Origin of the sequence: Streptomyces sp. NBC_01537 (genome assembly GCF_045040445.1) — a bacterium.
Taxonomy (GTDB): Bacteria; Actinomycetota; Actinomycetes; order Streptomycetales; family Streptomycetaceae; genus Actinacidiphila.
Genome location: NZ_CP109392.1, coordinates 447935 through 674648, shown reverse-complemented (window position 1 = coordinate 674648; position 226714 = coordinate 447935). Strand labels below are relative to the sequence as shown.

The following is a 226714-nucleotide window of genomic DNA, read 5'->3' as shown; positions in this document are numbered from 1 at the left end:
GGCGGCCGAATCCTCGAAGAGGGCCCGCCCGGCGACGTACTGGACAACCCACAGCACCCCCGGACCAGGGAATTCCTCAGCAAGGTCCTCTGACCGCGCGCCCCCACCCCCCCCCTTCACCTCACCCCACCCTGCTCAACCACCGAACAAGGACACAGCCATGCCCAGCTTCCGCAGCAGAATCATCCGCAGCCTGTCCGCAGGCACCGCGCTCACCACGCTCGCCATCGGCCTCGCCGCCTGCGGGAACAGCAATGCCTCCACCGACGTGGCCGCCAAATCCGCAGGCGTGGTCACCGTGGGCGCACTGTCCAACGGGGCCGCCAAGCAGACCGATCTCAAGGTCTCCGAGGTCGCGTCGATCAGCTCCGAGCTGCCGGTCTCGGTGGCCAAGAGCGGCCAACTGGTCATCGGCGTCGGCGCCCTGCCCGCCGGCTTCCCGCCCCTGGCCTACATCGGCAGTGACCAGAAGACCCTCACCGGCGCCGAGCCCGACTTCGGCCGCCTGGTCGCGGCCGTCCTCGGGCTCAAGCCCGTGGTGAAGAACTCGACCTGGGAGAACCTCTTCGTCGGGATCGACAGCGGCAAGACCGATGTCGGCTTCTCCAACATCACCGACACCGAGGAGCGCAAGAAGAAGTACGAGTTCGCCTCCTACCGGCAGGACAACCTGGCCTTCGAGGTCCTGAAGTCCAGCACCTGGAACTTCGACGGCGACTACAAGAACCTGGCGGGCAAGACGGTCGCGGTGGGCGCCGGCACCAACCAGGAGAAGATCCTTCTGGAGTGGCAGGCGAAGCTCAAGAAGGAGGGCAAGAAGCTGACCGTCAAGTACTACCCGGACAACAACGGCGTTCGCCTGGCCCTGTCCAGCGGGAAGATCGACGCCTACTTCGGCCCCAACCCCGGCATCGCCTACCAGATCACCCAGGACGCCAAGACCACCCACCCCACCCGCAACGCGGGCAAGTTCTCCGGCGCGGGCGCGTCCCTGCAGGGTCTCATCGCCGCCACCGCGAAGAAGGACAGCGGGCTGGCCAAGCCGGTCGCCGACGCGATCAACTACCTGATCAAGAACGGCCAGTACGCGAAGTGGCTGGCCGCCTGGAACCTGTCCAACGAGGCCGTCAGCACCTCCGAGGTCAACCCTGCCGGCCTGCCGCTCAGCAACTCCTGACCGCAGGAAGGGATCCCGCCTCCGTGGCACGCCACATCGCCGTCGGAGGCGGGGTCATGGGTCCACCACGGAACCTCACGGACGGAGATCCGCGCCCGCCATGTCCACCAGCGTCCACCAGCCCCAGCCCCAGCCCCAGCCCCAGCCCCAGAGCGCAGCCGCACCGCACGTCCTCGACAACCCGGCCTGGGCCGCGCTCACCGGTCCGCACTCCCGGTTCGCCGAGCGGGTCGGCCGCGCCGCCCGCTACCCCACGGACGTCTCCCCGTTCACTGCCCTCGCCGACGCGGCCGATCCGCGCGCCTGGGACGACCTCGCCGCCCTGGTCGGACCGGACGCAATCACCCCGGTCACCGGAACACCGCTGCCACCGCCCGACGGATGGCAGACCGTGGAGACCGGACAGGGCGTGCAGCTGGTCGACACCACGCTGCGCGCCGAACCCGACCCCGAGGCGATTCCGCTCGGCCCCAGCGACGTACCCGAGATCCTGGATCTGATCGCCCGCACCAAACCGGGCCCCTTCCTGCCCCGCACCATCGAACTCGGCACCTACCTCGGCATCCGGCGGGACGGCCGGCTCATCGCCATGGCCGGTGAGCGCCTGCGCCCGCCCGGCTGGACGGAGATCAGCGCGGTCTGCACCGATCCCGGGTATCGCGGCCAGGGTCTGGCCACCCGGCTGGTCCGAGCGGTCGCGTCAGGTATCAGGGAACGCGGGGACACCCCCTTCCTGCACGCCTCCGCCGCGAACACCGGCGCCATCCGGCTCTACGAGTCCATCGGCTTCACGCTTCGCCGCCGCTCGACGTTCCTGCTGATCCGCACTCCGGGCAGCCGGGCGGCAACCTTTTCGTCTCCTGCGGCCACTGAGAAGCATGAGGGCAACTAGGCGGGCCGCGCGGAACCGTAGGCGCAGGCTCGGGCTGATGATGGGCACTCCCTTGGCGCTGATCGCCGCGGGACTTCTCGCCTGGCTGGTCATGGGGTTCCTCCCCGACCGCAAGGCCGATGCCGGGCAGGCCGTGGCCACGCCCGTCGCCGCCACCGAAGTCATCGCGCCGACCGTGACAGCGTCACCGACCGCGGAAGGGTCCCCGACCACGTCGGCGTCCCCGACCGCGTCGGGCTCGCGGACCGCGTCGGCCGCTGCGACCACCGCCCCGGCGCGGCCGTCGGCCACGGGCAAGGCGCGGACGGCGTCCGCCGCGGCACCGCTGGCGGGACGGATCCGGCCCAAGGTCGCCTACCGGGGGGTCGCCACCTTCTACGACGCCGGGACCGGCGACGGCGCCTGCCTGTACGGCCCCACCGATGACCTCATGGTCGCGGCGATGAACACCACCGACTACGAGTCGTCCAAGGCCTGCGGGGCGTATGTGCTCGTCCGCGCGGCCAGCGGCGCTTCCGTCACGGTCCGGATCGTCAACGAATGCCCATCGCCCTGCGCACCCGGGCAGCTCGACCTCAGCGCACAGGCCTTCGCCAAACTCGCCGCCCCCTCGGCCGGCCGGATCGCGGTCACCTGGAGCCTGCTGAGCCCCGGCACGTCCGACACGATCTCGATCCGGTACAAGACCGGGTCCAGCCGCTACTGGTGCGGTATCCAGGTGATCGGCCACCGCAATCCGATGGCACGGCTGGAGGTCAGCGCCGGCGGCAGCTGGCGTCAGCTGCCCCGCACGGACTACAACTACTTCCTCTCCGAGGACGGCAGCGGGTGCGGCGGCTCGATCAGGATCACCGACATCTACGGGGAACGACTGACCATCAGCGGGATCGCAGTGCAGCCGAATGTGGTGCAACCGACCCGGGTCCAGTTCGCCCGGCACTGACCTTCGCACGTAACGCAGTGTGATTGATCTGCTCCTCACGAGTCGCATCAATCGGAAATAATCGCCCAGAATGCATTACGGAACGTGACGAAATCGATTTCGCTACAAGTTCCGAAATTATTCGTGATGGCTCCGGCATGCCGCCGAAACACACCATTCATACCGTCACTATCGGCCGCATAGGACTCATCGGACTCATCGGCCGCATTAGGTCCATAGCGCCTTCATGTGACAGGAGCCCCGAGTGTCCAACCTCTCCAGACGCGGTGCCCTACGGCTGACCGGCGGCATAGCCCTCCTCGGCAGCCTCGCTCTGGCGGGCTGTGGCCGCAGCGATGAAACCGCCGCGACAGCCACCGCCAAGCCCGTCGACAGCTCCCCGGCCACAGGCACCGTCAGTGTCTGGGCCGCCCAGGGCGACGCCGATGTGCTCGACAAGGTCATCAAGCCCTTCAAGGCGGCGAACCCCGGCCTCGACGTGAAGTTCACGCTGATCCCGAACGCCGACTACTACACCAAGCTCCAGTCGGCGATCGCGGCGGGCAAGGGGCCCGATGTCGCCCAGTTCTTCCCCGAGTCGCAGGCGCAGTTCCTCGATCCGTCGATCCTCCGGCCCGTTCCGGACGGCCTCGTCGACCCGGACAGCTTCTTCAAGAGCCTGTGGGACGCCGGTGTGGTCAAGGACGTCGCCTACACGGTGCCCTGGTACGCGTACACCTACGCGCTCGTCTACCGCTCCGACCTGGCCAAGAAGGCGGGCGTCGAGGCGCCGAAGACGTGGGACGAGATGGTGCCGTTCTTCAAGGCGCTCCAGGGCGCCGGTGCCGCGCACGGCCTCGGGGCAGACATCGGCTGGGACATCTTCAACGGCCAGGACGCCGCGATGTACGCCTGGCAGGCGGGCGGCTCGCTGCTGTCCTCGGCCGGCAAGTGGACGCTCGACACGCCGGCGATGACCGACGCGATCAAGTACAACGCGTCGTTCTACACCTCGGGGATCGCCGACACCGCCGGGCCCACCTTCCTCGACGCGCAGCCGTACTTCGTCTCCGGCAAGACCGCCACGATGATCACAGGCCCGTGGGTCGTCGGCCAGCTCGACACCGCCGCGAAGAAGACCGGCTGGACGGCGTCCCACGTCGCCACCGCGCCGCTGCCGGCCGGATCCTCGGGCAGCACCTCCTTCTCCGCGGGAGGCAGTTGGGGGGTGCTCACCGGCAGCGCCAACGCGGACGCGTCCTGGAAACTCATTCGCTACATCTCCAGCCCGAGCACCCAGGTCTCGCAGTACAAGGCGTACAGCTCGCTGCCGGCGGTTGTTTCCGCCTGGGACGACACCGCCATCAAGGGCCAGCCGCTGCTGGACGCCTTCCTGACGCAGCTGAAGAACACCCGGTCGTTCCCGCAGGTCAGCACCTGGCCGCAGGTCGCGACCCGGCTGGGCAAGGAGATGGAGGCCGTGGCCAAGGGCAAGGAGACCGCCGCGAAGGCCGCCTCGAACCTCCAGGCGTACGCCGAGAGCCTCGGCACGGGTGCGGAGTGATCCGCGGATGACCGTAACCGTCCTCCCGGGGGCGCCGCGCAGAGCGCGTCGTCCCCGGGGCGCCCGGCGAACGGCTGTCGCCTGGCTGTTCCTGGCGCCGTTCACCGTCGTGTTCCTGGTCTACACGGCGATCCCCACCGTCGCCGCGCTCGCGTTCAGCCTCACCGATCTGCGGGGCGCGGACCTGCGTCATCCCTTCGCGGTGGACTTCACCGGACTGGAGAACTATCTCCGCCTGTTCCAGGACCAGAGCTTCCTGCGGGACATCCTCAACACCGCCGTCTTCGTGGCCGTCGGCGTGCCGCTGACCATGGGGATCGGACTCGCGCTGGCCCTCGTGCTGAACTCCGGCATCCGCCGGCTGCGCGGTGTGTTCCGCACGGTCTTCTTCGCACCGGTCGTCACGAACGTCGTGGCGGTCGCGCTGATCTGGCAGTACGCCTTCAACACGAACGGCACCGTCAACAAGGTGCTCGGCGCCGTCGGCTTCGCCGGGCCGAACTGGCTGGACGACCCGAATCTGACCATGCCGGTGGTCATCCTGCTCGGCGTCTGGCGCAACTTCGGCACCGCGATGGTGCTGTTCCTCGCCGGCCTGCAGGCGATTCCGCAGGACGTGTACGAGGCCGCCTCCCTCGACGGGGCAGGCCGGTGGCGGCAGCTGAGGCACATCACCCTGCCGCTGCTGCGGCCCAGCACCCTCATGGTGTCGGTGCTGCTGACCGTCTTCTACCTCCAGGTCTTCGACGAGCCGTACCTGCTCACCAACGGCGGCCCGCTGGGCTCCACCGAATCGGTGGCGCTGTACACCTACCACCAGTTCGGGGTCGGCGAGTTCGGCATGTCCTCGGCGGCGTCCTTCGTGACGCTCGTGCTCGTGATGCTGGTGAGCGCCGTCCAGTTCCGGCTGCTCAGGCCCCGCGCATGACCGCCCTCGCCGCGTCGTCGGAGGACGCCCACATGACCACCGCCGACCGGATCGCGGTACGCCGCCGCCGGTCCGTCTCCCGGCCCCTGCTGTACGGCGCGCTGGTGCTGTGCGCGCTGCTCACGCTGCTCCCGTTCCTCTGGGTGATCAGCGGCTCGCTGCGCAGCCTCGACGAGATCCGCTCCGACCCCGGTGCCTGGCTCCCGCACCACCTCACCTTCGACAACTTCGAGCGGCTGTTCAGGACCGAGGGCTTCGGCCGGTTCCTGGTCAACAGCATCGTGGTCGCGGTCATGGTGGTGGCCGGCAACATCGTGGCGGCGTCGGCCGCCGGCTACGCGCTCGCGAAGCTCGACTTCGCGGGCAGGCGGATCGCCTTCGCCGCGGTGATGGGCGCGATGATGGTGCCGCTCACCACGGTGTTCGTCACGCAGTTCGTGATCACGGTCGACCTGGGCCTGGCGGACACCCTCACCGGTATCGCGCTGCCGAGCCTGGCGCTGCCGTTGTCGGTCTTCATCATGCGGCAGTACGCGATGTCGATCCCCGACGAACTGCTCGAAGCGGCCCGGATCGACGGCGCGGGCGAGTTCCGGATCTTCTTCGGGATCTTCCTCCCGCTGGCCGGGCCCGCGGTCGCCACGATCACGATCATGTCGTTCCTCAATGCGTGGAACAACTTCCTCTGGCCGCTCATCGTCGCCCAGAGCATGTCCGGCTACACACTGCCGGTGGGCCTGGCCGCGACCAGCCAGGCGGCGGCGCACGTCACCGACTACGGCCTGATGCTCGCCGGCGCGATCGTCGTGATGCTGCCGGTGCTGGTGCTCTTCCTGTTCCTGCAGCGCTACTTCGTGCAGGGCGTCGCCGGAACGGGGATGCGGTGAGCCCCATGGACGTATTCGACGCACCCGGCGAGCCGGTCACCGTACGCGCTCCGGCGGGCACCGTCACCGGCCGTCGCACCGGCCGCGTACGGCGCTTCCTCGGCATCCCGTACGCCGAAACACCCACCGGTGCGCGGCGGTTCGCCGCACCGGTCCGACGCGGCCGGTTCACGGAGCCGTTCGACGCGTCCCGGCACGGCGCCACCGCGCAAACCGTTCCGCTGTTCGAGACGATCAGTGTGCCGGAGCCGTCGGTGCCGGGCGAGGACGTGCTGAACCTCGCCCTTGTGGCTCCGGCCGAGGGCGACGACCGCGAGCCCTGCCCGGTCATGGTGTGGATCCACGGCGGTGGTTTCCTGGCGGGAAGCCCGGCCAGCCCGTGGTACGACGGCCGCGCCTTCGCCCGCGACGGGGTCGTCTGCGTCACCGTCGGCTACCGGCTGGGCGTCGACGGCTTCGCCCCGCTGGAGGACGTACCCCCGAACCTCGGGCTGCGCGACCTGCTGCTCGCGCTCGACTGGGTGCAGGACAACATCGCCGCTTTCGGCGGCGATCCGGACCGGGTCACCGTCGCCGGACAGTCGGCCGGGGGCGGGGCGGTGCTGGCGCTACTCTCGTCGCCCGCCGGGCGCGGCCGCTTCCACCGTGCGGTCAGCCTGTCCGGTGGCACCTTCGAAGTGGGCGGGGACGCCGCCCGCGACTTCCTCGGACGGCTGGGGCACCGGCTCGGCGTGCCGCCGACGCGAGCCGGATTCGCCGGTCGCACGGTGGGGCACATCCAGCAAGGCGTCATCGACCTGCGGGACGAGCTGGGCGAGGACGCGCTCGTGCTCGGCCCGTTCGTCGGCGACGACCTCCTGCCGGTGTCCATCGCCGACGGGCTCAGGGCGCACGGGCGCGGCGTACCGCTGCTGCTGGGCGCGACGGGCGACGAGTTCGACGGCGGCGACGCCACCCGCGAGGCAGGCACCGGCACGGCAGGCACCCGCGAGGCCGGCACCCGGGTGACGGACACCCTCTTCCGCGCCGCCTGCCCGCGCGTGGCGGCCTCCCGTCGCGACGCCCCCGCCGGCACCTGGCTGTATTCCTTCGAATGGCCCTCCCCGGTGCTCGGCGGCGCCACGCACTGCATCGACATCCCGTTCTTCTTCGACGTGCTCGACGCACCCGGCGTCCCAGAGGCGCTGGGGCCGAACCCGCCCGTGGAACTGGCCACCTTCATGCACGCCGATCTGGTCGGGTTCGTACGGGGCCGGGCCCCGGCCTGGGCGAGGGCGACCGGGACGCCCGGCGATCCGGCCCGCGAGTACGGCAGCCCCGGCGCGGCGTTCACGGCCGACACCACAGGCGTGTTCGATCCTGTGGTGCGGTCGGAGTCCGAGGTGACGGAGGCGTGCTGATGTCCGGGATGAACCAGAGCGCCGTCCGACGCATCAACACCTCGGTCATCCTGCGCGCACTGGCGGTGTCGGCCGGGCCGATGACGCTGACCGAGCTCGCCGAGCAGGCCGGCCTCTCCCGCCGCACCATCGAGGTCATCCTGGACTCGCTCGTCGAGGCGGGCTGGGTGACCGAGCTGGACCGGGTGCCGACCAGCGGCTGTGCCGGGCGCCCCGCCCGCCGCTACGAACTGCGGGCCGAACACGCGCTGCTGGCGGCCGTGCGCATCACCACCCTGGACGCGTCCGCGGTCGTCGCCGATGTGCGCGGCCGCATCCTCGGCCGGGCGTACCGGCCGCTGCGCTCCTACCAGGATCCGCAGGTCACGCTCGACGACGCGGCGGCTCTGGTGCTGGAGGCGCTCGACGAGGCGGGCGGCTCGGTGGACCGCCTGCGAGCCGGTGCGGTCGCGGGCGGCGGCGCCATCGACGACGACGGAGTGGTGCGGCGTCTGGTGCACACGACGCGGTGGGAAGGCGTGAACCTGCCCGAAGAACTCAGCCGACGCATCCGGATGCCCTGGTTCGCCGACAACGACACCAACCTCGGCGCGCTCGCCGAACGTTGGCGGGGCGTGGCCGGTGACCACGACAACGTCGTGTGGGCGATGCTCGGGAACCGGACCGGTCTGGGCATCCTCATCCGGGGCGCCGTGCACCGCGGACTCGACGGTGCCGCGGGCGAGATCGTCGAGGCGGTGTCGATGCCGGCCGGCTCGGTCCAGGACCGCCCGGTGGCATGGCTCACCGCGCCGGAACCGGCCCTGCGCCGTGTCGCGCTCGACCGCTTCGACGCGGCCCGGGCCGGCGATGCGACAGCGCTCGCGGAGGTGGACGAGTTCGTGGAGAACATCACGTCCATCCTCACGACCCTGTCGTGGACGGTGGCACCGTCGCTCATCGTGCTCGGCGGCGGTCTGGAGGACGCGGCCGATGTGCTGCTGCCCCGGGTGCGCAAGGCGATGCGCGACGCCCGCACCCCCGCCGTGGAGCTGCGGGCGACCGGCCTGGGCCGCGACGCCGACCTCATCGGCGCCGTCAAGATGGCGCTCGACCGCATGGACACCGAGTTGTTCGGCCCGCTCGCCCCGAGCGCGTGACACATCAACACCCGTGGTACACAACAGGAGTCTGTTTTGACCGACACCACCCGCACCGACGTCCTCATCGTGGGCAGCGGCATCATGGGATCCGTAGTGGCCCGCCAGTTGCGGGACACCGATCCGGCGCTGGACATCACCATGGTCGACGGCGGCAGCGCGATCGGCGGGGCCCCAGGTGTGCATCTGCACGACGTGGACGACCCGGTCCTCTGGGCACGCTACAACGAGCAGGTCGGCAGCGGCATCCAGGGCATGTACACGGGCGCCGAGGTGGTGCGCGAGGTGGCGGACAGCCTCACCGCTCTTCAGCCCGGCATGTTCCACGCGCTCGCCTTCGGCGAGGACGCCGAGGCGATGCCCGCGACAGCGCTCGCATGGAACGCGGGCGGCATGGGGGTGCACTGGACCGCCGCGACGCCGTGGCCCGCCGGACACGAGGTGTTCGACTTCGGCGACCCGGCCCGCTGGGCGGCCGACCTGGACACCGCGCACCGGGTGCTCGCGGTCACGCCCGCCGCGATCGGCCCGACCGGGGCCGGCGAGGCGGTGCTCGACGTACTGCGCCGGCGCTTCGACGGCGTCGGACCGGCCGACCGGCAGCCGCAGCCCATGCCCATGGCCGTCACCGCGACGGCATCGGGCCCCATGCCCCGTACGGCCCCGGGCACGATCTTCCCCGCGATCGCGACGGGCGGGGATCCGGCCTTCACCCTGGTGACCGGGACGCTCGCGACGTCGCTCATCGTCTCGGACGGCCATGTCACCGGCGCCCGGCTGCGTCGCGTCGCCGACGGCGCCGACGGCGCCGAGTCGCAGCTCCTCGCGGACGTCGTCGTGGTCTGCGCCGACGCGCTGCGCACCCCGCAACTGCTGTTCGCCTCCGGCATCCGCCCCGAGGCGCTGGGCCGCAACCTCAACGAGCACGCGTTCATCACCGCCCGGGTGCTGCTCGACCTCGACCGGTTCGGCATCGGCCTCGACGCCCTGCCCCTGCCGCGCGACGGCGAGTTCAGCACGGATTCGCTCTGGCTGCCGCAGAACGGAGCGGCCCAGCCGTTCCACGGCCAGATAATGAACCGGACGTACGTGGACGAGGACGGCTGCCCCCTCGCACACTCCGTGGGCCTCTCGCTGTTCGCACCCGTCGAGTCCCGCCCCGAGAACCGGCTTGTGTTCTCGGAGACCGAAACCGACCTCGCCGGGATGCCCCGGATCGGTGTCGAGTTCGGCTACTCCGACGCCGACCGCGCGCTGATCCGGCGGGCGCTCGACGAGGTCCGGTCGATCGCCGAGGAGTTCGGCCCGTTCGATCCCGCGACCGAACACGCTCTGCTCCCGCCCGGCTCGTCGCTGCACCAGACCGGCACCGTCCGGTCCGGCCCCGCCGACGACGGCACCAGCGTGTGCGGCCCGGACGGCCGGGTGTGGGGCTACGACAACCTGTACCTGGCCGGCAACGGCGTGATCCCCACCGCGATGGCCGCCAACGTCACCCTGACCGGCGCGGTGACGGCTGTGCGGGCCGCCCGGGCCGTCGCCGCAACTCGAACCGCACATCCAGCCGCACATCGAGCCGCAGACCGAGCCGTACATCGAGAGGAAGTCCGATCGTGATCGACATCGCGAAGGAATACCGCGTGGCGCTGCCGGCGTGGATCGACGACGAACTGGCCGCCGCGCCCGCCGTCCCCGCCGTCATCCCCGACCGCGACGACCGGATGCGCCTCGTGCACCGCCTGGCCGACCGCAACTGGCGTGAGGGCAACGGCGGCCCGTTCGCGGCACTCGTCGCCGAGCGGGACACCGGCCGGATCGTCTCGGTCGGCGTGAACGTCGTACTCGCCTCCGGCGTCTCCAGCGCGCACGCCGAGGTCGTCGCCCTCGGACTGGCCCAGACCGCGACCGGCGGCTGGGACCTCGGCGGCGACGGAATGCCGGCGCACGAACTGGTCGTGAACTGGCGTCCGTGCATCCAGTGCTACGGCGCGGCGATGTGGTCCGGGGTGCGCGGCCTCGTGGTCGCCGGCGACGGCCCGGAACTGGAGGAGATCACCACGTTCGACGAGGGCCCGCTCGGCGCGGACTGGGCCGAGCAGTTCCGGGCACGCGGCATCGACGTCGTGCGGGACGTGCTCCGGGACGAGGCGCTCGCGGTGTTCCGCGGCTACCGGAAGGCCGTCGACGCCGACGGCATCGTCGTCTACAACGCCCGCGCAGGCGCCGAATGACACCGCCGATCCGACGGGAGACACCCACCATGGCCCCAGCACCGAGTTTCGCCACCGACATCGTGACCTTCTACCACCCCGGATTCTGGGGCCTGGAATCCGCCGACGCCTTTCGCGACTGGGCCCTCAAGCACCCCGAGCGCTTCTGGGAGCGGGCGATGGACGCGCTGGCCGAGGCCGGTGTCACCGGCATCGAGCTGACCTTCGCGCCGGGCGACATCGACTCGGTCCTGCGCGCCTTCGGCGACGCGCCGTCGTTCCGCCGCGAGCTGCAGGCCCGGGGCCTGTCCGTCGTGAGCGCCTTCATTGCCGAGAGCGAGTGCCCCGACTGGCGGCACGGCGACAACCTGTCCGCGATAGTCGCCGACGCCGAACGACGTGCGGCATTCCTCGCCGACGTGGGCGCGGAACTCCTCGTCACCGGGCTGCCCATGCGCGCGACGTACGGGACGCGCCCGCCCTTCTTCGTCGACGCCGCGTACATGACCCGGATGGCAGGCATCGCCCACATCGTCGGTGAGGCCGTCGCACAGCACGGTGTGAAGCTCGTCTTCCACACGGAGTCCAACAGCACGCTCTGGTACGAGAGGGACATCGACCTGTTCATGGCCCTGACCGATCCGCGCTACGTGTGGCTGTGCCCCGACTCCTGCCATATCGCGCTCGGGGGAGGCGACCCCGTCGCCGTCGCCCGCCGCCACTCCCAGCGCATCGCACTCGCGCACTGGAAGGACGCGGTCAAGCCGATCGACGTCGAACTCACCATCGACGACACGGTCTTCGCCCAGCAGCAGCCCTACATGGCCGAACTGGGCACCGGCATCGTCGACTGGCCAGGATGGGCCGACGCGATGTCGCGCACCCCCGGTGCCGGCATCGTCCTCATCGAGCTGGACGAGGCGGCCGATCCCGTCGCCGCGCTCCGGGCCGGGACGGCCGTCGCCCGGGAGGCTCTGGCATAGAGGCCGGCCCGGCCTCCGCGAGGTGCGGCGGCCGGGCCGGTTCCTTCTGCTGTGGCGTCGGCCCGCGGTTCAGCCGCGTGCCGTGGCCGCGCGGCCGTAGCGGCGCTCGAAGCGCTCCACCCGGCCGGCGGTGTCCCGGACCCGTGTGGTTCCGGTGTAGAAGGGGTGGCTCGCCGAGGAGATCTCGACGTCGATCAGCGGGTAGGTGTTGCCGTCCTCCCACTCGATCGTCCTGGCGGAGTCCGCGGTCGAACGCGTCAGGAACGCGACGTCCGCGGCACGGTCGCGGAAGACGACCGGACGGGATGCGGGGTGTACAGAGGACTTCATGCGTGGTCCTTTCTTGCGGCCGGCCACCGGGCGGGGGACTGCCCGGGTCAGCGTTCCTCCCGGAACGGGACGTGCTCCCCGACCACCGGGTCGTACTTGCGCAGGACGAGCCGGTCGGGGTCGTTCTGGCGGTTCTTGCGCGTTACGTAGGTGACACCGGTCCCGGCCGACGACCTGAGCCGGACGACGGGACGCGCACTGCTGCGTGCCATGAGGTTCTCCTTCCACCCGACACCCCGCGGGCTTTCTTGGCCCGCGCATGTCAGTCACATGCGGTGTAACAGACGGCCCGGCCGCCGCATTCCCGCAGGAAAACTCTGAGGCTGTCGCTACGCCCAGCAGCCGTTCACGGTGGCCGCGAGGCCGTCCATCGCGTCCTTGATGTCGCTCGGATCAGCGGTGGAGCCGTTCTCGACGAAGGAGAAGACTTCCGGCTGCCGTCCTCGAAGGTGGCGGGGCGGCCCGTGGCCAGGGCGGTCATCCGGAGCAGGGTCTCGGCGATGTTGTTGTCCCTGACCTTGATCATGTGATGGACGTTGCGGCCCGTCCGCGCTGTCGCCATGAGGCGGTGGGGGCGAGAGCGCCGTCCCCACCGCCTCAGCCGGAGTCAGCCGCGCGCCGGAGGCGTGTAGAAGTCGCCGACAGACGTCCAGACTCCGTCCTTCACGACCACTCGCTGCACGCTCCGGGTGCCCAGGTGGCTGCTCGGGCCGAACTTCATCACCGGCGACACCCCCGGGTCCACGGCGGAAGCCTTCTCGTACGCCTTGATCAGAGCGTCGGAGGTGACGGGACCCTTGACGGTCTTCGCGATCTGCGCGAACACCTTCGCGTTGCTCCAGGCCCACAGCGCGATGAATCCGGCGGGCTGGCCGGGCTCGTACTTGGCCATCGCGGTGCGGAACTCCTTCACCGCGGGGTCCGGGTCGGTGGGCGCCTTGACCAGCTGTACGGCCTTGAGGCCCTCGGCGGCATCCTTGGCCAGGGTGATCGTCGACTCCGCTGCGACGGGGGCGTAGCCGTATGTGGCGGGCGACAGCCCCTGGAGCTTTGCCTCCTTCAGGTAGGCCGCCGCCTCGGGGGAGGTGAGGACCAGGATCACCGCGTCGGGCTTGTCGGCCTTCACCTTGCTGACCACCGGGGTGTAGTCGGTGGTCTGGAACTTGACCGGCAGCCGGTCCACCTCCACCGACGGGTCCGTCTTCTTCGCGACCGGCTCCACCTGCTCGGCCACATTGACGAACGCGGCCGGGTCGCTGTGGACGACGAGGATCTTCCTCGCGCCGTCCTGCACCGCCCAGGTGGCGACCGCCGCGGCCTGGTCCTCGTACAGGGTCTGGGTGCCGAAGAGCCCGGGGCGGGGCGGGTCGTACCAGGACTCCGAGCCGCCCAGCTCGTTCAGGATCGGCACCTTGGACTGCTGGAGGACGAACGGGAAGGCGGCCTCACCCTGGGCGGTGCCGTTCGCGTCGACAATGGCCACGACCTTGTCCTGGCCGACCAGTTCGCGAGCGATCTGTACGGTCTGCTGCGGGTCATAGGCGTTGTCCTTGACCGTCCACCGGATCTTGCGGCCGTTGATGCCGCCCTGCGCGTTCAGCATCTTGAAGTACGCGTCCGCGCCGGCCTTCTCGGGCACGCCGTACGCGGCGAGGGCCCCGGTGAGGGGCATCCAGGCGCCGATGTTGATGTCCGACTGGCTGCCGCCGCCGGCCGACGCGGAATCCTGGCCCGCACACGCGCCGGCCATGAGCGCGACACTGGCCAGGACGGCGATGGTGCCGGCGGTGCGGCGGAATCTGCTGGATCTGCGGAGCACGGTCCACCTCTGTTTCCGATGTTTCCACTTGAGTTCGGTGACGATCTGACCTCGGAACCGCAGGCCCTAGACGGCGCCGGCAGCGGCGGTCTCGCGGTCGCCGCTGAAGTACGCCGCTTCCGCGAGGGCGGCGAAGGAAGGGTCGCCGGGCCGTCCCTGCGCGGCGACGCCGCCCTCGTGGAGCACGGCCACCTCGTGGCACACGGACATGGCCCGGCTGAGCAGCTGCTCCAGCAGAACGACTGTCAGGCCGTCGTGAGCCAGCCGGACCAGCCGGTCGTAGACCTCGTCGACCAGGGCGGGAGCCAGCCCGAGCGCCGGTTCGTCCACGATCAGGACGTTCGGCCGCACGATCAGGGCGCGGGCGATGGCGAGTATCTGCTGTTCCCCTCCGGACAGCCCGGCGGCGGAGGCGGACATCCGGTCGCGCAGCCGTGGCGGCAGCCACAGGGTGGTCTCCTCCAGCCGTTCGCGCAGCGGCGCGCCGGTGATGCCGGCCGCGTACGCCGCGACTTCGAGGTTCTCCCGCAGGGTGAGGCTCTTGAACAGGGCCCGCCCCTCGGGGGCCAGGCTGGTGCGGACCACCCGGTCCTCGGCCGTACCCGCGTCCCTGCTGCCCCGGGCGGGTTTCACCGAGCCGTGCAGGATGCCGGCCAGGGTGCTCTTGCCCGAGCCGTTGGCGCCCGCGATGCCGAGCACCACCCCTTCGTGGACATCGAGGTCGATGTCCCGCAGCGCGACGACGCCTCCGTACGTGTGGCCCACGCCGCGCAGCCGGATCACGGGCCGTTCGCCGCCGCTGCGCTCGGGCAGTTCCGCCCTGGCGGCGACCGAGCCCAGGTAGGACGAGCGCACCTCGGGGTCCTGCAGAACGGTGTCGGGGGTGCCCTCGCCGATCGTGCGGCCGAAGTCGAACGCGAGCACCCGGTGGGCGACGGAGAAGAGGTCGTCGAGCACGTGGTCGATGACCACGACGGCCGTGCCGTTCTCGTGCAGCCGCCTGATGTGTCCGGCCAGCAGCGCCCGTTCACCGGCGTCGAGGCCCCCGAACGGCTCGTCGAGCACCAGCAGTTCCGGCTTCCCGGCCATCGCGCGGGCGAGGTCGAGCCGCTTCTGCAGGCCGAACGGCAGCTCCGCCGGGCGGCGGTCCGCCACGTCGGCGAGACCGACGGAGTCCAGCAGCCGCGCGACGGCGGCCCGGTCCCGGGCCGTGATCCGGCGGCGGGTGCACAGCACGTTCTCGGCGACGGTGAGTTCGGGGAAGACCTCGGCGTGCTGGAACGTACGGCCGATGCCGAGGCGCCGCCGCGCGGTCGCCCGGGCCTTGAGCAGCGGCCGGCCGGCGAACTCGGCGGTCCCGCTCACCCGGCCGCTGCCGGTCAGCCCCGACAGGACGTTCAGCAGGGTGGTCTTTCCTGCCCCGTTGGGGCCGATGACGGCCAGGATCTCGTCCCGCCGCAGGGACAGCGAGGCGTTCTCCAGCGCTTTGAGCCCGCCGTACGCGACCGATACGTGCTCCAGCCGCAGCAGCGGGCCGTCGCTCTTGGTACCCGTGACCCGCGCCGGCTCCGCCGGAACCGGCGGCGGCACCGGGCGCCCAGCACCGGGCCGTCGCGGGACCCACCGGAGCGCGGTGCGCGCAGGCGGGGCGAGGAACGGCACGAGCCCGCCGGGAAGAAAGAGGAGCACGCCGATCAGGACCAGGCCCTGGACCACCGGCTGGGGGAGTCCGACGGCGGAGGACAGCGAGGGGTTCCAGGTCAGATACGCGCCGCCGGCCACCGCGCCGACGATGGTCCCCACCCCGCCCAGGACGCAGGCCGCGATCAGCGCGATGCCGATGCCGAGCGAGAACGGATCCGGGCTGACGAATCCGGTGATCAGACCGAGCAGCACGCCCGCGAAGCTGGTGCACGCGGCGCTCACCGCGAACGACAGGGCCGACTGGGCCTCCGGGGCGATGCCGATCGTACGGGCCGCCAGGGGGTGCGACTTGGCGGCCACCAGCCGCATCCGCAGCCCCGAGGCGGAGGCCGGCACGGCCAGCGCCAGCACCACGGCGGCGGCTCCCACGGCGAGGTACTGGGCCTGCGTACCGCCTCCCGCGAGAGTGCCCAGGCCCAGGGCGCTGTGCAGTTGCAGCACCGGTATCCCCTGGTCGCCACCGGTGACGGTGCTCCAGCGGTTGATCAGTTCGAGGGCCACCATGGTGAACGCGAGGGTGAGCAGAGCGATGTAGAGCACGGAGAACCTGGCGCCCGCGTATCCCAGGAAGGCGCCCAGCACGGCGCCGGTGGCGACCGCGCCGAGCATCACCGCCTCCAGCGGCCAGCCGTGGCCGCTGCCGTAGGCGGCGAAGTAGGCGCCGATGGCGAAGAAGGCCGGATGTCCCACCGACCAGATGCCCGACCAGCCGGCGAGCAGGCCGACCGACAGCACCACCACGGTGTAGACCGCCGCGAGCGCCACCGAGTACATCTGGTAGGCCGGGATCGCGCCGGAGGCCATGAAGGCCATGAGCACCGCGCCGGCGGCCGGCCCGAGTGCGGCCCTCGCCAGGACGGAACGGTTGAAGACCATGGAAGCGACTCCTCAGATCCCTCAGACCCGTTGGAAGGTGCGTGCGCCGAACATGCCCTGAGGCCGGATCAGCAGCACCAGGACAGTGAACGAGAACACGAAGGTGTCCCGGAGGCTGGCAGATACGTAGTTGGCCGCCAGGTTGTCCAGCACACCGATCGTCAGCCCGCCGATGACGGCGCCGTACATGCTGGTCAGGCCCCCGAGGAAGATCCCGGCGAAGGCACGGAACAGCGGCGCGGCGAGCATGGTGGGCACCAGCCCGGCCCTCGGCGCGTACAGGCAGGCGCCGAGTGCGGCCAGGCCCAGGCCGAGCGCCCAGGCGATCCGGGCGAGCCGCTGCGCCCCCAGCCCGACCACGCGGGCGGTGTCCGCGGACTCGGCCACGGCGCGCATGGCCGAGCCCAGCGTGGTGCGCCCGAACAGGTAGCCCACCAGCGCCATCGCCACGGCGGCGACGGCGATCGTCAGCAGGCTCTGGGCGGGCAGCGCGGCACCGGACCAGCGCACCGTTCCGTCGAGCAGGCTGGGGAAGGCCTTCGGCTGGTCGCCCCAGATCGAGCCGGCCGCGTTCTCGGCGACCAGCGATACTCCCATGGTCAGCACGAGGGCGGAGAACAGCTGTCCCTGCCCCAGAGGCCTGATCACCGTTTCGCGCACCAGCAGGCCCGCGACGACGGTGACGGTGACCGCGGCCAGCACACCGAGCACCGTCGCCACGCCCCTGTCGCGGAGCGAGACGGTCACGTACAGGCCCAGGGTCGCCAGGGAGGCCATCGCGAAGTTCACGACGTCGGTGGCCCGGTAGATGATGACCAGCCCAAGTCCGATGAGGCCGTACACGGCTCCGCTCGCGATGCCGCTGACCAGGACGAGCAGGAACTGACTCACAGTCCCTCCCTTAGGTAAATTGAACTCAATTCAGCACGTTAGGCAGGTGTGTGCCGACCGGGCAAGACTGCTGCACGGGATTTGTTCACCGCCCGCCGCCGGCTGTCCCGGCGAGCACGGTCCGGGCCGCCGCGAGGCCGAACACGAGCGCCGGAGCGAGGCCGCCGGCGTACGCCCGCCGGTACAGCCCGCCCGCATCCGCGCCCGCCACCAGCAGACCGGGAATCCGGTGGTGCCCGTCCGCCGACAGGACGTGGGCCCCCGCGTCGGTCAGCAGGCCCGAGAAGGTGAACGTGATCGCGGGAACGGCCTCGATCACGTAGAAGGGCGGCTCGTCGAGCGGCTGCCGGTCGAGCAGCCGCCCGGGGGCCGTCTCGCCGCCGTCGCGTACGGCGGCGTTGAACTCCTCGACGCGGTCGCGGATCCGGGTGCCGGGGTAGCCCCATTCCGCGGGCATCCACGCGAACTCCTCCAGGCTGTCCGCCACGGCGCAGCGGGCTCCGGCGCGGTGGCACAACTGGAACTTGTCCACGCCGGGGATGCCCTCCACGTAGGAGGCGGAGATCCATTCGCGGTGCACCCGGGCGTCGGCGACCAGGAGGCCCCGGGCCTGCGGCCGTTCCAGCAGTGCCATGGTGGTCAGGTGGTCCCCGGCGGTCTCGTCGGCGAAGCGTTCACCCGTGATGTCGAACAGCAGGGCGTGCTCGCTGTAGTAGAGGGCGAGGCCGACGAAGCGCGCCGGGTCGGAGAGGGAGACGCCCGCGGGCATCAGATGCCCGTAGAACCCCGCGTCCTTCGGGCCGAACGCCGCGCCCGCCGCGAGGCCGAGTGCGAGCCCCTCGCCACGGCTGTACGGGTTGGCGCGCAGCCCGATTTCCCGGGCCCGGGGGTGGATGTGCTCGGCTCGCAGATCCGGGTCGCCCTGGAAGCCGCCGGTGGCGAGCAGGGTCCAGGCGGCGTCGATCCGGCGGCGGGAACCGTCGGGCAGCACGCACTCCGCGCCCCTGACCACGCCGTCCTCCGTCAGCAGGTCGCGGGTTCGGGTGGCGGTCAGCACATCCCCGCCCCGGTCGCGGATCAGCCGCTCGCAGGCGTCGAGGTAGCGGTTGGTGTCGACCTGGTGTCCACGGCCGAAGCCGAGTACGGGGACCGGCGGCCGGCACTCCACGCCGAGGAGGCGGATCCAGGCCACCGCGTCCTCGAACCCGTTGAGCAGTGCGGTCGCGAGCTCCGGATCGCCGTCCGGATTGATGCGGCGCAGCTCCTCGACGGTGGGGGCCGTCCAGACGAACCCGGCGAAGCGCGCGGAGCCGCCGGTGCGCTCAGCCCGTTCCACGAGGACGACGGAGCCGCCCTCGGAGGCGACCCGCGCGGCGGCCGAGAGCCCGGCCATACCGCCACCGATCACCAGCAGATCAACCGTTCCAGCACCCACGCCGGCCCACCGCCTCGTTGCGTCGTCGCGTCGTTGCGTGAGCCAGACCCTAATTGAACTCACTTCTGGAGTCGAGGGGTCGCGTCAGCCGGGAATCAGCACCGCCCGCCCCCGCACTCCACCGGAGCGCAGCGCCTCGAACGCCTCCAGGGCCCGTGGGAGGGGGAAGTGCTCGGTCTCCACCCTCAGGGCGCCCTCGCGGGCCAGCGCGACGACCTGCTCCAGCTCCGGGCGTGTCCCCCAGAAGGGCAGCGAGATCCGCAGTCCCGCCGGGAGCGCGCCGGGCTTGCGGACGGTCAGCTCCCCGCCGCCGCTCCCGACGACGGCCAGTTCTCCGCCCGCCCGCAGCAGGGCGGTGGCGAGCCCCAGGCTGGAAGGGCTGCCGACGAAGTCGAGCACGGCGTCCACCCCGGCGCCGCCGGTCCGCCGCCGCAGGACCTCGGCTGTGTCGGGGCGCAGGAGCGTGCCGAAGTGGGCGCCGGATTCGGCGGCCACGGCAAGTGCCTGTTCCCTGACGTCCACGGCGAGGATGTGCGCGGACGTGGTGGCGCGCAGGATCTGGACCGCCAAGTGCCCCAGCCCGCCGGTTCCGAGGACCGCGGCGCTCGCGCCCTCCCCGAGCGCCGCGCGGACCCCGGCGACCGCGTGGTACGAGGTGAGCCCGGCGTCGGACAGCGGCGCGGCCTGCACGGGGTCCAGGTCGCCGACCGGCACCAGCAACCGCCCGGACGGGACGAGCAGGAGGTCGGCCATCCCGCCGTCCCGCCCGAGTCCGGCGCCGGTTCCGGCGCGTGCCGTGTCGAGGGCGGCGCGCGCGTCGCAGTAGTTGTCCGCCCCGGCCGAGCAGCGCGCGCAACTCCCGCAGCCCCAGGGGCCGTGGACGACCACGCGCTCGCCGACCGCCGGGCCGGTCGCCCCGGCGCCGCGCTCCGCCACCCGTCCAGCGACCTCGTGCCCGAGCGTGAACGGGATCCGGTACGGCAGGGCGCCCGGTGCGGCGTCCACGACGTGGAGGTCGGACCGGCACAGACCGACCGCCTCGACCCGTATCGCGACCTCTTCGCCTTCGGGTTCCGGCCGGGTCACTTCGGTGAGCACCGGTGGTCCGCCCCAGCGGGTCAGCCGGATCGCCCTCATCCTGCCTGTTGACATGAGTGAGACGGTAGCAAAAATGAAGTCAGTTCAATATGTGAGGGTGGTGGAGCCGATGGACGGCGGAAACGCGGCGCGGGGACGGGGGCGCTTCGCCGGCAGAGTCGCGCTGGTCACCGGCGCGGGCTCCGGCATCGGCGCCGCGGTGGCCGGACGGCTCGCAGGGGAGGGCGCTCTGGTCGTGGCCGCGGACATCGACGGTCCCGCGGCCGAGGCGGTGGCGAAGGAACTGCCCGGCGCACTCGCGTTCACCGTGGACGTGGCCGATGCCGGGCAGGTCGAGCGGTCGGTCGACGAGGCCCTGCGGGCACACGGCCGTCTGGACGTCGTCGTGCACGCGGCCGGGGTCGACGACCCGGAGGCGAAGCAGTGGATCGCCGAGGCCCTGTCGTCCGGCCTGCCGCCCGAAGTGGTCACCCGGCTCGACGGGTCCGCCTGGGAACGGGTCATGCGGGTCAATCTGTACGGCACGTTCCACGTCCTGCGCGCCGCCGTGCGGGCCATGGTGCCGAACCGGTCCGGCGCGATCGTCACGATCGGCTCCTCCGCGGCCCTCGACGCCCCGGCCGGATATCCGCACTACGCCGCCTCGAAGGCCGGTGTGCACGCGCTGAGCCAGTCCGTCGCCAAGGAGGCGATCGCGTTCGGGGTCCGCGTCAACACCGTGGCGCCCGGGCCGACCGAGACCGGCATGGCCGCCCGCACCCCCGCCGCGCTGCGGCAGGGCTTCGCCGACCCGCGCGTACGGCCGTACGCCACGGCGGGGGAGATCGCGGACATCGCGCTGTTCCTGGCGGGCGACGAGGCGGCCAACCTCGTCGGCGCGGTGCTGCTGGCCAATGGCGGACGGTTCACGGTCTAGGGAGGCTTGGATGTTCCGGGTGGATGTCGATCCGGCGCTGCTGCTGGAGACCGAGGAACAGCGCCAACTGCGTGCTGTGCTTCGGGGGTTCCTGTCAGGGGCGTGCGGGCCCGAGGAGATGCGCAAGCAGACGGCCGGCCCGCGCGGCCACGACCAGGAGTTGTGGGAGCGGCTCGCCGGTGAGATCGGAGTGCACGGCCTGGCTCTTCCCGAGGAGTACGGCGGCGCCGGCTGCTCCTTCGCCGAACTCGCCGTGGCCCTGGAGGAGGCCGGGCGGGTGCTGTGCCCCGCTCCGCTGCTGCCGACCGTCGTGCTGGCCGGGTACGCCCTGCTGGGCAGCGGCGACAGGCGGGCGTGCGAGCGCTGGCTGCCCGGCATCGCGCGGGGCGCGCTCACTGCGACCGTCGCCGGGTTCCTGTACGCCGCCGACATAACCGCCGAGCGGGGTCCGGACGGCTGGGTGCTGCGCGGGCAGGCCGATTTCGTCCCCGACGGTCAGGATGCCGACCTGCTGCTGGTGGCGGCCCGGGCGCCCGACGGGCCCAGGCTGTTCGCCTGCGAGCCGGACAGCGGGACGTGCGACCGCAACCGGCGGCCGGTGCTGGACCTCACGCGCCGTCAGGCGCTCGTCGGCTTCCGGGGGGCGCCGGCCGAGCCGGTGGGGGAGGCGGGCCGGGCCCCCGGGATCGTCGAGGCCGTTCTGGACGCCGGGCGGGCGGCGCTGGCGGCCGAACAGGTCGGCGGCTGCGCGCACGCGCTGGACGCCGTACTGGCGTACATATCGCAGCGAACTCAGTTCGGCAGACCGATCGGGTCCTTCCAGGCGGTCAAACACCGGCTGGCCGATCTGCTGGTCGAGGTCGAGGGGGCGCGGTCGTCGTCAGCCTGGGCGGCGGCCTGCCTCGCCGGCCGGACCGGGGAGCTGCCGGTGGCCGCGAGTGCGGCGGCGGTGGCGTGCTCGGCCGCGTACCGGCGGGCGACGGCAGAATATGTGCAGCTCCACGGGGGTGTCGGCTTCACCTGGGAGCATCCCGCCCATCTGTATCTGCGGCGGGCACGCGCTGACGAGGCGCTGTTCGGCACCGCTGACGACCACCGCGTCCGGCTGGCCGGAATGCTCGGGCTCACCGGACGGCCCGCCTGAACCGGACGGCCCGCCTGAATCGGACGGCAAAGGGCCGCCAACCGGTTGACAGGGGCATCTACTGGCCCGAGAATCGTATTGAATTCAGTTCAGTTTGGAGGAGCTCATGGCAGTCGAAGACGAGATCCAGTTCGAGCGGGACGGCCACACCGCCCGTGTCTGGCTCAACCGGCCGCACAAGAAGAACTGCGTGACCGTGCCCATCCTCGACCGGCTGGACGAGATCATCACCGAGGTCGACGAGGACCCCGAGCTGCGCGTCCTGGTGCTGCGCGGCCGGGGCGGCACCTTCTGCTCCGGGTTCGACCTGGACAGCCTCAAAGCCGACTTCGTCGGCAGGTCCAACGCGATCGACGTCGCGGTGAAGTCGGCGAAGGTCTGCGACCGGCTGTACTCCATGAAGACCCCGTCGATCGCCGTCCTCGAAGGCCATGTCACCGCGGGCGGCTTCGAGCTGATGATCTCCTGCGACTTCGCGATCGCCGCGGACGACGCCCTGATCGGCGACTTCCACATCCGCCGTGCCCTGTTCGGCGGGGCGGGCCCGATCTACCGGGTGCCCCGCATGATCGGCGTCCGCAAGACCAAGGAGCTGATGCTCACCGGCAAGCTGCTGAACGGGGTCGAGGCGGCCGAGTTCGGCCTGATCAACTCCTCGGCCCCGGCGGACAAGCTGGACGCGACGGTCGAGGAGTTCGCCGGGCAGCTCATCGACAAGAGTCCGTTCACCATGTGGCTCACCAAAATGACCATCGACCGCAGTCTGGACGCGGACATCCAGTCGCTGATGGTCATGGAACACCTCGCGGTCGGCGTCGTACTCAACTCCGACGACGCGGCGGAGGGCGTCTCGGCCTTCCTGGAGAAGCGCGAACCCAAGTGGAAGGGACGGTGACCACCGCCGCAACGGCCTCCGGGGACCCGCTGCGCGGCTCCCGGTGCGCCGGCTGCGCGGTGGCCGTCCACCCTGCCGAGCCGGTGTGCCCCCGCTGCGGAGGACCGGCCGAGCCGGTCGTCCTGTCCTGTACCGGCACGCTGTGGACGTGGACCGTCCAGCGGTACGCGCCCAAGTCGCCGCCGTACGTCGGGCCCGCCGCCGGATTCGAGCCGTTCGCCGTCGGATACGTCGAACTGCCGGAGGGCGTACGGGTGCTGGCCGTGCTCGACATACGGCCCGAGGACGCGGCGATCGGAATGCCGTTGACGATCACCACCGGGGACGGCGTGCCGAGGGCCGCAGGAGCCGCCGTATGAGCGCCGCCGACGTCCTGGTATGCGGCGCCGGGATCACCTCCTTCGCCCGTACGGAGGCGAGCGGCCGGCAGCTCGCCGTCCAGGCTGTCCGGGCGGCCCTCGCCGACGCCGGGCTGCCGTGGTCCCGGGTCCGGGCGGCGTTCGGCGGCAGCGAGGCGGCCGGCAACGCCGACACCCTGGTGGCCGGACTCGGCCTGACCGGGCTGCCGTTCGTCAACGTCCGCAACGGCTGCGCCACCGGCGGCAGCGCCCTGGTCTGCGCCGTGAACGCGATCCGCTCCGGCGCGGCGGACGTGGCCCTGGCCGTCGGCTTCGACAAGCACCCGCGCGGCGCGTTCGACCCCAGGCCCGCCGACTGGGGGCTCGGCGAGGCATACGGCGGCGACGGCCTCATGGTGACCACCCAGTTCTTCGCCATGAAGATCCAGCGGTACATGCACGACCACGGGATCACCCCGCGCACCCTCGCCCTGGTCGCCGAGAAGGCGTACGCCAACGGCGTCCGCAACCCCAATGCCTGGCGGCGCAAGCCGCTGGACGCCGACGAGATCCTCGCCTCCGGCATGGTCAACGACCCGCTGACCCGCTACATGTTCTGCTCGCCCGGCCAGGGCGCCGTCGCCCTGGTGCTGTGCTCGCGGGAAGCGGCCCGCGAACTCGGCGGCGCACCTGTCGCCCTGCGCGCCGCCGTCGTACGGACCCGGCGCTTCGGCTCCTTCGAGGTGTTCAGCCCCTGGGCCTACGCCGGTCCCCCGACGGCGGTGAGCGCGGACGCGGCGGGAGCGGCCTTCGAGGAGGCCGGACTCGGCCCGCGGGACATCGACGTGTGCCAGCTCCAGGACACCGAGAGCGGCGCCGAGGTGATGCACCTGGCCGAGTGCGGGTTCTGCGAGGACGGCGAGCAGGAGCGGCTGATCGCCTCCGGCGCGACCGGCATCGGCGGCCCGCTGCCGGTCAACACCGACGGCGGCTGCCTCGCCAACGGCGAGCCGATCGGCGCGTCGGGGCTGCGCCAGGTCCACGAGATCGTCCAGCAGCTGCGCGGCCGGGCGGGTGAACGCCAGGTTCCCGGGGATCCGCGCAGCGGCTTCACCCACGTCTACGGAGCACCGGGCGTCAGCGCGTGCACCGTGCTGACCCGCTGAAGGGAGGCGATTCGCAGGTGACAGGCGAGGAATGCGCGCCCGGCCCGGAGGAGTTCCGCGCCGAGGCCCGTCGCTGGCTGGCCACGGCCGCCGACCCCCTCGACCGCCAGGAGGAATGGGGCAGCGGCGACGACTCCGTGGCCGTCTTCGAGAACTGGACCGAGCAGGAGGAGCGCGAGCACACCGACCGGATCCGGGCCTGGGAGCGGACTCGCCACGACGGCGGCTGGGGCGCGCTCGGCTGGCCGCGCGAGTACGGCGGCCGGGAGCTGCCCGCGTACTACGAGCAGCTGTACCGAGCGGAAGAGGCCGCCTTCGACGTGCCCCGGCGCACCGAGGTCTTCCCGGTCACCCAGCAGCTGGTGGCCCCGGCGATCCGGATCTGGGGCAGCGAGGAGCAGAAGCGCCGCTGGCTGGGGCCCATGCTCCGCACCGACGAACTGGCCTGCCAGCTCTTCTCCGAGACCGAGGCCGGCTCCGACCTGGCCGCCGTCCGCACGAGGGCGACCAGGGAGGGGGACGGCTGGGTGCTGCGCGGCCACAAGATCTGGACCTCCGGTGCCAGGGTCGCCACCTGGGGCGTGGCCGTGTGCCGCACCGACCCGGACGCCGCCAAACACACCGGCATCACGGTCTTCCTGGTCCGGATGGACGCGCCGGGAGTGACGGTCCGGCCCATCCGGCAGATGACCGGCGGCTCCAGCTTCAACGAGGTCTACCTCGACGAAGTCGCCGTACCCGACAGCGACCGGCTCGGCCCGGTAGGCCAGGGCTGGCGGGTGACGCTCACCGTGCTCGCCGCCGAGCGGCTGGACTCCGGCGGCCTCGGCCTCGACAACGCCGACCGCGCCCTCGACCTCGCCCGGCACCTGCCCCGGCCCCTCACCGGCGGCGAACAGCAGCAGGCCGCCGACCTGTTCGTGCGCACCCTCTGCCAGCGGCTCACCGGCCTGCGCGTCACGGCGGCCCTGGTCGCGGGCCGCGAGCCGGGTGCCGGGGCCTCGGTCGGCAAGCTCCACGCCACCGCGACCATGCGCGCCACCACTGACCTCGTGACGCAACTGCTCGGGCCGCGCCTGGCCGCCGACACGGGGGAGTGGGGCACTTTCGCCTGGACCGAGCACCTGCTCGGCGCCCCCGGCTACAGCATCGCGGGCGGCAGCGACGAGATCCAGCGCAACATCCTGGCCGAACGCGTGCTGGGACTGCCCAAAGAGCCGAAGGGGACCATGCGTTGAGCACTCTCACCGCAGTGACCGAACTGGCCGCACGGGTACGCCGACGCCTCGCCCCGCTCCACCCCGGCGAGCCCCTGGGCCGCCTGGAGACCCTGCCCGGCGGCCACTCGGGCCTGACCTACTCCATCACGGCCGGCCCCGCCCGGTACGTCGTCAAGGCGGTGCCGCCCGGGCAGCGCCCGGTCGGCCGAAACGACGTACTGCGTCAGGCGCGGATGCTGTACGCGCTGGCCGGCTCCCCGGTGCCCGTGCCGGGCGTCGTCGCCGTGGACGAGCGCGAACCGGCCTGGTTCGCCATGGAGTTCGTGCCCGGCGAAGCCGTCGAGCCGGTCCTCGACGAGCACCGGCTCGACCCGGCGCTGTGCCGTACGCGCATGCTCGGACTGGCCCCCGTACTGCGGGGGCTCCACCAGGCCGAGGCCCGCGGCCCCGCCCCGGCGGCGCCCGACGCCCTCGATCCGGCGGGCGAGCTGGAGCGCTGGAGCCGCACCATGCGCGCCGTACCGGCCGAACTGCGGCCCGGGGCAGATGAGTTGTTGCCACGGCTGGCCGCCACCGCGCCGCCCGGACTGCCCCCGGTCCTGACCCACGGCGACTTCCGGCTGGGCAATGTGCTGTGCCGGGGGAAGGAGGCGGCCGCCGTCGTGGACTGGGAGATCTGGGGCGCCGGCGACCCGCGCACCGACCTCGGCTGGTTCCTGCTCTTCACCGACCACCGCAACTTCCCCCGCCTGGGCCGCCCGGTCCCGGGCCTGCCGGGCGAGAGCGAGCTGCTGGACGCCTACCTGGACGGCCGTCCCGCGCCGCCCGCCTTCGACTGGTTCCGCGCCCTGGCCCGCACCAAGATGGCCGCGATCATGGGCCACAACCTGCGGCGGCACCGGGAGGGCAAGCACCACGACCCGGACCAGGAGCGGTTGCCGCCCACCATTGCGGCGATGATCCGCGACGCCCGCGACATCCTCGGCTGAAGGAGCGGAAGGAGCCACCCATGGATTTCGGACTCTCCCCGAGGGCCGAGGAACTGCGCACGCGCATGGCCGCATTCATGAACGAGTACGTCCACCCCGCGGAAGCCGTCTACGACCGGCAGCTCGCCGAGGCCGACGACCCGCACGCACTGCCGCCCGTCATGCGCGAGCTGAAGGAGAAGGCCCGCGCCGAGGGCCTGTGGAACCTCTTCCTCGCGCACGGCGACTGGGGCGCGGGCCTGACCAACCTCGAATACGCCCCGCTCGCCGAACTGGCCGGCCGCTCCGTGCACGGCCCCGAGGTCTTCAACTGCTCCGCCCCCGACACCGGCAACATGGAACTCCTCGCCCTCTACGGCACCCCCGAACAGCAGGACCGCTGGCTGCGGCCCCTGCTCGCGGCCGGGATCCGGTCCTGCTTCGCCATGACCGAACCCGAGGTCGCCAGCTCCGACGCCCGCAACATCCGCACCCGGATCACGCGCGACGGCGGCCACTACGTCGTCAACGGCCACAAGTGGTACACCTCCGGGATCCTCGACCCGGACTGCGCGCTGATCATCCTCATGGGCGTGACCGACCCGGACGCCCCGGCCTACCGGCAGCAGAGCATGGTGCTGATCCCCTGCGACACCCCCGGCGTCACCGTGCTGCGCGACCTGCCCATGTTCGGCTACACCGACCGCTGCGGCCACGGCGACGTGCTCTTCGAGGACGTACGCGTACCGGCCGCCAACCTGCTCGGCGGCGAGGGGAACGGCTTCGCCCTCGCCCAGGGACGCCTCGGCCCCGGCAGGATGCACTACGCGATGCGCGCCGTCGGATTCGCCGAACGGGCGCTGGAGTTGATGTGCCGCCGGACGCTGGCCCGCAGCGCCTTCGGCGGCCCGCTCGCCGACCAGGGCGTCGTGCGTGAGTGGATCGCCCGCAGCCGGATCGAGATCGAGCAACTGCGGCTGCTGGTCCTCAAATCGGCCTGGCTGATGGACACCGCCGGCAACGCCGCCGCCCGTACCGAGGTCGCCGCCATCAAGGTCGCGGCCCTGGAGGTTGCCCACCGGGTCGTGGACCGCGCGGTCCAGGCCCACGGAGCCGCGGGCGTCAGCGACGACACCGTACTCGCCCGGCTGTACGCGATCACCCGGGCGCTGCGCATCGCGGACGGGCCCGACGAGGTCCACCTGCGCACGGTCGCCCGCCGCGAACTGGCGAAGTACGCAAAGGAGCACACGTGAACGCACTGCACGGCCGCACAGCCCTGATCACCGGCGGCTCACGCGGCATCGGCCTCGGCATCGCCACCGCCTTCCGGGAGGCGGGCGCCCACGTGGTGATCGCCGCCCGCAAACCCGAGGGCCTTGCCGCCGCCCGGGCCGAATTGCTGCGGGCCAAGGGCGACGGCGACGTCCACGAGGTGGTCGCCAACGCCGGGGAGCCGGAGCAGGCGGAGCGCGCCGTCGAGGAGACCATGGACCGGTTCGGGCGGCTCGACATCCTGGTCAACAACGCGGCCACCAACCCGTACATGGGCGACCTGCTCGACCTCGATCTGCCGCGCGCGGAGAAGACCGTACGCGTCAACCAGTACGGCATGGTCGCCTGGACGCGGCACGCCTGGCATGCGTGGATGTCCGCACATGGGGGAGCGGTGGTCAACATCGCCTCCGTCGGTGGCCTGGTCGTCGACCCGCACATCGGCTGGTACAACGCCACCAAGGCGGCGATGCTGCACATGACCCGGCAGCTGGCCTTCGAGCTCGGCCCGAGGGCACGGGTGAACGCCATCGCGCCCGGGCTGATCAAGACCGAGCTTGCCAGGGCCGTTTGGGAGCCCCGGGAGCCGGTGCTGACCGCGAAGCTGCCCCTGCGCAGGCTGGGCACGGTGGAGGACGTGGCGAGCGCGGCCCTGTTCCTGGCGTCCGACGCGTCCTCCTGGATGACCGGTCAGACGATCGTGCTGGACGGCGGCGCCACCGCGCTGCCGATCGGGGTGGACGGGTGACGCCCGGCGAGCTGTTCTCCCTGCACGGCCGGACCGCCGTCGTCACCGGAGCCTCCTCCGGGCTCGGCGCCCGATTCGCCGCCGTACTCGCCGGGGCCGGTGCCACCGTCTTCGCCGCGGCCAGGCGGCCGGACCGGCTGAAGGAACTGGCCGACGCCGGCCCGCGCATCCACCCGGTCGCCTGCGACGTGTCCCGTGACGCCGATCGCGTACGCCTCGCGCAGACCGCGCTCGCCGCCACCGGGCGGTTCGACATCCTGGTCAACAACGCGGGTGCGCCCGGAGCCGTACGCGCCGAGGACGAGAGCCCGGAGGACTTCGCGGCCGTGCTCGCGGTGAACCTGGTCGCGCCCTTCCGCCTCGCCCGACTGATGGCCGAGGCGGACGCCCCGGCCGACGACACCAGATCCGTGGTGAACGTCTCCTCGGTCCTGGGCCTGGTCTCCGGGGCCCCGCTCGGCGGCGCGGCCTACGCCGCCTCCAAGGCGGGCCTGATCGGGCTCACCCGGGAACTGGCCGGCCAGTGGGGGCCGGCGGGGATACGGGTCAACGCCCTGGCCCCCGGCTGGTTCCGTACGGAGATGACCGAGGAGCTCTTCGCGGACGACCGCTCCCGCCGATGGGTCGAACGCGGCACGATGCTCGGCCGGGGCGGCGAGCGGGGCGAGCTGGACGGAGCGCTGCTCTACCTCGCCTCGGGCGCGTCCTCCTACTGCACCGGGCAGGTGCTCACCGTGGACGGCGGGTGGACGGCCCGATGAGCGCGGTCACGGTCGGCATCGACGCCGCTGGGGTGGCCCACGTGGAAATGTGCCGCGAGAAGGCCGGAAACGCGATCGACCTGGCCATGGCCCGGGGACTGCTGGACGCCGCCCGCACCTGCGAACGCGCAGGCGAGGGCGAGGGCGAACACGAGGGTGTACGGGCCGTGCTGCTCACCGGACGCGGCCGGTCCTTCTGCGTCGGGGGTGATCTGCGGGAGTTCGCCGCCCTGCCGCCCGACCGGCTCGCCGCCCACCTCGCCGCCGTCACCGACGCGCTGCACGCCGCGCTTCGGGTGTTCGCCGGGCTCGACGCGCCGCTGGTGGTGGCAGTGCAGGGAGCGGTCGCGGGGGCGGGTCTGGGCCTCGCGGCGGCGGCCGACCTGACGATCGCCGCGTCCGACGCCGCCTTCACGGCGGCGTACACCGGCATCGGGTACTCCCCGGACGCGGGGGTGAGCTGGTCCCTGCCCCGGCTCGTCGGGCCCAAGCGGGCACTGGACCTGCTGCTGACCAACCGCCGGGTCCCGGCGGCCGAGGCTGCCGCGATGGGGCTGGTCAGCCGGGTCGTGGACCCCGGCCGGCTGTCCGGGACGGCCGCCGAGGCCGCCTCGGCGCTCGCGCGGGGCGCGACGGGCGCACTGGGCGCCACCCGGCGGCTCGTCGCGGCGGGGCTGTCGGCGGGCCTGGACGCCCACCTGGACGCGGAGGCCCGTCAGCTGGCCGCCTGCGCCGTGTCCGCCGAGGGCCGTGAAGGGGTTTCGGCCTTCCTCGCCAAACGGCCCCCGGCCTATCGCGCGCCCTAGGGCCCGTCCGGTCCGGATTCGTAACCGAGTTCAGGTGAGGTTTACCCTCGGGACATCCGGCTGGTGATCGGCACCGGTCGTATGACGCACGCAGGGAGAGATGATGGCGAGGGCGCGGATCGTGGATCCGGACGAGGGGCCCAGGTCCAAGCGGGCGGCCATTTTGACGGCGGCCGTCGAGTGCTTCGGCGAGTCCGGGTACGAGACCACCAAGTGGTCCGACGTCGCCGACCGGGTCGGCATCGGACAGACCGCGCTGTACCACTACTTCGAGTCCAAGGCGCACTGCCTGCTCACCATCATGCGTCTGGAACTGCAGCGCTCCCACGACATGTTCACCGAGGCCACGGCCGGCCATCCGGACTCGGTCGAGGCGCTGAGGGCGGGGGTGCGCTCGGCCTTCTCGGTCTCCGACCAGGAGATTCTGCAGATGCGCATCCTCCAGGCCAACATGTCGCTGCTCGCCACGCCCCGCAAGTCCAAGCGCGAGGAGACCGAGCGCGTCGCCGCGCGGCAGTTGGTGCAGATGGTCGAGCGGGACTGGACGAACCTGCTGATGCGCGGCATGTCCAAGGGCGCGTTCCCGGTCCGGGACGCGCACACGCTCGGGCTGGCCGTGCTCGGGATGATCGTGAGCGTCTGGCGGTGGTACCGCCCGACGGGGGCTGTCGCGCTGCCCGAGATCAGCGAGATGATCGAGGGCTGCGTGGTCCGCATGATCGCCGGATAGGCGTGCGGTGCCCCGCCTATTGCCTGGGCGGGGCACCCATACTACAGTTCAAACTGAACTGAACTCAGGTCGATGAAGACTTCGGGGAGGCGACCGCCATGGTGCTTCGCGAGTACATGGCCAGGATGGACGGGCAGGACCCGGACAAGGCACTGGAACTCCTGGAACCAGGATTCCGCTTCCTCATAGCCCTGCCCGGCGGCGGCAGGAGCGGGGAGTCCAGGGACGACTTCGCCGCGTACATCGCCGGCCGGGGTGCCGCGGACCGGGTGCACGAGATCGTGCGCTACTCGGTGGACCGGGACGTCGAGACGGCCTACGGCTTCGTCGTCGAGGCGGGCGTGCCGACCGGTGCCTTCCTGTCCGCCGCCGTCGTCTCGCCCGCCGGGCTGATGGCGCGCTACCAGTCCTTCTTCACCACCGACTTCGCCCTGGTGGACCGGCCATGACCACTTCTGCACCCTTCCTGACCACCTGGTTCCAGATCCTGGACAGCGATGACGCCGACCGGATCCTCGACCTGATCAGCGACGACTTCTCCTTCTCCATCCTGTTCTCCACCGACGGGAGCGCCGCCGTCGACTTCCACGGCGGCCGTGCCGAGATGGAGGGCTACCTCGCCCAGCGCGAGCAGGGCGTACGCACCCACCACCTGCTGACCGCCGCCGCCGTCGGGCCGGACGAGCTCTTCCTCGGAGAGGTCCGGCGGGCAGGGGAGCCCGAGGCGGCCTTCGTGGCCTCGGCGCGGCTGAACGAGTCCGGCAAGGTCCGGCGGCTGCTCATCGGCCGCTCGCCGGCCGTCCAATTCGCTTGAGGAGGGGCTGTGTACAACCTCGTACTCCTGGCCGCACGTCCGCCGGACTGGACCCACGAGCGGTTCATCGACTGGTGGCGCGGCGAACACGCCGAACTGACCCGTCGGCTGCCCGGACTGCGGTCCTGGCGGCACACCGAGATCGACGCGGCCCTGGAGCCGCGCTCCGACGGCTGGGACGGGCTCTCGGTCCTCGGCTTCGACTCCGACGAGGACCTGCGCAAAGCCCTGGACAGCCCGCAGTGGGCGGCGGCCGTCGCCCAGGTCGGGGACATGCGGGGACGCCGGATCGCCGTCATGGGCGGCGAGCGGGAGATGTACGCGAGCTGACCTGGGGCCGGGCGGTCCGACGCCGCGAGGAAGCGGGATGCGGAATGCGACAGACAGTGCGGGAGTTCCAGCGGCGGGCCGAACGGTCCGACTTCACGGCCGTCATCGACGACTCCGGCCACCACACGGCACGTGAGCTCCTGGACCGCGCCGCCACCCTGGCCGAGGCGATGACGCCGGACGGCACGCCGGACGGCACGCCGGGCGGCACCGTCATGGTCCAGGCCGACAACTCCTGGCGCACGGTCGCCGCGACCCTCGCCGTGGGGATGACCGGCGGCGTCCTCGCCCTGGTCAACCGGCACACCACGGCTGCCGAGTTCGCCGCCGCCCTGGAGGACATCCGGCCCGACGCCCTCGTCGCCGACCCCTCCGCGATCCGGGAATGGCAGGCCCCCGGGCTCCCGGCAGGACGGCAGGCCGACGCGCTCGACGGCTGGACCGCCCTGTCCGGACGGGGCCGGCGAGACGCCTCCCGCTGGTCCGGCGGCGCCGTCATCGGCCTCACCTCCGGCTCCACCGGCCGGCCCAAGGGCGTCGTCCAGTCCGAGACGGCACTGCGCTACGCCTGCTCCCGCACCGCCGAGGTCAACGGACTGCGCGCGGGCGACGCGGTAGCCGCCATCGTCCCGCTGTCCTCCACCGCCGCCTTCTGCTTCGGCCCGTACCTGTCCCTGATGCTCGCCGGCCCCCTTGTCCTGACCGCCAGATGGGACCGTGACGCCGCCCTGGCCCGGATGGCCGCGAACGGCGTCCGCTGGACCATGTGCGTACCGACCATGGCCCTGCAGATGGGCTCGGCCGCCGCCGGATCGCGGGTGCTCGAAGGCGTCCGCTCGATCACCGTGGGGGGCGGCCCCATGGACCGGGGCGCCCTGGCCCGTGCCGAGCGCTCCCTCGGCACGAAAATCCTGCGGGTCTTCGGCATGTCCGAGTGCCTCGGCCACACCTCGCCCCGGCCCGAGGACAACGAGGAGACCCGGCTCGGCCGCGACGGCCGCCCCTTTCCCGGCACCGAGCTACGGGCGGTAGCCACCGACGGAACGGTCCTGGGACCGGGGGAGGCCGGCCGCGCCCAGGTCCGCGGCCCCTCCCTCTTCCTCGGCTACGCCCGCGACGGCACGGTGGAGCCCCCGGCTCTCACGCCGGACGGCTTCTTCCCCACCGGCGACCTGCTCATGACGGGCCACGACGGCACGGTCACCATCATGGGCCGGGAGAAGGACGTCATCATCCGAGGCGGCCGCAACCTCGACATCACCGAGATCGAACGCGCCGTGGCCAGCCACCCCAGGGTGGCCAGAGCCTGCGTCACCCCGGTCCCCGACCCGCTGCTCGGCGAACGCGCGGCGGTGCTCGTCGTCGTCGAGGCCGAGGAGGCCGCCGCCGGCCTCGGCCTCGACGAGATCACCGAGCACCTGGCGCGCACCGGCCTGTCCAAGGCCAAGTGGCCCGAATACGCCTTCACGGTGGACGAGTTGCCGCAGACCACCGTGGGCAAGCTCGACCGCCGCAGCGCCCGGGAACTCGCCCGCACACTGCACGAACACCGGCTGGGAGATACATGACAACCCGTTTCGACCGAGGACAGTGGGCGGACAGCGGAGCCCGGACCGTACGGCCCGGAGTGCACCGCGTGCCGCTGCCGCTGCCGGACGACGGACTGCGGGCCGTCAACGTCTACGTCCTGGAACAGGACGACGGCGGCCTGGTGCTGATCGACGGCGGCTGGGCCGTCCCCGAGGCCCGCAAGGCACTGGAGGACGCCCTGGCGAGCCTCGGCCACGACCTCACCGCGATCACCGACATCCTGGTCACCCACATCCACCGCGACCACTACACCCAGGCCGTGGAACTGCGCAGACTGCTCGGCTCCCGCGTCCACCTGGGCTCCGGCGAGCGGCCCGGACTGGAGGCGCTCGCCGACCTGCGTACGGACCAGCCCGTCGGATCGCTGGACACCCTGCGCCGCGCCGGCGCCGGCGAACTCGCCGACCGCGTCGCCGCCATGGACCACGGCGGCTTCGACCAGGCCCTGTGGGAGGCCCCCGACCGCTGGCTGGAGGCGGAGGAACTGCGGTTCGGGGACCACACGCTGCGGGTCATCCCCACTCCCGGCCACACCCGGGGCCACGTGGTCTACCTCGACCAGGCGCGGGGCCTGCTCTTCTCCGGGGACCACGTACTGCCGCACATCACCCCGTCCATCGGCTTCGAACTCGGCGGCCCCGGGCTGCCGCTGGGCGACTACCTCGCGTCGCTGCGCCTCATGACCACCCTCGCCGACGCCCGGCTCCTGCCCGCCCACGGCCCGGTCGGCGACAGCGTCCACGGCAGGGTCGCCGAGTTGCTGGCCCACCACGACGACCGGCTCGGCCAGACCCTGGCAGTCCTCGGCGACGCCGCCCTGGACGCGTACGCGGTCGCCCGGGGCCTGGGCTGGACCCGCCGAAGGCTGCCGTTCGACGACCTCAACGCCTTCAACCAGATGCTCGCCGTCAACGAGACGGCCGCGCACCTGGACGTCCTGGCGGCCCGTGGCCGGGTCACACAGGCCCTGGCGGACGGCGTGACCCGGTACGCCGCCGTGGTTCAGCGGGCGGTCCAGCCGCCGTCCACGTAGAGCTCCGAGCCGGTCATGAAGCTCGCGTCGTCCGAGGCCAGGAACGCCACGGCGGCCGCGACCTCCTCGGTCCGGCCCAGCCGCCCGAGCGGCGTGCCGTCGACCATCGCGGTGAGCCGGGGCGTGCCCCGCCACAGCTCGCGGGACCTGGGCGTCTCGATGAAGCCGGGGTGCAGGGAGTTGACCCGGACGCCGCGCCGGCCCCAGTGCAGCGCGGCGTTCTTGGTCATCAGCCGCACCGCGCCCTTGGCCGCGTGGTAGGAGAACTGCGCCCCGAAGCCGCCGACCGTGCCGAAGATGGACGCGACGTTCACGATGGAACCGCCGCCGGAGCGCTCGATGGCCGGCCCGCCGTGCTTCATACCGAGCCACACCCCGGTCTGGGTCACCCCGATGACCTGGTCCCAGGTCTCCCGGGTCTCGCTCTCCACGGTGCCCATCGCGGCGATCCCGGCGTTGTTGACCAGCACCGACAGGCTCCCCAGCTCGCCCGTCACCCGCTCGACGACCGCCTGCCAGGCCGCCTCGTCACCGACGTCCAGGCCCAGACCGACCGCCCGGCCGCCGGCGTCCGTCAGTTCCCCGGCGAGCCCCCGGCACCGGTCCTCGTCAAGGTCGGTGACGACGACGGTGGCCCCCTCGGCGGCCAGCCGTCGCACGACGGCGTCTCCGATGCCCCCGGTGGCCCCGGTCACCAGCGCCACCATTCCATCGAGCCTCGCTTCCATCACAGCTCCTCACACACGGCCAGGCCGGAGCGCAGCAGCGCGGGCACCGCCGAGCCGATCCGGCCGAAGCCCGGGCCGACGGTGCGTCCGGCGAGATGACGGGCGTGGATGCCCTCGGCGATGACCGCCAGCTTGAAATACCCCAGCGCCCGGTGGAAGGGCAGCGCCGAGACGTCCCGCCCGGACCGCAGCGCGTACCGCTCGGCCAGCTCCGCGGCCGAGGGGAAGCCCGGGTTGGCGGTCGGGACATGTCCGGTGCCCAGGACCGGCTCGCACACCGGATCCCAGTAGACGAGGAGCAGGCCGAGGTCGGCGAGCGGATCGCCCAGCGCGGCCATCTCCCAGTCGACGATCGCCGCGATCCGCCCCGGGTCGCCGGCCGCCAGGATGACGTTGTCCAGGCGGTAGTCCCCGTGCAGGACCGCCGCCTCGCCCCGCTCGGGTACGAGCCGCTCCAGGCGCCGGTGCAGTTCGTCCAGTTCGTCCGGTCCGGGCAGCGCGCGGGTGGCGACCCGGTCCCACTGGCCGCGCCACCTTCGCACCTGGCGCTCCAGGTATCCGGCCGGGCGGCCGAATTCGCCGAGCCCCACCGCGTACGGATCGAGCGCGTGCAGCGCGGCCAACTGGTCGACCAGGGCGTGCCCGCACCGCCTCGCGTCACCGGCGGACAGCCCGGCCGCCCCTTCGCCGTCCCGCAGCACGTCCCCGTCCACGAACGACACGACCGTGAACGGCGCGCCGATCACCGCCTCGTCCGTGCACGACAGCACCGTCCTGGGCACCGGCACGCCGGTCGAGCCGAGCGCGGCCATGACGCGGTACTCGCGGTCCATATCGTGCGCCGTGGGGGTGAGGGGGCCCAGCGGCGGCCTGCGCAGCACCCAGCGGTTCGTCCCGTCCGTGACCTCGTACGTCAGGTTGGAGCGCCCGCCGAACAGCGGACGTACGTCCAATGGGCCGGCGCACTGCGGGACCTCGCGCTCGAAGAAGCGCCGCAGGGCGGGCAGATCGACTCCGGCCACGGCGGTGCCCTCCGCGCTCACCGTACGGTCACCCCGCGCTCCCGCCCGGCGCGGGCGGCCCGCACCGCGCGTTTGGCGATGGCCCAGCGGTGCGTCTCCGACGGCCCGTCGTAGATCCGGAACGGCCGGACCTCCCGGTAGAGCGCGGACAGCGGGGCGTCGGCCGAGATGCCGAGGGCGCCGCAGATCTGGACCGCGCGGTCGACGACGCGATTCACGGCCTCGGACACGAAAGTCTTGGCGATGGAGGTGTGCTGGGCTCCCGGCCGGCCCTGGTCCAGCTCCCAGCAGGCGCGCCACAGGACCGCCCGGCAGGTCTCGATGTCGATCTCGGAGTCGGCCAGCTGTTGCTGCACCATGCCGAGTTCGGCCAGCCGCCCGCCGAAGGCCGAGCGTCCGTCCGCCCGTTCCAGGGCGATGTCCTGGGCCCGGCGGGCCACGCCGAGCCAGCGCATGCAGTGCGTCAGACGGGCCGGCCCGAGGCGCACCTGCGCGTACTCGAAGCCCTTGTCGACCTCGCCGAGGACCGCGTCGTCGGGCACCTCGCAGTCGTCGAAGGCGAGTTCACTGTGCCCGCCGAACAGGCCCCGGTCGAGGGTGTCGATGTTCCTGACCACCTTCATGCCCGGGTTGTCGGAGCCGACCAGGAACATCGTCGCCCCGCCCGGATCCCCCGGCCCCCCGCCGGTGCGCGCCATGCAGATCGCGAACGCGGCGCCGTCGGCCCCGCTGATGAACCACTTGCGGCCGTTGATCCGCCATCCGCCCGGGATCCGTACCGCCGCCGTGGCCAGCGCGCGGGGGTCGGAACCCGCGCCGGGCGCGGGCTCGGTCATCGCGAAGCACGACCGTGCCTCCCCGGCCGCCAGCGGAGCGAGGAACCGCTCCTGCTGCTCCTGCGTGGCGACCACGGCGAGCAGATGCATGTTGCCCTCGTCGGGAGCGGCGCAGTTCAGGGCCAGCGGGCCGAGCAGCGAGTACCCGGCGGCCTCGAACACCACCGCCTGCCCGCGCATATCCAGCCCGAGCCCGCCCCACCGGGGCGACACGTGCGGAGCGAACACGCCCGCGGCGCGGGCCGCCTCCTGAAGCCCCCGGCGCAGCGGCTCGGGTCCGCTGTGCACGTCCCCGTGACAGGCCTCCTCCGCCGCCATGACGGTGTCCCGGACGAAGCCGGACGTGCGCCGCGCGATGTCGGCGACCGGGCGGTCGATGTCGAACTCGATGGGCATAGGGCCCCTCTCGATCCCCTGGCTGCCGGAGAACAGCCGATTGACAGCTCTCAGGCCCTGACCCCGCGCCACGCGAGCGCGCCACCGTCGATCACATACGACGAACCGGTGATGAACGCCGCGTCGTCGGAGGCAAGGAAACACGCCAGTTTCGCCACCTCCTCCGGCCGCCCGAGCCGGTCCACCAACTGGGGTGCGGTCAGTTGCCGCTCCATCTCGTCCCGGTCCTCGGCCGCGTCGAAGAAGCCCTGCGCCAGAGGCGTGTCGATGACCCCGGGGCACAGGCAGTTGCAGCGCACCGGGGCGAGGTCGATGGCGGTGACCTTGGTGAGCTGGACGACCCCGCCCTTGGTAGTGCAGTACGCCGGGCCCAGCGGGAAGCCGGTGAGGCCGGAGACCGAGCCGGTGTTGACGATCGCGGGGCCGCGCGCGGAGCGCCGCAGATGGGGCGCGGCGAACTTCGTGGTCAGCCACACCGCCTTGAGATTGATCTCGTAGACCGCGTCCCAGACCTCCTCGGGGAGGGTGTCGACCGCGCAGTCCTCGGTGAGCGAGGTCTCGATCACCCCGGCGTTGTTGACCAGGACGTCGAGTCCTTCGAACCGCCGCGCCGTCCGTGCCACCATCGCCTCGACGCTGTCGCGGTCACGCAGGTCGCAGACGATCGCCTTCGCCTTGGCCCCGGCCGCGCGCACCAGTCCGGCGGTCTCCTCCGCCGTCGCCCCGTCCCGGTCCGCGACCGCGACGGCCGCCGCCCCCTGGCGTGCCATCTCCACGGCGATCGCCCGTCCGATGCCCCGGCCCGCGCCGGTGACGAGGACGGTCTTTCCGTCGACCTTGGACATGCTGTGGCTCCCATCCGCGGAGCGTGCGTACACCTGACATGAACTGAATTAACTTCAATCGCGAAACGAGGCTACTCGGCGGGAATGGAAGGCCGCAAGGTGTGGAACGACTCACACCGTTTGGATGATCATCTAAAGGTACGATATCGGCCATGTCCAGTAGATACAGTGGCAATCAAGCCGCAGTCGTCATAATCATCCTCGCCGATGTCGCGGCAGCGATCCTGGGTCTGTGGATCCTGCTGTACGTGCTCGACGCGAACCGCGGCAACGAGCTCGTCAAGTTCGTCCATCACTCCGCCGACTGGCTCGCCGGCTGGTCCAGGGATCTGTTCATGCTGGACACGGACTGGCTGCGCATCCTGATCAACTACGGCCTGGCTGCCGTGGTGTACCTCGCCCTGGCGCATGTGGTGGCCGGGCGTATCCGGCGCTCGTGAACTGACCCGGTCAGGGTTCGATGACGAGGTGTGCGACGAGGTTGTCGCGGAGTGTGAACCGGTAGCGCAGATCGACGGTGCCGCCAGGGAAGTTGCCTTCGAGGTGGTGGGTCGCGATGTAGTGGGTCGCGTCGGTCTGCTGGGCGCCGGTGAGTTCGATGGTGTACGTGAACTCACCGGCGGACCGGTTCAGCCACCGCTCGATCTCCGCGGCGCCCCGGTAGGTCCTGCCGTCGTCGGTGACGATGGCGTCGCCGGTGAACGCGGTGACCGCTGTGGCGGTGTCGCGGGCGTGGTGGGCCTTGAGGTAGCTGGTGATGGTCTCGGGAAGCGCGTCCGGGGCGATGGCGCGGGGGTGCTGGTCCTGCATGACGGTCCTCACGGTGGTGGTGGGGTCGACTTCAGTTACTGCTAGAATAGAAGCTACTGACTTCTACTTTAGCAGTAACTGAGGAGATGGTCGCCGTGGCGAGCCGGATCAGGCTGGAGGACCGGGAGTGCCCGCTGTCCACGACGGTGCAGCACGTCGGTGAATGGTGGACCCTGCTGATCCTCCACGACGCCTTCGACGGCTACACCCGCTTCGACCAGTTCCAGGACAGCCTGGGCATCTCCTCCAGCATGCTCACCGCGCGTCTCAAGAGCCTCGTCGCCGACGGGCTGCTGGAACGCCGGCCGTACCAGACCAACCCCGTACGACATGAGTACGTCCTGACCGGGCTCGGCCGCTCCCTGCGCCCGGTGATCGTCGCCCTCGCGGCCTGGGGCAACTCCCGCCTCGCGCCCGAGGAACGCAGCATGATCCTGGTCGACGCGCACAGCCGCCAGGAAGTCGACCCCGTGGTCGTCGACGCCGGAACCGGCCGCCGGCTGGACGACAGCGACGCGTACGTGTTCACGGCAGGCCCGGCGGCCGGCGATGCCATGCGCGACCGCTACAGGCCGCGCCCGCCTGTGTCCCTTCAGCCGAAGTAGTGACCCTCTTCCAGGTCGGGGATGAGCGCGGGCCGCTCGGGGTGCCATCCCATGCGCTTCTGGGTCAACGTGCTGGACGTGGCGGCGTCGATCGATAAGAAGCCCCCCAGAAAGCCGAAGTGGTCGGTGGCCTTCTCGGCGGGCAGGGTGACCACCGGCAGGTCCAGGTGCCGGCCGATGACGCCGGCGATCTCACGGACCGGCACGCCCTCGTCGGCGATCCCGTGGAGTACGGAACCGGCCGGTGCCGATTCCAGGGCCAGCCTGAACAGCAGCGCGGCATCGAGGCGGTGCACGGCCGGCCAGCGGTTGGAGCCGTCGCCCGGGTAGGCCGAGACGCCCTTGGCGCGGGCGACGCCGACCAGGATCGGGACGAAGCCGTGCTGGTCGCCCTCACCGTGAACCGACGGCGGCAGCCGCACCACCGACGCCCGCACGCCGCGCGCGGCGAACGACAGCGCGGCCTCTTCCGAGCCGTGCCGGGGCCACTGGGGATCGAGCCGGTCCTCCTCCGTGCCGACGCGCCCCGGGGCGAGCACGGCGACCCCGGAGGTGACGACGAAAGGCCGGCCGGATCCCGCGAGCGCCTCGCCGAGCGCCTCGACGGCGAGCCGGTCCGTACGGACGGAGGCCGGCCAGTCGGAGAAGTCGTGGATGAACGCCAGGTGGATGACGCCGTCCGACGCGGCCGCTCCGGCGCGCAGGCTGTCGAGGTCGTCGAGGGCGCCGCGGTGCACCTCGGCCCCGGCGGCCGTCAGTGACGCGGCGGCCGCGTCCGAGCGGGCGAGGCCGACAACCTGGTGCCCCGCGTCCAGCAGTTCGCGGACGACGGCGCTCCCGATGAATCCGGTCGCGCCGGTGACGAATACACGCACGGTGCACTCCATTCGCTGAAACAAGGGTGATCCGGCCCCGATGCGGCACCTCCACGGTGCCGGGCGACGATGCCGGGCCGGTGATCCCACCTTGCGGGCGAGGCGTGCCCCGGGTCCAAGTCCTGTTTCTCATCGGGCAATACGCAAACCGCATCACCGCACGTCACAGCCTTTTTTGGGCATCGGCGCAAGAGCAGGCGCTGTTACGCTGGGGTATGCCTGACTCGCCGCTGCCTCCGGCGGACCTCGATCTGCGGCTCGTGCGGTACTTCACCGTCGTCGCCGACCACCTGCACTTCGGCCGCGCGGCCGCCGCCCTCCATCTCGCTCAGCCGTCCCTGAGCCGCCAGATCCGCCGCCTCGAAGAGCAGCTGGGCGCCCGCCTGCTGGACCGCACCCCGCAGGGCAGCCGGCTCACCGAGGCCGGCGAGGCCTTCCTGCCCCGCGCGAAGGCGCTGCTGCGGTCGGCCGACCAGGCCGCGTCCCACGCCCGCGCCGCCGCCCGGCCCAGCCGGGTCACCATCGGCTACACCGCGCACATCATCATCACCCCGGCCGTGCGGGACCTGCGCCGCCGGCACCCAGAGGCCGAGGTCCGCCCCCTGCATCTGGCCTGGAACGACACCCGCGCGGCGCTGCTCGATCACCGCGTCGACGCGGTGGTGACCCGGATGCCGATCCGGACGGACCAACTGCACGTGACGGTCCTCCACGACGAGCCCCGGGCGGTACTGGTCCCCCTCGACCACCGCCTGGCCGGCAAGGAATCCGTCACCCTCGACGACATCGCGGACGAACCCCTCCTGCGGGTGCGCGACCCCGCCTGGAACGCCTTCTGGCGCATCGACCCCCGGCCCGACGGAAGCCCCGCCCCCGACGGTCCCCTCGTCGAGTCCGCCGAGGACAAGTTCGAACTCATCGCCGAGGGGGCGGCCGTGGCCATCGTCGCGGTCGGCAACGACGCCAGGAGCCCCCGCCCCGACCTCACCGCGGTCCCCCTGCACGGCGTCGAGCCGAGCCACGTCGTACTCGCGACCCGCGCCGGCGACCGCAACCGCTTGGTGGCGGCCTTCTCCAAGTCCGCGCAGGCCCTCCTCACAGGTCCCCGGGCGATCTGACGAACGACCCGGCCGGGACGTGAAGGTTGCCGGGCCGGAACCGTGGGCAGCCTCTGCCAATTCCCGTGCACAGCAAGGCAGTTCGCCGAAGTGCGCTCCCCGGTCCGCCCCTCCTGCGAAAGGAACACACCCCCGTGTCCTCCGCCCCCCTCGCACTCACCCTGACCAATCTGCTGCTAAGGCCGGGACTGGGCTCCCGCCGCGTCCCCGACCGGGCCTTCGACCGGCTCGTCGCCACGGCCGGACAGGCCGACGGGGACCAGCGGTTCGTCGACGACTTCCGGTTCCTGCTGCGCCACTGGGCGCAGGACGACAGCCTGACCCCGGTCGGCTGGATGTCCGCGCAGGGGCATGTGCGCAGGCATCTCACCAACCGGGCCCGGATCCGGCGGCTGATCGCCGAGCAGCCGGCGATCGAGCAGGAGCCCGTCGACAGGCCCGTGTTCGTGGTGGGCCTGCCGCGCACGGCCACCACGCTCACTCACGGTGTGCTGTCACTGTCGGACGAGCACCGATGTCCCCTGTTATGGGAACTGCTCACCCCCGACCTGGACCTGCCGCCCGAGCGGCGGAAGAAGGCGATCGCCGCCGCTCGGTGGATGGTCGGCGGCATCGACCTGTTCGCCCCGGGCTTCCGCGACATCCACCCCCTGCGCGCGGAGGGCCCCGACGAGTGCACCTTCGCCCTTCCGCACACCGTGATGCCGCTGTCCCAGGCCAGCATCCCCGGGTACCGGGAGTGGCACTACGAGCGGGACTTCGTCCCTGACTACCGCCACCTCAAGCAGGTTTTCCAGGTGCTCCAGTACGGCCGTCCCCGCCGCCGGTGGGTGCTGAAGTCGCCCATGCACACCGAGAACCTCGACGCGCTGCGCACGGTCTTCCCCGACGCCACGATCGTGTGGACCCACCGCGACCCGGCCACCGTCGTGGCGTCCTTCTGCAGCCTGGTCGAGCACGGCATGGCCATCACCCGCCGCCCCCTCGACCTGCACGGCATCGGCGCCACCTGGCTCGAACTGCTCAGCCGCTCCACGACGCGCGGCCTCGCGGCCCGGGCCGCGATACCCCGGGAGGCGCTGGTGGACGTCCCGTACTCCTGGCTCGGGTCCGACCCGGCCAAGGGCGCGCCCATGCTCTACGAGTCCATCGGCGCCCGCTGGACCGACGCCGACGCCGCCCGCCTCCCTCAGGTCGCCGCCCGTCCCAAGGGCACCCGCCCCCACAGCTACGACCTGGCCCGCTACGGACTGACCCGCGAAGACGTCGAGTCGGCCTTCGCCGACTACAACGCCCTGCGCTCCGAGGTCGACCGGGCCTGACAGCACGGGCCTCCCGGATCTGAGAATCAAGTTTTCGCAGTACGAGTATTGCGTTCTGAAAGATCAGAACATTACTCTCCAGAGGTCGGAGCCAGGCCGCACCAAGAGTGCTGACGATACGGAAAGCGATACAAACGTATCGTTTCAAGTACGGCACTGAGAGAGGCACGCATGCCCATGCTGACGCAAGGGGCGCGCTATACCAGCGCCACATCGATAGGCCTCGCCGAAGGGTGGAGCCTGGAGCGGCTCACCCCGCCGAGCCGGCTGTTCGGCGCGAACGGTCTGCGCACCGGTCCGGACGGCCGCATCTACGTGGCGCAGGTGACCGGCAGTCAGATCAGCGCGCTCGACGTCGTGACCGGCGCGCTGGAGACCATCAGTGCCAAGGGCGGCGAGATCATCGCGCCCGACGACGTGGCCTTCGACTCCCGGGGCAACCTCTACGCCACCGAGGTCATGGACGGACGCGTGAGCATGCGCGGCGCCGACGGCCGCACACGGCTCCTGCGCGACGACCTGCCCTGCGCGAACGGCATCACCGTGCACCAGGACCGGCTGTTCATCAACGAATGCCGCATCGGCGGGCGCCTGATGGAGCTCGACCCGAACGGCGGCGCACCCCGTGTGCTGCTCGAGGACATGGCGATGCCCAACGCCATGGAGGTCGGACCCGACGGCCTCCTGTACTACCCGCTGATGGGGACCAACGACATCTGGCGGATCCATCCCGACGGCGGCGAGCCCGAACGGGTCGTGGGGGACCTCGGCGTCCCCGACTCCGTGAAATTCGACTCCGAGGGCTGGATCGTCTCCACCCAGGTGGGCACCGGCGAAGTGCTGCGCATCAATCCCCGCAGCGGCGAGCGCACCGTACTGGCCAGCCTGACCCCGGGTCTCGACAACTGCACCTTCGTGGGCGACCGGCTGTTCGTCTCCAGCTTCACCGGGCAGATCACGGAGATCCTGAGCGGCGGCGAGACCCGGACGACGCTGCCGGGCGGCCTGAACTGGCCGCTGGACCTGACCGTCGGCGACGACGGCAGCCTCTACGTCGCCGACGGGACGTTCTTCTACCTCCTGCGCCCCGGAGGCGGGCTGGAGACGCTGGGGATGCTCTTCACCCCCGGCTATCCGGGCTTCATCCGTGGTGTGACCTCCGTCGGCGGCGGCGAGTTCATCGTCACCACCTCCGGCGGCCAGGTCTCGCGCTTCCGGCCCGCGAGCAGCGAGAGCGAGGTGCTCGCCGACGGGCTCGACCAGCTCTACGGCGTGGCCGTCGCCCCGGGCGGGGCCGTCGTGGCGGCGGAGTTCGGCACGGGCCGCTTGCTCTCCATCCGGTCCGGCAACGTGGAGGAACTGGCCGTCGGCCTGAACGAGCCGCTCGGCGTGGCGTTCGGTCCGGGCGGCAGCTGTCTGGTCTCCGAATCGGGCGCCGGACGGATCGTCGAGGTCACCGCCTCCGGCGTCGACACGGTGGTGGACGGCCTGGACAAGCCGCAGGGGATCCTCGTACTGGACGGGCAGCTCCACATCGTCGATGTCGGCAGCAAGTCGCTGATCAGCGTAGATCTGGAGACCAAGGTTCGGCACACCCTCGCCCGCGACCTGCCCGTGGGTGCCCCGCCCGGCGTGACCCCCAAGCCCCTGCGGGGACTGCCGCCGTTCTCCGGTCCCCAGGGACCCTTCGCGGGCATCGCCGCCGGACCGGACGGCACGCTCTACGTCTCCGCCGACGCAGAGGGCAGCGTCCTGGCATTCCGCAAAGCAGGTTGAGCCGCGTCATGGAGCACGAGCAGGACTTCCTCAGGCTGGACGGACGCGTCGTGATCGTCTCCGGCGCGGGCGGCGGTGGCATCGGCACCACGGTGACGCACATGGCCGCCCTCGCCGGAGCGACCGTGATCGCGGTGAGCCGCTCTCCGGAGAACCTCGACAAGCACGTCGCGCCCCTGGCGGCCAAGGGCCTGCCCGTCGTGCCGGTCGCCGCCGACGCCTCCACCGACGACGGCATCGCGACCGTCATGGAGCAGGTCCGCAAGACGGACGGCGACCTGTACGGGCTCGTCAACGTCGCCGGCGGCGCCGCGCCCTCGACCTGGATGCCGTCGACCCGGGTCACCCGGGCGGACTGGCGCGCGCTGTTCACCCAGAACCTCGAAACGATGTTCTTCATGAGCCAGGCGGTCGCCGCCGAGCTGAAGTCGCAGCGCCGTCCCGGGTCGATCGTCTCGATCTCCTCGATCAGCGGCATGAACACCGCGCCGCTCCACATCGGCTACGGCACGGCCAAGGCGGCGCTGGTGGCGGCCACCCGCACCATGGCGGTCGAACTCGCCGTGGACGACATCCGGGTGAACGCCGTCGCACCCGGCGTCACCGAGACCCCGGCCTCGGCCACCTACGTCGACGAGGACACCGAACGCGACCGCCGGGCCATCGCCATGGGCCGGCGCGGCCGCCCGGAGGAGCAGGCGGGGGCAGTGCTCTTCCTGCTGTCCGACCTGTCGGCCTACATCACGGGCCAGACGATTTTGGTGGACGGCGGCCTGAACCTCAAATGGACGCACCTGGCCGCCGACAACACCTCTCTCTTCCTGAAAGACGAGTCGTTCCGCGCTGCCATAACGCGCTGACACAGTAGTTGGAGAATGTCATGAGCGAAACTGTCGAAAACATCCAGGACACAGTTTCCGCGACCGCCGAGCCGCTGTCGGAACCGCTCACCATCGGCGTGGAGGCGTACCTCTCCGAGGAATACGCCCGGGCCGAACGCGACAAGCTGTGGGCCAAGGTGTGGCAACAGGCCGGCCGCGTCGAGGAACTCCCCAGAGTCGGTGACTTCCTCACCTACGACATCCTCGACGACTCGCTCATCGTCGTCCGCACCGCGCCGGACACGATCCGCGCCTACTACAACGTCTGCTCGCACCGGGGCCGCCCGCTCGTCGACACCCCGCCCGGCGCACGGGACGCCCGCGGCCGCCGCAGGGGGTTCGTCTGCGGCTTCCACGGGTGGCGGTACAACCTGGAGGGCCAGTGCACCCGGGTGGCCCTGGGGGAGGACTGGCCGAGCGGGCTGACCGAGGACAACATCCGCCTGAAAGAGATCAAGGTCGACACCTGGGGCGGCTGGATCTGGATCAACCTGGACCCGGAGTGCGAGCCCCTGCGGGACTACCTCGAACCCGCCGCCACCCTGCTCGACCCCTTCCAGCTGGAGAACATGCGCTTCCGCTGGCGCCGCTGGCTGGTCTTCGACTGCAACTGGAAGGTCGCCCTCGAAGCCTTCATGGAGACCTACCATGTGGCCCAGACCCACCCGGAGTTCATGACCTACGGCAGCTTCCTCGGCTGGTCCAGGGCGCAGGGCAAGCACAGCAACATCGGCTACGACGCTCCCAAGGGCCTGGACGAGAACCAGGCGAAGCTGCGCCTCGGCAGCGGCGCCGACCCCCGCGTCTCCACGGCCGACCTGCAGAACTTCACCTGGGAGAACGCCAACACCAACACCACCCAGACCCTCGTCGACGCCGCGAACCGCCTTGTCGACGAACTGCCCGAGGGCACCCCCGCCGACGTGGTGCTCAGGCACTGGCTGGACTCCGCCCGGAGCGACGACGCCGCGCGCGGCGTGATCTGGCCGACCGTCGCCCCCGAGGACATCGGCAGGAGCGGCACCGCCTGGCAGATCTTCCCCAACTTCCAGATCGGGCACGCGCTCAACAACATGCTCTGCTACAGCGCCCGGCCCTACGGCTACGACCCCGACAAGTGCATCTTCGAGGCGGCCGTCTACGAGCTCTTCCCGCCCGGCGGGGAGCCGGAGACGGAGTGGCTGTACACGCCGGTGGGCGACCCGGCCTGGCGGACCGTCCTGCCGCAGGACTTCTCCAACATGGCAGCCGTCCAGCAGGGCATGAAGGCACGCGGCTTCTCGGGTCCCAAGCCCAACCCGTACCGCGAGCGCAGCATCGTGAACCTGCACCACAACCTGGCCACGTACATGGGTACCGGCGCGCCGCGCGACCTCACCTGACGACCCGAGTGACAGCCCCGAGCCGAGGACTTCGTATGGACAGTTGCGCACCGACGCAGACGCCGGAGATCGACCAAGCCGCCCTCAGAACGAAGTACCTGGCCGAGCGCGACAAGCGCATCCGCGCCGAGGGACAGAAGCAGTACGTGGAGGCCGAGGGCGAGTTCGAGGAGTTCTACGAGGCCGATCCGTACACTCCGATCGTGCCCCGGACCCCGGTCCGCGAGGACATCGACGTGGCGATCCTCGGCGGCGGCCTCTGCGGTCTCGTCGCCGGGGCCCGCATCAAGCAGGCCGGCGTCTCCAACTTCCGGGTCATCGAGCTGGCCGGCGACTTCGGCGGCGCCTGGTACTGGAACCGCTACCCCGGCATCCAAGTCGACACGGACAGCTACTGCTACCTCCCGATGCTCGAAGAGCTCGGCTACATGCCGAAGCAGAAGTACGCCTTCGGTGACGAGGTCTTCGAGCACTGCCAGCGGATCGGAAAGCACTTCGGTCTCTACGACAAGGCGCTCTTCAGCACCCTGGTCCGTTCGATGGAGTGGGACGACTCCATCAAGCGCTGGCTGATCCGCACCAACCGGGACGACGAGATCCGCGCCCGCTTCGTCATCATGGCCCAGGGCCCCTTCAACCGGCCGAAGCTCCCCGGAATCCCCGGAATCACCGACTTCCAGGGGCACACCTTCCACTCGGCCCGCTGGGACTACGCGTACACCGGCGGCGACATGAGCGGCGGTCTTGACAAGCTCGCCGACAAGCGGGTCGCCGTCATCGGCACGGGAGCCAGCGGCGTCCAGATCGTCCCGCACCTCGCCCGCGACGCCCAGCACCTGTACGTCTTCCAGCGCACCCCGTCGTCCATCGACGAGCGCGGCGACGTGCCGACCGATCCCGAGTGGGTGGAGACGCTTCAGCCGGGCTGGCAGAAGGAGCGGCAGCGCAACTTCCACACCGCGGCGTTCGAGGCCTTCGGCCCGGGCCAGCCGGACCTGGTCTGCGACGGCTGGACCGAGATCAGCCGCAACCTGCAGGCGCATCTGGACGCCACCGGCGGCTGGGCCTCGCTGGCGGATCCCGCGAAGTTCATGGAGCTCAGGGAGATCCAGGACTACCAGGTGATGGAACGGCTGCGCGGGCGCGTCGACGCCGTCGTCAAGGACAAGAAGACGGCGGAGGCGCTGAAGCCCTACTACCGCTTCCTGTGCAAGCGGCCGTGCTTCAACGACCAGTACCTGCCGGCCTTCAACCGCCCCAACGTCACCCTCGTCGACGTGTCGGACACCAAGGGCGTCGAGCGCATCACCGAGAAGGGCATTATCGCCCACGGTGTCGAGCACGAGGTCGACTGCATCATCTTCGCCAGCGGCTTCGAGATCACCACCGACCTCGACCGCCGCCTCGGCATCCGGCCGTTCGCCGGCCGCGACGGCCTGTCGCTCTACGACCACTGGGCCGACGGCTACCGCACCCTGCACGGCACCATGAGCCACGGCTTCCCCAACCAGTTCTTCATGGGGTTCATCCAGGGCGGCGTGACCGCGAGCACGACGGCGATGTTCGAGCAGCAGGCCGACCACATCGCCTACATCGTCAAGGAGACCCTGGCGCGCGGAGCCACGACCGTGGAACCCACCGCGCAGGCCCAGGAGGAGTGGTGCGCGACCGTCAAGGCGACCGCGTTCGACAACACCAACTTCCAGCGGGAATGCACGCCCGGTTACTACAACAACGAGGGCGAGCAGCTGATCCGGTCGCACCTCGGTGACCCTTACTGGCCCGGCTTCTACGCCCTTGAGGAACTGCTGCAGGCATGGCGCGACACGGGCGAAATGGCGGGCCTCGCTCTGGACGGCTGAGCAGCCCCGCCCCTGTCGTCGGCGTGCATTCACTTACCGTAACCGGAGAATTTCGTGACCAAAGTCTATGAACGCATCCTGCAGCTCTTCGAAGCCGAGGGCATCAACACGATCTTCGGTATACCCGACCCGAACTTCGTCCACATGTTCCACCTCGCCGAGGAGCGCGGCTGGAACGTCGTGTCCCCCCATCACGAGGAGTCGGCCGGCTTCATGGCGGAGGCGGTCTCGCGTATGACCGGAAAGGCCGCGGTGTGCATCGGCACGCTGGGCCCGGGGGTCGCCAACCTCGCCGGCGCCATGATGTGCGCCAAGGTCGAGAACTCGCCGGTCATCTTCCTGGGCGGGCAGCGCGCACGGATCACCGAACAGCGGGTCCGCCGCGGCCGCATCCAGTTCGTCAAGCAGGCCGCTCTGTTCGAGGCGTCGGTCAAGTACTCCGCCAGCATCGAATACGCCGACCAGACCGACGAGATCATCCGGGAGGGCCTGCGCAAGGCGCTGACGGGAACCCCGGGCCCGGTCTACATCGAGTACCCCTCCCATGTGATCCAGGAAGAGCTCGACGTACCACCGGCATTGCCGCCCGAGGCCTACCGCCTGGTGAACCAGACGGCCGGCCCGGACAGGATCGCCGAGGCCGTACGGCTGATCCGCGCGGCCGAGCAGCCGATTCTGCTCGTGGGTCACGGAGTCCACACCTCCCGCGCCGCGGAGTCGGTCAAGGCGCTCGCCGACGCGATGGCCTGCCCGGTCATCCAGACCTCGGGCGGCACCTCGTACATCAAGGGACTTGAGGACCGCACGTTCCCCTACGGTTTCTCGGCTGCGGCGATCGACGCGGTGGTGCAGTCCGACCTGTGCCTCGCCATCGGCACCGAGCTCGGCGAGCCGGTCCACTACGGACGGGGACGTCACTGGGTCCCGAACGAGGCCAACCGCTCATGGATCCTCGTCGAGCAGGATCCCGAGGCGATCGGCGTGAACCGCTCGATCGACGTGCCGCTGGTGGGCGACCTGCGTGCGGTCGTCCCGCAGCTGGTCGAAGCGCTCAAGGACTCGCCCCGCACCCCGACGCCGGAGCTCCAGGGCTGGATCGACCAGGACGCGGCGCAGTTGGCGGAACTGGCGAAGACGGCTCCCTCCGGCATGTCACCCGTGCACCCGGCGCGGTTGATCGTCGAGGCGACCAACGCCTTCCCGGACGACGGCATCATGGTCCGCGACGGCGGCGCCACCACGATCTTCGGCTGGACCTACTCACAGGCCAAGCCGCATGACGTGATGTGGAACCAGAACTTCGGCCACCTGGGCACCGGGCTTCCCTACGCCATCGGCGCCGCGGTCGCGGAAGGCGGGAACCGGCCCCTGATGCTGATCACCGGCGACTCGTCGTTCCAGTTCCACATCGCGGAACTGGAGACGGCCGCCCGGCTGAACCTGCCTCTCGTCTGCGTCGTGGCCGTGGACTACGCCTGGGGCCTGGAAGTGGGCGTCTACAAGCGCACCTTCGGTCAGGGGTCGCTGGAGACTGGCGTCCACTGGAGCAAGAACACGCGCCTCGACAAGGTCGCCGAAGGCTTCGGGTGCTACGGCGAATACGTCGAACGCGAAGAGGACATCGCCCCCGCCATCAAGCGTGCTTACGCCAGCGGCAAGACAGCGGTCATCCACGTGGATGTCGATCCGAAGGCCAACTCCGAGGAAATGCCCAGCTATGCCGAGTTCCGGACCTGGTACGCGGAAGGAACGCAATGATGCGTGAATACCTGAAGTTCTACATCGGCGGCCAATGGACCGATCCGGCACAGTCGCAGACCTTCGACGTCGTGAACCCCGCGACCGAGGAGGTGTGCGGCAAGGTGGCGGCCGGCTCCGCCGCCGATGTGGACAAGGCGGTCGCAGCCGCTCGGGGGGCCTTTGCCGGCTGGTCCACGACCAGTGCCGGGGAGCGGGTCGAGGTACTCCAGAACGTCCTGGACGTGTACCAGAAGCGCGCCGGCGACCTGGCTGCCGCGTTGACCGAGGAAATGGGCGCGCCGACCGCACTGGCCAACGGTTTCCAGGTGGGGCTCGGGGCCGGACACCTGACCACGGCGATTGCGGTGCTCAAGGACTTCGTCTTCGAGGAACCGCGCGGCGCCACGCTGGTGGTCAAGGAGCCGATCGGCGTCTGCGGTCTGATCACGCCGTGGAACTGGCCCATGAACCAGATCGCGGTGAAGGTCTTCCCCGCGCTGGCCACCGGTTGCACCATGGTGCTCAAGCCCTCGGAGAGGTCGCCCTTCACCGGGCAGGTCTTCGCCGAGATCCTGGACGCCGCCGGCGTTCCCGCCGGTGTGTTCAACCTCGTCCAGGGCGACGGCCCCGGCGTGGGCGTGCCGCTCTCCTCGCACCCCGACGTCGACATGGTCTCCTTCACCGGCTCTACGCGTGCGGGCATCGACATCGCGAAGAACGCCGCGCCCAGCGTCAAGCGGGTCACCCAGGAACTGGGCGGCAAGAGCCCGAACATCGTCCTCGACGACGAGGACTTCGCCGAGAACGTCGGCAAGGGCGTCGCCACCATGATGGGCAACTCGGGACAGACCTGCAGCGCGCCCTCGCGCATGCTGGTGCCCAGCGCGCGCATGGAAGAAGCCATCGCCGTCGCCCGGGACACCGCGTCCGGGATCACGGTGGGCGACCCCCACGGCGACTTCGTGCTGGGCCCGGTGGTCTCGGGCTCCCAGTTCGAGAAGATCCAGGCGCTGATCCAGCAGGGCGTCGACGAGGGCGCCACGCTGGTGGCCGGCGGCACCGGACGACCCGACGGGCTGGAGAAGGGCTACTACGTCAAGCCCACGGTCTTCGCCGAGGTCACCAACGACATGACCATCGCCCGCGAGGAGATCTTCGGGCCGGTGCTGACGATCCTCGGCTACGACAGCGTGGACCACGCCATCGAGATCGCGAACGACACCGAGTACGGCCTCTCCGGCTACGTCGCCGGGGCGGACCTCGACAAGGCCCGAGCCGTCGCCCGTCGCATCCGGGCCGGCTACGTCGCGATCAACGACGGGTTCGACTTCAACTGCCCGTTCGGCGGCTACAAGAAGAGCGGCAACGGCCGCGAGTGGGGCGAGTTCGGCTTCCACGACTACCTGGAGATCAAGGGCATCCTCGGATACGCCCCCGACGACGCCTCATGACGCCTGATCCGGCAAACAGAGGTAGGGACACCGCAATGGACGCTGTCACCGAGGAACTGAAGAGCCTCCTCGATCGCGAGAAGATCCGCGAGTGCATCGCCCTCCTCGCGCGAGGCGAGGACCGCCGTGACGCCGATCTGATCAAGGCGAGCTACTGGCCGGATTCGACCGTCGACTTCGGCATGTTCCAGGGGGACTTCGGCGCGTATCTGGACTGGGTCGTGCCGGGATCCCCGGCAGTGGTGGTGACCCAGCACTTCCTCGGCCAGAGCGTGATCAGGCTGCAGGACGCCGAGGCCCTGGCCGAAACCCTCGTCAATTCCTACCACCGGGTCGACATGGGCGGTCCGGAGGAGCGGGACATCGTCCTCGGCGGCCGCTACCTCGACCGGCTGGAGAAGCGCGGCGACGACTGGCGGATCGCGCAACGGACGATGCTCTACGACTGGTGCCAGGACTTCGGCGTGTCGGCCGACTGGTCGAACGGCGTGATGGGGGCGCCGTTCAGCGCCGAGCACTTCTCCGGCCGGGCGGTCGGCGACTTCAGCACGATCTTCTTCGGCAAGTAGCGCCATGGGTTCACTGACAGGCAAGGTCGCCGTGGTGACGGGCGCCAGCCGCGGAATCGGCAAAGGGATCGCGCTGGCGCTCGGGGCGGAAGGGGCCACCGTCTACGTCACCGGCCGCACACTCGCGCCGGACTCCCATCCCCTGCCCGGCACCGTGGGTGAGACCGCCGCGGAAGTCGGCCGCAGGGGCGGCAAGGGCATCGCAGTCCAGGTCGATCACGCCGAGGACGACCAGGTCGAGTCGCTGTTCGCCCAGGTGGGGCGTGAGCAGGGCAGGCTCGACATCCTGGTGAACAACGCCTTCGCCCTGCCCGAGGATCTCACCGAGCCGCAGCCCTTCTGGGAGAAGCCGCTGTCCAACTGGGAGATGGTGGACGTCGGCGTGCGGTCCAACTTCGTCGCGGCCTGGCATGCGGCGAAGATCATGACGCCCCAGAAGTCCGGCCTGATCGTCGCCATCTCCGGCTATGTCGGGGTGACCTACACCTACGGCGTCGTCTTCGGCACCTGCAAGTCCGCGGCCGACCGGATGGCGCGCGACATGGCGATCGAGCTGCAGCCGTTCGGCGTCGCCTCGCTGTCACTGTGGCAGGGGCTCACCTTCACCGAACGAGCGCGGCGCAATCTCGAGAGCAACCCCGCGATGAAACAGCTGACGGTCACCAATCCCGCAATCGGCTGCACTCCGGAGTACCCCGGCCGGGTGATCGCGGCGCTCGCCACCGATCCGGAGATCATGAAGCGGTCCGGCGGCACCTTCATCACGGCCGAGCTGGCGCAGGACTACGGCATCACCGACATCGACGGCAAGGTCGTCCCCTCGCTGCGAGCAGAACGCGGCTCGCCCATCTGGCACCCGATTCTGGAGACACGTCATGGACGCTGAGCGCCTTGCCCGCCTGGAGCTCCTGCTCGACCGGCAGGACATTCTCGACTGCCTCGGCCACTTCAGCCGCGGGATGGACCGCTTCGACCGGGACCTGTTCCTCTCGACGTTCCACCCCGACGCCACGATCGCGGCCGGTCCCTACGTCGGAGACCCTAAGGGGCTCTACGACTGGGCCCGGCCCATGCATGAGCAGGGCCAGGTGGCGACGCATCACAACCTGCTGAACCACAGCTGCGAGATCTCCGGCGACACCGCCCACACGGAGACCTACTACCTCTTCGTCGCCCGCAACCGCGACGAGACCAACTGGATCGCCGGCGGCCGCTACATCGACCGGCTGGAGCGCCGTGACGGCGTGTGGCGGATAGCCCTGCGCACCACCGTGATCGAGTGGTCCGGCCTGGTTCCGACCCTGCCGGTGCCGTACGCCGACCTGCCGGACATCCACGGCAACGGCGCGCCGGGGCGGAGCAAGGACGATCCCTCCTACCGCCGCCCGCTGGCCAACCTCCGCGACGAGCAGATTCCGCCGGGTCTTGAGGACTAGGGACTGTCCGGCAACCCAGCATCAACCAGAGGAGAAGGCCAGTGACCGAACGCAGATTCGATGACCGGGTAGCCGTGATCACCGGCGCGGGCAGGGGGCTCGGGCGCGCGTACGCGCTGCTGCTGGCGTCGAAGGGCGCCAAGGTCGTGGTCAACGACCCCGGGTTCGGCGTGGCGGGAGTGGGCGCCGACGCCGGCCCCGCCGACGACGTGGTGCAGGAGATCAAGGCGCTGGGCGGCGACGCCGTCGCCAGCACCGAATCCGTCGCGTCACCCGAGGGCGGCCAGGCGATCGTCCAGTCGGCGCTGGATGCCTTCGGCCGCATCGACATCCTGATACACAACGCCGGCAACAACCGTTACTCACCGCTCGCGGAGATGTCCCACGAGGACTTCAAGGCTGTCATCGACGTGCACCTGATGGGCGCGTTCAACGTCGTGCGGCCGGCGTTCCCGCTGATGTGCGAGGCGGGCTACGGCCGCATCGTGCTGACGTCCTCGATCGGCGGTATCTACGGCAACAGCAATGTGGCCAACTACGGCTCGGCGAAGGCCGGCATCATCGGGCTCAGCAACGTCACCGCGCTCGAGGGCGCCCCCAAGGGCGTGAAGAGCAACGTCATCGTCCCCGGCGCCCTGACACGCCTGGCCGACGGTCTGGACACCTCGCAGTACCCGCCGATGGGCCCCGAACTGGTCGCGCCGGTCGTGGGCTGGCTCTCCCATGAATCCTGCTCCGTCACCGGAGAGCTGCTGGTCTCCGTCGCAGGCCGCGTGGCGCGGGCGTTCATGGCCGAAACGGCGGGCGTGTACCGGCCCGAGTGGACCATCGACGACGTGGGCGAGCAGATCGACGCCATCCGCGACCCCGCCGAGCAGTGGGCGCTGCCGCCCGTCCCGTCCGGCTTCATCGATCATCTGGGCCGCAGTTTCGAGATGGCGAACAAGGGAGCGGCGGAAGCGGGCAAGTAGGCCCCCGGCACCCGGCCGGCTCCCGGACCGCTCAGCGTCCCTGCCACCGAGGGGGGCGCTTCTCGGCGAACGCCCGGGGGCCCTCCTGGGCGTCCTCGCTGTTGTAGCAGTGCTCGGACGCGTGTCTGGCGGCCTTGAGGGCGGCCGAACGGCCCATCTCGGTGGAGAGCATCACCGTCTCCCGGGCGGCCCTCACCGACAGGGGCGCGCCGGCGAGGATCTCGCGGGCCAGTTCGAGCGCGGCTTCCAGCAGCCCCGCCGGGTCGGCGAGGCGATTGACGAGGCCGATCTCGTAGGCCCGTTGGGCGGTGATCGGCCTGCCGGTGAGGAGGATCTCCATCATGATCCGCTGCGGGATCATGTGGATCAGCGGCGAGGCCCAGGGCGAGCTTCTGCCCACCTTGACCTCGGTCACCGCGAACGTCGCGCTGGTGCTGGCGACGCACAGGTCGCAGGCCTGGGCGATCATCCAGCCCCCGGCGAACGCGGCTCCGTTGACCGCCGCGATGGTGGGTTTCGACAACTCGACGGTGTCGTAGGGCAGCGGGAACATGTCGCGGGGCGGCACCCCCATGCCCGTGTCGACCATCTCCTTGAGATCACCCCCGGCGCAGAACGCCTTCTCACCCGCGCCCGTGAGAACGGCGACACGCAGATCGGCATCGCGCTCGAAGCGGTCCCACGCCGCGTACAGACCCTCGCGGACGTCGCGGGCCAGGCAGTTGCGGGTCTCCGGCCGGTTCAGGGTGATGACGGCGATGCCGTCGTCACGGGCGTCGAACAGTACGGCGTCGCTCATCAGAAGCCTCTCCGCTGGATGATGTGGGCCTCGCGCTCCAGCTCTTCCCGGAAGTCGGGGTGAGCGACGGCGATCAGACGGCGCGTGCGCTCGGCGAGGGACCGGCCCTTGAGCTCGGCCGCGCCGAATTCGGTGACGATCACATCCACGTCGCTGCGCGCGGTGGTGACCGGCCCCGACAGGCTGACGGCGATCCTGCTGATCGTGCCGCCCTTGGCGGTGGACGGCAGGGCGATGATGGCGTGGCCACCGGGTGAGCGCGCGCCGGCGCGGACGAAGTCCACCTGGCCGCCGGTGCCGCCGACGTAGGACGAGCCGCTCTGTTCGGCGTTCACCTGGCCGGTCAGGTCGACCTCCATCGCCGAGTTGATGGTCACCAGCCTGTCCAGGCGGGCGAGCACGGCCGCGTCGTGGGTGTAGGAGGTGGCGCACATGCGGATCTTCGGGTTGCGGTCGGCGAATGCGTAGAGACGCCTGGTGCCGATCAGGGCGCCGTTGACCGAGACCCCGGTGTCGATGGGTTTGCGCGCGTTGGTGACGACGCCCGCCTCGACCAGCTCGACCAGGCCGTCACCGAGCATGCCGGAATGCACGCCGAGATCCTTGCGGTCGTGCAGCAGGCGCAGGACGGCGTCCGGTACGGCCCCGACCCCGGTCTGGAGGACCGAGCCGTCCTCGATGAACGCGGCGGCGTGGCCCGCGATGGCTTCGTCGGTCTCGCCGATCTTCGCCGGCGGGACCTCGACCGGGGGACGCGAGACTCGCACAGCGCAGTCGATCCGTGCCCCGGGCAGCAGCTCGCCGTGGGTGAAGGGCACCTGGTCGTTCACCTCGGCGATGACGACGCGCGCCTTCGAGACGGCGGCCCGCACATAGTCGCTGATCAGGCCGAAGCTGTGGTCCCCGTTCGCATCGGCCGGGCTCACCTGCACAAAGGCCACGTCGCACCCGATGATCCCGGCCTCGATCATCGGGCCGACCTGGCTGACATGGCAGGGGATCACGCCGAGCCGGTGCGCCTTGGTCAGTGAGCGCAGCGCGCCGATAGCTCCCATGCTGGACAGGGAGAAGCTGTCGGTCGCCGCCGGGGTGAGGAGACCGGAGAAGCTCGTCGCGATGAAGGCCGACAGCCGGCCGATGTCGCGGCCCTGATCGATCAGCGCCTCGATCAGCGTGGTCGGTTCGCCGCAGGCCTGGCCCATGACGATGCGGTCGCCGGGGCGCAGGAACCGGCCGAGATCGAGGCCGCCGGCATCGTGGACGACCGTCATCCGCGTCCCCCGGACGCCAGCAGCGCCTGGGCGCGGGCCAGATGAGGACGGTCGAGCATGGCGCCCTTGTGGCCGATGGCGCCGATGCCGGGATGGGCGGCGAACAGATCGACGATCTCCTGGGCGGCGGCCAGTTCCTCCTCGGTGGGCGTGAAGGCCGCGTTGATCACATCGACCTGGGCGGGGTGAATGGCCAGCATGCCCCGGTAGCCGTCCCGGCGTACCTTCTCGGCCCGCCTGCGCAGGCTCTCCAGGTCGCGGAAGTCGCCCTGGATGGTCTCGACGGCGGCCACACCGGCGGTGGCCGCGCCCAGGAGGCACAGGCTTCTGGCCAGCTCGTAGGTGAAGCCGTAGCTTCCGTCGGGGTTGCGGTTCTCGCTCGCGCCCACGGCGTCGGCGAGATCCTCCGCGCCCCAGGTCATGGCGACCACCCTCGGCGCGCCCTTGTACGTACCGGTGGTGAACATGGCTTCGGCCGTCTCGGTCACCAGCACGATGACTTTCGTCGAGCCCTGGTCGATGCCGGCGGAGACCTCAAGCGCCGAGAGGTAGTGGTCCAGAAGCTCCACGTCCTGACGGCCGCGCGACTTGGGAAGCATGATGCCGCCGGGCCGTGCGGGGATCACCGCCGCCAGGTCGGCCAGCGTGTGGGGGCCGTCCAGGGGGTTGACCCTCACCCACAGCCGGCTTCTGTCCTCCTGCGGCCGGTCCGCGAGAAAGGCCGCGATCATCTCCCGGGCCTTGGGTTTTCCGTCCTCGGTCACCGCGTCCTCCAGATCGAGGATGACGATGTCCGCCGTACCGGCGGCGGCCTTTTCCATCTTCCGTTCGCTGTCGCCCGGGGCGAACAGCCAGGAGCGCGCGCTGAAAATGTCTCCGGGGCTGGTCATTCCTTCTCCCTTGTCGCGGTCGGCTCGCCCGTTACTTCTGTTGTGTGGGCCCCGAGCCTGGGTGCGGGACCGGCGATGCGGCCCGGCGTTCGTGAGAACCAGGCGGGCATTCCGGGAAAACGTACCGGTCCGTTCGGGGTGTCGACCGTCTCGAAGAATCCCGCTTCGTTCAGATGCGGATTGTCGAAGAGTTCGTCGAGGGTGCGGACCGGCGCGGCGGGGATGTCGAGGGACCGGAGGAGGTCGAGCCAGGCCTGCGTCGTACGCTCCAGGAAGGTCTCCGCCAGCAGGGCGTATACGGTGTCGATCCGGCGCGCCCGCTGTTCGAGGGTGGCGAAGTGCTCGCCGGCCCAGGCCGGTTTGACAGCGCCGACGAACGCCGACCACTGCTTGTCGTTGTAGACCAGCGCGGAGATCAGGCCGTCCTGGGTGCGGTAGGGCTTCCGGTTGGGCGCCACCGCGCGGGGGTACACGGCGGGGCCCAGGGGAGGGCTGAACATCGCGCCGTTGGCGTGCTCGACCAGCATGAAGGCGGCCATGGTTTCGAACATGCTCACCTCGACCTCCTGGCCCTCGCCGGTCCGCTCGCGGTGGAACAGGGCCATCATGGTGGCGTACAAGGCGGTCAGTCCGGCGATCTTGTCCGCCATGATGGTGCCGACATAGCTGGCTTCACCGGTCAGCTGTTCCTGTGCGAACGGCAGGCCGCATTCGGCCTGGATGGTGTCGTCGTAAGCGGTGAGATTCGCGTCCGGACCGCGTCGGCCGTATCCGTAGCAGTTGGTGTAGACGATCGACGGATTGACGGCGGCCACTTCTTCGTACGCGAATCCGAGTTTGGCGACCGCCCTGGCGCGCATCGAGTGGATGAACACATCGCTGTGTTCGATGAGTTTGCGCAAGGTGTCCTTCATTTCGTCGGACCGAAGATCCAGTACCACGCTGCGCTTGCCACGGTTCACATTGACGAAGACGCCGCCCATTCCCGGCTCCGGCCCGACCGAGATGTAGCGGGTGTTGTCGCCTGCGGGGGGTTCGATCTTGATCACGTCCGCGCCCATGTCGGCCATGATCTGGGTGCAGTAAGGGCCCATCACCATCGCCGTCAGATCGACGACGCGGACTCCGGACAGAGGGCCTGTGTGTCTCATTCGCCGAGCCTCGCCTTCACAGCACCTCCGCCTTGACCGCCAGTCCCTCTATCCTATATATGTTAGCAATCTTTACAAGGGTGATGAGGGGAGGGTTCGTGACCTCAGCGGCTGAGGCGGGCGCGGAGCTGGACCTCGATCTCGGCGCGGAGGCGCGGGCGCTGCGCACACGGCTGCGCGCTCTGCTCGCCGAGGAGCTGCCCGCCGACTGGGTCACGCCGTTCTCCCTCGCGCCCGACATCCGGGCGGTTGTCGCACGGGTCTGCCGACGCCTCGCGGACGAGGGCCTGCTGACGCTGAGCTGGCCGGCCGAGTACGGCGGCGCCGGAGCGGACCTGTGGCAGCAGACGGTGCTCCGCGAGGAGATGTGGGCCCACTTCGAGCCGCGCGGGCCCCAGTACATGGGGCTCAACTGGGTCGGTCCGGTGCTCATGGAGGTCGGCACGGACGGGCAACGCGCCCGGCACCTGCCCGGCATCTCCTCCGGGACGGCCGTGTGGTGCCAGGGGTTCAGTGAGCCCGAGGCGGGCACCGACCTCGGTTCACTGCGGCTCGCCGCGCGTCGCGAGGGCGAGGAGTGGGTGCTGGACGGCCAGAAGATCTGGACGTCCTACGCGGGCCTGGCGCACTGGTGCTTTCTCGCCGCCCGGACGTCCCGGCCGGACCCGTCGGACCGCTCGCAGAAGAAGCACGACGGCATCACGATCTTCCTGGTGCCCATGGACAGCCCTGGCATCACCGTTGTCCCGATCGAGTCGATGATGGGCGAGCAGCACCTCAACGAGGTCTTCTTCGAGGGCGTGCGGGTCGGCGACGACGCGGTGCTCGGCGAGGTCGGACGGGGCTGGGACGTGATCGGACTCGTGCTCAAGCACGAACGCATCGGCATCCCGAGGTACGCGCGGGACGACCGGGTGCTCTGCGAACTCGCTGGCCACGAGGGCCTGGACGAGCCGTCCGCCGCCGCCGAGTACGCCCGGGCCCTGGTGCACACCCGGGTCGCCAGGCTGCTCTCCTACCGGGCCGTCGCGCTCAGCGAGGCGGGCCGGTTGACCGCCCAGGAGGCGTCCCTGGCGCGGCTGGCGTCGATCCAGCTCGACCAGGAGGTCGCCGAACTGGCCGCCGATGTGTGCGGGGCGGAGGGGCTCGCGCCCGACCCGGGGCGGGGGCTGCTCGGGAACGTCGAGGACGTCCTGCGCTACTCGCGGTCGGCGACGATCGCGTCGGGAACGATAGAGGTGCAGAGGCTGGTCGTGGCCCGCGCCGCACTGGAGGGCACCGCCCATGCGTCGTGAATGGCCCAAGAGCGCCAGGGACTACGCGCAGACCGTGGCCGCCGCGATCCGGTCGTTGGGCGGGGTCGAGTCGGCCCGGCGCGCCGAGGCCGAACCTGGCCACCGGTCGGAGGTGGTCCGCCCACGGCTGGACGCGCTCGGCGCGCTCATGCTCGACCCGTGGGGGGACGAGGAGGAGGCGGCGGCCGCGGCGCTGGCCGTGCGCGAGGCGGGGCGGGCCGTGCTGCCCTGGCCGATCGTCCACGTCCTGTCCGTCCCCATGCCCGTCCGCGACGACTGCGGCGGGGTGCACCTCGTCCTGGGCGAGTCCACCGCGCTCGACCACGCCGATGTGCTGCCGGGCCCGGTCGCCCTCGACCTGCGGGACGGCCGGGCCTTCTCGGTGACCGTCGACCGCCTCCGGCAGGCCCCCCTCGACCCGTTCCGCTGCGACGTACGGCTCGCGGACAGCGCAGGCAGCGGCCTCGGCCCGCTGTCGGCCGACGCGTCCGGGATGCACCTGCTCCTGGACGCCTTCTGGGTCGGCGGAGCCCTGGCCGAGGCCGCCGAGCTGGCCCTGCGGCATGCCCGCGAGCGGCACCAGTTCGGTGTCCCCATCGGACGCTTCGGGGAGATCCGCTCGCGTATCGCCGACCTCGTCCTGGCCCGCGACGGCCTCGACGAGCTGGCCCTCTACACCTGGTGGCTGGTCCGGGTCGGCGAGGCAGGCCCCGCCGACCTGCTGGCGCTGCGGGTGCAGATGATCGAGTCGGCGCAGAGCGTCCTCGCCCACGCCCATCAGATCCTCGGGGCGATGGGGCTGTGCGAGGAGCACGACCTGGCCGTCATCGACCGCCACCTCCAGCCGGTCCTTCGTCGGCCGGCCGGACGGCTGGGGACGACGGCCCTGCTCGCGGAGCACGTGCGGCGGGACGGCTTCGCCGCGCTCTTCCCGGTGCCGGCGCGTCTGCCCCGCTGAGTCAGAACAGGCCGCGCAGGACGCGGTCGCGATGCCACCGGGGCTCACCGAAGAGGAACTCGTTGAGCAGCGCGCGCTTGAAGTACAGGTGCAGGTCGTGTTCCCAGGTGTAGCCGATCCCGCCGTGGAGCTGCAGCGCGGTGCCCGCGTTGCGCGCGGCCAGCTCGCACGCGTGGTCCTTGGCCAGGGACACGGCGAGGTCGCAGGAGGACGGTTCGAGCGCGAGGGCCCTTGCTGCCTCGTCCACGAGCGCGGCGCTCGTCTCAAGGTTGACGAGCATGTCGGCCGCCTGGTGCTTGACCGCCTGGAACGATCCGATGGGCCGGTTGAACTGGTGGCGCTGCCGCACGTACTCGACGGTCATGCCGAGCACCCGCCTGGCGTTGCCGACCGAGTCGGCCGCGACGGCGACCGCCGCGCGGTTGGCGAGGGCGCCGAGCAGCCGGGTCGCGTCGGGGGCGCCGGGCACGTCGACGGCGAGGATGCCGGCGTCGGGGACACCGACCGAGTCGAGCACGATGTCGTCGAGGCACCTGGTCTCGTCCGTCTGAGCCTGTGGCGTGACCGACAGACCGGGGGCGGAGGACTCGGCCAGCGCCACGAGCCAGCCGTCCGGGGTGCGGGCCGGGAGAAGGAGGAGGCGGCTGACGCGGGCGTCCGGTACGTGCCCGACTCGCCCGGTCAACGCCCAGGCGCCGTCGGTGCGTTTCGCGGCGACCCGGTCGCGGGCGCCCGGCGCCGAGAACCACTCGCCCAGCGCGACCGTCCCGGAGACGGTCCCGGCCGCCAGGAGCGGCAGCCAGCGCTCGTGCTGGGCGCCGGTTCCCGCGAGTGACAGCGCGCCGGAGCACAGGACGGCACTGGAGAGCAGCGTCGATGCGCCGACGTGTTCGCCCAGGGCCTCCAGGACGACGGCGAGTTCCACGAACGAACCGCCGCCCCCGCCGTACTCCTCGGCTATCTCCAGGCCGAGGAGACCGGCGGACGCGAGTTCGCGGTCGAGGTCGGCGTCCGGGGCGCCGCCCTTGTGCGCGACCGCCCGGGCGCGCGACGAGGGGAAGACGTCGGCGACGAGCCGGCGGGCCAGGTCCCGGACGGCGGCGCGGTCGTCGTCCTCGGGGCCGGTCACGCGGCGGGCTCGCGGGGGAGACCGAGCGCCCGCTCGGCGATGATGTTGCGCTGGATCTCGCTGGTGCCGCCCGGGATGGTCCATTCCCACGAGCCGATGTGGTCCAGCAGCCACGCGCCGGACTCCCAGCCGGAGCCGACCGGGCGGCGGACGGCGCGTTGGCCGTCCAGGCCGGCCAGTTCCATGCCGAACGCGGTCAGCCGTTGCAGCAGTTCGCTGTAGTACAGCTTGACCACGGAGGCGTGGGCGCCTTGCGCGAGCTCGGAGCTCGACCGGGTGATGACCTGTCGGACCAGCAGCCTGAGCGCCTGGACCTCGCGGGCCAGGCGGGCCAGGCGGTCACCGACGACGGTGTCGGCCGTCGGAGGGGGCCCACCGGGTCCGGCCGCTTCGAGCAGCAGCCGGCGCAGACCGACGGCCAGCCGTTCGGCCAGCTCGATCATGGTGCCGCCGCGTTCCGAGGCAAGAGTGGACTGGGCCACCCGCCAGCCGTCGTTCTCCGCCCCGATGAGGTTGCCGACCGGGATCTCCACATCGGTCAGGAAGATCTCGCAGAAGTGCTCCTCGCCGGTGATCTGGCGGATCGGCCGTACGAGCACCCCGGGCGAGTCCATGTCCATGACCAGGTATGAGATGCCGCGCCGCTTGGGCGCGCCGGGATCGGTCCGCACCAGCAGAAGGCAGTGCTGCGCGTAGGCGGCGCCGCTGGCCCAGATCTTCTGCCCGTTGACGACATAGACGTCCCCGTGCCGCTCTGCCCGCGTCCGCAACGACGCGAGGTCGGACCCGGCCTCGGGCTCGGAGAAGCCCTGGCACCAGACGGCGCCGTCGAGGATTCCCGGCAGGTAGCGGCTGCGCTGCTCCGGTGTCCCGGCGTCGAGGAAGGTCCCCGCGGCGTGGTGGAGCGAGACGAAGTGCAGGCTCAGCCGGGGGGCGTCGGCGCGGGCCAGCTCCTCGAAGATCACCGCCTGCCGGGCCAGGTCGAACCCCCCGCCCCACGACTGCGGCCAGTGCGGGACGGCGTACCCGGCGGCCCTGAGCTCGCCGAACCACCAGTTCTGGAACCGGACGAACTCCTCATGGCTCGCGCTGGTCTGCCGCTCGTGCCAGTCGTGCGGGACGTGCTCGGCGCACCACTGCCGGACCCCGGCCCGCAGTTCGTCCGGAGGGAGTTGATGTGCGCGTATCCCTGGCATCGCCGTCTCCTGCCGAGTGCGGTGTCGTCGCATCGAGGCTATGCTATGAATCTTTGTAAGGATAGTGATATCAAGGTGTCATGAGCAGCACTGACGCAGGCGCCGCACCGCGGCGCACGACCGTCCCCGGCTCCATCGCCGAGGTGCTGGACGCCGCCCTCGCCTCGCGCCCGCACGCCCCCGCGGTCGAGGCGGTCTCCGGTGTCTGGTCGTACGCCGAACTCGACGACCGGGCACGGCGGGCGGCCGGTGCGCTGTGGTCCCTCGGCGTGCGCCCGGGCGACCGGGTCGCGGCCTGTCTGCCCAACGACCTGGACATCGTCGCGGCCTTCCACGGCGCGCAGCGGATCGGGGCCGTCTGGGCGGGGATCGGCGAAGCGCTCGCGGCGAGCGAGCAGCGGGAGCTGTACGAACTCTGCGAACCGGCGGCCGTCCTGGCCGGACCGCGCTGCCTGCTGAACGCGCCCGAGTGCGTCGGCCCCGACCGGTGGGCGGAGCTCATGGCCCGTCACGAGGCGGCCCCCCGCGTCGAGCCGGACATCGACGCGCCGGCCGGAATCGCCTTCACCAGCGGGACGTCGGGCCACCCCAAGGCCGTCGTGCACAGCCAGCGCAACCTGCTCCTGCCGGGCGCGGTCCTCGTCGCCACCCGGGGCTGGGGACCCGGGCTGCGCAAGGGCGACAGCTTCCCGCTGACCATCCTCAACCTGATGGTCCTGTCCACCCTGCTCACCGCGCAGGCCGGCGGGTGCTCCGTCGTGATGAACCGGCGCGACGTCGCCGGGGTCGCCGACTGGATCTCCTCGCGGCGCGTCACGGTGTGGAACGGCGCCCCCGCGCAGCTCCACGATCTCGCCAGGCGCCCGGACCTGGACCTCGGCTCGCTCCAGGAGGTGTGGAGCGGCGGCAGCGACACCCCGGACGCGCTGCGCCGGGCGTTCGCCGAGGCCCACGGGCTGGTGCCCCGGGTCACATACGGCCTGACCGAGGCGCCGACCGTCGTCTCGATCGACCCGCCGGGGCAGGAGTGGCGCCCGGGCACGAGCGGGCGGGCGCTGCCGCACTACGACATCGCGGCGTACGACGACGAGGGCCGCCGCCTCCCGCCCGGCGCGCTCGGCGAGCTGCGGCTGAGCGGCACCGCCGCCGGCCCGTGGGCGGGCTCCTGGACGCCCATGCTCGGGTACTGGGAGCGCGGCGGCGTCCGGCCCCCGGAGCCCGGCCCGGTCCCCACCGGTGACGTGGGGACCGTCGACGGCGACGGGTGGCTGACCGTGCTGGACCGCAAGAAGCTGGTCATCATCCGGGGCGGGGCGAACGTCTACCCCCTGGAGGTGGAACGGGTCATCGCGACGCACCCGGACGTCGCCGCCGTCGCGGTGTGCGGGGTGCCCGACGACCGTCTCGGCCAGCGGGTGGCCGCCGTGGTCGAGAGCGCCGGTCCGCCGCTGGACTTCGACGCGCTCGCCGGGCTCTGCCGGCGCGAGCTCTCGCCGTACAAGGTCCCCGAGATCTGGTCCCAGGTCGACGCCCTGCCGGTGAACGCCATGGGCAAGGTGCAACGAGCCGGACTGCCCGGGCTCGTGGACCCCCGCGGGCGCCCCTGAACGGCCTGAGGGACGGCGCGGCATCACTGCTAGCCTTGCAATCATGGAAAGTACAGGCTCCGAGCGCGCCAAGATCGGGCAGATGCGCATGGCGGAGCAGGTCGCCTCCGCGCTGCGCGACCGGATCCTGGAGGGCGGCATCTCGGACGGCTCGACGCTCCCCAAACAGGACGAGCTCGTCGCGGAGTTCGGCGTCAGCTATCCCTCGGTGCGGGAGGCGTTGCGGATCCTGGAGACCGAGGGCTTCATCACGGTGCGGCGCGGCAATCGCGGCGGTGCGATCGTGCACGCCCCGGACATCGGGACCGCCGGTTATGCCCTCGGCCTGACGCTGCAGTCGATGCAGGTCAGGGTGCCCGACCTCGGCGCCGCCCTCGCCACCCTGGAGCCGTTGTGCGCGGCCCGCTGCGCGCAGCGGTCGGACCGCAAGCGCGCCGTGGTCCCGCGGCTGAGGGAACTGCTCGCCGCGAGCGAAGGCTGCATAGAGGACGGTGCCGCGTTCACCCGGGCCTCGCGCGAGTTCCATGACGCCGTCGTCGGGTTCGACCCCAATGCGACGCTGCGCGTGGTGGTGAAGAGCCTCACCTCGCTCTGGTCGGTGCAGGAGGAGGCCTGGGCGGACGTCCAGATGTCGCGCGGCTCCTACCCCTCGCCCGCCGAACGCACCGCTGCCCAGCAGGCCCACGAACGGCTGGTGACGAGCATCGAGCAGGGCGACGCCGACGAGGCCGCGCGGCTCGCGGGGGAGCACCTCACGGCGACCCAGCGCTGGGTGTGCCGCACCTTCAAGGACCGGGTGCTGGACGCCGCGTCGGCCCGGAACCGGATGTTCCGGCGCGGCTGATGTGGCTGGGGCCGGATCGGATCGGCGGCCGTAAAGTATTAATCCTTGTAAGGATGACTTCGGCGCGCATAGCATGGGCTCCTGGCCGTTGAAGGGAGACCCGCGTGGCGCCGGACCGTGATGCCGCCGCTCGGATGTTCGGACTCGACGGCCGGGTGGCGATCGTGACCGGCGCCTCGTCGGGTCTGGGAGCCTCGGTGGCCCAGGCGCTGTCCTCGTTCGGCGCCCGGGTCGCGGTGGTGGCCCGCCGTCAGGACAGGCTGGCCGAGCTTGCCAAGGAGATCGACGGCCTCGCCGTCGCCTGCGACCTGTCCGACCCCGACCGGGTCGGCTCCGTCGTGCCGGCGGTCGTCGAGGGCCTGGGGCCGCCGGAGATCCTGGTCAACGCCGCCGGGAACATGTTCACCACCGAACGCGCCGAGTCCGAGCCGTTCGACGCCATCCGCCAGACCATGGACCTCAACCTGGTGGCCCCGCTCCTGCTCGCGCAGGCCGCCTTCCCCCATATGCGCGCCCTGGGCCGGGGGTCGATCGTCAATGTCTCGTCCATCAGCGGCCGGGTCGGCGTCCCCGGGATCCCGCAGGCGTCCTACGCGGCGAGCAAGGCGGGGCTGTCCGGCCTGACCGCCGAACTCGCCGTGCAGTGGGCGCGGCACTCCATCCGGGTGAACACCGTCGCCCCCGGCTTCTTCCGCAGCGAGATCACCGGCCCGCTCTACGAGAGCGAGCGCGCCGCCGAGTACCTGCGCCGCAACACCCCGCTGCCGATGGAGGGGACCGCGCAGGACATCGTCGGCGCCGTCGTGTGGCTCGCCGGTGACGCCGGAAGCTACGTCACCGGGCAGACGGTCGTCGTCGACGGCGGCTGGACCGCGCGCTGACCGAGCCCCTGACGGCCCGCGCGGGCGGCTACCCTGTGATCATGCCGTCCCCACGTCGTACAGCACGCCAGAGCGATCTGCTCGAGCGGCTGGTCGCCCTGCTGGCGGCCGAGGGTTTCGCGTCCTTCACGCTCGACGAGCTGACCGAGCGGCTGCGCTGCTCGAAGACGACGCTGTACCAGCTGGCGGGCAGCAAACAGGAGCTGGTCCGGGAGGCGGTGAAGCACTACTTCCGGGAGGCGACCCAGGCCATCGAGAAGGAGGTGGCGGACACCTCCGCGCCCGCGGACCGGGTCGTGGTCTACCTGAACGCGGTCGCCCGGCAGCTGAGGCCGCTGTCACGGGGGTTCCTCGACGACATGGCCGGCTTCGAACCGGCTCGCGAGGTGTACGAGGCCAACACGCGGCTCGCCGTCAACCGGATGAGGCAGCTGATCGCGGAAGGGGTCGCAGCCGGTGCCTTCCGTGATGTCAACGCCGCGTTCGTGGGCGAGGTCGTCGCCGCCACCATGCAGGAGATCCAGCGCGGCGAGGTGGCCGCGCACACCGGGCTCACGGACGCGGAAGCGTACGCCGAGCTGGTGTCGCTCATCGTGCACGCGGTCTCGCGCTGACCTCTGCGCCCCAGTCCCGGAGCACCGACTCGGCGTCCGCGCCAGGAGCACCAGGAGTGCCCGGAGCCGACGGCCGGCCGCCGGGCGTGCGGGAGAACCGAGGGGCGGGCGCGGCCTGGAGGATGCCGTCGACCTCGGTCAGGGTGCGGCGGGCCGTCACATGGGGGTGCGCGCCCGCCTCGGCGAAGGTGAGGACGGGGGTCACGCACGCGTCCGTGCCGGCGAAGTGCGCGGCCCACTCGTCGCGTGTGCGGGAGGCGAACACCTCGGTGAAGCGCGCCCGCAGCGCCGGCCAGCCGTCGCGGTCGTGCTGGGCGGGCAGCCGGTCGGGGTCGAGCCCCAGTCCGTCCAGCAGGGCCGCGAAGAAGTGCGGTTCGAGCGCGCCGACGGCGACGTACGAGCCGTCGGCGCACGCGTAGGTGTCGTAGAACGGGGCGGCTCCGTCGAGGAGGTTGGAGCTTCGCTCGTCGGACCACTCGCCCATGCCGCGCAGCGCGAGCGTCATCTGGCTCAGCAGGGCGGCCCCGTCGATCATGGCGGCGTCGACGACCTGCCCGGCTCCGGAGCGTGAGCGTTCCCAGAGCGCGGCCAGGACGCCGACGACCAGGAGCATCGACCCGCCGCCGAAGTCGCCCACCAGATTGAGGGGTGGGGGCGGTGGCCCGTCGTCGCGGCCCATTGCGTGGAGCACGCCGGTGAGACCGATGTAGTTCAGGTCGTGCCCGGGGTCCTGCGAGAGCGGGCCGGTCTGCCCCCAGCCGGTGATCCGTCCGTAGACGAGTCCCGGATTCTGTTTCCCGAACATCTCGGGGCCGACCCCGAGCCGCTCGGCGACGCCCGGCCGCAGGCCCTCGATGAAGACATCGGCCCGGGCGGCCAACTGCTGTACGAGCGCGCGCCCTTCGGGCTGCTTGAGATCCGCGAAGACCGACCGGCGGCCGCGCAGCACGATGTCGGCCGCGCCTGCGGGGCCGAGCCGGAGTGCCCGGCCGGAGGGCCTCTCCACACGCACCACGTCGGCGCCGAGATCGGCCAGCACCATGGCGGCGTGCGGAGCCGGTCCGAGCCCGGCGAGTTCGAGGACGCGCAGGCCGGTCAGGGGGCCGGTGGATCCGCCGCTGGGCATCATGGTCTTACCGTACTACGAGCGATACTGTTGTATCGCGTTGCGTATCAATAATTCCCAGTGCTCCGACCGAGGACGTCTCATGCCCGCTACCCGAACGCTCCCCGCCCCGGAAGCCGCCGACCTGATCGCCCTGACCCGCGAGCTCGCGGCGAAGGAGCTCGCACCCCGCGTCTGCGAGGCGGAGGCCGAGGAGCGGTTCCCCCGCGAGGTCTTCCGTACGCTGGGCCGGGCCGGCCTGCTGAGCCTGCCCTACCCCGAGGAGTACGGCGGCGGTGGCCAGCCCTACGAGGTCTACCTGCAGGTGCTCGAAGAGATCGCCGCTGTGTGGTCCAGCGTCGCGGTCGGCGTCTCTGTGCACGCCCTGTCCTGCTTCGGCCTCGCCGTCTTCGGCACCGAGGAGCAGAAGGACGAGTGGCTCCCCGGCATGCTCAGCGGCGAACTGCTCGGCGCCTACTGCCTGTCCGAGGCGCACGCCGGCTCCGACCCCGGGGCGATGCGCACGCGCGCCGTCAGGGACGGCGACCACTATGTGCTCAACGGCGCCAAGGCATGGATCACGCACGGCGGGCACGCGGACTTCTACACGATCATGGCGCGTACGTCCGACGAGCGTTCGGGCGGCATCTCCTGCTTCCTCGTCCCGGCCGGCACCCCCGGAGTGATCGCCGATCCGCCCGAGCGGAAGATGGGCCTGACCGGATCGGTCACCGCGACGATGCGCCTGGAGGACGTACGCGTCCCCGAGCATCGCCGGATCGGCGAGGAGGGCCAGGGACTCGAGATCGCCTTCGCCGGGCTGGACAGCGGACGGCTCGGCATCGCGGCGGTGGCCACCGGCCTGGCGCAGGGCGCGCTGGACCACGCCCTGCGCTACGCGCGGGACCGGGAGACCTTCGGGCGGCCCATCATCGAGCACCAGGGCCTGGCCTTCGTGCTCGCCGACATGGCCGCGGCCGTCCAGGCCGCCCGTGCCACCACGCTGGCCGCCGCCCGGCTCAAGGACCAGGCACTGCCGTTCAGCTGCGAGGCCTCCATCGCCAAGCTGGTCGCCACCGACAACGCCATGAAGGTCACCACCGACGCCGTCCAGGTGCTGGGCGGCTACGGCTACACCCGTGACTTCCCGGTCGAGCGCTACATGCGTGAGGCCAAGGTCATGCAGATCTTCGAAGGCACCAACCAGATCCAGCGCCTGATCATCGGCCGTGCGCTCAGGGAGGACGACCGGGGCGACCTCAGGGTGCGGTGAACGACGGCCCGGGCAACTGCCCGGGCAGCGCGACCGGTTGGCCGGTGCGGATGGAGTCGTAGGCGGCCAGGACGATCCGCAGCGAGCGCAGCCCGGCCTCGCCGTCGGGGCGGGGGCGGCGGCCGGTGCGGGCGGCGTCGAGGAACTCCTCCAGCATGGCGGCGTCCAGGTCGGTGCCGCCGGGCTCCCAGCGGGCGCGGGCGGCGGTGGAGTCGAAGCCGCCGAGGAGGCGGGGGAAGGCGTCGAACTCGACGACGGCCCGTTCGCCGACGCAGGTGAGGGTCAGGCCGCCCCAGGTCGGGTGATCGCGGGGGTGGCTCCAGCTGCAGTCGACGGCGGCCACGGCACCGCCGGGATAGCGGACGGTGACCAGGCCCGCGGTCTCGACCTCGGCGTCGTCCAGCACGCTGTTGGCCTGCGCGTACACCTCGGCCGCCTGCTCGCCGTCCAGCAGGACGTCCATCAGGTCGGCGAGGTGCACGGTGTGGTCCATCACCGCGCCCCCGCCGGCCAGCTCCGGGTCGGCGAACCAGGGCCGGGAACGGGCCGGGTTGGAACCGTTGTTGGTGCCGTGGACGCTCACCAGGGCGCCGAGCGAGCCGTCGGCCAGGGCGCCGCGCAGAGCGGTGAAGGCGGGGCTGAACCGTACGGGATAAGCGGTCATCAGGCCGACGCCGGCGCGGGCGCAGGCGTCGATCATGGCCAGGGCATCGGCCTCGGTCGTGGCCAGCGGCTTCTCGCACAGGACGTGGGCGCCGGCCGCGGCGGCCCGCTCGACCAGGTGCCGGTGGCGGGCGTTCTCGCTGGTGACGATGACGGCGTCGGGGCGCAGCGCGAACACCTCGTCCCAGGTGCCGGCGTACGCCGCGCCCAGCCGCTCGGCCAGGGCACGGCCCCGGTCCGGGGCGCCGGGCGGGGCGTCGGGGTCGGCGGTGACCAGGTCGATGCCGTCGCGGCCGCGCAGCAGCTCGACGTACGTCGCGGCGTGGACGTGGGCGAAGGACAGGACGGCGACCCTCACGTGGCGTTCTCCTCTGTTCGTACCGCCTCGATCTGTACCGCCCGCCCGGTGCGGGCCGACTCGGCGGCGGCCTCGGCGATACGCACCGCCGCAACCCCGTCCCGGGCGCTCACCCGGGGCTCCGGTCCCGTCCCGGCGAAGGCGGCGGCGAACTCGTGGATCTGGGCCGTGTACGGGGACTCACCGAAGTCCCCGGCCGGGATGCCGTCGGCCGCGCCCGACGTGCCGGCTCCGGTGACCCGCAGACCCGGCGAGTCCAGCGAGTCGTGTGTCACGGTCCCGCCGGTACCGGCGATGTGGAAGGTGGTGCGGAAGGGCGTCGCCGGCGGTCCCCAGACGCCCACGACCTGGGTGATGGCGCCCCCGGCATGGGTCAGCACAGCGGTGCCGGTGGCGACCGCGCCTTCGGGGGCCGGGGCGGTGAGGTGGCCGCGCTGGTGGGCGTGGACGCGTACGACCTCGCCGAACAGCCAGCGGGCGATGTCCATGTCGTGGATCATCTGGTCCATCAGGATCCCGCCCGAGCGCGCCGGGTCGGCGAACCACGGGCTCCAGGTGGGATACCGCCCGGTCCGCGTGAACCGGGCGACCGCCACCCGGCCGAGCCCGCCCGCCGCGACGACCTCGCGCAGCCGCGCGTACGCGGGGAACCAGCGCACGACATGCCCGGGGTACAGCCGCACCCCGGCGGCCTCGGCGGCATCCGCCATCGCCCCGGCGTCGGCGGCGGTCAGCGCGAGCGGCTTCTCGCACAGCACGTGCGCCCCGGCGGCGATGGCGGCCATGGCTATGCCGTGGTGCGTGTCGGTCGGGGTGCACACGTCCACCACGTCCGCGCCGGCGATCGCCTCGTCCGGCGTGCCGACGGCGGCGGCGCCGAACTCCCGGGCCAGGTCGGGGGCCCGCCCGTCGGGCGCGTAGACGCGTACGCGGGCGCCGAGCGCGGTCCAGGCGGGCAGGTGTACGCGGGCGATGCCGCCGGCGCCGATCAGCGCGACGTCGAGTTCTGCCATCGGGTGGGTCTCCTAGAGGGTGTCAGCCCTTGAGGGCGCCGCTGAGCACGCCGTTGATGAAGTGCCGCTGGAAGATCAGGTAGACCAGGACCACCGGGGCGATGACGATCAGCGTGGCCGCCGCGAGCAGCGGCACGTCGACGCCGTACTGGCCGGTGAAGAAGCCGAGTCCGGCGGGCGCGGTGCGCCTGTCCGGGTCCTGGATCAGGATCAGGGGGAGCAGGAACTGGTTCCAGCTCCAGACGAAGTACAGGACGCCCAGGGTGGTCACCGCCGGGCGGGAGACCGGCATCAGCACGCGCCACAGCGTCGTCCACGACGAGGCTCCGTCGAGGCGGGCCGCCTCGATGAGGCTGCGCGGCATGGTCGCGAAGTGCGCCCGCATCCAGAAGACGCCGAAGGGCATGAAGGCACCGACCTCGGCGAGGGCCAGGCCGGGCACGGTGTTCGTCAGCCCGGCGGCCCGCAGGTCGTAGTAGAGCGGGATGACGGTGACCTCGGTGGGAATGGACAGCCCGAGAAGCAGGTAGCCGTAGAGCCGCCCGCGTCCGGGGACTTCCATGGTGGCCAGCGCGTAACCGGCCAGCGTGGCGCACAGCACCGCCGCCGGGACGACGGCGAGCGCGATCACCGTGCTGGAGCGCAGCAGGGTGCCGAAGCCCGCGGCGGACCAGGCGTGGGCGAAGTTCTCCAGGTGGATGCCGTGCGGCACGGCGAGGCCGGTCAGCGGGGCGCCGGCCGGCTGGAGCGAGGCCAGCAGCAGGGACAGGAACGGCAGCAGGACGGCGGCCAGGAAGACGGCGAGGACGGCGGGCGCGGCGAGGCTCCTCGCGATGCGGGTCGTCACGGGGCCTCCCTGGCAAGGCGGTTGATCACCAGCACGGCCACCGAGATGACCGCCGTCAGCACCACGGCCAGGGCGCTGGCCACGCCCACCGCCCCGCCGCCGAAGGCGAGCCGGTAGATGAGGATGCCGGGGATGACGGTGCTGTTGCCGGGGCCGCCGCCGGTGGTGATGTAGATCAGGTCGAAACTGGACAGCGCGGCGATCACCGTGATCGACGCCGCGACCGCGAACTCCGGCCGCAGCAGCGGCACCGTGATCGACCAGAACTCCCGCACCGGGCCCGCGCCGTCCATCCGCGCGGCCTCGTAGATCTCCTGGTCGATGCGCTGGGTCCCGGACAGGAACAGCACCATGCACAGGCCCGACACCACCCACGTCCCGATCAGCCCGACGGCCGGCAGCGACCAGGTGAAGCTGCCGAGCCACGAGTCGGCCAGGCTCCCGAGGCCGACCGCCCGCAGCGCCTGGTTGAGGGTGCCGTCGTCGGCGTACACCCAGCGCCAGATGATGGCGACCGCGACCAGCGGGAGGACCTGCGGCAGGAACAGCAGCGTACGGACCAGGGCGATGCCGCGGCCTCCGGAACGGCGGGAGACGATCGCGGCCGATACGAGGCCGAAGAAGATGGGCAGGACGGAGAAGAAGACGATGAGCGCGCCCGCGTGCCAGGCCGCCGCGCGCAGCTGGGGATCGTCGATGATCCGGCGGTAGTTGGCCAGACCGACGAAGGACGGCAGGGTCACCCCGTCCCAGTCGAACAGCGACAGGTACGCGGTGTGCAGGGCCGGGAGCACGGCGAACAGCGTGTACGGCAGCAGCGCGGGCAGCACGTACAGCAACGCCACCGCCCGGCGGCGGCGTCGTCCGGCGCGCGGCCGTGCGGCAGGGGCGGTCGCGCGGGCCGGGGCGGGGCGCGCGGGCCGGCCGGTGGCGGTCGCGGTCACGAGTGGTAGGTGTCGAAGTCGGTCTGGAGGTTGGACAGGAACTTCTCCACCGTCACTTTGCCGCCGGCCAGCAGCTGGAGCTGGGTGGTGAGGGTGTCGGGCATCGTCGGGGTGGAGGCGTTCTGGATGAAGGGCTCCAGGCCGGAGTCCTTGGCGATGGTCTGCCATCCGGTGCGCACGTCGCCGAGCAGCCCGCTCTGCGAGGGCATGGAGGTCGCGTCGGGGGCCATGAAGCCCGCCTTGGCGGTGATGGCGGCGGCCTGCCGGGTCGCGGCGAAGTCGAGGAAGGCGGCGGCCGCGGCGGGGTTGGCGCACTTGCTGGAGACGCAGTAGTAGACGCCGGCGCCGGTGGTGCGCGCCGTGCCGCCCTTGTCGGCCGGGGGCATGGTGAACAGGCCGCCCTGGTCGCCCAGGCCCTTGGCGACCGCGGCCGCTGCCCAGTTGCCGCTGATCCGGAAGACGCCCTGGCCCTTGGCGAAGGCCGCGGTGGCGTCGTTGTCGCTGGTGCCGTTGACCTTGGCGGTGACGTAGCCCTTGTCCACCCAGCGTTTGAGGGTGGTGGCGGCGGTCACGGCCTCGGGCCCGGTGATGGTGGCGCCCTTGTGTCCGAAGGCCCACGCCTCACGGTCCTCGGGTTTCATGAAGACCGACAGCAGGACGTTGAAGGGGTGGTTGAGGCCGCCGTCGAGGTTGCCCGCGACCAGCGCGGTCTCACCGGCGGCCTTGGCCTTGGCGAACAGCGCCTCCAGCTCTGCCACGGTGGCCGGCGGGACGGTCAGCCCGAGCCTGCGGGCCTTGGCCCTGTTGTAGTAGACGCCCTCGAAGGACAGCCCGCCGGGCACGCCGTACAGGGCGCCGGTGCCGACCGTCTTGCCGTCGGCGGAGAAGGTGATCTGGTCCAGGCCGGGGAACTTGTCCGCCCAGCCGTAGGCCTTGCCGTACGCGTCCATGCCGAGCAGCAGCCGGCCCCGGACGAGGTTCTGCATACCGGAGACGAACTGGGCGATGTCGGGGGCGGAGTCGGCCGACATCGTGGTGTTGACGCTCTTGAGGTAGTCGTCCCAGCCGGTGTACTGGCGCTTGAAGGAGACGTTCGGGTACTTCTCGCGGAACGCGGCGATCAGGCCCGGGGTCATGGTGGTGTCGTCGGCGTCGGCGACCACGAGAGTGATCTTGCCGGTCGGTACGGACGTGGCGACCGGACCGCTGCCGCTGCTGCCGGCGGCGGCGGGCGACGCGCCGGGGGTGAGGTTGCTGCAGGCCGCGAGGAGGGAGGAGCCGGCGACTGCGGCGGCGCCGGTGGCGGCGAGAAGGGCCCGTCTGGATACGTACGGGGGAGTGGGCGTTGTGTGGCTCATGGCGTTCTCCTGGGACGGCGGCACGCAGGGGAGGGTGGCGCAGGAGTTGGCGGAGAGGGTTTAATAACGCAGTTGCGTTTTATAATCGAGACCATGGCAGCGCGCGTCAAGAGCCGTCGGCCCGATTGTTGGGCCCGATTGTTAGGGTCGAGGACCGCCCTTCCACAGGAGGTTGACGATTGGCCACCCCCACGGACCCCGTGGCCCCCGCCCCTGAGAGGGAGACGGAGGCGGAGGCGGTCTGGCCGCTGAGCGGCGCCCCGGCCCAGGGTCCCGCAGGAGGTCAGGGCCCGCCCGCCGTGGTGGGTGTGGGGGACCTGCGCGCCACGAACGCCGCAGCCGTCCTGGCCGCCGTGCGCTCGGCGGACCCGCACCCCCGGCTGTCCGAACTCGTCCAGGCCACCGGGCTCTCGCGCCCCACCGTCGAGGTGATCGCCGAGGAGCTCGCCGGCTGCGGGCTCATCGAGGTCGCCCCGGCCCCGTCCGCGCGCGGCCAGCGCTCGCCCGGCCGGCCCGCGCGCCGCTTCCGCTTCCGTCCGCATGCGGGTTTCGTCGTCGGCGTCGATGTGCGGGCGCGCTCGGTGACCGCCTGCCTGGCCGACCTCGACGGGGAGTCGGTGGCGGTCGAACGCCGGTCGGTACGCGCCGATCTCACCGGTCCGGCCCGCGCAGCGGCCGTGACCACGGTGATCCGCGCCGCCATGGACCGGGCGGGCGCGGACGACCGGCGGATCTGGGCCGCCACCGTGGGCACCCCCGGCCTGGTCGACCGGGACAACACCCGCATCCGTCAGGCCGACAACCTCAAGGACTGGGCGGGGGCGGACATCACCGGCGTCCTCCGCGAGCTGCTGGGCTGCCGGGTCGCGGTGGAGAACGACGCCAACCTCGCCGCGCTGGGGGAGCAGTGGCGCGGTGTGGGCCGCGCGGCCGAGGACAGGGCGGGCGAGGCGGCGGCGGGCGAGGCGGCCGGTGAAATGGTCTTCGTCCTGCTGGACGAACGCCTGGGCGCGGGCGTCATCACCGGCGGCCGTCTGCTGCGCGGCCACCACGGCGCGGCCGGCGAGATCGGCTTCATCCGCTTCCCCGGCCGTACGCCGCCACAGCCGGGCCTGGCCCCCCTGGACCCCGGCACCATCCCGGCCGCCGCGTCAGGCGATGCCCGTGCGGCGGCGGCCGTCGAAGCCTACGGACAGCGGCTGGCCGAGGGCGTCGCCCCCGTACTGCTCGCCCTCGACCCGGCACTCGTCGTCCTCAGCACCGGCCTCTTCCCGGAGCCCGCCCTGCTGCCCGCCGCGGACCTTCTCCTGGACGCCGCCCAGCGGCACGCCGACGGTCTGCTCGTCGACCCCCCGCGCTGGCGGCTGTCCGCCCTCGGTGACGACGCCGTGATCACCGGAGCGGTCCGCTTCGCCCTTTCCTCCGTCGAGGTCGTGCTCCGCACCCGCCCCACCAGCCTCGCCGTACGCGGAGCCGGTCAGCTCACATCCTGAGGCGGTGGGCTCCCGGGCCCCGACTCCCGGGAACCGCACCGTGGTCCCTCGCTGTCCGCAGCTGTCCGTCCGTCCTGCGTCAGGCGGACGCGGAGGCCTCGGCGGGGGCCTCCTGCCCGACCGCGTCGGCCCCGGGGGCGGGGCGGTCCACGGCGGCGGCCGGGATGAGGGCGGCGACCGCCGCGGCGACCAGCGCCACGCCGCAGCCGATCAGCAGGCCGACGTGGAAGCCGTTCTCCGAGGCGAGGGTGTAGCCGCCCATGGTGGTGGTCATCTGCGAGAGCACCACACCGATCACGGCGGCGGCGAAGGACGTGCCCAGCGAGCGCATCAGCGTGTTGAAGCTGTTGGCCGACGCGGACTCGGACTGCGGCACCGAGCCCAGGATCAGCGCGGGCATCGCGCCGTACGCCAGACCGACACCGGAGTTGCACACCATGCTGACGATCAGCAGCCCGACCGCGGACCCCATCAGCACCATCGACAGGCCGTAGCCGGCCGCGATCACCAGCGTGCCCAGGATCAGGGTGAACTTGGGGCCGCGGGCGGTGCTGATCTTGCCGCCGAACGGCGAGACGAACATCATCATCAGACCGCCGGGGGCCATCCACAGGCCCATGGCCAGCATCGACTGGCCGAGGCCGTAGCCGGTGGCCTTCGGCAGCACCAGGAGCTGCGGGACGATCAGCATCGAGGCGTACATGCCGAAGCCGACCAGGACCGAGGCGATGTTGGTGGTCAGGACGCGCGGCTTGCGGGTGGTGCGCAGGTCCACCAGCGGGTCGGTGACGCGCAGCTCCCAGAAGCCCCAGGCGGCGAGGAACATCACGGCGGCGGCGAACAGGCCGAGCGTGGTGGCCGAACCCCAGCCCCAGTCCGCGCCCTTGGAGACCGCGAGCAGCAAGGACACCAGGCCGGCGCCGAGTCCGACCGCGCCGACGAAGTCGAAGCGCTGGCCCGCCGCGCCCGGCTCGGTGCTGGGCACCAGGAACCAGATGAGGGTGGCGATCACGCTCGCGAGCGCGGCCGCGCCCCAGAACAGCGCGCGCCAGCTCGCGTACTCCGCGACCCCGGCGGCGATCGGCAGGCCGAGGCCGCCGCCGATACCCATGGAAGCGCTGACCAGGGCGATGGAGCCGCTCAGCTTCTCCGCCGGCAGCACGTCACGCAGCAGGCTGATGCCGATCGGCACGATGCCCATGCCCATGCCCTGAAGACCGCGGCCCACGATCATGGGTACGACGGACGAGGCCAGCGCGCACACGACCGAGCCGATGATCAGTGGCGCGGCGGAGAAGAGCAGCATGCGCTTCTTGCCGTAGAGGTCGCCCAGACGGCCGCTGACCGGCACGAAGACCGCTGCCGACAGCAGGGTCGCGGTGATCACCCAGGCGGCGTTCGACGAGCTGGTGCCCAGGATCGTGGGCAGCTCGGAGATCAGTGGCGTCACCAGGGTCTGCATGATCGCGGCGACGGTGCCGGCGAACGCCAGTGTCGCGACGACGGCGCCGGTGCGGGTGGTCGGCTGGGGGCCGTCCATGAAGTACTCCTCTGTGCTGTGAACAAGCGGAACTGATGTGCATGATACATATAGAATGTATCGTGCATGTTATGTGCGCGGGGCATTCCCGGGCGGAGGCGGAGACGGCATCCTTGGTCATCGGCGGCACCCGCAAGCACGAGCAAGAGGAGAACAACGATGGACACGCCCGCGCCAAAGCCGACGCGCCGGCTCGAGTACGAGCAGATGCTGCTCAGCCGGCACCTTCACCTGAGCAAGGCCAACGGGCGGCGCAGGGACGGCACTCTGGAGCGCAGCGCGTACATCCTGCTCAGCCGCATCCGCGTGCAGGGGCCCATGTCCATCGGTGAGCTGAGCGAGGCCTTCGGGCTGGACTCCTCCACCCTCAACCGGCAGACCGCCGCCGCCCTGCGGTCCGGGCTGGTCGAGCGGATCCCCGACCCGGACGGCGGCATCGCCCGTAAGTTCCGCCTCACCAAGGAGGGCGAACGCCGCCTCGACGAGGAGCGCGACGGCAACGTCCAGGCCCTCGACGTGATCATGGCCGATTGGTCGGCCGAGGACATCGCGGTGTTCGCCGACTGCGTCAAGCGTTTCAACGCCGACATCGAACGCCTCCACGGCAACCCCTGGCCGCGGCCGGAGCAGCGGTGAGCGGCGGTGACGAGCCGGTCCTGGTGACCGGCGGCAGTGGGTTCGTCGGCAGTCATCTGGTCCAGCAACTGCTGGAGCGCGGCTACCGTGTGCACACCACGGTCCGGGCCTTGGCCAACACCGCGAAGGTGGCGCCTCTGCGGGGCATGCAGGAGCGATTCCCCGGTTCGCTGGAGCTGTTCGAGGCCGACCTGCTGGCGGAGGGCTCCTTCGACCGGGCGATGGACGGCTGCCGTGTCGTCTTCCACGTGGCCTCGCCGTTCCTGATGCCCGAGAAGATCAAGGACGGTCACAAGGACGTCGTCGAACCGGCTTTGTCCGGCACGCGCAATGTGCTGGCCGCCATGGAGCGAACGCCCACGGTCGAAAAACTCGTCCTCACCTCGACCGTCGGTGCGATCTTCGGGGACTACATCGACGTTCTGGACATGCCCGGCCAGGTTCTCTCGGAAAGCTTCTTCAACACCACCAGCACGGTGGAGAACAACCCGTACCACTACGGGAAGACGGTCGCCGAGCGCGAGGCCTGGGAGGCGGAACGCGCCCAGGACCGCTGGCGCATGATCGCCGTCAACCCCGGCCTGGTGCTGGGCCCTTCACTGACCCCCGCCTCGGACTCCGGCAGCCTGTTCCTCATCGACGAGCTGTTCAAGGGGTACTTCTTCTACGGGGCGCCCGACTTCAGCTTCACCCTCGCCGACGTCAGGGACGTCGCGAGCGCCCACATCGCGGCGGCGGAGACCCCCGGCGCGCACGGACGCTACATCGTCGCGGCGCGGGAGATGGTGTCCTTCCTGGACATGTCCAGAGCCATCCTGAAGCGATTCCCCCGGAACCTCCGGCTGCCCCGGCACGCCCTCCCGCACTGGCCGGTCAGGATCCTGGGCCCCGCGTTCGGCCTGACGCCGGACTACACCCGCAAACACCTCGGCATCAGCTTCACCGTCGACAACCGCCGAAGCACGCAGGAACTGGGCGTCACCTACCGGCCCGCCGAGGAGACACTCATCGACCACTACCTGGCCTGGCGTGGCCACAGGTCCTGAGCCCTGACCTCGTCGCGCCGGCCCGCGAGGCCGCCGCCCATCGAGGCGACCAGCGGAGCGATGCGGTGCGGCACCCGCTCCCGGAGCGCCATTTCGGTACGGGTCCGCACGACACCGGGCACGTGGATGAGGCGCTGGATCACATCCTCCAGGTGGGCGTTGTCCCGGGCGACCACCCGCGTCAGCAGATCGCCGCCGCCGGTGATGGAGAACGCCTCGATGATCTCCGGCACGGCCGCCAGCGCGTCGCCGACATCGTCCAGATGGCCCTGGGTGACCTCGATGTGCACGAAGGCCAGCACGGGATGACCGAGGGCGGCGGGCGACAGCTGAGGCCCGTACCCCGTGATCACTCCGTCGCGTTCCAGCCGCTCCAGGCGGGCCTGGAGCGTCCCCCGTGCCACGCCGAGGAGGCGGGCGTACTCGCGCACGCTGGTGCGCGGCTGCTCCAGCAGCAGCGTCAGGATCCGCGCGTCCAGTCTGTCCACGGCCATGAGCCACTGGCCTCCTCGTGGTCGGCATCACAGGCTCGTGACTGTACCAATGGCACAGCCGAATCGCCCTGTCTTGAGCCACTGCTCCCGATCGTGCTTTCCTGGGTGCGACGACGGCGTTGCGCAGGACCCCCGAGGTCCGCGCAACGTCCTTTTTCATGCCCGGAAGGGCGCGAGGGGGATGTGGGCGATGCGGCGGATGTTCATGAGTCCGGACCCGGGGCACGCGCGCCTGCGCACCGCCACCCGGGCCGTCCTCGGCATCGGCCTGGGCGTCGCGCTGACGCTCGCCGCGGGCCTGCCGCTGCCGGCCGTCGTCGTGGGCGGGCTCGCCGCGCTGCTGGCGCTGTTCACCGTGACCGACCCGTGGGTCGGCGGACAGGCCGCGACCACCGCGCTGCTGCCCGTCGCCGGGCTGCCCGTGCTGGCGCTCGCCGCCTGGCTGCACCCGTATCCGGCGGCGCGCGACGCCGCGTTTCTCGCGGTGGTCTTCGCCGGGGTCTACGCCCGCCGCTGGGGGCCGCGCGGCCACGCGCTGGGCGTGTTCGCGTTCATGATGTTCTTCGTCGCACAGTTCCTGCACGCGGTCCCGGCGCTGCTGCCCGAGCTGTACGCCGCCGTCGGGCTCGGCCTGGCCGCCGCCGCGCTCGTCCGCTTCGGGCTGTGGTGCCACGAGCGTGGTACGCCGCCTGCGCATGCCGTCGTTCTGGCGCAGCCGCGCGGCATGCGCAGGCCGACCACCCGGCAGGCCGTCCAGGCCACGCTCGCGGCGGGCGTGGCGGTCGCCGTCGGCCAGGCGCTCTCACAGGACCGCTGGTACTGGGCGGTGGGCACCGCCTGGTGGATCTTCGTCAACACGACCTCGCGCGGCGAGACCCTCGTCCGCGGCTTCCGCCGGGTCCTCGGCACGGTGACGGGCATCGCGGCCGGACCGGTGGTCGCACTGCCCCTGCACGGTGCCCCCGTCCCGACCGCCGCCCTGGTCGCCGCCTGCGTCTTCGGGATCTTCTACACGGCCCCGGTCTCGTACAGCTGGATGATGTTCTTCGTGACCGTCATGGCCGGGCTGCTCTACGGGCTGCTGGGCATCCTGCGCCCGGAGCTGCTCCTCCTGCGCCTGGAGGAGACCGCCGTGGGCGCGCTCGGCGCCGCTGCCGCCGTCCTCGTCGTGCTGCCCGTCACCACGAACGCCGCCACCGACGCCTGGATCCAGCGCTCGCTGCACGCCGTACGGGACTTCACCGCCGAGGCCACCCGCCACCTCGCCGGCGGCCCCGCCGACGACCTGCTCCGCCACGTCGCCGAACTCGACCATCTGCTGGGCCGGGTACGGATCTCCGTGGCGCCGCTGGTCCATCCGCTCAGCCCCATGCGCCACCGCAAGGCCCGGGCCCGCGCCGTACTGGCGCTCCTGGACGACTGCGCGGTAAGGGTCCGCGCGCTCGCCGAGGCCGTCGCCGACCCGTACGCGCACGGCGACGCCCGGCTGCTCGCCGCCTGCGCCCGCGTGGAGGCCGCCGTGGCCCTGCTCGTGGAGCCCGGAGCGGCGATGGCCGCCCGTGGCCCGGAACCGGCCGCCTCCGGGCCCGCCGCGGGTCACCCGCACGCGGAGCGCGCGCTCGCGCAGCTGCACGGCCTGGAAAGGGCGCTCACGCGCCTGGCCGCGCCCCTGCGGACGGCTTCGCGGGCCGAACTCGCCGTATGAACACGCCGCCCTGACCAGCAGCATGGACAATATGCCTGCTTTTGAGGCGTATTCACCGTACATGGACAGGATGGATCAGCCCGGTCGTTGGGTAGGACCGGTGCCATCGCGCGTACGGACGGACACGGCTGGGGGTGCGTGGCGTGATCGAGGACGAGGACCGCAAGGAATGCGACGTATGGGAGTCCGCCCAGGACTTCCTGCTGCTGCGCCATCGGGAGGAGCCCGAGGCCGGTGACCCGGGACTGCGGCTCGCGCAGGTGCGGGCGGAGATCGAGGCCACCGGCAGCTACCGCCACACCCGCGAGGAACTGGTCTTCGGGGCCAGGGTGGCCTGGCGCAACAGCAACCGCTGCATAGGACGGCTCTACTGGAACTCGCTGCGTGTGCGCGACCACCGGGACACCGCCGACGCCGGCGGCATCGCCCGGGAGGCCGCCGAGCATCTGCGCATCGCCGCGGGTCTCGGCCGGATCAGGCCCGTCATCACCGTCTTCGCCCCCGACCGGCCGAGCCGGCCCGGACCGAGGATCTGGAACGAGCAGCTCATCCGCTACGCCGGCTACGCGCGGCCCGGCGGCACGGTGACCGGCGACCCGCGCAACACCGGCATCACCGAGGCCGCGCTGCGGCTCGGCTGGCCCGGCGGCCCCGGCACCGCCTTCGACGTACTGCCGCTGGTCGTCCAGGGCAGCGGCGAACAGCCGCAGGTGTTCCCCCTGCCGCGCGACGCGGTGCGCGAAGTGCCCATCGTCCACCCCGAACTGGAGTGGCTCGCCGAGTGGGGGCTGCGCTGGTACGCGGTGCCGGCGATCTCCAACATGTGCCTGGAGATCGGCGGGGTCTGCTACCCGGCCGCGCCCTTCAACGGCTGGTACATGGGCACCGAGATCGGCGCCCGCAACCTCGCCGACCGCGACCGCTACGACCTGCTGCCGCGCTTCGCCGCCCGCCTCGGCCTGGACACCAGCACCGACCGCTCACTGTGGAAGGACCGCGCCCTGGTCGAGCTCAACCGGGCGGTGCTGCACTCCTTCGACCGGGCCGGTGCCACCGTCACCGACCACCACACCGAGTCCCGCCGCTTCCTCGCCCACATCGACCGGGAGGAGCGCCGGGGCCGCAGCGTACCCGCCGACTGGTCCTGGATCGTGCCGCCCATCTCCGGCTCCGCGACCGGGGTCTTCCACCGCACGTTCGACAACGGGCAGCACAGCCCCGCCTACGTCACCCACCCGCAGGCGCGGGCGCTGGCCCGGGGCGAACCACTGCTGGCGCGACGGGCGGTGTGAGGGCGGTGTGACGGACGGTGTGGCGGCCCCCACGTACGAACCGGTCACCGGAGGGACTACTCTCAGCCGCCGTACAGACAACAGGCGGAAGAGGTACGGCAGTGGCCGGGCATGCGTACATCGGGTCGTTCACATCGGCGGGCGGGCCGGGACTGACCGCTGCCTCCGTCGACCCCGGCACGGGGGCGCTGACCGTGCTGAGCTCCACGGACGCGGTGGCGAACCCGTCCTTCCTCACGCTGTCGGCCGACGGAGAACTGCTGTACGCGGTCAGCGAGGTCCCGGAGCAGGGCGGCGCGGCCGTCTTCTCGCTCAGCGACCCGGGCGAGCCCCGGCAGTTCGGCAAGGTCGTGCCCGTCGGCGGCGGCGCTCCCACCCACCTGGCGCTGCACCAGGGCCACCTGCTGACCGCCAACTACGCGACCGGCACCGTCAGCGTGCTCCCGGTCGCCGTGGACGGCGGCCTCGGCGGGCCCGTCTCCGTCATGGAGCACGAGGGCGACGGCCCGGATCCGCAGCGCCAGAGCGGGCCGCACGCCCACATGGTGCTGCCCGACCCCTCGGGCCGCTGGGCGCTGACCGTGGACCTGGGCACGGACTCGGTGCGGGTGTGCGAACTCGACGAGGCCACCGGCGAGCTGGAGATCGAGCGGGAGCTGGGGCTGCGCTCCGGGATCGGGCCGCGCCACCTGACGTTCCATCCGCGCGGGGACCGGGCCTACGTCATCAGCGAGCTGGACTCGGCCGTCACGGTCTGCCACTGGGACGCCGGCATCGGGCGGCTGCGCCCGGTGGCCGAGGTCTCCGTGCTGCCGGAGGACTTCCCGGGGCCCAACTACCCCTCGGAGCTGGTGCTCTCGGCCGACGGCCGCTTCGCCTGGGCCGCCAACCGCGGCCACAACAGCATCGCCGTGCTCTCCGTCGACGAGTCCGGCGACCGGCTGGAGCTGCTGGAGACCGTCGGCTGCGGCGGCGACTGGCCGCGCCACCTCACCCTCGACCCGTCGGGAAGCCGCCTGTACGCCGCCAACGAGCGCTCCGGGAACGTCGTCTGGTTCGACATCGACGCGGAGACCGGCAGGCCCGTACAGGGCGGCTCGGTAGCCGTCCCGGCGGCGTCCTGCGTCGTGTTCCGCTGAACCGCGGTCCGCTGAACCGCCGGCAAAGCGAAGGGCGCGGACGGCAATGCCGCCCGCGCCCGTACGTACGGAAGAGTCAGTGGGCCGGAGCGCCCTGCGAGGGCTGCTGGGCGATGCCGAGCGCCGTCGTGTACTTGGCGATCACGAGCTTGCCGACCGCCACGTAGGGGCCGAGCGCGTCGGCGCCCATGCAGCCGGCCTCCTTGGAGGCGTCGTGCAGCAGCTCAGGGGCGATCTCCGGGCCGATCAGGCAGGGTGCCAGCGCCAGCGTGTGCGAGCCGGAGGAGCGCAGCTGGTCGGCGGCCTGGGCGATGGAGCCCTCGACGTCCAGGGCGGCGGCGAGCACCGGCACCGCGAGGCGGGCGGCGAGCAGCAGGCCCGTCACCCCGGCGGCCTGGACGGCCTCCTCGCCGCCGACGGTGGCCAGGATGATGCCGTCGGCCGCGGTCGCCACGGTGAACAGCCGGGCGCGGTCGGCGCGGGCGAGACCGGCCTCGGACAGGCGCACGTGCAGGGCCTCGGCGAGCAGCGGGTGCGGGCCGAGGACATCGGTCACCTCGGCGGCGCTGCGGCTGTCCATGACGGCCTGGCGGACCCGGCGCATGACCGAGGCCTCGGGACCGGCGAGCAGCGGCACGACGACGGCCGCGGGGCCGTCCTCGGTACGCTCGGCGGCCGCCTGGGCCAGCACGGCCTCCAGCGTCGGGTACTCGCCGCCGTCGCCGTCCACCCAGCCGATGCGGGGGTCGAGGCCGGACAGCTCGGAACGGGCGATGCTGATGACTTCCTCCGCCAGACTCCGGGTCGCGGAGGACGGGGTGCCGGGCACGGCGAGGACGAGCGCGGGTGCGCCCTCGGGCGTGGTCAGCTGTTCCGGTCGCCGGTGCCGACCGGGCTGGCGGGGGCGAGGCATACGAACGGGCAGCCCGGATGCGGGGCCTTCGGCAGTGCTCATGGCGAGGCATGCTAGTGCCTCGGAGGGCTCTCATGTTCGGGAGGGTCCTACGCAGGGGGTACCTGTCCGGTTCCGTCCCGATACGGTGCCGGACAGGCCGGTCCGGCCTGTTTCCGACACCGTATCGAACCGAAAGGGTTAGGGAGTGTCCGGCTGTCCGGCTCAGCCGAAGCCGCGGGCGTCCTGCTTGAGAGCGGTGTCGACGGTGAGCGCGGAGGCCACCACCATGCTCAGCAGCGGGTCGGCGAGCGGACGGTGGATCTGCAGCACGTAGTTGTCCGCCGTGGTGAACATGGTCTTGGCCAGGCCCTCCCACGTCTTGGTGATCCGGCCGACCTCGGTCTCGGTGTGGTCCACGATCGCGAAGTTCCAGGCCCGCCAGTTCTCGGCCTTGATGGCGCCGATCTTCTGGCCGTTGACCTCGAAGGAGAAGTTGATCTTCCCGATCGCGTTCTGCTGGACGATCTCGCCGAGCGTCACACCGTCCGGACGCTGCACGATCACCTTGGACTTGATGAACTTCGCGGGCCGGGTCAGCAGCAGCTGCGGCTGGCCGTACGCGTCCCGCACCTCCAGGCGCACCGGCAGGTACTGGTCGATGCTGGACACGAAGCGCAGCACCTTGCGGGCGGTGGACTGCCCGACCTGGACCACCGAGCCCAACTGGCGGCCGCCCTGGTCCATGACGCTGTACTCGTTGTTGAGCTCGATCAGCTTGGCCTTCTGGTTCACCACCAGGATCGGCTCGCTGAACATCGTGCCGCCGCCCGGGCCGGTCGGGGCGATGCCCGCCTGCTGCTGCACCTGCCGCTGCACGCGCGCCGGGTCATGGCCGCCGTCCACCCCGAGCTCCCAGGGGTTGTCCTGCTGCGGCGGCTGGCCGTAGGGCTGCTGCGGGGCCTGCTGCGGGGGCGCCTGCTTCTGGAACTGTCCCTGCGGGGGGACCGCTGCCTGCGGCTGGCCTGGATTGGTGTGCTCGGTCCACTGGGAGCCGTCCCAGTAGCGGAGCAGGTTCGGAGTGCCGTGCGGGTCCGCGTACCAGCCCGCCGGGGTGTTCGAATGCGTGGTCACCCGGGCAGACTAACCGTTTCTCATACGGTCAGGGCAGCCGCCAGTCGACCGGCTGCGCTCCCTGCCGTGCCAGCAGGTCGTTGGCACGGCTGAACGGCCGGGAGTCGAAGAAGCCGCGGTCCGCCGACATGGGGGAGGGGTGCGAGGACTCGATGGCCGGCAACTCGCCCAGCAGCGGCCGCAGATTGCGCGCGTCGCGGCCCCACAGGATCGACACCAGCGGCCGGCCGCGCCCGGCCAGCGCCCGTATCGCCTGCTCGGTGACCTCCTCCCAGCCCTTGCCGCGGTGCGCGGCGGGCTGGCGCGGGGCGGTGGTCAGCGCCCTGTTGAGCAGCAGCACACCCTGCCGGGTCCACGGGGTGAGGTCGCCGTTGGACGGCCGGGGCAGACCGAGATCGCTGCCCAGCTCGCGGTAGATGTTCTCCAGGCTGCCCGGCAACGGGCGCACCTCCGGCGCGACGGAGAAGCTCAGCCCCACCGCGTGCCCGGGAGTGGGATACGGATCCTGGCCTACGATGAGCACCCGCACCTCGTCGAACGGCTGCTGGAAGGCCCGCAGCACGTTCGCCCCTGCGGGGAGGTACGTACGCCCCGCGGCCACTTCCGCCCGCAGGAAGTCGCCCATCGCGGCGATCCGCTCCGCCACGGGCTCAAGGGCCTTCGCCCAGCCAGCCTCTACGATCTCGTTCAACGGTCGTGCTGCCACGGGCAGTCACTCTAGCGGCTCAACGAGGGGTCAGATCACCGCCGCCCGGACGCACAGCACATCGGGGAGATGCTCGGCGACCAGCTCCCAGCTGTCGCCCTCGTCCGCGCTCGCGTAGACCTCCCCGTTGCGGTTGCCGAAGTACACCCCGGCGGGGTCGGCGTCGTCGGTGCGCAGGGCGTCGCGGAGCACCACGCCGTAGTGGTCGCCGTCAGGCAGGCCGGTGTTGAGGGGCTGCCAGGAGGCCCCCGCGTCCTCGGTGCGGTAGACCCGGCAGCGGTAGCCCGGCGGGTAGCGGTCGCTGCCGTCGCTGACCGGGAAGACGTAGGCCACGCCGCCGCGCCGGGGATGGGTCGTCACGGCGAAGCCGAAGTCGGCGGGCAGGCCCTTGCCGATCTCGGACCAGCTCGCTCCCGCGTCGTCGCTGCGGTAGACCCCGCCGTGGTTCTGCAGGTACAGCCGGTCGGGGTCCACCGGATCCGGGGCGATCTTGTGCACGCACTGCCCGAACTCCGGGTACTGGTCGGGCAGGAACTCCGCCTTGAGCCCGGTGTTGGACGGGGCCCAGCTCGTGCCGCCGTCCTTCGACCGGTACACACCGCCCGAGGACACCGCCACCGTCACCGCGTCCGCGTCCCGGGGGTCGGTGACCACGGTGTGCACGGCCTGGCCGCCGAAGCCCGCGCCCCACTGCTCGCGCTGCGGGTGCTCCCACAGGCTGCGTACGAAGGCGAAGGTCTCCCCGCCGTCGTCGGAGCGGAACAGCGCGCCCGGCTCGGTGCCCGCCCACACCACCTCGGGCGCTCCGGGCCCGGCGGGCTGGAGCTGCCACACGCGCTCCAGCGAGGCACCGGTGTCCTCGGGGAAGCGCACCGCGGGCCGGGCCGGCTCGTGCCAGCTCACTCCGAGGTCGTCGGAGCGGAACACCGACGGGCCCCAGTGCGAGCTGTCGGCGCCCGCCAGGATCCGGGGCACGGCGCGGCGGGTGTCGATGCCCACCGAGTAGACCGCCTGCATCGGGAAGTGCGGCCCGGTGAGCTCCCAGCTCCCGCCGCGGGCGCCCCCGCCGCCCCGGCGTCCTAGGAAGAGGCCTTTCTGCGTGCCGACCGCGAGCAGAACGTCGTTCATGGTGCGTCTCCTCCGCAATGCGGAATCTGGATGTGTCCGGCATCACAGAGTCTGCACCCTGCCACTGACAACGGCCCGCCCGCCGCGCGTTCAGAGCAGGTCGGCCCGCGCGGGGCTGTCGTCGAGGAAGCCGCCCGACTGGTGCTGCCACAGGTTCGCGTAGGCGCCGTCCGACGCGAGCAGTTCCTGGTGCGTACCCTGCTCGACGATCCGTCCGCGGTCCAGGACGACGAGCTGGTCCATGGTGGCGACCGTGCTCAGCCGGTGCGCCACCACGAGGGCGGTCCGCCCTTCCATGAGCCGCCACAGCGCTTCCTGGACGAGGATCTCGCTCTCGGAGTCCAGGGCGCTGGTCGCCTCGTCGAGCAGCAGGATCGGCGCGTCGCGCAGGATCGCCCTGGCGAGGGCGACCCGCTGGCGCTGTCCGCCGGACAGCTTGACGCCCCGCTCGCCCACCATGGTGCCGAAGCCGTCCGGCAGCGCGTCGGCGAACTCCGTGACGTGCGCCGCCTCGGCCGCGCGGCGGATCTCGGCGTCGGTGGCGTCCGGCCGGGCGAACGCGATGTTGTCCCGCAGCGTGCGGTGGAACATCGCCGGGTCCTGCGGCACATAGGCGATCAGGCTGCGCAGGTCGGCCTGGCGCAGCTTGCTGATGTCCTGGCCCCCGATCAGGATCCGGCCGGCGTTGATGTCCGTCATCCGCAGCAGCAGCCGGGTGAGCGTGGTCTTTCCGCCGCCGGACCGGCCGACCAGACCGATCCTCGCCCCGCTGGTCACCGCCAGGTCGAGTCCCTCGAAGAGCGGCTCCGCACCCGCGTGGGCGAAGGTCACCTGCTCGAAGCGGACGTCGGCGGCCCGGGACCGCAGCGGCTCCGGGGACGCCGGGTCGAGCACGGTCGGCGGCTTCAGCAGCAGTTCGGTGAACTGCGCGGCCTCCGTCATCGAGCTCTCCAGGCGGCGGTAGATCTGGTTGAACTCGAACATGATCCGCGTGGCGTTGGTGTAGTAGGTGAAGGCGACCACGACCGCCTCGACGCCGTGTTCGCCCCCGCCGAGCGCGATCGCGAGCAGCAGGCCCAGCGCATTGGTCAGCACGGACATCGGCGCGACCAGTGTGTCGATGCGCAGGTTGCCGTAGTCCCACGACCTCAGCGAGAGCCGCCGTGACTCCGCGACGCGGGACCGGTGCTCGGCGGCCTCGCGTTTCTCGGCGGCGAACGCCTGGACCGTGTCCATGTTCATCAGGCTGTCAGCGACGTGCCCCGACACCCGGGCGATCGCCTCCTCGCGCTGGTCGACGAGCGCCTGGCGGCGACGGACCAGCGGCGCCACGCACAGCGCCGTCAGCGCGATCATCGCCAGGAGCCCGACGACGAGCAGCGGATCGTAGCGCCACAGCACCACTGACCCGAACACCAGCGGTACGAGGCTGCCCACGACGTTGAACGTCAGCGTGTCGACGAACTCCTCGAAGCGGGAGGCGAAGCTCAGAACCCGCTTGGTCAGCGACCCGGCGAAGTTCTCGTGGAAGAACGCGGCATCCTTGGCGAACAGCTCGTCCATGCCGATCACATACAGCTGCTCGATGCCCAGGGCGTCGAGGCGGTTCAGAAAGTGCAGGCCGACGCGCCACAGCGCCTCCGCGAGCAGCAGGGCGCCGGCGAAGCCGAGGACGTAGGGCAGCGTCGAGCCGATGGAGATGCCGGCGTCGCCGGAGATACGGCCGACGAGCTTCGCGACGACCAGCGGCGCGATGTAGTTGATGCCGATGTTGCCCAGCGCCGGCAGCAGCATCGCCGGCAGCGTCAGCCGCCGGAGCCGGGCCAACTCCCGTCCGTAATAACGAAGTGCGAGGAGCACCGAGCCACTGCCCGGCCGAACCCTGCGCGATTGTGGCGTTCCCATCCCAACCCTCACGGTCGTGCAGCCCGACGTGCGAGTACGGGCAGGCCAGGAGTCGAAGTGTCCCGCGATGGCGCTTGCGCAGTCCAAGCGTTTTTCTCGGCCAGTGGCCCGTCTACGCCCCGCTCTTCCCGGCGGCCGCCGTGCCCGGCAGGTGGTTGAACAGCACGTTCAGCGTGATCGCGGTGACGCAGCCCGCGCTGATCCCGCTGTCCATCACTGTCCGGAACCACTCGGGGAACCCGGCGTAGATCAGCGGCACACCCACCGGCAGCAGACCGACCGCCAGCGAGACCGCGACCACCGTCAGGTTGTGGTTGTCGTCGAATCCGACCGTGGCCAGCGTGCGCACGCCGCTCGCGGCGACCGAGCCGAACATCACCAGGCCCGCGCCGCCCAGCACCGGTGCCGGTACGGCGGCGACCACCGCGCCCAGCTTCGGCAGGAGACCGAGCAGGACCAGGATGGCGCCGGCCGTCGCGACCACCCAGCGGCTGCGCACCCGCGTCATACCGACCAGGCCGGCGTTCTGCGCGTAGGCGGTGTACGGGAAGGTGTTGAAGACGCCGCCCAGGACCGTAGACACGCCGTCCGCGCGCAGGCCGTCCGCGAGCCGCCCGGGCCCGACCGCGCGACCGGTCAGCCCGCCGACCGCGATGAGGACACCCGTTGTCTCGGTCATCGTCACCAGCGCCACCACCAGCATCGACACGACGGCGGAAGCCTGGAAGGAGGGGGTGCCGAAGTGGAAGGGCGTGCTGACGCCGATCCAGTCGGCGTCGCCGACCCCGTGGAAGTGGGTGAAGCCCAGGGGCGCCGCCACGACTGTGCCGAGCACGATGGCGGCCAGCACCGCGATCCGGCTCAGGAAGGGCGGCGCGAAGCGCTGGATCATCACCACCGTCACCAGCACCCCGGCCGCCAGCGCGAGGTTCCTCGGCTCGCCGATGTCCGCCGCCCCGCCGCCGCGCTTCGACCCGTCGCCGCCCGCCGCCCAGTGGGCGGCCACCGGCAGCAGGCTCAGCCCGATGATCAAGATCACGGTGCCGGTCACCAGCGGCGGGAAGAACCTCAGCAGCCGCCCGAACACCGGTGCCAGCAGGGTCATCGCCAGGCCCGCCATGATGACCGAGCCGTAGATCGCGGGCAGGCCGCCGTCCTTGCCGATCAGCACCATGGGCGGCACCGCCGCGAACGCGCAGCCCTGCATGATCGGCAGCCGGGCGCCGAACCGCCACCACCCCACGCATTGCAGAAGCGTCCCGATCCCGCACAGCAGCAGGTCGGCGGTGATCAGATACGCCAGATCGGTGGGCGCAAGCCCCAGCGAGCCGCCGACGATCAGCGGCACCGCCACCGCGCCCGCGTACATCGCCAGCACATGCTGCAGGCCGTAGGCCCCCAGCTGTGCGGCGGGCAGCACCTCATCGACCGGGTGGACGGACTCTTCCCCGGTCACGCTCGCCGTGGGCACAGGCGCAACTCCTCGACACGACAGATGCTGGTCACGGCCCTGGCCGGGCTGCCGTCAGCAGTCCTGCCCAGTCCGCGATCTTCACAGTCGTACGGTCCAGCGACCGGCCCAGCTCTGCCTCCGCCGCCTCGATCGCCTCCCAGCCCGACCACTCCACCGGCTCCGCCCCCAGGGCGCGGAGCCCGTCCAGCGGATCCTCCGGCAGGTCACGGGCCCGCAGCAGCGCGGTGTCGGCGACGAGCGCGGCGGCGGTCTGCTTGGCGCACGGCCGGTTGGTGCCGATCACCCCGGTCGGGCCGCGCTTGATCCACCCGGCCACGTACTCGCCCGGCGACGGCCGCCCGTCCCGCAGCACCCGGCCATCGTCATTGGGCACGATCCCGCGCCGGGCGTCGAAGGGCAGCCCGGCCAGCGGCACCCCGCGATAGCCGACGCTGCGCAGCACCAGCTGCGCCTCGATCTCCTCGAACCGCCCGGTGCCGGCGACCCCGCCCTGCCCGTCCGGCTCCGTCCGCTCGAAGCGCACCCCGGTCACGCCCGGCCGCCCCGGCTCCCCGCCGCCCAGCACCTCCACCGGCCGCAGGAAGAACCGCAGGTGGATCCGCCGCTCCCGCCCGGACGCGCCGCGCTCCGCCCAGCCGCGCAGCACCTCCACATTGCGCCGCGCGACCGCAGGCAGGCCGCCCGGGTCCGCGTACGCCGGGTCCAGGGCCAGCTCTTCGGGCCGTACGAGCACCTCGGCGTCAGGCAGTGCGCCGAGCTCCCGCAACTCCTTCGTCGTGAACTTCGCCTGGGACGGACCGCGCCGTCCCACCATGTGCACGTCCGTCACCCGGCTCTCCCGCAGCGCGCGCAGCGCCGCGTCGGGCACGTCGGTGCGCCGCAGTTCCTCCCCGCCCCTGGCCAGGATCCGGGCCACGTCCACCGCGACGTTGCCGACCCCGATCACCACCGCCGAGCGGGCCCGCAGCGCGAACTCGTCCGGCGGCTCGTCCGGATGCGCGCTGTACCAGGACACGAAGCGGGTCGCGGAGTGGCTGCCCGGCAGATCCTCGCCCGGCACGCCCAGCCTGCGGTCGGTCGCCGCGCCGACGCAGTAGACCACCGCGTGATAGAGCGAGCGCAGCGCGTCCGGGCCGAGGGCCCCGCCGACCGCCACATTGCCCAGGAAGCGGATCCGCGGATCCTCCAGCACCCGCCGCAGATTGCCCTGCAGCGACTTGATCTTCTCGTGGTCCGGCGCCACCCCGTACCTCACCAGTCCGTACGGGCACGGCAGCCGGTCCAGCACATCGACCATCACATCCGGGACGCTGTCCTGGTGGGCCAGCGCCTCCGCCGTGTAGACACCGCTGGGACCTGAACCGACGACTGCGATACGAAGCACGGGCGGGCTCCTTCCCGCGGGGGGTGTGCGGGCACCTCCAGCATCGCACCGGTACCCGGTCCCCGGGAGGTCAGCGCAGGGCGCGCATTCGGCGGATCTCGCTGCTCTGCTGCGCGATCACCTCGTTCGCCCACTCCTCGACCTGGACGTTCCTCCCACTGGAGAGCACCTCGGTGGCCATGGTCACGGCCCCCTGGTGGTGGGTGATCATCAGTGTGAGGAAGAGCCGGTCGAAGGCGGCGCCGTCGGCCTCGCGCAGGTCGGCGAGCTGCTGGTCGGTGGCCATGCCCGGCATCTCGCCATGGCTGTGGTGCGCGCTGTGGTCCGATCCGCCGTTGGTGTCCAGCCACGCCTGCATCGTGGCGATCTCGGGTCCCTGGGCCGCCTCGATGCGGCCCGCGAGGCTCTTCACCTTCGCCGACCCGGCGTGACCGGCGGCCAGTGCCGCCATGACCAGGGCCTGCCGGTGGTGCTCGATCATCCGCATCACATAGCCGAGGTCGGCCTCGTTGGGCGTGTCGTCGGGGCGGGCCTGGGCGGCCTCTTCGGCGGAGAGGGTGGACGCGTCCTCGCCGGGCCTTCCCGGAGCGATCACCGAGGGACCGCCGCCGTCCGCCTTCGCGCCGCCGCCCGGGTCGCATCCGGTCAGTGCGAGCGGTGTCACGAGGGCCAGAGCCAAGGCCAGCGCGGGGGCGAGGGAGGTGAGCGAGCGATGCGGTTCGGTCATTGATTCATTGTCATCTTTTGACGAGTACATGGAAAGAGCGATACTTCCGTGGTCCACTACAAGGGAGGACGCAGTGACGTCATTACCCCGCGCGCGCCCCGGACGGCTCGCGATGGCCCTGGCGGCGGCAGCAGCCATGCTTCTCGGCATGGCGGCCGCGGCCCCCGCCACCGCGGAGGGTGACATCCCCGGTGTCGACCAGGTCGTCACGAGCGACAACGTCGAGCACCTTTCCAACACCCCGAAACAGGCACTGACCAGCTTCAACTCGGATCTGGCCTTCCAGGGGAAGTACGCCTTCGCGGGCAACTACGACGGATTCGTCATCTACGACATCAGCCACCCGAAGTCACCGGAGATCGTCAGTCAGGTGCTCTGCCCCGGCTCCCAGAACGACATCTCCGTCTCCGGCAACCTGCTGTTCCTGTCCACCGACTCCTCGCGGACCGACAACTCCTGCGCGAGCACCAGCCAGCCGGCCACCGAGAAGTCCTCCTGGGAGGGCATCAAGGTCTTCGACATCAGCGACAAGGCCAACCCGGTCTACGTCGCCGCCGTGGAGACCAGCTGCGGCTCGCACACCCACAGCCTGGTCCCGAGCAAGCGCGATGTGTACGTCTACGTGTCCTCGTACTCGCCCAGCGCCACATTCCCGGACTGCCGGCCGCCGCACGACGGGATCTCCGTGGTGAAGGTCCCGCGCAGCCACCCCGAGGACGCGGCCGTCGTGGGCTTCCCCGTCCTCTTCCCCGACGGCGGCAACCCCGGCATCCCGGCCACCGACACCCAGGCCAGGGTGGCCGAGACCACGGGCTGCCACGACATCACGGCGTATCCCGCACTCAAGCTGGCGGCCGGCGCCTGCATGGGTGACGGCATCCTGCTCGACATCTCCGACCCGGTGAACCCCAAGGTCATCGACCGGGTGCAGGACAACGTCAACTTCTCGTTCTGGCACTCCGCGACCTTCAACGCGCGCGGCACGAAGGTGGTCTTCACCGACGAGCTCGGCGGTGGCGGTGGCGCCGAGTGCAACGCCGCGGTCGGGCCCGACCGCGGCGCCGACGGGATCTACGACATCACCGGCAAGGGCGACCACCGAAAACTCGTCTTCCGCGGCTACTACAAGATCCCCCGCGCCCAGGCGGACACCGAGAACTGCGTGGCCCACAACGGCTCCCTGATCCCCGCCGCCGGGCGCGACATCATGGTGCAGGCCTGGTACCAGGGCGGCGTCTCCGTCTGGGACTTCACGGACTCCGCCAACCCGAAGGAGATCGGCTTCTTCGAACGCGGCCCGATATCCACCGACGCCCTGTCCGTCGGCGGGTCGTGGAGCGCGTACTACTACAACGGCTACATCTACTCCAACGACATCGCCAAGGGCTTCGACGTCCTGAAGATCAGCGACAGGCGCACCGACAGCGCCGGGAAGGTCAGGCTGGGCGAGCTCAACGTCCAGACCCAGCCCGACTACTACCGCTGACCGCCCCCGTCGACCGGTGCCCCGCCGGGCGGAATCCCGTCCGGCGGGGCACCGCGCCCGTGGTCCAGCCCGTAGCGCTGGAACAGCTCCGCCCGCAGCCGGGACACCGGCATCGGCGCACCCGGGATGAGCTGCGCGAACACCGCGCCCATGAGCAGCGCGCGCAGCATCCGGTAGTCCTGCTCGGGGTCCGGGGAGCCCCAGGCGGTGATGGAATCGCGCAGCAGTCCGGCCAGCCGCTGCTGGTCGGCGCACTCGACGAAACCCTCCGCCTGCAGGATCCCGGCCATGTGCGCGCGCATCAGCACCGGATGCCTGACGGGCATCCCGAGGACGCAGTCCACGGCGCGGGCCAGCAGCTCGCATCCGTCCCGCGCGGGCGGCTCGTGCTCCAGCGCGGCGGACAGCTCGCGGTGCATCAGCCGGTGCGTCGCGGACTGCAGCAGCTGCCGCTTGCCGGGGAAGTAGTACGAGACCAGGCCGCGCGCGGCGCCCGCCCGGTCCGCGATGTCACCGAGCGTCGTGGCCTCGTAACCGCGCTCTTCGACCAGCTCGACCGTCGCCTGCAGCAGCCGCTCCCGGGAGCGCCGCCGCATCTCTTCATTGACCGATGGACGCCGGGGGGACATGCTTGACTCCTGCGTTGACTGGCTCACAGCCAATATACTCAGAAGCGCGTACCCGGCGGCGCGGGGGACCGCCGGGTGCCCAAGCCGGCCATTCGGCCATTCGGCCTCAGGCGGGGCCGAAGGCGCCGAGGACCGGCCGCAGGCCGTCCGGCCGCCGGTCGACCGGAAGATGGTCGACGAGGTGCACCGGACAGCCCAGGGCCGCCGCGCCCGCGTCGGCGTGTCGGTCGTCGCCCACCATCGCCACCGTTTCCGGCGCCAGACCGAGTCCTTCGCAGGCGATCCGGAAGAGCCGGGGGTCCGGCTTCTGGACGCCGTGCTCATAGCTCAGGACGAAGACGTCCACGAAGCGGTCCAGGCCGTGCTCACGGAAGACCGGCCGCAGATCCCAGCCGATGTTGCTCACCACCGCCACCGGTATGCCGCGCCCGTGCAGTTCCCCGAGCACTTCGGCGGTGTCCGGATAGGGAGCCCAGGCGGCCGGTTCCATGTGCCGGGCGTACAGCGCGTCGTACAGGTCCTCCCACGGCAGGTCCGTCTCCCGCTCCAGGCGCGTCTCCCGCGCCAGCCCGGTGTACGCCGCCCGGTGGTGCTCCGCGCTCACGTCCCGCTCCCGCCACAGAGGCTCCAGAGCCGGCGGTACGGACTCGGGCGAGGCCCCGCCGGGCTGGGCTCCGGTCCGGCTCAGCCGCTGTGCGTACGCCGCCGACTCCGCCTCCGGCAGGGTGATACCGGCCTCGGCGAGGACGGCCCGCAGCCAGCTCTCGGGCGGCTCGATGCGCAGAAGCGTCCCGGAGAAATCGAACATGCAGCCCTTGAGGCCGAGCCCCGTCGTCATCGTCGTCATGTCCGCCATCCTGCCTGCCACGGCGCGCACAGCGCGGCCGCCCCCGTCAGAACCACCCCGCCCAGCAGCCACCCGCCCACCACATCCGACGCCCAGTGCACGCCCAGGTAGACCCGGGTGAAGCCCACCCCGACGACCGACACCAGGGCCACCGCCCAGGCCGCGGCCCGCCAGGCCGGCCCGGCCGCGGTGCGGTGCAGGAACAGCCACAGCAGGGCCCCGCACACGATCGCCGCCGTCATCGCGTGCCCCGACGGGAACGCGGCATAGCGCGCGCTGTCCACCGGGTCCGGCCAGTGCGGCCGCGCCCGGCCGACCGCCGCCTTCATGCCCTGCGACGCAACATTGCCCACCACGCCGCACACCGCCAGCCACAGCGCGGCGCGCCACGCCCGGCGCCGGAGCATCCACAGCGTCGCCGCCAGCAGCAGCGCGCGCATGGTCAGCGGATCCCAGACCCAGTCGGTGAACACGCGGTTGACGTGCGTCAGCGCCGGATGGCCGACGGCGACGGTGTGCAGGCCGCGCGCGATCCGCCGGTCCAGGGACATCAGGGGCGCCCACCGGACGGCCACCAGGGCGAGCAGGACGGCGAAGAGCACGGTGAGCAGTGCCAGCCGGCGCAGACAGGCGCCGCGTGCGGAGGCGGCCGGGGCTTCGGTCAGTGGCGCGTCGTGCATGCGCCGATCATGTCAGGGCGGTCAGACCCGGTCCGAAGGCCACCAGCAGCGGGATCGCCGGCACCAGCAGGGACAGCGCGGTGAGGCGGACCCGGCGTACGCGGCTGAGCCGCGGCTCAGGGTCGAGCAGCCGGTTGACGCGGCCGGAGACATGGCCGGAGACGTCATCGAGCGGGGCCTGGCAGGGGCCGAACACGCCGCGGTCCTCGTTGAGTTCGACCAGGGCGAGGGCGGTCGTCAGCCGACCGAAGCGACGCGAGGCGATGTCGTCGGCGGCCAGCTCGATCAGCCGGTGCACCTGGTCGCGGAACCCGGCGAAGACCGGCACCTGCGGAAAGCCCGCAGCCAGCGCCCCCGCGCAGTGCAGCAGTACGTCATGCCGGGCCCTGGCGTGCCCCAGCTCATGGGCGAGCACGGCATCGAGCTGACGGCCCTTCAACCGCCGCAGCGCGCCCGTGGTGATGACCAGCCGCGGCCGGGGCCCGGCCAGCCACCACGCGTCCGGCCGGTCGCCCTCCAGGACGACCAGCCGCTCGTCGGGCGCGAGCTCCAGGCCCTCGCCGGGCAGCCGTGGCGCCCGTACCAGCAGCTCCGCGCGGCTCATGCGCTGCCGGGCCCGGGCGGCCCGCACCTCGCGGGTGAGCATCGCCGCGGTCCAGGCGCCGCCGCACGCGAGCAGGACGGCCAGCGCCCCGGCCCACGGCCCGGCGCCGGGAAGACCGTACGCGTCCGCCACGCCGTTGGGCGCGAAGGCGAAGAGGTTCCCGCGCACGGCCGCCCACGCGGCGGCGGCACTGAGCGCCATGGCCAGGACGCAGCACAGCAGGACGGCGGCGACCACGCACTGCCAGACCCACAGGGCCAGCACGGGCTCGCGGTCCGGCCAGTCGGCACGCGCCAGCAGTCGCGGCGCCATCGCCGCGGCCACCGCGCCGAGCACGAGCAGCACGAACGGGACCGTCATGCCGGACACACTAGGAGCATGCGGCTACTCCGGGGTACGCAGTCGCGCTCAAAAGTGACGCACGCCTCACACATGTCGCACAGGCCGCCACGGTCACAGGGTCAGCAGCATCGCGCACATCCCGAGCGCCATCGACACCCGGCACGCCGCCGCCAGCTCCGGCGCCCGCAGCACCGTCCCCGCCGCGGGACCCGCCGCCAGCGGCACCGTCGCCAGCCGCGCCCCGGCCGCCAGCACATACGCCGTGAAGTACAGCAGCAGCACCCCCGTCAGCAGCGGCACCCCGCCCATGGCGTGCGCATGCGCGTGCCCGCCCGGCACCATCGCCACCGCCATGTACGCCATCGCCCCCGCGCCCACCGCGTGATGCGCATGGTGTCCCAGGGTCCGCGCCATCAGCAGCGCCCGCACCGCCATCGCCCCGAAGAGCACCGCGAACAGCGGCGGTCCCCAGGGCGCCGGGTCCAGCACGGACACCGGCACCGCCATCGCCGCCATCCCGAGCCCCATCACCGCCTCGTCCCGCCCCGCCGGACGCGCCGCCAGGCAGTACAGCCCGGTGCCGGCGCCCAGCGCGACGAGCAGCCACCCCACGACCACGGGTCCGTCCATGACCGGCCTCCCCCTGGGGTCCGTCCGCCCTGAGCTGCCGTACGGACCATGCCCCCGCCCGGCGGCGCACACCCGAGCGCACAGACGTATCCGGGGCGCGCGGGCGGGCTCACGGCCGGTAACGCATCGGATGGTCCTCCGGAACCTCCACCACACAGATCCGCACGCCGTCCGGATCCTCGATCCACATCTCGACGAGCCCCCAGGACTCCCGCCGGGGCTCGCGCACCACCGCCACCCCGCGGCCGAGCAACCGCTGATGGAACGCCTCCACGTCGTCCACCTGCAGCCACAGCTGCAGTCCCGGCCCCGGCGGCTGCCCGCAGTGCCCCGACACCTCCAGAAAGCCACCGCCCAGGAAGAAGACCGTCCCGCGCTCCCGCCACTCCCCGAACTCCCGGTAGATCGCCAGCCCGATGTCGTCCCGGTAGAACGCCCGCGACCGCTCCAGATCGGCCGGCCGCAGCAGAATCCGGCTGCTCAGTACGTTGACCATGCGCCCGACCGTACCGGCGGTGCCCCGTAAAACTCCCCAGGGCCTGTCCGGCGGATCCTGGCCGGGTCCGCGACGCCACAGTGACATCAGCCGCTGGCGCGGCGGGCGGCACCTCGCGGCGTTGCCGGAGTGCCCGCAGGAAACCACCCTGCGGGCACTCCGGCGCCTTGCGATGCACCGCACCAGATGCCGCGGCCTATCCGACCCAGATCCGCCGGACAGGCCCTACCCGTTAGCCTCGGACCGACCCGCAACCGTCACCGAAGGACACCGCCCACATGGCCACCGCCGAGCGCGCCGCGCAGCCCACCTTCCGGACCGCCACCGAGGCCGACGTACCCGCCCTGGTCGCGCTCGTCGAGTCGGCCTACCGGGGCGAGGCCAGCCGGGCCGGCTGGACCACCGAGGCGGATCTTCTGGAGGGGCAGCGCACCGACCCCGAAGGAGTGGCGGCCGTCGTCGGCGGCAGCGCCAGCCGGATGGTGGTGGCCGAGTCCGGCGGGGCGGTCGTCGCCTGCTGCCAGCTGGAGAACCGCGACGGGCACGCCTACTTCGGCATGTTCGCCGTGAACCCCGTCCTGCAGGGAGCCGGCCTCGGCAAGGTCGTCCTCGCCGAGGCCGAGCGCTTCGCGTACCGGGAGTGGGGCGCGGACGAGATGCACATGACGGTGATCTCCGCCCGCGAGGACCTCATCGCCTGGTACGTACGCCGCGGCTACACCCGCACCGGCGAGATGAGCCCCTTCCCGTACGGCGACGAGCGGTTCGGCCGGCCCACCCGCGACGACCTCCAGTTCGAACTGCTCGTCAAAAAGCTGGCCTAGGGCCTGTCCCGGACAGGCCCTAGAGCCGTCCCGCCTCCACGATCCGGCGCAGGAACTGCTGCGTGCGCTCCTGCGCCGGCGCGCCGAACACCTGCTTCGCGGTGCCGCGCTCCAGCACCACGCCGCCGTCCAGGAAGCACACCTGGTCCGCCACCTCGCGCGCGAAGCCCATCTCGTGGGTGGCGATGACCATCGTCATCCCCTGCTCCTTGAGGTCCCGCACCACATTGAGCACCTCGCCCACCAGCTCCGGGTCGAGCGCCGCCGTGATCTCGTCGAGCAGCAGCAGCCGCGGCTGCCCGGCCAGCGCCCGTACGATCGCCACCCGCTGCTGCTGGCCGCCGCTGAGGCGGTCCGGGTACTCGCCCGCCTTCTCCGCCAGCCCCAGCCGTGCCAGCAGCTCGCGCGCCCGCTCCTCGGCCTCCTTGCGCGGCGTGCCGTGCACCCGGCGCGGGGCGAGCGTGATGTTGTCGAGCACGGTCATGTGCGGGAAGAGGTTGTACGCCTGGAAGACCACGCCGATCCGGCGCCGGACGGCGTCCTGGTCCGCCCCGGGGCGGGTGATCTCGTCCCCCTCGAGGAAGATCGCGCCGTCGTCGATCTCCTCCAGCAGGTTGGCGCAGCGCAGCAGCGTCGACTTGCCCGAGCCGGACGCGCCGATCAGCACGGTCACGGTGTGCTGCGGGACGGCGAGATCGACGTCCCGAAGGACCACCGACTCGCCGAAGGTCTTCCGCACCGATTCGAGCCTCAGGACCTCGGTCATACGGTGCCTCCCTGCGACTGGCGGCGGTTCATCCGCGCGGTGATCCAGTCGGTGAACCGGGTCATCGGGATCGTCAGCGCGACGAAGATCAGGCCCGCGACGACGTAGGGCGTGTAGTTGAAGCTCTTGCTCGCGAGGATCTGCGCCGCGTACACCGCGTCGACGACACCCGCGATCGACACCAGCCCGGTGTCCTTCTGCAGCGACACCAGGTCGTTCAGCAGCGGCGGCACCACCCGCCGTACGGCCTGCGGCAGCACCACGTACCGCATCGCCTGCGCGCCGCTGAGGCCGAGCGAGCGGGCGGCGGCCCGCTGGCTGGGGTGGACGCTCTCGATGCCGGCCCGGAAGACCTCGCCGACGTACGCGGAGTAGGTCAGCACCAGCGCGGTCCCGCCGAGTATCACCGGATCGGTGGTCACGCCCTGGAGCCGCAGCGCGGGCACGCCGTAGATCACGGCGAGCAGGCAGATGATCAGCGGCAGGCCCCGGAAGAAGTCCACATACGCGGTGGCCAGGGCGCGCAGCGGGAAATAGACCGGGCCGCGCAGCGTGCGCGCGATCGCCAGGAGCAGCCCGAGGAGCAGGGCGACGGCCCCGCAGATCACCATGAGCCGGATGTTGAGCCACAGGCCCTCAAGGACCTGCGGCAGGGCCTGGCGCGCGTAGTGGGCGCTGAAGAACGTCTCGCGGGTGCGCGGCCAGCCGGGGGAGCCGGTGATGACGAAGTAGAGCACCGCGCCCGTTATCAGGGTGCTCACCGCGGCGATGGCCGCCGCCCGGCGGGAGCGGGCGCGCTTGTGGCGCTCGCGCTCGACCCGCCGTGCGGACGGCTTGTACATGTCCTCCAGGGTCACTTGAGCACCGGGGCGTCGACCGCGTCGGACAGCCACGTCTTCTCGATGGAGGCCAGCGTGCCGTCCGCCCGCAGTGCGTCGACCGCCTTGCTGACGCAGGAGGTGAGCTTGCTGCCCTTGTCCAGGACGAGGCCGAACTGCTCCTGCCCGTCACCGGTGTTCTCGAACTGGCCGACGATCTTGGCGTCGGTCAGCTCGGCGGAGGTGATGTAGAAGGCGGTCGGGAGGTCGTAGACGATCGCGTCGACCTGACCGTTCTTCAGCGCGGCGGTGGCGAGGTCGTTCTTCTGGTAGACCGCCACGTCCTGCGTCGGCTTGATGACGTCGTTGATGTAGTCCAGGCTCGTCGTGCCCACCTGGGCGCCCAGCTTCACCTTCTTGAGGTCGGCGATGCTCGCGGCCTTCGCGGCCTTGGAGCCCTTGAGCGCGATGACCGCCTGCCGCACGTCGTAGTAGCCCGAGGAGAAGTCCACGGCCTTCTTGCGGTCGGCGTTGATGGAGACCTGGTTGATGTCGAAGTCGAAGCTCTTGCTGCCCGCCGCAAAGGCGTTGTTGAACGCCACCTTCTGCCAGACCACTTCGCTCTTGTCGAAGCCCAGCTGCTTGGCGACGGCGTACGCGACAGCCGACTCGAAGCCCTTGCCGTTCGACGGGTTGTCGTCGGAGAACCACGGGTCGTACGCCGGGTTGTCCGTGCCGATCGTCAGCTTGCCGGAGGTCTTGGTGGCCAGCGACGACGTGGAGCACGAAGCGGACGCGGACCCGCTGGCGGACCCGCTGGCCGAGGACGTGCTGGTGTCGTCCTGCGGGGCGCACGCGGCGGCCGAAAGGACGAGTACGGAGGCCGCGGCAGCGGCGGCGAAGGCAGGGCGCATGGCGCGAGATTGGCATCGCCTGTGGGTAAATGTCGAGGTCATGGACCTGTGATTCCACATGCCGGACATCTGTGTCGGGCGTGTTGCGCCCGTCTTTCAGCCGCCGGACGCGACCGCTTGCCGGATCTCCGGCAGGTCGGTGACCGCTCCGTCGAGCCCGAGCGCGCGGGCCAGCGCGAGGTCGGCGGGGGTGTTGACGGTCCACGCGATGACCGAGATCCCCGTCCCGTGGCATTCCTGCACCAGGGCCCGGCTGATCCGGCGCAGCTCCAGGCTCACCAGGGATGCGCCCACCGCCTGGGCGCGCGGGACGATCTCCGGGCCCATCGGGCCCTCGGCGACCAGCACGGTCCGTACGTCCGGGAGCAGTGCGCGCACCTCGCGCAGCGCCTCGTCGTGGAAGGACAGCACGTCCACCCGGTCCAGCGCGTCGCGCTCGCGCAGCACGTCCGCCAGGACGCGAGCGGCGGCGATGTCCTTGATCTCGGCCTGGATCGGCTTGTCCACCGCGTCCAGGACCTCCTCGAAGACCGGCACCCGCTCGCCGAGACCGGCGTCCAGTCCGCGCAGCTCGTCGAGGGTGAGGTCCGCGACGGCGCCGCTGCCGTCGGTGGTCCGGTCGACCTTCTCGTCGTGCATGACGATCAGCGCGCCGTCCTTGCTCAGGTGCAGGTCGAGCTCGATCTGGTCCAGGCCCTCGCGCTGCGCGCGGGTGAAGGAACGAAGCGTGTTCTCGGGCTCGACACCCATGACACCGCGATGACCGACTGTGAGAAAGCTCAAGGTGCCGCTGCCTCCTGTGCGACGTGATCAACGCCGTAAGCCTAGTGCGGCAAGGCGAAGGACAGCCGAACGGCACGTTAAACGTAGATCTCCCACTTGAACGGGAGAAGCAGCCGAAGATACGGTGGTCACGCAATAAGTTCTTCTGTTGAGGAGGGGAAGTGACGGAAATCCTGTCGTCACCGATTGTCGGCCACCCGGCGTGGGCTGTCCTGAAGCAGGCCGTGGAGGCCATCCGCCCCTGGCAGGGCAAGGACGGCTCGATCGACCTCACCGCCGAGGCCGCTCCCTCCCTCAGTGACGTCGAAGCCGTCCTGGCCCGGGTGACCGGCGCGGTGGAGGACCTGGCCCCGCTGCTCCCGCACGACGCGGACTACCACCAGGCCCTGGTCAAGGACCTGCGCAAGTGGGCCGACGGCGGCTTCGGCGTGCCGGACTTCCTGGACTCGCTGCTCGCCTTCCAGCCCGCGGCCGACCGCCGCGACGGGCTGCAGCACCTCGTCCTGTTCCCGATGTACACCCAGAACGGCAACCCGGACCGCAACCTCGAAGCGGTCGCGCTGAGTGTCGTGTGGCCGGACTGGCTGGCCGAGCTGGAGCGGACCCGGTACGACAACCCGCTCTTCGTCCCGATCACCTTCCAGGACTTCACCCCGGGCTACGACACCAACTCCGCCGTCCTGTTCCCCGAGACCGTCGCCGTCCGTGAGGCCCCCGAGCGCTTCACCTGGGGCGGCATCTTCTGCGACCGCGAGGCCGCCCGCTTCCGCCGGGTCACCGAGGCCGCCGTGGACACCCTCGGCCTCGCCCTCCCCGAGGACGCCGCGGCCCTGCTGGCCGACCAGGAGCTCACCCAGCAGACCTTCGTGCTGTGGGACATGATCCACGACCGCACCCACAGCCACGGCGACCTGCCCTTCGACCCCTTCATGATCAAACAGCGCCAGCCGTTCTGGATGTACGGCCTGGAGGAGCTGCGCTGCGACCTCACCACCTTCAAGGAGGCCGTGCACCTGGAGTCCGAGGGCCACGGCATGGGCCGCTACGTCCAGTACGCGATCCTCTTCGACCGGCTCTTCCGCTTCCCGCTCACCGGCGACCGGGTCCGCAACTACGACGGCCTCGGCGGCCAGCTGCTCTTCGCGTACCTGCACAAGCACGACGCCGTACGCTGGACGGACAACAAGCTGCACATCGACTGGCAGCGCGCCCCGCAGGTGACCAACCAGCTCTGCGCCGAGATCGAGACCCTGTACCGGGACGGCATCGACCGCCCCAAGCTGGTGCACTGGTTCGCCGCCTACGGCCTCGTCGCGAGCTATCTCTCCCCGCACCCCGGCTCCGTCTGGGCGAAGGGCCCCGACGCCCTGGACCTGACCCAGCCGCCGCGCAAGCTCGTGGACGACGTAATGCCGGACGAGTTCCCGCTGAGCATGTTCTACGAGGCCCTGGCCAAGAAGCTGCGTGATGTGATCGCCTCCACCAAGGGCATCACCGCCGGCACCGAGGCCCGGGCGGCGGCGTGAAGGAGAGGGCGAAGAAGATGACGACCGAAACCGAACCGGGCGCCCGCCCGCTCGACGGCGCCGTGATCGCCGTGGCCGGAGCCGGCGGCCCCGCCGGACGCGCCACCCTGCAGCGGCTCGCCAAGGCCGGCGCCCACGTCGTGGCCGGCGACGCCAGCCCCGACCGCCTCGCCGAGGCCGTGGACCTGGCCCGCTACGACGCCGGCGGCGCCGCCATCACCGGCGACATCGTCGACCTGCTCGACCTGGACGCCTCCCGCGACTGGGCGGCGCGCATCGAGAAGGACCTCGGCCGCATCGACGGCATGGTCCACCTCGTCGGCGGCTGGCGCGGCTCGGCCTCCTTCCCGGAGACCGACCTCGCGGACTGGGACTTCCTGGAGAAGCTGCTGATCCGCACCGTCCAGCACACCTCGCTCGCCTTCCATGACGCACTGCTGCGCAGCCCCTGCGGGCGGTACGTCCTCATCAGCGCGTCCGGCGCCTCGCAGCCGACGGCCGGAAACGCCGCGTACGCCGCCGCCAAGGCCGCCGCCGAGGCCTGGACGCTGGCCCTGGGCGACTCCTTCCGCAAGCTCGGCGATCCGGAGCACCCGACCGCCGCGGCCGCCGTCCTGATCATCAAGGCGCTGGTGCACGAGCAGATGCGCAAGGAACGTCCCAACGCGAAGTTCGCCGGATTCACCGACGTGGCCGACCTGGCCGAAGCCATCGCCGACGTATGGACGCGTCCGGCCCCAGCAGTGAACGGAAAGCGCCTGTGGCTCACCCCGCACCCGTAAACCCGGCGACCGACGCCGTACGCCACCACGACCCGGACGTACGCGGCTTCGCCAGCGACAACTACGCGGGCGTCCACCCCGAGGTCCTGGCGGCGCTCGCCCTGGCCAACGGCGGCCACCAGGTCGCCTACGGCGAGGACGAGTACACCGCGCACCTCCAGGAGGTCTTCCGCCGCCACTTCGGCCCCCGGGCCGAGGCCTTCCCGGTTTTCAACGGCACCGGGGCCAATGTCGTGGCCCTGCAGTCGCTCGCGCAGCGCTGGGGCGCGGTGATCTGCGCCGCCTCCGCCCACATCAACGTCGACGAGGGCGGCGCGCCCGAGCGCGTCGGCGGCCTCAAGCTGCTCACCGTCCCCGCCCCGGACGGCAAGCTCACCCCCGAGCTGATCGACCGCGAGGCCTGGGGCTTCGACGACGAGCACCGCGCCCAGCCGCAGGTCGTCTCCATCACCCAGACCACCGAGCTCGGCACCTGCTACACCCCCGACGAGATCCGCGCCCTGTGCGACCACGCCCACCAGCTGGGCCTGGCCGTCCACCTCGACGGCTCCCGGATCGCCAACGCCGCCGCCACCCTCGGCGTGCCGCTCGCCGCCTTCACCACCGACGCCGGCGTCGACATCCTGTCCTTCGGCGGCACCAAGAACGGCCTGCTGTTCGGCGAGTGCGTCATCGTGCTCAGCCCCGAGCGGGTGCGGGCCATGAAGCACCTGCGCAAGCTGTCCATGCAGCTCGCCTCCAAGATGCGCTTCGTGTCGGTGCAGTTCGAGGCGCTGCTCGCCGGTGACCTGTGGCTGCGCAGCGCCTCGCACGCCAACGCGATGGCCCGGCGGCTGGAGGCGGCCGTACGGGCGATCGAGGGCATCACGGTCGTCCGGCCCGTCCAGGCCAATGCCGTCTTCGCGATCCTGCCGCGCGAGGTGAGCGAGCGGCTGCAGAAGCGCCACCGCTTCTACTTCTGGGACGAGACCAGCGGCGAGGTCCGCTGGATGTGCTCCTTCGACACCACGGAGGCGGACATCGACGGTTTCGCGGCGGCGATCGCCGAGGAGATGTCCTCCCGCTGAGGCATGAGCCGCGCGTGGAGCCGGGCCAGGGGTGCGGGCGCCCACCAGTTGGCCCGGCCCGCGACGGTCATGAAGGCCGGCACCAGGATGCCGCGCACCAGCGTGGCGTCCACGAGGACGGCCACGGCGAGCCCGGTGCCCAGCAGCTTGAGGACCGTGATCCCCGAGGTGGCCAGGGCGCCCGTCACCACGGCCACGGCCAGCGCGGCCGTGGTGACCAGCGGCCCGGTGCGGGCCACGCCCTCGACGACGGCCAGGCGGTTGTCGCCGGTCAGGGCGTAGCGCTCCCTGACGCGGGAGAGCAGGAAGATCTCGTAGTCGATCGCCAGGCCGAACGCGATCGCGAACATCAGCAGCGGCATCGACATGTCCAGCGTCCCGGTCACCGCGAAGTCGCCCACCACGCGCCGTAGATGGCCGTCCTGGAACACATGCACCATCAGCCCGAAGCTCGCGGTCAGGCTGAGCGCCCCCACCACCAGCGCCTTGACCGGCAGCAGCACACTCCCGGTCAGCAGGAACAGCATCGCCCACGTCGCCATGACCAGGATGCCCGCCGCGAGCGGCAGCCGGCCGCGCACCGCCTTCCCGGTGTCCACCAGCAGCGCCGCACGGCCGGTCACCAGGTGCCCGCCCGGCGCGGGCATTGCCCTCAGCCGCCCGACCAGCGTCCGCGCGGCGGCGGACTGCGGGTCCGCCGGTCCGGTGACGCTGAGCAGCGCCCCGGGGGCGGCCGCTCCTACGGCGGGCGGCGGCACGGCGTCATGCGCAGGGACGATTCGAGCGGCGGCGACCGAGTCCAGCCGCCGGACCCGGCTTTCGTACGCGTCCAGCGCGGCCCGGTCGAGCACCGGATGGGCGTCCGGGAGCACGACGGTCAGCACGCGCTCCGCGGGCGTGGCGAAGTGCGCGCGAATATCGGCCGACGTGCGCAGCGCCGCAGTGCGCACGGGCAGCACCCGCTCGTCCGACAGCCCGAACCGGACATGCGCGAACGGCGTCGCGAGCATCACCAGCGCGACCGCGCACCCGATGCCGTAGAACAGCGGCCTGCGGGTCACGGCTGCGGCCGCCCGCTGCCACACCGGCTGCGGGGCGGGCCCGTGCCATGCGGTGCGCGGGCGGCGGGCCGGCCTGCAGGGTGCCGCGGTTCGGGGGGCCCGGCGCGGGGCCCTGGCCACCGCTCCCAGCCGCGCGGGGCGGGCCAGCCGCCGCCCCGCCAACGTCAGCAGCGGCGGCATGAGCACGGTCGCGGCGGCAGCCGAGAGCAGCGCCACCGCGATGCCCGCGCAGGCCATGGACCGCAGGAAGGGCAGCGGCAGCACGAGCAGCGCCGACATCGACAGGGCCACCGTGCACGCCGAGACGGCGACCGTGCGCCCCGCCGTGCGCGCGGTGCGGGCGACGGCGTCCTCGACGCGGGACCCCGTACGCAGTTCCTCGCGGAAGCGCGTCACCAGGAACAGGCCGTAGTCGACGGCGAGCCCGAAGCCGAGGGCGCTGGTGAGGTTCATCGCGAACACCGAGACCGGCATGGCGTACGTCAGCAGCCGCAGCACCGCGAGGGTCCCGACGACCGACACGGCTCCGATCACCACCGGGAACAGGGCGGCCAGCGGCGAGCGCAGGGCGAGCATGAGCATGAGCAGGGTGACGGGCGCGGCGAACAACTCGGCCGTCACCAGATCGCGTTCGCTGATCCGGCCGGCCTCCACGCTCACCCAGGCGGGCCCGGTCGCGGACACGGCGAGTACGCCGTGGTGTCCGGTGAGGCCGGGGACCAGGGACTTGGCGGTCCGCGCCGCATCCCGGTCCGCGCCGGCCAGGTCGGCCGTGACGAGGGCCTCGGTGCCGTCCTTGGAGCGCAGGGCGGGGTCTTTCGCCGTCCAGTAGGAGCGCACCGCCCCGACGCCGTCGGTGGCCGTCAGCCGTGCGGTGAGCCGCCGGCCCTGCTCCCGTGCCGCCGCCGAGTCGACGCCGCCGTGCCCGGCCCGTACCAGCAGCACCAGATCGGGATTGCCCGCGCCGAACCGCTGCTCCAGCAGCCGGTTGGCGCGTGCGGACTCGGTACCGGCGGCGGTGTAGCCGCCGTTGGTGAGCCGGTCGGCACCGCCGGTGCCGACCGCCCCGAGGAGGGCGGTCAGCACGGCGGCGAACAGCAGCACGAGCCGGGGATCGCGCTTGAGGCGGCTCATGGGCGTACGCCGGTCACGCGGCGCCCGGTCACGCGGCGCGGAAGAACAGCACCGCGTTCTGGCCGCCGAAGCCGAAGGAGTTGGTCAGCGCTCCCCCCATCCGGTGCGCGCGCGGCTTCTTGGTGACCACGTCCAGGTCCATGCCCTCGTCCAGGCGGTCGAGGTTGGCGGTGGGCGGGATCAGCTGCCGTTCCAGGGACAGCACGGTGATCGCCGCGTCGATGGCCCCGGCGGCTCCGAGGGTGTGCCCGATGGCTCCCTTGAGGGAGGTGACGGGCGGCGGCGTGCGGCCGAACACCGAGGACAGCATGGCGGCCTCGCTGCGGTCGTTGAGCGGTGTCGAGGTGCCGTGCGCGTTGACATGGTCCACCTCGGACAGGTCGGCGCCCGCGTCGGCCAGCGCCGCCAGGGTCGCGCGCCGGGCACCGTCGCCGGTGGGGTCCGGGCGGGTGTGGTGGTAGCCGTCGCTGGAGGCGCCGTAACCGGACAGGTAGCCGCGGATCCGGGCGCCGCGGGCCCGGGCGTACTCGGGCCGCTCCAGGACGACGATGCCGGCGCCCTCGCTCAGCACGAAGCCGTCGCGGTCGGCGTCGAAAGGCCGTGATGCGCCTGCCGGGTCCTGTCCGCGCATCGACAGCGCGCGCATGCGGTAAAAGGCCGCCGATCCCATTTCCACCCGGGCGCAGTCGGTGCCGCCGGTGATGGCGATGTCGCAGGCCCCGGCCCGCAGCAGGTCGCGCGCGGTGCCGATGGCGGTGGCGCCCGACGCGCAGGCCGTGGAGGTGGTCAGGCAGGGCCCGACGGCCTGGAGGTCGGCGGAGACCTCGCCGGCCACCATGTTGGGCAGCGAGCGCGGCAGGGTGGCGGGGGAGATGGACTCCACGCGGCCGCCCGCGAGGTTTCCGTACTCGACGGGCCAGCGGTCGCCGCCGTTGCTGGCGACCCCGAGGACGACGGCCACCCGGGGCCCGTCCCAGGTGGCGGTGTCCAGCCGCGCGTCGGCGACCGCCTCGCGGGCGGCGACCATGGCGAGCTGGATGAACTTGTCGATCCGCCAGGTCAGCCGGCGGCCGAGCAGCGCCCCGCCGTCGAATCCGGGGACGGCGCAGGAGAAGTCGACCGGCAGCCCGGCCAGCACCGGGTCCGTGGCGGCGAGACCGACGCCCGCGCACAGCCCGTCCCAGGACGGCTCCAGCCCGATTCCGGCGGGGGTGACCAGACCGATTCCGGTGACCGCCGCATCGAAGGCGCGTTGCCTCACTGGGCGGCCTCCACGAGCGCCGCCCGGGCGCCCGCACAGCCGGCCGCGCGCTCCAGATACGCCGCCGCCTCACCGAGGGTGAAGTCCTTGCGCTCCTCGGGCAGGGTCACACCCAGGCTGTCCTCAAGCATCGTGGCGAGTTCGACCTGTGCGAGGGAGTCGAATTCCATGTCCTCGAAGGTCGCGTCCGGGCCGATCAGTTCCTGAGGGACGCCGAAGTGTTCGGTGAGCTGACGGACCATCACGTCGTAGACGGATTCCATCGTTCTCCTTCGCTCGGGAGGCGTTGTGGGGACGGTGATCCCCGGACCGAAGTCCCCGGCAAGGATGGCGCGGTCATCACACGAATCCCCTCGACACGCGGCCGCGCGACAATCGCATCACCCGCATACCGTAAGAGGCCTCTAATGCCCGAGGGGCGCCCGAATGAATTCCCGGACGCCCCTCGGGCATTTACGGCTGCACCGCGCCCCCGTTTTCCCGGGGGCGCAGGGTCACTTGTTGATGCAGGTGTTGCCGATCGCCGGGTTGAGCAGCGCGACGATGTTGATGCTGTTGCCGCAGACGTTGATCGGGATGTGGATCGGGACCTGGATGACGTTGCCGCTCAGGACGCCCGGGGAGCCGACGGCCACGGCCTCGGCCGAGGCGCCGTGACGGTGGTTGTCGTTGTCGTGGGCGAGGGCGCCGCCGGCGGTGCCCAGGACAGCGGCACCGGCGATGGCGGTGATGGCCGTTGCCTTCGCAATGCGGTACATGGCGTTCTCCTTCGAAGATCGCGAGAGGGCCCTGTCCAACGACCGGGATCACGGGCGGAAATGCGGGGACACCCGTTCGGCCGCACACCCCGGAGAGCGCCGGGCGGCTCCGGCGGCCCCTCAGCGACGGGCGAAGAGGATGGACTCGTACGGGGAGGAGGCGCCCGTCTCGTAGAGCAGCCCGACCAGCCCCCCTTCCAGCTCCACCAGGTCGGAGTAGCCGGCGGGGCGCCGGGAGACCGTCCAGGCGGTGCGCCACGTGGAGCCGCCGTCCTCGCTGGCCCGCACCGTCATCAGGGCCCGCCGGTCCGGGTCTGCGGGGCCCGAGTAGAGCAGCGAGCCGTCGGCGACCTGCAGCACGCTGCCCTGGACCACCGGGCCCTCGATCTCCTCCTGGGGCTGGAAGGTGCCGCGCACCGTGCGTCCCCCGTCGAGGCTGTACGCGTCCGCGCGGGTCGCCTCGGAGAAGCCGCCCTCGTCGCGGGCGTTGATGTAGACCCGGCCGTCCGGGAGTTCGGCCATGGAGCTCTCGTTGAGATTGATCCAGTCACCGGGGATCTGCTGGACGTAGCCGACGTGCCAGGTCGTGCCGCCGTTGTCGCTGTACAGCGAGTGGGCGCCGTAGACCACTTCGCCGCCCACCGCGGCGGTGTGGTTGGCCGGGACCAGCAGCCGCCCGGCGTAGCGGCCGTGCCGCAGGGCGATGGCGTGCCCGGGCCCGGTGGCGTACCAGCGCCAGTTGGCGGGCTTGACCGCGGCCGTGATCTCGCGCGGCCGCGACCAGGAGGCGCCGCCGTTGGCGCTGGTGGTGACGTAGACCTGCCGGGTGTCGCCGGCGCCGCGGCAGAGCAGCAGGACGATGCGGCCGGTGCGCGGGTCGGTCACCGGGGTGGGGTTGCCGAAGGCCTTCCCCCGTCCGGCGGCGACCACCTGGAGCCGGCCCCAGGTGCAGCCGCCGTCGGAGGAACGTTTCAGCACGGTGTCGATGTCGCCGTCGTCGGCGGCGGATTTCCTGCGCCCTTCGGCGAATGCGAGCACTGTGCGTTTTCCGATGCGCACAGCGGCCGGAATACGGAAGGTGTGATAGCCCTGCGTCCCGGAACGGAAAGGAATCGAGCTGGAACAGCCGGGGTCGGGCACGGCCGCCGCCGCTGCCGCCCGGGCCGGGACTTCCCAGCCGGCGGCGCCGGCGAGCAGTATCGCCAGCCCGGCGATGGCCGCTGTCCGCGTGGCATTGAGGGGACCGTGTCTCATGCGGTTGTTTCTCTCATCCGTCCGGCGGGGGAGAGAGGTGACACTCCGTCAATCCAGTCATTCGGTATGCCAATATGACCAATCTCATCCAAACGGCGGAGATGTCCTTGACAAAAGAGCCCGCTGTCAATTCGCTGGGTGTTCAGCCGAACCGGACCGGGGGAACCGCCCATGACAGGACCGACACCACGTCGCACCGTTCTGACCGCCGCGATCGCCGTCGCCGCGGCGGCCGCCGCCCCGCCCGCCCTCGCCGCGGCACGCCCCGCCGAGGACAGACCCGCTGACGACAGCTCAGCCGCCGCCGCCGACGCCACCGACGAGGCCCCCGTGGACTACCGCTCCTGGGCCGGCTGTCCGGAATGGCTCACCGGCGAGGCCCAGGGCACCCGGGTCGTTGAAGCCCCCCGCCCCGGCATCGTGATCGGCCGGGCCACCGGCACCACGGACTACACCGACCCCCACACCCGGACGACGGCCACCTGGGAGACGGCGACCTGGACCTCCCCCCTGCACACCCCGCCGCACCCGGCGAGCGAGCTGGTGGCGTCCTGGAACGCCGACACCCCCGCCGGGACCTGGATCCAGACCGAGGTGGGCGGCACCTACACCGACGGCACCGCCACCCCCTGGTACGTGCTCGGCCGCTGGGCGGCCGGCGACGGCGACATCAAGCGCACCTCGGTGGACGACCAGAGCGACGGCAAGAGCAGCATCTGGACCGACACCTTCTCCATCGACGACACCACCACCGGCCTGCGGCTCGCCTCCTACCGGCTGCGCCTCACCCTCCACCGCAGGCCCGGCACCCGCCTGACCCCGACCGTCTGGCGGATCGGCGCGATGGCCTCCGACATCCCCGACCGCTTCACCGTCCCCGCCTCCGTCCCCGGCGAGGGCCGCGGCTGCGAACTGCCGGTGCCGCGCTACTCCCAGGAGATCCACAAGGGCCAGTACCCCGAGTACGACAACGGCGGCGAGGCCTGGTGCAGCCCCACCTCCTCCGAGATGGTCATCGAGTACTGGGGCCGCGGGCCCACCCCGCAGCAGCTCGCCTGGGTCGACCCCTCCTACGTCGACCCCCAGGTCGACCACGCCGCCCGCCACACCTACGACTACCAGTACGAGGGCTGCGGAAACTGGCCCTTCAACGCCGCCTACGCGGCCACGTACCGCGACCTGAACGCCGTCATCACCCGGCTGCACACCCTGAACGACGCCGAGCGGCTGATCCGCGCCGGCATCCCGGTGATAACGTCCCAGTCCTTCCTCGCCGACGAGCTCGACGGCGCCGGCTACGGCACCTCCGGCCACCTGATGTGCGTCATCGGCTTCACCGAGGACGGCGACGTCATCGCCAACGACCCGGCCAGCGCCGACGACGCAGCCGTCCGGCACGTGTACAAGCGGTCCCAGTTCGAGACGATCTGGCTCAGGACCAAGCGCTACAACGATGCCGGCCAGATCCGCAGCGGCACCGGCGGGGTCTGCTACCTGTACTGGCCGCTGCGGCCGTCCCCGGCGCAGAAGCGGGTGCTGGGCGAACTCGGCATCCTCTGAGGGCCCTGTACCTGTGAGGGGCGGCCTATACCTGCCATGCGAAGGGCCGATGGCGTTTCGGCCCGCGATGCCTTGTCCGGCAATTGGCGGCGAAATTACGCTGCAAGCCCGCCGAACCTCGGTGGTTGACGGACGAAGGGCACGGCATGGGACGGCTGACCGGAAAAATCGCTTTCATCAGCGGAACCGGGGCGGGAATCGGCAGAGCCGCCGCACAGGTATTCGCCGCGGAGGGCGCCACTGTTTTCGGCTGCGACATCAATCCCGGGGCCGACGCCGAGACGGTGGCGCTGGTGGAGAAGGCCGGCGGAGTCATGCGGTCCCTCGCGCCGGTCGACCTGTCCACCCCCGAGGGCGCCAAGGAGTGGATCGAGGCGGGTGTGGAGGCGTTCGGCGGCATCGACATCCTCTACAACAACGCCTCCGCCCTGCGCAACGGCCCGTTCGAGACCATGCCCGCCGAGGACTGGTACTTCACGATCAAGAACGAGCTGGACATCCCCTACTTCTGCACGCAGGCCGCCTGGCCGCACCTGATCGCCCGCGGCGGCGGCGCCGTTCTCAACGTCGCTTCCGTAGCCGCCGTCCGCGGGGCCCCCTTCATGCCGATGGTGCCGCACGGCGCCGCCAAGGGCGGTGTCCTGGCGATGAGCATGCACATGTGCGCCGCCGGCGCCGAGCACGGCATCCGCGTCAACACCGTCGCCCCCGGCATGATCCACACCTCGGCCACCGCGCCCTTCCTGGACGACCCCGACGGGCCCAAGGCGGCCCTGGAGGCCCGGATCCCGGTCGGCAGGGTCGGGCAGCCGGAGGACATCGCGCGGGTGGCGGCCTTCCTCTGCTCGGACGAGGCGGCCTTCGTCAACGGCGCGAACTTCATGGTCGACGGCGGCGACAGCGCGATGGCGGGCTGAGGCGGTGACCGACGCGCACCGCGCCCGCTTCGACCACGTGGGAGTCAACGTACGCGACCTGGCGGCCGCCACCGCCTGGTACAGCGAGGCCTTCGGGCTGCGTAGGTACTTCGAGTTCACGCTGGAGGGCCCGGGGCTGTCCGCCGTGGTCCTGGAGAACACCGAGCACGGCTGGCGCATCGAGCTGCTGGCCCGGACCGGCTCGGCGGCCGGACTGCGCGCCGCCAACCCGCTGGAGGCCGCCCTCACCGAGGGATACGGGCACTTCGCGATCAACGTCCCCGAGCTGGACCCGGTGTACGGGGCGCTGCTCGCGCACGGGGCGGGCGAGGTGATGAAGCCGGGCCCGTCGCCGCAGCCGGGCTACCGTTTCGCCTGGGTGACCGACCCGGAGGGCAATCTGATCGAGCTGATCGAGAACGCCGACGCCTGAGACGCCTGACAGCGGGAGGGGCCGGGTCCGCGCGGACCCGTCCCCTCCCGCTGTCCCTCTTGCTTACTGCGCGTCCAGCGCGTTCGTGATGTGCTTGACGCCGCCGTGCGCCGAGTAGCCGCCGTCCACGGTGATCTCGGCGCCGTTGACGTAACCCGACTCGTCGGAGAGCAGATAGACCACCAGCGGCGCGACCTCGTCCGGTGTGCCGGCCCGGCCCTGCGGGGTCATCTCCAGGTGCGCCCGCTGGAACACCGGGTTGGCGGTGGCCATCAGCGGGGTCTCGATGAAGCCGGGGTGGATGAGGTTCACCCGGATGCCCTTGGCGCCCAGCTCCAGCGCGGCCACCTTGGACAGGCCGCGCAGGGCCCACTTGCTGGTGGTGTACGCGACCGCGTGGTGAGCGGTGAGACCGGCCACGGAGCCGATGTTGACCACGGAGCCGCCCTCCGGCGCCGTCATCAGGGGGACCAGGGCCTGCATGCCGAGCATCGGGCCGGTGGTGTTGACGGCGAAGGCGCGGTTCCAGTCGTCGAGGCCGACCGAGCCGAGGCGGGCCCGCATGGGGATGCCCGCGTTGTTGACGAGGCCGTGCAGCGGGGCGTGGGTCTGGGCGAGCCAGGCGGCCAGGGCCTGCCACTGCTCCTCGCTGGCGACGTCGAGATGGCGGAAGTGCACGTCCAGGCCCTCGGCCCGCAGCCCCTCCGCGAGCTTGTGCCCGGCCTCGTCGAGCAGATCGGTCGCGATGACCGTGGCGCCCTCGCGGGCCGCGGCCTCCACCTCCGCGGCTCCCTGGCCCTGCGCGGCTCCGGTGATGACGACGGTCCTGCCCTGCAGGCGATTGCGGCTCACTGTGACCTCCGGCGTTCGGCGTTTTCGCAGCTCACGCTACGGACGCCGGAGGGCCGGGGGAAACGCGCGGTACGTATGCCTGCTATCAGCCGGCGACGGCGGAGCGGGCGAAGGGCAGCACGACCTGGGAGCCCTGGGAGTCGTCGTCGCCCGCCGAGGGGGTTGCGTTCGCGCTGTCGTCCAGCGCGGCGCCGACCCGGCGGATCGTCTCGCGCAGCCAGCGGTGGCCCGGGTCGGTGTGCCGGTTGTGGTGCCAGTACAGCGCCTCGATGAGCGGTACGTCGGGGAACGGGGTCGGCACGGCGAGACAGCCGACGAACGGCTCGTAGCGGGTGGCGAGGCGCTCGGGCACCAGGGCCACCAGGTCGGTGCCCGTGACCAGGAACGGCAGGACGCTGAAGCCGGGGGTGCTGACCTGCACCTGAGGGGTGATGCCCAGGGTCTCCAGCTGCCGGTCGGCCGGGGTGGGGCTCTTGCCGAAGCCGGCCACGGCGTGCGGCATCTCGGCCAGGTCGCGCAGAGTGAGCCGGCGCCCGTCGCGCACCCGCGGGTTGTTGCGGTCGACGATGCACACGAAGCGGTCGTGCATGACGGTCTCGCTGATGCCGGGGAGACCGTAGCCCAGCGGTACGACCATCACGTCGTGGCAGCGCAGATGGGTCTCGTTCTCCGGCTCGCCGGACACCAGCGGGTGGAAGTCGATCCGCACCCCCGGTGCCTCCTCGGCCAGCACGCGCAGCAGCGGCTCGACGAACACCGTCATCGCGTAGTCCGACATCACCACGGAGAACCGCTGGCGGCTCTGGGACGGATCGAACTGCCGGGTCAGGGAGAGGGCTTCCTCGGCCTTGCGCAGGGTGTCCTGGACCACCGGGAGGAGCCGCTCGGCGAGCGGGGTGAGCTCGTAGTTGCGGCCCACGCGCACGAGCAGCTCGTCGTTGAAGTGCCGGCGCAGCCGGGCCAGAGAACCGCTCATCGCGGACTGGCTGGTGGACAGCCGTACGCCCGCGTGCGTCACATTCCGGTCCTCGAGCAGGGCCTCAAGGGCAACCAGCAGATTGAGGTCGATGGCTCCGAGACCCATGGGATTCTCTCCGCTCCTGTTCGGCCCGCTTCATTGCGATGAAACGTGAGCGTAATGAGGGATTACGGGATGGAGAAGAGCGATCGGGAAAATCTCAGAATCACGACGAAGAAATGATGCCAGGCATCGCGGCGGCGAATCGTGCGCCGCCGCGATGCCTGGCCGATGCCTGACCGATGTCCGGCCTCAGGGGCGCGGGGTGCGCCCCCGCTTGCGGGCGCGGGGCAGGGGGTGCGGGCCGCTGCCGGGGACGATGCGGTTGCTGATCGTGCCGATGCCCTCGACGGACAGCGTGACCTGGTCGCCGGGCCGCAGCGGCGGGGGAGTGCGCTCGCCGTTGCGGCCCCAGTGCTCGGCCAGGGCGCCCCAGCCGCAGGTGCCGGAGCCCAGCAGGTCGCCGGGGCGGACCCAGGTGCCCCGGGAGGCGTAGGCGACCATCTCGTCGAAGGTCCAGGAGGCGTTGGCGAGGGTGTCGCGGCCGATGAGGGTGCCGTTGAGGGTCACCGTCATTTCCAGGTCGAGGTAGCCGTCGGCGTCCCGGCGGTGCTCCAGTTCGTCGGCGGTGACCAGCCAGGGGCCGAGGGTGTTGGCGAAGTCCTTGCCCTTGGAGAAGCCCAGGCCCAGCTCGCGCTCGGGCTTTTGCAGGTCGCGTGCCGACCAGTCGTTGAACACCGTGTAGCCGATGATGTGCTCGCGGGCCTGCTCCGGCGTGAGGTCCCGGCCGGAGTGGCCGATCACCGCGGCGACCTCGATCTCGAAGTCCAGCACCTGGCAGTTCTCGGGCACCGCGACATCGTCGTACGCGCCGTGGCAGGCGTGCGGATTGGTGAAGTAGAAGGCCGGCGCCCGGTACCAGACCTCCGGGACGTGCTCCAGGCCGTCCAGGCTCTTGCTGACGCCCTCGATGTGCGCCTCGAAGCCCACGAAGTCGCGGATGCTCGGCGGGGTCGGCAGTGGCGGCAGCAGCCGTACCTCCGGCACGGGGACGGTGTCGCCGGCCTGCGCGAGGGCTCGTACGCCCTCCTCGCGGAGCGCGTCGCCGCCCTCCTGGATCAGCGACAGCAGGGTGACGCCGGCGGGCAGCGGGTGGATGCGGTCCTCCAGGACCACACCGGCCCGCTCGGCACCCTGGAATTCGTACGTGGCGAAACGCATGCTCTATCGCTCCCAGTGATTGGTGTTCGTGGGCGGCTCGTCCGCCGTGAGATAGCCGGCGAACAGGCCCTTCGGGTCGCGCTCGGCCCGGATCGCGCGCAGGCGGGCCCACTGCTCGTCGCCCATGAAGCGCAGCTGGCGGTTGGTGAAGTCGGAGTCGCCCAGATACTGCCCGGCGGTCACCGGCTGGAGGTCGGCCATGGCCTCGTTGAGCCAGGCGCGGTATTCGGCGTCCTTGGACTCGTCGCCGTAGACCACGTATGTGGCCGAGTAGATCTCGCTCTGCATCGAGAAGGCCATGTCGGGCAGCGCGCGCAGCGGCGCCATGCTGAACCAGATGGTGAACGTCTGCGGCGTCGGGTGGTCGGTGAAGGCCTTGCGCATCGCGGGGACCACGTCCTGCGCGGTGCCGGTCAGCCAGGCGTTGTCGACCAGGTAGCGGTGGTTCTCCGGGTTCGCCCTGCGCTGGTTGTGCAGCTGCTCGGCCAGGGTGGTGGGCTGGGCCTCGAGGCGGAACAGCGCCCGGTCGGCGTACGGGTTCGCGTGCAGCGGGGCCAGGGCGTGCGCGGCCTGTTCGGGGGTGTCGGTCATCGAGACGCCGGTGACCAGGAGGACCGCCTCCCGCTCACCCGGCGGGGTCTGGGTGACGGCGACGATCTCCACCAGGTCGGACACCTCGTGGTGAATGTTGTGCAGCCACGTCATGACCTCGTCGAAGAGGTCCAGCGGGTACGCGTGCACGGTGTGCGCCAGGTGCTTGGGCAGCGGCCGGGTGCGCAGGTGGAAGCGGGTGACGATGCCGAAGAAGCCGGGGCCGGCGCCGCGCGCGGCCCAGAACAGGTCGCTGTTGGTGTCGGCGTCGGCGCGGACCAGCTCGCCGTCGGCGGTCACGACGTCGATGGCGGTGATGTTCTCCGCCGCCCAGCCCCAGCCCCGGGCGTTCCAGCCCTGGCCGCCCTGGAGCAGGAAGCCGCCGATTCCGACCGAGGGGCAGTGCCCGCCGTTGAAGAACCGCCCGAACCGCCCCAGATACGGGTTGAGCTCGTCGCCGCCCTTGACCGACGGGGTCGCGGTCACGATCCCGGTCGCCGGTTCGTAGGAGAGCTCGCGGAAGCCGCCGAGGTCGATCAGCAGCGCCTCGTCGCGCACACTCCACGCCGCCCAGCTGTGGCCGCCGGAGCGCACCGCGACCTGCCAGCCGCGCTCGGTCGCCAGCCGCACGCCCTCGACGACGTCCTGCTCGCAGACCGCCTCCAGGACGGCGGCCGGGCGGCGGCCGGGGCGGCGGGCGTTGAACACCCGGCCGATGCGGGCTTGCTCGTATCCGTCCTCGCCGGGCAGGTGCAGACGGCCTGTGAATCGGTTCATGGCTCTCATTTGATGGCAATCGGGTTGACGGGGGCGTGATCGCCGCCGGTCACCGGCAGCGGGGCGGCGACCAGCAGGAACTCGTACACGCCGTCGGCGGCGCAGTCCTCGGCCAGCTCCTCCAGGTCGAACTTCGCGCCGAGCGGCAGCCCGAGGCCGGGGAGGGCGATCTGGCGGAGCGGGGCGGCCTCGACGGACGCGAACTCGTACGGGCGCACCTCGAAGCCCGCGGTGTCGGTCGCGGCGGCGGCGATGTCGGTGCCGTGCAGCCAGCCCAGCGTGCTGAGCGACAGGCCGGGCGCGGGCCCGGAGGCGTATCCCGTCCAGTCGCCCAGACGGCGGCAGCGGGCCAGCTGCCCGGTGCGGACCAGCACGATGTCGCCGCGGCGCACGGTGGAGGTCGCCCCCTGCGCCTCGACGGCCATGCGCAGGTGCTCCTCGCGGATCGGGAAGCCGTCCGCCAGCTCCCCGCCCGGGCCGGCGACGGCGCGGGCCACGTCCAGGAGCACCCCGCGGCCGCTGAAGGACTCCGGCGGGTGCCGGTCGAGATGCCAGCGGGCGCCGACGCCCGCCAGCGAGACCGGTCTGCCGCGGCGGACCAGGCTCGCGGCGTGGGCGCGCTTGCCGTTGTCGAGGAAGTTGAGCGTGCCGAGCGTGTCGGCCACGCCCCACCGCCCCTGGTTGCGGTACGTGGAGCGGGCCCTGGCCAGCTCCTCCTCCGCCGTGGCCGCCGTGTCCATCGGCTCAGCCCTTCCGCTCTGTCCCGGAGTACGGGATGCCCAGCAGCCGGGCGGCGTTCCCGCCGGCGATCGCGTCCCGCTCGGCGGGGGCGAACCCGGCGGCGTCCAGCCGCTTGACCGGGTCGTCCACGCCCATGTCGAAGGGGTGGTCGGTGCCCAGCACCACCCGGTCGCCGCCGACCTGGTCGACCAGATGCCGCAGGCCCTGCGGGGTGTAGACCAAGGCGTCGAACCACATGCGGCGCAGATAGCTGCTGGGCGTTTCCCGGCAGCCGCGCGCGTCCTCGCGGGCCTGCCAGGCGTGGTCCGAGCGGCCGATGTACGTCGGCAGATAGCCGCCCCCGTGCGCCACGACCAGCTTCAGGCCGGGGAAGCGGTCCAGCACCCCGGTGAAGATCAGGTGGGACAGCGCCACCGTCGTCTCCACCGGCTGCCCGACCGTGTTGCCCAGGTACTGCGTGGCCAGCCGCTCGCCGAGCGAGCAGCCCCACGGGTGGATGAAGACCAGCACCCCGAGCTCCTGCGCGCACTCCCACACGGGGTCGTGGCGCGGATCGGCCAGCTCGCGGCCGTCCACGGTCGTGGAGACGCTGATGCCGCGCAGCCCGTACTCGGCCACCGCCCGGGACAGCTCGGCGACCGCCAGATGCGGGTGCTGCAGCGGCACCGTGCCCAGGCCCACCAGCCGGTCCGGGGCCTGCGTGCAGTGGTCGGCCACCGCCTCGTTCGTGGTGCGGGACAGCCGGGCGGCCAGCGCGCGGTCCGCCCAGTAGTGGTGCATCGGCATGGGCCCGACGACCTGGACGTCCACGCCCATCGCGTCCATCGCCTCGAGCCGGACGGCCACATCGGTGAGCTGCGGGCCGAGCCGGCCCAGCTGGGCCCGGTTGGCGGCCAGACTCTCCGGGGAGTGCGCGTGCTGCTCGGCGGCCAGCTCCGCGGCGAAGCCGGGGGTGCCGGCCACCAGGGCGTCGGCGGCGGGGGCCGCCAGGTGGCCGTGGAAGTCGATGACGGGGTTGGCGACGAGGGGGCTGGCGATGACGGGAGCGGTTCTCACGCCTCCGCCTGGAGGTAGGCGAGGGTCTCCTGCATGATGCCGCCCGGGTCGGCGCCCGGCGTGTCCGGGTGGATCTCCCACTCGGCGAGCTTCAGCGAGTTCTCCAGGACCTTGCGCACCCGCGGCATCCGGCGGGCCATGAAGTCCTTGAGCGCGGTCTCCAACGGGCCCTCTCCGGTGACCAGTTCGGCCAGTACGACCGCGTCCTCGGCGCACATCGCGGCGCCCTGCGCGATCAGCGGGGGACAGGCGTGAGCCGCGTCGCCGATGATCATCACCCGGCCGCGGTTCCAAGGGCTCTCCACCAGGACGGCCTCGATCCAGCGGTAGTCCACGGCCGTGTCGTCCGGCAGGGACTCAAGGATCCGGCCCCAGGTGCCGCCGTAGCCCTGGCCGCGCTCGCGCAGCAGCGACAGCGGGGCGCGGGGGCCGACCAGGGAGGCGTCGAGGTTCTCGTCGAGCAGGTAGGCGTAGCACTTGGTGTCGGAGATCGGGCTGTAGCCGGCCTTGTAGCGCGGCCCGCCGTAGTAGACCTCCGCGCAGTCCATCTCGGCGGGCCGGTCCGCGACCACCCGGAAGATGCTCATGCCGACCGGCTCCGGCACCGTCTCGATGCCGATCAGTGAGCGGATCTGCGACTTCAGCCCGTCGGCGCCGACCACCAGGTCGTAGCGGCCGGCCGTGCCGTCGGTGAAGGACACGTCCACATGGTCCGGGGACTGCTCGAAGGACGTCACGCTCAGCCCCAGCCGCACCTGGACGCCGGCCGCGTACACCGCGTCGCACAGCGCGTCCTGCAGGTCCGAGCGCATCGCGCCGGTCGTGGACGGCAGGTCCTCGCCGCCGGTACGGGGCGTTGCCAGTTCGACGATCAGCGAGCCGTCGGCCTGCCGCAGCCGCATGTTGTTGAAGGGCACGGCCTTTTCCAGCACCCGGTCCAGGACACCGACGCTGCGCAGCGCCTTGAGGGCATTGCCCTGCACGGTGATCCCGTGGCCGACGCCGAACCACTGCGGCGATATCTCGACGAGATCGACGGTGACGCCGCGCTGGGCGAGGGCGAGTGACAGCACGCTACCGGTGATGCCGCCGCCGACGACGAGCACCTTCGAGACAGCCATGGGTCGATCCTTAGCAAGTAGAAGTACGGGGAGATCAGCCGGTGAAGCGCTCACCGAGGACGCCGAAGTGCTCGACGTCCGGCGGCGAGGCGAAGAACGGCCCGATCAGTTCCCGCCACCGCGCGAAGGCTGCCGACCCGCGGAAGCCCACGTTGTGCGCCTCGACGGACTCCCAGCCGACCAGCAGCAGGTAGACGGCCGGACGTTCCACGCCGCGCAGCAGCTCGACCCAGTGGAAGCCCCCGGCCTGGGAGATCACCTTGCGGGCCTGCGCGAAGGCCGCTTCGAACTCTTCCTCGCGGCCGGCCTCGATGGCCAGCTCGGCGTGCTCGACGATCACGTGTGCTCCTCGGTTCTGGTCGGTGCCTGGCCCGACCTTGCTTGGCGCATTGATGCACAGTCAACGGATCCAGTCATCGCCAAGGAACACGTCATGCATCCCGCAGCGCGATGGGCCGCCGGACCCCGCTCCCGCAAGGCTCCCGCACCGCTATCGCGCCCCCGATGCCAGGCATCGCGGATGGGTATTTCCGCTGCCCCACCGCGCGTGCCTAGCGTGGCCGCAAGCCGCTGAAAAGGAGCCCGCTCGTGTCCGATCCCCACCCGCTGCCCGTCCACGCGGGACCGTTCGCCCTCGGCACCTTCTCGACTGCCTCGGTGGACGGCGGCCGGCCCTTCGCCGGGCTCGTCACCGGCCGCCGGGTGCGCGAGCTGTCCGACACGGCACCGCACGTACGGGCCCTGGTCGAGGACTGGGACGCCTCGCTGACCCGGCTCGCCGCGCTCGCGCAGGACCCGGGCGGCACCTGGCACGACCTCGGGAGCCTGCGGATCCACGCGCCCCTGGAGCCCGGCCAGATCCTGCAGAGCGGCGCCAACTACCGCCGCCACGTGGTCGACCTGGTCGCCGCCGAACGCGAGAGCGTGCACGGCGCCACCCCCGAGGAGGCCCGCGCCGACGCCGAGAAGATGATGGACGAGCGGGCCCGCAACGGCGTCCCGTACATCTTCCTCGGCAGCCCGCGCGCCATCACCGGCCCGTACGACGACGTGATCCTCCCGGCGCTCGGCGAGCAGCACGACTGGGAGCTCGAACTCGCCCTGGTCATCGGCCGCGAGGGCCGGCACATCAGCCGCGAGGACGCCATGTCGTACGTCGCCGGCTACACGATCTCCAACGACCTCACCACCCGCGACCGCCTCTACCGGCCCGACCTCAAGGCCATCGGCACCGACTGGTTCACCGCCAAGAACGCCGACACCTTCCTGCCGACCGGCCCCTTCCTGGTCCCCGCCGCCTTCCTGCCCGACCCCGGCGACCTGCGGATCACCCTGCGGCACAACGGCACCGTCCGGCAGGACGAGTCCACCAAGGACATGATCTTCGACATCCCCAAGCTCATCGAGTACGCCTCCAGCACCACCACCCTGCGCCCCGGCGACCTGCTGCTCACCGGCTCCCCGGCCGGCAACGGCGCCCACTGGGGGACCTTCCTGAAGCCGGGCGACGTCATGGAGGCGGAGATCACCGGCCTCGGCGCCCAGCGCAACACCTGCGTCCCCGACGCGTCCGACCCCCGCACCCGCTGAGGAGCAGCACCATGGCCTTCCAGCCCATCACCCATCTGCGCCATGTCGACCTGGCCGTACCGGACTTCGAGACGCAGCGGGCCTTCTTCGGCACCACCTGGGGCCTCACCGAGGTCGCCAACGACAGCGGCATCGCCTTCTTCGCCGCCGAGGGCAGCCCCGAGCAGTACGTCGTCCGCATCCGCAAGGACGAGCGCAAGCGCATGGACCTGGTCGCCTTCGGCGCGGGTAGCGCCGCCGACGTGGACGAGCTCGCCGCCCGCCTCACCGCCGCCGACGACGTACAGGTGATCTCCGAGCCGGGCACCCTGGACACCCCCGGCGGCGGCTACGGCTTCCGCTTCTTCGACACCGACGGCCGGGTCGTCGAGGTCTCCAGCGACGTCGAGACGCGCAAGCACCGCAGGATCGAGGAGCGCGAGGCCATCCCGGTCCGCCTCTCGCACTGCGTGGTCAACTCGCAGAACCCTGAGGCGCTGAAGGCCTTCTACGAGAAGCACCTCGGCTTTCGCCTCTCCGACACCCTCTACAGCAACCACATGGGCGAGCTGATGTACTTCATGCGCTGCAGCCCCGTCCACCACAGCTTCGCCATCGCCCGCGGCCCCCATGTCTCCCTGCACCACGCCTCGTTCGAGATGCGCGGCGTCGAGGAGTACATGCGCGGCACCGGCCGCGCGCTGCGCGCCGGCACCCGCCTCACCTGGGGCCCCGGCCGGCACACGGCGGGCGACAACACCTTCTCTTACTTCCACGACCCGCACGGCAACACCGTGGAGTACACCACCGAGCTGGCCGTCCTGGACGAGGACACCTGGCACCCGGGCCTGCACGACGTGGACGACCCGCTGACCCAGGACCAGTGGGGCACGGCCGACCCGATGAGCGAGCTGATCGCCAAAGAGCAGTTCAACGACCCGGACGTGCTGTTCAGCGCGCCGCCGGTCTGAGCGGGGGAGAGCGTCATGACCTTCGAGCCGCGCCGGGTCGTCACCGGCCACACCGAGGACGGTGTCTCCGTCTTCCTCTCGGACGGGCCGCCGCCGGTCGTCCGCACCGCGCCCGACGGAGCCCTCTTCTACGAGATGTGGTCCACCGCGGCCATGCCGGCCCCGGTCGCCGCCGACGAGCCGGACCCGACGCAGGTGTCGCTGAGCGTCCCGCCCGACCCGAACGGCACCAAGATCCGGATCAACGAGTTCCCGCCCGGCGTCGTGTCGCCCATGCACCGTACGCAGTCCGTGGATTACGGCATCGTCCTCGAAGGCGAGGTCGTCCTCGTCCTCGACGACTCCGAGACCGTGCTGCGCGCGGGCGACGTGGTGGTGCAGCGGGGCACCGACCACCGCTGGGAGAACCGCTCGGGCGCCCTCGCCCGGATGGTGTTCGTCCTGGTGGACGGCGAGTTCACCGACGGCCTGGTGAAGACCCTGGGCAGGGACGTACTCGGCTCCCTGCTCCACGACCCCATGAACCCCTGACCATCTCCTCCTCTTGCAACGGAAGGCACCCGCTGTGCGCACGACTTTGAAGAACGCCGTTCCGAAGGAACAGGTCACCGCCGACCTCGCCGCCGTCCGGGAGACGGTCTCGGGCGTCATCGCCGACATCCGCGAGCGTGGCGACGTGGCCGTGCGCGAGTACTCCGAGAAGTTCGACAAGTGGAGCCCGGAGTCCTTCCGGCTCTCGGCCGACCGGATCGAGGAGATCATCGCCTCGCTCCCGCAGCAGGTCATCGACGACATCCACGCCGTGCAGCGCAACGTCCGCACCTTCGCCGAGGCGCAGCTCGCCTCGATGGGCGAGTTCGAGATCGAGACCCTGCCCGGCGTGCGGCTCGGCCAGAAGCACGTTCCGGTCCAGGCGGCCGGCGCCTACATCCCCGGCGGCCGCTACCCGCTGACCGCCTCCGCCCACATGACGATCATCACGGCCAAGGTCGCCGGCGTCCCGCACGTCGTGGCCTGCACCCCGCCGATCCGCGGTGAGATCCCCGCCGCGACGGTCGCCGCCGCGCACTTCGCCGGCGCGGACGAGATCTGGCTGCTCGGCGGCGTCCAGGCCGTCGCCGCGATGGCCGTGGGCACCGAGACCATGACGGCGGTCAACCTCATCGCGGGGCCCGGCAACGCCTACGTCGCCGAGGCCAAGCGTCAGCTCTTCGGGCAGATCGGCATCGACCTGTTCGCCGGCCCCACCGAGATCCTGGTCCTCGCCGACGACCAGGCCGACCCCTTCACCTGCGCCGTCGACCTGCTCTCCCAGGCCGAGCACGGCCCGGACTCACCGGCGGTCCTCATCACCACCTCCGAGGAGGTCGGCCGCCGGACCATCGAGCACATCGAGGCGATCCTGCCCGACATGCCGACCAACGACTTCGCCGGCCCGTCCTGGCGCGATCACGGCCAGGTCATCGTCGTCGACACGATGGACGAACTCTGGTCGCTCGCCGACGAGTGCGCCTCCGAGCACGTCCAGGTCCTCACCGCCGAGCCGCGCGAGGCCCTGGAGCGGATGACCCAGTACGGGGCCCTGTTCCTGGGCGAGGGCACGTGCGTCTCGTACGGCGACAAGGTCATCGGTACGAATCATGTGCTGCCGACGCGGGGCGCCGCCCGCTACACCGGCGGCCTGTGGGTCGGCAAGTACCTCAAGACGGTGACGTACCAGGAGGTCACGAACCCGGACTCCAGCGCGGAACTCGGCCGGCTGTGCGGGCGTGCCGCACGGGTCGAGCTCTTCGAGGGGCACGCCCGCTCCGGTGACCTGCGGGCCGCCAAGTACGGCGGCGACGCCCTGCCCTGGGCCACGGAAGGCTCCGGCTACGAGGGGACCTCCGCGTGAGCCACGTCGTCGCGGGCCGCACCGCCCTCGTCACCGGCGGAGGCGGCCCCCTCGGCCGGGCCTTCTCCGTCGCCCTCTCCGGCGCCGGCGCCCGCGTCATCCTCGTCGGCCGCAACCCCGACGCCCTCGCGTCGGGCGCGGCGGCCGTCGAGGAGGCCGGCGGCAAGGCGCGGGTCGCCCGCTGCGACGTGGCCGACCCGGCGTCGGTCGCCGCGCTGGCCGCCGCGCTGGCCGACGAGGACATCTCGGTCCTGGTCAACAACGCGGGCGTCGCCGGGCCCGTCAAGCAGCTCGTCGACATCGAACCGGCCGAGTGGGACGACGTCTTCGCCGCCAACGTCCGGGGCGTCTACCTGGTCTGCCGGGCCTTCCTGCCCGCCATGATCGCCGCCGGGCGGGGCGATGTCGTCAACGTCGCCTCGGTGAGCGGCAAGCGGCCGCTGCTGAACCGGACCCCCTACACGGCGTCCAAGATGGCTCTGATCGGCCTGACCCGCACCCTCGCGGGCGAGGTTGGGCCGCTCGGGGTGTCCGTCAACACCCTGTCCCCTGGTCCCGTACGCGGCCCCCGCATGGACCGCAACTTCCGTCTGGAGGCAGAACTCACCGGCTCCACGCCGGAGGAGGCCGAGCGCGCCTTCGCGTCGCGCTCCGCGCTGGGCCGGTTGGTGGAGGAGCCCGAAGTCGCCCAGGCGCTGCTGGCGATGCTCGCCATGCCGGGCCTGTGCGGCGCCGACATCGATCTGTCGGCCGGCATGATCGCCCCCGCCTGACGGGCTGCCCACGCTGCCTACCCCTCGGCGACCCGCCGCTCGAACACGGCCGCCAGCAGTCCCAGCGCCTCGACCACCCGCTCCCGGTCCTCCCCGAGCCCCGCCAGCAGTTCGGCCTCCACCGCCAACTGCCGTGGGAACATGGCGTCCACCGCCTCCGCACCCGCCCCGGTGAGCGTCACCAGCGCCGCCCGCCGGTCCGCCGGATTCGGCTGCCGTTCGATGAAGCCCCGCTTCTCCAGCTTGGCCAGGGTCTTGCTGACCGCGGCCCGCGAGCAGCGCAGCTGGCCGGCGATCCGGCGGGCGATGAGCGGCTCCTCGGCGTGCCGGAGCCGCACCAGGACGTCCAGCTCGGGCGAGGTGAGCGGAGCGGCCTCGTACAGGGGCTCAAGGGCGGCGGCGTAGAGCGCCTGGATGCGCTTGAGCGGGCCGATGACCTCCATGGGGGTGGTGTCGAGATCGGGACGGGCGGCAGCCCACCACTCGGCGGGGGAGGCGTGGGAGAGGCGGGACATGCGGTTCATCGCTCCGACTTTGTTAACCAGTAGACTATTAGTTACTCTTCTGCTCATGGTAGCCGCTCAGACCCACCCCGGACCGCCCGCACGAGTCGCCGCGCTGATCGCCGTACTCGGCGCGCTCACGGCGGTCGCCCCGCTGGCCACCGACATGTACGTACCCGGATTCCCGGAAATGGGCAGCTCGCTGCGCGCGACCGACTCCGCCGTGCAGCTCTCGATGACGGCCTTCCTCGCAGGCCTGGTCCTCGGCCAGATCCTCATCGGCCCGCTCAGCGACGGCCTGGGCCGACGCCGTCTCCTCATCTCCGGCACCTCGGCCTTCGCTGCGCTGACCCTGGTCTGCGCGTTCGCGCCGAACATCCAGGTGCTGATCGGCGCCCGCTTCCTGGAGGGCGTGGCGGGCGCCGCCGGCATGGTGCTGGCGCGGGCGGCGATCACGGACTGGTTCCACGGCCCGGACATTCCGCGGTTCTTCTCCATGCTCTCCCTCGTCCTGGGCGTCGCGCCGGTCGCGGCGCCCGTGATCGGCGGCGCGATCCTGTCGGTGTCCACCTGGCGGACCATCTTCCTCGTGCTGGCCGTGGTGGGGGTGCTGCTGGTCCTGGCCGTGGTGACCAAGGTGCCCGAGTCGCTGCCGCCCGACCGCCGTCACAAGGGCGGCATGGGCAGCACGTTCCGGGCGATGGGCAGCCTGCTCCGGGAGCGTACGTTCACCGGGTACGTGCTGACGCTGGGCTTCAGCGGAGCCGCGCTGTTCACGTACATCGCGGGCTCCAGCTTCGTCTTCGAGAACATCTACGGCGTCTCGGCGACCCAGTACAGCCTGGTCTTCGCGGTGAACGCGGTCGGCATGCTGCTCGCGGGCGCGCTCTTCGGCGTACTGGCGCGGCGCATCCGCATGAACACCCTGCTCGCCGCCGGTGTCACGATCGCCGCGGCCGGCGTGATCGGCCAGGTCGTGCTCCTGACCACCGTCGGCGGCAGCCTGGCCGGCACGTGGGCCTGCCTGTTCGTCACCCTGGCGGGGGTGGGTATGGTCTTCCCGGCCAGCATGAGCCTGGGACAGACGCTGGGCCGGCGGGCCCCCGGCGCGGCCTCGGCGCTGCTCGGCGGCACGCAGTTCCTGCTCGGGGCGCTGGCCTCGCCGCTGGTGGGGCTGTTCGGCACGACCAGCGTGACGCCGATGACGGTCATCATGCTGGGCGCGCTGGCCTGCGCCGTACTGGCGCTCACTCTGCTGGCCCGTCCGTGGGAAGGGCGCGGCGAATTCCGTACGGCCGCCGTCCCTTCTGTTGCGGCGGCGTGAAATCCAGGCGGCAGGCCTGGCCGACAGGAATAGCCGCCCGGCATGCTGCCGCTGACCGCAGCAGGACCCTTGCCCGAATCACCTGAACAGCCTGAACCACCTGAACTGCCCGACCGCCTGAACAGCCTGAACGCCCCGCAACTCCCAGGAGCCATTCGCATGTCCCGTAGCGCAGTCACCTCCGCCCCCGTGCACCCGCTGCTCGCCGAGCGCTGGAGCCCGCGCTCCTTCGACCCCTCGTACGAGGTGACGGACGGGCAGCTCGCCGCGCTGCTGGAGGCCGCGCGCTGGTCGGCGTCGGCGAACAACGTCCAGCCCTGGCGCTTCCTCGTCGGCCGTCGTGGCGACGAGACGTACAAGGCCGTCCACGACGCGCTGATCGGCTTCAACCAGAGCTGGGCCGGCAACGCTTCGGTCCTCATCGCCGCCGTGGCCGCCGAGCAGCGGCCCGACGGCACGCCCAGCACCACGGCCGCGTACGACACCGGCCTTGCCGTCGCCCAGCTCACCGTCCAGGCGCAGGCCGAGGGCCTGCACGCTCACCAGATGGCCGGCTTCCTCCCGGACCGGGTCACCGCCGCCTTCGGCATCCCCGAGGGCTTCCGGCCGCTCGCCGTCATCGCGGTCGGCGCGGTGGCCGAGGCCGCCGCGCTGCCCGACGAGAAGCTGCGCGCCCGCGAGACCGCCGATCGCGAACGCCGCCCGCTGACGGAGACCTTCTTCGCGGGCGGCTGGGGGACGCCCGTCGAGCTGGGCTGACGGCTGCCGGTCCCGCGAAGCGGCGGCGGCGTGCGGTGAGTCCGGGCCCCTTCTTACCCTGAACGACTGCTTGCGGCGACGGCCCGTCGGTAGTATGAGAGGGAGGTCCCCCTTTGTGGGGGGCCGCGGGGGAAGGACGGGTATGGGCGATCTACGCTTCCGCCTGGACCTGGTCGAGGCCGAGAACGACTGGGTGATCGTGTGCACCTCACCGTTCGGTGGGGCCTCCACGAAAATCCGCTCGCCGTTCGCCGCGGACGCTCTGCGCGCCGCGCTGTCGGATGTCGAGAAGGCGCTCATCAGGTCGTCCAGCCCGGTGATCACCCGGCGGGCCTCGCTCGTCGAGCGGACCACGCGGGAGTTCGGGGAGCGGCTCACCGACGCCGTGCTGACCGGGGACGTCCGGCTGCTGTTCGAGCGGTGCCGTGAGCAGGCCCGCGCCCAGGGGGTGGCGTTACGGGTGCTGCTGGCTCCGGTCGGCCCCAACCTGTCGCGGATTCCATGGGAGTTCGCGGTGGATCCCGCCGCCCGCGACGCCTATCTGGCCCTGCGGCTGCCGGTCGTGCGCTCGCCGCAGCTGATGGAGCCGGCGCCGCCCTTCCCGCTCTCACCGCCACTGCGTGTGCTCGGCGTGATCTCCCGCCCGGCCGATCTGCCCGTCCTCGAAGCGGAACGTGAGCGAGAGGAGATCGCACACGCCCTGCAGGGCCTGAGCTCGGACGTCGCCGTCGAGTGGCTGCCGGGGGACAGCTGGCACGAACTGGCCGACGCGGCAAGGACGAAGGCGCCGCACGTACTGCACTTCGTGGGCCATGGCGGCTTCGACGAGGAGACCGACTCCGGCTACATCGAGCTGACCGGACCCGACGGTAGGGCGATGCATGTCTCCGGCACCGACCTGGGCACACTGGTCCGCGACATTCCCGAGTTACGCCTGGTGGTCCTCAACGCCTGCGAGTCGGCGGCCTGCGGCGCCGACGGGCTGTTCACCAGCACGGCCGCGCGGATCATGAAGGAAGGCGTGCCGGCCGTGGTGGCCATGCAGTACGAGATCACCGACCCTGCGGCACTCGCCTTCGCCTCCTCCTTCTACACCGGAATCGCCCGCGGCCTGCCGGTGGACCGCTCGATGACCCTGGCCCGCGAGAACGTCAAGATGACCTTCCAGGGCAGCCTTGAGTGGGCCACCCCGGTGCTCTTCCTCGCCTCCGAGGAACCCCAGCTGTTCGTCCTCCCCGACGCGCCCGCCCTGCCGCCGCCACCCCCGCCGCCCACTTACCGGCCCTACCAGCCGCAGCCCCCGGCGCCCCCGGCCCCCGATTGGCAGCGATCGATCCGGGACAAGTGGCAGGCGTTGTTCCCGGCGAGGCCGGTGCAGTGGCCGGTGCCACCGACCGCCTCCGCCAACCTCTCCACCAACCCATCCACCCCGCCGGAAATCAGGCGGTCACCCGTCGTCGTGACCGAGGCCGGCGACCAGGCCGACGGCCGGAGACCGGAGGACGGGCCCGCCCCCGGAGAGCTTCAGCGGATCAGAGCGCTGCCGGCCCTCGGCCCCTGCTGCGACATGGCCCTCGGTCCGAAGGACCTGGTGGCCGCGGCCTGCGCCGACGGCACCGTACGCGTCCTCAGGACGCTCACCGGTGACCTCGTCGGCGAGTGCGTCTTCCGGCAGGGCGGCAGACCGTTGCGGCTGGCCTGGAGTCCCTGGCAGCGTCATGTGGCCAGCCTGCACGAGGACGGCAGCGTGGTGGTGTGGGACATCGGGACGGAGGTCCCCGTACGGGTGCTTCCCGGACGGCCGGGACACGTCCAGTCGCTGGCCTTCAGCGCCGACGGCCGCTGGCTCGCCACCGCCGGCAGCGGTCGCTTCCAGATCTACGACGCCAACGGCACGCGGGCGAAAGAGGGGCCCGTCGACCGGTCCGCCCCCGAGTCGTCCCTGGCCGTGGGCCCGGTGTGCTTCGCGCCCGACGGCCGTCATCTCGTCATCGCCTCCGTCGACGGCAGCGTCCGCCAACTGGACGTGCACGGGCGGTCGGTCGCGATGTGGCCGCATCCGCAGCCGGTCACCGGTCTGGCGCTGGCGCGGGACCGGATCGCGACGGGAATCGTCGACGGCCAGGTGCGGGTCTGGAGCTGGAGCGGTCAACTGCTGCACCGCGTACCCCAGTCGGGGCGCCACAGCCGGGTGGAGATCTCCGCCGACGGCGCGTGGCTCGCCGTGGTGGCCGACGACCGCAGCCTCGTCCTGTGGGACGGCTCGGGCAGGCACAGCAGCCGGGCCGGGCTGTGCGGGCAGCCGGTCACGGTGGGCTTCCTGGCAGGACAGCAAGGTGTGCTGACGGGAACGCAGGAGGGCGTCGCGGAGATCTGGCCGCTCGATGCCGCCGGGCCGGGGCCGGGGGAAGAGGTGCGGGGATGAGCGAGGTGGAGATCTTCTGGCCGGCCGCCCTGCCGCCCGACGCGGCGCTGGACACCGAGGCCGTGCTGCGCGCGGCGGGTATCCCCACCGCCTGCCGGCTGCGGCCCACCCGGCGGGGCGCGGACACCTACGCCCTCGTCATGGTGGCCGCTCCGGCTTTGCACTCCTTCCTGCGCGCGGTGTTCGAGAAGCTCGGATCCGAGGCCTTCGTGGCGCTGCGATCCTGCGTGCAGCGGCTGCTGGGGAACGGGCGGCCCGTGTCCTCGCCGTCGGCCGTGGTCTTCGTGCACGCGCAGACGGGCTCGGAGCTCGTGTTCACCGCGGATCTGCCGGAGGAGGCGTTCCGGCAGGCCATCGCCCTCGATCCGGGGGCCGAGCCGGGCCGCTGGGTCTGGCAACAACAGCAGGGCGCCTGGGTTCGGTTCGAGAACCTCCGGGGTGCCCCGTCAGGGAACAGGGGAAGGGGAACACAACCATGAGCAACCCGCAGCAGGGCCCACCGCCCGGTGACGACTGGGGCAGCAACACCCCCTGGGGCAGCAGCACGCCGCGCCAGCCGCCCGAGCAGCCCTCGTATCCGCCTCCGTACCAGCAGCCGTACCAGCAGTCGTATCAACAGCCCTACCAGCAGCCTTATCAGCAGCCCGCGCCCGGCTATCCGGGCTACGTCCCGGGCCCGCCGATCCAGAACTACATGGTCCCGGCGGTCCTGGTGACCCTGCTCTGCTTCCTGCCCACCGGCATCGCCGCGATCGTCTTCGCGTCGCAGGTGTCCTCGAAGCAGAGCATGGGCGACTACCAGGGAGCGCAGGCGGCGGCGAACAAGGCCAAGATCCTCAGCATCGTGAGCGCGGGCGTCGGGCTGCTGTTCTTGCTGATCATCGTGGTGGCCAGCGCGTCGAGCAGTTCGTCCGGGTACTGATGGCGGACCGGCCGTCACCGCGTGGGCTACGGGAGGCATGGGCCGGCGCGGCGCTGCTCGGCGCTGTGGTCGCGCTGGTCACGGCCGTGGACCCGGGGCGGCCGGGCCGCTTTCCGTCATGCCCGTTCCGGGCGGCGACCGGCTGGTCCTGCCCGGGCTGCGGCAGTCTGCGGGCCCTTCACGACCTGACGGCCGGTCATATCGGTGCGGCGCTGGGGCACAACGCGGCCCTGGTCGTGGTGCTGCCCTTCGCGGTGTTCGCCTGGCTGCTCGTCGTGTCCGGCCGGGCCGGGCGGGGCCGGGCCGCACCGGCGTGGACCGGGGCCGTGGTGCTCGCGGCGCTGTTGCTGTGGACCGTGGTGCGAAACCTCCCGCCCCTGCGGGACGTGCTCTCCGCCGCGTGACAACGTGCGCGCGCCGCGCGGTCAGCCGGCGGCGATCCGCCCGTACCGACCCGCCACCTGCATGTCGGCCTCGATGCGCGCCGCCGTCTCCCGCAGCGGCGGCAGCAGGTCCTCGCGGGCGTGCTCGGGGGTGCTGCGGGCGGCGTGCAGGGAGACGTTGACGGCCGCCACGACCCGGCCCGTGCGGTCGTGGACGGGGACGGCGATCGAGCGCAGGCCCTCCTCCAGCTCCTCGTCGACGAGTACGTAGCCGTCCTCGCCGGCCCGGTCGAGGATCTCGCCGAGCCGGGCGGCCGAGGTGACGGTGTGCCGGGTGAGCGGCTGGAGCTCGGTGCGGGCGAGGATCCCGGCGCGCTCGGGCCCGGGCAGGCCGGCGAGCAGCACGCGCCCCATGGCGGTGGCGTACGCGGGGAAGCGGGTGCCGACCGTGATGTTGACGCTCATGATGCGGACGGTGGGGACGCGGGCCACGTACTGGATGTCGTCGCCGGACAGGACGGCCATCGAGGCGGAGTCGTGCACCCGCCCGACCAGCTCGACCAGGTGCGGCTGGGTGATCTGGGGGAGGGTGAGCCCGGACAGGTGGGCGAAGCCCAGCTCCAGGACGCGCGGGGTCAGGCGGTGCAGGCGGGGGTCGCGGGGAGCCCGTTCGACGTAGCCGAGGTGCTCCAGGGTGATCAGGGCGCGGCGGGCGGTGGCGCGGGCCAGGCCGGTGGCCTCGGCGACGGCGGTCAGCGGCAGCTCGGCGCGTCCGCCGTGCGCGCCGGCCGCGCTGTCGAAGGCGGTGAGGACGGTCAGCCCGCGTGCCAGCGACTCGACGAACTCCGGGCCGAGCTCCTGCTTGGAGGCGCGGGTCCATGAGGCGGGCGCGGATCCGGGGGCCGGGGGAGCGGCGGGCCGCCCTTCACCGACAGGCCCCAGAGCGTCCGCCATCGCCTCCACGGCGTCCCGCAGCCGGGGGAGCACGGCCTCGCGCAGCGACCGCGCGCTGTGCCGGCTGGTGTGGCTGACCACGCTCACCGCGCAGACGGGCGCGCCGCCGGTGTCCCGCACGGCCATCGCCACCGCGACCAGCCCCGGCTCGATCAGCTGGTCGTCCGCCGACCAGCCCTGCTCCCGCGCGGCGGCCGCGCGCTCTTCGAACGACGCCGCGGCGTCCGTCCGGCCGTGCGGCACCGCCGGGAAGCCGGCGTCCCGCGGGTCCGCCGCCCGCCGCCCGCGCCAGCGCCGCCAGTCCTCCTCGCCCCACCGGGCGGCGAACAGCGCGCCGGGCGCGCCGCGTTCGGCGGGCAGCAGGTCGCCGATGCGGAAGGTCAGCGACATCGCCCGGCGCCGGGTGGCCTGGTGCACGAAGCGCACCCCGTCCCCGTCGGGCACGGCGATCGACACCGACTCGTCGAGGCCGTCGGCGAGGGCGTCCGCGAGCGGGCCGAGCAGATCGGGCAGCCGGCACGACGAGAGGTAGGCGTTGCCCAGCTCCATCAGCCGCGGGGTGAGGACGGCGTCCCGGCCCTCCACCCGCAGATAGCCGGTCCGGCTCAGGGTGCTGATCACCCGGTCGACGGTGGAGCGGGCCAGGCGGGTGGCGCGTACGAGATCGCCCACGGAGCGCCGCCCGTCGGCGGCGGCGAGCTCGCGCAGCACGGCCAGGCCGCGGATCAGCGGGCCCACGGCCTCCGGCGGCGGGGCCGCACCGGCCGCACCGGCGGTGGGGGACGGCGATGGCGGCGATGACATGGGGGCGCTCCACTCTGCGGAAATCTCGTCGAAACCCTACTGGCGCGAAACGTTGACAGAGCCGACGCCCGCGGACCAGACTCTGGCGTAAGCAATTGTGAACTAAAGTTCACTGGACGAACAAGAGGGTAGGCGGGCGAATGGACAAGGTGGTCGCCACAGCCGCACAGGCCGTGGCAGACGTCCGCGACGGAGCGTCGTTCGCGGTCGGCGGCTTCGGTCTCAGCGGCGTACCGAACACACTGATCCAGGCCGTCTACGACACCGGCGTGAGCGGGCTCAGCGTGGTCTCCAACAACTGCGGCGCCATGGAGTCCGGCCTGGCCGTGCTGCTCTCGGCCGGCCGCATCACCCGCGTCACCGGCAGCTACATCGGCGGCAACAAGGAGTTCGCCCGCCAGTACCTCGGTGGCGAGCTGGAGCTCGAACTGATCCCGCAGGGCACCCTCGCCGAGCGGCTGCGCGCCGGCGGCTGCGGCATACCGGCCTTCTTCACCCCGGCCGGCGTCGGCACCCAGGTCGCCGACGGCGGACTGCCCTGGCGCTACGACGGCAACGGCGGCGTCGCCCTGGCCTCCCCGCCCAAGGAGGTCCGCGAGTTCGACGGCGCCGAATACGTCCTGGAGCGCGGCATCGTCACCGACTTCGCCCTCGTACGCGCCGCCAAGGGCGACCGGCACGGCAACCTGGTCTTCAACAAGTCCGCCCAGAACTTCAACCCGCTCGCGGCCATGGCGGGCCGGATCACCGTCGCCGAGGTCGAGGAGCTGGTCGAACCCGGCGAGCTGGACCCCGACCAGATCCACCTGCCCGGCATCTTCGTGCAGCGCGTGGTCGCGCTCACTCCCGAGCAGGCCGCCGACAAGAAGATCGAGAAGGTCACCGTGACCGCCCGGGAGGTGTCGGCCTGATGGCCTGGACGCGAGACGAGATGGCCGCCCGCGCGGCCCTGGAGCTGTCCGACGGCGAGTACGTCAACCTCGGCATCGGCCTGCCCACCCTGATCCCCGGCTTCCTCCCCGAGGGCGTCGAGGTCGTCATGGAGTCCGAGAACGGCATCCTGGGCACCGGCCCCTTCCCGTACGAGGACGAGGTCGACCCGGATCTGATCAACGCCGGCAAGGAGACCGTCACCGTCCTGCCCGGCGCCTCCTTCTTCGACTCCGCCCTGTCCTTCGGGATGATCCGCGGCGGCCACATCGACACCGCCGTCCTCGGCGCCATGCAGGTATCCGCCCGCGGCGACCTCGCCAACTGGGCCATCCCGGGGAAAATGGTCACCGGCATCGGCGGCGCCATGGACCTGGTGCACGGCGCCCGCCGCGTGATCGTCACGATGACCCACACCGCCAAGGACGGCAGCCCGAAGATCCTGGAGGAGTGCGAGCTGCCGCTGACCGGCAGGACCTGCGTCAACCGCATCATCACCGACCTCGGCGTCCTGGATGTCACCGAGGACGGCCTGGTGCTCGTCGAGACCGCACCCGGCGTCACCGCCCAGACCATCACCGAGAAGACCGCCGCCAAGGTCCGTATCGCCGAAGGAGCCGAGCGATGAGCCAGCAGCTCCGCGATGTGTACATCGTCGACGCCGTCCGCACCCCCGTCGGCAAGTACGGCGGCGCCCTGTCCTCCGTACGCCCCGACGACCTCGCCGCCGGCGTCCTGCGCGCCCTCGTGGAGCGCACCCCGCAGCTCGACCCCGCCCGCATCGACGACGTCTTCTACGGCAACGCCAACGGCGCCGGCGAGGAGAACCGCGACGTCGCCCGCATGGCCGTGCTGCTCGCCGGGCTGCCCGTCTCAGTCCCCGGCGCGACCGTCAACCGACTGTGCGGCTCCGGCATGGAGGCCGTCATCCAGGCCGCCCGCGCGGTCGCCGTCGGCGACGCCCACATCGCGGTGGCCGGTGGCGTCGAGTCGATGAGCCGCGCCCCCTGGGTGCTGCCCAAGCCCGAGCGGGCCTTCCCGGCCGGGCACCAGGAGCTGTTCTCCACGACGCTGGGCTGGCGCATGGTCAACCAGCGCATGGAGCCGCAGTGGACCGTCGCCCTCGGCGAGGGCGCGGAGCTGATCGCCGACAAGCACGGCCTCACCCGTGAGCAGCAGGACGCCTTCGCCGTGGCCAGCCACGAGAAGGCCGCCCGAGCCTGGAAGGACGGCCTCTACGACGGCGAGGTCGTGCCCGTCGAGGGTGTGGACCTCGCCCGTGACGAGACCATCCGGGACAACACCTCGATGGAGTCCCTCGCCAAGCTCAAGACCGTCTTCCGCAAGAACGGCGGCACGGTCACCGCAGGCAACGCCTCCCCGCTCAACGACGGAGCCGCCGCGCTGCTCATCGTCGACGAGGAAGGGCTGAAGGCCACCGGCCGCGAGCCGCTCGCCCGCGTCCGGGCCTCCGCCGCCGCGGGCATCGAGCCGCAGTACTTCGGGCTGGGCCCGGTCGAAGCGGTCAGGAAGGCGCTGGCCAAGGCCGGCAAGGGCTTCGGCGACCTGCACACCTTCGAGCTGAACGAGGCCTTCGCCGCCCAGTCGCTGGGCTGCCTCGCCGAATGGCCCGAGCTCGACCCCGCCATCGTCAACCCGCGCGGCGGCGCCATCGCCATCGGCCACCCGCTCGGCGCCTCCGGAGCCCGGATCACCGGAGCCGTCGCCCACCAGCTCGCGTCGGCCGGCTCCGGAACGGGCCTGGCCGCCCTCTGCATCGGCGTAGGACAGGGCCTCGCCCTCGTCCTGGAAAGGTAGGAGACGAGCAGATGACCACCCAGGAAGAGATCACCGGCGAGATCGCCGCGATCGAGGACCAGTACGAGAAGGCCCTCGCCGACGGCGCGCCCGTCGAACACCACGCGCGCCGCTTCTACCCGCCGTACCGCAGCAGCATCCTGCGCTCCCCGAAGCAGCCGCTGGTCGCGGTGGGCAGTGGCGGCATCGCCGACCCCGAGCTGGTCGAGCTGCACAGCCCGGCCTTCGGCCACCAGGACATCACCGAGGTCGACAACGACCTCACCCTCCAGCACCGCGGCGAGCCGATCGGCGAGCGCATCACCGTCACCGGCCGCCTGCTCGACCGCGAAGGCCGCCCGGTGCGCGGCCAGCTCATCGAGGTCTGGCAGGCCAACGCCGCCGGCCGCTACGCCCACCTGCGCGAACAGCACCCAGCCCCCCTCGACCCGAACTTCACCGGCGTCGGCCGCACCCTCACCGACGACGAGGGCCGCTACGAGTTCATCACCGTCAAGCCCGGCGCGTACCCCTGGGGCAACCACACCAACGCCTGGCGGCCCGCGCACATCCACTTCTCGGTCTTCGGTACCGCCTTCACCCAGCGGCTGATCACCCAGATGTACTTCCCCGCCGACCCGCTGTTCGCGTACGACCCGATCCTGCACTCGGTGACCGACCAGGCCGCGCGCGAGCGCCTGGTCGCCGCCTACGACCACGACCTGTCCAAGCCCGAGTGGTCGATGGGCTACCACTGGGACATCGTCCTCGACGGACCGTCCGCCACCTGGATCGAGGAAGGCCGATGAGCCCGCTCCCCACCCCCTCGCACACCATCGGCCCCTTCTACGGCCACGCCCTGCCATTCCCCGAGGGCGGGCAGGTCGCCCCGGCCGGGCACCCCGGCGCCATCAACGTCCACGGCTACGTCTACGACGGCGACGGCGCCACCGTCCCGGACGCCCTGATCGAGTTCTGGCAGGCCGGACCCGACGGCGCCTTCCCCCAGGTCCCCGGCTCCATGCGGCGCGACCCGTCCACCGGCGGCTTCGTCGGCCGCGACGGCGTGCACTTCACCGGCTTCGGCCGGGTGCCGACCGACAAGGACGGCCACTACGCGCTGCGCACCCTGCCGCCGGGAGCGCCCGAGGTGCCGTACATCAGCGTGTGCGTGTTCGCCCGGGGCCTCACCCACCACCTGTTCACCCGGGTGTACTTCCCGGAGAACGGCGAGGACGCGCTGCTCGCCTCGCTGACTCCCGAGCGACGCGGCACGCTGGTGGCGGACCCCGAGCCGAACGGCACCTACCGGTTCGACATCCACCTGCAAGGCGACGAGGAGACGGTTTTCCTTGCCTTCGACTGAGCCATCGACCGACGACTCCGGGCTGCTCTCGCCCGGCCGCGCCGGCTCGGCCGCCGAGGAGGCGACCGGCGACGCCGCCTACGTCCGCGGCATGCTCGACGCCGAGGCCGCCCTCACCCGCGCCCAGGCGGCGCTCGGCCTGGCGCCCGCGTCGGCCGCCGCGGCGGTGACGGCGGCAGCGGCGGACAGTGCCCGCTACGACGTGCGCGACCTCGCGCTGCGCGCCCGCTCCGGCGGCAACCCCGTCATCCCGCTCGTCGCCGACCTCACGGCCGCCGTCGCCGAGCGGGACCCCGACGCGGGCCCCTACGTCCACCGGGGCGCGACCAGCCAGGACATCCTCGACACCGCCGCGATGCTGGTCGCCGCCCGCGCCCTGGAGCCGGTGCTCGCCGACCTCGACGGGGCCGCCGCCGGCCTCGCGGTGCTGGCCGGGCAGCACCGCGACACGCCGATGCCCGGCCGCACCCTGACGCAACACGCCGTCCCGACCACGTTCGGCCTCAAGGCGGCGGGCTGGCGCTCCCTCGTACTGGACGCCCGCGACCGCCTTGCGGCCGTCCGCACCTCCCTCCCCGCCCAGCTGGGCGGCGCGGCCGGCACCCTGGCCGCCTTCAAAGCCTTCGCCGAGGCCGACGGGTCGGTGGTGGAGGGCGACCCCGGCACCCGGCTCCTCGCCGCGTACGCCGCCGAGACCGGCCTCGCCGAGCCCGCGCTGCCCTGGCACACCCTGCGTACGCCGATCGCCGACCTCGCGGGTGCGCTGGCCTTCACAGCCGGGGCGCTGGGCAAGCTCGCGACGGATGTCCTCCTGCTCTCCCGCACCGAGATCGGCGAGCTGAGCGAAGGCACCGGCGGCGGCTCCTCCGCCATGCCCCACAAGGCCAACCCCGTCCGCGCCACCCTCATCGCGGCCGCCGCCCGCCAGGTCCCCGCCCTCGCCTCCGTCCTCCACGCCTCCCTCGCCGCCGAGGACGAACGCCCCGCCGGGGCCTGGCACGCCGAATGGCAGCCCTTGCGTGAAGCGCTGCGCCTCGTCGGCGGCGCCGCCCGCGACGCCGCCGAACTCGCCGAGGGCCTGCGCGTCCACCCCCACCGCATGCGCGACAACCTCGACGCCACCCATGGCCTCATCGTCTCCGAGCACCTCGCCGCGGCCTTCACCGCCCTGATCGGCCGCGGCGAGGCCAAGGCCGCCCTCGCCCGGGCCACCAGGCGCGCGGTCGAAGAGGGCCTCGAACTCGACGAAGCGCTCCTGGAGGAGCCGGCCCTGTCCGGCGTCCTCCCCAAGGAGCGCCTGCGCGACCTGACCGACCCGGTGAACTACCTGGGCTCGGCCGGTGAGCTGGTCGACCGCGCGCTACGGCGCGGCGCGCCATTCAGCCCGTCCGGCGATTGAGGACACTCCCCCAGAGGGGGCACCCCCAGGAGAGCGTTCCGGGAGAAATGGAGCCCGCATGACAGCCCTGCACCACCGCACCGACGGCGCCGCCACCGCCCCGCCCCTCATCCTCGGCCCCTCCCTCGGCACGTCACTCGCCGTCTGGGACCCCCAGGTCCCCGCCCTGGCTCGCACGCACCGCGTCATCCGCTACGACCTGCCCGGCCACGGCGGCTCACCCGCGTCGCTCCTCCAGGCCGGCGCGACCGTCGGCGACCTCGGCCGCCTCGTCCTCGGCCTGGCCGACAGCCTCGGCATCGACCGGTTCGCGTACGCCGGGATCTCGCTCGGCGGAGCCATCGGCACCTGGCTGGCCGTGCACCACCCGGACCGCGTCGACTCGCTCGCGCTGATCTGCACCTCGGCCCGCTTCGGCGAGCCGGCGGGCTGGCATGAGCGCGCGGCGCTGGTCCGTGCGAAGGGCACGGACCCGGTGGCGGACTCGGCTGCCACCCGGTGGTTCACCGAGGGGTTCGCGGGCGAGCAGGCGGCCGAGGCGCTGGTCGCGGACATGCGGGCGGCGGACCCGGAGGCGTACGCGACGTGCTGTGACGCGATCGCCGGGTTCGACCTGCGCGGCGAGCTGCCGAGGGTGAGCGCACCGACGCTGGTGGTCGCAGGCCGCCAGGACCCGGCCACGCCGCCCGCGCACGGCCGCGAACTGGCGGACGGCATCCCCGGCGCGAGCCTGACCGAGGTCGCGCACGCCGCCCACCTGGCGAACGTCGAGCGCCCCGCGCCCGTACTGGCCGCGCTGCTCGGCCACCTCGCACAGACCCCGGCCCGCCCGGCGGACGACGGCTCGCGGCACGCAGCGGGAATGACGGTCCGCCGGGCCGTGCTGGGCGACGCGCACGTGGACCGGGCGATCGCCCGCACCACCGCCTTCAACTCCGTCTTCCAGGACTTCATCACCCGCTACGCGTGGGGCGAGGTCTGGACCCGCCCGGGCCTGAGCCGCAAGACCCGCAGCTGCATCACACTCACGGCGCTGGTCGCGCACGGCCACCACGAAGAGCTGGCCATGCACGTGCGGGCGGCGCTGCGCAACGGCCTCACCCCGGACGAGATCCAGGAAGTCCTGCTCCAGTCGGCCATCTACTGCGGTGTGCCGGCGGCCAACGCCGCCTTCGCCATCGCCAACCGGATCCTCGAAGAAGAGCAAGAACAGCAAGAAGAGGGGCACTGATCCTCATGCACACCACCGTCGGCATCATCGGCGGCGGCCCGGCGGGCCTGCTGCTCGCTCGCCTGCTGCACAACTCCGGTATCGACTGCGTCGTCCTGGAGAGCCGGGACCGTGCCTATGTCGAGGCGCGGCAGCGCGCCGGCATCCTCGAACAGAGCACGGTCGACGTGCTCCGCGCGTCCGGCGCCGGTGAGCGCCTGGACCGCGAGGGCCTGGTCCACGACGGCATCGAGCTGCGCTGGGACCGCAAGGCCCACCGCATCGACTTCCCGGCTCTGACCGGTGGCCGCCGGGTGTGGGTGTACGCCCAGACGGAGGTCTGCAAGGACCTGATCGCGCTGCAGCTCAAGGACGGCGCACCGCTGCTGTTCGATGCCCAGGTGCGGTCCGTCGAGGGCCCCGACACTGACAGCCCCGTCATCCACTACACCCACGAGGGCCAGGACAAGACCCTGACCTGCGACTACGTCGTGGGCTGCGACGGCTTCCACGGCGTCGCCCGCAACGCCGTGCCGGCCGGCATCCAGAAGACGTACGAGCGCGTCTACCCGTACTCCTGGTTCGGCATCCTCGCCGACGTCCCGCCCTCCAGCGACGAACTGGTCTACGCGCACTCGCCGCGCGGTTTCGCCCTGCTGAGCATGCGCTCCCCGTCCGTCAGCCGGCTGTACCTCCAGGTGCCCAACGGCACCGACCCGGCCGACTGGTCCGACGAGCGGATCTGGGACGAGCTGGACGCCCGCTTCGCGATCGACGGCGACTGGACCCTGCAGCGCGGTCCGATCACCTCCAAGGGCGTGCTGCCGATGCGCAGCTTCGTCACCGAGCCGATGAGCTACGGCCGGGTCTTCCTGGCCGGCGACGCCGCACACATCGTGCCGCCCACCGGCGCCAAGGGCCTCAACCTCGCCGCCGCCGACGTCATCGTGCTGGCCAAGGCCTTCGCCCACCTGAAGGACACCGGCTCCGCCTCGCTGCTCGACGCGTACTCCGACACCTGCCTCAAGCGCGTATGGCGGGCCGAGCACTTCTCGTACTTCATGACCACCACCCTGCACACCGACCCGGACCAGAGCCCCTTCGACACCCAGCTGCAGATCTCCCAGCTGGACCGGATCGCGGGCTCGCCGCACGCGGCGGCGGAACTGGCCGAGAACTACGCGGGGCTGCACATCGGCTGAGCCCCTCACAGCCGTCGCTCACAGCCGTTCCTTACCGTCTCGTTACGGCCGATCGCCGATCATGGAGGTCCAGACTTCAAGCATTAGTGTGGACGGTATGGAAGAACAGGGCACGCCGGTCGGCCGGCGCGTGATGCTCGGCGTTCTCGGCCTCGGCGCGGCAGGCGTCGCGTTCGGCAGCAAGCTGCAGAACGGGATCGACTCCGTGCTGTCCTCCGTCAGCAGCAAGGACCCCACCGGGGTGACCGGGCTGCTGCCCGGCGGGGGCGGCTTCCGCTTCTACTCGGTGGCGTCCTCGATCCCGCACCGCGACGAGGAGACCTACCGGCTGAAGGTCAGTGGCCTGGTGGACAAGGCGGCCGAGTACCGGCTGTCGGACCTGCGCGCCATGCCGCAGACCCGCCTGGTGCGCGATGTCCAGTGCGTGACCGGCTGGCGGGTGGACAACACGCCCTTCGAGGGCGTGAAGCTCTCCCATCTCCTGGACCTCGCGGGCGTGCGGGACGACGCCACCGCCATCCGCTTCACCTGCTTCGACGGCGCCTACACCGAGAGCCTGACGCTCAAGCAGGCCCGCCGCGCCGATGTGATCGTGGCGCTCAAGATGCAGGACAAGGCGGTCACGACCGCCCACGGCGGCCCCGTCCGGCTCTATGTCGCGCCCATGTACTTCTACAAGTCGGCCAAGTGGCTGTCCGGGATCGAGGTCACCAAGGATGTCGAGCCCGGCTACTGGGAGCACTACGGCTACGACGTCGACGCCTGGGTCGGCCGCTCCAACGGACGCAGCGATGACGCGACCTGAGGGCGCTCAGGGCGCTCAGGGCGCCAAGGGCGCCAAGGGGGTCATCCGGCGGTTCACCGCCGCCGAGCACTGGGTGCACCGCACCACGTCCGCGCTGATGCTGGTCTGCCTCGCCACCGCCGCGATGCTCTATCTGCCCGCCCTCGCCGAGATCGTCGGCCGCCGCCGCCTCGTGGTCACCGTCCACGAATGGGCGGGCATCATGCTCCCCGTCCCCGCTCTGGCCGGGCTCGCCTCCCGGGCCTTCCGCCGCGATCTGAAACTGCTCAACCGCTTCGCCGACCACGACTGGAGCTGGCTGCGGGACGCGCTGCGCCGCAGGCCCGAGGAACTGCGGCTGTCGGGCAAGTTCAACGCGGGCCAGAAGCTGTACGCATCCTTCTCCGCCGGCGCCGCGCTGGTGATGGTCGGCACCGGTCTGATCATGTGGTTCCCGCATCTCACGGCCGTGGTGTGGCGCACCGGTGCGACCTTCGTCCACGACTGGCTGGCGCTGGCCATCGCCGCCGCCGTCATCGGCCACATCTGGATGGCCGCACGCGATCCCGAGGCGCGCCTCGGGATGCGTACGGGCCGGGTCAGCCGGGCCTGGGCGCGCCGCCACCACCCGAAGTGGGACCCCGACGCCGAGGCCCGGGCCGAGGACTCAGAGGTCCAGGACCAGCCGCGCACCCCGGCAGCGTGACACGCAGATCATCATCGTCTCGTTGGCCGCCTGCTCCTCGTCGGTGAGCACCGAGTCGCGGTGGTCGGCCTCGCCCTCGACGATGTCCGTCTCGCAGGTGCCGCAGGTGCCCTCCGTGCAGGAGTACAGCACCTGAACGCCCGCCTCCTCGACGGTCTGCAGGATACTGCGCCCGCCTGGCACGGTCAGCGTCAGCCCGGACTGCTGGAGCACCAGCTCGAAGGCGTCGGAGGAAGCGTCAGGATCCACCGCCTTCGCCTGGAAGCGTTCCGTCACGGCGGTGCAGCGGGCCTCGACGGCGTCGAGCAGCGGACCGGGGCCGCAGCAGTAGACCAGGGTGTCCGGGCCGGGGGAGCCGAGGTAGGCGTCCAGGTCCAGCAGGCCGCTCTCGTCCTGAGGGGCGACGCGCACCTTGTCGCCGTACGCGGCCAACCGGTCCAGGAAGGCCATCGAGCCGCGCGTACGGCCGCCGTACAGCAGCGTCCAGTCCGCGCCCGCCGCCTCGGCGGCGGCGAGCATGGGCAGGATCGGGGTGATCCCGATGCCGCCCGCGACGAAGAGGTAGCGGGCGGCCGGGCGCAGCGCGAAGTGATTGCGCGGACCCCGGACCGTCACCGCCGCGCCCTCCGCCAGCTTGTCGTGGACGTACGCCGAGCCGCCCCGCCCGTCCGGCTCGCGCAGCACCCCGACGGTCCAGGCCCCGGTGTCGGCGAGGTCCCCGCAGAGCGAGTACTGCCGGACCAGGCCCTCGCCGAGCACCAGGTCGATGTGGGAGCCGGGCTCCCAGGCGGGCAGCGGCTCGCCGGCCGGATGGCGCAGGGTGAGCGAGACGACGCCCGCCGCCTCGTCCCTGCGGGCGGCGACGACCAGGTCGGCCTCGTGTTCCGGGGTCACCGGTCCTCCTCGGTGTTCGGGCTGTCGTGGCCCAGGGGGTGGCGGAGCATCCAGTCCCACATCTCCACCGGGTCCTGGCCGTCGCGCTCGGCCCCGCAGTGGCAGATGCCGTGCAGCCAGTCGGTCCCCGGCACCCAGTCGATGCGGTAGACCTCGGCGGTGTGCGGGCGGCTCATCGCGCGGCGGCCGGTGCGCCCGGTGCGGTGACCGGGGGCTGCGCACCCTCCGCCGCGAGGCGGGCCAGGATGCGGCGGGCGGCCAGGCCGCCGGTGTCGATGTTGATGCTCAGCTCCTGGTAGCCCTCGGGCTCGGTGTCCAGGGTCTTCTGCAGCAGATTCAGCGCGTCGACGTCCTGCATGACGACCTCGCGGTTGAAGTCGTGCAGGAACGTCGACATCTCCTCGTCGCCGTGCCCGAAGTCCCGGGAGACCGCCCAGAAGTCGTACACGCTGTTGTCCGTGGACGGCGTGATCGCGTACGTGATCTCCACGTGGAAGGCGTCCGGGTCCGTGCCGTCCGCGTTGGGCAGCACCCCCTGGGGCGCGATCCGGCTGTGCAGCAGGTACAGACACGGGGCGTGGTACTCGATGTCCTGCCACCGGGTGATCCGGCCCTTGATCCCCGTAGAGCGCTCGTAGAACGGCGGGCACGCGGCGTCGTCCATGTGCCGGCTGACCCGCACGATGCCCGCGCCCTCGTCCACCTCGGTCGTCATCGGGGTCTCGGCGACCTCGGGCGTGCCGATGTAGCCGCCGTGCAGATACGTCTCGTGCGACAGGTCCATCAGATTGTCCACGAGCAGCCCGTAGTTGCCGTCGATCGGCTCCATGCCGCCGACCGTCGTCCAGTTCTCGGCGTCGGCCAGGTGCGGCGCCCGGGGGATCGTCGTGGCGTCGGCCAGAGCCGGGTCCCCGATCCAGACCCACACGAAGGAGTCCTGCTCGACCACGGGATACGCGCTCACCCGCGCGGTGCGGGGAATGCGCTTCTGGCCGGGGACGTAGACGCAGGTGCCGGTCGTGTCATACGTGAAGCCGTGGTAGCCGCAGACCACCTTGTCGCCGTCCAGCCGGCTCGCCGACAGCGGGAAGCGCCGGTGCACGCAGCGGTCGGCCAGCGCGATGACCTCGTTCGTCTCCTCCGTACGGTAGAAGGCGATCGGCTCGTTGAGGATCGTCCGTCCGAGCAGCTCCCGGCCGATCTCACGGCCATAGGCCGCCACGTACCACTGGTTTCTGGCGAACTTAGTCATGGGCTGACTCCCGTCTCTCCTGGTGCCGACATCGTCCAGAAGGGCGTCGCAGAGCCGCAATACGTCTTCCACCGGACGGAAGTGCCTCCGTGAACTTCCTGTTCAAGGCGGGTGTTGATGCATGAGTGTGGCACTCGGTGAAGGCTGGGGCGAGGCAGGCTCGCTCAGCGTCCCCGTGGTGGATTGCGTCTCTTCCGTGCCCAGGCTTTGCCACCCGATGACCGATTTCTAGATCTTTGTGGCACTTGGCTCGCCGTATTCAGGTGGTACATCGGCAGTAATTGCATCGTCGCTGGTCAAACATGTTGGCTTTGACGGGAAGGGGGTGCTGGGTCGAATCCGCGTCGAATTGAACGACCTGGCTGCTCTTCGGCGTGTTATTGCTGGTCAGACCGGGTGATTCTTGAAGCGAGCATGGCGACGTGTCCCGGCTCTGAGAGGCGTATGCGAAGCTCCGAGTGAGGGAGCGCTCGGCCTTCACCGCCGATGTGCCCATGGGCGGTTTCGCTCTCCGTATGGGGTGGTGGTCTTGCAGGAGGCGAGGTCGCGTAGGTGCTGAGGCGCAGCGGAGGTGGCCCGGGGTGGCCGAGGGTGGTGACGGCGTGCAGTCCCGCGAGATCTTGGACAGTCCGGCTCCAGGAGATGCTGGACGTCACCAGAAGAGGAATGCCGGCCACGTGAGCTCGAGACTCCGTTCCGCCCCCTCCGACACGAGGGGCGGATTAGCCTCGGGCTTTCACGAACCGGGCTGTCCGAGGCTTGATCACAGCTGCGAGAAGTACTTCTGACCAGCGATATTGGGACTTGTGGAGGGTCCTGTTGGGTGCGGGGAAGGAAGCACTTCTCAGGTGAAGCGGCATGCCGCCTTCCCCACCCGGGCACTCCGCGGCTGCCGTCCCCGTCCGTCTATGCTCGCAGTGATGAGGTCGCCCGCACGGTAAAGAACGGGACCCGGGGTGCGGTCAGGGTCGTTTGCCTCATCACCTTCGCGTGATCGGCTCCGCGTAGTTAACCTCGCGGAGTCACCTGAGCGGCTTGTCCGACGGGTGGTCAGATGAGCAGAAAGTGCCTCTGACCAGCAAGAATAAGGATTGTCTAGGCCCTTGTTCCCGCGCCTGTCGGAGGCACTTTCCAGGTGAGCAATCGTATCGGGTTGTACCCGCGTGTCCGCGTCGAGGGCGGGGGTCGCGGCGTTGTTTCGCAGGCCGGGGCCGTCCTGCTGGTCGAGACGGCCCGCAAGGCTGGGCTGGATGCGGCGATGTCGACGGCCTTGGTGCCGTGGCGCAAGGCCCGCGCCGTGCATGATCCCGGGAAGGTACTGCTGGACGTCGCGCTTGCCGTGGCCCTGGGCGGGGACTGCCTGGCGGACATCGGCGTGCTGCGGGCCGAGCCCGCTGTGTTCGGGCCGGTTGCCTCCGATCCGACCGTCTCCCGCCTGATCGGTGTGCTGGCCGCGGCCGGTCCCCGTGCGCTGGCGGCCATCCGCCGGGCACGGGCCGAAGTCCGCGAGCGCGCATGGCGATTGGCCGGCGAGGCGGCCCCGGATACGGGCGGCGAGGTGATCGTGGACATCGACGGGGTGCTGGTCCTGGCGCACTCCGAGAAGGAGGACGCCGCCGCGACCTGGAAGAAGACCTTCGGGCATCACCCGCTGCTGGCGTTCGTCGACCACGGTCACCAAGGATCCGGGGAACCGGTGGCGGGTCTGCTGCGGCCGGGGAACGCGGGCAGCAACACCGCCGCCGACCACATCGACATCGCCCGCCTGGCCCTGGCCCAGCTGCCGAAGAAGTACCGGCGCGGACGAGCCACCCTGGTCCGCACCGACTCCGCCGGAGGCACCCACGAGTTCCTCGACTGGCTTTCCACGCGCGGCCGGTGGCTGTCGTATTCGGTGGGGATGACCATCACCGACGCGGTTCACCAGGCCGTGCTGAAGGTCCCGGCTTCGGCCTGGACGCCGGCCGTCGAACCCGGCGGCCAGGTCCGTGACGGTGCCTGGGTCGCCGAGCTCGCCGGGGACGTCCTGACCGGCTGGCCGAAAGGGATGCGGCTGATCGTCCGCAAGGAACGGCCCCACCCCGGCGCGCAGTTGCGCTTCACCGACGCCGACGGCATGCGGCTCACCGCGTTCGCCACCAACACCAAGCACATCCCGATCGCCCGGCTGGAGCTGCGGCACCGCCAGAGGGCCCGGGCCGAGGACCGCATCCGCGCCGCCCGCGACACCGGCCTGCGCAACCTGCCCCTGCACGGCACCGCGCAGAACCGGATCTGGCTGGAGATCATCCAGATCGCGCTCGACCTGCTGGCCTGGATGCCCATGCTCGCCCTGACCGGGCCCGTCCGCCGCTGGGAGCCCAAACGTCTACGGCTGCGGCTGTTCTCCGCCGCCGCCCACCTCGTGACGACAGGCCGCCGCCACTACCTCCGCCTCGCCCGCCACTGGCCCTGGACCGACCTGATCACCAGCGCGTTCGCCCGCCTGCAAGCCCTCCCGAAGCCCGGCTGACCAGCGGCAAAGCCCCATCTCGACGAGCACTCCAACGGCCGGAGCCGTGGAACCCGGCGCCCACCCGACGCGACAGACGGGCCCTCACCCTGCCCGCGACCGGCCCAACAAGCCAAAACGGCCCGCCGGACAAGCCGACGGGTCGCTATGAAAGATCGAGGTTAGATGGAACCGATCCACGCGTGCGTACTTCTGCGTCTGCGTGCTCAGATCATGAGGTGCCGGTCTGCAACCCCGCGATGAGTCCGTCGAGTATCCGCAACTGGCGGGCGGGTGTGGTCAGGCGAGCCGCGAAGATCGCGTTGATCTGGAGTCCCATCAGCGTGGCCATCGCAAGGTCCAAGAACGCATCGAGATCGCAGGACGGGTTGATCTCTCCCGCTTCAGCCGCAGTGCGCAGATACGAGAGCATCTGATCGCGCCAGCGCGATATTGTCTGGTCGTAGACGTCGATCAGTTCCTCATCGGCTACCGCGTAGTTCCAGAAGCCGATGACGACGCGGGCCTCATTGAGACGCTCGTCGTCCAGGGGCATGATCTCGATGCAGAACTTGCGGAACGCGTTCACGCCGTCGGCGCCGGCGATGGTGCGGGTGGCCCGCTGCTCGGTGGCTGTGTTGGCGCGCTCCAGCGCGGCCCGCAGAATTGCTGCTTTGGCGGGAAAGTATCGTGCGAGCGCACCGTTGGTGAATCCCGCTTCGGCGGCGAGATCCCGCATGTTCAGCGCCGCGAATCCTCGCCGCGCGACAATGCGCCATACAGCTTCGATGATCTCTTCACGCCGCGCGTCGTGGTCCACGATCTTGGGCATGGTGTCACCTTACCAACGGGTGGACGCCTGCATGCTGGTCGCTATGGTCAGCACCGTTGCGGCCAAACTGAGAACGTTCAATGGCTGGGCGAGGCGCCGTATCGGTCCCACGTGAAGCGGTGGACGGCCGTACGGCGTCGGCGACGCTCGATCCGGCTGGCCGGCCGAGCTCGCGGGCCTCGCGGGCCTCGCGGCGGATGAGTCCGGGGGGCGTGTGGCCCGCAGACCCAGCCCTGTGACCTGGTGAAGCTCTTACGCCACCTTCTCGCGGGAGGGGCGCACGTAGCGGGGGCGAACAGCTGTCATTCCCGATGGCCGTGAGAGCGGTCCACATGGCGCCCCCCTTCCCAGCAGCCCGGCAAGGGATTACAGTGAAGCTATTAATCTACAACTGTAGACGACAGGCTCTGGTGCGGCACCAGTCGGTACGCGGCATTGAGGCCCTCGGTATCCGGTACCGGCCACACCATCCTGGGCACCTGATCCCCGGCGCCCAGGTAGGCGTCCAGCCCTCGTCATGACCATCACGACCTCATAGGACAACGCGTGCCTGATCTCGAGCCAGATGAATTCCGCCGCCAGGGCCACCAGCTGATCGACTGGGTCGCCCAATACCGCACCTCGCTCCCATCCCTGCGCGTGCAGCCGAATGTCTCACCGGGCTCCGTGAAGGCTCAGCTTCCTCGTGAACTGCCTGAGCAACCGTCCGAGGCGCTGGGCGATGATCTCGTCGCCCTGCTCAACGACGTGGTCGTTCCCTCGTCGCTCCACTGGCAGCACCCAGGATTCTTCGGCTACTTCCCAGCGAACGCGTCGCTGCTGTCGCTCCTCGGTGACATCGCATCGGGCGGGATCGGAGCGCAGGGAATGCTCTGGTCAACATCGCCGGCCGGGACGGAGATCGAGCAGGTCCTGCTAGACGGCCTGGCGGACGCGCTGGGCCTTGGCCGCGAGTTCACCTTCGCCGGGGGCGGAGGCGGTTCGCTGCAGGATTCGGCCTCGTCGGCATCTTTGGTGGCGCTGCTGGCTGCGCTGCAGCGCAGCAACCCGGACTGGCGCGAACACGGTGTGGACGGCACCGAGACGGTGTACGTCACTGCCGAGACCCACTCGTCACTGGCCAAGGCTGTGCGTGTGGCCGGGCTCGGCGCGCGAGCGCTGCGGATCGTCCCCTTTACGCAAGGCACGCTGTCCATGTCGGCGGATACCCTGGCAGACATGCTGGCCGAGGACGCAGCCGCCGGAAAGAGGCCGGTCCTGGTCTGTCCGACCGTGGGAACAACCGGCACGGGTGCCATCGACCCCGTCAGGGACGTCGCCCTGGCAGCGCGTGAGTACGAGGCGTGGGTGCACGTCGACGCCGCGTGGGCGGGAGTCGCGGCGTTGTGTCCCGAGTTCCGCTGGCTCCTGGACGGCGTGGACCTTGCCGACTCGTTCTGCACCGACGCACACAAGTGGTTCTACACCGCCTTCGACGCCTCTTTCATGTGGGTGAGGGATGCCCGAGCGCTGCCGACAGCGCTGTCCATCACGCCGGAGTACCTGCGTAACGCTGCGACGGAATCGGGCGAAGTCGTCGATTACCGCGACTGGCAGGTCCCGCTGGGCCGTCGTATGCGTGCGTTGAAGATCTGGTCGGTGGTGCACGGCGCCGGACTGGAAGGCCTGCGCGAAAGCATCCGCGGCCACGTCGCCATGGCCGACTCCTTGGTCAGCAGGATCGAGAGCGAGCCGGGCTTCGCCCTGGCCGCCCCGCCGTCACTGGCACTCGTATGCCTGTACCTCGTCGACCGGGACGGTCGCCCCGACGGCGCCGCCACCAAGGCGGCAATGGAGGCGGTCAATGCCGAAGGGCATTCCTTCCTCACGCACACATCGGTCAACGGTCACTTCGCGATTCGCGTCGCAATCGGCACGCCGACGACGCTGGCCGACCACATCGACACCCTGTGGGACTCGCTTCGCAAGGCCGCTCGCCAGAGCGGTGGGTGACGTAGGAGCTACGTCTGGGTCAGGCCCGTGTGGCAAGGCGAGCCTGCATCCTCGTCCCGCGCTGCCGCACGCGGCGCGCTTTCGGAGACGGCAATGGCCCGGTCCTTCGCAGGCGCTGGCGGCGCCGCCTGAACCGGCGAGCAGACCGAGCTCCACAGACGGGCATACCAGCGGCCTGCGGCGGTGAGGCGGCCTTCGGCCTTGCGGGGCTGGCTGGCGGGCAACGCCGCGGCGTCGTCGGCCGGCCCGAGTCGCACGGCGTTCAGCACCACCGTCCAGGAGGTGCGTCGGCTTCCGGCACGGCGACGATTGAGTCGGGCCAGCTGGGAATCAGCTGGTGCCAGTTCCCGCCCCGGTCGTACACGCGACGGGACTATCCGTCTGTCAGCTGACCGGGAAATGACCAGCGTGGGCCGGCAGGCGACGGAAGTGAGCGGCTCCAGCAAGCCGGTGTGGCACCGGCCGCGGGCCGGGCTGTGCTCGATGTCCAGGCACGAGGCGGCGAGCGTGTCCCGTTTTCCCTTGCCTCCGCCTGGCACAGCGACTGCTGCGAGACGGTGTCCGCGCCCGCTCCGTCCGGGCGTGGTCTTTGGCATCGGTGATCGCCTCGGTCAGCACGGCGGCGGCCCACTCGGTGATGACCGGGTCCGTTCGCAGGAAGTGGGCGGCTCGCGCAGTTCGAGGGCCCCACAACATGAAAGGGGCAGCCCGATGGAACTCAGGCATCTGCGGTATTTCCTGGCCGTCGCCGAGACGCGCCATTTCGGAAAGGCCGCGGAGGCCCTCCACATGGCGCAACCGCCGCTGTCCCAGGCGATCCGTCGCCTGGAGAGCGAACTGGGCGTGGAGCTGTTCACGCGCACCACCCGGCAGGTCGCGCTGAGCGGCGCGGGCGAGGTGTTCCGCACAGACGTGGAGCGCATCCTCAAGGACGTCGACGAGGCAGCGGCCCGGGCGGGGCGTTTCGCCACCGGGGTGGAGGGCGTGCTGCGCGTCGGTCTGACGGGCTCCGCCTCGTACCGCCAACTGCCTGCCCTGGCACGCCTGCTCAAGCAGGAGATGCCGCACGTGATGATGGAGGTGCACACCGAGATGCTCACGCCCGCCCAGGAGGCGGCGCTCGTCGAGCGGCGCCTCGATGTCGGTGTGCTGCGCCCCCCGGTCCGCGAGGAGGGCCTCACCCACCGACCGCTCGCCGACGAACCGCTGGTCGTCGCGGTACCGGAGGAGCATTGGCTCGCCGAGGTCGACACCGTCCGGATCGAGCAGCTGCGGCACGAGGACTTCATCATGTACGGCGCCACGCTCGGCTCCGTCGTCAACGACGCCGTCGTCCGCAGCTGTCTGTCCTCCGGCTTCTACCCGCACTGCGCCTACGAGGTCACCGAGACCTCCGCCGCGCTCGCCCTGGTAGCCGCCGGCCTCGGCATCGCGGTACTGCCCGACTCGATCCGCTCCGCGAAACGCGAGGGCGTGCTGTGCAAAAACATCGACGACGCGCTGTCGGTGCCGCTGGTCCTGGCCTGGCGTGCTGCGGACGACTCGCCGCTGGTGCGGAATCTCCTGCGGGTGCTGGATCGAAATGGCGTATTCATCGAAGGATTGGCATGAAGATCGTCCAAGTCGAGACAATTCCCTTTGCCATTCCTTATGCGAAGCCGCTGAAATTAGCCAGCGGTGAGGTGCGCACCGCCGACCACGTCCTGGTCCGGCTGCACACGGACGAGGGGCTGACGGGAACCGCCGAGGCGCCACCCCGCCCCTACACCTACGGCGAGACCCAGGAGTCGATCATCGCGATGATCGACAAGATCCCCACCCCCCAGCTCCTCGGCCTGTCAGTGCTGGAGCGGGAGGCCGTGCACGCGCGCCTGGACCGGACGGTGGGTAATCCGACCGCCAAGGCGGCGATCGACATGGCCCTGTGGGACATCGTCGGCCAGGTCGCGGGCATGTCGGTGTCCGGACTGCTCGGCGGCTACACCGACCGCATGCGGGTGTGCCACATGGCCGGCTTCGCCCAGGCCACCGAAATGGTCGCGGAGGCCCAGCGGATACGTGACACCTACGGCGTCACGACCTTCAAGGTGAAGGTCGGCCGCCAGCCCTACACCGAGGACGTCGCCGCCTGCCGTGCGCTGCGCGAGGCGCTCGGCACGGACGTGGAGCTCTACACCGACAGCAACCGCGGCTGGACGGCGTCCGACTCCGCGCGCCCTGCGCGAGATGGCCGACCTCGGGCTGACCTTCGCCGAGGAACTCTGCCCCGCCGACGATGTGCTCGGGCGCCGCTGGCTGGTCGCGCGGAGCCCGGTGCCGTTCATCGCCGACGAGAGCGCCACCCGCCCCGGTGAGGTGACCCGCGAGCTGCTCGGCGGCTCCGCCACCGCCATCAAGACCGCCCGGACCGGCTTCACCGACCAGATCCCGACCGACGGCTCCTGCGGCAAGCTGATCGCCGCCGCCGGCTGGCACGCCTGGCGCCCCGCGAGGAGTTCGCCCACCAGTACCTGGCCGGGGAACTGGAGGTGTAGATGATCCCGCGGGGCACGCTGGCCGAGCGGCTGCGCGCCGGCGGTGCCGGGATCCCCGCCTTCTACACCCCGGCTGGGGTGGGGACCCAGGTCGTCGAGGGTGGGCTGCCGTGGCGCTGGGTCGGCTCCGGCGGCGTCGCGCTGGCCTCCCCGCCGAAGGAGGTACGGGAGTTCGACGGCACCGAGTACGTGCTGGAGAGCGGCATCCGCACCGACTTCGCGCTGGTGAGGGCAGTGAAAGGTGACCGGTGCGGCAACTTGGTGTTCAACAAGTCGTCCCGCAACTTCAACCCGCTCGCGGCGATGGCGGGCCGTCCTGGACGTCACCGACGACGGGCTGCTGCTGGCGGAGACCGCACCCGGGGTGACCGTTGACGAGATCACCGCCAAGACCGACGCAACGAGGCCTTCGCCGCCCAGGTGCTCGGCTGCGTCGCCGAGTGGCCCGAGTTCGATCCCGCGATCCTCAACCCGCAGGTCTGCGCCATCCGCCCTCGGCCACCCACTCGGCGCCTCCGGCGCCCGCCTCGCCGGCACCGTCGCCCACAGGTTCCGCCGCTCGACTGAGCCGTGGAGCCTGGGTGCTGGGTCTCTGATCGAGAAGAGCTCAGCCTCAAGAGCTCCGATGTATAGGACTGGGCTTCCATGGATGGGTGATCTTTCACTCTTAAACATGTCCCGGAACTTCCTATCTGCTTCGCCATTTTGGGCGAATCTCGTCCCACCTATAGACGCGCACGCCATCCTGCTCCTATAAATCCATCCGATGTCTTCTCTCGGGGCGACGCGGAGCACGGCCGCCATGCCGGCGTTCCGCTCCTAACGCCCTGCCCTTGTTCCCCCGACACATGGAGCCGCACCATGTCCTCAGCTCGCCTCAGCAGGCGCTCTCTGATGAAGGCCGCCGCTCTCGCCGGAGGAGTGGCGGCCTTCGGGCTGCCGCAGGCCCTGTGGCCCTCCGCCGCCGAGGCGTACACGGTTCCCTCGAAGATGGACTGGTGGTACCAGGCCCGGTTCGGGATGTTCATCCACTTCGGGTCCTACTCCTACCGGGGCCACGGCGAGTGGGCGTTCTACAGCGAGAACTGGGCCAAGGCCGACTACCAGAACCAGGTCAGCGCGCACTTCAACCCGACCTCCTTCAACGCCGCGACCATCGCCGAGCTGGCCAAGAACGCCGGCATGAAGTACCTCGTGATCACCGCCAAGCACCACGAGGGCTACGCGATGTGGGACTCCGACGTGGCGAGCTTCACCGACACCACGGGCACCAAGCAGTACAACCTGCGCGACTACAGCGGCTACCAGCCCGACCTGCTCGCGCAGTTGAAGACGGAGTGCGAGAGCCGGGGCGTCAAGTTCGGGCTGTACTACTCGATCATGGACTGGAACCACTCCTCCCAGACCGCCAACCACAGCACGGTGTACTCCACGATGGCCTCGCAGGCCGCCCGCACCGCCTACATCACCGACATGAAGGCCCAGTTGCAGGAGCTGCTGAACCGATACGACCCGGCCGTGCTGTGGTTCGACGGCGACTGGTGCGGCAACCCGTCCACCCCCACGCTCGACGACTGGTGGATCAAGTCAGACGGCCAGGACCTGTACAACTGGCTGATCAGCCGTAAGCCCGGACTCATCGTGAACGAGCGGGTCAAGCGCGACCTCGGCCTCGGCGACTTCGCCTGCCCGGAACAGACGGTCCCCGCCACACCGATGGACCGGCCCTGGGAGACCTGCGCCACGATGAACGGCGCCTGGGGTTACGACCAGTCGAAGGAGAGCTCCTACCGGTCCGTCCACGACCTCCTGAGGGAGTTCGTCACGGTCGTCTCCCGCGACGGCAACTACCTGCTCAACGTCGGCCCCAAGGGCGACGGCACGCTCACCTCGGGCACCGTGAACGTCCTCAATGGATTCGCCTCCTGGATGAGCACCTACGGAGACAGCGTCTACGGCACCAGCGGCAGCCCCTTCGCCGCCGAGCCGTCCTGGGGCAAGTTCACCATGAAGGACGGCAAGCTGTTCACCCACATCTTCACGTGGCCCACGGACGGCGTGCTCCGGATCCCGGAGGTCTACAACACCATCGGCCGCGTCTATCTGCTGAACGACCCCTCCACCTCGCTCTCCTACACCGTCAGCGGCGGCACCATCAACGTAACGGTGCCGGCAACCGCGCCCAACGCCGACGTCTCGGTGGTCTGCGTCGAGGTCAGCGGCATGCCCGCGGTCCTGCCGGAGGGCGTGTACCGGTTGGTGTGCGCCAACAGCGGCAAGGCCCTGGACAATGGCAACGTCACCACCGAGGGCAGCTCGGTGATCCAGTACACCTCCAACAGCGGAACGCCGCAGCAGTGGAGCATGACCAAGATCGGCTGACCGCCGCGCGCCGGTCCCTCCGCACAACCACCGGTTCCCCATGCGTAGCTCCGTCCGGACCGGCAGCACCAGCGGCTCATACTCACCCCTGAGCGGTTCATCTGAGGCGGCGGCGCTGAACAGCGCCGCCGCACTCGTTGGCTCGGCGGCTCGACCGCCAACGGCACCCACCGAATTCAGGGGACCCGCGGCACCGGCCTCTCCGGGACGCGCGGGGTGACGCCGGTGGCCGCGACGCACCAGCAGGTGTACCGGGAACTGGGGCGGCTGGAGGAGGCCGGACTCGTCCAGGCACTGCCGACGCCCGGGGTCCGCAAGGAGTATGAGGTGCTGCCCGCCGGACGTGACGAACTCGTCGAGTGGGTGGCCCGCAGCGAGGATCCAATCCCAAGCCGTTGCGCGACAGCCTGCTGCTGCGTCTGCGCGCCGCCGCCGTCGTAGGCACCGCCGGGCTGAGGCAGGAGCTGGAACGCCACCGGAGCCTGCACCAGACGCAGTTGGACGAGTACCTGGAGATCGAGAAGCGCGACTTCACCTCGCGCTCGCCATCCGAGAAGGACCGCCTGCAGCACCTCGTACTGCTGGGCGGCATCAGCCAGGAGACCCACTGGGTCTCCTGGCTCGACACCGCCCTCGCGGAACTCGCGGCCCTCGAACACGGCCGTTGAACCTCCAGCGCCTCGGCCACGCCTCGCTGGCCCACGTGCTCGGTTGCTGCGGCCGACAGCTCCGGCCGCCGGTGCTGGAACCGCAGGGTGCGTCCGTCGATGCGGGGGAACTCATGACCACCTCTGTGACTTCACACAAGCCCCGCCAAAGGACAGCACGGCAGAGCAGAGGCGCGAAGGCACCGGTGCTTACGGCGCGGAAGTCGCGCGGTTCCAGACCGCGCACCGCGTTGGCGATCAGGGCGTCACAGGGCCGGATCCTGAGGTCGGGACTACATGACCTCGCCGGTGTGCTGCATGATCGCGCTGACCGCCTTACTGCTTCTCACCCCCACTTCGTGCTTGCGCAAGCACTCTGTAAGATGGGCGATATGACAGCGGGTGACAAGGTCCCTCCTCTCCGCCGCGACGAACAGGCGGTGATCAGGGCGCTGCTCCCGGCGGTGGCGGCGATGATGCGGGCCTTTGATGCCGACCTGAATCGCGCAGAGCGCATGACGCATACCGAGTACCTGGTGCTGATGTTCCTGTCCGAGGCACCCGAGTGCACATCGCGGCTCGTCGACCTGGCCGCCCAGTGCCACAAGTCGCCGAGTGCCATCAGCCGTGCGGTTGGACGGCTGGAGGTCGACGGGCTTGTGCGGCGCGTGCAGGCCAGTGACGACGGCCGTGGCGCCAACGCCATCCTCACCGACGTGGGGCTCGCCAGGCTGGAACAGGCGCGTTATACCCATGTCTTGAGCATTCGCCGGCATCTGCTCGACCACCTGGAGGGCGTCGACCTGGACGCCTTGGCGCGGGCATTGGACAGCATTGCCAATCCCGGCAACTCCGTGAAGGCCCCGACGCGGGCGACGTCCGGTCGTTAGCGGCCAGCGTCCTATTGGCGACGACGGCGCGAGCGGGCTGCGCTTCGTGCGGGTGGACTGCCTGGCATGTGATGTCAGTCCGTGCGCACGGGCAGGCAGGTCATCGGCCGCTGCACCGTGAGCAGTACGGCCCACGGCACCCGCCCCGGCCCCGATGCGGCCGCGGCCAGGCCCGGTGCCTCCGGATCGACCTGCCTGACCACCGCCGGTCCCAGTCCCTTCCCCTGCCGTTCCCGACGCGGCCGCGGCCTCCGAGAGCCCGGTGTCCCGCCGGTTCGTTTGGCACCCGAACAGGCCTCGCTCCCGGCCGCGCTTCGTTGCCGTCGAGCGCTCGGAGCAGTGCCTTGCGCGCGGAGCGTAGTTGACACATGACCCACATTCCATGGCGCAAGTACGTGCGTGCGCACGCACGTAGGAGTAATGTTTGCGGTGTTCAACCAGCTGGTCTCGGCGCTGCGGCACACATACGGGTGCCGGAGGCGGAGGCCGCGACAAGCATGTCCCGATGAGGAGGCACATGATGAGAGTCAGCAAGCAGGCGGAGAACGGCACGACAAGACGGGGGCTGCTGCAAGGAGCCGCGCTCGGCGGTGCGGGTATCGCCGCCGCGTCGCTGCTTCCCGCCCCGACCGCGTCGGCTGCCGGTGCGAGTGGTGGGTTCGTGTTCCCCGGCGTCGACATCGTCATCGACGGTTCCCACGCCACCACCGATGTGACCCTGCTGGTCCGGGACTACCTCGCCCGCAAGAGTGCGGCCGATCCGGACGGGACGATGACCTTCTTCTCGCACAACCCTGTCACCTACATCGACGCCGTTCTGGGGTGGTCCTGGTACGACTGGGACTCCCTGCGGACGGCGCTGGGCCAGTTCATGCCGAACTGGCCCAAGGACGGTAAGTCCTATCCCACCCGGATACTGGGAAACTCGGCCGGCGCCATTGTGTTCTTCACTGACACGGCCGGCCTGTTCGGGTCCTCCGAGATCCGTGCGGTGGGTGTCATCAACTTCAGCGATCGGAAAATCACCCGGCAGATCGACTACTGGGACGGCAGGCACTTCGGTATATCCGACACGGCGAAGCTGAGAGTGCCTGCGGACACGTTCCCGGCGGACTTCCGTGAATCCACCGTCGGAGAGACCGCAGCGCACACCATGAAAAACGCCTCGTACACACTCGCTCGGGCTCTGCGGGCCGGCGACGGGGCGAGCGCAGCGGACCTTTTCGCACCCGGCGCCGTTTTCGAGGACATTCCGGCACACGTGCAGATCGTCGGCCCCAGAAGTATCGGTTCCTACCTCACCGGCGCTGCTTCCCTTCTGCCGTACTCCGGTGGGAGTACGGCCGTTCGACACGTCGTCGGCAGCGCGGCGGGCGGCGGGTACGAATGGACCGCTTCTGACGGCCCCGTTCCCCGGGGCGTCATCGCCCTGGAACTGGACGGTTGGGGAAAGATCACCCGCCTTACCGCCATGTGGGACGGATCGCAGGTGGACGACTCCACGCTGGTCTCTCTGTCTCAGAAGGCGATCGAGAGATAGCCGAACAAGGGTTCCCGGCCGGGTGGTCTTCCGGCGGCCCGGGCATTGAGGCAGGGCCTCCAGTACAGCTCATGGGCGTAAATCAAACCGAGCAACAGGAGGCCCTGACGGCGAGCGTGGTGTGCACGCCCCCAGGTCGCCCGGCTCGAAGAGCGCGGCGATTCCGGGGCTGTCGCGTGCGGCTTCGGCGGCGGCCCCGACCGGATCGAAAGGGGATCGGCGTACACCACGTCGGGCGGGACGGCGAGGATGACGAAGCTCGGCCCGTCCGGCTCGGGCCAGGTCATGCACTCGGTGTCTTCTGGACGGTGTCCGGGCTTCGCCCCGCCGCAGGGCTTCGCGTGGCCAGCAGCGCGGCGCCGAGGTCTGCCACGGTATGGGGATCCGAGAGGGAACGGCCGGTCAGCTCCTCGACGCGGCGGAGGCGGTAGCGGACGGTGTTGGGGTGGACGTAGAGGCGCTGGGCCGTGGTCGTGGCGGAGCCGTCGGCTGCGAACCAGTGCTCCAGGGTGTCCAGGAGACGTGTGCGTTCGAGGCCCGGGAGGTCGAGGATGGGTTTGAGGAGCACCTTCATCAGGTGGGCGGCCTCGGCGGGGGCGGCGACGAGCATGGCGAGGGGATTGTCGTCGAAACGGGCGACGCCTGGGCTGTGGCCCGGCAGGCCTGCTTCGCCGCGCTGCTGGCCGGACACGAACCGCTGAGCGAGGTGGCGCGGACGGCGGACGACGACGTGGCTGTCCTGCTGTACACCTCCGGCACCACCGGCAAGCCCAAGGGCGCCGCGCTCACCCACGGCGGGCTGCGGCACAACACCGAGGCCAATGAGGTCCACGTCCAGCGGATGACGTCGGACGACGTGGTGGTGGGCTGTCTGCCGCTGTTCCACATCTTCGGCCAGATCTGCACGATGAGCGGGGCCGTCCGCAGCGGCGCCTCGCTCACGCTCATCCCGCGCTTCGACCCGCAGACCGTGCTGGACGCCATCGCCCGCGACCGGGCGACGGTCTTCGGGGGCGTACCGAGCATGTACGCGGCCCTGCTGCAGCACCCGGCGGAAGCGGACGTGTCGACGCTGCGGATGTGCGTCTCCGGCGGCGCCTCCCTGCCGCTGGAGGTGCTGCGCGGCTTCGAGGAGCGCTTCGGCTGCGCGGTGCTGGAGGGCTTCGGCATGTCCGAGACGAGCCCGGTGGTGACGTTCAACCACCTCGACCGGCCCCGCAAGGCCGGCTCGATCGGCACCCCGATCCAGGACGTGGAGGTCCGGCTGCTGGACGACACGGGCCAGGACGTGGGCCACGCCGAGGTCGGCGAGCTGGCCGTGCGCGGCCCCAACCTGATGAAGGGCTACTGGAACCGTCCCGAGGAGACAGCGATCGCAGTCCCGGACGGCTAGTTGCGCACCGGTGACCTGGCCCGGCGGGACGAGGACGGCTACCTCTACATCGTCGACCGGAAGAAGGACATGATCATCCGCGGTGGCTACAACGTCTACCCGCGCGAGACAGAGGAGGTCCTGCACGAACACCCGGATGTCGCCCTCGCCGCGGTGTTGGGCGTACCGCATCAGGAACTCGGCGAGGAGATCGCTGCCGCGGTGGTCCTGCGCACGGGCGCGCAGACCACGGCCGAGGAACTGCGGCAGTACGTCAAGGACCGGATAGCGGCGTACAAGTACCCCCGGACTGTGTGGCTCACGGGCACGTTGCCGATGGGACCGAGCGGCAAGATCCTCAAGCGGCAGATCAGCGCACCGGCGGCGGAGCCGACTGTCTGACGGCGCCGCCGCGAGGGATGCTGCGGCAGGCCGCGCAGGGTGCCAAGGGCCGTCGCTCCGGCTTCTGTTCAGCTTCTCGGGCCCCTCAGCAGAGCGGCGATGTCGATGCGGGCGGTCTGCAGTTTCGGGTCGTGAGTCTCCTCGGCGATTCCGCTGTCGGTGATGTACAGCAGGGCGCCGCGCGCCGCGCGCCGCGGTGGCGATCGGGGCGGAGAGGCCGCCGGCGCTGGTCAGCACGGTCTCGGCGGTTCCGTCGCGCTGAGGAAGCTGAAGTCGATGCCGGGCACGTCGTGGCTGACGGTCCGGACGGGACCGGGCGCGCGGTCTGCGGTGGTTCCGGCCGAGTGGGGGCAAGGGCGGGATCGACGAGCCAGGCGGTCGCCTCTCCGCCCGGGACCGGCATGGCCCGGATGGTGTTCAGCAGGGTGGCTGCGGCGTACGGGGTGCGCCCCGGGGGATCGATGGCCAGGCCGTTGAGGAAGGCGCCGGTGGGCAGGGCCGCGACGGGGACCGGAACGTGACGGCCGGTGTGGGCGTCGCGGCCTCGGTCATCGGCCGCACCTACCTGCGCTCCTCCGGCCGCCGCTCGACAGCCCGCCCGGAGCCGGTCCCGGCGTAGCGGCGCGCGTCCGGGAACCGGCCCCGTGAGCAGAGGACCGGCCGGATTCACTTCCGCCCCTTACGCGACTCGCTCGGACGGTCCTGCCGGCGCGGCCGTGACCCCCGGGTGGGACCGGGCGGTCCAGATGACTGGTCAGGAAGCGAAGAAGTACAGGCAGACGGTCAATCAGTGTGGATCGACGGCCGCGCTCCCATAACGCGAACCGCTGCCACCTGCGCCAGGCCGGCGAGCCACCGGCGCCTGCTCGACTTCGACGCCCGCTCTGCCCGACGGATCCTGGTGTCAGGCCGTCTCCTCGGTGATCGTGTTGGCTTCCAGCCATCGTTCGACAGCGGCCACATGGACGGTTGCGGCTGATGCGGCCAGCAGTGCGTCCCGGGACTGGAGCGCACGGAGGATGTCCTCGTGTTCCTGGTGCACACTCTCCAGCGTCCGTTCGATCTGGGTGCCGCGGATGATACGGACCCGCTGGGTACGCGTGGAGAGCACCCGTAGCAGCATGGTCAGAACCGGGTTGCCGACGGCCTCCACGATCCGCAGATGGAAATCGATGTCCAGTGCCACGAACTCGTCGACGGTGGCCGCCAACCGGGCACGGTCCAGGATCCCACGCAGGGCCTGGTTGTCCTGTGGCCGGAGCAATGTGGCAGCGCATGCGGTGGCCGGGGGCTCCAGCAGCCTGCGTACCTGGAGCAGCTGGAGGGCCGTGCGCCCCTGGGAGACGTCCGCGGCGAACGACAGGCTCTCCAGCAGGAGGTGCGGCTCCAGGCTGGAGACGTAGGTTCCGTCGCCCTGCCTGGCGACGAGGATCCCCATCGCGGTCAGCGCCCGGACGGCCTCGCGCAGTGAGTTGCGCGACAGCCCCAGCTGTCCGGCGAGGACCTCTTCGCGGGCAAGCCGGGAGCCGGGGGCCAGTTCACCGGTGATGATCATCTGCTTGATCTTGCCGATCGCTTCGTCGGTCAGTGCCACGAGGGCGTCCTCTCCGGGGCCGGGGCTGTGGTCACCAGCTGGTCCTAGTCCTGCTTCTCGCCGGAGGCGAAGCGGGAGATGATCAGGGCGAGGATGATGATGGCGCCGTTGAGGAACTGGTTCCACAGCGGGGGTACGCCCGCCAGGGTCATGACGTTGACCACGAGTTGCAGGGTGAGCACACCGGTCAGGGCGCCGAAAAGGGTGCCGCGGCCGCCGTTGAGGCTGACGCCGCCGATGACGGTGGCCGCGAAGACCTGGAAGATCCAGCCGCTTCCCTGGTCGGCGGAGATGGAGCCGTAGTGGCCGCTGTAGAGGATGCCGGCGAAGGCGGCGAGCAGGCCTCCGATGATGAGGACGGCCCAGGTGATTCGGTCGACGCGGATGCCGGCGGTGCGGGCGGCCTCGGGGTTCCCGCCGATCGCGTACAGGGCCCGGCCGTGGCGGAGCCAGGCCAGCGCGGAGCCGCCGATGGCGAAGAGCACCGCGCAGATCCAGATGGCGGCCGGGGCGCCCAGCCAGGAGGCGTGGCCCAGGTAGCTGAAGGAGCTGGGCATGTTGACGATGGACTGGCCCTCGGAGATGGCTATCTGGAGGCCGCGCAGCATGGTGAGGGCCCCGAGGGTGACGATGAATCCGTTGAGCCGCAGCTTGAGGATGAGGAAGCCGTTGACCGCCCCGATCAGTGCCCCGACGAGCAGGCACAGCGGGATCGCCGCCCATTCGGGGAAGAGCCCGAGACCGGTGAACCGTCCGCCGCTGGAGGGCAGGACCAGCCAGACCGCGATGACGGGGGCCACGCCGATGGTGGACTCCAGGGACAGGTCCATCCGGCCGACGATGAGGATCAGCGCCTCGGCCAGGACCAGCAGGCTCAGTTCGGTGGACTGCTGGGCCACCCCGAGGAGGTTGTCGGAAGTGAGGAAGGCAGGGGAGACGATGAAGCCTATGAGGCCCAGCACGAGTATGGCCGGGACCAGGGACAGCTCGCGGAAGCGGGAGAGGCTGGGAAGACGGCCGGCGTTGTGCGCGTCGGGCGCTTTCGCCGAGGTGGCCGCGGTTTCGGTGGCATCTGTGGTGGCGGACATGGTTACCTTCCGTGCTCTTCGGTGTCGGCGATGCCGCGGTGCGGTGCTTCGGCGTCGGGGGGCGTGCTGGCAACGCCCTCCATGGCGGCGACCAGTTGGTCGTCCCGCCAGCCGCGTGGGAACTCCGCGACAACGCGGCCGTGGAACATGGCCACGACGCGGTCGCACACCTTCAGGTCGTCCAGCTCGTCGGAGATGATCAGGGCGGCCCGGCCGTCGTCGGCGACCTTCCGGATCTTGCCGAGCAGGAATTCCTTGGATTTCACGTCCACACCGTTGGTGGGACGGATGGTCACCAGCACCTGCGGGTCGGTGGCCAGGGCTCGGGCGATGACGACCTTCTGCTGGTTGCCGCCGGACAGAGCGGAGACCGGGGTCGCCGGCCCCGGCGTCTTGATGTCCAGGTCCTCGATCATGCGCTGCGCGAACATCCTGATCCGTGAGGGCAGCACGATGCCGTACGGGCCGAGCTGGTCGGTGACAGTGAGTGTGGCGTTCTCGGCCACGCTGCGGTTGTTGACCAGTCCCTGGAGGTGACGGTCCTCAGGCACCAGGCCCACCCCGGCGGCGAGCGCTGCCGGGACGCTGCCGGCGCGGAGCTCCTGGCCGGCCACCGCGATCCGCCCGGACTCGGGACGGTGCAGCCCGGCGATGGTCTCGCCGAGGCGTACGTTGCCGCTGGCGGTCGCGCCGGCCAGCCCGACCACCTCGCCGGCGCGGACCGAGAGCGTCAGGTCCTGGTAGGCGCCGGACATTGCCAGTCCCTCGACGGTCAGCAGTTCGCGCGCGTCGGGGGAGGCGGCCGGGGTCCGGTCCTGGGCGAGGGCCGTGACGGTGGCGCTGTCGCCGGTCATGGCCTCCACGAGGGCCCCGTGGCCGAGTTCGGCGACGGGGGTGGTGAGGATGTGGCGGGCGTCCCGGTAGACGGTGACGGTGCCGCAGAGGTCGTAGACCTCCTGCAAGTGGTGGGAGATGAACAGGAAGGCGACGCCCCGGTGCTGCAGGTCGCGGAGCTTGTCGAAGAGGCGGGCGATGCCGCGGGCGTCGAGCTTGGCGGTGGGCTCGTCCAGGATGATGAAGCGTGCGCCGAAGGAGAGGGCTCTGGCGATCTCGACGAACTGCCGCTGCTCGACGGTGAGGTCCTTGGCGTGGGCGGTGGGGTCGATGTCCACGCCGTACTCGGCGAGCAACTGCTCGGCGCGCTGCCGCAGCGCCTTCCAGCGGATGGGCCGCAGCGCGCCGGAGCTCTGCCGGTCGAGGAAGAGGTTCTCGGCCACGGACAGCTCACCGATGATGGTGGACCGCTGGTAGACGCAGGCGACACGCGACCGCCAGGCCTCGGTGTCGCCGGGGGACGGGGCCGGCCCGCCGGAGAAGCTGAGCGTCCCGGTGTCCGGCTGCTGCAGGCCGGTGAGGATGGACACGAGGGTGGACTTGCCGGCGCCGTTGCGGCCGACCAGGGCGTGCGCTTCCCCGGCTGCGATGGAGATGCGGGCGTCGCGCAGTGCGACGGTGGCGCCGAAGCGTTTGCTGATCCCGGTCGCCTCGGCCACCGGAGCGGGCCGCCCGGTCGTGATCGGCGGGGCGGTCACGGTCTCCGCCATGCTGGGTACCGTCCTTTGCATACGGGTGGGAGGGAACATACGGGTGTGAAGGGAGCGCTGGCGCATCCCTTCACACCCACGGCGGCTGGCTAGCCGATGTTGTTGCCCCACAGCGTCTTGTCATCGACGTTGGCCTTGGTCACCAGCGGGGCGGGGAGCTGGTCCTCCAGGCCGTTGGGGATCGTGATGATGGTGGAGTCGTGGTCGGTCGCCCCGGGCTGGAAGGTCTTGCCGGCGGCTGCGGCCTCGGCGTAGTACAGGGCGTACTTGGCGTAGAGGTCGGCGGGCTGGGAGACGGTGGCGTCGATCTCGCCCTTGCGGATCGCGTCGAACTCCTGCGGGATGCCGTCGTTGGAGATGATCGTGATGTGGCCGGCGGTGCCCGCGGGCTTGAGCAGCCCCTTCTGCTTGAGCAGGGCCAGGGTGGGCTGGAGGAAGACCCCGCCGGCCTGCATGTAGATGCCGTTGAGGTCGGGGTGCTGGGCGAGCAGGCTCTGGAGCTTGGCCGAGGCGACGTCGCCCTTCCAGTCGGTGGGCAGCTCGAAGACCTTGATGTCCGGGAACTCGGTCTTCATGCAGGAGGCGAAGGCCTCGGAGCGGTCCCGTCCGTTGATGGAGTCCAGCGCGCCCTGGAACTCGGCGACCTTGCCCTTGCCGCCCAGTTGCTTGCCGAGGTACTGGCAGGCCTTGGTGCCGTACGCCTTGTTGTCGGCGCGGACCACCATGTAGACGTCGCCCTTGTCCGGGCGGGTGTCGACGCTCACCACCGGGATCTTCTTGGACGCCAGTGTCTCGAGGGTGGAGGCGATGGCACCGGTGTCCTGCGGGGCCATGACGACCGCCTTGGCCCCGGTGTTCTCGAAGACCTGGACGTTGGCGACCAGCTTGGTGACGTCGTTCTGGGAGTTGCTGAGCGGCAGGTTGTTGACGCCGTCCGCCTTGATGTCCTTCTTCAGGTACTGCGCGTAGGAGTTCCAGAAGTCGGAGTCGGAGCGGGGGAGGTCGATGCCGATGGCCGGCTTCTTGGCGGCGCTCGTGCCCGCGGTCTCACTGCCGCGGTTGCAGGCGGTGGCGAGGCCGGTCACTGCGAGGGCGGCCGCGGCGATGGCGGCGGTGGAGCGCATGCGGACGAACTTCATGACCGTGGTTTCTCTCTTGTCGGGAAACGGAGGAGTGGAGGGCTTACAGCCCGGGCCGGCTGATCCGGTCGGCGGACATCGACAGCCGGGGTGTTCGTCGCCGGGCGGCAGCCGCTCCGCGGTCGGCGGCTGCCGCTGATACGAAACGGCCCGGGCATGCCCTGGCCATGAGAGGGGATGACACGAGAGTCGTGATTCATCCGAGGTATGCTCGACGTCGAGGACGTTACGACCAGATTGCCGCATCTGACAAGACCTCCTGGGCCACTCTGTCGAATTCGGCCAGGACCCGGCTTGCACCTTTGGCGTCCACGAACCCCCTTCGGGTCCGCACAACCCGTCTGACCTGTGCTTACAGTCTCGGCGCGATCGCTTGGGGGGTGGTCTGCGCCAGGTTCACGATTCGGCAACGCTGAGGTCACAGGGATGGTGCGTGGCCGAATCGATGCCCGAAATGCCAGTTTGACGTGGGCGGCGTGGAGGTTGACGTGCCGTTCTGCGGCCCAGTGGGCCTCTCCTCGGAGGACAGGGTGGATCCGCGGGGGATGCGCGGCGGCGGAGGGGGTGGGGAGCCGGATACATCGGATCAATGTGTTGCCATTGATGCGGTGGGTCTTTAGAGTCGGGCTCGCAAGACCTCCGATGTCTTGCCAGAGTCGAGGGCTCGGGCCCCGGTCGCGGACAAAGGAGCTGCATACGATGAAACTGCTGCGAGTCGGCCCTCCGGGTAGAGAGCGCCCGGCCGTTCGTGCCGGTGACGGCAGAGTGTGGGACCTGTCCGCCGTCACCGAGGACATCGACGGATCGTTCTTCGCCTCGCACGGCGTCGACCGGGCGCGCGAGGCGCTCGCGGCGGGGGAGCTGCGGGAACTGGCGGCCGAGGGCCTGAGGACCGGCGCTCCCGTCGCCCGGCCCGGCAAGATCATCTGTGTCGGCCTGAACTACCGGGACCACGCGGCCGAGACCGGCGCGGCGATCCCGCCCCGACCGGTGGTGTTCATGAAGGACCCGGGCACGGTGGTCGGGCCTTATGACGAGGTGTTGATACCGCGTGGCTCGGTGAAGACCGACTGGGAAGTCGAGCTCGCCGTCGTCATAGGACGCCGGGCGCGCTACCTGGAAAGCCCGGCGCAGGCGCTGGACGTGATCGCCGGCTACACGATCAGCCACGACGTCTCGGAGCGGGAGTTCCAGCTGGAGTACTCCTCACAGTGGGACCTCGGCAAGTCCTGCGAGACCTTCAACCCGATGGGGCCGTGGTTGGTCACCGCCGACGAGGTGGCCGACCCCCAGGATCTGGGCCTGCGTCTGTCGGTGAACGGGGTGAAGAGGCAGGACGGCCACACCCGCGACATGATCTTCCCGGTCGCCCACATTGTCGAGTACCTCAGCCACTACATGGTTCTGGAACCCGGCGACGTGATCAACACCGGCACCCCCGCCGGCGTCGCCCTCGGCCTTCCCGGCACCCCTTATCTGCGGCCCGGTGACACCGTCGAACTCGACATCGACGGTCTCGGCAGCCAGCGCCAGACCTTCGCCCAAGCCTGAAAGGCCCCTCCCTTGCCCGCCAAGCCCGCCATGTCCGCACCCCCTCCCCGCATCACCGCGGTCGACACCTACGACATCCGGTTCCCCACCTCGCGGGAGCTGGACGGGTCGGACGCGATGAATCCGGACCCCGACTACTCCGCCGCCTACGTGGTGCTGCGTACCGATGCCGCCGACGGACTGGAGGGCCACGGGTTCGTCTTCACTATCGGCCGGGGCAACGACGTGCAGGTCGCGGCGATCAACGCGCTGCGTCCGCACCTCGTGGGCCGACCCGTCGACCAGTTGTGCACCGACCCCGCTTCGCTGAACCGGGACCTGATCGGGGACAGCCAGCTGCGCTGGCTTGGCCCGGAAAAAGGCGTGATGCACATGGCGATCGGGGCCGTCGTCAACGCGGTGTGGGATCTGTCGGCCAAGCGTGAGGGCAAGCCGCTGTGGAAGCTGCTGGCCGACGCCGACCCGCAGTGGCTGGTCTCCCAGGTCGACTTCCGTTACATCGCCGACGTGCTCAGCCCCGAGCGGGCCCTGGAACTGCTCAGCAAGGGCAAGCAGGGCGCCGCGGAGCGGGAGAAGACGCTGCTGGAGCGGGGTTACCCCGGCTACACCACCTCGCCGGGCTGGCTCGGCTACTCCGACGAGAAGCTGACCCGGCTGGCGAAGCAGGCCGTCGCCGACGGTTTCACCCAGATCAAGCTCAAGGTCGGCGCCGACCTCGAGGACGACATCCGTCGGCTGCGCGCCGCCCGCGCCGCCGTCGGCCCGGGCATCCGGGTGGCCATCGACGCCAACCAGCGGTGGAACGTCGACGAGGCGATCGCATGGACCAACGCGCTGGGCGAGTGCGACCCGTACTGGATCGAGGAACCCACCTCACCCGACGACATCCTCGGCCACGCGGCGATCCGTGAGGGTGTCGCCCCGGTGAAGGTCGCGACCGGCGAACACGTCCAGAACCGCATCGTCTTCAAGCAGCTGCTCCAGGCCGGGGCGATCGACGTGCTCCAGATCGACGCGGCCCGCGTCGGAGGAGTCAACGAGAACCTGGCCATCCTGCTGCTCGCCGCGCACTTCGGCGTGCCCGTCTGCCCGCACGCGGGCGGCGTGGGGCTGTGCGAACTGGTCCAGCACCTGTCGATGTTCGACTTCGTGGCACTGTCCGGCACCACCGAGAACCGCGTCATCGAGTTCGTCGACCACCTCCACGAGCACTTCCTCACGCCCGTGGTGATATCCCGGGGCCACTACACGGCCCCGACCACGCCCGGCTTCTCCGCGCAGATGTTCCCGGAGTCGATCGCCGAGTTCAGCTATCCCGACGGTACGTTCTGGGTCGCCGACCTCACCGACCTCACCGCGCAGAAGGCGGAGACGGCATGAGCGGCGACCTGCAGGGCCTCAGCGCCCTGGTCACCGGCGGCGCTTCCGGCATCGGCCTGGCCACCGCCCGGCTCCTCGCGGACCGGGGTGCGCGCGTCGCAGTCCTGGACCTGAACCCGGGCGGGCTCCCCGACGGGCTGCTGCCCTTCAAGGCCGACGTCTGCGACGACGCCTCCGTGCGAGCGGCCGTCGAGTCGGCGGCGGAGGAGCTGGGCGGCATCGACATCGTGGTCAACAACGCCGGGATGGGCGCCATCGGCACCGTCGAGGACAATCCCGACGAGCAGTGGCACCGCGTCCTGGACGTCAACGTGCTCGGCATCGTACGGACCACCCGCGCCGCCCTGCCCCACCTGCGGCGCTCCACGCACGCGGCAATCGTCAACACCTGCTCCATCGGCGCCACCGCCGGGCTGCCGCAGCGCGCCCTGTACTGCGCCAGCAAGGGCGCCGTGCTGTCGCTGACGCTGGCGATGGCCGCCGACCACGTCCGCGAGGGCATCCGGGTCAACTGCGTCAACCCCGGCACCGCCGACACCCCATGGGTGGGCCGGCTGCTGGACGCCGCCGACGACCCGCAGGCCGAACGCGCCGCCCTGAACGCCCGACAGCCCATGGGCCGGCTGGTCACCGCCGACGAGGTGGCCGCCGCCATCGCCTACCTGGCGAGCCCCGCCGCGGCCTCCGTCACCGGCACCTCGCTCGCCGTCGACGGCGGCATGCAGGGCCTGCGCATCCGGCCCCCGGCCACCTCATGAGAACCACCACCCTGGGCCGCAGCGGTGTCCGCGTCACCGAGCTGGCGTTCGGCGCCGCCGCCCTCGGCAACCTCTACACCCCCGTCAGCGACCAGGCCGCCGCCGACACCGTGACGGCCGCCTGGGACGCGGGCATCCGCACCTTCGACACCGCACCGCACTACGGCCTCGGACTGTCCGAACGACGGCTGGGCGCCGCCCTGCGCGGCCGGCCCCGGGACGCGTACACGGTGTCCACCAAGGTGGGCCGGCTGCTCGTCCCGGGCGGCCCCGGCGGCAATGACCTGGCCAACGGCTTCGCCGTCCCCGCCACCCACCGCCGGCAGTGGGACTTCACCGCCGACGGCGTGCTGCGCTCCGTCGAGGCCAGCCTGGAACGGCTCGGCCTGGACCGCGTCGACACCGTCCTGCTCCACGACCCCGACGACTACGTCGAGTTCGCGCTCAAGGAGGCATACCCCGCGCTGGAGCGGCTGCGGGCAGAGGGCGTCATCGGGGCGATCGGGGCCGGCATGAACCAGGCGGAAGCCCTCACCCGGTTCGTCCGCGACACCGACATGGACGTCGTCCTGCTCGCCGGCCGCTACACGCTGCTGGAGCACGGCGCCCTGGACGAGCTGCTGCCCGAGGCCGCGGCCCGGGGCATGAGTGTGATCATCGGCGGTGTTCTCAACTCCGGTCTCCTGGCCGACCCCCGGTCCGGTGCGACCTACGACTACGCCCCCGCCCCGGAGCCGCTGCTGGACCGTGCGCTGCGGCTGAAGGCGGTCTGCGACCGCCACCGCGTGCCGCTGCGCGCCGCCGCCCTGCGCTTCCCCTTCGGCCACCCGGCCGTGGCGAGTGTCCTGACCGGCGCCCGCAGCGCCGACGAGGTGAACGACACCGTCGCTTCGCTGCGGCGTCCGCTCCCCGAAGCGCTCTGGGACGACCTGCGTGCCGAAGGCCTGCTGCCCGCACACGCGCCCGTCCCTCAGCCCACGCCGACGCACACGCCTGCGAATACCCCGGCAAAGGAGCCGTCGTGAGGATCGCCCTGCACACCAAGGTCCGCGCCGACCGCGTCGAGGAGTACGAGGCGGCGCACCGCGAGGTACCGGACGAACTCACTGCCGCCATCCGCGCCGCCGGAGCGAGCGCCTGGACCATCTGGCGGTGGGGGTCCCCCCGCGCGAGCGGAGCCGAGCGTGGGGGAGGCACCGGCCTCTTCCACGTACTGGAGGTCGAGGACTATCCGGCGATGATCGCCGCACTGGAGAAACCGCCGGTCAACATCGCCTGGCAGACGCGGATGACCGAGCTCCTGGACGTCGCCCACGACTACTCGGCCGACGGCGCCGGTGCCTCGCTGCCCGTGGTGTGGGAGCTGTGACCACCATGACGGGCATCGTCGACGCCCACCACCATGTCTGGGACCTGTCGGTACGCGACCAGGACTGGATCACCGGCGACCGGCTGGCCCCCCTGCGCCGGGACTTCACCCTCACCGACCTCGAACCCGAGGCACGGGCCGCCGCGTCCTTGAGCAGGAGTCCATCGGCGCCCGCGCGCAGGGCGGCGTAGGCGTGTTCGTCGCCATCGAACGCGGTCAGCACCAGCACCCGCGGAGGGAGCCCGCTCGTCCGACCGGCGGCAGGCGTCCTGGATCGGCTGTCGGGCCGGGTGATGCGGCGTATGGCCTGGGTACGGTCGATGTCCGTCGATCCCATGTCCATGAGGACGACATCGGGCTGCAGTGCGTCGGCGGCTCGAACCGCCTGGTCGCAGTCGGTCGCCTCGCCCACGACCGTGAAGTCGGGCTGGGCTTCCAGGAGCAGGCGGAGGCCGAGACGTTGCAGAGCCTGGTCGTTGACGATGAGTACGGTGGTCATGCGGGCGTTCTCCCGGCGGACGGGTCCATGAGAAGTGCGGCCGGCCATGTTCGGACCGGGCGGGCGCTCGGATCGAGCACTCGCCCGGAGCCGAGGGGGAACGGGGAGGTCGATGCGGGCGTCCTGCTGATGGCCCCGCGACTGCCCCTACGGTGCTGGCTTCAGCTGCTGAGGGAGCGCAGGACGGCGGTGGCCATGCCGCGTTCGCCGTGTTCGTTGGGGTGGACCACGGCTGCCGGGCTGCTGGGGTTGAGGGGCTCGATCCAGCGGGTGGCCGCCGGGGAGCAGGCGTCGTGGCCGGTGGAGGGCGTGAAGGTATCGACGTACGTCGCTCCTGCGGCCCGCGCGCGTTCGCCGAGCATGGAGTTGAGCTCCTGCTGCTTCTGGCGCAGGAACGTGACGTCGCCGGGGGCGATGGGCAGGTCGCGGCCGCAGTCGGTGCCCTTGGAGGGCAGGATCGACGGGTAGCCGACGACGTAGACCCGGGCCTCGGGCGCGCGGCGTTCGATCTCGGTCAGTGCCCGGGAGAGGCGGTCGCCCGTGGCGCGGATCTTCTGAGCCACCTCGTCGGTGCCGCCGGAGGTGTACTTCTCCTTGCAGGGTGCCTTGTCGGTGACGTCGGTGATGCGGTCGGCCAGCTTGAAGAGCGCTCCGGTCGTGACGCACTTGGTGATCATCGAGCTGAAGCCGATGTCGTTGCCGCCGATGCCCAGGGTGACCAGCCTCGTGGTGCTGTGCAGCGCGGAGAGTTGTGCGGGGTTGGTGCCGTTGCCGGTGGACTGGGGGGTGGTGAGTTCGGAGATGGTGGCGCCGCTGCAGCTGACGTCATGGAAGTCGGCCGTCTTCAGGCTCAGTTCCTTGGCGACCAGGGCCGGGTAGTTGCGGCCGGAGCGGTCGCAGCCGGCCGGCGTGCCGGTCTGGGGAGGTATTTTGGGGCCTGAGGTGTATGAGTCGCCGAGCGCGACGTACGGCCCCTTGGGCGTCTCCTTCTTGTCGTGGCTGTCGGAGTTCCGTCCGATGCTGACGGCGGTGACCAGTACCCCGCACGCCAGGGCGACGCCTATGCCGGTTCGTGCCAACGGTCCCATTGCTGTGTCCTGTTCTTCGTTCCGGATGCTGGGCTGTGGGGACGTTTCGGTGAACACGGAGCGGTGTCGGTGTGGCCCTTGGGGATTCGGGCGAGCGGGGCGGGTCGGCTCATGCCGGGCGGACGAGTCCGGTGTCGTAGGCGAAGATCACGGCCTGTACGCGGTCGCGGGCGCCGATCTTGGTGAGGATGCGGCCGATGTGGGATTTGACGGTGGATTCGGCGAGGTGAAGACGCTCAGCGATCTCCTGGTTCGTCCAGCCGGTGGCCATGGCGGTGAGGACTTCGCATTCGCGCTGGGTGAGGTCGGCGAGGCGGCGCTGCTGCTGCGGGGAGTGCCCGGGGAGGCGGTCGCTGAAGGCGTCGATCAGCTTGCGGGTGAGCCCGGGGGAGATGACGGCGTCGCCGGCGGCCACCGCGCGGACTCCGGCGACAAGTTCTTCGGGCAGGGCGTCCTTGAGCAGGAAGCCGCTGGCTCCGGCACGCAGGGCGTCGTAGGCGTACTCGTCGAGATCGAAGGTGGTCAGCACCAGGATGCGCGAGCGGCCGCCGGACTCCACGATGCGGCGGGTGGCCTCGATGCCGTCCATGCCGGGCATCCGGACGTCCATCAGGACGACGTCGGGACGGAGTTCGGCGGTCATGCGAACCGCTTCGCTGCCGTTGGCGGCCTCGCCGACGACGGCCATGTCGGGCTGGGCCTCCAGGAGCATGCTGAAGCCCATGCGTTGCAGGGCGTGGTCGTCGACGATGAGGACAGTGGTCATGAGCGGTGCTTCTCCGGGGAGGATGGGGGTCCCCCCTGCTCGAGCGAAGTCGAGAGCTTGGGGGAGGCCGGGTTGGGGACGAGGAGTGCGCGGACGGTCCAGCCGCCCTGGGCGTTGGGGCCTGCGGTGACGTTGCCCCGGTAGAGGGCGGCACGTTCGCGCATGCCGACCAGGCCGCGACCGCCGACCGTGCCCGGACGGCCTGTGGTGGGGGTCCGGGACGGGCCCGTGTCCTCGACGGTGACGTGGACGGCGTCCGGGCCGGCGGCGAGGGACACATGCACCGAGGTGTCGGAGGCGGCGTACTTGACGGTGTTGGTCAGGGCTTCCTGGACGATGCGGTAGATGGAGAGCTGGAGGCCAGGGGGCAGGCCGGCGAGGTTCCCGTGAGTCTCCAGGGCGACGGTGGGACCGGCGGCGCGGACACGGTCGAGCAGGGCGTCGATGTCGGTCAGGCCGGGCTGTGGAGCGAGCGGCGCGTCGTCCGGACCCTCGCTGTCCTCGCCGATGACGGAGAGGAGACGGCGCAGTTCGGCCAGGGCGTCGCGGCCGCTGGCGCTGATGATGCGCAGTGTCTGGGCACTGCGCTCGGGTTTGGCGGCGGTGAGTGCGGCGGCGCCGTCGGCGAGGCCGACGATGACGGCCAGGGTGTGGCCGAGGATGTCATGCATCTCCCGCGAGACGCGGGCGCGTTCCTGCGCGGTGGCGAGGCGGGCCTGCTGATCGCGGTCTTTCCTCAAGGCGTCGATGTAGGCATTGGCCAGTCTGCTGAGCAGACCCAGTGCGGCGAACGCCGCCATGGCGGTCATCGCCAGCAGGGTCACGACCTCCGGTCGGGTGGCGTGTTCCAGCTGGCCGCCCTTCCAGAAGACGGCGGCCCACGCCACAAGTTCCGCGGTGGTGATGCCGAGGGCCAGGGCGAGTTGTCGCGGGGTGCAGTGGCGGCCGACATGGAACAGGGCCACGACGCGTGCGGACTCGGCGCCGGACAGTACCCCCAGAGGGAGGGCCGCCACCGACGCGGCGGTGATGAGGGCGAAGACCAGTATGGGCTGGCGCTCCCGCCACAGGAGCGGGACGGTGAAGGCGACGATGATGGCCAGTTGCGCCGGGACATCGCCGATGTTGTAGGGGTTGAGGAAGGAGCTGATGCCGAGCGCGGCGCAGAAGGCCGGTACCCCCCAGTGCCGGACCCTGGGGTGGGCCCGGTCGGCCCGCCGCAACGCGGCCAGCCGGAAGATGACCGAGGCGATCACGCGCAGTTCGGAGTCGCTGGTCAGGGTCTCCAGCACCTGGTCGTCGTCCGGGCTGGGGGCCTGCGCGGGTGCGCTCGGTGCGGTCACGGAGGGGGTCCTTCGCGGGTCGGGAGGCCGCCCGCCGGTCCCCGGGGGGATGGGACCGGCGGGCGGGGCTGGGGAGTCGGCCGGTGGGAGTCGGCCGATCCGTCGGTGATCAGGCTGTGGCCCGCAGCTCTCGCTGTGGCTCGGCCCCGTCAGCCCTTGCGGGTCATCTTCTTCTGTAGCCCCTTCACTGCCGAGGTTTTCGACCCGGTCGTGCCGGTGGGCGTGTCGTCGTCGGACTTGCCTGCCCGGCGGGGCCTGAGCCCGGACAGTCCGCGTACCCGGCTGGGGGACTGTCCGGCAGGCGCAGTCGCGCCCGTCTCGGCAGGGCCGCCCACGCCGACGAGAACAGGCGAGGCACTGGCACTCGGGCTCGCGGGGGCACCGCTGTCGGATTGGACCGCTGCGCCGGCCTGCTGGGCGGCCAGGACGTGGCGCAGCTTCTCGCCCTCGACGTCCACGTTGGGCATGACACGGTCCAGCCACTTCGGCAGGGCCCAGGCGCGGCGCCCGAGCAGGGTCATCACCGCAGGGACGATGGTCATCCGGACCACGAAGGCGTCGAAGAACACGGCGGAGGCCAGGCCCAGGCCGATCGACTTGATCAGCGCCACGTCGTCGAGGAGGAAGCCGGAGAAGACGGAGATCATGATGACCGCGGCGGCGGTGACCACCCGGCCGCTGTGCCGGAAGCCGGAGACGATCGCCTCGGTGGGATGGGCTCCGTGGACGTATTCCTCCCGCATCCGGGTGACGAGGAAGACCTCGTAGTCCATGGCGAGTCCGAAGACCACGCCGATCAGCAGGATGGGCAGCACACTCACGATCGGCGCGGTCTCGTCGATGCCGAAGAGATCCTTCAGCCAGCCCCACTGGAAGACGGCGACCAGGATGCCGAGGGTGGACGCGACGCTGAGGAGGAAGCCGAGGGCGGCCTTGAGGGGGATCAGGATCGAGCGGAAGACCAGCAGCAGCAGGATCAGGGCGAGGCCGACGACGATGGCCAGGTAGGGAATGAGGGCCTGGGCGAGCTTGGTGGACACGTCGATGTTGACGGCGGTCACTCCGGTGACCATCAGGTCGGCGCCGGTCTCCTTGTGCAGGGCGGCATTCTGGTTGCGGATGTCGTTGACCAGGTCCTTGGTGGCCTGGCTGCTGGGCGCACTCCTGGGGACGGCCCCGATCAGGGCCACGTCGCCGGCCTTGTTGAACGCGGCGTCGCGCACCGTGGCGACGTCGGACAGCTTGCCGATCAGCGTGACCGCGTCCTTGGCGGCGGCCTCGGGGTCGTCGCTGCCGCGGGCGTCGACGACGACGGTCAGCGGTCCGTTGAAGCCAGGCCCGAAGCCCTTGCTCAGGGTGTCGTAGGCGACCCGCTGGGTGCTGCCGGGGGACTTCATGGAGTCGTCGGGCAGGGCCAGGCGCAGCGACATGGCGGGAATGGCCAGCAGGCCCAGACCGATCACCGAGACGGCGAGGACCTTCACCGGGTTGCGGGTGACGAACCTCGCCCAGCGCACGCCCATCGGCCGGCCCTCGCCGCGCTCCTCCAGGGCCCGCATACGGCTGCTGAGGAGCTTGCCCTTCATGATCCGGGGCCCGGCGAAGCCCAGCATCGCGGGCAGCAGGGTCAGCGCGATCACCACGGCGACGGCGACGGCGAAGGCAGAGGCCAGGCCCATGGAAGTCAGCATCTGGATGCCGATGACACTCAGACCCCCCAGAGCGACGATCACGGTGAGGCCGGCGAAGACCACTGCGGAGCCCGCGGTGCCGAGAGCCCGTCCGGCGGCCTCCTCCGGATCGTGGCCGTCGCGGATCTCGTTGCGGTAGCGGGAGACGATGAACAGGGCGTAGTCGATGGACACCGCCAGGCCCAGCATCAGAGCCAGGGTCGAAGCTGCCGAGGCCATGTCCACGAACGAGGTGGCGATGGTGATGCACATGACCGCCACGCCCACGCCGAGGATCGCGGTCAGCAGCGGGAGTCCCGCCGCGATCAGTGAACCGAAGGTGATTATCAGGACGACTGCGGCGACCGCGAGACCGATCAGCTCGGTCACTTTGCTGGCCGCCTTGTCCTCGACGGCGTCACCGCCCATGCTGACCGTCAGCCCGGCCTTCTTGCCTTCCTCGGCGACCTTGTTCAGGGCGTCGTGCGCGGCGCTGCTGACGTCGGACTTGGCGACCTTGTAGGAGACCTGGGCGTACGCGATGCTGCCGGACTTGCTGACCAGACCACTGGTGAACGGGTCGGAGACACTCGCCACCTGCGGCGACGTCTTCAGTTCGGCCACCAGCGATGTGATTTCGGCCTTGTTGGCGCTGGCGGTGAGCTTCTGCCCGGCGGGGGCTTCGAAGACGACCCGGGCGGTGGCGCCTGAGGCGGATGCCTGCGGGAACTCCTTCTCCAGCAGGTCGATGGCTTTCTGGGACTGGGTGCCGGGCAGGGTAAAGCTGTCCGAGGTGGAGCCGGTGGAACTCATGGCGCCGATGCCTACGGCGGCCAGGACGGCGATCCACAGCATCAGCACGAGGCGTCGTCGCCGGAAGGCGAGTCGTCCCAGTCGATAGAGGAAGGTGGCCACGGGGTACTCCCACCAGGAGATAGAGATCATTGCGAGAACTGGGGTCTGACTGACCCGTGATCTCAAGCTATGAGCGGATTTCCGCGTGACCTGCCTCCTGCGGGACCGAATCCGGGGGAACCGGTTAGTACCGCAGTACTAATGACCCTCATCCTCACATCGCGGCATCTGGCGAAACACGCTGGTCAGCGGGGGGTGCCCCTATGTCTTTGGTCAAGGTGGATGGGTGCTGGTTCGGACGTCTGGAACGATGTGCCTGTGCATGCTGATGATCAGGTTGGCGAGGGTGTCTCTGCGGACCTCGCGGCGTTGCTCCGGAACGCTGCCGACGGCCGTCCGGTGAAGATCGTTCCTTCCGTCTGCGGCGTCTGCGGCGGGCGCGTGTTTTTCGTGCTCGTTGACGATGTCGAGGGCGGAGCCGAGCGGGTGTGTACTGGTTGCGGCGGCCGCGCGTTCATCGCGGATAGCGAGGAGTTCTGGGAGGACGCGGATCCTGGCGAGGCCGGCTGCCCGTGCGGGAGCGAGGAGTTCGAGACGGCAGTCGCGTTCTCGCTCGCTGGCGACGGGTCGGTCCGCTGGGTGACCGTTGGGCTGCGGTGCCAGAAGGACGGCGCCGTGGGGGTCTATGCCGACTGGAAGATCGACTATGGCCCCACGGACCATCTCTTGACTATGGTCTAGGTTTGCGGAGCGACCGCCCGAACAGGCTGCGGTTCGTAGAAGGGTGCCGTCCCGGAGCATCGCGAAGAGGACATCTGCCCGGCGCCGGGCGAGGCAGAGCAGGGCCTGCGTGTGGTGCTTTCCCTGCGCGATCTTCTTGTCGTAGTAGGCCCGCGACGCCGGGTCGCCCAAGGCAGCGAACGCGGAGAGGAAGAAGGCCCGCTTGAGCTGCTTGTTTCCTCTCCTGGAGGGCTGTTCGCCGCGGATCGACGACCCGGAACTGCGGGTCGCGGGTGCGAGGCCGGCGTAAGCGGCGAGGTGGCCGGCGGTCGGGAAGGTGCTGCCGTCGCCGACCTCGATGAGGATCCTGGCTCCGGTCCTGACGCCGACTCCTGGCATGGACGTCAGGACCTTCGAAAGAGGGTGTGCCTCCAGCAGTTCCTCGATCCGCCCGGCCAGCAGCTTGCGCTGGTCAAGGACGGCGTCCGGCGCCGCTGATCGGCAGGAGAGAGTCGGACCGATGCAGCAGCCAGGCGAGAAGCAACTGCTGCGGCGAGGCACCTCGATGAGCCGCGAGGTCCAGGAGGGGGCGGGTCGGAGCCTCGCCTGCGCCCCATCCTCGCAGCGGTGAGTAGGCCAGAAACGGAATGCCGTGGCGCTCGCATTCGTGAAGGAGCGCATCGTCGCCTCTGTTGAGCGCGGAGTACGGATTCTCAACGGCATCGACTGATGTGACCGTGCGGGCGACAGCGAAAAGGGCAGGGTCGACATTGGAAATGCCGATGGCTCGGATCTTCCCCTTCTTTGCGCATCTCGCGGAGAGCGCCGTCGCTCTCCGCGAAAGGCACGTCGGGATCCGGCCAGTGCAGAAAGTACAGATCAACCGTCTCGCGCTGCAACGCCCGCAAGCTTGCTTCAAGGTCCGCTCTCAGAGCGGCGGGCCGGGCAACGTTCTTCCATTCCATCGGTCCTGTTCTGAAGTGGCCGCCCTTGGTCGCGACCATCACGGTGCTCCCGTCCTGGCGGGCGGCCAGTACATCGCCGATGAGACGCTCGTTGTGTGCTTCCTCGTCGACGGCCGTGTAGACGCGAGCAGTGTCGATGAGGTTCACTCCGCTGTCGATCGCCGCGTTGATCGTCGATACCGCCGTTGCCCGGCTCAGGTCAGGTCGAAGCGACGACGCCGCTCCTCCGAGGGCGATCGGCCAGACACGGCGTCCAGCCATCTCTCTCATCCCAGGATCGCCATGACCATCCAATCGGTCTGCTCGGTTCATTACGCGCGTCCTTTCCCGGGTTTCGCGTCGGCGCCCGTCACCGAACTGCGGCAGTGCAACGGGTCCCCGGAGCGTCTCAGGATCAATCTGCGACGACACCGAGGCGAGACCGTGGTCACAGCGCCGGACCGGCCAGGTGATTCCGCGCCCGTCTCGGCGCAGCCGGGCAGAGTTGACGTACACGCCACTTTCCCGCGTCAGGGCGGCGTCGTACCACCGGGTCCGCCGACGGCCACCCCTGTGACGCTCTCAAGGAACCGCCGGGCTGGGCATCAGGAGACTGTGACGACAGACGACTCCAGGAGCGGTTCAGCTGACAGCCCTGGACCGACAGCCCGCGCCCGGCGCCGCCAAGTCTCCAGCACGGCAAGAGCAGGCCCTCAGTGAGGCGCCGACGGTTCGAACTGCGTACCGCAGGGGCCCGCGCCCTCGCTCTCGGGCAGGACGACACGCTCGCGGTTCATCGTCAGGGTGGGGTACCAGCTTCCGATCCGCTGCGCCGAGCGGCCGGCGTAGTGGCAGATGAGGGAGCGGCGGAAACGGTCGGCTGTGCGGTTGGGCTGCGAGCCGTGCACCAGGCTGCCGTTGAAGAACAGAACGTCGCCCGGTTCCATGTCGACTGGCACCACCGCCAGTCCCGGGGGCGGCGCGACGTATTCGCGGGCGAAGGACAGATCCGGGTCCGCCGTCTCCGGGCAGAACAGATCCATGTGGTGCGTACCGGGTACGACCTCCAGGCCGCCGTTGTCCCGGTCGATCACGTCGCAGGCGATCCAGGCGGCCACGCAGGTCCCGGGCTCCACACGCAGGTAGAAGTTGTCCTGGTGCAGCGCCTGGCCCCGGGCGCCCGGCGGCTTGAAGTAGAACATGCTCTGGGCGGCCAGGACCTCCTCTCCCAGAAGCGTCTCCAGCACATCCTGTAGCCGGGGCTCGAGCAGGTAACGCAGGGCCAGCTCGCTGATCCGGTGCGGATGCAGCACGCGCGGATAGGCGTCCAGTGGGTCGGCCGAGCCGCCGGCCCCGGTCACGCGCGGTTCGAAGTGCCCAGGAATCGGCCCCGCGGCCTGCAGCGCGGTGAACTCCGTGCGGATCTCCTCGATTTCGTCCCGCCCGAACAGTCCCCGCACCACGGTGAAGCCCTGGTCCTCGAACTGCCGGCGGCCGGCCTCCGGCAGGACGGGCTCACGGGCTGCCGCGAGGGTTACGGCGTCCGGGCCGCCAATGTCCGTGGCTGTCATGCGGTCTCCTTCTGGTCGGCGTCCCGTGGCTGTCACGCTAGGGCTCAGACCCCTCCCGGGAGGATGCCTGTGCATGCTGACGACTTGTCCGGTCCTGCTACGCCGTCCCCGCCGCCCGGCCTGGTGATCACGGGCCACTTCGACCAGCGGCCCGGCTACCGCGTGCACCGGCCGCACGGCGCGGACAGCTGGCTGCTCACCTGGACCACGGGCGGGCGCGGACAACTGCTGCAGGGAAAGGCAACGGCCGAGGCGGGACCGGGCGACCTGGTGGTGCTGGGGCCCGGCGTGCCGCACCGCTACGCGGTCGCTCCGGGCGCGCGGCAGTGGACCTTCCGGTGGGCTCACTGCCAGGCCAGGCCCTCCTGGTCCGCCTGGCTGCGGCCGTACGCCCGCGGCGACCGGCTGTTCCTCGTCGACTCGGTACCCGGCGACGTGCACGGCCGGATCGGCACCGCCTTCGACCGGATGCTCGCGGACGCCCGCTGGTCGGGCAGTGCTGCCCCGCCCGACCCCGACCCCTGCCCCGAGCCCCCGGTCGACCGCACCGCTGTGGCCCACAGCAGCGCCGCACGGGAGCTGGCCCTGTGCGCACTGGAGGAGGTCGTCCTGCTCGCCACCGTGACCGCGGGTGCCGCGCGGCGTGAGCCCGGCGGCGCGGGCATCGACCCGCGGGTGCGGCGGGCCCAGGCGCTGATCGCGGCCGACCCCGGCGCCGCGCACACCGTAGGGTCGCTGGCGGACTCCGTCGCGCTCTCACCGTCCCGGTTGGCGCATCTGTTCACCGAACAGCTCGGCCAGACCCCGATGCGTGCGCTGCGGCACGCCCGGCTGCGGCACGCCGCCCGGCTGCTGGAGGCCACCGAGCTGCCGGTGGCACGGGTGGCTGCGGCATCCGGCTTCACCAGCCCGTTCCACTTCAACCGGGTCTTCCGACAGCGCTACGCAGTGCCGCCCGGCGTCTACCGGACCGCGTTCAGAGCAGAACACGGATCGGCGCATACCGACCGGCGAACCTGAGCCTGCGCGTCGCAGATCACGGCATCCTGGGATGCCGGGTCACGCCAGGAGACGCGGCCTGGCCGCGGGCCCGGCGGCGGTGGAACATCACCCACGCGAGCGTGCGTTCCACGGTCCACCGGCGCGGGAGCGGTCAGCGCGGTTCGCGGACGACGGCGAGCGCCTGCCTCGATCATGTGTGACGCCGGACCGCGGTGGTCAACCCTTGATTGCCCCGGTGAGTACACCCGTCTTGAAGTGCTTCTGCATGAAGGGATACACAAGCAGGATCGGCACCAGCGTCAGCACCACCACAGCCATCTGCAGCGACTGGGGCGCGGTCTGCGCGTGTGAACCGCCGAAACCGTTGTTGACCGTTCCGGGCATGTTCAAGCCGTAGTTGACGTACTCCAGGAGCACATACTGCAGTGGCCACTTGGCGCTGTCGGTCGGCATGTAGAGCATCACGTTGAAGAACGCGTTCCAGTAGCCGACGGCGTAGAACATTGCCACGACCGCGGTGACGGCGCGGGAGGTGGGCAGCACCACCGACCAGAGGATGCGCCATTCGCTGCAGCCGTCCATCCGGGCCGCGTCGATCAGGTCGCCGGCGGTGCCGGAGTAGAAGGAGCGCAGCACCAGAATGTTGAAGACGGAGACGGCGCTGGGCAGGATCAGCGCCCAGTACTGGCCGTAGCCGCCGAGGCCGGTGACGACGAGGTAAGTGGGGATCAGTCCGCCGCTGACGAACATGGTGACGATCAGCAGCATCAGGATGCTGCGGTGGCCGAGAGAGCGGGACCGGGAGAGTCCGTAGGCGCACAGTACTGAGACCACCATGGACAGCGCCGTGCCGATGACAGTGATGGCGAGGCTGACCAGGACAGCGCGGGTGACCGGGCCGTCGGTGAGCATCTGCCGGTAGGCGCCGAGGGTGAGACCGTCGGGCCAGAGCACAAGTCCTCCGGCGCGGTTGATGGCGCCGGGGCTGGAGAAACTGGTGAGGACGACGATGTAGAGCGGCACCAGCACGGCGGCCAGGACCAGGAAGAGGACGCCGCCCTTGAGTGTCTGCCCGGCGACGGTGGGCTTCTCCTCCCAGACGGCGCGGCCGTGGCGGCGATCGGGCCGGAGGGCGGAGGCGGACTGCGTCTGTGTCAGGGTCTGGTTCATTTGCGATACAACCCGTCCTCGCCGAAGGCGTGCGCGGCCTTGTTGGCGCCCCAGATCAGGAGCAGTGAGATCACGCTCTTGAACAGTCCGGCGGCAGCGCCGTAGCTGTAGTTGTTGGTGGCGATGCCGTAGTAGAAGGAGAAGGTGTCCAGTACGTCAGCGGTGTCGTGGCCGACGGCGTCGCGCTGGATCAGCAACTGCTCGAAGCCGACGGTCAGGGCGTTCCCCAGGCGCAGCACGAGCATCAGCACGATGACGCCGCGCATGCCGGGGAGGGTGATGTGCCACATCCGGCGCCAGCGGTTGGCACCGTCGACGGCGGCGGCCTCGTAGAGGTTCTGGTCGATGGCGGCGAGGGCGGCGAGGAAGACGATGATGCCCCAGCCGGCCTCCTTCCACACAGCCTGCGAGGTGATCAGCAGCGCGAAGGTGTGCGGGTCGGTCATGACGTTCCAGCTGCCCAGGTTGTGCTGGGCCAGGAAATGGTTGAGCACTCCGGCGCCGCCGAGCATCTCCTTGAAGATGGTGATGACCAGCACCCAGGAGAAGAAGTGCGGCAGGTAGACCACGGACTGGATGAAGTTCCGCAGCCGTTCGCTGAGCACCGTGTTGAGCACCAGGGCCAGGACGATCGGCATGGGGAAGAAGAGAATCAGTTGGACGAAGCTGAGCCAGAGGGTGTTGCGCAGTGCCTCCCAGAACAGCGGGTCGTTGAAGACCTGCCGGAACTGGTCGAGGCCGCCCCAGTCACTGTGCACAACCCCGACCAGCGGGTCGTAGTACTCGAAGGCGGTTATCAAGCCGAACAGCGGTACGTAGTTGAAGACCAGCAGCAGCGCGACCGCCGGCAGGGTCATGATGATCAGCGACTTGTCGCGGCGCAACTGCGTCCGCCGGGTCATGCGGTTCGCTCCGGGAAGGGACTTCTCGCCGCCCTCGACCGCTGCCGACGTGGATTCCTTCTTCGCCTTGGTGGTGATCGTGGCGGCCACCGTTCCTCCTTGCTGTGCGGCGGCCCAAAGGTGCGCGGCCCGCTGCACGCTGGTCGTCAGCTACTGGCCGGTGCCGTACTTTTCCAGTACCGCGGTCCGGTACCAATTGATCACCTGTTCCCCGCCGCTGGACTTCCAGGAGGAGATGGCGGACTGGACATCGGAGACATTCTTGATGCCGTGGCAGCAGTCCTTGATGGCGTCCTCGACGGCCTGCGCGGCGTCGGCGGTGGCATAGCGCTTGGGCACGGTGATGTTCATGTTCCAGAACACCGGCTTGTAGACGGACTTCGCGGTCCGGGCCTGCCAGCCGGTGTAGTCCTTCGTCACAAGGTCGGCGCCGGGGTTGCTGACGACCTGCGGAGCGGAGGCCAGGAAAGGGTACGTCTGCTGCTGCGCGGTCTTCTTTCCCTCGTCGGTGTAGGTGGGGACGCCGTTCACCATTGTGTGGTGGGTGCCCTCGACGCCGTAGACGACCTGCGTGTACTCGGTGGAACCGTAGGGCGCGGCGAGGTAGTTGGCGACGGACAGCAGCTCCTCGATCTGGTCGCCCTTGAGCTTGGCGTTGAGGTAGCTGATGATGCTGGTGGAGGGGCTGAGGAAGGTCTGGGGCCTGGACCTGCCATCGGCGGAGATGACGTTGAAGGCTCCACGGCGGTAGTTCTTGTTCGCGGCGACGCCGGACTGGTAGTCCGACAGGTTCCAGGCTCCGGTGCCGCCGCCCTCGATCAAGGCCTTTCCGGCATAGAACCGGGCGGTGCCGTTGTTGGTGTCGCCCGCCAGGGAATCCGGGTGCACGTAGCCGGCCTTGGCGAGCCGGTAGTGCCAGTCCAGGGCCTCGAGGAACTCGGGCATCTCGTACTTGTGTATGAGCTTCCCCTTTTCGACGGTGAACTTGGCGGGAAGGCCCCATGCCGGGTACAGATAGGTCCACACGTCGTCGAAGGCCCACACGCCGCGTTTGGCGTCGGTGAGCTCCTTGCCCAGGTTCCACAGGTCGTCGGCGGACGTGATCTGGTCCGCGGTGATGCCCTTCGCACCCAGCACGTCCGCACGGAAGAAGACGGCCCCGGCCAAGGCCATGCCGGTGGCGAAGGAGGGGATGCCGTAGATCTTGTCCTCCCACGCGCCGGCCTGCCAGGCGCCGGTGGGCATCGCGGCCAGATTCGGGTACTTCTTGATCTTGCCGCCGGACAGGTACGGGGTGAGGTCCGCCAGCTGGGTGCCCGCCAGCGCACCGACATTGAAGCCGGCGTTCCACCAGGACGGCAGCTGGATCCAGTCCGGCAGCTTCTTCGACGCGGTCATCGTCGGGACGATGGTCGCGTAGTCGTTGCCATTGGCCGGCTTCATGGTCAGGTGGACGCCGAGGGCCTTGTTCATCGCCTGGTAGTAGGAGTTGTTCGGCGAGGGCATGGTCCCCCACAGCGGCGTCACCGCGGTGTAGCTGCCGCCCTTGCCGGGCGTCCCCTGGACCGTGCTCACGGGGTTGGCCGGATAGGACAGGAATCCCGGGTCGGTGAAGGCTCCCGCGGCTCCGGCGACCGAGGGAATGTCCGGCTTCAACGACGTGCTGGCCTGGTAGTCGGGTAGCGCGGCGGCAAGCCCCGACTTGGTGTTCGTCCCACCCTTCGTGCTGGAGGAGCCGCTTCCGCAGGCGGCCAGCAAGGGGGACACGGCGGCGGCCCCGGCGACGGCGACGGCGCCGTTCACAAAGGCTCTGCGGTTCATTGCGATGCTCATGGTGGGCGGCCCTTCGCCTTTGAGGTTCCGTGACGAGCGTCATGCGGGGAGGGGCTGCGCAGCAGCTGCCTGGCTTCTACGCAGAAGGCGTGAGCGGCTTCGATGACGTCAAACACGGCGCGGATCGTTGCCGCCTATCGAAGCGCTTCGATGCTGCCGAGAGGTTAGGCGCGGCCTGCGACGCCACGCAAGGGGCGTGGAGAGAAAAGCCAAGCGCGATTTTCAAGTGAAGTTTCTTGGAAACTTTCTCTTGACACTGCGGTGGCCGCATGTCAGCTTCGAATCGTTTCACCACGGCTCCGAGGTGCTTCGGCCCCGGCCGTACAGCGCCGTCCACCCCTGTCGCCGCACTCTGCAAGGGACTTTCACCTGTGAGTACCGCTGCCGCCGGCCGAACGCGTCGAGGACCTGGTCCGCGAGGTCGCCGAGGCGGCCTCCGTCGAGCAGCGCGCCATCGACTACCACCGCCCCCCCGGCCGTCGGTACCGGCCGCATGGTGAACCTGCTGCGCGACCCGCGCCGGGGGCGCGACGAGGAGGGCTACTCCGAGGACGCCCTCATCCAGGGGGTCCGCCGCCCGGATCGAACTCCACGCGGGGAAGTACAGGTTGGCGGCCCTGCGGCGGCGGACAGCGGCTGAGCACGCTGACCTTCACCCCCCTGAGCCGTCGTGAACGTTCCGCCAAGTCACCAGGCACACGAGCGTGCTGCCCTGCCCCCAGGGCCTGTCCGACCAAGATCCGCCGGACAGGCCCTAATGCCCAAGAGATCCATTCTGCCGAAGGGACCTGACCAGGTGTCCGACGAGTACGCAACGCCGCTCGCCGCCAATCCGGTGATCCCGGGATTCCACCCGGACCCCAGCATCTGCCGTGTCGGCGAGGACTACTACCTCGCCTGTTCCAGCTTCGAGTACTTCCCTGGCATCCCCCTCTTCCACAGCCGGGACCTGGTGCACTGGGAACAGATCGGCCATGCCCTGGACCGGCCCGGCCAGCTCCGCCTGCCCCGGGAAACCCCCTCCTCCGGCGGCCTCTACGCGCCCACCCTGCGCCATCACGACGGCCGGTTCTGGCTGATCGTCACCAATGTCACTCCCGGTGAGGGCAACCTGGTGGTCAGCGCGACCGACCCCGCCGGCCCCTGGTCCGACCCGGTCCGCCTCCCCGGCGTCCCCGGCATCGACCCTGACCTGGCCTGGGACGAGGAAGGCAACTGCTGGTGCACCATCGCCGGAGTTGCCCAGGTCCGCATCGACCCGGGCACGGGTGAGACCTTCGGCGAGCCGCAGCCGGTGTGGTCCGGAACCCCGGGTGCCGCCGCGCCCGAGGCCCCGCACCTGTACCGGATCGGTGACTACTGGTACCTGATGATCGCTGAAGGCGGCACCGAGCGCGGCCACGGTGTCTCCATCGCTCGCGGAACCTCCCCCAACGGCCCCTTCGAGCCCTGCCCGTCCAACCCGATCCTGACCCACCGCAGTACCAACCGGCCCATCCAGAACACCGGCCACGCCGATCTCGTCCAGGCCACGGACGGCTCCTGGTGGATGGTGCTGCTGGGCGTCCGCCCGCAGGGCGGCACCCCCGGGTGGCACATCCTGGGCCGGGAGACCTTCCTGGCTCCCGTCTCCTGGGCCCACGGCTGGCCCGTCGTCGGTGAGGTCAACCCCGAACTCCCTGAAATGCCCTGGCCTTTGGTACCGACTGTCGCACCGGCCGAGCGCGACGACTTCGACTCGAACGAGCTGCAGCCCTCCTGGATCTCGCTGCACGACCGTCCGGCCGAGCACTGCACCACCAAGGAGCGCTCCGGCTGGCTGACCCTGCGGGCCCGCGGGACGTCCCTGGACGAGCCCGACGTCATCTTCCTCGGGCGCCGCCAGCAGCACCTCACCTTTCAGGCGCGGACTCTGGCCGACCGCTCCGAGGGCACCGGCGGCCTGGCCGTTCGCCTGGACGAGCGGCACCACTACGCCATCGAGGCCACATCCGAGGGCACAGTCCGGGTGATCGCCCGCGTCGGGTCACTGCGCTCCGTGGTAGCGGAACTACCGCTGCCCACAGACTCCGTTGTGCTCACCGTGCGCACCGCAGAGGCCCCTGGGCCCCACGACTCGCGTAATGGCCCCGACTCCTTGGTCTTCGGCGTCGAGGCACCCGACGGGACAACGACGGACGTGGCCTCGCTGGACGGCCGCTACCTCTCGACCGAAGTCGCCGGAGGCTTCACCGGCCGGGTCGTCGGCCTGTACGCCGCCGACGGCGCCGTGCACTTCGGCTGGTTCGACTACGCCCCCGGCCATCGCTGACAAGGAGCCTCGATCCTCATACCCCCGACGACCGCCCGCGGCCCGCCTGCGTGCCGCGGCGCGGACCCCCGCCCAGCCGTACAAAGGAGATCGCACGTGCACTGGAGACAACGCACCACCCGGCACGGACATGAGAACAACGCCCGAAGCCCCAGACCGTTCCGCCGTGCCGCCGGCCTGCTTCTCGCGCTCGCAGCGGCAACCCAACTCATCTGGGGCGGCGCCGCCTCCGCCGCCTCGCGGTCGACCGCGCCAGCATCCGCGGGCCATGCCGCAGCCTCCGACCGTATGGCCGTCGTCGCGGCCATGCAGCCCAGCTGGAACCTCGGCAACACCCTGGACGCCATCCCGGACGAGACGTCCTGGGGCAACCCGCTGGTCACCAAGGCCTTGTTCGACACCATCAAGGCCCAGGGCTTCCACAGCGTCCGGATCCCCGTCACCTGGAGCAGTCACCAGTCGTCGACGGCGCCCTACACCATCGACCCCGCCTTCACGAACCGTGTCAAGCAGGTGGTCGACTGGGCCATCGCCGACGGCCTCTATGTGGACCTCAACGTCCACCACGACTCGTGGCAGTGGATCGCCGACATGCCCTCCGACCCCGACGGGGTGCAGGCCCGGTTCGACGCCACCTGGACCCAGATCGCCACCGCCTTCAAGGACGAGCCGCGCCACCTGCTGTTCGAGAGCGTCAACGAGCCGCAGTTCAACAACGCCACCGACGCCCGGAAGACACAGCTGCTGGACGAACTCAACACCTCGTTCGTGCACATCGTCCGCGCCTCCGGCGGCCCGAACACCAACCGGCTGCTGCTCCTGCCCACACTGGGCAGTACGCCCAGCCAGGCGCTGATGGAGGACCTCTCCACCGAGATGGCCGCGCTCAACGACGACAACCTCGTCGCAACCGTGCACTACTACGGCTACTGGCCCTTCAGCGTCAACATCGCTGGTTACACCCGGTACGACGCGACCTCTCAGCGGGACATGACGCAGGCCTTCACGCTGATGCACGACACCTTCGTCGCCAACGGCATCCCGGTGTACCTGGGCGAGTTCGGTCTCCTCAACTACCCCGACTTCAACCACCCGGCCGTGATCGAGCGTGGCGAGTCGTTCAAGTACTTCGAACAGCTGGGCTACGAGGCGCGCGTCAACGGGGTCACCACCGCGCTGTGGGACGCCTTCAACTATCTCAACAGGGAGACAATGCAGTGGCGTGACCCCGAGCTGATCAACCGCATCAAGTCCAGCTGGACCACGCGTGCCGGGACCGCCTCCAGCGACACCGTGTACCTGCCCTCGTCAGGCACCATCGGCGCGCAGACGCTCACGCTGAACCTGAACGGAACCTCCTTCCGCGGTGTATGGCAAGGTCAGGCGAAGCTCACCCAGGGCCCCGACTACACCGTCTCCGGCGACCAGGTCACTCTCACCGCCGCTGCTCTCACCCGCCTCGCCGGGAATCGCGCCTACGGCCTGGACTCGACCGTTCAGTTCCGTTTCTCCAGCGGCCTGCCCTGGCCTGTCTACGTCCGCACGTACGACACCCCTGTGCTCTCGAACGCGTCGGGCACGAGCAGCGGCCTGGTCATCCCCACGGACTTCCGGGGCGACCAACTGGCCACCATGGAGGCGAAGTACGCAGACGGGTCCAATGCCGGCACCGCCACCTGGACCTCCTACCAGCAGTTCAATACGACGTTCTCCCCGGACTACCCCGGCGGGGCGATCGACCTCACCTCGGACTTCCTCGGTAGCCTCACCGACGGCGCGCCGGTCACCCTCACCTTCCACTTCTGGAGCGGCACCACCGTGACCTACCAGGTCACCCGCTCCGGCACCACGGTGACGGGATCCAGTACCTGACCTGTGGTCCTGACCCCGAGGAACCATGCCGGCCCGGGAACGGTGGCGCCGCCCCGTGCCCGGGCCGGCCGCTGTCGGCTCCCGGCCTCTGCGAAGGAATTCGCCAGACTCGCGGCCGTGGCCCCCGCTGTCTGCGAAACACAAACGCTTCATATCAAAAATGAGAAACACATGCGACCGTCACTCTGCCGGCCTGAAGTGCCACAATGAACCTGGCAACAACGACACCATAAAACGCTGGGCATCCCCTCCGTGAATCCGGATGCGATCGTTCGGCGGCAACGAGGGAAGGCGACCGTGACGGACAACGGGTCGGACGGGTCGGACGGGTCGGACGTGTCGACAGAGCATGCGCAGGGCGTCGCCTCCGACGAACGGCGGGGGCCGGTCACCATCGCATACATCGCCGAGACGGCCGGAGTTTCGGTCCCCACCGTCTCAAAGGTGCTCAACGGCAGATCCGGCGTCTCCAGCGACACCCGCGCCCGCGTCGAGGAAATGATCAACCGCTACGGCTACAAGAAGCCGCCGGGCAGCCGGAACAACACCGTGGAGCTGGTATTCCGCGAACTGAAGAGCCTGTGGGCGGTCGAGATCATCCGTGGCGTCGAGCGAGTGGCCAGCAAGAACCGGGTAGGCGTGATGGTCTCGGAGTTCGGGCTCCACAACGCGCCCAGCCGGACCGTGGACGACATGGTGGGCCGCCGGCCGCACTGCGTGCTGTCCGTAGCCCAGCTGTCCGATGAGGAGCGCGAGCAACTCAGAGCCAAGGGCATCCCCTTCGTCGTCTTCGACCCGACGGAGGAGCCCCCCGACGACGTGCCCTTCGTCGGCGCCACCAACTGGCGCGGTGGCCAGTCGGCAACACGACACCTGATCGACCTCGGACACCGCCGCATCGCGATGATCGGCGGCCCCCGGGACGTCTCCTGCTTCCGTGCACGGCAGGCCGGCTACACATCCGCCCTGGAGGCAGCAGGCCTGCCCGCCGATGCCGGCGTGGTGGTCACCGCATCCCTCACCAGGGAAGGCGGCAGCGAGGCCGCGCGCGAGCTGCTCACGCGGAGCGACCGGCCCACCGCCATCTTCGCCTCGAACGACCTGCAAGCACTCGGCGTCTACCAGGCCGCCCGCGAACTGGGACTAACGATTCCCGACGACCTCAGCGTTGTGGGTTTCGACGACCTGCCGGTCGTGGCATGGGTGGACCCGCCGCTGACGACGGTTCACCAGCCGCTGACGGAAATGGCGGCGGCAGCAACCGAGCTCGCCCTCACACTCGGCCGCGGCGAGAGGCCCGCGCAGATCGGTGTGGAAATCGCCACGACGCTCACCGTGCGCAGCAGCACCGCCGCACCCGCGAAGAAGCAGAAGCAGGTCTGAGCCGGGTACTGAAGCCCCGAGCGCCATCCCCCAGCCCGGCCGACGCGGTGTCATCCGGCGTGTGCCGGCGCGGATGTCCGGAATCTGCAAACGATGAGGTCTGCCACGGGAAAGACGTCAGCGGTCCCTCCGGGATTCACTCCGGGAAGTCCGCGACGAAAGAGGCCGTTCACATGCCCGACATGCCCATCGGAGAGTTCTGGAAGGACCTCAGGCCGATCGAGAACTCCTTCCGTCCCGACGCCCTCCCCGAGGTCTACCTGTCCAAGGTGGCCACGGACGACGACCGCTACTACGTGCCGTTCACCGAGACCGTCAGCTCGCGCCCGCTGTGGATCAACGTCAAGGACAACACCTGGGCCGACATTCTGCGAGCCAAGGAGGCGGGGCTGGTCAACCGGCACTACCACCCGCACGAGGTGTTCGCGTACACGATCTCCGGCAAGTGGGGCTACCTGGAGCGGCCCTGGACGGCGACCGCGGGCGACTTCGTCTACGAGGCCCCGGGCGAGGGGCACACGCTGGTCGCCTACGACAGCGCCGAGCCGATGAAGGCGTTCTTCATCGTCAAGGGCCCGCTCATCTGGCTGGACGAGAACGGCGAGCCCGATGGCTTCTTCGACGTGCACGACTACATCAAGATGTGCCGCGAGCACTACGAGAGCGTCGGGATCGGCGCCGACTACGTCAACTCCCTGTTCCGCTGAGTCGCGGCGCACCCCGACCGATCGAGATCGCCATGCCTGACACCACCGTCGCGCCGGACACCCGCACGGCCAACCGGTACGAGATCGGTCCCCTCGTCCCCCTCTTCCTGGCCTCCGGGCACGTCGCATGAGGGCGGCCGTCTGGTACGGGGCCCTGGACGTCCGCGTCGAGGACGTGCCGGTGACACCGCCCGGCCCCGGCGAGGTGACGATCGAGGTCGCCTACTGCGGGATCTGCGGCAGCGACCTGCACGAGTACGCCGACGGGCCGCACGCCGTTCCCGTGGGCGACCCGCACCCGTTGTCCGGCGTGGCCGCTCCGATCGTCCTGGGGCACGAGTTCTGCGGCATCGTCACCGAGGTGGGCGGCGGTGTCACCGGTGTCGCCCCGGGGGACCGGGTGGCGGTGGAGCCGCACTACCGGTGCGGTGGTTGCCCCCGGTGCCTCGCGGGGGAGTACAACATCTGCCGGCATTTCGGGTTCGCCGGGCTCATGGGGCACGGCGGGCTGGCCGAGCGCGCCACCGTGCCCGCGTACATGCTGCACAGGCTGCCCGAGCAGGTCTCCCTGGAGCAGGCGGCGGTGCTCGAGCCGGCCGCCGTCGCCCTGCACGCGGTGCGGCGGGCCGGGATCCGCCGCGGCGAGACCGTCGCCGTCCTCGGCCTGGGCCCGATCGGGCTGCTCGTGACCCAGCTCGCGGCCCTGTACGGCGCCGGGCACATCGTCGCGGCCGACCGGTCTGCGGCCCGCCGCGAGCTGGCGCTGCGCCTGGGAGCCGCCGAGACCGGCGCGGACCTCGCCGACGTGGTGGGCGGAGAGGGAGCGGATGTCGTGTTCGAGGCGGTCGGCTCGGAGGACACTTTGCGTGCCTGCCTGGCCGCCACCCGGCGGGGCGGGCGGGTGATGTTCCTCGGCCTGACCGGCACGGTCCGCCTGGACGCCTTCGCACTGGTGAACAACGAGCAGACGATCATGACCAGCGTGGGATATCGCGACGCCTATCCCGAGCTGATCCGCATGGTGGCCGAGGAGGGCGTGGACCTGGCGGGGATCGTCACTTCCACCATTGCTCTGGAGCACGTCGTACGTGACGGATTCGAGGCGCTGCTGCGCGGAGAGGAGCAGGTCAAAGTGCTGGTACGACCAAGGGAGCAGCGTCCGTGAGCGGCGAGTTCGCGGGGCGGCGGGCGTTCGTGACCGGTGGCACCTCGGGAATCGGCGCGGCCACGGCCGTCCTCTTCGCCGAGCTGGGCGCCGACGTGACCGCGCTCGGCCTGCCACCCGCCGACCCCGCCGAACTGCCCGACCACCCCGGCGTCCGCGTCGTGGAGCACGACGTGCTGGATCGCGCCGGGCTGACCGGCCTGCTGTCCACGGACCAGCCGCTGGACGCCCTGGTGAACTGCGCGGGCGTCAGCCACGACCGCGAGGAGTACGACCTCGCCCGCTGGCAGCGGGTCATCGAGATCAACCTCACCGCCACCATGGCCGCCTGCCAGGCCGCCCGCCCGGCCCTGGCCGAGAACGGCGGCACCATCGTGAACGTCTCGTCCATGTTCGCTTTCTTCGGCAGCAGGGACCGGCCCGCCTACAGCGCGAGCAAGGGCGGTGTGTCCCAGCTCACGAAGTCGCTGGCCGCCGAGTACGCCGCCGACGGCATCAGGGTCAACGCTGTCGCGCCCGGCTTCGTGGTCACCCCGCTGGCCCGGGGGGTGCTCGACGACCCGGAGGCCACGGCCCGGGTGCTGGCCCGCATCCCGGCCGGGCGCCTCGGGCAGCCGCACGAGGTCGCCTCGGTGGTGGCATTCCTGTGTTCGGCGGCGGCCTCGTACGTCACCGGCGCGGTCGTCCCTGTGGACGGAGGCTACCTGGCCGTGTGACACATCGCCTAAGCTCAGGCACTCCGACCGCATGAATATGAGGAGGTCGCGTGTCCGCCCCCTCCGTGATCTCCCGGGCCAGCACCGAGCACATCGAACCCGCCGAGCGCATCCACTACTGGGAGGACTACAACCGCAAGGCGCTGGTGGGCCTGTCCTGCACCTCCTATTCCGAGCAGGGTCTGCTGGCCAGGCAGACCAACATCGAGCTGGGCGGGCTGCGCCTCGCCGAGATCGCCGGCAACGCCCACGTCATTGAGCGCAGCCCGCAGACGGTCAGGTCGGCGCCCAAGGACTCGGTGTTCGCGACCCTGCTGCTCAAGGGAGATGCGGTGTTCCTGCACGAGAACGGCTGCCTCGCGGCCACGGCCGGCGAGCTGTTCGTCTACGACACGCGAAGGCCGTATCTGTTCGGGTTCTCCTCCTCGATGCGGCAGATTCTCGTGGACGTGCCGCGTGGCATGTTCGCGCAGGCGTGCGTGGGAGCAGGGTTGCCCGGGCCGTTGCTGTTCGGGCGGGGCACGGTACGGGAGGGTGCGCTCGTGGCCGCGCTGAGTTCCCTGCTCGGTGGGTTGGCCGCGTTGCGTGGCGGGCCGCACGATCCCGCCGACGCCGAGGGGGTCGTGCTCGACCTGCTCAGGCAACTCGCCGAGGAGCGTACGGGAGGGAGGCCGGGGCCCGACGCCTACCGGTCGCAGCTCATCGTGGCCGAAAACTACATCGGCCGGCACCTGCACGACCCCTGTCTCGGAGCCGCGCAGGTGGCCGGCGTCATGGGAATCTCGGTACGGCACCTGGGACGGATCTTCGAATCGACGGGCACGTCTCCGGCGCGGCACATCGTGGAACGGCGCCTGGTCAGGGCGCATCAGGAACTCACCGGGCCCGGGGCACGGGAGACCAGGATCGCCGACGTCGCGCACCGGTGGGGGTTCTCCAGCCAGGCCCACTTCGCCCGTCTGTTCCGCTCCAGGTTCGGCCGTACCCCGAGCGAGGCCCGCGCGGAGGCGACGAAGTAGCTAACGCACCTGGACGAAGGTCGTGATGGCCGGGGACGACTGCATGGAGGCGATGTCGCACGTATATGCGAAGTCGCCATTGCCGAGGGCGAGCACGGCACGGGTCCGCTGCAGCTTGGCGAAGACCTCCGGAGTCTGGGCCGGCAGCCTGCCGGTGAAGGTCTTCTTCCTGGCCGGTACGGCTTGACCGCGCAGCTGCGCTGATCCGGCCGGACGGAGGTGACCGGTCCGGGGTACCGGTGCGGTACCGCGGACCGGTACCCCGCGGGCATTGTCGGCCGGATCCTGACAGCGGTTTCCTGCCCGGCGTCAGGACGTGCTGCGGTGCGGTTCCCGGATGACGGCGACGCCTCCAGGAGGGACGAGGACGGTCCCGGTGACCGGGGTGCAGGTGAGGAGCTCCAACCCCGCGGCGGGGGCCTCGGCTCCCTTTCCGGTGTGGTCGATGAGGAACAGGAAGTCGGCCTCCGCGCCGCGGCGCCGGACGACCTCGACTCCGGCCGGCACCTGGTGTTCGGGAGCGACGCTGGCTTCCTCGAGGATGCGGTGGAGCAGGGTGGCCAGGGTGGCTTGGTCGGGGTGGGTCGCCAGATACCAGGCGGTGCCGCTGCCGTATGCGTGGCGAGTGACGGCAGGCAGGCCGGTCAGCGGGCCGTCGGCGTAGGAGACGACTTCCAGCGCGCCGGCGAGCCGGACCCGTTCCGACCACAGGTCTGCTGTGGCACCCGGGGGTACGTCACCGGCCAGCCCCGTCGTCTGTCCCGGCAGCAAGGGGAAGAGCTCGTCGGTGACCACCCCCAGGATCTCGCGGAACGCGCCGGGGTAGCCGCCCAGGCGTACGTGGCCGTTCTCGTCGACCATGCCGCTGTGGAAGCCGACGGCCAGTGTGCCCCCGCCTGCGGTGAAGGCGGTGAGGTTGTCCGCGGCCGCGTCCGTCACCAGGTACAGCGACGGGGCGAGGACGAGCTTGTAGCGGTCGAGCCCGGGGTCCTCGGGTCGTACGAAGTCGACGGCGACGCCTGCTCGCCACAGGGGTGTGTACCAGTCGCGCACCAGGTCCTGGTAGCGCAGTTCGCCGCTGGGCTGGGAGGGCATTTCAAGTGCCCACCGGGCGTCCCAGTCCCACACGATCGCGACCGGTGCCGCGACGGTGGAGTCGCGTACCTCGGTCAGCGCCTTGAGGTCCTTGCCCAGTTGGACGACGTCCTGCCAGATCCGGCTGTCGGTGCCGGCGTGCGGCAGCATCGCCGAGTGCCACTGCTCGGCGCCGGCCTTCGCCGCCCGCCATTGGAAGAACGCGATGCCGTCGGCGCCGTGCGCCACGTGCGCAAGGGCGTTGCGCCGCATTTCTCCCGGGGCCTTGGCGCGGTTGACCTGCTGCCAGTTGACGGCGCCGGTCGAGTGCTCCATCAGAAACCACGGGCCGCCCGCGAGGGAGCGCATCAGGTCGCCGCTGAGGGCGATGTCGAGTTCCGCCTCCGGGTCGTCGGACATCAGGTAATGGTCGTTGGAGAGGATGTCCAACTCCGGTGCCCAGCGCCAGTAGTCGAGGGCGTCGAAGGTGCGCAGGACCATGAGGTTGGTGGTCGCGGGGATGTCCGGGGCTGCCTGGAGCAGTACCTCGCGTTCGGCGGTGCACAGGGAGAGGAGTTCGTCGGAGCAGAAGCGGCGCCAGTCGAGTTGTTGGGTGGGATTCGGAGGAGCCGCGGTGGCGCGGGGCGGCAGGATTTCGTCCCAGGCGTAGTACCACTGGCTCCAGAAGGTGGTGCCCCAGGCGTGGTTGAGGGCGTCGAGGTCGTCGCTGTAGCGGGCGCGCAGCCACCGGCGGAAGGCGGCGGCGCTGGTGTCGCAGTAGCAGGCCGGGTTGTGGCAGCCGTACTCGTTGTGGACGTGCCACATCACGACGGCCGGGTGGGCTGCGTACCGCTCGGCGAGGGCTTGCGTGATACGCAGTGCCGCTCGGCGGTAGGCGGGGCTGGACGGGCAGAAGGTCTGGCGGCTGCCGTACGACAGTCCGCGGCCGTCCCGGTCGACCGGCAGCGCTTCCGGGTGCGCCTGGAAGAACCAGGCGGGCGGGGCGGCGGTCGGCGTGGCCAGGTCTGCGCCGATACCGTTCTCGTGGAGGAGCTCCAGGATCCGGTCCATGCGGGAGAAGTCGTAGACGCCCTCGGACGGTTCGAGCAGTGCCCAGGAGAAGATGCCGACGCTGACCATGGTCACCCCGGCCTCGCGCATCAGGCGCATGTCCTCGGCCCAGACCTCATCGGGCCACTGCTCGGGGTTGTAGTCACCGCCGTAGGCGATGCCGGGCAGGCGAAGGCGGCGTTCAGTGCTCACTGGTGGTGCTCCGAGATAGCAGAGACAGGTGGCTTGAGGGGGTGTCAGCCCTTGTTGGCGCCCAGGGTCAGTCCGCTGATGAACTGGCGCTGGAGGGTGAAGTACATGATCAGGGTGGGGATGGCGGTGAGCAGGGCGCCGGCGGCGACGAGGTTGGGGTCGGTGAAGTACTGGCCGGAGAGGTTGTTCAGGGCGGAGGTGATCGGCATGTTCTCGCCGGTGGAGATCAGGACGACGGCCCAGAAGAAGTCGTTGTAGATCCAGATGGAGAGGAGGGTGGCCAGGGCGGCCATCGCGGGCTTGCACAGGGGCAGCACGATCTGCCAGTACAGGCGCCAGACGGAGGACCCGTCGACGAGGGCCGCCTCGGTCAGCTCGTGCGGCAGGGAGCGCATGTAGTTGCTCAGCACGAAGGCGCAGAAGCCGGACTGGAACGCCACGTGGATGAGGACCAGGCCGAGCGCGGAGTCGTACAGCTTGCCGCTCATCGTGATGCCGGGCAGGTCGATGAGCAGGTACATGCGGTACAGCGGGGTGATGATCACCTGCTGCGGGAGGAGGTTGCCCGCGGTGAAGACCAGGAGCAGGAAGAGGTTGATCCGGAAGTCGAAGCGGCTGACGTAGAACGCCACGCAGGAGGAGAGGAACAGGGTGACGAGCACCGCCGGGACCGCGATGAGCAGCGTGTTCCCGAAGTAGTGCATCATGTCCGACTGCTCGAACGCATTCGTGAAGTTGTCGAAGCTGAGCTTGTCGGGCCAGGAGACGTAGCCCTTGGTGCTGGTCTCGGAGTACGGGCGCAGGGCCGCGAACAGCGCCCACAGCAGGGGCGCCAGCCAGGCCAGGGCCGTCACGACGAGGAACGTGTGCAGCAGGATCCGGGCGGGGCGGACGGGCGTGCGCTGCTTCAGGGACACGGTGGTGGTGCTCATGCGCTCCGCTCCTTCCGGAAGGTCGAGATCAGGTACGGGATGATCACGGCGAGGGAGATCACCAGGAGGACCACGGCGATCGCCGAGCCGTATCCGATGCGGCTGGACTCGCCGATGATGTTGGTGGTGACCAGGATCGACAGCAGCTCGGTGCCCTGGGCGCCCTTGTTGAAGACGAAGACGAGGTCGAAGGCGCGCAGGGCCTCGATGATCGTCACGACGAGCACCACGGTGTTCGTGGGGCGCAGGGTGGGGAAGATGACGTTCTTGAACGTCTGCCACTCGTTGGCGCCGTCCAGCGAGGAGGCCTCGCGCAGGGACGGGTCGACGCCCTTCAGGCCGGCCAGGTAGAGGATCATCATGTAGCCGGTGTGCCGCCAGCAGGCGGCGACCAGGACGGCCCACAGGTTGAGGTGCGGGTCGCCGATCCAGTCGATGTAGTGGCCGGGCTTGTTGGCCCCGATGAGGCTGTTGATCAGGCCGGTGTCGGGGTTGTAGACGAGCTGCCAGACGAAGCCGGTGACCGCCAGCGACACCACGACCGGCAGGAAGAAGGCGGTCTGGTAGACGCGGCTGAAGCGGATCTTCTTGTCCAGCTGGACCGCCAGGAAGAGCCCGAACGGGGTCGGGATCACGATGAGCACGACGAACCAGATGACGTTGTGTTCGACGGCGGGCCAGAACTGCGGATTGTTGGTGAACAGCTCACGGAAGTTGTCCAGCCCCACCCACTTGATGGAGCCGAAGCCGATGCCGTCCCAGGTGGTGAAGGACAGGGCGATGGAGGCGAGGGCGGTGACCCAGACGAGGGCCACGTGCAGGATCGTCGGCAAGCCGGCCATCAGGCCGAGCGTGAGCCGGTCGCGGCGGGTCAGCAGCCGCCGGTGACCCTGCGGAACCCGCTTCTTCGGCGTCGCGGCGCCCGGAGGCGGCGCCGCGGCCGTCTCCGGGGTCTTCGTGGTCGTTTCGGAGCTCATGGTGTCGGTGCTCATCCGCTTCAGAAGGGGTCGGTCTCAGCCGGACGCGAAGATCGTCTTCTTCTGGCGCTCGATCGAGGACAGCAGGCTGTCGATCCCCTTGGGGTCGCGGATGAAGCTCTGCAGCGCGGGCTGCATCACCGTGGAGGTGAAGTCCGGCCGGCTGTCACGGTCCATGAACTGCGTGAGATGCTTCGCGCCGCTGATCATCTCGTAGCCCTTCTTCTGAAGGGTGCTGTAGCTGGAGGTGTCGGCCTTCGTGGAGGCGGCGATAAGGCTCGGGTCGGCCTTCAGGTAGGTCTCCTCGGCCTGGGGCGTGCCCAGGAATTCGAGCAGTTTGACGGAGCCGGCGTGGTTCTTGGGGTTCTTGCTGAGCATGATGCCGTCGGTCGGCGCTTCCACGGTGTCCTGCCCGTACGCCGGGTCGATCTCCGGGAAGGCGAAGAAGTCGAGGTCGTCCAGGTCTGCCTTGTTGGTGAACTGCTGGGCCACGAACATGCCGAGCATGTACATGCCGGCCTTCTTGGCCACCAGCGTCTGGGCGGCGTCCTGCCAGGTACGGCCGACCGCGCCCTCCTGGTGGTAGGGGAGGGTCTCGGCCCAGGTGTCGAAGACCTTGCGGACCTTGGTGTCGGTCCACGAAGCCTTGCCCGCCATCAGCTCGACGTGGAAGTCGTAGCCGTTGAGGCGGAAGTTGATCTGGTCGAAGGAGCCCATCGCCGGCCAGGCGTCCTTGTCGCCGAACGCGATCGGGACGAGGCCGTCCTTCTTCATCTTCTTGCACAGGGCGATGTACGCGTCCCAGGTGGTGGGGACCTCGTAGCCGTGCTGCTGGAAGACGCTCTTGCGGTAGAAGATTGCCCACGGGGACGTGGTCAGCGGCACCATGTAGTACTTGCCGTCCTGACCCTTGCTCAGGTCGTGCATGGCACTGGGGAAGTTGCCGCCGATCGTCTTCCAGACGTCGTCGATCGGGGTGGCCAGCCCCTTGGCCGCGAAGAACTGCATCCGGTAGCCGGCGAACCACTGGAACACGTCATCCGGCGTGCCTTGCAGGTAGGAGTTGATCTGCTCCTGGAACGTGCCGTGGTCCTTGGTGTTGATGTCGACCGCGATCCCGGACTGCTTCGTGAAGGCCGCGTAGACGTCGGCGTACGCCTTCTTCGGGACGGCGTCGGACGCGTTGGAGCCCACGGTGACGGTCTTGGCGTCCGACGAGGCGGAACTGCCGGCGCAGGCACTCAGCAGGGGGATGCCGGCGCCCAGTACCGCGGCTCCGCCGAGTCCGCGCAGCACGGCGCGGCGGCTGGTACCAGGCAAGGGCTGACTGAGGGATGAATGGTGCATTTCGGCTCCTGAGGGGCTGCCACAACCCGGGGCATGGCGCGTCGGCTCAATGGGGGCATGACGGGAAGTGGTCGATGATGCGACCAGAAACAAACGCGATCGGACAGATCCAATCGGCTGACGCGTCGAAGAGTGAACTTTCCGAGGGTTCGCTGTCAAGACCCCGGGGAGAACGCGCTGGGCGAACCGCTCTTTTCGAACTCCGCGCTCCGTCGGCGGAAAAAATCGTGTCCATGCTCTTGACGCACGACTGTCGGGCTGTCTAGATATGACCGCGCGGTCAGTGACCACGCGGTCATACAGCTGACCTCGCCTGATACAGGCAGCAGGCATACGGCCAACAGGAGCTCTCATGACACCAGTGGCAGGGCGCGGCGCGGGTTCTCCCGCGCCGCGCAGTGCGGACGTGGCCCGGGTGGCCGGCGTTTCGCGCAAGACGGTGTCACGGGTGCTCAACAACGAGCCCTACGTCTCCGACGCGGTCCGGCAACGCGTTCTGGCGGCTGCCGGGAAGCTCGGGTACCGGCTGAATCACGCGGCCAGGGCGCTGGCCTCAGGCCGGAATCGTTCCATCGGTGTCGTCGCTCTGGGGACAGCCGGGTACGGAACCGCCATGCTTCTCGTGGGTATCGAGAAGGCCGTACGCGATGCCGGTTACGCGTTGCGTGTGGTCAACACGGCCGACGGAGACCCCGAGGGGATCGCCGGCGCTGTGATGTCACTGCTTGAGCAGGGGGTCGACGGGATCGTCGTCTCCGAGCCCGTCGTGGAAGGAGAGGTCTCCGTCAGGATCGACGTGCCGGTCCTGTTCCTGGGGGCGCCGCCGTCCTTCCCCTCCGCCCGGACCCTGACTGTGGGCGTTGGCGCCCATGCGCTGGCACGGGCTGCCACTGATCACCTGCTGGATCTGGGGCACACGACCGTTCACCACCTCGCGGGCCCACAACGCTGGTACGCCTCCAAGGACCGTGTCGAGGGCTGGCGGGCGGCGTTGGCGGCACGGGGTGCGTATGAACCACCGGTGATCCAGGGCGACTGGTCACCCGACTCCGGTTACGCGGCAGGCCGCGAGCTGGCTGCGGACAGCTCGGTGACAGCGGTGTTCGCGGCGGGCGACGAAATGGCCATCGGCCTGATCCAGGCCCTGCGGGAGGCCGGCCGCCGGGTGCCGGAGGACATCAGCGTGGTCGGCTTCGACGGCAACCCCGTCTTCGCCTACGTCACCCCTGCACTGACCACGGTGCGGCAGCCCTTCGACGCCGCCGCGCTGGAAGGCATCCGGCTACTCGTGCACGCCATCGAGCAGCCGGAGAACGACCTGCCGCCGGCGAGCGAGCTACCGCTCGAGCTCGTCGTCCGCGGCTCGACCGCACCCCCCGCCTCCCACCAGGCACAGCAGGGATTCCGCACCGTCTGAGCAAACCCTCCAACCGCTCAGGGATGTAGGGGCGCACATACCTGAGCACCGCTTCTGTCGTCCGATGACCGCCTCATCTCGAGAGGCTCGTCGGAGCCGTCGTTGCCGCGATGTCGTCCGCAGTCGCCGACCGACGTCAGCCATCGACTCCGCCGTTCATGCCTGGATCCAATCGGCGGGCAGCGAACACATCCCCATCCCCTTCCCCCTCCGGGAGCCGCAATGTTTCCTGCGAAGACAGGCGCCAGACATGGTGCCGCTCCGCATTCCCGTCCTCTCTTCCTTCTCATGTCAGTGTTCGCCGTGCTGGCCGGGCTGGCGACGATGTTCCTGCCTGGCGCGGGCCGGGCGGACGCCCTGGCCCGGCCGTCGCAGACGATGTACACCCCGCCGTCGGGCGCGCCCTCGCCCGGGTCGCTCTATCCGCGGGCGCTGCGCCTGCAGCACAACGGCTCGTCCAACGGCACCATTCTGGCAACGTTCGAGCAGTACACCACCGGCACACCGGTCTTCCCGATCTACCGCAGCACCGACGACGGCAACTCCTGGACGAAGATCTCGGAGGTCGCCGACACGCAGAACGGCTGGGGCATGCGCTGGGAGCCCGAGCTGTTCGAGCTCCCCACAGCGGTGGGCGGCTTCCCCGCGGGCACCATTCTCGCCGCCGGAGCCTCCGTCCCCGCCGACCGCTCGGCAATCAAGATCGATGTCTATGCCAGCACCGACCGCGGACAGACCTGGACCTTCGCCAGTAACATCGCCACCGGCGGACCGGCGTTCGACACGAACGGCAACACCCCCGTATGGGAGCCGTTCTTCCTCGTCTCCGGCGGCAAGCTGATCGTCTACTACTCCGACCAGCGCGATCCCGCCCACGGCCAGAAGGTCGTGCACCAGGTCTCCACGGACATCCACGCCTGGGGCCCGGTCGTGGACGACGTGGCGATGCCCACGTACAGCCAGCGCCCGGGCATGCCCAGCGTCGCCAAGCTGCCCAACGGCAACTACGTCATGACGTACGAGTACGGCGGTTCCCCCGCGGGCAACTTCGCGGTCTACTACAAGATCTCCTCCGACCCGGAGGCGTTCAACGCCGTCACGGGCATTCCCCTGCGTTCGACGGACGGCGTGGTCCCCACCAGCACCCCGTACATCACATGGCTGCCCACCGGCGGCCCGAACGGCACCCTTGCCGTCAGCGCCTACAGCACAGGCGACCTCTTCCTCAACACCGCCAACGGCGCCGCCGACACCTGGACGCGCATCAGCTCCAACGTCGCCGGTGGCTACAGCCGGGGCACTGTGCCCCTGGCCGACGGCCACAGCCTGCTGGTGCTCAGTGGCGGCGTAGGAGGCAGCAACCTCTCCAACCCCATCACGTACGGCACCATCGATCTGGGCGGCGGGATCTCGGACGGTGCCACCTACACCTTGTCGAACGCGAACAGTGGCCTGAAGCTCGCCATCGCGGGCGGCTCCACCGCCAACGGCACCTACGCCACCCAGCAGAACACCGACAACGCCACCGACCAGCAGTGGCGCTTCCTCCAGCAGTCCTCCGGCTTCTTCAAGATCGTCAATGTCGCCACGGGCAAGGTCCTGGGCGTGGAGGGCGGGTCCAGCTCCGACGGCGCCAAGGTCCTGCAGTGGGACGACAACGGCACCCTCGACCACGAATGGGCCGTCGCCCCGCACCCGGCCGGCGGCTACACCCTCACCAGCCGCGTCACCGGCAAGTACCTCGAGATCCCCAACGCCTCCACCACCACCGGCACCACCGCCGACCAGTGGAGCGGCACCGGCTGCGGCTGCCAGCGCTGGAACCTCAGCCAGACCGCCCTGCCGCCGCTGGGCACCGGACAGTACATCCTCGTCAACAAGAACAGCGGCAAGTACCTCGACATCCCCCAAGGCTCGACGGCCACCAACACCGCCGCCCAGCAGTGGCAGAACTCCGCCTGCTTCTGCCAGCTGTACACCTTCCAGTCCGCGGGCAGCGGAGCCTGGACCATCAAGAACGTCAACAGCAACCTCAACCTGGACATCCGTAACGGCTCCACCACCGCGGGAGCCGCCGTCGTCCAGAACACGCCCTCCGCCGCCAACTCACAGAAGTGGACGCTCACCGACGCCGGCAACGGCTATTACAAGGTCAAGAACGTCAACAGCGGCCTCGCCGCCGGCGTCGCCCAGTCCTCCACCAGCAACGGCGCTTCCGTCATCCAGTGGACAGACGTGACCGTCGACGACCAGCTCTGGAAGATCGTCCGCATCAACTGACCGGCTGCGCCCATCCGCCGTCGACTGGCACGAAGGGCCTCCTGTCAGCTCGGGATCGCACTGCGGGCCGAGTGCCAGGAGGCCCTGGTGAAGTCGTCATTCATGGCACCGACGGGACCGCGGGGGAGCGGGGTACGGAACGGCCATGCTTCTCGTGGGTATTGAGAAGGCCGTACGCGATGCCGGTTACGCGTTGCGTGTGGTCAATACGGCCGACGGAGACCCCGAGGGGATCGCCGGCGTTGTGATGTCACTGCTTGAGCAGGGGGTCGACGGGATCGTCGTCTCCGAGCCTGTCGTGGAAGGGGAGGTCTCCGTCAGGATCGACGTGCCGGTCCTGTTCCTGGGGGCGCCGCCGTCCTTCCCCTCCGCCCGGACCCTGAGTGCGGGTGTGGGTGCCTACGAGCTGGCGCGAGCCCGCCACCGATCACCTGCTGGATCTGCGGCACACGACCGTTCACCATCTCGCCGGTCCGCACTGCTGGTACGCCTCCAAGGACCGTGTCGAGGGCTGGCGGCCGGCGTTGGCGCACGGGGAGCGATCGAACCTCCCTCGGTCGAGGGCGACTGGTCGCCCGGCTCCGGTTACACCGCAGGCCGCGAGCTCGCTGCCGACCGCTCGATGACGGCAGTTTTGCGCACATACCTGAGCACCGCTTCTGTCGTCCGATGACCGTCTCATCTCGAGAGGCTCGTCGGAGCCGTCGTTACGGCGATGTCGTCCGCTAGGGCCTGTCTTGTGGATCTCCGCGGCGTCGCGCGCCCTGGCACGCACGCTCGCGGCGTTGTCGTCGGTCAACGACGCTCCGCGTCGCTTCCCTCCTCCGCCTTGCGATCGCACGCACCAGACCCCGCTCCTTCCCCACGGAGATCCACAAGACAGGCCCTAGTGCGGTGACCGGAATGGTTCGCCGGGTTCGTCCGGCTTCCGGTTCCGTCCTCAATTGCCGGACGGGCTGAAATCAGCCCGTCCGGCGATTGAGGACAAAGCGCAGCCGGCGGGCTGCGCAACCCGGCGAACGGCCGCGGTCACAGCACCAGCCACCGACTGACCTCAGCCATCGACTCCGCCGTTCATGCCTGGATCCAATCGGCGTGCGGCGGGGCACCGAACACATCCCCATCCCCATCCCCATCCCCTTCGCCCTCCGGGAGCCGCAATGTTTCCTGTGAAGACAGGCGCCAGACATGGTGCCGCTCCGCATTCCCGTCCTCTCTTCCTTCTCATGTCAGTGTTCGCCGTGCTGGCCGGGCTGGCGACGATGTTCCTGCCTGGCGCGGGCCGGGCGGACGCCCTGGCTCGTCCGTCGCAGACGATGTACACGCCGCCGTCGGGCGCGCCCTCGCCCGGGACGTTGTATCCGCGGGCGATGCGCCTGCAGCACAACGGCTCGGCCAACGGCACGATCCTCGCGACGTTCGAGCAGTACACCAACACCACACCGGTCTTCCCGATCTACCGCAGCACCGACGACGGCAACTCCTGGACGAAGATCTCGGAGGTCGCCGACACGCAGAACGGCTGGGGCATGCGCTGGGAGCCCGAGCTGTTCGAGCTCCCCACGGCGGTGGGTGACTTCCCGGCCGGGACCATCATGGCCGCAGGCGACTCGGTACCCGGCGACCGGTCGGCGACCAAGATCGACCTGTATGCCAGCACCGACCGCGGCCTGACCTGGACCTTCGTCACCAACATCGCCACCGGTGGACGGGCGATATCCAGCAACGGCTACACGCCTGTGTGGGAGCCGTTCTTCCTCTACGCCAGCGGCAAGCTGATCGTCTACTACTCCGACCAGCGCGACACCGCCCACGGCCAGAAGATCGTGCACCAGGTCTCCACGGACGGCCGCACCTGGGGCCCGGTCGTGGACGACGTGGTCAGGCCGAACTATGCGGACCGCCCCGGCATGCCGGTGGTCACCCGGCTGCCCAACGGCACCTACGTCATGACCCACGAGTACTGCGGCGCGCCCGAGGGCGGCTGCTCCGTCTACTACCACATCTCCTCCGACCCCGAGAACTTCATCTCCGACCCCGGTCAGGTGCTGCGGGCGAACGACGGCCTCATCCCCAGCGGTGCCCCCTACGTCACCTGGCTGCCCGCCGGTGGGCCGAACGGCACCCTCGTGGTCAGCAGCGACAACCAGAACGACCTGTTCGTCAACAGCGACAACGGCTCCGCAGGCGGCTGGACCCACATCCGCTCCAACCTCGCCAGCGGCTACAGCCGGGGCCTGCTCCCGCTGGCCGACGGCCACAGCCTCCTCGTGCTCAGCGGGGGACGCGGGCGCAGCACCGGCCTGAACACGGTGACGTTCGACGCCATCGATCTGGGAAGCGGGATCTCGGACGGTGCCACCTACACCGTGTCGAACGCGAACAGCGGCCTGAAGCTCACCATCGCGGGCGGCGCCACCGCCAACGGCACCTACGCCACCCAGCAGAACACCGACAACGCCACCGACCAGCAGTGGCGCTTCACCCAGCAGTCCTCCGGCTTCTTCAAGGTCCTCAATGCCGCCACGGGCAAGGTCCTGGGCGTGGAGGGCGGGTCCACCGCCGACGGCGCCAAGGTCCTGCAGTGGGACGACAACGGCACCCTGGACCACGAATGGGCCGTCGCCCCGAGTCCCGCGGGCGGCTACACCCTCACCAGCCGCGTCACCGGCAAGTACCTCGAGATCCCCAACGCCTCCACCGCCGCTGGCACCACCGCAGATCAGGGGAGCGGCACCGGCTGCGCCTGCCAGCGCTGGAATTTCACCCAGACGGCCCTGCCCCCGCTGGGCACCGGACAGTACATCCTCGTCAACAAGAACAGCGGGAAGTACCTCGACATCCCCGGTGCCTCCACCGCCACCAATACCGCTGTCCAGCAGTACTCGAACTCCGCCTGCTTCTGCCAGCTGTACACCTTCCAGTCTGCGGGCAGCGGAGCCTGGACCATCAAGAACGTCAACAGCAACCTCAACCTGGACATCCGTAACGGCTCCACCGGCGCGGGAGCCGCCGTCGTCCAGAACACCCCATCCACCGCCACCTCGCAGCAGTGGACCCTCACCGACGCGGGCAACGGCTACTACGAACTCAAGAACGTCAACAGCGGCCTCAACGCCGGCGTCGCCCAGTCCTCCACCAGCAACGGCGCTTCCGTCATCCAGTGGACCGACCTGACCGTCGACGACCAACTCTGGAAGATCGCCCGCATCAACTGACCGGCTACCGGCCTGCTTCCCCAGAGCCTCCTGCCGGCTCGGGTCGCGTTGTGACCCCTGTGTCAGGAGGCTCTGTGCAGTTGTCAGGACCCGACCACGCGAAGGCGGTTCGGTAGCGGCTGTCCTCGGGTGCGCCACGCTCCGTCGGTCGGGGCGCACCTACCGAGGGCGGCGGCTCCCGGCGGGACCATCCAGCCCGTCGCGTCCCCGTCCTCGCTGGTGCCCGGGCTGCTGTCGCGTGCCTGGGTGAGCCGACTCCGCCGCCCCGCTCGTCACAGGCGTGATCGGTACGGTGGTACCGGGACGACGAGAGGGGCGGACGCAGGCGTGGGCGAGGAAGCGGAGATCAGGACGGCGAAGGAGGCTGCCGACCATGAGTTCATCCTGGCGTTCGGACGGCTGCAGGGGGCCGCGAACCGGCTGGAGTACATCCTTGGGCGGGCGCTCGAGGTGGAGTGCGACATCAGCCATCTGGTCTTCGAGGTGCTGCTGATCCTCGGGCGGGCGGGCGAGCCGGGGCTTTCCATGCGGGCCATCGCGCAGGAGCAGGTCCTGACCACCGGCGGCGCCACCCGGTTGGTGGATCGCATGGAGGCGGCGGGTCTCGTGACGCGCGCGGAGTCCCCCGACGACCGGCGCGGGAAGCTGGTCCGGCTGACCCCGCTGGGCGAGGAGACGGCCGTACGCGCTGCCCGGGTGCACCTGGAGAACATCAAGCAATACTTCGTGGAGCCCCTCCCCGCAGCGGACCGCGAGCGGTTCGCGGAGGATCTCCGGATCCTCAGCCGCACGGCCCGGGACGTGCTGCCTCGACTTCCCTGACATGCGAACCGGCGGCAGTGCATCTCTCATAGCGTTGGCCGCGTTCGTGTGTCCCAGTTCACACAGGCCGGGAAATATCTGATGAGTCAGGTACTGTTTGGTCAGGTGAATCGCTCGCAATCGGCGGGCGCTCCTCTCTGCCGAGGTCTTCGATGAAGCTCGTCTACGTCTTCGACGCCTACTGCGGCTGGTCGCACGGGTTCTCCGGCACCCTGCGCGAGGTCGCGGGCCGTCACCCCGAACTGCCGGTCGAGGTGGTCTCCGGCGGTCTGTTCACCGGGCCGCGCAGGGTGCCGGTCCGCGAGTTCGGCTACGTCCAGGGCGCGAACGCCAAGATCGCCGAACTGACCGGCGCCGAGTTCGGTGAGCTGTACGAGCGGCTGATCGCCGACGGCTCGTTCGTGATGGACTCCGAGGCCGCCGCCCGCGGCGTCGCGGCCCTGCGCCACGTGGCCCCCGACCGCGCAGCGGAGCTGGCCGCGGGCCTACAGCACGCCTTCTACGTCGAGGGGCGGAGCCTGTCGGAGGCGGCCACCTACCGGACGGTCGCCCAGGCGGCCGGGCTCGACGCGGATGCCGTCGTCGCCGCTTTCGAATCCCCCGAGACACAGACTGCGGCCCATGCCGACTTCCGCCGCGCGGCCCAGCTCGGCGTCACCGGGTTCCCCGCTCTGCTGGTCGTCGACGGCGACTCCGCCACCCCGCTGGCCTACGGCCACGCCACCGCCGACGAGGTCGACGAACGCCTCGCCGCTCACTGAGCTTCCCCCGTCCCCACCCCATCCCCAGCGCAAAGGAGCAACCGATGAGCACACTTTCCTTCAAGGTCCTCGACCTGGACTTCCCGGCCGGCAGCAAGAACAAGACCGCCACCCTGGTCACCGGCGAGAACGAGGCCCTGCTGGTCGACGCCGCCTTCACCCGCGCCGACGGCCACCGCCTCGCCGCCGAGGTCCTCGACTCCGGCAAGAAGCTGACCACCGTCTTCGTCAGCCACGCCGACCCCGACTTCTACTTCGGCGCCGAAGTGATCGCCGACGCCTTCCCCGACGCCGTCTTCGTCGCCACGCCGATCGTCATCGAGCACATCCAGCACTCCTACGAGGGCAAGCTCAAGGCATGGGCCGCGCTCGGCCCGAACCTGCCCACCCGGCTGGTCGACCTCGCCCCGCTGACCGGCGACCTCACCCTGGAGGGCCACCGCTTCGAGCTCAAGGGCGGCCCGGCCGGCCTGCCCGACCGCCACTACCTGTGGCAGGCCGAACAGCGCGCGATCCTCGGCGGCGTCCTGCTGTTCCAGCAGGAGCACGTCTGGGTCGCCGACACCGCCACCCCCGGCGACCGCGCCGCGTGGATCGACCTGCTGGACGAAATGGCCGCCCTCGACCCGCAGCTCGTCGTGCCGGGCCACCGTCTGCCCGACACCGCGGCCGACGCCTCCGCCATCACCGCCACCCGCGACTACCTCCTCGCCTTCGAGGAGGAACTCGGCAAGGCCGCCGACGGCGCCGCCCTGACCGATGCCCTCGTCAAGCGCTACCCCGACAACGGCATGCTGATCGCCGCCCAGATCGGCGCGAAGGTCGCCAAGGGCGAAATGAAGTGGGGCTGACATGACCGACTTCTCCGCTTCCACCGCTCCTGCCGATGTCGTACGACGCCAGTACCTCGCCTCGGCCGGCGGAGGCCTGGAAGCCCTGCGCGCCACCCTCGCCCCCGACGTGGAGTGGAAGGAGATGGCCGGCTTCCCCCTCGCCGGCACCTACCGCACCCCCGACGGCGTCACCTCCAGCGTGATGGAGAAGCTCGGCCAGGACTGGGACGACTGGACCGCGCACGACGACACTTACGTCGTCGATGGCGAGAACGTCGTCGTCCTTGCCCGCTACACGGCCGTGAACAAGGCCACCGGCAAGCCGATAGACGTCCGTGTGGCCCACCACTTCGTCGTACGCGGCGGGCTCATCGTGCGCTTCGAGCAGTTCGTCGACACCGCCCTCGTCCGCGACGCCATGACCGTCTAGACGCACGACCCAGCACCCGAAGACAGGAGAAGCCCGTGTCCGCTGCCGACAACAAGGCGCTCGTCATCGCGTTTTACGAGCAGGCATTCAACGACTATCAGCCGGAACAGGCCGCCGCCGCGCATCTCGGCGAGAGCTACACCCAGCACAACCCGGAGGCGCAGGACAGTCCGCAGGCGTTCGTCGGCTACGTCCACTGGCTGCGCGGTCAGTTCCCCGACCTGCGCCTGGACATCAAGAGGGCCGTCGCCGAAGGGGACCTGGTCGTCACCCACAGCAACCTGCACCTCAAGCCCGGCGACCGCGGCATGGCCGTCGCGGACTTCTGGCGCGTCGCCGACGGAAAGATCGTCGAGCACTGGGACGTGATCCAGGAGGTGCCCGAGAAGAGCGCCAACGACAACACCATGTTCTGACGTCCGCGGCGGCATCCGCGCCGGGACCGACGGTGGATCACATGTCGGGCGACCCACCGTTCAACCGCTGTGCACCGCCTGCTGTGCACCGGGGCACATGTCACGGCGCACAGCTCCTGGCACACGGGGGACCCAGATCGGCAACGCCCTGGACCGGCCGAGCCAACTGCGTCTGCCGCCGGACTCCTCCTCGTCCGGCGGACTCTACGCACCGACACTGCGTTACCACGACGGCCGCTTCTGGCTGATCGTGACGAACGTGAGCGGCGACGGCAACCTCCTCTTCACCGCCACCGACCCGGCCGGCCCCTGGTCCGATCCGGTCCGGCTGCCCGGGGTGCAAGGCATCGACCCGGACCTTGCCTGGGACGAGGAGGGCAACTGCTGGTGCACCGTCGCGGGAGTCAGCCAGGTCCGCATCGACCCCCATACCGGGGAGACCTTCGGCGAGCCACGGCGCCTCTGGTCCGGCGCGCCTGGCGCCAAGGCGCCGGAGGCGCATGGACGTGTTTCTATCCGCATGCTCAGGCACTACGACGCCATCGGTCTGCTGCGCCCCGCGCACGTGGACCAGTCCAGCGGCTACCGCTTCTACGAGGCGGCACAGCTGTCCCGGCTCAACCGGATCGTCGCGCTGAAGGGCCTCGGCTTCACACTGCAGCAGGTGCAGACGATCCTCGACAAGGACATCAGCACCGAGGAGTTGCGTGGGATGCTGCGACTGCGACGCGCCGAGCTGGAAGCGGCCCTGGCGGAGGCGGCGGCGGGCCTGGCCCAGGTCGAGGCGAGGCTCCGGTCGATCGAGAACGAGGGTTCCATGCCCCAGGACGACGTCGTCATCAGGCAACTGCCCGCGGTACGTCTGGCTGAGCTGAGCGCAACGGCCAAGAGCTTCAGCCCTGACGAGACCGGCCCGCTCATCGGCCGGCTCTTCGACGAGCTGCGCCGACGGCTCAACTCCGCCGGAGTCGCTCCGACCGGCCCCCGCACCGTCTACTTCGAGACCCCTGACGAAGGCGACTACGGGATCGTGGTGCACGTCGGCCTCCCTGTCCCCGCGGGAGTCACCGAGGACGCGGACCTCCAGATCGTCTCGCTCCCCCCCGGTGGAACGCGCCGCCACGATCGTGCACCGCGGCATGGTGCACGGCTTTCTGAGCACCAGCCAGCTGCTCGTCCGCTGGGTCGACGCGCACGGCTACCGGTTCGACGGGCATGCGCGGGAGGTCACGCTCAACTCCTCGGAGAATCCGGACGAGTCGGTGGCCGAGCTGCAGGCACCAGTCGTCACGACCTGACCTCGGCTGCTGCCACGTCGCCACCGTCAAGCTGGCTGCCCAACCCGGCGCAAACTGCCCCCGGCACGCCCCCGCAGATCACCTACGGTCACCATATGACTGGGCTTCGCGGGGGACTGGCGACATGTTCCGCCCTCTGATGCGCAACGGTCATGTGCCGGATCTGTGTCAACTCGCCCCTCCGCGTTCCGAGCACGGCCACGCGCATAGCCACTCGGTGGCGGATCGCAGGGGTGGCTGTCCTCGCGCTCGTCGTCGCTGTCACCACCGTTGTCATACAGCACGCGACCGGGGACCAGCACCAGACCCCTCCGCCTGCTTCTGCCAGCTCTTCACCTTCCAGTCCGCGGGCGGCGGAGCCTGGACCATCAAGAACGTCAACAGCAACCTCAACCTGGACATCCGTGACGGCACCACCACCGCAGGAGCCGCCGTCATCCAGAACACACCCTCCACCGCCAACTCACAGAAATGGACCCTCACCGACGCCGGACGCGAACAGTGGCCTCAACACCGGCGTCGCCCAGTCCTCCACCAGCAACGGCGCCCCCGTCATCCAGTGGAACGACCTGGACGTCGAGGGCCAACTCTGGAAGATCATCTGCATCAACTGACCGTGACGAAGAGCAGGCGGGGCGAGTGTGAGCGCCGCCCCGCCGGCTGACGCCGCTCACCAACTCCGCTGACCCTGTCTGGAGCGATCCGGGGGCGCGGCGGGCACTGAATTCCTTCGGCCGTTCGGGGGTTCCGCCCCGGCCTCGCTGTCGTCGACGTCGAAGCCGAGCTCGTGGTGTACGGTCACGACCCCGTCGACCGCGCGGCACAGCTGGACGGCGAGGGGGACCATGCTGCTGGTCGCGACCTTTCCGCGCAGGGTCACCACGCCGTCGGCCACCGTGACCTGTACGGCGTCCTGGGCGGTCTGCAGGGTCCTGCGCAGGACATCGTGGTCGATTTCGTCGCGGATGGCCTGATCATGGCGGAGGAAGACCCGCAGCAGGTCGCTGCGGCTGATGATGCCGGTGAGCTGTCCGGTCTCGTCCACCACGGGCAGTCGCTTGACCTTGTGTTGTTCCATGGCCCGAGCCGCCTCGACGATGCTCCACTGCGGCCTGGCGGTGACCACCGGTGCGCTCATCAGGCCCCGGGCGGTGTCGGCCTCCGTACGGCCCCGGTCCTGCGGAGCCGTCGGCAGCGCGGGGGCGTGTCCGCCAGGGTCCGGCAGGGCGGCCTCGTGCCGGAGCAGGTCGGCCTCGGACACCACGCCGATCGGGCGATTCAGGCCGTCGACGACCGGGACGGCGGTGACGTCGTTGTTGGTGAGCAGTGCCACGACAGCCTTGAACGAGGTGTCCGGGCGTGCCCGTACGACGTCATGGGTCATCAGGTCCTGCACGGTGCGATGCTGCAGCATGATCCTCACTCCTCCTGGCAGCCGGGTACCCGCTTTCGACGCTCTCGCGACCGGCCCCGCTCCGCACAGGGCCGGTCGGTCCCAGGTCCGGGGACATCAGGACCCGACGGTGTCGAGCATCCCTGCGCCCCACTCGGCGGCCCGGGTGGCCTCGCCCTTGCGCAGTGGACCGTCGGAGTCCTCGACGATGAATCCCTCGGGTTCGGCGACGACGTCGTAGCCGTGGCCACGCAGCCGACGGGCGATGGCAGGCGCCGCGCCTCCGGCGAGACGGAAGTCGGCACGGGTGTCGAAGGCGGCGGCGTGGGCGCCGTGCGCGTCGCGCGGGATGTCGTGGAACCAGTCGCGAATCCCCGGCCCTTCCGCGCCCTGGTCGGGCTCATGACCGGCAGCGGGGTCCTCCGTGCGTTCTTTCTCCTCTGCCGTGAGCCCCATCTTCCGGGACATGCGGGTGGTCATGCCCCGCATGTGCGTCGGGCCGCCGACGACGAGGAGGTCGGCCGAGCCGATCTGCTCGGGGCCGGCCTCGGACACGCGCAGGCAGTCGACATCTGCGTCGGGCCGGGCTCGCCGGACACCGTCACGGACGGCCTCGGCGACCTCCCGCGTATTGCCGAACAGGCTTTCGTAAACGATCACCACTCGCATGGTGCTCAGCTCCTCACTTCTTCTCCCGCTCCCGCTCCGGCGTCCCGCGAACCCAGGTCACCGCATCGAACAGCGGCGAACGGACGCTGAGCAGGTCAAGAACGCGTGCCGCGCCGAACACCGCATGCGGCGGGGCCAATGAGTTCCCGATTCCATACTCCCGCCCGGCCGGGCGCCGGGGGAGGGGCCGCAGGCCCCTGGCCGGGACCGACCGGCCCATGCGGGCAGCTCACGCACGCTGGACGACACGGTTGAGTGGGCACAGGAGATCGGATGGGTGGACGCTTGGGACAGGGGCCTCGCGGCGGCCGCCGTGCGGGCGGGCAGGAAGGAGAAGCCCATGAGGGTAGGTGTGCTGACCGGCGGCGGCGACTGCCCCGGGCTCAATGCCGTGATCCGCAGCGTGGTGCGCAAGGGCGTCCAGGAATACGGGTACGAGTTCATCGGCTTGCGCGACGGCTGGCTCGGCGCCATCGAGAACAGGTTCGTCCCGCTGGACATCCCCGCTGTACGCGGAATCCTTCCCCGAGGAGGGACCATCCTCGGCTCCTCCCGTACCAACCCGCTCAAGAAGGAGGACGGGGAAGGCCGCGTGCGGGACACCCTCACCGCGCACGGCATCGACGCGCTCATCGTGATCGGCGGCGAGGACACGCTCGGTGTCGCGGCCGAGCTGAGCCGCCGGGGGATCAAGGTGGTGGGCGTGCCGAAGACCATCGACAACGACGTGTCGGGGACCGACTACACCTTCGGCTTCGACACCGCCGTGGGCATCGCCACCGAGGCGATCGACCGCCTGCACACCACCGCCGAGTCGCACATGCGGGCCCTGGTGGTCGAGGTGATGGGCCGGCACGCCGGCTGGATCGCTCTGCACGCCGGCGTCGCGGGCGGCGCCAACGCGATCCTCATTCCGGAGCGGCCGTTCGACATCGAGCAGGTCTGCGGGTGGGTGGAGGGCCGCTTCAAGATCCACTATGCGCCGATCGTCGTCGTGGCGGAGGGGGCGGTGCCCAAGGAGGGCCAGTTGGTCCTCAAGGACCGGACGGTCGACGAGTTCGGGCACGTACGGTTGTCCGGCATCGGTGACTGGCTGGCCCGGGAGATCACCGAGCGCACTGGGGAGGACGCCCGCACCACGGTTCTGGGCCACGTCCAGCGGGGCGGCACGCCGAGCGCGTACGACCGGTGGCTCGCGACGCGCTTCGGACTGCACGCGGTCGACGCGGTCAAGGACGGGGCATTCGGCACGATGGTGGCGCTGCGCGGCACGGACATCGTCCGTATCCCACTCGCCGATGCCGCTGCCGGGACCAAGACGGTCGATCCCTCGCTCTACGACGAGTTCGAGGTCTTCTTCGGCTGACGGACCGGGTCTCCCGTGCCGGTCGCGGTCAGCCGGTGTGTGGCACGATCGCCACCGGGCAGGGGGCATGGTGCAGCACCGCGTGGGCGACCGGGCCGAGCCGCCCCTCGGGCGCCCGCGGTTCGGTGCGCCGCCCGATGACCAGCAGGTCCGCACCCGAGGACGCGGTCACCAGTGCCAGCGCCGGATGCAGAAGCCGGGCATCGGGCTGCACGGCGACCTCGGGGTATTTCTCCCGCCACCCCCGCAGGGCGTCGGACAGCAACAGGACCTCCTGGTCCTCCCAGGTGGCGCGATCCTCCTCGGTGACCTCCAGCAGTAGCGGGGGCCCCGAGTCGGCGGGCAAGGCCCACGCATACACCACCCGCAGGGGCGCATCGTGCGCCCGGGCGGCAGCGAAGGCGAAGTCCGCCGTCCCGTCCACCGGTGCGTGCGCGTCAAGACCCGACACCACGTGCGCCCAGCCACCCGCAACCGGGGCCTCGGCCTCGTCACCGGCCGGCTGCTCCGGGACCACGACCACGGGACAGGTGGCGGCAGCCGCGGCGCGCAGCGCCACCGACCCCATCGCGAGGCCGTCGAAGCCACCCGTACCCCGGGCTCCGAGGACCAGCAGTCCGGCGTTCGCCGCGGCCGACAGCAGCGTCTCGGCCGGATGTCCGGACAGCTGCTCGCCCCGTACGACGAGGTCCGGGTACCGCTCACCGAGGTCCACGACCGTGCGGTCCAGTACTTCTTCGCCGACTTGCTGCCACATCTCCGCGGCAGTCACCGGTATGACCAGGCCGGGCGTTGACGGTGTGGCGTGCACGAGCCGCAGCGTCGCCCGGCGAAGCACCGCTTCCCGGGCGGCCCAGTCGGCCGCTGCCAGACTGCGTGCGGAGCCGTCGATCCCCGCTACCACCGGCAGACTCATCGCGCCCTCCTTCGCCTTGCCGGATACCGCGGACGCGCCGTACACCCCGAGCCGGTACCTCCACTGTTCCACGACCGGCCCCGTCCGGCCGCCCCTGCCGGGCCGGCCGTGCGGGGGACTGTCCGGCCCAGGGCGGAACAGTGGGTCTGGAGGGACGCTGGGAACCTACGCCGTTCCCGGCGAGAGGTGGTCGTCATGACCGTCATCGTCATCTTCTCCGTCGCCATGCCACCGCTCGGGATGCTGCTGCTCGGGCGCTCGCGGGGTGTGGGGCCCGGGCACTCCTCCCATCCGGTCCGTGGCGCCGCACCGGGCGGTGGCCGGGGGGCTCGCGACAGCGGTGATGACCTGGCCCGACACGGCGTCCAGGCTGCGGACCAGCCGTGGCCAGGGAACTCGACGCCATCGCCTCCGTGCCCACCACACTCCGCACCGTGGAAACCCTCGTCGCCCGGGCCCTGAAGAAGGTCCGCGAAAACCATGCCCGCCTCGCAGAGCTCTACCGACTCGGGGATCCCGACCTGGCGATCTTCTCCGCCCACGACCCCACCGTGTACGGGAGGGCTCGCGCCGAGGCGTAGTCGGCCGGTGGATGGCGTCGCACCATCGGCCCGGCGGGTTGCGCCGACGGGCCGATGCGGGATCACGAGGTGGGCTTCGGGTCTGTGGTTCAGTCCTTCCCGGCGAGCCGCCAGATCTGGTTCTTCTTGGTGGTCAGGGCGCTGGCCGCGTCACAGGACCATTGGTGGACGAGGGCGCCGGGTGTGGTGGAGATGTTGCTGACGTCGACGCACTTACCGCTGTTCGCGGCGACGAGCTGGTAGTCGTGGCTGTTGCCGAGCGCGGTCACCGCGCGGAGGGCGAACCGCTGGTTGGTGCCGCCGTGGCAGGTCCACTGCTGGACGGCGGCCCCGTTGGACGTCGAGTAGGCGGAGATGTCGAGGCACTTTCCGCTGGAGTGGTTGACGACGCTGTAGGTGTCGATCGTGCCGGTGACGGGGTGGAAGTCGAAGATCTGCTCCTGGCCGCTTCCGCAGGTGTTCTGCTGGTACTGGGTGCCGTCGGCGGTGGACCGGGCGGGGTCTACGAGGCAGAGCGAGCTGTGCTGGGCGACGGCCGTGGACGAGAAGCCGGTCGAGGCGCCGATGTGCAGGCTCTGGGGTGCGAAGGAGACCTCGTCCAGGTGGGGCGCGGAGCTGGAGCGCATGGGCTGTCCGATGTCGGTGCCGCCTCCGGAGTAGACCAGACCGATGGTTGTGCCGTCGTAGTTGTAGAGCTGCGAGGCGGTGAACTTGACCGAGTTCGTGCCCTTGGTGAGGGTCACGGGGACGGTGTAGGTGGCGAACTGGTTCCAGTGCAGGGTGCTGGCGAAGTTGACGCGGGTGGCGTCGCCGCCGTTGACGCTGACGTCGGCGTGCTCGGCGTACAGGTCGGGGTTGTAGTGGTTGGAGGGCAGTTCCTCGGCGTTGGCGTAGCGCATGGTCATGGCGTACGTGCCGGCTGTGGGGGCGTTGACGCTGAGGGTGAGGGAGTTGGCGGTTCCGTTGCCGATGCCGGTGACGACGCCGCCGTTGGCCTGGGTGTAGGTGGTGTCGGCGGCCGCGGTGCCGGCGAGGGTGCCGTCCTCGGCCTGGTAGGTGACGACGTTGCCGGTGGTGACGGGGTCGGTGGCGCTGAACGGGGTGACGGCCAGGTCGTCCAGGGCGAGGGTGCCGCTGGTGCCGGTCACCTTGACCTTGTTGATGCCGGAGTCCAGGTAGACGCGGTTTGTGGCGGTGTACCAGGCGTCGGGGGTCGCGCCGGCGAGGGTCTGGTCGTTGGCGGTCGCTCCGTTGACGGTGAGGGTGGCCTGGCCGGTGTTGCGGTAGCGGGTCGTCAGGTCCGCGTAGCCGTCGCGGGCGGAGTAGACCCAGAACGTGGCGGACTTGCCGGTGGTGAGGTTCGCCGCGCCGGCTCCGGACTGGCCCTGGGAGGTGTAGGTGGCGGTGGCGCTGTCGGACAGGGCGGCCTGTTCGGCCTCGTAAAGAGTGGTGCCCTGGACGGTGGAGTCCTGGTACTGGAGGTCGATCTTGTCGATGATGGCGTCGCCGACGGTGGCCGCGCTGTTGTCGCCGGTGGTGGCCAGGGTGATGGTGTGGCTGCCGGAGGTGAGGTGCACGGTGGTGTCGCTGTGGCCCCACACCACCCACTGGAAGCCCACGGGGATGTCGACCTCGGTCGAGGCGCCGCCGTCGACACGCATGTACACGTTCGTCGGGCCCTTGACGTCTGCGTCCTTGGCGTAGCTGTTGCCGAACACCGACAGGTTGTAGTCGCCGGTGGTGGGGACGGTGACGGGGAAGGAGATGACGGTGGTGGAGCCGGTGCGCAGGCCGCCGACGTCCTTGGTACCCGAGGTGGCGAACTTGCTGACGTTGCCGGTGGTGCCCTCGGTGTTGATGTTGTAGCCGCTGCCGCTGAGCGTGGCCTTCTCGGCCTCGTAGCCGGCCGACCAGGTGCTGTCGGAGGCGGTGGTGCTGCCGGTGCCGCCGGGGGAGACGATGACCTCGTAGGCGGACATGGCGTCGAGGGTGATGGGGAGGGTGATCGAGCCGTCCGAGGCGACGGTGACGTCGGCGTCGGAGAGCCGGGTCGGGGTGGCCGCCGCGCCGATGTAGCCGCTGTAGCGGTCCTGGAGGACGCTGACGTGCACGGTGCTGCCGAAGACGGCGGGGTCGATGTTCTGGATGACCGTGTTGGAGGCGCCGCTGGTGCCGCCCCCGGCGAGGATCACGCGGGCCTGCTTCTTGGCCGTGTCCAGACTGGCCAGGCCCTGGAGGGTGTAGGCGGCGTCGGAGGCCGCCCCGGTGACCTTGACGGTGTTGCCGCTCATGGCGGTGTACCAGTTGTAGAGCCACCACTGGGCGTTGGGGGTGTTCTGGGCGGCGGCGGAGTCGCCGAGGTTGCCGTTGATGTTCCAGTAGGGCAGGTTCCCGTCAACCTTCTCGTCCTCCAGGGCCGAGATCCACTGCACCATCTGACCGGGGTCGGTGAGGTGGTAGCGGTGGGCGTACTCATTGAGGTTGACGGTGATCGGGGAGGTGATCCCCGCGGCGGTCTCCGCCGCGCGGTAGGCGTCGACGGTGCTGCGCACGTCCGCCGGGCTGCCCAGGGTGTGCCAGGTGACGACGTCGGGCAGGCAGGTGTTGGCCTTGCAGTAGGTGAGGAAGCCGCTGAGGGCGGAGGTGGTGTAGCTGGAGACGTTCGGCCCGGCCAGCCGCGCGGCGGGCCAGATGGCCTTGATGAAGTTGTAGGTCTGCAGCCACTCGGCGTTGAAGGCGGCCAGCGCCGTCGAACTGGTGCGCATGCCGCTGAACCAGTTCAGGTCGGGCTCGTTGTACGGGATGAAGACGATGTGGCTCGCGTAGGGGCTGGCCATCGCCTGCTCGACCTGGGTCTTCATGGTCGCCTGGTAGGCCGAGTAGCTGGTGCGTTCGTAGCCGGCGCGGTAGACGTCCGTCATGTAGATGAGGATGTCCCCGCCGCCGCTGTCGACGAAGGGCTCAGCGATCTCCAGGGCGTCCGAGCCGGGGTGCTGCTGTCCGTCCTGGTACTTGGTGTTGGTGGTCTTCAGCCCCATGCCCTCGATGAGGTTGTTGGTCGGCACCTGCGGTCCGTACAGGCCGTACAGCGCTCCGGAGGCGCCGCCCCGGAAGGCCCCGGTGCTGGTGCCCAGGTCGACGGTGAGGGTGGGGGTGGCGGCGGAGGCCGGCGTCGCCATGGTGGTGGCGCCCGCTATGACAGTGAGCGCGAGCAGTGCTTTGGTGACGCCTTGGAGAAGGCGTCTCGTGGTCGAGCGCCTTTGCCCGATTCCTGGCATGTGCTGAGTCCCTTCGGGGATGCGGGGTGGGTCAGGCGTGGGTGGAGACGGCGCCGGTGGCGGTGTCGGCCTCCACCCGGCTGAGGTGGTCGCGGGCGAGCAGGAGGTAGCTGCTGGCGGTCCAGGTGTAGGCGCGGTCGCGCAGGCCCTGGCCGGTGAGCGCGTCGAAGTTCTCGGCGAAGCCGGAGGTCTCGCACATTGCGCGGAAGCGGGCACTGATCTCGTCGGCGAGCCGGACGTGCCCGGCCCGGCGCAGGCCGTCCTCGATGAGTACGGTGGCGGGGGCCCAGATGGGGCCGCGCCAGTACCCGTCGGGTTCGTAGGCGGGCGAGTCGGGGTGTTCGGTTGCCAGGCCGTGCGGGGTGAGGTGTGCTTCGATCCGTGCGGCCAGACGGTCGCTGACCTGCGGGGGCAGGCGGTCGCCCAGCACGATGGGCATCAGGTCCAGCAGGCTGGCGCTCGCGGCGAGGGGGCCGCCGTGCGCCGGTCGGCTCAGGAAGCGCTCGCCGTTCCACAGCTCGCGCAGCAGGGCCTCCTGGATGGCGTCGGCGGTTTGGGCGTGGCGACGGGCGTCCTGCGGCAGGCCCAGCTCGGCGGCCAGGCGGGCGAGTTCGTCGAGCTGGAGGATGAGCACCGAGGCGAGGTCGGCGGTGACGGCGACGCGCGCGGGGTCGAAGGTGGTGGCGTTGTCCCAGCCGCTGTCGTTGCCGTGGTGGTAGTGGGGCAGGGCACTGCCGGGGACACGGCGGGCAGTGAGCCAGAAGTCCGTCCAGAGGGTCAGCCGCCGGTAGGCCTGTTCGAGTTCGCGGGATTCCAGCGGGCGGCCGAGGAACTGCCGGAGGCGGCGCAGGGCCCAGCCGTGGATGGGCGGTTTGACGAAGTTGTAGAGGATCTCGGAGTGGGCGACGGAGTCGGGCAGTGCGCCGCTCTCGTCCTGGTGGTCGAAGGGCAGCTGGAACTGGTCCCAGGCCAGGTCCGGGGCACCGGGGGCCAGGGCGAGCGCGTTGAAGCAGTGGTCCCAGCTCCAGACCTTGTCCATCCAGTGCTTGGACATCAGCACGGCGGGGCGGCGCAGGAACCCGGTGGGCCGGACCGTCGCCGACCACAGGACGTACGCGGCCAGTTCGGCGGCCGGGGTCTGCTCCGACCGCCAGGGGGCCACCGTATCGGCGAAGGTCCGGAAGGCCGTTTGGGCCCGGTGGACCAGCTCGGGGTGGGACACGTCGCTCGTGTACGGGGGCCGGGCGCTGTCCAGTTCCTCGACGGCGGCCTCCCAGGAGGCCGTGGTGCTGTCGCCGGTCAGGGTCAGTGCCCGGGGTGAGCCGCCGAGGGCCTCGGCGCCGGTGACGTCCGTGGCCGTTCCCGCCAGGACGGTGACGCGGTAGCGCCGGCCGGTTTCGTAGGAGGTGAAGACGTGGGAGCCGTCGACGGGGTCGCGGAAGAAGTAGCAGCCGGTGAACGGGGTCAGCGTGGCGTCCGCCGGGGTGATGGACAGGCCCAGGCCGGTGCCGCGGAGCCGCAGGGTGTCGGGGGTTTCGTAGACGGCCTCGATCGTGCTCGTACCGTCCGCTCCGGTCCAGGCCAGTCGTGCGGGGCCGGCGCGCCAGTGGGTGTCGGCGCGGTGTCCGCTTCCGGGCGTGACGGGGGTCAGGCGCAGGACGGGGTGCAGGCCGGTCTGGTGGGAGACCAGGTGCAGGTCGTCCGCTCTGACGTGCTGGGCGATGACCGGGGAGATGCCGAACCAGGACCCGAAGTGGCTGAACGGTATGTCACGGATGTCGAAGGCCGGGCCGTCGGTGGTGGGGGGCATCGATACGTACTCGATTCAGGGAGGAAGGGGCGGGACGGGAGCGGGGTCGGACAGGCCTTAGTCCTTGACCGCTCCGGTCGTGACGCCTGCGGCGACGTAGCGCTGCGCGAGGACGAGGATGAGCGCGGCGGGCAGGGAGGCGATGACGGCGGTGGCCATGATCGCGTTCCACTGCTGGTTGTTGTTGCCGATGTAGTGGTAGATGCCAAGCGTGATCGGCTGATGGGCACCGCCGCCGTCCAGGGTGCTGGCGAAGACGAAGTCGGACCACGACCACAGGAAGGCGAACAGCGAGACGGTGACGATGGAGTTGCGGCTCATCGGCAGCACGATGGACCGGAACGTGCGCAGGTGGCCGGCGCCGTCCATGGTGGCCGCCTGGAGCAGCTCGCCGGGGATGCCGGACATGAACGCGGTGAAGATCAGCACCGCGAAAGGCACCGCCAGCGTGGAGTCGGCGAGGATCAGCCCGGGGACGGTCTGCAGGACGCCGAGGCTGAGGTAGATGGCGTAGAAGCCCATCGCCATGATGATCCCGGGGATCATCTGGGCGGCCAGCAGGAGAAAGCTGAGCAGGCCGCCGCCGTACGGGCGCAGCTTGGCCAGGGCGTATCCGGCCGGGGCGGCCAGTGCCACGGTCAGCACGACCGTGCCCAGGGCGATGACCAGGCTCGTTCCCAGGTACGGCAGTTGGTCGTGCAGGACGGCGCGGTAGCCCTCCGTCGTGCCGTGCAGGGGGAACCAGTCGGGCGGGGACTTGCGGGTGTCCTGGTCGCGGGTGAAGGAGACGTTGACCATCCAGTAGACGGGGAAGAGCATCACGGCCGTGACCAGCACCCCGAACAGGGTCTTCCACCAGGAACGCGCGGTGGGCTTCGCGGCGGTCATGAGTTCTGCTGCTTTCGCTGGACGCGGATGTACACCAGCCCGAAGGCCAGGGCGATGAGGACGAGGAGGTTGCCGACGGCCGCGCCGGGGCCGAAGGAGGGCAGCAGATTGCCGAAGCCGAGCTGGTAGGACCAGGTGGCGAGGGTGGTCGAGGAGCGGGCGGGACCGCCCTTGGTCATGATCCAGATGATGTCGAGGACCTTGAGCGTGTAGATCAGTCCGAGCAGCAGAGTGATCGCGGAGACCGGGCGCAGCAACGGGAAGGTGATCAGCCGGAACCGCTGCCAGGGGCCGGCCCCGTCCAGGGCGGCTGCCTCGTAGAGGCTGGGCGGGACGGCCTGGAGCCCGCTGTAGAGGACCACGAGGTTGAAGGGGACGCCGATCCAGATGTTGGCCACGATGACCGAGGCCAGGGACCAGGTGGGGGAGGTCAGCCAGTTCTGCGGAGCGATGCCGATGCCGTGCAGTACGGCGTTGACCACGCCCGAGTCGCTGTTGAGCATCCAGGCCCAGGTGGAGCCGGACACGATCAGCGGCAGCAGCCACGGCACCAGGAACAGCCCGCGCAGCGTCGCGGACAGCCGGAAGTTCTGGTGGAAGAAGACCGCCAGGCCCAGGCCGATGGCGTACTGGAAGAACAGCGACCCGGCGGTGAAGACGACCGTGTGGGTCAGCGCCGGCGCGAACGTCGGATCGGCCAGTACCTTGCGGTAGTTGGCCAGGCCGGTGAAGGGCGCGTCGCCCTGGACGAAGGAGCGCACCGTGTAGTCGCGCAGGCTCAGGTCGATGTTCCGGTACAGCGGGTAGGCGTAGAAGGCGGCCAGGTAGAGCACCACCGGGGCGAGGAAGCCCCAGGCCGCCCACTGCCGCGACCGGGGTCTGAGCCGCTCCGGGCGGCGCGTCGGGCGGGCCGGGGGTGCCACAGTCGTAGCCGTCGCACCCCGGTCGCGCACCGATCCTGCCTCCGGCAACTGGGCGGTGTTGTTCATCGGCGGTTCGGTCCTCAGCTAGGGCCCTAGTTGCCGGACGCGGCGGACTGGGCGGCCGACAGCGCGGCTTCGGGGGTCTTGGAGCCGGTCAGCGAGGACTGGACGGCGCCCCACAACTGCTCGGAGATCTTGGGATACTTGGTGCCGAGGTTGTCGCTGGTGCGTCCCTTGGCGGCGCGCACGGCCTGGACCCATGTCTTCAGCTTCGGATCGGCGGCGACCTGCTTGTCCTGCACCGTCTTGGTCGGTGCGATGTAGGACAGCGTCGTGTCGGTGGTGTACGAGTTCTCGGCGCTGGTCAGGCAGGAGACGAGCTTGTCCGAGGTGGCGTAGCGCGCGTCGTCCTTCTGGACGGGGACGGTGACGAACTCGCCGCCGGT

The 226714-nt window shown here is 70.8% G+C and carries 209 protein-coding genes and 12 pseudogenes (2 of these 221 cut by a window edge); 125 read left to right on the top strand and 96 right to left on the bottom strand.

The genetic code is table 11. The features are described 5' to 3' along the window. From OG607_RS03405 to OG607_RS03350, 12 genes are all read left to right on the top strand, one after another. Positions 1 to 93, top strand: partial view of an amino acid ABC transporter ATP-binding protein gene (locus tag OG607_RS03405; protein ID WP_405718531.1) — the 3' portion only. Its footprint begins 684 nt before the window's first position; the window shows 93 of its 777 coding nt (coding positions 685–777); its start codon lies beyond the left edge, outside the window; it ends in the stop codon at positions 91 to 93. 67 nt (positions 94 to 160) lie between these two features. Beyond that, entirely contained in the window at positions 161 to 1177 is a 1017-nt protein-coding gene (locus tag OG607_RS03400; RefSeq protein WP_405718529.1) for an ABC transporter substrate-binding protein, read from the top strand. Positions 1178 to 1277: 100 nt separating this feature from the next. Then, a complete protein-coding gene (locus OG607_RS03395; protein ID WP_405718527.1) occupies positions 1278 to 2069 on the top strand; it encodes a GNAT family N-acetyltransferase in 792 nt (263 codons plus the stop codon). Between the two features lie 37 nt (positions 2070 to 2106). Further along, positions 2107 to 3012 (top strand): expansin EXLX1 family cellulose-binding protein, encoded by a 906-nt coding sequence (locus tag OG607_RS03390; protein ID WP_405718524.1) that lies wholly within the window; start codon positions 2107 to 2109, stop codon positions 3010 to 3012. A 244-nt stretch (positions 3013 to 3256) separates the two neighbouring features. Next, positions 3257 to 4555, top strand: coding sequence for an extracellular solute-binding protein (locus OG607_RS03385; protein WP_405718522.1), 1299 nt, complete (start codon positions 3257 to 3259; stop codon positions 4553 to 4555). A gap of 7 nt (positions 4556 to 4562) precedes the next feature. Next, positions 4563 to 5483: a carbohydrate ABC transporter permease gene (locus tag OG607_RS03380; RefSeq protein WP_405718520.1), complete on the top strand. Its 921-nt coding sequence runs from the start codon at positions 4563 to 4565 to the stop codon at positions 5481 to 5483. Beyond that, complete coding sequence (locus tag OG607_RS03375; protein WP_405718518.1) at positions 5480 to 6370, top strand: carbohydrate ABC transporter permease; 891 nt, start codon at positions 5480 to 5482, stop codon at positions 6368 to 6370. The genes OG607_RS03380 and OG607_RS03375 overlap by 4 nt, the downstream gene beginning before the upstream one ends. Positions 6371 to 6375: 5 nt before the next feature. Further along, the gene (locus tag OG607_RS03370; protein WP_405718515.1) at positions 6376 to 7770 is read left to right on the top strand and encodes a carboxylesterase family protein; all 1395 of its coding nucleotides are present in this window, start codon (positions 6376 to 6378) and stop codon (positions 7768 to 7770) included. An 8-nt stretch (positions 7771 to 7778) separates the two neighbouring features. Beyond that, complete coding sequence (locus tag OG607_RS03365) at positions 7779 to 8909, top strand: ROK family protein (protein WP_405736512.1); 1131 nt, start codon at positions 7779 to 7781, stop codon at positions 8907 to 8909. 36 nt (positions 8910 to 8945) lie between these two features. Continuing rightward, a complete protein-coding gene (locus OG607_RS03360) occupies positions 8946 to 10526 on the top strand; it encodes a GMC oxidoreductase (RefSeq protein ID WP_405718513.1) in 1581 nt (526 codons plus the stop codon). Further along, entirely contained in the window at positions 10523 to 11140 is a 618-nt protein-coding gene (locus tag OG607_RS03355) for a nucleoside deaminase (protein ID WP_405718511.1), read from the top strand. Before OG607_RS03360 ends, OG607_RS03355 begins: the two co-directional genes overlap by 4 nt. Positions 11141 to 11169: 29 nt before the next feature. Beyond that, complete coding sequence (locus OG607_RS03350) at positions 11170 to 12102, top strand: sugar phosphate isomerase/epimerase family protein (RefSeq protein ID WP_405718508.1); 933 nt, start codon at positions 11170 to 11172, stop codon at positions 12100 to 12102. A gap of 69 nt (positions 12103 to 12171) precedes the next feature. On the opposite strand, the gene OG607_RS03345 is transcribed toward OG607_RS03350, so the two are convergent. The 7 genes from OG607_RS03345 to OG607_RS03315 form a co-directional block, all read right to left on the bottom strand. Continuing rightward, on the bottom strand, positions 12172 to 12432 hold the full coding sequence (locus OG607_RS03345) for a type B 50S ribosomal protein L31 (RefSeq protein WP_405718505.1): 261 nt from the start codon (positions 12430 to 12432) through the stop codon (positions 12172 to 12174). A gap of 47 nt (positions 12433 to 12479) precedes the next feature. After that, entirely contained in the window at positions 12480 to 12644 is a 165-nt protein-coding gene (gene rpmG, locus OG607_RS03340) for a 50S ribosomal protein L33 (RefSeq protein WP_405718503.1), read from the bottom strand. 395 nt (positions 12645 to 13039) lie between these two features. Next, positions 13040 to 14251: an ABC transporter substrate-binding protein gene (locus OG607_RS03335; RefSeq protein ID WP_405718501.1), complete on the bottom strand. Its 1212-nt coding sequence runs from the start codon at positions 14249 to 14251 to the stop codon at positions 13040 to 13042. Positions 14252 to 14317: 66 nt separating this feature from the next. Next, positions 14318 to 16831: an ATP-binding cassette domain-containing protein gene (locus OG607_RS03330; protein ID WP_405718498.1), complete on the bottom strand. Its 2514-nt coding sequence runs from the start codon at positions 16829 to 16831 to the stop codon at positions 14318 to 14320. 21 nt (positions 16832 to 16852) lie between these two features. After that, positions 16853 to 17722, bottom strand: coding sequence for a branched-chain amino acid ABC transporter permease (locus OG607_RS03325; protein ID WP_405718496.1), 870 nt, complete (start codon positions 17720 to 17722; stop codon positions 16853 to 16855). A gap of 85 nt (positions 17723 to 17807) precedes the next feature. Next, entirely contained in the window at positions 17808 to 19157 is a 1350-nt protein-coding gene (locus OG607_RS03320; RefSeq protein ID WP_405718494.1) for an FAD-dependent oxidoreductase, read from the bottom strand. Between the two features lie 84 nt (positions 19158 to 19241). Further along, positions 19242 to 20309: an NAD(P)-dependent alcohol dehydrogenase gene (locus OG607_RS03315; RefSeq protein ID WP_405718492.1), complete on the bottom strand. Its 1068-nt coding sequence runs from the start codon at positions 20307 to 20309 to the stop codon at positions 19242 to 19244. Positions 20310 to 20328: 19 nt separating this feature from the next. On the opposite strand from OG607_RS03315, the gene OG607_RS03310 reads away from it, so the two are divergent. From OG607_RS03310 to OG607_RS03230, 17 genes are all read left to right on the top strand, one after another. Further along, positions 20329 to 21171, top strand: coding sequence for an SDR family NAD(P)-dependent oxidoreductase (locus OG607_RS03310; RefSeq protein ID WP_405718490.1), 843 nt, complete (start codon positions 20329 to 20331; stop codon positions 21169 to 21171). Positions 21172 to 21181: 10 nt separating this feature from the next. Next, positions 21182 to 22315: an acyl-CoA dehydrogenase family protein gene (locus OG607_RS03305; RefSeq protein ID WP_405718487.1), complete on the top strand. Its 1134-nt coding sequence runs from the start codon at positions 21182 to 21184 to the stop codon at positions 22313 to 22315. Positions 22316 to 22421: 106 nt separating this feature from the next. Continuing rightward, positions 22422 to 23210 (top strand): enoyl-CoA hydratase/isomerase family protein, encoded by a 789-nt coding sequence (locus tag OG607_RS03300; RefSeq protein WP_405718485.1) that lies wholly within the window; start codon positions 22422 to 22424, stop codon positions 23208 to 23210. Then, positions 23207 to 23569, top strand: a complete 363-nt coding sequence (locus tag OG607_RS03295) for a Zn-ribbon domain-containing OB-fold protein (protein ID WP_405718482.1) — start codon at positions 23207 to 23209, stop codon at positions 23567 to 23569. The genes OG607_RS03300 and OG607_RS03295 overlap by 4 nt, the downstream gene beginning before the upstream one ends. Continuing rightward, entirely contained in the window at positions 23566 to 24714 is a 1149-nt protein-coding gene (locus tag OG607_RS03290) for a thiolase family protein (protein ID WP_405718479.1), read from the top strand. The genes OG607_RS03295 and OG607_RS03290 overlap by 4 nt, the downstream gene beginning before the upstream one ends. Positions 24715 to 24731: 17 nt before the next feature. Then, positions 24732 to 25952 (top strand): acyl-CoA dehydrogenase family protein, encoded by a 1221-nt coding sequence (locus tag OG607_RS03285; protein ID WP_405718476.1) that lies wholly within the window; start codon positions 24732 to 24734, stop codon positions 25950 to 25952. Then, a complete protein-coding gene (locus OG607_RS03280) occupies positions 25949 to 26923 on the top strand; it encodes a phosphotransferase family protein (RefSeq protein WP_405718474.1) in 975 nt (324 codons plus the stop codon). Before OG607_RS03285 ends, OG607_RS03280 begins: the two co-directional genes overlap by 4 nt. Before the next feature lie 20 nt (positions 26924 to 26943). Further along, positions 26944 to 28158, top strand: a complete 1215-nt coding sequence (locus OG607_RS03275; RefSeq protein WP_405718472.1) for an acyl-CoA dehydrogenase family protein — start codon at positions 26944 to 26946, stop codon at positions 28156 to 28158. Then, positions 28155 to 28925 carry an SDR family oxidoreductase gene (locus OG607_RS03270; RefSeq protein WP_405718469.1) on the top strand — a complete coding sequence of 257 codons (771 nt, stop codon included), beginning with the start codon at positions 28155 to 28157 and terminating at the stop codon, positions 28923 to 28925. Before OG607_RS03275 ends, OG607_RS03270 begins: the two co-directional genes overlap by 4 nt. Then, entirely contained in the window at positions 28922 to 29686 is a 765-nt protein-coding gene (locus tag OG607_RS03265; RefSeq protein WP_405718466.1) for an SDR family NAD(P)-dependent oxidoreductase, read from the top strand. The genes OG607_RS03270 and OG607_RS03265 overlap by 4 nt, the downstream gene beginning before the upstream one ends. Further along, positions 29683 to 30492 carry an enoyl-CoA hydratase/isomerase family protein gene (locus OG607_RS03260; protein WP_405718464.1) on the top strand — a complete coding sequence of 270 codons (810 nt, stop codon included), beginning with the start codon at positions 29683 to 29685 and terminating at the stop codon, positions 30490 to 30492. The genes OG607_RS03265 and OG607_RS03260 overlap by 4 nt, the downstream gene beginning before the upstream one ends. 100 nt (positions 30493 to 30592) lie before the next feature. Next, a complete protein-coding gene (locus tag OG607_RS03255) occupies positions 30593 to 31222 on the top strand; it encodes a TetR/AcrR family transcriptional regulator (RefSeq protein WP_405718461.1) in 630 nt (209 codons plus the stop codon). A 98-nt stretch (positions 31223 to 31320) separates the two neighbouring features. Next, on the top strand, positions 31321 to 31671 hold the full coding sequence (locus tag OG607_RS03250) for a nuclear transport factor 2 family protein (RefSeq protein WP_405718458.1): 351 nt from the start codon (positions 31321 to 31323) through the stop codon (positions 31669 to 31671). Further along, positions 31668 to 32036 (top strand): hypothetical protein, encoded by a 369-nt coding sequence (locus OG607_RS03245; RefSeq protein WP_405718456.1) that lies wholly within the window; start codon positions 31668 to 31670, stop codon positions 32034 to 32036. The genes OG607_RS03250 and OG607_RS03245 overlap by 4 nt, the downstream gene beginning before the upstream one ends. 9 nt (positions 32037 to 32045) lie before the next feature. Next, positions 32046 to 32366: an EthD family reductase gene (locus tag OG607_RS03240; protein WP_405718453.1), complete on the top strand. Its 321-nt coding sequence runs from the start codon at positions 32046 to 32048 to the stop codon at positions 32364 to 32366. Positions 32367 to 32410: 44 nt separating this feature from the next. Then, on the top strand, positions 32411 to 33934 hold the full coding sequence (locus OG607_RS03235) for a class I adenylate-forming enzyme family protein (protein WP_405718450.1): 1524 nt from the start codon (positions 32411 to 32413) through the stop codon (positions 33932 to 33934). Next, a complete protein-coding gene (locus OG607_RS03230) occupies positions 33931 to 34989 on the top strand; it encodes an MBL fold metallo-hydrolase (RefSeq protein ID WP_405718446.1) in 1059 nt (352 codons plus the stop codon). The genes OG607_RS03235 and OG607_RS03230 overlap by 4 nt, the downstream gene beginning before the upstream one ends. On the opposite strand, the gene OG607_RS03225 is transcribed toward OG607_RS03230, so the two are convergent. The 4 genes from OG607_RS03225 to OG607_RS03210 are packed head-to-tail and all read right to left on the bottom strand — an operon-like array spanning position 34959 to position 38816. Further along, positions 34959 to 35717 (bottom strand): SDR family NAD(P)-dependent oxidoreductase, encoded by a 759-nt coding sequence (locus OG607_RS03225; RefSeq protein ID WP_405718443.1) that lies wholly within the window; start codon positions 35715 to 35717, stop codon positions 34959 to 34961. The two genes, OG607_RS03230 and OG607_RS03225, sit on opposite strands and share 31 nt — an antisense overlap. After that, entirely contained in the window at positions 35717 to 36760 is a 1044-nt protein-coding gene (locus OG607_RS03220) for a phosphotransferase family protein (protein ID WP_405718440.1), read from the bottom strand. The genes OG607_RS03225 and OG607_RS03220 overlap by 1 nt, the downstream gene beginning before the upstream one ends. Beyond that, positions 36757 to 37971, bottom strand: a complete 1215-nt coding sequence (locus tag OG607_RS03215; protein ID WP_405718438.1) for an acyl-CoA dehydrogenase family protein — start codon at positions 37969 to 37971, stop codon at positions 36757 to 36759. Before OG607_RS03215 ends, OG607_RS03220 begins: the two co-directional genes overlap by 4 nt. A gap of 50 nt (positions 37972 to 38021) precedes the next feature. After that, complete coding sequence (locus OG607_RS03210) at positions 38022 to 38816, bottom strand: SDR family NAD(P)-dependent oxidoreductase (protein ID WP_405718436.1); 795 nt, start codon at positions 38814 to 38816, stop codon at positions 38022 to 38024. Positions 38817 to 38968: 152 nt separating this feature from the next. Between OG607_RS03210 and OG607_RS03205 the strand changes: the two genes are divergently transcribed. Then, the gene (locus OG607_RS03205) at positions 38969 to 39256 is read left to right on the top strand and encodes a hypothetical protein (protein WP_405718434.1); all 288 of its coding nucleotides are present in this window, start codon (positions 38969 to 38971) and stop codon (positions 39254 to 39256) included. A 10-nt stretch (positions 39257 to 39266) separates the two neighbouring features. Here the strand turns inward: OG607_RS03205 and OG607_RS03200 are convergent, their stop codons facing one another. After that, complete coding sequence (locus tag OG607_RS03200; RefSeq protein WP_405718431.1) at positions 39267 to 39626, bottom strand: nuclear transport factor 2 family protein; 360 nt, start codon at positions 39624 to 39626, stop codon at positions 39267 to 39269. Between the two features lie 86 nt (positions 39627 to 39712). Here OG607_RS03200 and OG607_RS03195 point away from each other — a divergent pair, with 86 nt between their 5' ends. Next, positions 39713 to 40231: a winged helix-turn-helix transcriptional regulator gene (locus OG607_RS03195; RefSeq protein ID WP_405718429.1), complete on the top strand. Its 519-nt coding sequence runs from the start codon at positions 39713 to 39715 to the stop codon at positions 40229 to 40231. On the opposite strand, the gene OG607_RS03190 is transcribed toward OG607_RS03195, so the two are convergent. After that, the gene (locus OG607_RS03190) at positions 40219 to 41106 is read right to left on the bottom strand and encodes an SDR family oxidoreductase (RefSeq protein ID WP_405718427.1); all 888 of its coding nucleotides are present in this window, start codon (positions 41104 to 41106) and stop codon (positions 40219 to 40221) included. The genes OG607_RS03195 and OG607_RS03190 overlap by 13 nt on opposite strands. A gap of 215 nt (positions 41107 to 41321) precedes the next feature. On the opposite strand from OG607_RS03190, the gene OG607_RS03185 reads away from it, so the two are divergent. The 12 genes from OG607_RS03185 to OG607_RS03130 all read left to right on the top strand — a co-directional run bounded on the left by OG607_RS03185 (position 41322) and on the right by OG607_RS03130 (position 55614). Next, positions 41322 to 42224, top strand: a complete 903-nt coding sequence (locus OG607_RS03185) for a LysR substrate-binding domain-containing protein (protein WP_405718425.1) — start codon at positions 41322 to 41324, stop codon at positions 42222 to 42224. A 134-nt stretch (positions 42225 to 42358) separates the two neighbouring features. Continuing rightward, a complete protein-coding gene (locus OG607_RS03180; RefSeq protein WP_405718423.1) occupies positions 42359 to 43546 on the top strand; it encodes a sulfotransferase family protein in 1188 nt (395 codons plus the stop codon). Between the two features lie 171 nt (positions 43547 to 43717). After that, positions 43718 to 45322 carry an SMP-30/gluconolactonase/LRE family protein gene (locus OG607_RS03175; protein ID WP_405718421.1) on the top strand — a complete coding sequence of 535 codons (1605 nt, stop codon included), beginning with the start codon at positions 43718 to 43720 and terminating at the stop codon, positions 45320 to 45322. Positions 45323 to 45330: 8 nt separating this feature from the next. Beyond that, positions 45331 to 46182: an SDR family NAD(P)-dependent oxidoreductase gene (locus OG607_RS03170; protein ID WP_405718419.1), complete on the top strand. Its 852-nt coding sequence runs from the start codon at positions 45331 to 45333 to the stop codon at positions 46180 to 46182. Positions 46183 to 46202: 20 nt separating this feature from the next. Next, a complete protein-coding gene (locus OG607_RS03165; RefSeq protein WP_405718416.1) occupies positions 46203 to 47585 on the top strand; it encodes an SRPBCC family protein in 1383 nt (460 codons plus the stop codon). A 35-nt stretch (positions 47586 to 47620) separates the two neighbouring features. Continuing rightward, entirely contained in the window at positions 47621 to 49447 is a 1827-nt protein-coding gene (locus OG607_RS03160; protein ID WP_405718414.1) for a flavin-containing monooxygenase, read from the top strand. A 54-nt stretch (positions 49448 to 49501) separates the two neighbouring features. Beyond that, the gene (locus OG607_RS03155; protein ID WP_405718412.1) at positions 49502 to 51205 is read left to right on the top strand and encodes a thiamine pyrophosphate-binding protein; all 1704 of its coding nucleotides are present in this window, start codon (positions 49502 to 49504) and stop codon (positions 51203 to 51205) included. Further along, positions 51205 to 52638 carry an aldehyde dehydrogenase family protein gene (locus OG607_RS03150; RefSeq protein WP_405736509.1) on the top strand — a complete coding sequence of 478 codons (1434 nt, stop codon included), beginning with the start codon at positions 51205 to 51207 and terminating at the stop codon, positions 52636 to 52638. The genes OG607_RS03155 and OG607_RS03150 overlap by 1 nt, the downstream gene beginning before the upstream one ends. 35 nt (positions 52639 to 52673) lie before the next feature. After that, positions 52674 to 53207, top strand: coding sequence for a nuclear transport factor 2 family protein (locus tag OG607_RS03145; protein WP_405718409.1), 534 nt, complete (start codon positions 52674 to 52676; stop codon positions 53205 to 53207). A 4-nt stretch (positions 53208 to 53211) separates the two neighbouring features. Next, complete coding sequence (locus OG607_RS03140) at positions 53212 to 54093, top strand: SDR family NAD(P)-dependent oxidoreductase (protein WP_405718406.1); 882 nt, start codon at positions 53212 to 53214, stop codon at positions 54091 to 54093. Further along, the gene (locus OG607_RS03135) at positions 54083 to 54643 is read left to right on the top strand and encodes a nuclear transport factor 2 family protein (RefSeq protein ID WP_405718404.1); all 561 of its coding nucleotides are present in this window, start codon (positions 54083 to 54085) and stop codon (positions 54641 to 54643) included. Before OG607_RS03140 ends, OG607_RS03135 begins: the two co-directional genes overlap by 11 nt. Positions 54644 to 54684: 41 nt before the next feature. Further along, the gene (locus OG607_RS03130; RefSeq protein WP_405718401.1) at positions 54685 to 55614 is read left to right on the top strand and encodes an SDR family NAD(P)-dependent oxidoreductase; all 930 of its coding nucleotides are present in this window, start codon (positions 54685 to 54687) and stop codon (positions 55612 to 55614) included. A 31-nt stretch (positions 55615 to 55645) separates the two neighbouring features. On the opposite strand, the gene OG607_RS03125 is transcribed toward OG607_RS03130, so the two are convergent. The 4 genes from OG607_RS03125 to OG607_RS03110 are packed head-to-tail and all read right to left on the bottom strand — an operon-like array spanning position 55646 to position 59725. Further along, entirely contained in the window at positions 55646 to 56413 is a 768-nt protein-coding gene (locus tag OG607_RS03125; RefSeq protein ID WP_405718398.1) for an enoyl-CoA hydratase/isomerase family protein, read from the bottom strand. After that, positions 56413 to 57684, bottom strand: a complete 1272-nt coding sequence (locus tag OG607_RS03120; RefSeq protein WP_405718396.1) for an acetyl-CoA hydrolase/transferase family protein — start codon at positions 57682 to 57684, stop codon at positions 56413 to 56415. The genes OG607_RS03125 and OG607_RS03120 overlap by 1 nt, the downstream gene beginning before the upstream one ends. Beyond that, positions 57681 to 58574 (bottom strand): HpcH/HpaI aldolase/citrate lyase family protein, encoded by an 894-nt coding sequence (locus OG607_RS03115; RefSeq protein ID WP_405718394.1) that lies wholly within the window; start codon positions 58572 to 58574, stop codon positions 57681 to 57683. Before OG607_RS03115 ends, OG607_RS03120 begins: the two co-directional genes overlap by 4 nt. Continuing rightward, on the bottom strand, positions 58571 to 59725 hold the full coding sequence (locus OG607_RS03110) for a CaiB/BaiF CoA transferase family protein (RefSeq protein WP_405718392.1): 1155 nt from the start codon (positions 59723 to 59725) through the stop codon (positions 58571 to 58573). Before OG607_RS03110 ends, OG607_RS03115 begins: the two co-directional genes overlap by 4 nt. Positions 59726 to 59823: 98 nt before the next feature. Between OG607_RS03110 and OG607_RS03105 the strand changes: the two genes are divergently transcribed. Next, positions 59824 to 61020: an acyl-CoA dehydrogenase family protein gene (locus tag OG607_RS03105; protein ID WP_405718390.1), complete on the top strand. Its 1197-nt coding sequence runs from the start codon at positions 59824 to 59826 to the stop codon at positions 61018 to 61020. Further along, positions 61010 to 61978, top strand: a complete 969-nt coding sequence (locus tag OG607_RS03100) for an acyl-CoA dehydrogenase family protein (protein WP_405718387.1) — start codon at positions 61010 to 61012, stop codon at positions 61976 to 61978. The genes OG607_RS03105 and OG607_RS03100 overlap by 11 nt, the downstream gene beginning before the upstream one ends. Position 61979: 1 nt before the next feature. Here the strand turns inward: OG607_RS03100 and OG607_RS03095 are convergent, their stop codons facing one another. Beyond that, positions 61980 to 63107, bottom strand: coding sequence for an acyl-CoA dehydrogenase family protein (locus OG607_RS03095; RefSeq protein ID WP_405718384.1), 1128 nt, complete (start codon positions 63105 to 63107; stop codon positions 61980 to 61982). Continuing rightward, positions 63104 to 64303, bottom strand: coding sequence for an acyl-CoA dehydrogenase family protein (locus OG607_RS03090; RefSeq protein ID WP_405718381.1), 1200 nt, complete (start codon positions 64301 to 64303; stop codon positions 63104 to 63106). The genes OG607_RS03095 and OG607_RS03090 overlap by 4 nt, the downstream gene beginning before the upstream one ends. Positions 64304 to 64383: 80 nt before the next feature. On the opposite strand from OG607_RS03090, the gene OG607_RS03085 reads away from it, so the two are divergent. The 4 genes from OG607_RS03085 to OG607_RS03070 all read left to right on the top strand — a co-directional run bounded on the left by OG607_RS03085 (position 64384) and on the right by OG607_RS03070 (position 68249). After that, a complete protein-coding gene (locus tag OG607_RS03085) occupies positions 64384 to 65910 on the top strand; it encodes a class I adenylate-forming enzyme family protein (protein WP_405718379.1) in 1527 nt (508 codons plus the stop codon). A gap of 43 nt (positions 65911 to 65953) precedes the next feature. Further along, positions 65954 to 66754 (top strand): FadR/GntR family transcriptional regulator, encoded by an 801-nt coding sequence (locus OG607_RS03080; RefSeq protein ID WP_405718377.1) that lies wholly within the window; start codon positions 65954 to 65956, stop codon positions 66752 to 66754. A 104-nt stretch (positions 66755 to 66858) separates the two neighbouring features. Then, positions 66859 to 67635 (top strand): SDR family NAD(P)-dependent oxidoreductase, encoded by a 777-nt coding sequence (locus OG607_RS03075; protein WP_405718374.1) that lies wholly within the window; start codon positions 66859 to 66861, stop codon positions 67633 to 67635. Positions 67636 to 67676: 41 nt separating this feature from the next. Continuing rightward, positions 67677 to 68249 (top strand): TetR/AcrR family transcriptional regulator, encoded by a 573-nt coding sequence (locus OG607_RS03070; protein WP_405718371.1) that lies wholly within the window; start codon positions 67677 to 67679, stop codon positions 68247 to 68249. On the opposite strand, the gene OG607_RS03065 is transcribed toward OG607_RS03070, so the two are convergent. Beyond that, the gene (locus tag OG607_RS03065; RefSeq protein WP_405718369.1) at positions 68224 to 69378 is read right to left on the bottom strand and encodes a CaiB/BaiF CoA transferase family protein; all 1155 of its coding nucleotides are present in this window, start codon (positions 69376 to 69378) and stop codon (positions 68224 to 68226) included. The genes OG607_RS03070 and OG607_RS03065 overlap by 26 nt on opposite strands. 79 nt (positions 69379 to 69457) lie before the next feature. Here OG607_RS03065 and OG607_RS03060 point away from each other — a divergent pair, with 79 nt between their 5' ends. Further along, positions 69458 to 70627, top strand: coding sequence for an acyl-CoA dehydrogenase family protein (locus tag OG607_RS03060; protein ID WP_405718367.1), 1170 nt, complete (start codon positions 69458 to 69460; stop codon positions 70625 to 70627). Here OG607_RS03060 and OG607_RS03055 read toward each other — a convergent pair. The 5 genes from OG607_RS03055 to OG607_RS03035 are packed head-to-tail and all read right to left on the bottom strand — an operon-like array spanning position 70614 to position 75810. Beyond that, complete coding sequence (locus tag OG607_RS03055; RefSeq protein ID WP_405718364.1) at positions 70614 to 71648, bottom strand: Gfo/Idh/MocA family protein; 1035 nt, start codon at positions 71646 to 71648, stop codon at positions 70614 to 70616. The genes OG607_RS03060 and OG607_RS03055 overlap by 14 nt on opposite strands. Beyond that, on the bottom strand, positions 71645 to 72661 hold the full coding sequence (locus OG607_RS03050; RefSeq protein WP_405718361.1) for a Gfo/Idh/MocA family protein: 1017 nt from the start codon (positions 72659 to 72661) through the stop codon (positions 71645 to 71647). The genes OG607_RS03055 and OG607_RS03050 overlap by 4 nt, the downstream gene beginning before the upstream one ends. Before the next feature lie 22 nt (positions 72662 to 72683). Continuing rightward, positions 72684 to 73508, bottom strand: coding sequence for a carbohydrate ABC transporter permease (locus OG607_RS03045; protein WP_405718358.1), 825 nt, complete (start codon positions 73506 to 73508; stop codon positions 72684 to 72686). Further along, complete coding sequence (locus OG607_RS03040; RefSeq protein WP_405718356.1) at positions 73505 to 74452, bottom strand: carbohydrate ABC transporter permease; 948 nt, start codon at positions 74450 to 74452, stop codon at positions 73505 to 73507. The genes OG607_RS03045 and OG607_RS03040 overlap by 4 nt, the downstream gene beginning before the upstream one ends. Beyond that, positions 74449 to 75810: an ABC transporter substrate-binding protein gene (locus tag OG607_RS03035; RefSeq protein ID WP_405718353.1), complete on the bottom strand. Its 1362-nt coding sequence runs from the start codon at positions 75808 to 75810 to the stop codon at positions 74449 to 74451. The genes OG607_RS03040 and OG607_RS03035 overlap by 4 nt, the downstream gene beginning before the upstream one ends. 179 nt (positions 75811 to 75989) lie before the next feature. Here OG607_RS03035 and OG607_RS03030 point away from each other — a divergent pair, with 179 nt between their 5' ends. After that, complete coding sequence (locus tag OG607_RS03030; protein ID WP_405718350.1) at positions 75990 to 77303, top strand: ROK family protein; 1314 nt, start codon at positions 75990 to 75992, stop codon at positions 77301 to 77303. Positions 77304 to 77382: 79 nt separating this feature from the next. Here OG607_RS03030 and OG607_RS03025 read toward each other — a convergent pair whose 3' ends face one another. Continuing rightward, entirely contained in the window at positions 77383 to 78843 is a 1461-nt protein-coding gene (locus tag OG607_RS03025; RefSeq protein ID WP_405718348.1) for an MFS transporter, read from the bottom strand. A gap of 159 nt (positions 78844 to 79002) precedes the next feature. Here OG607_RS03025 and OG607_RS03020 point away from each other — a divergent pair, with 159 nt between their 5' ends. Continuing rightward, the gene (locus tag OG607_RS03020; protein ID WP_405718346.1) at positions 79003 to 79479 is read left to right on the top strand and encodes a MarR family winged helix-turn-helix transcriptional regulator; all 477 of its coding nucleotides are present in this window, start codon (positions 79003 to 79005) and stop codon (positions 79477 to 79479) included. Beyond that, on the top strand, positions 79476 to 80525 hold the full coding sequence (locus tag OG607_RS03015) for an NAD-dependent epimerase/dehydratase family protein (RefSeq protein WP_405718344.1): 1050 nt from the start codon (positions 79476 to 79478) through the stop codon (positions 80523 to 80525). Before OG607_RS03020 ends, OG607_RS03015 begins: the two co-directional genes overlap by 4 nt. Here the strand turns inward: OG607_RS03015 and OG607_RS03010 are convergent. Continuing rightward, positions 80495 to 81019 carry an Lrp/AsnC family transcriptional regulator gene (locus tag OG607_RS03010; protein ID WP_405718342.1) on the bottom strand — a complete coding sequence of 175 codons (525 nt, stop codon included), beginning with the start codon at positions 81017 to 81019 and terminating at the stop codon, positions 80495 to 80497. The two genes, OG607_RS03015 and OG607_RS03010, sit on opposite strands and share 31 nt — an antisense overlap. A 199-nt stretch (positions 81020 to 81218) precedes the next feature. On the opposite strand from OG607_RS03010, the gene OG607_RS03005 reads away from it, so the two are divergent. From OG607_RS03005 to OG607_RS02995, 3 genes are all read left to right on the top strand, one after another. Then, complete coding sequence (locus OG607_RS03005) at positions 81219 to 82724, top strand: FUSC family protein (protein ID WP_405718340.1); 1506 nt, start codon at positions 81219 to 81221, stop codon at positions 82722 to 82724. A gap of 143 nt (positions 82725 to 82867) precedes the next feature. Then, the gene (locus OG607_RS03000; protein ID WP_405718338.1) at positions 82868 to 84016 is read left to right on the top strand and encodes a nitric oxide synthase oxygenase; all 1149 of its coding nucleotides are present in this window, start codon (positions 82868 to 82870) and stop codon (positions 84014 to 84016) included. 101 nt (positions 84017 to 84117) lie between these two features. Beyond that, the gene (locus tag OG607_RS02995) at positions 84118 to 85155 is read left to right on the top strand and encodes a lactonase family protein (RefSeq protein WP_405718336.1); all 1038 of its coding nucleotides are present in this window, start codon (positions 84118 to 84120) and stop codon (positions 85153 to 85155) included. A 76-nt stretch (positions 85156 to 85231) separates the two neighbouring features. Here OG607_RS02995 and OG607_RS02990 read toward each other — a convergent pair whose 3' ends face one another. The 8 genes from OG607_RS02990 to OG607_RS02955 all read right to left on the bottom strand — a co-directional run bounded on the left by OG607_RS02990 (position 85232) and on the right by OG607_RS02955 (position 94505). Next, positions 85232 to 86110 carry a sirohydrochlorin chelatase gene (locus tag OG607_RS02990; protein ID WP_405718333.1) on the bottom strand — a complete coding sequence of 293 codons (879 nt, stop codon included), beginning with the start codon at positions 86108 to 86110 and terminating at the stop codon, positions 85232 to 85234. Between the two features lie 162 nt (positions 86111 to 86272). Beyond that, positions 86273 to 87181: a phospholipid scramblase-related protein gene (locus OG607_RS02985; protein WP_405718330.1), complete on the bottom strand. Its 909-nt coding sequence runs from the start codon at positions 87179 to 87181 to the stop codon at positions 86273 to 86275. A gap of 28 nt (positions 87182 to 87209) precedes the next feature. Next, positions 87210 to 87887 carry a uracil-DNA glycosylase gene (locus tag OG607_RS02980; RefSeq protein WP_405718327.1) on the bottom strand — a complete coding sequence of 226 codons (678 nt, stop codon included), beginning with the start codon at positions 87885 to 87887 and terminating at the stop codon, positions 87210 to 87212. Between the two features lie 30 nt (positions 87888 to 87917). Next, complete coding sequence (locus tag OG607_RS02975) at positions 87918 to 89015, bottom strand: exo-alpha-sialidase (RefSeq protein WP_405718324.1); 1098 nt, start codon at positions 89013 to 89015, stop codon at positions 87918 to 87920. Positions 89016 to 89105: 90 nt separating this feature from the next. Then, a complete protein-coding gene (locus OG607_RS02970) occupies positions 89106 to 90920 on the bottom strand; it encodes an ABC transporter ATP-binding protein (RefSeq protein WP_405718321.1) in 1815 nt (604 codons plus the stop codon). 112 nt (positions 90921 to 91032) lie between these two features. Continuing rightward, complete coding sequence (locus OG607_RS02965) at positions 91033 to 92391, bottom strand: nucleobase:cation symporter-2 family protein (RefSeq protein WP_405718318.1); 1359 nt, start codon at positions 92389 to 92391, stop codon at positions 91033 to 91035. Between the two features lie 31 nt (positions 92392 to 92422). After that, positions 92423 to 93778, bottom strand: a complete 1356-nt coding sequence (locus OG607_RS02960) for an FAD-dependent oxidoreductase (protein WP_405718315.1) — start codon at positions 93776 to 93778, stop codon at positions 92423 to 92425. Between the two features lie 70 nt (positions 93779 to 93848). After that, positions 93849 to 94505, bottom strand: coding sequence for a DUF305 domain-containing protein (locus OG607_RS02955; RefSeq protein ID WP_405718313.1), 657 nt, complete (start codon positions 94503 to 94505; stop codon positions 93849 to 93851). A 112-nt stretch (positions 94506 to 94617) separates the two neighbouring features. Between OG607_RS02955 and OG607_RS02950 the strand changes: the two genes are divergently transcribed. Continuing rightward, the gene (locus tag OG607_RS02950; RefSeq protein WP_405736507.1) at positions 94618 to 95991 is read left to right on the top strand and encodes an LVIVD repeat-containing protein; all 1374 of its coding nucleotides are present in this window, start codon (positions 94618 to 94620) and stop codon (positions 95989 to 95991) included. Here OG607_RS02950 and OG607_RS02945 read toward each other — a convergent pair. From OG607_RS02945 to OG607_RS02920, 6 genes are all read right to left on the bottom strand, one after another. Next, on the bottom strand, positions 95982 to 96620 hold the full coding sequence (locus OG607_RS02945; protein ID WP_405718311.1) for a TetR/AcrR family transcriptional regulator: 639 nt from the start codon (positions 96618 to 96620) through the stop codon (positions 95982 to 95984). The two genes, OG607_RS02950 and OG607_RS02945, sit on opposite strands and share 10 nt — an antisense overlap. 106 nt (positions 96621 to 96726) lie before the next feature. Continuing rightward, the gene (locus OG607_RS02940; RefSeq protein ID WP_405736504.1) at positions 96727 to 97458 is read right to left on the bottom strand and encodes an HAD family hydrolase; all 732 of its coding nucleotides are present in this window, start codon (positions 97456 to 97458) and stop codon (positions 96727 to 96729) included. Positions 97459 to 97463: 5 nt separating this feature from the next. Further along, positions 97464 to 98147 (bottom strand): phosphatase PAP2 family protein, encoded by a 684-nt coding sequence (locus OG607_RS02935; RefSeq protein ID WP_405718308.1) that lies wholly within the window; start codon positions 98145 to 98147, stop codon positions 97464 to 97466. A gap of 7 nt (positions 98148 to 98154) precedes the next feature. Continuing rightward, on the bottom strand, positions 98155 to 99111 hold the full coding sequence (locus tag OG607_RS02930; protein WP_405718305.1) for a M56 family metallopeptidase: 957 nt from the start codon (positions 99109 to 99111) through the stop codon (positions 98155 to 98157). 93 nt (positions 99112 to 99204) lie between these two features. Beyond that, complete coding sequence (locus OG607_RS02925) at positions 99205 to 99723, bottom strand: DUF5134 domain-containing protein (protein WP_405718302.1); 519 nt, start codon at positions 99721 to 99723, stop codon at positions 99205 to 99207. A 109-nt stretch (positions 99724 to 99832) separates the two neighbouring features. Further along, positions 99833 to 100219, bottom strand: a complete 387-nt coding sequence (locus OG607_RS02920) for a VOC family protein (protein ID WP_405718299.1) — start codon at positions 100217 to 100219, stop codon at positions 99833 to 99835. A 278-nt stretch (positions 100220 to 100497) separates the two neighbouring features. On the opposite strand from OG607_RS02920, the gene OG607_RS02915 reads away from it, so the two are divergent. Next, entirely contained in the window at positions 100498 to 101043 is a 546-nt protein-coding gene (locus OG607_RS02915) for a GNAT family N-acetyltransferase (protein ID WP_405718297.1), read from the top strand. Between the two features lie 19 nt (positions 101044 to 101062). Here OG607_RS02915 and OG607_RS02910 read toward each other — a convergent pair whose 3' ends face one another. The 4 genes from OG607_RS02910 to OG607_RS02895 form a co-directional block, all read right to left on the bottom strand. After that, positions 101063 to 101809: an amino acid ABC transporter ATP-binding protein gene (locus OG607_RS02910; protein WP_405718294.1), complete on the bottom strand. Its 747-nt coding sequence runs from the start codon at positions 101807 to 101809 to the stop codon at positions 101063 to 101065. Further along, positions 101806 to 102651, bottom strand: a complete 846-nt coding sequence (locus OG607_RS02905) for an amino acid ABC transporter permease (RefSeq protein WP_405718291.1) — start codon at positions 102649 to 102651, stop codon at positions 101806 to 101808. The genes OG607_RS02910 and OG607_RS02905 overlap by 4 nt, the downstream gene beginning before the upstream one ends. Before the next feature lie 11 nt (positions 102652 to 102662). Continuing rightward, positions 102663 to 103541, bottom strand: coding sequence for an ABC transporter substrate-binding protein (locus OG607_RS02900; RefSeq protein WP_405718288.1), 879 nt, complete (start codon positions 103539 to 103541; stop codon positions 102663 to 102665). A gap of 96 nt (positions 103542 to 103637) precedes the next feature. Then, entirely contained in the window at positions 103638 to 104324 is a 687-nt protein-coding gene (locus OG607_RS02895; protein WP_405718285.1) for a glycerophosphodiester phosphodiesterase, read from the bottom strand. Positions 104325 to 104485: 161 nt separating this feature from the next. Between OG607_RS02895 and OG607_RS02890 the strand changes: the two genes are divergently transcribed. Genes OG607_RS02890 through OG607_RS02880 form a run of 3 tightly spaced genes read left to right on the top strand, consistent with a single transcriptional unit; the run spans position 104486 to position 107699 of the window. Next, positions 104486 to 105850, top strand: a complete 1365-nt coding sequence (locus OG607_RS02890; protein WP_405718282.1) for a DUF6421 family protein — start codon at positions 104486 to 104488, stop codon at positions 105848 to 105850. A 17-nt stretch (positions 105851 to 105867) separates the two neighbouring features. Further along, on the top strand, positions 105868 to 106632 hold the full coding sequence (locus OG607_RS02885) for an SDR family NAD(P)-dependent oxidoreductase (protein ID WP_405718280.1): 765 nt from the start codon (positions 105868 to 105870) through the stop codon (positions 106630 to 106632). Beyond that, positions 106611 to 107699 (top strand): threonine aldolase family protein, encoded by a 1089-nt coding sequence (locus OG607_RS02880; protein ID WP_405718277.1) that lies wholly within the window; start codon positions 106611 to 106613, stop codon positions 107697 to 107699. The genes OG607_RS02885 and OG607_RS02880 overlap by 22 nt, the downstream gene beginning before the upstream one ends. Here the strand turns inward: OG607_RS02880 and OG607_RS02875 are convergent. The 5 genes from OG607_RS02875 to OG607_RS02855 all read right to left on the bottom strand — a co-directional run bounded on the left by OG607_RS02875 (position 107585) and on the right by OG607_RS02855 (position 113167). Next, positions 107585 to 109894, bottom strand: coding sequence for an MMPL family transporter (locus OG607_RS02875; protein WP_405718274.1), 2310 nt, complete (start codon positions 109892 to 109894; stop codon positions 107585 to 107587). The genes OG607_RS02880 and OG607_RS02875 overlap by 115 nt on opposite strands. 28 nt (positions 109895 to 109922) lie before the next feature. Continuing rightward, positions 109923 to 111155: a beta-ketoacyl-[acyl-carrier-protein] synthase family protein gene (locus tag OG607_RS02870; RefSeq protein WP_405718271.1), complete on the bottom strand. Its 1233-nt coding sequence runs from the start codon at positions 111153 to 111155 to the stop codon at positions 109923 to 109925. Next, positions 111152 to 111418, bottom strand: coding sequence for an acyl carrier protein (locus tag OG607_RS02865; protein WP_405718268.1), 267 nt, complete (start codon positions 111416 to 111418; stop codon positions 111152 to 111154). The genes OG607_RS02870 and OG607_RS02865 overlap by 4 nt, the downstream gene beginning before the upstream one ends. A 231-nt stretch (positions 111419 to 111649) precedes the next feature. Beyond that, positions 111650 to 111913, bottom strand: coding sequence for a chaplin (locus OG607_RS02860; RefSeq protein WP_405718265.1), 264 nt, complete (start codon positions 111911 to 111913; stop codon positions 111650 to 111652). A gap of 120 nt (positions 111914 to 112033) precedes the next feature. Then, the gene (locus OG607_RS02855) at positions 112034 to 113167 is read right to left on the bottom strand and encodes an exo-alpha-sialidase (protein ID WP_405718262.1); all 1134 of its coding nucleotides are present in this window, start codon (positions 113165 to 113167) and stop codon (positions 112034 to 112036) included. A gap of 171 nt (positions 113168 to 113338) precedes the next feature. Between OG607_RS02855 and OG607_RS02850 the strand changes: the two genes are divergently transcribed. The 3 genes from OG607_RS02850 to OG607_RS02840 all read left to right on the top strand — a co-directional run bounded on the left by OG607_RS02850 (position 113339) and on the right by OG607_RS02840 (position 116077). After that, positions 113339 to 114727: a peptidase C39 family protein gene (locus tag OG607_RS02850; RefSeq protein ID WP_405718260.1), complete on the top strand. Its 1389-nt coding sequence runs from the start codon at positions 113339 to 113341 to the stop codon at positions 114725 to 114727. Between the two features lie 125 nt (positions 114728 to 114852). Then, positions 114853 to 115644 carry an SDR family NAD(P)-dependent oxidoreductase gene (locus OG607_RS02845; protein ID WP_405718257.1) on the top strand — a complete coding sequence of 264 codons (792 nt, stop codon included), beginning with the start codon at positions 114853 to 114855 and terminating at the stop codon, positions 115642 to 115644. Between the two features lie 4 nt (positions 115645 to 115648). Next, positions 115649 to 116077 carry a VOC family protein gene (locus OG607_RS02840; protein WP_405718255.1) on the top strand — a complete coding sequence of 143 codons (429 nt, stop codon included), beginning with the start codon at positions 115649 to 115651 and terminating at the stop codon, positions 116075 to 116077. A 63-nt stretch (positions 116078 to 116140) separates the two neighbouring features. Here the strand turns inward: OG607_RS02840 and OG607_RS02835 are convergent, their stop codons facing one another. From OG607_RS02835 to OG607_RS02800, 8 genes are all read right to left on the bottom strand, one after another. Then, positions 116141 to 116929 (bottom strand): SDR family NAD(P)-dependent oxidoreductase, encoded by a 789-nt coding sequence (locus tag OG607_RS02835; RefSeq protein WP_405718253.1) that lies wholly within the window; start codon positions 116927 to 116929, stop codon positions 116141 to 116143. An 85-nt stretch (positions 116930 to 117014) separates the two neighbouring features. Next, on the bottom strand, positions 117015 to 118013 hold the full coding sequence (locus OG607_RS02830) for a LysR family transcriptional regulator (protein ID WP_405718251.1): 999 nt from the start codon (positions 118011 to 118013) through the stop codon (positions 117015 to 117017). A 186-nt stretch (positions 118014 to 118199) separates the two neighbouring features. Then, on the bottom strand, positions 118200 to 119168 hold the full coding sequence (locus tag OG607_RS02825) for a fumarylacetoacetate hydrolase family protein (protein ID WP_405718249.1): 969 nt from the start codon (positions 119166 to 119168) through the stop codon (positions 118200 to 118202). A 3-nt stretch (positions 119169 to 119171) separates the two neighbouring features. Next, positions 119172 to 120536 (bottom strand): FAD-binding oxidoreductase, encoded by a 1365-nt coding sequence (locus OG607_RS02820; protein WP_405718246.1) that lies wholly within the window; start codon positions 120534 to 120536, stop codon positions 119172 to 119174. A gap of 5 nt (positions 120537 to 120541) precedes the next feature. After that, the gene (locus OG607_RS02815) at positions 120542 to 121276 is read right to left on the bottom strand and encodes a cyclase family protein (RefSeq protein ID WP_405718243.1); all 735 of its coding nucleotides are present in this window, start codon (positions 121274 to 121276) and stop codon (positions 120542 to 120544) included. A gap of 4 nt (positions 121277 to 121280) precedes the next feature. Then, positions 121281 to 122333, bottom strand: a complete 1053-nt coding sequence (locus OG607_RS02810) for an amidohydrolase family protein (protein WP_405718240.1) — start codon at positions 122331 to 122333, stop codon at positions 121281 to 121283. Then, complete coding sequence (locus OG607_RS02805) at positions 122330 to 123454, bottom strand: FAD-dependent monooxygenase (protein WP_405718238.1); 1125 nt, start codon at positions 123452 to 123454, stop codon at positions 122330 to 122332. Before OG607_RS02805 ends, OG607_RS02810 begins: the two co-directional genes overlap by 4 nt. 34 nt (positions 123455 to 123488) lie before the next feature. Next, positions 123489 to 123794, bottom strand: coding sequence for an antibiotic biosynthesis monooxygenase family protein (locus OG607_RS02800; RefSeq protein WP_405718236.1), 306 nt, complete (start codon positions 123792 to 123794; stop codon positions 123489 to 123491). Positions 123795 to 124042: 248 nt separating this feature from the next. Here OG607_RS02800 and OG607_RS02795 point away from each other — a divergent pair, with 248 nt between their 5' ends. Genes OG607_RS02795 through OG607_RS02775 form a run of 5 tightly spaced genes read left to right on the top strand, consistent with a single transcriptional unit; the run spans position 124043 to position 128661 of the window. Then, entirely contained in the window at positions 124043 to 125044 is a 1002-nt protein-coding gene (locus OG607_RS02795) for a fumarylacetoacetate hydrolase family protein (RefSeq protein WP_405718234.1), read from the top strand. A gap of 11 nt (positions 125045 to 125055) precedes the next feature. Beyond that, positions 125056 to 125994 (top strand): VOC family protein, encoded by a 939-nt coding sequence (locus OG607_RS02790; RefSeq protein ID WP_405718232.1) that lies wholly within the window; start codon positions 125056 to 125058, stop codon positions 125992 to 125994. Positions 125995 to 126009: 15 nt separating this feature from the next. Further along, positions 126010 to 126525: a cupin domain-containing protein gene (locus OG607_RS02785; protein ID WP_405718229.1), complete on the top strand. Its 516-nt coding sequence runs from the start codon at positions 126010 to 126012 to the stop codon at positions 126523 to 126525. A 34-nt stretch (positions 126526 to 126559) separates the two neighbouring features. Beyond that, positions 126560 to 127888: a histidinol dehydrogenase gene (gene hisD, locus OG607_RS02780; RefSeq protein ID WP_405718226.1), complete on the top strand. Its 1329-nt coding sequence runs from the start codon at positions 126560 to 126562 to the stop codon at positions 127886 to 127888. Further along, on the top strand, positions 127885 to 128661 hold the full coding sequence (locus tag OG607_RS02775; RefSeq protein WP_405718223.1) for an SDR family NAD(P)-dependent oxidoreductase: 777 nt from the start codon (positions 127885 to 127887) through the stop codon (positions 128659 to 128661). The genes hisD and OG607_RS02775 overlap by 4 nt, the downstream gene beginning before the upstream one ends. A 17-nt stretch (positions 128662 to 128678) precedes the next feature. Here the strand turns inward: OG607_RS02775 and OG607_RS02770 are convergent, their stop codons facing one another. Continuing rightward, positions 128679 to 129185 carry a MarR family winged helix-turn-helix transcriptional regulator gene (locus OG607_RS02770; RefSeq protein WP_405718221.1) on the bottom strand — a complete coding sequence of 169 codons (507 nt, stop codon included), beginning with the start codon at positions 129183 to 129185 and terminating at the stop codon, positions 128679 to 128681. A gap of 46 nt (positions 129186 to 129231) precedes the next feature. Between OG607_RS02770 and OG607_RS02765 the strand changes: the two genes are divergently transcribed. The 6 genes from OG607_RS02765 (at position 129232) to OG607_RS02740 (ending at position 134998) form a co-directional block, all read left to right on the top strand. After that, complete coding sequence (locus tag OG607_RS02765; RefSeq protein ID WP_405718219.1) at positions 129232 to 130488, top strand: multidrug effflux MFS transporter; 1257 nt, start codon at positions 129232 to 129234, stop codon at positions 130486 to 130488. A gap of 159 nt (positions 130489 to 130647) precedes the next feature. Then, positions 130648 to 131247, top strand: a complete 600-nt coding sequence (locus OG607_RS02760) for a nitroreductase family protein (RefSeq protein ID WP_405718216.1) — start codon at positions 130648 to 130650, stop codon at positions 131245 to 131247. Between the two features lie 142 nt (positions 131248 to 131389). Beyond that, positions 131390 to 133672 (top strand): CHAT domain-containing protein, encoded by a 2283-nt coding sequence (locus OG607_RS02755; protein WP_405718213.1) that lies wholly within the window; start codon positions 131390 to 131392, stop codon positions 133670 to 133672. Continuing rightward, positions 133669 to 134151, top strand: coding sequence for a hypothetical protein (locus OG607_RS02750; protein ID WP_405718210.1), 483 nt, complete (start codon positions 133669 to 133671; stop codon positions 134149 to 134151). Before OG607_RS02755 ends, OG607_RS02750 begins: the two co-directional genes overlap by 4 nt. Further along, the gene (locus tag OG607_RS02745) at positions 134148 to 134594 is read left to right on the top strand and encodes a CD225/dispanin family protein (RefSeq protein WP_405718207.1); all 447 of its coding nucleotides are present in this window, start codon (positions 134148 to 134150) and stop codon (positions 134592 to 134594) included. The genes OG607_RS02750 and OG607_RS02745 overlap by 4 nt, the downstream gene beginning before the upstream one ends. Further along, positions 134594 to 134998 (top strand): DUF2752 domain-containing protein, encoded by a 405-nt coding sequence (locus OG607_RS02740; protein ID WP_405718205.1) that lies wholly within the window; start codon positions 134594 to 134596, stop codon positions 134996 to 134998. Before OG607_RS02745 ends, OG607_RS02740 begins: the two co-directional genes overlap by 1 nt. Positions 134999 to 135019: 21 nt before the next feature. Here OG607_RS02740 and OG607_RS02735 read toward each other — a convergent pair whose 3' ends face one another. Next, positions 135020 to 136735, bottom strand: coding sequence for an IclR family transcriptional regulator C-terminal domain-containing protein (locus OG607_RS02735; protein WP_405718202.1), 1716 nt, complete (start codon positions 136733 to 136735; stop codon positions 135020 to 135022). Between the two features lie 140 nt (positions 136736 to 136875). On the opposite strand from OG607_RS02735, the gene OG607_RS02730 reads away from it, so the two are divergent. The 10 genes from OG607_RS02730 to OG607_RS02685 all read left to right on the top strand — a co-directional run bounded on the left by OG607_RS02730 (position 136876) and on the right by OG607_RS02685 (position 146129). After that, positions 136876 to 137646 (top strand): CoA transferase subunit A, encoded by a 771-nt coding sequence (locus tag OG607_RS02730; RefSeq protein ID WP_405718200.1) that lies wholly within the window; start codon positions 136876 to 136878, stop codon positions 137644 to 137646. Beyond that, positions 137646 to 138293 (top strand): CoA transferase subunit B, encoded by a 648-nt coding sequence (locus tag OG607_RS02725; protein WP_405718198.1) that lies wholly within the window; start codon positions 137646 to 137648, stop codon positions 138291 to 138293. The genes OG607_RS02730 and OG607_RS02725 overlap by 1 nt, the downstream gene beginning before the upstream one ends. Then, positions 138290 to 139483, top strand: coding sequence for a thiolase family protein (locus OG607_RS02720; protein WP_405718196.1), 1194 nt, complete (start codon positions 138290 to 138292; stop codon positions 139481 to 139483). Before OG607_RS02725 ends, OG607_RS02720 begins: the two co-directional genes overlap by 4 nt. 11 nt (positions 139484 to 139494) lie before the next feature. Then, the gene (gene pcaH, locus OG607_RS02715) at positions 139495 to 140271 is read left to right on the top strand and encodes a protocatechuate 3,4-dioxygenase subunit beta (RefSeq protein ID WP_405718194.1); all 777 of its coding nucleotides are present in this window, start codon (positions 139495 to 139497) and stop codon (positions 140269 to 140271) included. After that, positions 140268 to 140828 carry a protocatechuate 3,4-dioxygenase subunit alpha gene (gene pcaG / locus OG607_RS02710; RefSeq protein ID WP_405718192.1) on the top strand — a complete coding sequence of 187 codons (561 nt, stop codon included), beginning with the start codon at positions 140268 to 140270 and terminating at the stop codon, positions 140826 to 140828. The genes pcaH and pcaG overlap by 4 nt, the downstream gene beginning before the upstream one ends. Next, on the top strand, positions 140815 to 142227 hold the full coding sequence (gene pcaB, locus OG607_RS02705; RefSeq protein ID WP_405718190.1) for a 3-carboxy-cis,cis-muconate cycloisomerase: 1413 nt from the start codon (positions 140815 to 140817) through the stop codon (positions 142225 to 142227). The genes pcaG and pcaB overlap by 14 nt, the downstream gene beginning before the upstream one ends. Positions 142228 to 142285: 58 nt before the next feature. Beyond that, positions 142286 to 143458 (top strand): 3-oxoadipate enol-lactonase, encoded by a 1173-nt coding sequence (gene pcaD / locus OG607_RS02700; protein ID WP_405718188.1) that lies wholly within the window; start codon positions 142286 to 142288, stop codon positions 143456 to 143458. 5 nt (positions 143459 to 143463) lie between these two features. Continuing rightward, on the top strand, positions 143464 to 144639 hold the full coding sequence (locus OG607_RS02695) for a 4-hydroxybenzoate 3-monooxygenase (protein ID WP_405718186.1): 1176 nt from the start codon (positions 143464 to 143466) through the stop codon (positions 144637 to 144639). Between the two features lie 97 nt (positions 144640 to 144736). After that, entirely contained in the window at positions 144737 to 145444 is a 708-nt protein-coding gene (locus tag OG607_RS02690; protein WP_405718183.1) for a molybdopterin-dependent oxidoreductase, read from the top strand. Continuing rightward, positions 145431 to 146129, top strand: coding sequence for a cytochrome b/b6 domain-containing protein (locus tag OG607_RS02685; protein ID WP_405718180.1), 699 nt, complete (start codon positions 145431 to 145433; stop codon positions 146127 to 146129). The genes OG607_RS02690 and OG607_RS02685 overlap by 14 nt, the downstream gene beginning before the upstream one ends. Here the strand turns inward: OG607_RS02685 and OG607_RS02680 are convergent. Genes OG607_RS02680 through OG607_RS02670 form a run of 3 tightly spaced genes read right to left on the bottom strand, consistent with a single transcriptional unit; the run spans position 146091 to position 148275 of the window. Then, positions 146091 to 147023 carry a PDR/VanB family oxidoreductase gene (locus tag OG607_RS02680; RefSeq protein WP_405718178.1) on the bottom strand — a complete coding sequence of 311 codons (933 nt, stop codon included), beginning with the start codon at positions 147021 to 147023 and terminating at the stop codon, positions 146091 to 146093. The two genes, OG607_RS02685 and OG607_RS02680, sit on opposite strands and share 39 nt — an antisense overlap. Next, positions 147020 to 147199 carry a hypothetical protein gene (locus OG607_RS02675; RefSeq protein WP_405718175.1) on the bottom strand — a complete coding sequence of 60 codons (180 nt, stop codon included), beginning with the start codon at positions 147197 to 147199 and terminating at the stop codon, positions 147020 to 147022. The genes OG607_RS02680 and OG607_RS02675 overlap by 4 nt, the downstream gene beginning before the upstream one ends. Beyond that, positions 147196 to 148275, bottom strand: a complete 1080-nt coding sequence (locus OG607_RS02670) for a Rieske 2Fe-2S domain-containing protein (protein ID WP_405718172.1) — start codon at positions 148273 to 148275, stop codon at positions 147196 to 147198. The genes OG607_RS02675 and OG607_RS02670 overlap by 4 nt, the downstream gene beginning before the upstream one ends. A gap of 1135 nt (positions 148276 to 149410) precedes the next feature. On the opposite strand from OG607_RS02670, the gene OG607_RS02665 reads away from it, so the two are divergent. Further along, positions 149411 to 150787, top strand: coding sequence for an IS1380 family transposase (locus OG607_RS02665; protein ID WP_405718170.1), 1377 nt, complete (start codon positions 149411 to 149413; stop codon positions 150785 to 150787). A 211-nt stretch (positions 150788 to 150998) separates the two neighbouring features. Here the strand turns inward: OG607_RS02665 and OG607_RS02660 are convergent, their stop codons facing one another. Continuing rightward, the gene (locus OG607_RS02660; protein WP_405718167.1) at positions 150999 to 151598 is read right to left on the bottom strand and encodes a TetR/AcrR family transcriptional regulator; all 600 of its coding nucleotides are present in this window, start codon (positions 151596 to 151598) and stop codon (positions 150999 to 151001) included. Positions 151599 to 152144: 546 nt separating this feature from the next. Between OG607_RS02660 and OG607_RS02655 the strand changes: the two genes are divergently transcribed. Beyond that, positions 152145 to 153590 carry a pyridoxal phosphate-dependent decarboxylase family protein gene (locus OG607_RS02655; RefSeq protein WP_405718164.1) on the top strand — a complete coding sequence of 482 codons (1446 nt, stop codon included), beginning with the start codon at positions 152145 to 152147 and terminating at the stop codon, positions 153588 to 153590. An 8-nt stretch (positions 153591 to 153598) separates the two neighbouring features. Here OG607_RS02655 and OG607_RS02650 read toward each other — a convergent pair whose 3' ends face one another. Then, positions 153599 to 153862 carry a hypothetical protein gene (locus tag OG607_RS02650; protein ID WP_405718161.1) on the bottom strand — a complete coding sequence of 88 codons (264 nt, stop codon included), beginning with the start codon at positions 153860 to 153862 and terminating at the stop codon, positions 153599 to 153601. A gap of 439 nt (positions 153863 to 154301) precedes the next feature. On the opposite strand from OG607_RS02650, the gene OG607_RS02645 reads away from it, so the two are divergent. From OG607_RS02645 to OG607_RS02605, 9 genes and pseudogenes are all read left to right on the top strand, one after another. Beyond that, on the top strand, positions 154302 to 155201 hold the full coding sequence (locus tag OG607_RS02645; protein WP_405718158.1) for a LysR substrate-binding domain-containing protein: 900 nt from the start codon (positions 154302 to 154304) through the stop codon (positions 155199 to 155201). Continuing rightward, positions 155198 to 156008 (top strand): annotated as a pseudogene (locus OG607_RS02640) (mandelate racemase/muconate lactonizing enzyme family protein); the annotation flags it as partial. The gene OG607_RS02645 and the pseudogene OG607_RS02640, both read left to right, overlap by 4 nt. Positions 156009 to 156079: 71 nt before the next feature. Continuing rightward, positions 156080 to 156439, top strand: a pseudogene (locus OG607_RS02635) (CoA transferase subunit A); the annotation flags it as partial. Further along, a pseudogene (locus OG607_RS02630) lies at positions 156438 to 156524 on the top strand (succinyl-CoA--3-ketoacid-CoA transferase); the annotation flags it as partial. The pseudogenes OG607_RS02635 and OG607_RS02630, both read left to right, overlap by 2 nt. Further along, positions 156524 to 156683 (top strand): annotated as a pseudogene (locus OG607_RS02625) (3-oxoadipyl-CoA thiolase); the annotation flags it as partial. The pseudogenes OG607_RS02630 and OG607_RS02625, both read left to right, overlap by 1 nt. 302 nt (positions 156684 to 156985) lie before the next feature. Further along, complete coding sequence (locus OG607_RS02620) at positions 156986 to 158506, top strand: alpha-L-fucosidase (protein WP_405718156.1); 1521 nt, start codon at positions 156986 to 156988, stop codon at positions 158504 to 158506. Between the two features lie 228 nt (positions 158507 to 158734). Then, positions 158735 to 159174, top strand: a pseudogene (locus OG607_RS02615) (PadR family transcriptional regulator); the annotation flags it as partial. Positions 159175 to 159545: 371 nt separating this feature from the next. Next, on the top strand, positions 159546 to 160043 hold the full coding sequence (locus tag OG607_RS02610; protein WP_405718153.1) for a MarR family winged helix-turn-helix transcriptional regulator: 498 nt from the start codon (positions 159546 to 159548) through the stop codon (positions 160041 to 160043). Between the two features lie 517 nt (positions 160044 to 160560). Then, on the top strand, positions 160561 to 161583 hold the full coding sequence (locus OG607_RS02605; protein ID WP_405718151.1) for a hypothetical protein: 1023 nt from the start codon (positions 160561 to 160563) through the stop codon (positions 161581 to 161583). On the opposite strand, the gene OG607_RS02600 is transcribed toward OG607_RS02605, so the two are convergent. Continuing rightward, entirely contained in the window at positions 161562 to 161870 is a 309-nt protein-coding gene (locus OG607_RS02600) for a hypothetical protein (protein ID WP_405718148.1), read from the bottom strand. The genes OG607_RS02605 and OG607_RS02600 overlap by 22 nt on opposite strands. Further along, positions 161867 to 162250, bottom strand: a pseudogene (locus OG607_RS02595) (PucR family transcriptional regulator); the annotation flags it as partial. The gene OG607_RS02600 and the pseudogene OG607_RS02595, both read right to left, overlap by 4 nt. Between OG607_RS02595 and OG607_RS02590 the strand changes: the two are divergent. Further along, a pseudogene (locus tag OG607_RS02590) lies at positions 162245 to 163357 on the top strand (AMP-binding protein); the annotation flags it as partial. The pseudogenes OG607_RS02595 and OG607_RS02590 sit on opposite strands and share 6 nt — an antisense overlap. 904 nt (positions 163358 to 164261) lie before the next feature. On the opposite strand, the gene OG607_RS02585 reads toward OG607_RS02590, so the two are convergent. The 4 genes from OG607_RS02585 to OG607_RS02570 all read right to left on the bottom strand — a co-directional run bounded on the left by OG607_RS02585 (position 164262) and on the right by OG607_RS02570 (position 168782). Then, positions 164262 to 164951 (bottom strand): FadR/GntR family transcriptional regulator, encoded by a 690-nt coding sequence (locus tag OG607_RS02585; protein WP_405718146.1) that lies wholly within the window; start codon positions 164949 to 164951, stop codon positions 164262 to 164264. Positions 164952 to 164995: 44 nt separating this feature from the next. Continuing rightward, positions 164996 to 166039, bottom strand: a complete 1044-nt coding sequence (locus OG607_RS02580; protein ID WP_405718144.1) for an ABC transporter permease — start codon at positions 166037 to 166039, stop codon at positions 164996 to 164998. Positions 166040 to 166041: 2 nt separating this feature from the next. After that, entirely contained in the window at positions 166042 to 167643 is a 1602-nt protein-coding gene (locus OG607_RS02575; protein WP_405718142.1) for a sugar ABC transporter ATP-binding protein, read from the bottom strand. Between the two features lie 89 nt (positions 167644 to 167732). Next, positions 167733 to 168782, bottom strand: coding sequence for a sugar ABC transporter substrate-binding protein (locus OG607_RS02570; RefSeq protein ID WP_405718140.1), 1050 nt, complete (start codon positions 168780 to 168782; stop codon positions 167733 to 167735). Between the two features lie 699 nt (positions 168783 to 169481). Here OG607_RS02570 and OG607_RS02565 point away from each other — a divergent pair. The 6 genes and pseudogenes from OG607_RS02565 to OG607_RS02540 all read left to right on the top strand — a co-directional run. After that, on the top strand, positions 169482 to 170333 hold the full coding sequence (locus tag OG607_RS02565; protein WP_405718138.1) for a fumarylacetoacetate hydrolase family protein: 852 nt from the start codon (positions 169482 to 169484) through the stop codon (positions 170331 to 170333). A gap of 30 nt (positions 170334 to 170363) precedes the next feature. Next, positions 170364 to 171713: an L-fuconate dehydratase gene (locus OG607_RS02560; protein WP_405718135.1), complete on the top strand. Its 1350-nt coding sequence runs from the start codon at positions 170364 to 170366 to the stop codon at positions 171711 to 171713. Then, on the top strand, positions 171710 to 172471 hold the full coding sequence (locus tag OG607_RS02555; protein WP_405718133.1) for an SDR family NAD(P)-dependent oxidoreductase: 762 nt from the start codon (positions 171710 to 171712) through the stop codon (positions 172469 to 172471). The genes OG607_RS02560 and OG607_RS02555 overlap by 4 nt, the downstream gene beginning before the upstream one ends. Further along, positions 172468 to 173496 (top strand): aldo/keto reductase, encoded by a 1029-nt coding sequence (locus OG607_RS02550; protein WP_405718130.1) that lies wholly within the window; start codon positions 172468 to 172470, stop codon positions 173494 to 173496. The genes OG607_RS02555 and OG607_RS02550 overlap by 4 nt, the downstream gene beginning before the upstream one ends. Next, positions 173493 to 173840 (top strand): L-rhamnose mutarotase, encoded by a 348-nt coding sequence (locus OG607_RS02545; RefSeq protein ID WP_405718128.1) that lies wholly within the window; start codon positions 173493 to 173495, stop codon positions 173838 to 173840. Before OG607_RS02550 ends, OG607_RS02545 begins: the two co-directional genes overlap by 4 nt. A gap of 5 nt (positions 173841 to 173845) precedes the next feature. Next, a pseudogene (locus tag OG607_RS02540) lies at positions 173846 to 173983 on the top strand (amidohydrolase); the annotation flags it as partial. 56 nt (positions 173984 to 174039) lie between these two features. On the opposite strand, the pseudogene OG607_RS02535 reads toward OG607_RS02540, so the two are convergent. The 5 genes and pseudogenes from OG607_RS02535 to OG607_RS02515 all read right to left on the bottom strand — a co-directional run. Further along, positions 174040 to 174339, bottom strand: a pseudogene (locus OG607_RS02535) (response regulator); the annotation flags it as partial. Positions 174340 to 174500: 161 nt separating this feature from the next. Further along, positions 174501 to 175427 (bottom strand): SGNH/GDSL hydrolase family protein, encoded by a 927-nt coding sequence (locus OG607_RS02530; RefSeq protein WP_405718125.1) that lies wholly within the window; start codon positions 175425 to 175427, stop codon positions 174501 to 174503. Positions 175428 to 175536: 109 nt separating this feature from the next. Next, a complete protein-coding gene (locus tag OG607_RS02525) occupies positions 175537 to 176193 on the bottom strand; it encodes a response regulator (protein ID WP_405718123.1) in 657 nt (218 codons plus the stop codon). Beyond that, positions 176190 to 177536 carry a sensor histidine kinase gene (locus tag OG607_RS02520; RefSeq protein WP_405718120.1) on the bottom strand — a complete coding sequence of 449 codons (1347 nt, stop codon included), beginning with the start codon at positions 177534 to 177536 and terminating at the stop codon, positions 176190 to 176192. Before OG607_RS02520 ends, OG607_RS02525 begins: the two co-directional genes overlap by 4 nt. Before the next feature lie 149 nt (positions 177537 to 177685). Continuing rightward, positions 177686 to 180121, bottom strand: coding sequence for an MMPL family transporter (locus OG607_RS02515; RefSeq protein ID WP_405736502.1), 2436 nt, complete (start codon positions 180119 to 180121; stop codon positions 177686 to 177688). 258 nt (positions 180122 to 180379) lie between these two features. Here OG607_RS02515 and OG607_RS02510 point away from each other — a divergent pair, with 258 nt between their 5' ends. Further along, a complete protein-coding gene (locus OG607_RS02510; protein WP_405718117.1) occupies positions 180380 to 180802 on the top strand; it encodes a hypothetical protein in 423 nt (140 codons plus the stop codon). On the opposite strand, the pseudogene OG607_RS02505 reads toward OG607_RS02510, so the two are convergent. The 4 genes and pseudogenes from OG607_RS02505 to OG607_RS02490 form a co-directional block, all read right to left on the bottom strand. After that, positions 180799 to 181228, bottom strand: a pseudogene (locus OG607_RS02505) (transposase); the annotation flags it as partial. The gene OG607_RS02510 and the pseudogene OG607_RS02505 overlap by 4 nt on opposite strands. 25 nt (positions 181229 to 181253) lie before the next feature. After that, positions 181254 to 181559, bottom strand: a complete 306-nt coding sequence (locus OG607_RS02500; RefSeq protein WP_405736499.1) for an aldo/keto reductase — start codon at positions 181557 to 181559, stop codon at positions 181254 to 181256. Continuing rightward, the gene (locus OG607_RS02495; RefSeq protein WP_405718115.1) at positions 181495 to 182058 is read right to left on the bottom strand and encodes an aldo/keto reductase; all 564 of its coding nucleotides are present in this window, start codon (positions 182056 to 182058) and stop codon (positions 181495 to 181497) included. The genes OG607_RS02500 and OG607_RS02495 overlap by 65 nt, the downstream gene beginning before the upstream one ends. A gap of 380 nt (positions 182059 to 182438) precedes the next feature. Beyond that, the gene (locus tag OG607_RS02490) at positions 182439 to 183296 is read right to left on the bottom strand and encodes a phytanoyl-CoA dioxygenase family protein (RefSeq protein WP_405718113.1); all 858 of its coding nucleotides are present in this window, start codon (positions 183294 to 183296) and stop codon (positions 182439 to 182441) included. A 63-nt stretch (positions 183297 to 183359) separates the two neighbouring features. On the opposite strand from OG607_RS02490, the gene OG607_RS02485 reads away from it, so the two are divergent. Beyond that, on the top strand, positions 183360 to 184316 hold the full coding sequence (locus OG607_RS02485) for a helix-turn-helix domain-containing protein (RefSeq protein WP_405718111.1): 957 nt from the start codon (positions 183360 to 183362) through the stop codon (positions 184314 to 184316). Between the two features lie 46 nt (positions 184317 to 184362). Here OG607_RS02485 and OG607_RS02480 read toward each other — a convergent pair. From OG607_RS02480 to OG607_RS02465, 4 genes and pseudogenes are all read right to left on the bottom strand, one after another. Continuing rightward, positions 184363 to 184446 (bottom strand): annotated as a pseudogene (locus OG607_RS02480) (IS5/IS1182 family transposase); the annotation flags it as partial. A 68-nt stretch (positions 184447 to 184514) separates the two neighbouring features. Further along, positions 184515 to 185468 (bottom strand): carbohydrate ABC transporter permease, encoded by a 954-nt coding sequence (locus OG607_RS02475; RefSeq protein ID WP_405718108.1) that lies wholly within the window; start codon positions 185466 to 185468, stop codon positions 184515 to 184517. Next, a complete protein-coding gene (locus tag OG607_RS02470) occupies positions 185465 to 186460 on the bottom strand; it encodes an ABC transporter permease (RefSeq protein ID WP_405718105.1) in 996 nt (331 codons plus the stop codon). Before OG607_RS02470 ends, OG607_RS02475 begins: the two co-directional genes overlap by 4 nt. A gap of 60 nt (positions 186461 to 186520) precedes the next feature. Then, on the bottom strand, positions 186521 to 188203 hold the full coding sequence (locus OG607_RS02465; protein WP_405718102.1) for a Tat pathway signal sequence domain protein: 1683 nt from the start codon (positions 188201 to 188203) through the stop codon (positions 186521 to 186523). A gap of 757 nt (positions 188204 to 188960) precedes the next feature. Between OG607_RS02465 and OG607_RS02460 the strand changes: the two genes are divergently transcribed. From OG607_RS02460 to OG607_RS02430, 7 genes are all read left to right on the top strand, one after another. Further along, positions 188961 to 190514, top strand: a complete 1554-nt coding sequence (locus OG607_RS02460; protein WP_405718100.1) for a glycoside hydrolase family 43 protein — start codon at positions 188961 to 188963, stop codon at positions 190512 to 190514. Between the two features lie 96 nt (positions 190515 to 190610). After that, positions 190611 to 192386 carry a cellulase family glycosylhydrolase gene (locus OG607_RS02455; protein ID WP_405718098.1) on the top strand — a complete coding sequence of 592 codons (1776 nt, stop codon included), beginning with the start codon at positions 190611 to 190613 and terminating at the stop codon, positions 192384 to 192386. Positions 192387 to 192722: 336 nt separating this feature from the next. Continuing rightward, positions 192723 to 193769 (top strand): LacI family DNA-binding transcriptional regulator, encoded by a 1047-nt coding sequence (locus OG607_RS02450; protein ID WP_405736497.1) that lies wholly within the window; start codon positions 192723 to 192725, stop codon positions 193767 to 193769. A gap of 173 nt (positions 193770 to 193942) precedes the next feature. After that, the gene (locus OG607_RS02445) at positions 193943 to 194476 is read left to right on the top strand and encodes a 2,4'-dihydroxyacetophenone dioxygenase family protein (protein WP_405718095.1); all 534 of its coding nucleotides are present in this window, start codon (positions 193943 to 193945) and stop codon (positions 194474 to 194476) included. Positions 194477 to 194603: 127 nt separating this feature from the next. After that, positions 194604 to 195641: a 2,3-butanediol dehydrogenase gene (locus OG607_RS02440; protein ID WP_405718092.1), complete on the top strand. Its 1038-nt coding sequence runs from the start codon at positions 194604 to 194606 to the stop codon at positions 195639 to 195641. Beyond that, entirely contained in the window at positions 195638 to 196357 is a 720-nt protein-coding gene (locus tag OG607_RS02435) for an SDR family NAD(P)-dependent oxidoreductase (RefSeq protein ID WP_405718090.1), read from the top strand. The genes OG607_RS02440 and OG607_RS02435 overlap by 4 nt, the downstream gene beginning before the upstream one ends. 50 nt (positions 196358 to 196407) lie before the next feature. Then, positions 196408 to 197376, top strand: coding sequence for a helix-turn-helix domain-containing protein (locus OG607_RS02430; protein ID WP_405718088.1), 969 nt, complete (start codon positions 196408 to 196410; stop codon positions 197374 to 197376). A gap of 309 nt (positions 197377 to 197685) precedes the next feature. On the opposite strand, the gene OG607_RS02425 is transcribed toward OG607_RS02430, so the two are convergent. The 4 genes from OG607_RS02425 to OG607_RS02410 are packed head-to-tail and all read right to left on the bottom strand — an operon-like array spanning position 197686 to position 202969. Next, entirely contained in the window at positions 197686 to 199713 is a 2028-nt protein-coding gene (locus tag OG607_RS02425; protein WP_405718086.1) for a beta-galactosidase, read from the bottom strand. A gap of 44 nt (positions 199714 to 199757) precedes the next feature. Continuing rightward, the gene (locus OG607_RS02420; protein WP_405718084.1) at positions 199758 to 200645 is read right to left on the bottom strand and encodes a carbohydrate ABC transporter permease; all 888 of its coding nucleotides are present in this window, start codon (positions 200643 to 200645) and stop codon (positions 199758 to 199760) included. Further along, the gene (locus tag OG607_RS02415; protein ID WP_405718081.1) at positions 200642 to 201622 is read right to left on the bottom strand and encodes a carbohydrate ABC transporter permease; all 981 of its coding nucleotides are present in this window, start codon (positions 201620 to 201622) and stop codon (positions 200642 to 200644) included. The genes OG607_RS02420 and OG607_RS02415 overlap by 4 nt, the downstream gene beginning before the upstream one ends. Positions 201623 to 201658: 36 nt before the next feature. Beyond that, on the bottom strand, positions 201659 to 202969 hold the full coding sequence (locus OG607_RS02410; RefSeq protein ID WP_405718078.1) for an ABC transporter substrate-binding protein: 1311 nt from the start codon (positions 202967 to 202969) through the stop codon (positions 201659 to 201661). A 352-nt stretch (positions 202970 to 203321) separates the two neighbouring features. Here OG607_RS02410 and OG607_RS02405 point away from each other — a divergent pair, with 352 nt between their 5' ends. The 11 genes and pseudogenes from OG607_RS02405 to OG607_RS02355 all read left to right on the top strand — a co-directional run bounded on the left by OG607_RS02405 (position 203322) and on the right by OG607_RS02355 (position 215108). After that, positions 203322 to 204386: a LacI family DNA-binding transcriptional regulator gene (locus tag OG607_RS02405; protein ID WP_405718076.1), complete on the top strand. Its 1065-nt coding sequence runs from the start codon at positions 203322 to 203324 to the stop codon at positions 204384 to 204386. A gap of 222 nt (positions 204387 to 204608) precedes the next feature. After that, positions 204609 to 206666 (top strand): RICIN domain-containing protein, encoded by a 2058-nt coding sequence (locus tag OG607_RS02400; RefSeq protein ID WP_405718073.1) that lies wholly within the window; start codon positions 204609 to 204611, stop codon positions 206664 to 206666. A 121-nt stretch (positions 206667 to 206787) separates the two neighbouring features. Continuing rightward, positions 206788 to 207300: pseudogene (locus OG607_RS02395) on the top strand (transcriptional regulator); the annotation flags it as partial. A 526-nt stretch (positions 207301 to 207826) separates the two neighbouring features. Then, on the top strand, positions 207827 to 209884 hold the full coding sequence (locus tag OG607_RS02390) for an RICIN domain-containing protein (protein ID WP_405718071.1): 2058 nt from the start codon (positions 207827 to 207829) through the stop codon (positions 209882 to 209884). Between the two features lie 327 nt (positions 209885 to 210211). After that, positions 210212 to 210706 carry a MarR family winged helix-turn-helix transcriptional regulator gene (locus OG607_RS02385; protein WP_405718068.1) on the top strand — a complete coding sequence of 165 codons (495 nt, stop codon included), beginning with the start codon at positions 210212 to 210214 and terminating at the stop codon, positions 210704 to 210706. 152 nt (positions 210707 to 210858) lie between these two features. Further along, the gene (locus tag OG607_RS02380) at positions 210859 to 211467 is read left to right on the top strand and encodes a DsbA family protein (RefSeq protein WP_405718066.1); all 609 of its coding nucleotides are present in this window, start codon (positions 210859 to 210861) and stop codon (positions 211465 to 211467) included. Positions 211468 to 211511: 44 nt separating this feature from the next. Then, positions 211512 to 212318, top strand: coding sequence for an MBL fold metallo-hydrolase (locus OG607_RS02375; RefSeq protein WP_405718064.1), 807 nt, complete (start codon positions 211512 to 211514; stop codon positions 212316 to 212318). A 1-nt stretch (position 212319) separates the two neighbouring features. Next, on the top strand, positions 212320 to 212730 hold the full coding sequence (locus tag OG607_RS02370) for a nuclear transport factor 2 family protein (protein ID WP_405718062.1): 411 nt from the start codon (positions 212320 to 212322) through the stop codon (positions 212728 to 212730). 35 nt (positions 212731 to 212765) lie between these two features. Further along, the gene (locus OG607_RS02365) at positions 212766 to 213146 is read left to right on the top strand and encodes a nuclear transport factor 2 family protein (RefSeq protein WP_164322459.1); all 381 of its coding nucleotides are present in this window, start codon (positions 212766 to 212768) and stop codon (positions 213144 to 213146) included. A 97-nt stretch (positions 213147 to 213243) separates the two neighbouring features. Further along, complete coding sequence (locus tag OG607_RS02360; RefSeq protein ID WP_405718060.1) at positions 213244 to 214584, top strand: family 43 glycosylhydrolase; 1341 nt, start codon at positions 213244 to 213246, stop codon at positions 214582 to 214584. Further along, positions 214569 to 215108: an RICIN domain-containing protein gene (locus tag OG607_RS02355; RefSeq protein WP_405718057.1), complete on the top strand. Its 540-nt coding sequence runs from the start codon at positions 214569 to 214571 to the stop codon at positions 215106 to 215108. The genes OG607_RS02360 and OG607_RS02355 overlap by 16 nt, the downstream gene beginning before the upstream one ends. A 6-nt stretch (positions 215109 to 215114) precedes the next feature. Here the strand turns inward: OG607_RS02355 and OG607_RS02350 are convergent, their stop codons facing one another. Together OG607_RS02350 and OG607_RS02345 are read right to left on the bottom strand one after the other, a co-directional pair. Further along, positions 215115 to 215855: a CBS domain-containing protein gene (locus OG607_RS02350; RefSeq protein WP_405736494.1), complete on the bottom strand. Its 741-nt coding sequence runs from the start codon at positions 215853 to 215855 to the stop codon at positions 215115 to 215117. Between the two features lie 99 nt (positions 215856 to 215954). Further along, complete coding sequence (locus OG607_RS02345; protein ID WP_405718055.1) at positions 215955 to 216497, bottom strand: flavodoxin family protein; 543 nt, start codon at positions 216495 to 216497, stop codon at positions 215955 to 215957. A 349-nt stretch (positions 216498 to 216846) separates the two neighbouring features. Between OG607_RS02345 and OG607_RS02340 the strand changes: the two genes are divergently transcribed. After that, on the top strand, positions 216847 to 217872 hold the full coding sequence (locus OG607_RS02340) for a 6-phosphofructokinase (protein ID WP_405718052.1): 1026 nt from the start codon (positions 216847 to 216849) through the stop codon (positions 217870 to 217872). A gap of 28 nt (positions 217873 to 217900) precedes the next feature. Here the strand turns inward: OG607_RS02340 and OG607_RS02335 are convergent, their stop codons facing one another. Further along, the gene (locus OG607_RS02335; protein ID WP_405718050.1) at positions 217901 to 218788 is read right to left on the bottom strand and encodes a universal stress protein; all 888 of its coding nucleotides are present in this window, start codon (positions 218786 to 218788) and stop codon (positions 217901 to 217903) included. 383 nt (positions 218789 to 219171) lie between these two features. Between OG607_RS02335 and OG607_RS02330 the strand changes: the two genes are divergently transcribed. After that, on the top strand, positions 219172 to 219369 hold the full coding sequence (locus OG607_RS02330; RefSeq protein WP_405718048.1) for a hypothetical protein: 198 nt from the start codon (positions 219172 to 219174) through the stop codon (positions 219367 to 219369). Between the two features lie 89 nt (positions 219370 to 219458). Here OG607_RS02330 and OG607_RS02325 read toward each other — a convergent pair whose 3' ends face one another. The 5 genes in view from OG607_RS02325 to OG607_RS02305 are tightly spaced (at most 57 nt apart) and all read right to left on the bottom strand, a layout consistent with a single transcriptional unit that may run on beyond the window. Next, on the bottom strand, positions 219459 to 222647 hold the full coding sequence (locus OG607_RS02325; RefSeq protein ID WP_405718046.1) for an RICIN domain-containing protein: 3189 nt from the start codon (positions 222645 to 222647) through the stop codon (positions 219459 to 219461). Positions 222648 to 222678: 31 nt separating this feature from the next. Next, positions 222679 to 224457, bottom strand: a complete 1779-nt coding sequence (locus OG607_RS02320; protein ID WP_405718044.1) for an amylo-alpha-1,6-glucosidase — start codon at positions 224455 to 224457, stop codon at positions 222679 to 222681. 57 nt (positions 224458 to 224514) lie between these two features. Then, positions 224515 to 225345, bottom strand: a complete 831-nt coding sequence (locus tag OG607_RS02315; RefSeq protein WP_405718042.1) for a carbohydrate ABC transporter permease — start codon at positions 225343 to 225345, stop codon at positions 224515 to 224517. Then, the gene (locus OG607_RS02310; RefSeq protein ID WP_405718039.1) at positions 225342 to 226334 is read right to left on the bottom strand and encodes a carbohydrate ABC transporter permease; all 993 of its coding nucleotides are present in this window, start codon (positions 226332 to 226334) and stop codon (positions 225342 to 225344) included. The genes OG607_RS02315 and OG607_RS02310 overlap by 4 nt, the downstream gene beginning before the upstream one ends. A 26-nt stretch (positions 226335 to 226360) precedes the next feature. Continuing rightward, positions 226361 to 226714 carry the final stretch of an extracellular solute-binding protein gene (locus OG607_RS02305; RefSeq protein WP_405718036.1) on the bottom strand. The gene runs 912 nt beyond the window's last position, so only the last 354 of its 1266 coding nucleotides appear in the window; its start codon lies beyond the right edge, outside the window; the stop codon is at positions 226361 to 226363.

Bases quoted from the DNA above. Each gene is read 5' to 3' on its own strand.
- OG607_RS03400 (WP_405718529.1), top strand. From the start codon at position 161: ATGCCCAGCTTCCGCAGCAGAATCATCCGCAGCCTGTCCGCAGGCACC.
- OG607_RS03395 (WP_405718527.1), top strand. From the start codon at position 1,278: ATGTCCACCAGCGTCCACCAGCCCCAGCCCCAGCCCCAGCCCCAGCCC.
- OG607_RS03390 (WP_405718524.1), top strand. From the start codon at position 2,107: ATGATGGGCACTCCCTTGGCGCTGATCGCCGCGGGACTTCTCGCCTGG.
- OG607_RS03380 (WP_405718520.1), top strand. From the start codon at position 4,563: ATGACCGTAACCGTCCTCCCGGGGGCGCCGCGCAGAGCGCGTCGTCCC.
- OG607_RS03375 (WP_405718518.1), top strand. From the start codon at position 5,480: ATGACCGCCCTCGCCGCGTCGTCGGAGGACGCCCACATGACCACCGCC.
- OG607_RS03370 (WP_405718515.1), top strand. From the start codon at position 6,376: ATGGACGTATTCGACGCACCCGGCGAGCCGGTCACCGTACGCGCTCCG.
- OG607_RS03365 (WP_405736512.1), top strand. From the start codon at position 7,779: ATGAACCAGAGCGCCGTCCGACGCATCAACACCTCGGTCATCCTGCGC.
- OG607_RS03350 (WP_405718508.1), top strand. From the start codon at position 11,170: ATGGCCCCAGCACCGAGTTTCGCCACCGACATCGTGACCTTCTACCAC.
- OG607_RS03345 (WP_405718505.1), bottom strand. From the start codon at position 12,432: ATGAAGTCCTCTGTACACCCCGCATCCCGTCCGGTCGTCTTCCGCGAC.
- rpmG (WP_405718503.1), bottom strand. From the start codon at position 12,644: ATGGCACGCAGCAGTGCGCGTCCCGTCGTCCGGCTCAGGTCGTCGGCC.
- OG607_RS03330 (WP_405718498.1), bottom strand. From the start codon at position 16,831: ATGGTCTTCAACCGTTCCGTCCTGGCGAGGGCCGCACTCGGGCCGGCC.
- OG607_RS03315 (WP_405718492.1), bottom strand. From the start codon at position 20,309: ATGTCAACAGGCAGGATGAGGGCGATCCGGCTGACCCGCTGGGGCGGA.
- OG607_RS03310 (WP_405718490.1), top strand. From the start codon at position 20,329: ATGAAGTCAGTTCAATATGTGAGGGTGGTGGAGCCGATGGACGGCGGA.
- OG607_RS03305 (WP_405718487.1), top strand. From the start codon at position 21,182: ATGTTCCGGGTGGATGTCGATCCGGCGCTGCTGCTGGAGACCGAGGAA.
- OG607_RS03300 (WP_405718485.1), top strand. From the start codon at position 22,422: ATGGCAGTCGAAGACGAGATCCAGTTCGAGCGGGACGGCCACACCGCC.
- OG607_RS03290 (WP_405718479.1), top strand. From the start codon at position 23,566: ATGAGCGCCGCCGACGTCCTGGTATGCGGCGCCGGGATCACCTCCTTC.
- OG607_RS03275 (WP_405718472.1), top strand. From the start codon at position 26,944: ATGGATTTCGGACTCTCCCCGAGGGCCGAGGAACTGCGCACGCGCATG.
- OG607_RS03260 (WP_405718464.1), top strand. From the start codon at position 29,683: ATGAGCGCGGTCACGGTCGGCATCGACGCCGCTGGGGTGGCCCACGTG.
- OG607_RS03255 (WP_405718461.1), top strand. From the start codon at position 30,593: ATGATGGCGAGGGCGCGGATCGTGGATCCGGACGAGGGGCCCAGGTCC.
- OG607_RS03250 (WP_405718458.1), top strand. From the start codon at position 31,321: ATGGTGCTTCGCGAGTACATGGCCAGGATGGACGGGCAGGACCCGGAC.
- OG607_RS03245 (WP_405718456.1), top strand. From the start codon at position 31,668: ATGACCACTTCTGCACCCTTCCTGACCACCTGGTTCCAGATCCTGGAC.
- OG607_RS03235 (WP_405718450.1), top strand. From the start codon at position 32,411: ATGCGACAGACAGTGCGGGAGTTCCAGCGGCGGGCCGAACGGTCCGAC.
- OG607_RS03230 (WP_405718446.1), top strand. From the start codon at position 33,931: ATGACAACCCGTTTCGACCGAGGACAGTGGGCGGACAGCGGAGCCCGG.
- OG607_RS03225 (WP_405718443.1), bottom strand. From the start codon at position 35,717: ATGGAAGCGAGGCTCGATGGAATGGTGGCGCTGGTGACCGGGGCCACC.
- OG607_RS03215 (WP_405718438.1), bottom strand. From the start codon at position 37,971: ATGCCCATCGAGTTCGACATCGACCGCCCGGTCGCCGACATCGCGCGG.
- OG607_RS03210 (WP_405718436.1), bottom strand. From the start codon at position 38,816: ATGTCCAAGGTCGACGGAAAGACCGTCCTCGTCACCGGCGCGGGCCGG.
- OG607_RS03205 (WP_405718434.1), top strand. From the start codon at position 38,969: ATGTCCAGTAGATACAGTGGCAATCAAGCCGCAGTCGTCATAATCATC.
- OG607_RS03200 (WP_405718431.1), bottom strand. From the start codon at position 39,626: ATGCAGGACCAGCACCCCCGCGCCATCGCCCCGGACGCGCTTCCCGAG.
- OG607_RS03195 (WP_405718429.1), top strand. From the start codon at position 39,713: ATGGTCGCCGTGGCGAGCCGGATCAGGCTGGAGGACCGGGAGTGCCCG.
- OG607_RS03185 (WP_405718425.1), top strand. From the start codon at position 41,322: ATGCCTGACTCGCCGCTGCCTCCGGCGGACCTCGATCTGCGGCTCGTG.
- OG607_RS03175 (WP_405718421.1), top strand. From the start codon at position 43,718: ATGCCCATGCTGACGCAAGGGGCGCGCTATACCAGCGCCACATCGATA.
- OG607_RS03170 (WP_405718419.1), top strand. From the start codon at position 45,331: ATGGAGCACGAGCAGGACTTCCTCAGGCTGGACGGACGCGTCGTGATC.
- OG607_RS03165 (WP_405718416.1), top strand. From the start codon at position 46,203: ATGAGCGAAACTGTCGAAAACATCCAGGACACAGTTTCCGCGACCGCC.
- OG607_RS03160 (WP_405718414.1), top strand. From the start codon at position 47,621: ATGGACAGTTGCGCACCGACGCAGACGCCGGAGATCGACCAAGCCGCC.
- OG607_RS03150 (WP_405736509.1), top strand. From the start codon at position 51,205: ATGCGTGAATACCTGAAGTTCTACATCGGCGGCCAATGGACCGATCCG.
- OG607_RS03145 (WP_405718409.1), top strand. From the start codon at position 52,674: ATGGACGCTGTCACCGAGGAACTGAAGAGCCTCCTCGATCGCGAGAAG.
- OG607_RS03140 (WP_405718406.1), top strand. From the start codon at position 53,212: ATGGGTTCACTGACAGGCAAGGTCGCCGTGGTGACGGGCGCCAGCCGC.
- OG607_RS03135 (WP_405718404.1), top strand. From the start codon at position 54,083: ATGGACGCTGAGCGCCTTGCCCGCCTGGAGCTCCTGCTCGACCGGCAG.
- OG607_RS03125 (WP_405718398.1), bottom strand. From the start codon at position 56,413: ATGAGCGACGCCGTACTGTTCGACGCCCGTGACGACGGCATCGCCGTC.
- OG607_RS03120 (WP_405718396.1), bottom strand. From the start codon at position 57,684: ATGACGGTCGTCCACGATGCCGGCGGCCTCGATCTCGGCCGGTTCCTG.
- OG607_RS03115 (WP_405718394.1), bottom strand. From the start codon at position 58,574: ATGACCAGCCCCGGAGACATTTTCAGCGCGCGCTCCTGGCTGTTCGCC.
- OG607_RS03110 (WP_405718392.1), bottom strand. From the start codon at position 59,725: ATGAGACACACAGGCCCTCTGTCCGGAGTCCGCGTCGTCGATCTGACG.
- OG607_RS03100 (WP_405718387.1), top strand. From the start codon at position 61,010: ATGCGTCGTGAATGGCCCAAGAGCGCCAGGGACTACGCGCAGACCGTG.
- OG607_RS03090 (WP_405718381.1), bottom strand. From the start codon at position 64,303: ATGCCAGGGATACGCGCACATCAACTCCCTCCGGACGAACTGCGGGCC.
- OG607_RS03085 (WP_405718379.1), top strand. From the start codon at position 64,384: ATGAGCAGCACTGACGCAGGCGCCGCACCGCGGCGCACGACCGTCCCC.
- OG607_RS03080 (WP_405718377.1), top strand. From the start codon at position 65,954: ATGGAAAGTACAGGCTCCGAGCGCGCCAAGATCGGGCAGATGCGCATG.
- OG607_RS03070 (WP_405718371.1), top strand. From the start codon at position 67,677: ATGCCGTCCCCACGTCGTACAGCACGCCAGAGCGATCTGCTCGAGCGG.
- OG607_RS03065 (WP_405718369.1), bottom strand. From the start codon at position 69,378: ATGATGCCCAGCGGCGGATCCACCGGCCCCCTGACCGGCCTGCGCGTC.
- OG607_RS03060 (WP_405718367.1), top strand. From the start codon at position 69,458: ATGCCCGCTACCCGAACGCTCCCCGCCCCGGAAGCCGCCGACCTGATC.
- OG607_RS03050 (WP_405718361.1), bottom strand. From the start codon at position 72,661: ATGGCAGAACTCGACGTCGCGCTGATCGGCGCCGGCGGCATCGCCCGC.
- OG607_RS03035 (WP_405718353.1), bottom strand. From the start codon at position 75,810: ATGAGCCACACAACGCCCACTCCCCCGTACGTATCCAGACGGGCCCTT.
- OG607_RS03025 (WP_405718348.1), bottom strand. From the start codon at position 78,843: ATGGACGGCCCCCAGCCGACCACCCGCACCGGCGCCGTCGTCGCGACA.
- OG607_RS03020 (WP_405718346.1), top strand. From the start codon at position 79,003: ATGGACACGCCCGCGCCAAAGCCGACGCGCCGGCTCGAGTACGAGCAG.
- OG607_RS03010 (WP_405718342.1), bottom strand. From the start codon at position 81,019: ATGGCCGTGGACAGACTGGACGCGCGGATCCTGACGCTGCTGCTGGAG.
- OG607_RS03005 (WP_405718340.1), top strand. From the start codon at position 81,219: ATGTTCATGAGTCCGGACCCGGGGCACGCGCGCCTGCGCACCGCCACC.
- OG607_RS02990 (WP_405718333.1), bottom strand. From the start codon at position 86,110: ATGAGCACTGCCGAAGGCCCCGCATCCGGGCTGCCCGTTCGTATGCCT.
- OG607_RS02975 (WP_405718324.1), bottom strand. From the start codon at position 89,015: ATGAACGACGTTCTGCTCGCGGTCGGCACGCAGAAAGGCCTCTTCCTA.
- OG607_RS02970 (WP_405718321.1), bottom strand. From the start codon at position 90,920: ATGGGAACGCCACAATCGCGCAGGGTTCGGCCGGGCAGTGGCTCGGTG.
- OG607_RS02955 (WP_405718313.1), bottom strand. From the start codon at position 94,505: ATGACCGAACCGCATCGCTCGCTCACCTCCCTCGCCCCCGCGCTGGCC.
- OG607_RS02950 (WP_405736507.1), top strand. From the start codon at position 94,618: ATGGCCCTGGCGGCGGCAGCAGCCATGCTTCTCGGCATGGCGGCCGCG.
- OG607_RS02945 (WP_405718311.1), bottom strand. From the start codon at position 96,620: ATGTCCCCCCGGCGTCCATCGGTCAATGAAGAGATGCGGCGGCGCTCC.
- OG607_RS02940 (WP_405736504.1), bottom strand. From the start codon at position 97,458: ATGACGACGGGGCTCGGCCTCAAGGGCTGCATGTTCGATTTCTCCGGG.
- OG607_RS02935 (WP_405718308.1), bottom strand. From the start codon at position 98,147: ATGCACGACGCGCCACTGACCGAAGCCCCGGCCGCCTCCGCACGCGGC.
- OG607_RS02930 (WP_405718305.1), bottom strand. From the start codon at position 99,111: ATGACGGTCCCGTTCGTGCTGCTCGTGCTCGGCGCGGTGGCCGCGGCG.
- OG607_RS02925 (WP_405718302.1), bottom strand. From the start codon at position 99,723: ATGGACGGACCCGTGGTCGTGGGGTGGCTGCTCGTCGCGCTGGGCGCC.
- OG607_RS02920 (WP_405718299.1), bottom strand. From the start codon at position 100,219: ATGGTCAACGTACTGAGCAGCCGGATTCTGCTGCGGCCGGCCGATCTG.
- OG607_RS02915 (WP_405718297.1), top strand. From the start codon at position 100,498: ATGGCCACCGCCGAGCGCGCCGCGCAGCCCACCTTCCGGACCGCCACC.
- OG607_RS02910 (WP_405718294.1), bottom strand. From the start codon at position 101,809: ATGACCGAGGTCCTGAGGCTCGAATCGGTGCGGAAGACCTTCGGCGAG.
- OG607_RS02905 (WP_405718291.1), bottom strand. From the start codon at position 102,651: ATGTACAAGCCGTCCGCACGGCGGGTCGAGCGCGAGCGCCACAAGCGC.
- OG607_RS02900 (WP_405718288.1), bottom strand. From the start codon at position 103,541: ATGCGCCCTGCCTTCGCCGCCGCTGCCGCGGCCTCCGTACTCGTCCTT.
- OG607_RS02885 (WP_405718280.1), top strand. From the start codon at position 105,868: ATGACGACCGAAACCGAACCGGGCGCCCGCCCGCTCGACGGCGCCGTG.
- OG607_RS02875 (WP_405718274.1), bottom strand. From the start codon at position 109,894: ATGAGCCGCCTCAAGCGCGATCCCCGGCTCGTGCTGCTGTTCGCCGCC.
- OG607_RS02865 (WP_405718268.1), bottom strand. From the start codon at position 111,418: ATGGAATCCGTCTACGACGTGATGGTCCGTCAGCTCACCGAACACTTC.
- OG607_RS02860 (WP_405718265.1), bottom strand. From the start codon at position 111,913: ATGTACCGCATTGCGAAGGCAACGGCCATCACCGCCATCGCCGGTGCC.
- OG607_RS02855 (WP_405718262.1), bottom strand. From the start codon at position 113,167: ATGAGACACGGTCCCCTCAATGCCACGCGGACAGCGGCCATCGCCGGG.
- OG607_RS02850 (WP_405718260.1), top strand. From the start codon at position 113,339: ATGACAGGACCGACACCACGTCGCACCGTTCTGACCGCCGCGATCGCC.
- OG607_RS02830 (WP_405718251.1), bottom strand. From the start codon at position 118,013: ATGGGTCTCGGAGCCATCGACCTCAATCTGCTGGTTGCCCTTGAGGCC.
- OG607_RS02825 (WP_405718249.1), bottom strand. From the start codon at position 119,168: ATGCGTTTCGCCACGTACGAATTCCAGGGTGCCGAGCGGGCCGGTGTG.
- OG607_RS02820 (WP_405718246.1), bottom strand. From the start codon at position 120,536: ATGAACCGATTCACAGGCCGTCTGCACCTGCCCGGCGAGGACGGATAC.
- OG607_RS02815 (WP_405718243.1), bottom strand. From the start codon at position 121,276: ATGGACACGGCGGCCACGGCGGAGGAGGAGCTGGCCAGGGCCCGCTCC.
- OG607_RS02805 (WP_405718238.1), bottom strand. From the start codon at position 123,454: ATGGCTGTCTCGAAGGTGCTCGTCGTCGGCGGCGGCATCACCGGTAGC.
- OG607_RS02790 (WP_405718232.1), top strand. From the start codon at position 125,056: ATGGCCTTCCAGCCCATCACCCATCTGCGCCATGTCGACCTGGCCGTA.
- OG607_RS02785 (WP_405718229.1), top strand. From the start codon at position 126,010: ATGACCTTCGAGCCGCGCCGGGTCGTCACCGGCCACACCGAGGACGGT.
- OG607_RS02770 (WP_405718221.1), bottom strand. From the start codon at position 129,185: ATGAACCGCATGTCCCGCCTCTCCCACGCCTCCCCCGCCGAGTGGTGG.
- OG607_RS02765 (WP_405718219.1), top strand. From the start codon at position 129,232: ATGGTAGCCGCTCAGACCCACCCCGGACCGCCCGCACGAGTCGCCGCG.
- OG607_RS02760 (WP_405718216.1), top strand. From the start codon at position 130,648: ATGTCCCGTAGCGCAGTCACCTCCGCCCCCGTGCACCCGCTGCTCGCC.
- OG607_RS02755 (WP_405718213.1), top strand. From the start codon at position 131,390: ATGGGCGATCTACGCTTCCGCCTGGACCTGGTCGAGGCCGAGAACGAC.
- OG607_RS02750 (WP_405718210.1), top strand. From the start codon at position 133,669: ATGAGCGAGGTGGAGATCTTCTGGCCGGCCGCCCTGCCGCCCGACGCG.
- OG607_RS02745 (WP_405718207.1), top strand. From the start codon at position 134,148: ATGAGCAACCCGCAGCAGGGCCCACCGCCCGGTGACGACTGGGGCAGC.
- OG607_RS02740 (WP_405718205.1), top strand. From the start codon at position 134,594: ATGGCGGACCGGCCGTCACCGCGTGGGCTACGGGAGGCATGGGCCGGC.
- OG607_RS02735 (WP_405718202.1), bottom strand. From the start codon at position 136,735: ATGTCATCGCCGCCATCGCCGTCCCCCACCGCCGGTGCGGCCGGTGCG.
- OG607_RS02730 (WP_405718200.1), top strand. From the start codon at position 136,876: ATGGACAAGGTGGTCGCCACAGCCGCACAGGCCGTGGCAGACGTCCGC.
- OG607_RS02725 (WP_405718198.1), top strand. From the start codon at position 137,646: ATGGCCTGGACGCGAGACGAGATGGCCGCCCGCGCGGCCCTGGAGCTG.
- OG607_RS02720 (WP_405718196.1), top strand. From the start codon at position 138,290: ATGAGCCAGCAGCTCCGCGATGTGTACATCGTCGACGCCGTCCGCACC.
- pcaH (WP_405718194.1), top strand. From the start codon at position 139,495: ATGACCACCCAGGAAGAGATCACCGGCGAGATCGCCGCGATCGAGGAC.
- pcaG (WP_405718192.1), top strand. From the start codon at position 140,268: ATGAGCCCGCTCCCCACCCCCTCGCACACCATCGGCCCCTTCTACGGC.
- pcaD (WP_405718188.1), top strand. From the start codon at position 142,286: ATGACAGCCCTGCACCACCGCACCGACGGCGCCGCCACCGCCCCGCCC.
- OG607_RS02695 (WP_405718186.1), top strand. From the start codon at position 143,464: ATGCACACCACCGTCGGCATCATCGGCGGCGGCCCGGCGGGCCTGCTG.
- OG607_RS02690 (WP_405718183.1), top strand. From the start codon at position 144,737: ATGGAAGAACAGGGCACGCCGGTCGGCCGGCGCGTGATGCTCGGCGTT.
- OG607_RS02685 (WP_405718180.1), top strand. From the start codon at position 145,431: ATGACGCGACCTGAGGGCGCTCAGGGCGCTCAGGGCGCCAAGGGCGCC.
- OG607_RS02675 (WP_405718175.1), bottom strand. From the start codon at position 147,199: ATGAGCCGCCCGCACACCGCCGAGGTCTACCGCATCGACTGGGTGCCG.
- OG607_RS02670 (WP_405718172.1), bottom strand. From the start codon at position 148,275: ATGACTAAGTTCGCCAGAAACCAGTGGTACGTGGCGGCCTATGGCCGT.
- OG607_RS02660 (WP_405718167.1), bottom strand. From the start codon at position 151,598: ATGCCCAAGATCGTGGACCACGACGCGCGGCGTGAAGAGATCATCGAA.
- OG607_RS02645 (WP_405718158.1), top strand. From the start codon at position 154,302: ATGGAACTCAGGCATCTGCGGTATTTCCTGGCCGTCGCCGAGACGCGC.
- OG607_RS02620 (WP_405718156.1), top strand. From the start codon at position 156,986: ATGTCCTCAGCTCGCCTCAGCAGGCGCTCTCTGATGAAGGCCGCCGCT.
- OG607_RS02610 (WP_405718153.1), top strand. From the start codon at position 159,546: ATGACAGCGGGTGACAAGGTCCCTCCTCTCCGCCGCGACGAACAGGCG.
- OG607_RS02605 (WP_405718151.1), top strand. From the start codon at position 160,561: ATGATGAGAGTCAGCAAGCAGGCGGAGAACGGCACGACAAGACGGGGG.
- OG607_RS02600 (WP_405718148.1), bottom strand. From the start codon at position 161,870: ATGACCTGGCCCGAGCCGGACGGGCCGAGCTTCGTCATCCTCGCCGTC.
- OG607_RS02580 (WP_405718144.1), bottom strand. From the start codon at position 166,039: ATGTCCGCCACCACAGATGCCACCGAAACCGCGGCCACCTCGGCGAAA.
- OG607_RS02575 (WP_405718142.1), bottom strand. From the start codon at position 167,643: ATGGCGGAGACCGTGACCGCCCCGCCGATCACGACCGGGCGGCCCGCT.
- OG607_RS02570 (WP_405718140.1), bottom strand. From the start codon at position 168,782: ATGAAGTTCGTCCGCATGCGCTCCACCGCCGCCATCGCCGCGGCCGCC.
- OG607_RS02565 (WP_405718138.1), top strand. From the start codon at position 169,482: ATGAAACTGCTGCGAGTCGGCCCTCCGGGTAGAGAGCGCCCGGCCGTT.
- OG607_RS02560 (WP_405718135.1), top strand. From the start codon at position 170,364: ATGTCCGCACCCCCTCCCCGCATCACCGCGGTCGACACCTACGACATC.
- OG607_RS02555 (WP_405718133.1), top strand. From the start codon at position 171,710: ATGAGCGGCGACCTGCAGGGCCTCAGCGCCCTGGTCACCGGCGGCGCT.
- OG607_RS02550 (WP_405718130.1), top strand. From the start codon at position 172,468: ATGAGAACCACCACCCTGGGCCGCAGCGGTGTCCGCGTCACCGAGCTG.
- OG607_RS02530 (WP_405718125.1), bottom strand. From the start codon at position 175,427: ATGGGACCGTTGGCACGAACCGGCATAGGCGTCGCCCTGGCGTGCGGG.
- OG607_RS02525 (WP_405718123.1), bottom strand. From the start codon at position 176,193: ATGACCACTGTCCTCATCGTCGACGACCACGCCCTGCAACGCATGGGC.
- OG607_RS02495 (WP_405718115.1), bottom strand. From the start codon at position 182,058: ATGAACCGAGCAGACCGATTGGATGGTCATGGCGATCCTGGGATGAGA.
- OG607_RS02490 (WP_405718113.1), bottom strand. From the start codon at position 183,296: ATGACAGCCACGGACATTGGCGGCCCGGACGCCGTAACCCTCGCGGCA.
- OG607_RS02485 (WP_405718111.1), top strand. From the start codon at position 183,360: ATGCCTGTGCATGCTGACGACTTGTCCGGTCCTGCTACGCCGTCCCCG.
- OG607_RS02475 (WP_405718108.1), bottom strand. From the start codon at position 185,468: ATGAACCAGACCCTGACACAGACGCAGTCCGCCTCCGCCCTCCGGCCC.
- OG607_RS02465 (WP_405718102.1), bottom strand. From the start codon at position 188,203: ATGAGCATCGCAATGAACCGCAGAGCCTTTGTGAACGGCGCCGTCGCC.
- OG607_RS02460 (WP_405718100.1), top strand. From the start codon at position 188,961: ATGCCCAAGAGATCCATTCTGCCGAAGGGACCTGACCAGGTGTCCGAC.
- OG607_RS02445 (WP_405718095.1), top strand. From the start codon at position 193,943: ATGCCCGACATGCCCATCGGAGAGTTCTGGAAGGACCTCAGGCCGATC.
- OG607_RS02440 (WP_405718092.1), top strand. From the start codon at position 194,604: ATGAGGGCGGCCGTCTGGTACGGGGCCCTGGACGTCCGCGTCGAGGAC.
- OG607_RS02420 (WP_405718084.1), bottom strand. From the start codon at position 200,645: ATGAGCACCACCACCGTGTCCCTGAAGCAGCGCACGCCCGTCCGCCCC.
- OG607_RS02415 (WP_405718081.1), bottom strand. From the start codon at position 201,622: ATGAGCTCCGAAACGACCACGAAGACCCCGGAGACGGCCGCGGCGCCG.
- OG607_RS02410 (WP_405718078.1), bottom strand. From the start codon at position 202,969: ATGCACCATTCATCCCTCAGTCAGCCCTTGCCTGGTACCAGCCGCCGC.
- OG607_RS02405 (WP_405718076.1), top strand. From the start codon at position 203,322: ATGACACCAGTGGCAGGGCGCGGCGCGGGTTCTCCCGCGCCGCGCAGT.
- OG607_RS02400 (WP_405718073.1), top strand. From the start codon at position 204,609: ATGTTTCCTGCGAAGACAGGCGCCAGACATGGTGCCGCTCCGCATTCC.
- OG607_RS02390 (WP_405718071.1), top strand. From the start codon at position 207,827: ATGTTTCCTGTGAAGACAGGCGCCAGACATGGTGCCGCTCCGCATTCC.
- OG607_RS02380 (WP_405718066.1), top strand. From the start codon at position 210,859: ATGAAGCTCGTCTACGTCTTCGACGCCTACTGCGGCTGGTCGCACGGG.
- OG607_RS02375 (WP_405718064.1), top strand. From the start codon at position 211,512: ATGAGCACACTTTCCTTCAAGGTCCTCGACCTGGACTTCCCGGCCGGC.
- OG607_RS02370 (WP_405718062.1), top strand. From the start codon at position 212,320: ATGACCGACTTCTCCGCTTCCACCGCTCCTGCCGATGTCGTACGACGC.
- OG607_RS02360 (WP_405718060.1), top strand. From the start codon at position 213,244: ATGTCACGGCGCACAGCTCCTGGCACACGGGGGACCCAGATCGGCAAC.
- OG607_RS02355 (WP_405718057.1), top strand. From the start codon at position 214,569: ATGTTCCGCCCTCTGATGCGCAACGGTCATGTGCCGGATCTGTGTCAA.
- OG607_RS02340 (WP_405718052.1), top strand. From the start codon at position 216,847: ATGAGGGTAGGTGTGCTGACCGGCGGCGGCGACTGCCCCGGGCTCAAT.
- OG607_RS02335 (WP_405718050.1), bottom strand. From the start codon at position 218,788: ATGAGTCTGCCGGTGGTAGCGGGGATCGACGGCTCCGCACGCAGTCTG.
- OG607_RS02325 (WP_405718046.1), bottom strand. From the start codon at position 222,647: ATGCCAGGAATCGGGCAAAGGCGCTCGACCACGAGACGCCTTCTCCAA.
- OG607_RS02320 (WP_405718044.1), bottom strand. From the start codon at position 224,457: ATGCCCCCCACCACCGACGGCCCGGCCTTCGACATCCGTGACATACCG.
- OG607_RS02315 (WP_405718042.1), bottom strand. From the start codon at position 225,345: ATGACCGCCGCGAAGCCCACCGCGCGTTCCTGGTGGAAGACCCTGTTC.
- OG607_RS02310 (WP_405718039.1), bottom strand. From the start codon at position 226,334: ATGAACAACACCGCCCAGTTGCCGGAGGCAGGATCGGTGCGCGACCGG.